207 protein-coding genes, 4 tRNA genes and 2 pseudogenes (2 of these 213 cut by a window edge) are annotated in these 228,821 nt (G+C 72.9%); 130 read left to right on the forward strand and 83 right to left on the reverse strand.

What is annotated here, in order from left to right:
• From SM611_RS19235 to SM611_RS19245, 3 genes are all read left to right on the forward strand, one after another.
• On the forward strand, window positions 1-696 hold the final stretch of the coding sequence (locus tag SM611_RS19235) for a serine/threonine-protein kinase (RefSeq protein WP_371951120.1). 891 nt of this gene lie to the left of the window's left edge; only the last 696 of its 1,587 coding nucleotides appear in the window; the start codon falls outside the window, past its left edge; its stop codon occupies window positions 694-696.
• 115 nt (window positions 697-811) lie between these two features.
• Window positions 812-1,294 (forward strand): excalibur calcium-binding domain-containing protein, encoded by a 483-nt coding sequence (locus SM611_RS19240; RefSeq protein WP_371951122.1) that lies wholly within the window; start codon window positions 812-814, stop codon window positions 1,292-1,294.
• Window positions 1,295-1,539: 245 nt separating this feature from the next.
• Window positions 1,540-1,680, forward strand: coding sequence for a hypothetical protein (locus SM611_RS19245; RefSeq protein WP_371942669.1), 141 nt, complete (start codon window positions 1,540-1,542; stop codon window positions 1,678-1,680).
• A 303-nt stretch (window positions 1,681-1,983) separates the two neighbouring features.
• On the opposite strand, the gene SM611_RS19250 is transcribed toward SM611_RS19245, so the two are convergent.
• The 3 genes from SM611_RS19250 to SM611_RS19260 form a co-directional block, all read right to left on the reverse strand.
• Window positions 1,984-2,472, reverse strand: coding sequence for a hypothetical protein (locus tag SM611_RS19250; protein ID WP_371951123.1), 489 nt, complete (start codon window positions 2,470-2,472; stop codon window positions 1,984-1,986).
• Complete coding sequence (locus SM611_RS19255) at window positions 2,469-4,280, reverse strand: glycoside hydrolase family 15 protein (RefSeq protein WP_371951125.1); 1,812 nt, start codon at window positions 4,278-4,280, stop codon at window positions 2,469-2,471. Before SM611_RS19255 ends, SM611_RS19250 begins: the two co-directional genes overlap by 4 nt.
• 156 nt (window positions 4,281-4,436) lie before the next feature.
• Window positions 4,437-4,982, reverse strand: coding sequence for a hypothetical protein (locus SM611_RS19260; RefSeq protein ID WP_371951126.1), 546 nt, complete (start codon window positions 4,980-4,982; stop codon window positions 4,437-4,439).
• Window positions 4,983-5,092: 110 nt separating this feature from the next.
• Here SM611_RS19260 and SM611_RS19265 point away from each other — a divergent pair, with 110 nt between their 5' ends.
• The 5 genes from SM611_RS19265 to SM611_RS19285 are packed head-to-tail and all read left to right on the forward strand — an operon-like array spanning window position 5,093 to window position 10,548.
• Window positions 5,093-5,776, forward strand: coding sequence for a response regulator transcription factor (locus SM611_RS19265; protein WP_371951127.1), 684 nt, complete (start codon window positions 5,093-5,095; stop codon window positions 5,774-5,776).
• Window positions 5,773-7,053 carry a sensor histidine kinase gene (locus SM611_RS19270; RefSeq protein WP_371951129.1) on the forward strand — a complete coding sequence of 427 codons (1,281 nt, stop codon included), beginning with the start codon at window positions 5,773-5,775 and terminating at the stop codon, window positions 7,051-7,053. Before SM611_RS19265 ends, SM611_RS19270 begins: the two co-directional genes overlap by 4 nt.
• A gap of 57 nt (window positions 7,054-7,110) precedes the next feature.
• On the forward strand, window positions 7,111-8,238 hold the full coding sequence (locus tag SM611_RS19275; protein ID WP_371951130.1) for a M23 family metallopeptidase: 1,128 nt from the start codon (window positions 7,111-7,113) through the stop codon (window positions 8,236-8,238).
• Window positions 8,239-8,251: 13 nt separating this feature from the next.
• Entirely contained in the window at window positions 8,252-9,076 is an 825-nt protein-coding gene (locus SM611_RS19280) for a hypothetical protein (protein WP_371951131.1), read from the forward strand.
• Entirely contained in the window at window positions 9,073-10,548 is a 1,476-nt protein-coding gene (locus tag SM611_RS19285) for an NADH-quinone oxidoreductase subunit NuoF family protein (RefSeq protein ID WP_371951133.1), read from the forward strand. The genes SM611_RS19280 and SM611_RS19285 overlap by 4 nt, the downstream gene beginning before the upstream one ends.
• A 135-nt stretch (window positions 10,549-10,683) precedes the next feature.
• Here the strand turns inward: SM611_RS19285 and SM611_RS19290 are convergent, their stop codons facing one another.
• Window positions 10,684-11,337, reverse strand: a complete 654-nt coding sequence (locus SM611_RS19290) for a CGNR zinc finger domain-containing protein (protein WP_371951508.1) — start codon at window positions 11,335-11,337, stop codon at window positions 10,684-10,686.
• A 134-nt stretch (window positions 11,338-11,471) separates the two neighbouring features.
• Between SM611_RS19290 and SM611_RS19295 the strand changes: the two genes are divergently transcribed.
• The 4 genes and pseudogenes from SM611_RS19295 to SM611_RS19310 all read left to right on the forward strand — a co-directional run.
• On the forward strand, window positions 11,472-11,924 hold the full coding sequence (locus SM611_RS19295; protein ID WP_371951134.1) for a VOC family protein: 453 nt from the start codon (window positions 11,472-11,474) through the stop codon (window positions 11,922-11,924).
• 63 nt (window positions 11,925-11,987) lie between these two features.
• Window positions 11,988-12,872 carry a pyridoxamine 5'-phosphate oxidase family protein gene (locus SM611_RS19300; protein ID WP_371951136.1) on the forward strand — a complete coding sequence of 295 codons (885 nt, stop codon included), beginning with the start codon at window positions 11,988-11,990 and terminating at the stop codon, window positions 12,870-12,872.
• A 24-nt stretch (window positions 12,873-12,896) separates the two neighbouring features.
• Window positions 12,897-13,088: a ferredoxin gene (locus SM611_RS19305; protein ID WP_371951138.1), complete on the forward strand. Its 192-nt coding sequence runs from the start codon at window positions 12,897-12,899 to the stop codon at window positions 13,086-13,088.
• Between the two features lie 177 nt (window positions 13,089-13,265).
• Window positions 13,266-13,865 (forward strand): annotated as a pseudogene (locus tag SM611_RS19310) (IS5 family transposase); the annotation flags it as partial.
• A gap of 693 nt (window positions 13,866-14,558) precedes the next feature.
• Here SM611_RS19310 and SM611_RS19315 read toward each other — a convergent pair.
• The 5 genes from SM611_RS19315 to SM611_RS19335 form a co-directional block, all read right to left on the reverse strand.
• Window positions 14,559-14,635: transfer RNA gene (locus tag SM611_RS19315), tRNA-Ala, on the reverse strand.
• 47 nt (window positions 14,636-14,682) lie between these two features.
• Window positions 14,683-15,219 carry a divisome protein SepX/GlpR gene (sepX, locus tag SM611_RS19320; protein ID WP_371951139.1) on the reverse strand — a complete coding sequence of 179 codons (537 nt, stop codon included), beginning with the start codon at window positions 15,217-15,219 and terminating at the stop codon, window positions 14,683-14,685.
• 215 nt (window positions 15,220-15,434) lie between these two features.
• Complete coding sequence (locus SM611_RS19325; protein ID WP_371951140.1) at window positions 15,435-16,064, reverse strand: GNAT family N-acetyltransferase; 630 nt, start codon at window positions 16,062-16,064, stop codon at window positions 15,435-15,437.
• 36 nt (window positions 16,065-16,100) lie between these two features.
• On the reverse strand, window positions 16,101-17,054 hold the full coding sequence (gene nagA / locus SM611_RS19330; RefSeq protein ID WP_371951142.1) for an N-acetylglucosamine-6-phosphate deacetylase: 954 nt from the start codon (window positions 17,052-17,054) through the stop codon (window positions 16,101-16,103).
• Between the two features lie 85 nt (window positions 17,055-17,139).
• Window positions 17,140-18,258 (reverse strand): class I tRNA ligase family protein, encoded by a 1,119-nt coding sequence (locus SM611_RS19335; RefSeq protein ID WP_371951143.1) that lies wholly within the window; start codon window positions 18,256-18,258, stop codon window positions 17,140-17,142.
• 204 nt (window positions 18,259-18,462) lie between these two features.
• On the opposite strand from SM611_RS19335, the gene SM611_RS19340 reads away from it, so the two are divergent.
• The 3 genes from SM611_RS19340 (at window position 18,463) to SM611_RS19350 (ending at window position 20,049) form a co-directional block, all read left to right on the forward strand.
• Window positions 18,463-18,930: a CoA-binding protein gene (locus SM611_RS19340; protein ID WP_371951145.1), complete on the forward strand. Its 468-nt coding sequence runs from the start codon at window positions 18,463-18,465 to the stop codon at window positions 18,928-18,930.
• Window positions 18,931-19,188: 258 nt separating this feature from the next.
• Entirely contained in the window at window positions 19,189-19,620 is a 432-nt protein-coding gene (locus SM611_RS19345) for an ATP-binding protein (protein WP_371951147.1), read from the forward strand.
• 3 nt (window positions 19,621-19,623) lie between these two features.
• Window positions 19,624-20,049: a VOC family protein gene (locus tag SM611_RS19350; RefSeq protein WP_371951149.1), complete on the forward strand. Its 426-nt coding sequence runs from the start codon at window positions 19,624-19,626 to the stop codon at window positions 20,047-20,049.
• Between the two features lie 22 nt (window positions 20,050-20,071).
• Here the strand turns inward: SM611_RS19350 and SM611_RS19355 are convergent, their stop codons facing one another.
• A complete protein-coding gene (locus SM611_RS19355; protein WP_371951151.1) occupies window positions 20,072-20,962 on the reverse strand; it encodes a hydroxymethylglutaryl-CoA lyase in 891 nt (296 codons plus the stop codon).
• 127 nt (window positions 20,963-21,089) lie between these two features.
• Between SM611_RS19355 and SM611_RS19360 the strand changes: the two genes are divergently transcribed.
• From SM611_RS19360 to SM611_RS19380, 5 genes are read left to right on the forward strand one after another with little or no spacing between them, the layout of a single operon-like run.
• Window positions 21,090-21,752 (forward strand): GntR family transcriptional regulator, encoded by a 663-nt coding sequence (locus SM611_RS19360; RefSeq protein ID WP_371951153.1) that lies wholly within the window; start codon window positions 21,090-21,092, stop codon window positions 21,750-21,752.
• A complete protein-coding gene (locus tag SM611_RS19365) occupies window positions 21,753-22,976 on the forward strand; it encodes a CaiB/BaiF CoA transferase family protein (protein ID WP_371951155.1) in 1,224 nt (407 codons plus the stop codon).
• 21 nt (window positions 22,977-22,997) lie between these two features.
• The gene (locus tag SM611_RS19370) at window positions 22,998-25,058 is read left to right on the forward strand and encodes a hydantoinase/oxoprolinase family protein (protein ID WP_371951157.1); all 2,061 of its coding nucleotides are present in this window, start codon (window positions 22,998-23,000) and stop codon (window positions 25,056-25,058) included.
• Window positions 25,058-26,953, forward strand: coding sequence for a hydantoinase B/oxoprolinase family protein (locus tag SM611_RS19375; protein ID WP_371951159.1), 1,896 nt, complete (start codon window positions 25,058-25,060; stop codon window positions 26,951-26,953). The genes SM611_RS19370 and SM611_RS19375 overlap by 1 nt, the downstream gene beginning before the upstream one ends.
• Window positions 26,950-27,576, forward strand: a complete 627-nt coding sequence (locus SM611_RS19380; protein WP_371951161.1) for an isochorismatase family protein — start codon at window positions 26,950-26,952, stop codon at window positions 27,574-27,576. Before SM611_RS19375 ends, SM611_RS19380 begins: the two co-directional genes overlap by 4 nt.
• Window positions 27,577-27,691: 115 nt before the next feature.
• On the opposite strand, the gene SM611_RS19385 is transcribed toward SM611_RS19380, so the two are convergent.
• The gene (locus tag SM611_RS19385) at window positions 27,692-28,327 is read right to left on the reverse strand and encodes a TetR/AcrR family transcriptional regulator (RefSeq protein ID WP_371951162.1); all 636 of its coding nucleotides are present in this window, start codon (window positions 28,325-28,327) and stop codon (window positions 27,692-27,694) included.
• 104 nt (window positions 28,328-28,431) lie between these two features.
• Here SM611_RS19385 and SM611_RS19390 point away from each other — a divergent pair, with 104 nt between their 5' ends.
• The 4 genes from SM611_RS19390 to SM611_RS19405 all read left to right on the forward strand — a co-directional run bounded on the left by SM611_RS19390 (window position 28,432) and on the right by SM611_RS19405 (window position 33,043).
• Window positions 28,432-29,508, forward strand: a complete 1,077-nt coding sequence (locus SM611_RS19390) for an oxygenase MpaB family protein (protein ID WP_371951164.1) — start codon at window positions 28,432-28,434, stop codon at window positions 29,506-29,508.
• 146 nt (window positions 29,509-29,654) lie between these two features.
• The gene (locus SM611_RS19395; protein WP_371951165.1) at window positions 29,655-30,236 is read left to right on the forward strand and encodes a maleylpyruvate isomerase family mycothiol-dependent enzyme; all 582 of its coding nucleotides are present in this window, start codon (window positions 29,655-29,657) and stop codon (window positions 30,234-30,236) included.
• Between the two features lie 78 nt (window positions 30,237-30,314).
• On the forward strand, window positions 30,315-30,788 hold the full coding sequence (locus SM611_RS19400; protein WP_371951166.1) for a ribosomal protein L7/L12: 474 nt from the start codon (window positions 30,315-30,317) through the stop codon (window positions 30,786-30,788).
• Window positions 30,789-30,898: 110 nt separating this feature from the next.
• Window positions 30,899-33,043 carry an acyl-CoA dehydrogenase family protein gene (locus SM611_RS19405; protein WP_371951168.1) on the forward strand — a complete coding sequence of 715 codons (2,145 nt, stop codon included), beginning with the start codon at window positions 30,899-30,901 and terminating at the stop codon, window positions 33,041-33,043.
• On the opposite strand, the gene SM611_RS19410 is transcribed toward SM611_RS19405, so the two are convergent.
• The 4 genes from SM611_RS19410 to SM611_RS19425 form a co-directional block, all read right to left on the reverse strand.
• Window positions 33,036-33,512: an aldo/keto reductase gene (locus SM611_RS19410; RefSeq protein WP_371951509.1), complete on the reverse strand. Its 477-nt coding sequence runs from the start codon at window positions 33,510-33,512 to the stop codon at window positions 33,036-33,038. The two genes, SM611_RS19405 and SM611_RS19410, sit on opposite strands and share 8 nt — an antisense overlap.
• Window positions 33,443-33,928 carry an aldo/keto reductase gene (locus tag SM611_RS19415; protein WP_371951170.1) on the reverse strand — a complete coding sequence of 162 codons (486 nt, stop codon included), beginning with the start codon at window positions 33,926-33,928 and terminating at the stop codon, window positions 33,443-33,445. Before SM611_RS19415 ends, SM611_RS19410 begins: the two co-directional genes overlap by 70 nt.
• Before the next feature lie 91 nt (window positions 33,929-34,019).
• Window positions 34,020-34,766: a hydrogenase nickel incorporation protein HypB gene (gene hypB, locus SM611_RS19420; RefSeq protein WP_371951172.1), complete on the reverse strand. Its 747-nt coding sequence runs from the start codon at window positions 34,764-34,766 to the stop codon at window positions 34,020-34,022.
• Complete coding sequence (locus SM611_RS19425) at window positions 34,759-35,097, reverse strand: hydrogenase maturation nickel metallochaperone HypA/HybF (protein ID WP_371951174.1); 339 nt, start codon at window positions 35,095-35,097, stop codon at window positions 34,759-34,761. The genes hypB and SM611_RS19425 overlap by 8 nt, the downstream gene beginning before the upstream one ends.
• Before the next feature lie 196 nt (window positions 35,098-35,293).
• Here SM611_RS19425 and SM611_RS19430 point away from each other — a divergent pair, with 196 nt between their 5' ends.
• From SM611_RS19430 to SM611_RS19515, 18 genes are all read left to right on the forward strand, one after another.
• Window positions 35,294-36,343 (forward strand): NADH-quinone oxidoreductase subunit B family protein, encoded by a 1,050-nt coding sequence (locus SM611_RS19430; RefSeq protein ID WP_371951176.1) that lies wholly within the window; start codon window positions 35,294-35,296, stop codon window positions 36,341-36,343.
• Between the two features lie 92 nt (window positions 36,344-36,435).
• Entirely contained in the window at window positions 36,436-38,211 is a 1,776-nt protein-coding gene (locus SM611_RS19435; protein ID WP_371951178.1) for a nickel-dependent hydrogenase large subunit, read from the forward strand.
• A gap of 212 nt (window positions 38,212-38,423) precedes the next feature.
• Entirely contained in the window at window positions 38,424-38,909 is a 486-nt protein-coding gene (locus tag SM611_RS19440; RefSeq protein ID WP_371951180.1) for a NifU-related iron-sulfur-binding protein, read from the forward strand.
• Window positions 38,906-39,541, forward strand: a complete 636-nt coding sequence (locus SM611_RS19445) for a DUF5947 family protein (RefSeq protein ID WP_371951181.1) — start codon at window positions 38,906-38,908, stop codon at window positions 39,539-39,541. The genes SM611_RS19440 and SM611_RS19445 overlap by 4 nt, the downstream gene beginning before the upstream one ends.
• Window positions 39,538-39,741: a hypothetical protein gene (locus tag SM611_RS19450; RefSeq protein ID WP_371951183.1), complete on the forward strand. Its 204-nt coding sequence runs from the start codon at window positions 39,538-39,540 to the stop codon at window positions 39,739-39,741. The genes SM611_RS19445 and SM611_RS19450 overlap by 4 nt, the downstream gene beginning before the upstream one ends.
• Before the next feature lie 50 nt (window positions 39,742-39,791).
• A complete protein-coding gene (locus SM611_RS19455) occupies window positions 39,792-40,487 on the forward strand; it encodes a DUF6084 family protein (RefSeq protein ID WP_371951185.1) in 696 nt (231 codons plus the stop codon).
• Window positions 40,475-41,473 (forward strand): hypothetical protein, encoded by a 999-nt coding sequence (locus SM611_RS19460; RefSeq protein WP_371951187.1) that lies wholly within the window; start codon window positions 40,475-40,477, stop codon window positions 41,471-41,473. The genes SM611_RS19455 and SM611_RS19460 overlap by 13 nt, the downstream gene beginning before the upstream one ends.
• Window positions 41,467-42,231, forward strand: coding sequence for a hydrogenase maturation protease (locus tag SM611_RS19465; protein WP_371951188.1), 765 nt, complete (start codon window positions 41,467-41,469; stop codon window positions 42,229-42,231). The genes SM611_RS19460 and SM611_RS19465 overlap by 7 nt, the downstream gene beginning before the upstream one ends.
• 44 nt (window positions 42,232-42,275) lie before the next feature.
• Complete coding sequence (locus tag SM611_RS19470) at window positions 42,276-42,407, forward strand: hypothetical protein (protein ID WP_371951190.1); 132 nt, start codon at window positions 42,276-42,278, stop codon at window positions 42,405-42,407.
• 32 nt (window positions 42,408-42,439) lie between these two features.
• Window positions 42,440-42,961 carry a DUF892 family protein gene (locus tag SM611_RS19475; protein WP_371951192.1) on the forward strand — a complete coding sequence of 174 codons (522 nt, stop codon included), beginning with the start codon at window positions 42,440-42,442 and terminating at the stop codon, window positions 42,959-42,961.
• Window positions 42,958-43,554: a D-sedoheptulose-7-phosphate isomerase gene (locus SM611_RS19480; protein WP_371951194.1), complete on the forward strand. Its 597-nt coding sequence runs from the start codon at window positions 42,958-42,960 to the stop codon at window positions 43,552-43,554. Before SM611_RS19475 ends, SM611_RS19480 begins: the two co-directional genes overlap by 4 nt.
• A complete protein-coding gene (locus SM611_RS19485; RefSeq protein ID WP_371951195.1) occupies window positions 43,551-43,754 on the forward strand; it encodes a HypC/HybG/HupF family hydrogenase formation chaperone in 204 nt (67 codons plus the stop codon). Before SM611_RS19480 ends, SM611_RS19485 begins: the two co-directional genes overlap by 4 nt.
• Window positions 43,755-43,759: 5 nt before the next feature.
• Window positions 43,760-44,443 carry a D-sedoheptulose-7-phosphate isomerase gene (locus tag SM611_RS19490; protein ID WP_371951510.1) on the forward strand — a complete coding sequence of 228 codons (684 nt, stop codon included), beginning with the start codon at window positions 43,760-43,762 and terminating at the stop codon, window positions 44,441-44,443.
• Window positions 44,443-44,712: a HypC/HybG/HupF family hydrogenase formation chaperone gene (locus SM611_RS19495; protein ID WP_371951197.1), complete on the forward strand. Its 270-nt coding sequence runs from the start codon at window positions 44,443-44,445 to the stop codon at window positions 44,710-44,712. The genes SM611_RS19490 and SM611_RS19495 overlap by 1 nt, the downstream gene beginning before the upstream one ends.
• The gene (hypD, locus tag SM611_RS19500; protein ID WP_371951199.1) at window positions 44,712-45,836 is read left to right on the forward strand and encodes a hydrogenase formation protein HypD; all 1,125 of its coding nucleotides are present in this window, start codon (window positions 44,712-44,714) and stop codon (window positions 45,834-45,836) included. Before SM611_RS19495 ends, hypD begins: the two co-directional genes overlap by 1 nt.
• On the forward strand, window positions 45,833-46,900 hold the full coding sequence (gene hypE, locus SM611_RS19505) for a hydrogenase expression/formation protein HypE (RefSeq protein ID WP_371951201.1): 1,068 nt from the start codon (window positions 45,833-45,835) through the stop codon (window positions 46,898-46,900). Before hypD ends, hypE begins: the two co-directional genes overlap by 4 nt.
• A 113-nt stretch (window positions 46,901-47,013) precedes the next feature.
• Window positions 47,014-47,520: a DUF1269 domain-containing protein gene (locus SM611_RS19510; protein WP_371951203.1), complete on the forward strand. Its 507-nt coding sequence runs from the start codon at window positions 47,014-47,016 to the stop codon at window positions 47,518-47,520.
• 57 nt (window positions 47,521-47,577) lie between these two features.
• Window positions 47,578-47,649: transfer RNA gene (locus SM611_RS19515), tRNA-Met, on the forward strand.
• 99 nt (window positions 47,650-47,748) lie between these two features.
• On the opposite strand, the gene SM611_RS19520 is transcribed toward SM611_RS19515, so the two are convergent.
• Window positions 47,749-48,243, reverse strand: coding sequence for a hypothetical protein (locus SM611_RS19520; protein WP_371951205.1), 495 nt, complete (start codon window positions 48,241-48,243; stop codon window positions 47,749-47,751).
• 173 nt (window positions 48,244-48,416) lie between these two features.
• Between SM611_RS19520 and SM611_RS19525 the strand changes: the two genes are divergently transcribed.
• Window positions 48,417-48,824 (forward strand): hypothetical protein, encoded by a 408-nt coding sequence (locus SM611_RS19525; RefSeq protein ID WP_371951207.1) that lies wholly within the window; start codon window positions 48,417-48,419, stop codon window positions 48,822-48,824.
• Here the strand turns inward: SM611_RS19525 and SM611_RS19530 are convergent.
• From SM611_RS19530 to SM611_RS19550, 5 genes and pseudogenes are all read right to left on the reverse strand, one after another.
• Window positions 48,796-49,224, reverse strand: a complete 429-nt coding sequence (locus SM611_RS19530) for a macro domain-containing protein (RefSeq protein ID WP_371951208.1) — start codon at window positions 49,222-49,224, stop codon at window positions 48,796-48,798. The genes SM611_RS19525 and SM611_RS19530 overlap by 29 nt on opposite strands.
• Window positions 49,225-49,300: 76 nt before the next feature.
• Window positions 49,301-50,581, reverse strand: a pseudogene (locus SM611_RS19535) (AAA family ATPase); the annotation flags it as partial.
• Window positions 50,533-51,045: a DNA repair ATPase gene (locus tag SM611_RS19540; RefSeq protein ID WP_371951210.1), complete on the reverse strand. Its 513-nt coding sequence runs from the start codon at window positions 51,043-51,045 to the stop codon at window positions 50,533-50,535. The pseudogene SM611_RS19535 and the gene SM611_RS19540, both read right to left, overlap by 49 nt.
• Before the next feature lie 255 nt (window positions 51,046-51,300).
• Window positions 51,301-51,579: a hypothetical protein gene (locus SM611_RS19545; RefSeq protein WP_371951211.1), complete on the reverse strand. Its 279-nt coding sequence runs from the start codon at window positions 51,577-51,579 to the stop codon at window positions 51,301-51,303.
• Between the two features lie 108 nt (window positions 51,580-51,687).
• Window positions 51,688-52,401: a hypothetical protein gene (locus SM611_RS19550; protein WP_371951213.1), complete on the reverse strand. Its 714-nt coding sequence runs from the start codon at window positions 52,399-52,401 to the stop codon at window positions 51,688-51,690.
• Window positions 52,402-52,866: 465 nt separating this feature from the next.
• Here SM611_RS19550 and SM611_RS19555 point away from each other — a divergent pair, with 465 nt between their 5' ends.
• The 14 genes from SM611_RS19555 (at window position 52,867) to SM611_RS19620 (ending at window position 66,629) form a co-directional block, all read left to right on the forward strand.
• Window positions 52,867-53,886 carry a sulfotransferase family protein gene (locus tag SM611_RS19555; protein WP_371951214.1) on the forward strand — a complete coding sequence of 340 codons (1,020 nt, stop codon included), beginning with the start codon at window positions 52,867-52,869 and terminating at the stop codon, window positions 53,884-53,886.
• 453 nt (window positions 53,887-54,339) lie between these two features.
• The gene (locus SM611_RS19560) at window positions 54,340-54,597 is read left to right on the forward strand and encodes an acyl carrier protein (protein WP_371938399.1); all 258 of its coding nucleotides are present in this window, start codon (window positions 54,340-54,342) and stop codon (window positions 54,595-54,597) included.
• Window positions 54,598-54,626: 29 nt separating this feature from the next.
• Window positions 54,627-55,220, forward strand: a complete 594-nt coding sequence (locus SM611_RS19565) for an SGNH/GDSL hydrolase family protein (RefSeq protein WP_371951511.1) — start codon at window positions 54,627-54,629, stop codon at window positions 55,218-55,220.
• A 34-nt stretch (window positions 55,221-55,254) separates the two neighbouring features.
• On the forward strand, window positions 55,255-56,094 hold the full coding sequence (locus SM611_RS19570) for an SGNH/GDSL hydrolase family protein (RefSeq protein ID WP_371951215.1): 840 nt from the start codon (window positions 55,255-55,257) through the stop codon (window positions 56,092-56,094).
• 32 nt (window positions 56,095-56,126) lie between these two features.
• Entirely contained in the window at window positions 56,127-56,633 is a 507-nt protein-coding gene (locus tag SM611_RS19575; protein WP_371951217.1) for a nuclear transport factor 2-like protein, read from the forward strand.
• Between the two features lie 74 nt (window positions 56,634-56,707).
• The gene (locus SM611_RS19580) at window positions 56,708-58,585 is read left to right on the forward strand and encodes an acyl-CoA dehydrogenase family protein (protein ID WP_371951218.1); all 1,878 of its coding nucleotides are present in this window, start codon (window positions 56,708-56,710) and stop codon (window positions 58,583-58,585) included.
• 6 nt (window positions 58,586-58,591) lie between these two features.
• Window positions 58,592-60,382, forward strand: coding sequence for a fatty acyl-AMP ligase (locus SM611_RS19585; protein WP_371951219.1), 1,791 nt, complete (start codon window positions 58,592-58,594; stop codon window positions 60,380-60,382).
• Between the two features lie 129 nt (window positions 60,383-60,511).
• Window positions 60,512-61,102 (forward strand): PadR family transcriptional regulator, encoded by a 591-nt coding sequence (locus tag SM611_RS19590; protein WP_371951221.1) that lies wholly within the window; start codon window positions 60,512-60,514, stop codon window positions 61,100-61,102.
• Between the two features lie 129 nt (window positions 61,103-61,231).
• Window positions 61,232-61,813 carry an ATP-binding protein gene (locus SM611_RS19595; protein ID WP_371951223.1) on the forward strand — a complete coding sequence of 194 codons (582 nt, stop codon included), beginning with the start codon at window positions 61,232-61,234 and terminating at the stop codon, window positions 61,811-61,813.
• A 42-nt stretch (window positions 61,814-61,855) separates the two neighbouring features.
• Window positions 61,856-62,230, forward strand: a complete 375-nt coding sequence (locus SM611_RS19600) for a hypothetical protein (protein ID WP_371951224.1) — start codon at window positions 61,856-61,858, stop codon at window positions 62,228-62,230.
• Window positions 62,231-62,351: 121 nt separating this feature from the next.
• A complete protein-coding gene (locus SM611_RS19605; protein ID WP_371951225.1) occupies window positions 62,352-65,162 on the forward strand; it encodes a nitrate- and nitrite sensing domain-containing protein in 2,811 nt (936 codons plus the stop codon).
• On the forward strand, window positions 65,159-65,578 hold the full coding sequence (locus SM611_RS19610; RefSeq protein WP_371951226.1) for a roadblock/LC7 domain-containing protein: 420 nt from the start codon (window positions 65,159-65,161) through the stop codon (window positions 65,576-65,578). The genes SM611_RS19605 and SM611_RS19610 overlap by 4 nt, the downstream gene beginning before the upstream one ends.
• 6 nt (window positions 65,579-65,584) lie before the next feature.
• Window positions 65,585-66,019: a DUF742 domain-containing protein gene (locus SM611_RS19615; protein WP_371951228.1), complete on the forward strand. Its 435-nt coding sequence runs from the start codon at window positions 65,585-65,587 to the stop codon at window positions 66,017-66,019.
• Window positions 66,000-66,629, forward strand: coding sequence for a GTP-binding protein (locus SM611_RS19620; protein WP_371951230.1), 630 nt, complete (start codon window positions 66,000-66,002; stop codon window positions 66,627-66,629). Before SM611_RS19615 ends, SM611_RS19620 begins: the two co-directional genes overlap by 20 nt.
• A gap of 37 nt (window positions 66,630-66,666) precedes the next feature.
• Here SM611_RS19620 and SM611_RS19625 read toward each other — a convergent pair whose 3' ends face one another.
• The gene (locus tag SM611_RS19625) at window positions 66,667-67,152 is read right to left on the reverse strand and encodes a winged helix-turn-helix transcriptional regulator (protein ID WP_371951231.1); all 486 of its coding nucleotides are present in this window, start codon (window positions 67,150-67,152) and stop codon (window positions 66,667-66,669) included.
• A 65-nt stretch (window positions 67,153-67,217) separates the two neighbouring features.
• Between SM611_RS19625 and SM611_RS19630 the strand changes: the two genes are divergently transcribed.
• Entirely contained in the window at window positions 67,218-68,639 is a 1,422-nt protein-coding gene (locus tag SM611_RS19630) for an MFS transporter (RefSeq protein ID WP_371951233.1), read from the forward strand.
• Between the two features lie 319 nt (window positions 68,640-68,958).
• Here SM611_RS19630 and SM611_RS19635 read toward each other — a convergent pair whose 3' ends face one another.
• Entirely contained in the window at window positions 68,959-69,180 is a 222-nt protein-coding gene (locus tag SM611_RS19635) for a hypothetical protein (RefSeq protein WP_371951235.1), read from the reverse strand.
• A gap of 135 nt (window positions 69,181-69,315) precedes the next feature.
• On the opposite strand from SM611_RS19635, the gene SM611_RS19640 reads away from it, so the two are divergent.
• Window positions 69,316-70,014 (forward strand): helix-turn-helix transcriptional regulator, encoded by a 699-nt coding sequence (locus SM611_RS19640; protein WP_371951236.1) that lies wholly within the window; start codon window positions 69,316-69,318, stop codon window positions 70,012-70,014.
• A 3-nt stretch (window positions 70,015-70,017) separates the two neighbouring features.
• On the opposite strand, the gene SM611_RS19645 is transcribed toward SM611_RS19640, so the two are convergent.
• Window positions 70,018-70,452: a MarR family winged helix-turn-helix transcriptional regulator gene (locus SM611_RS19645; RefSeq protein ID WP_371951237.1), complete on the reverse strand. Its 435-nt coding sequence runs from the start codon at window positions 70,450-70,452 to the stop codon at window positions 70,018-70,020.
• A gap of 166 nt (window positions 70,453-70,618) precedes the next feature.
• Between SM611_RS19645 and SM611_RS19650 the strand changes: the two genes are divergently transcribed.
• The gene (locus tag SM611_RS19650; protein ID WP_371951239.1) at window positions 70,619-71,446 is read left to right on the forward strand and encodes a transporter substrate-binding domain-containing protein; all 828 of its coding nucleotides are present in this window, start codon (window positions 70,619-70,621) and stop codon (window positions 71,444-71,446) included.
• A gap of 13 nt (window positions 71,447-71,459) precedes the next feature.
• Here SM611_RS19650 and SM611_RS19655 read toward each other — a convergent pair whose 3' ends face one another.
• Both SM611_RS19655 and SM611_RS19660 read right to left on the reverse strand, forming a co-directional pair.
• Complete coding sequence (locus tag SM611_RS19655) at window positions 71,460-72,041, reverse strand: hypothetical protein (RefSeq protein WP_371951241.1); 582 nt, start codon at window positions 72,039-72,041, stop codon at window positions 71,460-71,462.
• Window positions 72,038-73,300, reverse strand: coding sequence for a protein kinase domain-containing protein (locus SM611_RS19660; RefSeq protein WP_371951243.1), 1,263 nt, complete (start codon window positions 73,298-73,300; stop codon window positions 72,038-72,040). Before SM611_RS19660 ends, SM611_RS19655 begins: the two co-directional genes overlap by 4 nt.
• Before the next feature lie 345 nt (window positions 73,301-73,645).
• Here SM611_RS19660 and SM611_RS19665 point away from each other — a divergent pair, with 345 nt between their 5' ends.
• Window positions 73,646-73,900, forward strand: a complete 255-nt coding sequence (locus SM611_RS19665) for a hypothetical protein (RefSeq protein ID WP_371951245.1) — start codon at window positions 73,646-73,648, stop codon at window positions 73,898-73,900.
• 3 nt (window positions 73,901-73,903) lie between these two features.
• On the opposite strand, the gene SM611_RS19670 is transcribed toward SM611_RS19665, so the two are convergent.
• Window positions 73,904-77,404 carry an indolepyruvate ferredoxin oxidoreductase family protein gene (locus SM611_RS19670; protein ID WP_371951246.1) on the reverse strand — a complete coding sequence of 1,167 codons (3,501 nt, stop codon included), beginning with the start codon at window positions 77,402-77,404 and terminating at the stop codon, window positions 73,904-73,906.
• A 103-nt stretch (window positions 77,405-77,507) separates the two neighbouring features.
• On the opposite strand from SM611_RS19670, the gene SM611_RS19675 reads away from it, so the two are divergent.
• Window positions 77,508-78,008, forward strand: a complete 501-nt coding sequence (locus tag SM611_RS19675; protein WP_371951247.1) for an Lrp/AsnC family transcriptional regulator — start codon at window positions 77,508-77,510, stop codon at window positions 78,006-78,008.
• A 147-nt stretch (window positions 78,009-78,155) separates the two neighbouring features.
• Here SM611_RS19675 and SM611_RS19680 read toward each other — a convergent pair whose 3' ends face one another.
• Window positions 78,156-79,214, reverse strand: a complete 1,059-nt coding sequence (locus tag SM611_RS19680; protein WP_371951248.1) for an acetate/propionate family kinase — start codon at window positions 79,212-79,214, stop codon at window positions 78,156-78,158.
• 16 nt (window positions 79,215-79,230) lie between these two features.
• Window positions 79,231-81,588, reverse strand: a complete 2,358-nt coding sequence (locus tag SM611_RS19685; RefSeq protein ID WP_371951249.1) for a phosphoketolase family protein — start codon at window positions 81,586-81,588, stop codon at window positions 79,231-79,233.
• Window positions 81,589-82,053: 465 nt separating this feature from the next.
• On the opposite strand from SM611_RS19685, the gene SM611_RS19690 reads away from it, so the two are divergent.
• On the forward strand, window positions 82,054-83,349 hold the full coding sequence (locus SM611_RS19690) for an amidase (RefSeq protein ID WP_371951250.1): 1,296 nt from the start codon (window positions 82,054-82,056) through the stop codon (window positions 83,347-83,349).
• Here the strand turns inward: SM611_RS19690 and SM611_RS19695 are convergent.
• The 3 genes from SM611_RS19695 to SM611_RS19705 form a co-directional block, all read right to left on the reverse strand.
• Entirely contained in the window at window positions 83,346-86,117 is a 2,772-nt protein-coding gene (locus SM611_RS19695) for an AAA family ATPase (RefSeq protein WP_371951251.1), read from the reverse strand. The two genes, SM611_RS19690 and SM611_RS19695, sit on opposite strands and share 4 nt — an antisense overlap.
• Before the next feature lie 112 nt (window positions 86,118-86,229).
• Window positions 86,230-87,114, reverse strand: coding sequence for a serine hydrolase (locus tag SM611_RS19700; protein ID WP_371951253.1), 885 nt, complete (start codon window positions 87,112-87,114; stop codon window positions 86,230-86,232).
• Window positions 87,111-88,073: a LysR family transcriptional regulator gene (locus SM611_RS19705; protein ID WP_371951255.1), complete on the reverse strand. Its 963-nt coding sequence runs from the start codon at window positions 88,071-88,073 to the stop codon at window positions 87,111-87,113. The genes SM611_RS19700 and SM611_RS19705 overlap by 4 nt, the downstream gene beginning before the upstream one ends.
• A gap of 113 nt (window positions 88,074-88,186) precedes the next feature.
• Here SM611_RS19705 and SM611_RS19710 point away from each other — a divergent pair, with 113 nt between their 5' ends.
• Window positions 88,187-89,839, forward strand: a complete 1,653-nt coding sequence (locus tag SM611_RS19710; RefSeq protein ID WP_371951257.1) for a penicillin-binding transpeptidase domain-containing protein — start codon at window positions 88,187-88,189, stop codon at window positions 89,837-89,839.
• Between the two features lie 61 nt (window positions 89,840-89,900).
• Here SM611_RS19710 and bla read toward each other — a convergent pair whose 3' ends face one another.
• The 3 genes from bla to SM611_RS19725 all read right to left on the reverse strand — a co-directional run bounded on the left by bla (window position 89,901) and on the right by SM611_RS19725 (window position 92,973).
• A complete protein-coding gene (bla, locus tag SM611_RS19715) occupies window positions 89,901-90,845 on the reverse strand; it encodes a class A beta-lactamase (RefSeq protein WP_371951259.1) in 945 nt (314 codons plus the stop codon).
• A 108-nt stretch (window positions 90,846-90,953) separates the two neighbouring features.
• The gene (locus tag SM611_RS19720) at window positions 90,954-91,946 is read right to left on the reverse strand and encodes a magnesium transporter CorA family protein (RefSeq protein WP_371951260.1); all 993 of its coding nucleotides are present in this window, start codon (window positions 91,944-91,946) and stop codon (window positions 90,954-90,956) included.
• 7 nt (window positions 91,947-91,953) lie between these two features.
• A complete protein-coding gene (locus SM611_RS19725) occupies window positions 91,954-92,973 on the reverse strand; it encodes a LacI family DNA-binding transcriptional regulator (RefSeq protein ID WP_371951262.1) in 1,020 nt (339 codons plus the stop codon).
• 100 nt (window positions 92,974-93,073) lie between these two features.
• On the opposite strand from SM611_RS19725, the gene SM611_RS19730 reads away from it, so the two are divergent.
• Window positions 93,074-94,291: an MFS transporter gene (locus tag SM611_RS19730; protein WP_371951264.1), complete on the forward strand. Its 1,218-nt coding sequence runs from the start codon at window positions 93,074-93,076 to the stop codon at window positions 94,289-94,291.
• A 7-nt stretch (window positions 94,292-94,298) separates the two neighbouring features.
• Here SM611_RS19730 and SM611_RS19735 read toward each other — a convergent pair whose 3' ends face one another.
• Window positions 94,299-95,984, reverse strand: a complete 1,686-nt coding sequence (locus SM611_RS19735; RefSeq protein ID WP_371951265.1) for a dolichyl-phosphate-mannose--protein mannosyltransferase — start codon at window positions 95,982-95,984, stop codon at window positions 94,299-94,301.
• A gap of 44 nt (window positions 95,985-96,028) precedes the next feature.
• Here SM611_RS19735 and rsmI point away from each other — a divergent pair, with 44 nt between their 5' ends.
• Entirely contained in the window at window positions 96,029-96,865 is an 837-nt protein-coding gene (gene rsmI, locus SM611_RS19740; RefSeq protein WP_371951266.1) for a 16S rRNA (cytidine(1402)-2'-O)-methyltransferase, read from the forward strand.
• A gap of 141 nt (window positions 96,866-97,006) precedes the next feature.
• The gene (locus SM611_RS19745; RefSeq protein ID WP_371951267.1) at window positions 97,007-97,309 is read left to right on the forward strand and encodes a hypothetical protein; all 303 of its coding nucleotides are present in this window, start codon (window positions 97,007-97,009) and stop codon (window positions 97,307-97,309) included.
• 7 nt (window positions 97,310-97,316) lie between these two features.
• On the opposite strand, the gene SM611_RS19750 is transcribed toward SM611_RS19745, so the two are convergent.
• Window positions 97,317-99,053 (reverse strand): glycosyltransferase family 39 protein, encoded by a 1,737-nt coding sequence (locus SM611_RS19750; RefSeq protein ID WP_371951268.1) that lies wholly within the window; start codon window positions 99,051-99,053, stop codon window positions 97,317-97,319.
• Between the two features lie 308 nt (window positions 99,054-99,361).
• Here SM611_RS19750 and SM611_RS19755 point away from each other — a divergent pair, with 308 nt between their 5' ends.
• Together SM611_RS19755 and SM611_RS19760 are read left to right on the forward strand one after the other, a co-directional pair.
• On the forward strand, window positions 99,362-100,777 hold the full coding sequence (locus tag SM611_RS19755) for a glycosyltransferase family 2 protein (RefSeq protein ID WP_371951269.1): 1,416 nt from the start codon (window positions 99,362-99,364) through the stop codon (window positions 100,775-100,777).
• A 130-nt stretch (window positions 100,778-100,907) separates the two neighbouring features.
• Complete coding sequence (locus SM611_RS19760) at window positions 100,908-102,731, forward strand: hypothetical protein (RefSeq protein WP_371951271.1); 1,824 nt, start codon at window positions 100,908-100,910, stop codon at window positions 102,729-102,731.
• 13 nt (window positions 102,732-102,744) lie between these two features.
• Here the strand turns inward: SM611_RS19760 and SM611_RS19765 are convergent, their stop codons facing one another.
• Entirely contained in the window at window positions 102,745-104,379 is a 1,635-nt protein-coding gene (locus tag SM611_RS19765) for an ArnT family glycosyltransferase (protein ID WP_371951273.1), read from the reverse strand.
• A 97-nt stretch (window positions 104,380-104,476) separates the two neighbouring features.
• On the opposite strand from SM611_RS19765, the gene metG reads away from it, so the two are divergent.
• The 10 genes from metG to SM611_RS19815 all read left to right on the forward strand — a co-directional run bounded on the left by metG (window position 104,477) and on the right by SM611_RS19815 (window position 114,780).
• Window positions 104,477-106,306 (forward strand): methionine--tRNA ligase, encoded by a 1,830-nt coding sequence (metG, locus tag SM611_RS19770; protein WP_371951274.1) that lies wholly within the window; start codon window positions 104,477-104,479, stop codon window positions 106,304-106,306.
• The gene (locus tag SM611_RS19775; RefSeq protein WP_371951275.1) at window positions 106,303-107,127 is read left to right on the forward strand and encodes a TatD family hydrolase; all 825 of its coding nucleotides are present in this window, start codon (window positions 106,303-106,305) and stop codon (window positions 107,125-107,127) included. The genes metG and SM611_RS19775 overlap by 4 nt, the downstream gene beginning before the upstream one ends.
• Before the next feature lie 114 nt (window positions 107,128-107,241).
• A complete protein-coding gene (locus SM611_RS19780) occupies window positions 107,242-108,051 on the forward strand; it encodes a resuscitation-promoting factor (RefSeq protein WP_371951277.1) in 810 nt (269 codons plus the stop codon).
• 38 nt (window positions 108,052-108,089) lie between these two features.
• Window positions 108,090-108,971, forward strand: a complete 882-nt coding sequence (rsmA, locus tag SM611_RS19785; RefSeq protein WP_371951279.1) for a 16S rRNA (adenine(1518)-N(6)/adenine(1519)-N(6))-dimethyltransferase RsmA — start codon at window positions 108,090-108,092, stop codon at window positions 108,969-108,971.
• A gap of 132 nt (window positions 108,972-109,103) precedes the next feature.
• A complete protein-coding gene (locus SM611_RS19790; RefSeq protein ID WP_371951280.1) occupies window positions 109,104-110,174 on the forward strand; it encodes a glycoside hydrolase family 26 protein in 1,071 nt (356 codons plus the stop codon).
• A 30-nt stretch (window positions 110,175-110,204) separates the two neighbouring features.
• Window positions 110,205-111,125, forward strand: a complete 921-nt coding sequence (locus tag SM611_RS19795) for a 4-(cytidine 5'-diphospho)-2-C-methyl-D-erythritol kinase (protein ID WP_371951512.1) — start codon at window positions 110,205-110,207, stop codon at window positions 111,123-111,125.
• Window positions 111,126-111,241: 116 nt separating this feature from the next.
• Window positions 111,242-111,418, forward strand: a complete 177-nt coding sequence (locus tag SM611_RS19800; protein WP_371951281.1) for a hypothetical protein — start codon at window positions 111,242-111,244, stop codon at window positions 111,416-111,418.
• Window positions 111,419-111,461: 43 nt separating this feature from the next.
• Window positions 111,462-111,794, forward strand: coding sequence for a hypothetical protein (locus tag SM611_RS19805; protein ID WP_371951283.1), 333 nt, complete (start codon window positions 111,462-111,464; stop codon window positions 111,792-111,794).
• Window positions 111,795-111,846: 52 nt separating this feature from the next.
• Window positions 111,847-113,616 carry an ABC-F family ATP-binding cassette domain-containing protein gene (locus tag SM611_RS19810; RefSeq protein WP_371951285.1) on the forward strand — a complete coding sequence of 590 codons (1,770 nt, stop codon included), beginning with the start codon at window positions 111,847-111,849 and terminating at the stop codon, window positions 113,614-113,616.
• Between the two features lie 48 nt (window positions 113,617-113,664).
• Window positions 113,665-114,780, forward strand: a complete 1,116-nt coding sequence (locus tag SM611_RS19815; protein ID WP_371951286.1) for an amidase — start codon at window positions 113,665-113,667, stop codon at window positions 114,778-114,780.
• 12 nt (window positions 114,781-114,792) lie between these two features.
• Here SM611_RS19815 and SM611_RS19820 read toward each other — a convergent pair whose 3' ends face one another.
• Both SM611_RS19820 and SM611_RS19825 read right to left on the reverse strand, forming a co-directional pair.
• The gene (locus tag SM611_RS19820; protein ID WP_371951287.1) at window positions 114,793-115,284 is read right to left on the reverse strand and encodes a MarR family winged helix-turn-helix transcriptional regulator; all 492 of its coding nucleotides are present in this window, start codon (window positions 115,282-115,284) and stop codon (window positions 114,793-114,795) included.
• A gap of 9 nt (window positions 115,285-115,293) precedes the next feature.
• Window positions 115,294-116,127, reverse strand: coding sequence for a patatin-like phospholipase family protein (locus SM611_RS19825; RefSeq protein ID WP_371951288.1), 834 nt, complete (start codon window positions 116,125-116,127; stop codon window positions 115,294-115,296).
• A gap of 126 nt (window positions 116,128-116,253) precedes the next feature.
• Here SM611_RS19825 and SM611_RS19830 point away from each other — a divergent pair, with 126 nt between their 5' ends.
• On the forward strand, window positions 116,254-117,048 hold the full coding sequence (locus SM611_RS19830; RefSeq protein WP_371951290.1) for a trans-aconitate 2-methyltransferase: 795 nt from the start codon (window positions 116,254-116,256) through the stop codon (window positions 117,046-117,048).
• Window positions 117,049-117,228: 180 nt separating this feature from the next.
• Here SM611_RS19830 and SM611_RS19835 read toward each other — a convergent pair whose 3' ends face one another.
• Together SM611_RS19835 and SM611_RS19840 are read right to left on the reverse strand one after the other, a co-directional pair.
• Window positions 117,229-118,011: a TetR/AcrR family transcriptional regulator gene (locus SM611_RS19835; protein ID WP_371951292.1), complete on the reverse strand. Its 783-nt coding sequence runs from the start codon at window positions 118,009-118,011 to the stop codon at window positions 117,229-117,231.
• A gap of 17 nt (window positions 118,012-118,028) precedes the next feature.
• Entirely contained in the window at window positions 118,029-118,982 is a 954-nt protein-coding gene (locus tag SM611_RS19840; protein WP_371951293.1) for an acyl-CoA desaturase, read from the reverse strand.
• Window positions 118,983-119,378: 396 nt separating this feature from the next.
• Between SM611_RS19840 and SM611_RS19845 the strand changes: the two genes are divergently transcribed.
• From SM611_RS19845 to SM611_RS19895, 11 genes are all read left to right on the forward strand, one after another.
• Window positions 119,379-119,450: transfer RNA gene (locus tag SM611_RS19845), tRNA-Gln, on the forward strand.
• Window positions 119,451-119,615: 165 nt separating this feature from the next.
• Window positions 119,616-121,061: a bifunctional UDP-N-acetylglucosamine diphosphorylase/glucosamine-1-phosphate N-acetyltransferase GlmU gene (gene glmU / locus SM611_RS19850; RefSeq protein WP_371951294.1), complete on the forward strand. Its 1,446-nt coding sequence runs from the start codon at window positions 119,616-119,618 to the stop codon at window positions 121,059-121,061.
• A 167-nt stretch (window positions 121,062-121,228) separates the two neighbouring features.
• A complete protein-coding gene (locus SM611_RS19855; protein ID WP_371951296.1) occupies window positions 121,229-122,209 on the forward strand; it encodes a ribose-phosphate diphosphokinase in 981 nt (326 codons plus the stop codon).
• Window positions 122,210-122,551: 342 nt separating this feature from the next.
• A complete protein-coding gene (locus tag SM611_RS19860) occupies window positions 122,552-123,172 on the forward strand; it encodes a 50S ribosomal protein L25/general stress protein Ctc (RefSeq protein ID WP_371951298.1) in 621 nt (206 codons plus the stop codon).
• Window positions 123,173-123,307: 135 nt separating this feature from the next.
• Window positions 123,308-123,883 (forward strand): aminoacyl-tRNA hydrolase, encoded by a 576-nt coding sequence (gene pth, locus SM611_RS19865; RefSeq protein WP_371951300.1) that lies wholly within the window; start codon window positions 123,308-123,310, stop codon window positions 123,881-123,883.
• A gap of 266 nt (window positions 123,884-124,149) precedes the next feature.
• Window positions 124,150-125,625, forward strand: a complete 1,476-nt coding sequence (locus SM611_RS19870; protein ID WP_371951302.1) for a sugar transferase — start codon at window positions 124,150-124,152, stop codon at window positions 125,623-125,625.
• 139 nt (window positions 125,626-125,764) lie between these two features.
• A complete protein-coding gene (locus SM611_RS19875; protein ID WP_371951304.1) occupies window positions 125,765-126,715 on the forward strand; it encodes an inositol monophosphatase family protein in 951 nt (316 codons plus the stop codon).
• Window positions 126,716-126,880: 165 nt separating this feature from the next.
• Complete coding sequence (gene cysD / locus SM611_RS19880; protein WP_371951306.1) at window positions 126,881-127,798, forward strand: sulfate adenylyltransferase subunit CysD; 918 nt, start codon at window positions 126,881-126,883, stop codon at window positions 127,796-127,798.
• A 47-nt stretch (window positions 127,799-127,845) separates the two neighbouring features.
• The gene (locus SM611_RS19885; protein ID WP_371951513.1) at window positions 127,846-129,108 is read left to right on the forward strand and encodes a sulfate adenylyltransferase subunit 1; all 1,263 of its coding nucleotides are present in this window, start codon (window positions 127,846-127,848) and stop codon (window positions 129,106-129,108) included.
• 175 nt (window positions 129,109-129,283) lie between these two features.
• Entirely contained in the window at window positions 129,284-130,180 is an 897-nt protein-coding gene (locus SM611_RS19890; protein WP_371951308.1) for a glycosyltransferase family 2 protein, read from the forward strand.
• Between the two features lie 93 nt (window positions 130,181-130,273).
• Window positions 130,274-131,122, forward strand: a complete 849-nt coding sequence (locus tag SM611_RS19895; protein WP_371951310.1) for a hypothetical protein — start codon at window positions 130,274-130,276, stop codon at window positions 131,120-131,122.
• Here SM611_RS19895 and SM611_RS19900 read toward each other — a convergent pair.
• From SM611_RS19900 to SM611_RS19935, 8 genes are all read right to left on the reverse strand, one after another.
• Window positions 131,119-132,447, reverse strand: a complete 1,329-nt coding sequence (locus SM611_RS19900) for an RCC1 domain-containing protein (RefSeq protein WP_371951312.1) — start codon at window positions 132,445-132,447, stop codon at window positions 131,119-131,121. The two genes, SM611_RS19895 and SM611_RS19900, sit on opposite strands and share 4 nt — an antisense overlap.
• Window positions 132,444-133,763, reverse strand: coding sequence for a ParB N-terminal domain-containing protein (locus SM611_RS19905; RefSeq protein ID WP_371951314.1), 1,320 nt, complete (start codon window positions 133,761-133,763; stop codon window positions 132,444-132,446). Before SM611_RS19905 ends, SM611_RS19900 begins: the two co-directional genes overlap by 4 nt.
• The gene (locus tag SM611_RS19910; protein WP_371951316.1) at window positions 133,747-135,399 is read right to left on the reverse strand and encodes a polysaccharide biosynthesis C-terminal domain-containing protein; all 1,653 of its coding nucleotides are present in this window, start codon (window positions 135,397-135,399) and stop codon (window positions 133,747-133,749) included. Before SM611_RS19910 ends, SM611_RS19905 begins: the two co-directional genes overlap by 17 nt.
• Window positions 135,386-137,641 carry a hypothetical protein gene (locus SM611_RS19915; RefSeq protein WP_371951317.1) on the reverse strand — a complete coding sequence of 752 codons (2,256 nt, stop codon included), beginning with the start codon at window positions 137,639-137,641 and terminating at the stop codon, window positions 135,386-135,388. Before SM611_RS19915 ends, SM611_RS19910 begins: the two co-directional genes overlap by 14 nt.
• A gap of 89 nt (window positions 137,642-137,730) precedes the next feature.
• Complete coding sequence (locus SM611_RS19920; protein ID WP_371951319.1) at window positions 137,731-139,176, reverse strand: GumC domain-containing protein; 1,446 nt, start codon at window positions 139,174-139,176, stop codon at window positions 137,731-137,733.
• 24 nt (window positions 139,177-139,200) lie between these two features.
• A complete protein-coding gene (locus SM611_RS19925) occupies window positions 139,201-140,076 on the reverse strand; it encodes a sulfotransferase domain-containing protein (protein ID WP_371951321.1) in 876 nt (291 codons plus the stop codon).
• Window positions 140,073-141,281 carry a hypothetical protein gene (locus tag SM611_RS19930; RefSeq protein ID WP_371951323.1) on the reverse strand — a complete coding sequence of 403 codons (1,209 nt, stop codon included), beginning with the start codon at window positions 141,279-141,281 and terminating at the stop codon, window positions 140,073-140,075. Before SM611_RS19930 ends, SM611_RS19925 begins: the two co-directional genes overlap by 4 nt.
• On the reverse strand, window positions 141,278-142,702 hold the full coding sequence (locus tag SM611_RS19935) for a hypothetical protein (RefSeq protein ID WP_371951514.1): 1,425 nt from the start codon (window positions 142,700-142,702) through the stop codon (window positions 141,278-141,280). Before SM611_RS19935 ends, SM611_RS19930 begins: the two co-directional genes overlap by 4 nt.
• Window positions 142,703-143,104: 402 nt before the next feature.
• Here SM611_RS19935 and SM611_RS19940 point away from each other — a divergent pair, with 402 nt between their 5' ends.
• Window positions 143,105-146,842: a PKD domain-containing protein gene (locus SM611_RS19940; protein WP_371951325.1), complete on the forward strand. Its 3,738-nt coding sequence runs from the start codon at window positions 143,105-143,107 to the stop codon at window positions 146,840-146,842.
• Between the two features lie 391 nt (window positions 146,843-147,233).
• Here the strand turns inward: SM611_RS19940 and SM611_RS19945 are convergent, their stop codons facing one another.
• The 6 genes from SM611_RS19945 to SM611_RS19970 all read right to left on the reverse strand — a co-directional run bounded on the left by SM611_RS19945 (window position 147,234) and on the right by SM611_RS19970 (window position 154,759).
• A complete protein-coding gene (locus tag SM611_RS19945) occupies window positions 147,234-148,832 on the reverse strand; it encodes a CBM96 family carbohydrate-binding protein (protein ID WP_371951326.1) in 1,599 nt (532 codons plus the stop codon).
• 57 nt (window positions 148,833-148,889) lie between these two features.
• On the reverse strand, window positions 148,890-150,158 hold the full coding sequence (locus SM611_RS19950) for a delta-60 repeat domain-containing protein (RefSeq protein ID WP_371951328.1): 1,269 nt from the start codon (window positions 150,156-150,158) through the stop codon (window positions 148,890-148,892).
• 107 nt (window positions 150,159-150,265) lie between these two features.
• On the reverse strand, window positions 150,266-151,057 hold the full coding sequence (locus tag SM611_RS19955; protein ID WP_371951330.1) for a WecB/TagA/CpsF family glycosyltransferase: 792 nt from the start codon (window positions 151,055-151,057) through the stop codon (window positions 150,266-150,268).
• Window positions 151,035-152,009: a sulfite exporter TauE/SafE family protein gene (locus SM611_RS19960; RefSeq protein WP_371951331.1), complete on the reverse strand. Its 975-nt coding sequence runs from the start codon at window positions 152,007-152,009 to the stop codon at window positions 151,035-151,037. The genes SM611_RS19955 and SM611_RS19960 overlap by 23 nt, the downstream gene beginning before the upstream one ends.
• Window positions 152,010-152,112: 103 nt before the next feature.
• Entirely contained in the window at window positions 152,113-153,684 is a 1,572-nt protein-coding gene (cysC, locus tag SM611_RS19965; protein ID WP_371951333.1) for an adenylyl-sulfate kinase, read from the reverse strand.
• Between the two features lie 109 nt (window positions 153,685-153,793).
• Window positions 153,794-154,759: a class I SAM-dependent methyltransferase gene (locus SM611_RS19970; protein WP_371951335.1), complete on the reverse strand. Its 966-nt coding sequence runs from the start codon at window positions 154,757-154,759 to the stop codon at window positions 153,794-153,796.
• 217 nt (window positions 154,760-154,976) lie between these two features.
• Here SM611_RS19970 and mfd point away from each other — a divergent pair, with 217 nt between their 5' ends.
• The 7 genes from mfd (at window position 154,977) to SM611_RS20005 (ending at window position 164,668) form a co-directional block, all read left to right on the forward strand.
• The gene (mfd, locus tag SM611_RS19975; protein ID WP_371951337.1) at window positions 154,977-158,585 is read left to right on the forward strand and encodes a transcription-repair coupling factor; all 3,609 of its coding nucleotides are present in this window, start codon (window positions 154,977-154,979) and stop codon (window positions 158,583-158,585) included.
• A 46-nt stretch (window positions 158,586-158,631) separates the two neighbouring features.
• A complete protein-coding gene (locus SM611_RS19980; protein ID WP_371951339.1) occupies window positions 158,632-159,288 on the forward strand; it encodes a SurA N-terminal domain-containing protein in 657 nt (218 codons plus the stop codon).
• Window positions 159,289-159,293: 5 nt separating this feature from the next.
• Entirely contained in the window at window positions 159,294-160,304 is a 1,011-nt protein-coding gene (locus tag SM611_RS19985; protein ID WP_371951340.1) for a nucleoside triphosphate pyrophosphohydrolase, read from the forward strand.
• Between the two features lie 70 nt (window positions 160,305-160,374).
• A complete protein-coding gene (locus SM611_RS19990; protein WP_371951342.1) occupies window positions 160,375-162,831 on the forward strand; it encodes a penicillin-binding protein in 2,457 nt (818 codons plus the stop codon).
• A gap of 134 nt (window positions 162,832-162,965) precedes the next feature.
• A complete protein-coding gene (locus SM611_RS19995) occupies window positions 162,966-163,910 on the forward strand; it encodes an NADP-dependent oxidoreductase (protein ID WP_371951344.1) in 945 nt (314 codons plus the stop codon).
• A gap of 86 nt (window positions 163,911-163,996) precedes the next feature.
• On the forward strand, window positions 163,997-164,209 hold the full coding sequence (locus tag SM611_RS20000; RefSeq protein WP_371951346.1) for a hypothetical protein: 213 nt from the start codon (window positions 163,997-163,999) through the stop codon (window positions 164,207-164,209).
• A gap of 102 nt (window positions 164,210-164,311) precedes the next feature.
• A complete protein-coding gene (locus tag SM611_RS20005; protein ID WP_371951348.1) occupies window positions 164,312-164,668 on the forward strand; it encodes a tetratricopeptide repeat protein in 357 nt (118 codons plus the stop codon).
• Between the two features lie 6 nt (window positions 164,669-164,674).
• Here SM611_RS20005 and SM611_RS20010 read toward each other — a convergent pair whose 3' ends face one another.
• Entirely contained in the window at window positions 164,675-166,021 is a 1,347-nt protein-coding gene (locus SM611_RS20010; RefSeq protein WP_371951350.1) for a sensor histidine kinase, read from the reverse strand.
• A gap of 315 nt (window positions 166,022-166,336) precedes the next feature.
• On the opposite strand from SM611_RS20010, the gene eno reads away from it, so the two are divergent.
• The 4 genes from eno (at window position 166,337) to SM611_RS20030 (ending at window position 169,682) form a co-directional block, all read left to right on the forward strand.
• Window positions 166,337-167,620 (forward strand): phosphopyruvate hydratase, encoded by a 1,284-nt coding sequence (eno, locus tag SM611_RS20015; RefSeq protein WP_371951351.1) that lies wholly within the window; start codon window positions 166,337-166,339, stop codon window positions 167,618-167,620.
• Between the two features lie 80 nt (window positions 167,621-167,700).
• Window positions 167,701-168,189 carry an FtsB family cell division protein gene (locus SM611_RS20020; RefSeq protein ID WP_371951352.1) on the forward strand — a complete coding sequence of 163 codons (489 nt, stop codon included), beginning with the start codon at window positions 167,701-167,703 and terminating at the stop codon, window positions 168,187-168,189.
• 18 nt (window positions 168,190-168,207) lie between these two features.
• Window positions 168,208-168,738 carry a DUF501 domain-containing protein gene (locus tag SM611_RS20025; protein WP_371951354.1) on the forward strand — a complete coding sequence of 177 codons (531 nt, stop codon included), beginning with the start codon at window positions 168,208-168,210 and terminating at the stop codon, window positions 168,736-168,738.
• The gene (locus tag SM611_RS20030) at window positions 168,735-169,682 is read left to right on the forward strand and encodes a Ppx/GppA phosphatase family protein (RefSeq protein ID WP_371951356.1); all 948 of its coding nucleotides are present in this window, start codon (window positions 168,735-168,737) and stop codon (window positions 169,680-169,682) included. Before SM611_RS20025 ends, SM611_RS20030 begins: the two co-directional genes overlap by 4 nt.
• Before the next feature lie 15 nt (window positions 169,683-169,697).
• Here the strand turns inward: SM611_RS20030 and SM611_RS20035 are convergent, their stop codons facing one another.
• Window positions 169,698-170,471, reverse strand: a complete 774-nt coding sequence (locus SM611_RS20035; RefSeq protein ID WP_371951358.1) for a DUF2510 domain-containing protein — start codon at window positions 170,469-170,471, stop codon at window positions 169,698-169,700.
• 150 nt (window positions 170,472-170,621) lie between these two features.
• Here SM611_RS20035 and SM611_RS20040 point away from each other — a divergent pair, with 150 nt between their 5' ends.
• The 3 genes from SM611_RS20040 (at window position 170,622) to SM611_RS20050 (ending at window position 173,302) form a co-directional block, all read left to right on the forward strand.
• Window positions 170,622-171,443 (forward strand): uracil-DNA glycosylase, encoded by an 822-nt coding sequence (locus tag SM611_RS20040; RefSeq protein ID WP_371951360.1) that lies wholly within the window; start codon window positions 170,622-170,624, stop codon window positions 171,441-171,443.
• A gap of 316 nt (window positions 171,444-171,759) precedes the next feature.
• Entirely contained in the window at window positions 171,760-173,064 is a 1,305-nt protein-coding gene (locus SM611_RS20045; RefSeq protein ID WP_371951515.1) for an NAD(P)/FAD-dependent oxidoreductase, read from the forward strand.
• A 165-nt stretch (window positions 173,065-173,229) separates the two neighbouring features.
• Window positions 173,230-173,302: transfer RNA gene (locus SM611_RS20050), tRNA-Leu, on the forward strand.
• A 289-nt stretch (window positions 173,303-173,591) separates the two neighbouring features.
• Here SM611_RS20050 and SM611_RS20055 read toward each other — a convergent pair.
• The 3 genes from SM611_RS20055 to SM611_RS20065 form a co-directional block, all read right to left on the reverse strand.
• The gene (locus tag SM611_RS20055) at window positions 173,592-173,819 is read right to left on the reverse strand and encodes a DUF4287 domain-containing protein (RefSeq protein WP_371951362.1); all 228 of its coding nucleotides are present in this window, start codon (window positions 173,817-173,819) and stop codon (window positions 173,592-173,594) included.
• 189 nt (window positions 173,820-174,008) lie between these two features.
• Window positions 174,009-175,229: an acetyl-CoA C-acetyltransferase gene (locus SM611_RS20060; protein WP_371951364.1), complete on the reverse strand. Its 1,221-nt coding sequence runs from the start codon at window positions 175,227-175,229 to the stop codon at window positions 174,009-174,011.
• A gap of 257 nt (window positions 175,230-175,486) precedes the next feature.
• Window positions 175,487-176,587, reverse strand: coding sequence for an SGNH/GDSL hydrolase family protein (locus SM611_RS20065; protein ID WP_371951366.1), 1,101 nt, complete (start codon window positions 176,585-176,587; stop codon window positions 175,487-175,489).
• A 185-nt stretch (window positions 176,588-176,772) separates the two neighbouring features.
• On the opposite strand from SM611_RS20065, the gene SM611_RS20070 reads away from it, so the two are divergent.
• Together SM611_RS20070 and SM611_RS20075 are read left to right on the forward strand one after the other, a co-directional pair.
• Window positions 176,773-178,152, forward strand: a complete 1,380-nt coding sequence (locus SM611_RS20070) for a cystathionine beta-synthase (protein ID WP_371951367.1) — start codon at window positions 176,773-176,775, stop codon at window positions 178,150-178,152.
• 74 nt (window positions 178,153-178,226) lie between these two features.
• Window positions 178,227-179,897 carry a protein kinase domain-containing protein gene (locus SM611_RS20075; RefSeq protein WP_371951368.1) on the forward strand — a complete coding sequence of 557 codons (1,671 nt, stop codon included), beginning with the start codon at window positions 178,227-178,229 and terminating at the stop codon, window positions 179,895-179,897.
• Between the two features lie 196 nt (window positions 179,898-180,093).
• Here SM611_RS20075 and SM611_RS20080 read toward each other — a convergent pair whose 3' ends face one another.
• Window positions 180,094-182,256: an MMPL family transporter gene (locus tag SM611_RS20080; RefSeq protein WP_371951369.1), complete on the reverse strand. Its 2,163-nt coding sequence runs from the start codon at window positions 182,254-182,256 to the stop codon at window positions 180,094-180,096.
• 153 nt (window positions 182,257-182,409) lie between these two features.
• Between SM611_RS20080 and SM611_RS20085 the strand changes: the two genes are divergently transcribed.
• Both SM611_RS20085 and SM611_RS20090 read left to right on the forward strand, forming a co-directional pair.
• Window positions 182,410-183,558, forward strand: a complete 1,149-nt coding sequence (locus tag SM611_RS20085) for a cystathionine gamma-synthase (protein ID WP_371951370.1) — start codon at window positions 182,410-182,412, stop codon at window positions 183,556-183,558.
• A 79-nt stretch (window positions 183,559-183,637) separates the two neighbouring features.
• Window positions 183,638-184,780 carry an alpha/beta hydrolase gene (locus tag SM611_RS20090; protein ID WP_371951371.1) on the forward strand — a complete coding sequence of 381 codons (1,143 nt, stop codon included), beginning with the start codon at window positions 183,638-183,640 and terminating at the stop codon, window positions 184,778-184,780.
• 57 nt (window positions 184,781-184,837) lie between these two features.
• Here the strand turns inward: SM611_RS20090 and SM611_RS20095 are convergent, their stop codons facing one another.
• The 3 genes from SM611_RS20095 to SM611_RS20105 all read right to left on the reverse strand — a co-directional run bounded on the left by SM611_RS20095 (window position 184,838) and on the right by SM611_RS20105 (window position 189,034).
• A complete protein-coding gene (locus SM611_RS20095; RefSeq protein WP_371951372.1) occupies window positions 184,838-185,380 on the reverse strand; it encodes a hypothetical protein in 543 nt (180 codons plus the stop codon).
• A gap of 74 nt (window positions 185,381-185,454) precedes the next feature.
• Window positions 185,455-187,575, reverse strand: a complete 2,121-nt coding sequence (locus tag SM611_RS20100) for a vWA domain-containing protein (protein ID WP_371951373.1) — start codon at window positions 187,573-187,575, stop codon at window positions 185,455-185,457.
• Between the two features lie 37 nt (window positions 187,576-187,612).
• Window positions 187,613-189,034, reverse strand: coding sequence for a sigma 54-interacting transcriptional regulator (locus tag SM611_RS20105; RefSeq protein WP_371951374.1), 1,422 nt, complete (start codon window positions 189,032-189,034; stop codon window positions 187,613-187,615).
• 203 nt (window positions 189,035-189,237) lie between these two features.
• On the opposite strand from SM611_RS20105, the gene SM611_RS20110 reads away from it, so the two are divergent.
• Genes SM611_RS20110 through ilvA form a run of 3 tightly spaced genes read left to right on the forward strand, consistent with a single transcriptional unit; the run spans window position 189,238 to window position 192,670 of the window.
• A complete protein-coding gene (locus SM611_RS20110) occupies window positions 189,238-190,440 on the forward strand; it encodes an FIST signal transduction protein (RefSeq protein WP_371951375.1) in 1,203 nt (400 codons plus the stop codon).
• Window positions 190,437-191,399 (forward strand): ROK family protein, encoded by a 963-nt coding sequence (locus SM611_RS20115; protein ID WP_371951376.1) that lies wholly within the window; start codon window positions 190,437-190,439, stop codon window positions 191,397-191,399. Before SM611_RS20110 ends, SM611_RS20115 begins: the two co-directional genes overlap by 4 nt.
• 47 nt (window positions 191,400-191,446) lie before the next feature.
• Window positions 191,447-192,670, forward strand: coding sequence for a threonine ammonia-lyase (ilvA, locus tag SM611_RS20120; RefSeq protein ID WP_371951377.1), 1,224 nt, complete (start codon window positions 191,447-191,449; stop codon window positions 192,668-192,670).
• 6 nt (window positions 192,671-192,676) lie between these two features.
• Here ilvA and SM611_RS20125 read toward each other — a convergent pair whose 3' ends face one another.
• The 5 genes from SM611_RS20125 to hppD all read right to left on the reverse strand — a co-directional run bounded on the left by SM611_RS20125 (window position 192,677) and on the right by hppD (window position 198,836).
• Entirely contained in the window at window positions 192,677-194,101 is a 1,425-nt protein-coding gene (locus tag SM611_RS20125) for a M1 family metallopeptidase (protein ID WP_371951378.1), read from the reverse strand.
• Between the two features lie 134 nt (window positions 194,102-194,235).
• Window positions 194,236-195,804, reverse strand: a complete 1,569-nt coding sequence (locus tag SM611_RS20130; protein ID WP_371951379.1) for a M1 family metallopeptidase — start codon at window positions 195,802-195,804, stop codon at window positions 194,236-194,238.
• A 64-nt stretch (window positions 195,805-195,868) separates the two neighbouring features.
• Complete coding sequence (locus tag SM611_RS20135) at window positions 195,869-196,687, reverse strand: RDD family protein (RefSeq protein WP_371951380.1); 819 nt, start codon at window positions 196,685-196,687, stop codon at window positions 195,869-195,871.
• Window positions 196,688-196,767: 80 nt separating this feature from the next.
• Window positions 196,768-197,637: an RDD family protein gene (locus SM611_RS20140; protein ID WP_371951381.1), complete on the reverse strand. Its 870-nt coding sequence runs from the start codon at window positions 197,635-197,637 to the stop codon at window positions 196,768-196,770.
• Between the two features lie 107 nt (window positions 197,638-197,744).
• Window positions 197,745-198,836 carry a 4-hydroxyphenylpyruvate dioxygenase gene (hppD, locus tag SM611_RS20145; protein WP_371951382.1) on the reverse strand — a complete coding sequence of 364 codons (1,092 nt, stop codon included), beginning with the start codon at window positions 198,834-198,836 and terminating at the stop codon, window positions 197,745-197,747.
• 103 nt (window positions 198,837-198,939) lie between these two features.
• Here hppD and SM611_RS20150 point away from each other — a divergent pair, with 103 nt between their 5' ends.
• Window positions 198,940-199,479, forward strand: coding sequence for an Lrp/AsnC family transcriptional regulator (locus SM611_RS20150; RefSeq protein ID WP_371951383.1), 540 nt, complete (start codon window positions 198,940-198,942; stop codon window positions 199,477-199,479).
• An 82-nt stretch (window positions 199,480-199,561) separates the two neighbouring features.
• On the opposite strand, the gene greA is transcribed toward SM611_RS20150, so the two are convergent.
• Window positions 199,562-200,062 carry a transcription elongation factor GreA gene (gene greA, locus SM611_RS20155; protein ID WP_371951384.1) on the reverse strand — a complete coding sequence of 167 codons (501 nt, stop codon included), beginning with the start codon at window positions 200,060-200,062 and terminating at the stop codon, window positions 199,562-199,564.
• Between the two features lie 189 nt (window positions 200,063-200,251).
• On the reverse strand, window positions 200,252-200,635 hold the full coding sequence (locus tag SM611_RS20160; protein WP_371951385.1) for a DUF4307 domain-containing protein: 384 nt from the start codon (window positions 200,633-200,635) through the stop codon (window positions 200,252-200,254).
• Window positions 200,636-200,811: 176 nt separating this feature from the next.
• Here SM611_RS20160 and mca point away from each other — a divergent pair, with 176 nt between their 5' ends.
• The 3 genes from mca to SM611_RS20175 all read left to right on the forward strand — a co-directional run bounded on the left by mca (window position 200,812) and on the right by SM611_RS20175 (window position 202,803).
• Complete coding sequence (gene mca / locus SM611_RS20165; RefSeq protein WP_371951516.1) at window positions 200,812-201,675, forward strand: mycothiol conjugate amidase Mca; 864 nt, start codon at window positions 200,812-200,814, stop codon at window positions 201,673-201,675.
• A complete protein-coding gene (locus tag SM611_RS20170) occupies window positions 201,675-201,926 on the forward strand; it encodes a hypothetical protein (RefSeq protein ID WP_371951386.1) in 252 nt (83 codons plus the stop codon). Before mca ends, SM611_RS20170 begins: the two co-directional genes overlap by 1 nt.
• Before the next feature lie 64 nt (window positions 201,927-201,990).
• The gene (locus SM611_RS20175) at window positions 201,991-202,803 is read left to right on the forward strand and encodes a tetratricopeptide repeat protein (RefSeq protein ID WP_371951387.1); all 813 of its coding nucleotides are present in this window, start codon (window positions 201,991-201,993) and stop codon (window positions 202,801-202,803) included.
• Between the two features lie 82 nt (window positions 202,804-202,885).
• On the opposite strand, the gene SM611_RS20180 is transcribed toward SM611_RS20175, so the two are convergent.
• Window positions 202,886-203,362 carry a pyridoxamine 5'-phosphate oxidase family protein gene (locus tag SM611_RS20180; RefSeq protein ID WP_371951388.1) on the reverse strand — a complete coding sequence of 159 codons (477 nt, stop codon included), beginning with the start codon at window positions 203,360-203,362 and terminating at the stop codon, window positions 202,886-202,888.
• 79 nt (window positions 203,363-203,441) lie between these two features.
• On the opposite strand from SM611_RS20180, the gene SM611_RS20185 reads away from it, so the two are divergent.
• The 8 genes from SM611_RS20185 (at window position 203,442) to SM611_RS20220 (ending at window position 213,776) form a co-directional block, all read left to right on the forward strand.
• Window positions 203,442-204,398, forward strand: coding sequence for a ribonuclease Z (locus tag SM611_RS20185; protein WP_371951389.1), 957 nt, complete (start codon window positions 203,442-203,444; stop codon window positions 204,396-204,398).
• A 4-nt stretch (window positions 204,399-204,402) separates the two neighbouring features.
• A complete protein-coding gene (locus SM611_RS20190; RefSeq protein WP_371951390.1) occupies window positions 204,403-205,761 on the forward strand; it encodes a dihydrolipoyl dehydrogenase family protein in 1,359 nt (452 codons plus the stop codon).
• 38 nt (window positions 205,762-205,799) lie between these two features.
• Window positions 205,800-207,785, forward strand: a complete 1,986-nt coding sequence (locus SM611_RS20195) for a thioredoxin domain-containing protein (protein ID WP_371951391.1) — start codon at window positions 205,800-205,802, stop codon at window positions 207,783-207,785.
• Window positions 207,786-207,987: 202 nt separating this feature from the next.
• Window positions 207,988-209,181 (forward strand): C40 family peptidase, encoded by a 1,194-nt coding sequence (locus tag SM611_RS20200; RefSeq protein ID WP_371951392.1) that lies wholly within the window; start codon window positions 207,988-207,990, stop codon window positions 209,179-209,181.
• 126 nt (window positions 209,182-209,307) lie between these two features.
• Window positions 209,308-209,826 carry an ATP-binding transcription factor AbmR gene (gene abmR / locus SM611_RS20205; protein ID WP_371951393.1) on the forward strand — a complete coding sequence of 173 codons (519 nt, stop codon included), beginning with the start codon at window positions 209,308-209,310 and terminating at the stop codon, window positions 209,824-209,826.
• 161 nt (window positions 209,827-209,987) lie between these two features.
• Entirely contained in the window at window positions 209,988-210,839 is an 852-nt protein-coding gene (locus tag SM611_RS20210) for an isoprenyl transferase (protein WP_371951517.1), read from the forward strand.
• A 75-nt stretch (window positions 210,840-210,914) separates the two neighbouring features.
• Window positions 210,915-212,324: an RNA 5'-3' helicase PhoH2 gene (phoH2, locus tag SM611_RS20215; RefSeq protein ID WP_371951394.1), complete on the forward strand. Its 1,410-nt coding sequence runs from the start codon at window positions 210,915-210,917 to the stop codon at window positions 212,322-212,324.
• A 522-nt stretch (window positions 212,325-212,846) separates the two neighbouring features.
• Window positions 212,847-213,776: an aggregation-promoting factor C-terminal-like domain-containing protein gene (locus tag SM611_RS20220; protein WP_371951395.1), complete on the forward strand. Its 930-nt coding sequence runs from the start codon at window positions 212,847-212,849 to the stop codon at window positions 213,774-213,776.
• Window positions 213,777-213,827: 51 nt separating this feature from the next.
• Here the strand turns inward: SM611_RS20220 and SM611_RS20225 are convergent, their stop codons facing one another.
• From SM611_RS20225 to SM611_RS20240, 4 genes are all read right to left on the reverse strand, one after another.
• Window positions 213,828-215,222, reverse strand: a complete 1,395-nt coding sequence (locus tag SM611_RS20225) for a class II fumarate hydratase (RefSeq protein WP_371951396.1) — start codon at window positions 215,220-215,222, stop codon at window positions 213,828-213,830.
• Window positions 215,223-215,302: 80 nt separating this feature from the next.
• Window positions 215,303-216,574 carry a serine/threonine-protein kinase gene (locus SM611_RS20230; protein WP_371951397.1) on the reverse strand — a complete coding sequence of 424 codons (1,272 nt, stop codon included), beginning with the start codon at window positions 216,572-216,574 and terminating at the stop codon, window positions 215,303-215,305.
• A gap of 161 nt (window positions 216,575-216,735) precedes the next feature.
• Complete coding sequence (locus SM611_RS20235; protein WP_371951398.1) at window positions 216,736-218,394, reverse strand: fumarate hydratase; 1,659 nt, start codon at window positions 218,392-218,394, stop codon at window positions 216,736-216,738.
• Window position 218,395: 1 nt separating this feature from the next.
• On the reverse strand, window positions 218,396-219,334 hold the full coding sequence (locus SM611_RS20240) for an EamA family transporter (RefSeq protein ID WP_371951399.1): 939 nt from the start codon (window positions 219,332-219,334) through the stop codon (window positions 218,396-218,398).
• Window positions 219,335-219,448: 114 nt separating this feature from the next.
• On the opposite strand from SM611_RS20240, the gene pdxR reads away from it, so the two are divergent.
• Window positions 219,449-220,894: a MocR-like pyridoxine biosynthesis transcription factor PdxR gene (gene pdxR, locus SM611_RS20245; protein ID WP_371951400.1), complete on the forward strand. Its 1,446-nt coding sequence runs from the start codon at window positions 219,449-219,451 to the stop codon at window positions 220,892-220,894.
• A 29-nt stretch (window positions 220,895-220,923) separates the two neighbouring features.
• Window positions 220,924-221,154: a hypothetical protein gene (locus SM611_RS20250; protein WP_371951401.1), complete on the forward strand. Its 231-nt coding sequence runs from the start codon at window positions 220,924-220,926 to the stop codon at window positions 221,152-221,154.
• A 93-nt stretch (window positions 221,155-221,247) separates the two neighbouring features.
• Here the strand turns inward: SM611_RS20250 and SM611_RS20255 are convergent, their stop codons facing one another.
• The 3 genes from SM611_RS20255 to SM611_RS20265 all read right to left on the reverse strand — a co-directional run bounded on the left by SM611_RS20255 (window position 221,248) and on the right by SM611_RS20265 (window position 224,476).
• Entirely contained in the window at window positions 221,248-222,477 is a 1,230-nt protein-coding gene (locus SM611_RS20255) for an MFS transporter (protein WP_371951402.1), read from the reverse strand.
• Window positions 222,478-222,567: 90 nt separating this feature from the next.
• Complete coding sequence (locus SM611_RS20260) at window positions 222,568-223,365, reverse strand: ABC transporter permease (protein WP_371951403.1); 798 nt, start codon at window positions 223,363-223,365, stop codon at window positions 222,568-222,570.
• A gap of 157 nt (window positions 223,366-223,522) precedes the next feature.
• Window positions 223,523-224,476 (reverse strand): ABC transporter ATP-binding protein, encoded by a 954-nt coding sequence (locus SM611_RS20265; protein ID WP_371951404.1) that lies wholly within the window; start codon window positions 224,474-224,476, stop codon window positions 223,523-223,525.
• Between the two features lie 83 nt (window positions 224,477-224,559).
• On the opposite strand from SM611_RS20265, the gene SM611_RS20270 reads away from it, so the two are divergent.
• Window positions 224,560-225,168, forward strand: coding sequence for a DUF1707 SHOCT-like domain-containing protein (locus tag SM611_RS20270; protein WP_371951405.1), 609 nt, complete (start codon window positions 224,560-224,562; stop codon window positions 225,166-225,168).
• Between the two features lie 21 nt (window positions 225,169-225,189).
• Here SM611_RS20270 and glpX read toward each other — a convergent pair whose 3' ends face one another.
• Window positions 225,190-226,224 (reverse strand): class II fructose-bisphosphatase, encoded by a 1,035-nt coding sequence (gene glpX, locus SM611_RS20275; RefSeq protein WP_371951406.1) that lies wholly within the window; start codon window positions 226,222-226,224, stop codon window positions 225,190-225,192.
• A gap of 192 nt (window positions 226,225-226,416) precedes the next feature.
• Between glpX and SM611_RS20280 the strand changes: the two genes are divergently transcribed.
• A complete protein-coding gene (locus SM611_RS20280) occupies window positions 226,417-227,082 on the forward strand; it encodes a TetR/AcrR family transcriptional regulator (protein ID WP_371951407.1) in 666 nt (221 codons plus the stop codon).
• A 20-nt stretch (window positions 227,083-227,102) separates the two neighbouring features.
• Entirely contained in the window at window positions 227,103-227,867 is a 765-nt protein-coding gene (locus tag SM611_RS20285) for a DUF4245 domain-containing protein (RefSeq protein WP_371951408.1), read from the forward strand.
• Between the two features lie 33 nt (window positions 227,868-227,900).
• Here the strand turns inward: SM611_RS20285 and SM611_RS20290 are convergent, their stop codons facing one another.
• Both SM611_RS20290 and xseA read right to left on the reverse strand, forming a co-directional pair.
• The gene (locus tag SM611_RS20290) at window positions 227,901-228,134 is read right to left on the reverse strand and encodes an exodeoxyribonuclease VII small subunit (protein ID WP_371951409.1); all 234 of its coding nucleotides are present in this window, start codon (window positions 228,132-228,134) and stop codon (window positions 227,901-227,903) included.
• A gap of 10 nt (window positions 228,135-228,144) precedes the next feature.
• On the reverse strand, window positions 228,145-228,821 hold the 3' portion of the coding sequence (gene xseA, locus SM611_RS20295) for an exodeoxyribonuclease VII large subunit (protein ID WP_371951410.1). 538 nt of this gene lie beyond the right edge of the window; the window shows 677 of its 1,215 coding nt (coding positions 539-1,215); the start codon falls outside the window, past its right edge; the stop codon is at window positions 228,145-228,147.

The raw sequence follows: 228,821 nt of genomic DNA on the forward strand, positions 1-228,821 counted from the left end.
CCACGCGGCCACCATGGTGCGACCCGCCCGCGCGCCGCCGTCCTGCTCACCATCGCGGGAGTCGTCGCCGTGGTGCTCGCGATGTCGTTCGGTGCGCGGTCGCTGTTGCAGGGCGATGGGGGCACCGGCGCGGCCAGTGGGCCGTCCACCGGTGTGTCAGCGACCGGGGCGGGCCGGTCCGGTGGCCGTCCGACCGGGTCGGTCGGATCGGCGGGAGGGCAGAAGACGGACCCCAATCCCGGGGTCTCGCCGTCGGTCGTGAACAACAAGATCGCTGGAGCCCCGGACGACCTCTACTGGTCGCCCAAGACCAAGACCTGCGATCCGGCCGTGCCGGTCGTCGAACAGATCCCCATGCGGCTGGTGGTGGACCCGCCCACGGGCAAGGTGAGCGGATCCAGCGCCACGATCAGGTTCGGGGTGGAGGGCGGCGGCGTGCCCGACCCGCCGTACTACCTGGCCGCGGCCGTCTACCCCGCCCTGCCCGCCACCGGCTGGGACGAGTCGCAGCTCTCCAAGCCGTTCGCGCTGCCGCAGCGGGGCTGGGAGAGGACGCTCGAGTATCCCAGGGACTTCAAGAGCAAGCACCACGCGACGTGGCCGCTCTCGTCGGGGGAGTGGGTCGTCCTCGCCTACCACGTCCACTCCAACGGCACCGCCGTCCTGATCGACTGCACCGGCTTCGAGGTCGCCTGACGTCCCGCGGGCGTGGGGGTGGCCGGATCGGGTCAGGTGTCAACGTTCTCCGTGGTCTCGCGCGTCCCACAGACGCCGTCCTCCGCCAAGGCACCGCCGGACGGACAGGACGCTCATGTACCCACCACCACCCCCGCCGCAGCCCTACCGGCCGCCCGCGCGGCAGCGACACGGCATGCCCGCGTTCGGCGTCGTCCTGGTCGGCCTCGGCTGCCTGCTCGCCGGTTGCATCGGGGGCGCCGCCATCGCGTCCAGTCCCGATCCCGGCACCCCTGCGGCGGCGAGCAGCTCGACGACCGCGACTCCGGCGGCCGAGACGACCGGCCCGGCCGCGCCGAAGATCAGCGGCACCGAGAGCCCCCGCAGGCGGACGGTGCAGCCGACCCCGAAGCGCACCACCGCCGAACCCCGTCCGAAGCGCACCACGGCGAAGCCCCGTCCGAAGCCGAGAAAGACGACGAGGGCCCCGTCGACCGATCCCCGGTATCCGACGTGCACGGCCGCCAAACGGCACGGCCTCGGCCCGTACGTGCGCGGCACCGACCCCGAATACGCCTGGTACGAGGACCGCGACCATGACGGAGTGGTCTGCGAGTAGACGCCTCTCGCGGCCACCCGGGGTGCCTGGGACACAATCCGCAACTGCTCGAAACGCGACTCGATTCGCGCTGTCCAGGCCGTCGCAAATGCGGGTCAAGCATCTCCTGGGACTTGACACATTGCGCAGACGCCTGACAGCGGCATCTGGACAAAACAATGCGGGCAGGTCTCGCCGGTCCTGTTGACCCGGCCCGCCCGGCGATCGTCGCTCTCCCAGTCGCCACCGGGAGGATGCTTGGAGCAGTGCACGGTGAGATGCCCCAGCGGCTGGCCTTCGTGGCGGTGCTTGACAATGACCACCTCGTGCGCCGGATAGAAAATCTCATTCCCGGCGCGACGGCATTCGGTGCACCTTCGTGGTTCCGCTTGCGGGTGCAGATCTGAGAGCCGGGTCGGAGTCTCCCACGCAAGATACGGGCGCTCGTCCTCCACGTGATGTTCTCCTTTCGCGCCGCAGGATCGTCACCCACCCGCCCCCGTCCCCCGAGAGGAAGCCGACGACCACACCCCGACTTCATAGCCTCGCGGACCGCCCGCACCCATCATGGACCGCCGCCAGACGTCCAGCGAGTGCCTTAGCGCTTCTGACGCTCACCGACCGCAAGCCCGGCACCCGAAGCGGGGTAGCCAACTCGTCCCTCCAGGGAGACCCGGCTGACCGGCGCCTTCACCAGGGTCGCCCCCAGGTCATCCCTGGTGGGCGAGCGAGGTGAAACCTCCGACTATGGCTCCGAAGCCCGTGTGGGCGAGGACGGTCACCAGTGGCGTGCTGGGCCCGTAGTTGAGCATCAGGAAGCCCGGGGGTTCCAGGAGGGCCACCCTGGGGGCACTGGTCAGCGGGCTGCCCATCCGCGGGTGGACCAACGGCAGCAGGATGTTCACCAGCGCGGTGCCCGCGAACACGCCGTGCAGCAGACCGAACAGAGCCCCGAGCCACCAGCCCGCGTGGCCGATGGCGAGAAAGACGCCGTAGTAGACGAACGCGAACACCTCCCCGTTGGCGAAATGCATGAGGTAGCCGATCGCCTTCGCGCGGGCCCGGTTCGCGGTCACGGCGGTACCGAGCAGGAACGGCAGGTCCATGCGGGTGAGCCTGAACTCGCTGGCGGCCCGCAGAACGGTCGTCAGCACCAGGGTGCCGACGAAGGCGCCCGCGGCGGTCCCCCAGGGGCTCACCCGGCCGCCTCCTCGGCGGCCGACCCGATCGCGCACGCGGCATTGATCAACGCCAGGTGGCTCAGCCCCTGGGGCAGGTTCCCCAGGAAGGCGCCGGTGTCCGCATCGATCTCCTCGCCGTACAGGCCGACATCGTTGGCCAGCCCGATCAGGTCGTCCATCAACGCGACGGCCTGGTCCAGGCGCCCGGTGCGGGCGAGGCACTCGGCCAGCCAGAAGGAACACGCCAGGAAGGCGCCTTCCGTGCCGCCCAGCCCGTCCTCGCCCGAATACCTGTCGACGAACGGGCCGTGGCGCAACTCCCGCCCCACGGCGTCGACCGTGGCGCGCATGCGGGGATCGCCCGGACGCGCATAGCCGTGCAGGAGACCGAGCAGCACGGCGGCGTCCAGATCCGAGCTGCCGGCGGAACGGGTGTAGCAGCGGAGACGGGAGGAGAAGCAGCGCGTCTCGACGAAGTCGCGCACCTGGTCGCGGACGAGCCGCCAGCGGGCCGAACCACGGCCTCGGATCAGCCCGCGCTCGCACAGGTCGATGGCCCGGTCGAGCGCGACCCAGCACATCATCTTCGAGTGCGTGAAGTGCAGGGGCGCGCTGCGCACCTCCCAGATCCCCGAGTCCGGTCGCTGCCAGGCGGCGCAGACGAAGTCGGCCAGCTCGGCCAGGCGCCGGGCGAGGTCCGCGTCCAGCCGTCCGGCGGCGCCGGCGTACAGCCAGCCGGTCTGAAGCAGCTCACCGTAGGTGTCCAGCTGGACCTGCGCGCCCGCCGCGTTGCCGGTCCGCACCGGCCTGGAACCGCGATAACCCTCCAGGGGGAGCGTCCGCTCGGGGGCGTCGCCGCCGCCGTCCAGCCGGTAGAGCACCCGCAGCCGCGGGTGCGTGAGCTGCGTGGCGTGCATGAGCCACCAGAAGTAGGCGTGGGCCTCGGCGGAGCATCCCAGCCGCAGGAGCGCGTCGAGGGTGAACACCGAGTCGCGGACCCAGGAGAAGCGGTAATCCCAGTTGCGCTCGCCTCCGAGGTCCTCCGGCAGCGAGGACGTCACCGCGGCCGCGATCGCCCCCGAAGGCGCGAAGATCAAGAGCTTGAGCACCAGCGCGCTGCGCAGCACGGCGTCCCGCCACATGCCCTCGTACGAGCGCTCCCGCGACCAGCCGATCCAGGCCGCGACGGTGTGCTCCATGCGGGCATCGCATTCGGACCGGGTCGGCAGGACGAGCGGTTCCTGATGCGCGAACGGCACCGTCAGCAGGGCCTGCCGCCCCTGGCTCAGTTCGAGACGGCCGCTGATCGCGCCGTCGGCGCACTCCGGCTCACCCGCGTCCCAGGCGCAGACCGCGAGCGCGTCCCCGCCGGCGACCACCACCGGCACGCCGGCACGCCTCGTGATCCGTGGACGGCGGGCGCCGTAACCGAACCTCGGCTGGACGCTCCAGCGCAACGGAACGGTCCCGGCCACGCCGTCGAGACGCCGTTGCAGCTCCCGCATCGGCCCCAGCGTCCCGCGGCTCTCCAGGGTCAGCGAGTCGGTGACCCGCACACTGCCGCGGCCCGTGATGAACGTCGTCTCCAGCACGTTCGTGCCCGGCAGGTACCGGCGCGCGACGGTGAAGGGTTCCTCCGGCTCCAGCAGGAAGCGGCCGCCCCGGACGGGGTCCAGGACGGCGGCGAACACCGAGGGGGAGTCGAGGTCCGGCATGCCCAGCCAGTCCACCGACCCGTCGGCCGCGATCAGCGCGGCGCTCCGCCCGTCCCCGATCACCGCGTAGTCGCGCAGGCGGACGTAGCCGTCGCTCCGGAAGGCCGTCATGCGCCCGGACCGTACGAGCCGTCACCGCGAGGGCCGCCGACGTCCATGAGGCCATCGTCTCACCTGGTCACGGCACGTTGCCTCCGTCCACTCTCCAAGGGACCCCCAGGGATTTCCGCAACGGCGACCCCACCCAGATCGTCCGCTGACAGGCTCCTAGTGGTGGTGGTCGGAGTCTCGGGAGTGGCGGTCGTCGGGGTGGTCGCCGGTGTGGTCCGTGCGGGTCCGGTCGACGATGGCGTTGGGGCGGGTGCCGTAGCAGGTGACGGTCATGGTGATCTGGCGGGCGTAGGAGCGGAACTCGACGAAGACCTCGCCGGGTGGGGCGCGGTGGCTGTCGCCGACGCTGTAGCCCTGGCGGGGCGTCCAGGAGACGAGGTAGGCCGAGCCGTGGTCGCAGCGGGCGACGATGTCCCCGGCCTCGGAGGCGAGGTTGGTGACGGCGGTGGTGATCTTCTCGGTGACGGTGACCGTCGGCGCCGGGCGGGGTGCGGGGGGCGACGGACGCGGGGGCGAGGGCGACGGGTCCGGTGCGGCGGCCGGGGCGGCCAGGGCGACGGCGACCTCGTGCGGGGTCATGGGCTTGGTGTCGCGGTCGGTGATGCCGGTGCCCACGGCGGAGATCGCCGCCATGCCCGAGGTGATCGCGGTGACAGCGGCCGCCGCCCACGCCACGGCGGCAAGCGCACTGTGCTTGGACATGGGCCGACTTTTGCACGTTGGGCGCTAAGGGCCGGTTAAGTCCCCCTTAAGGCGCCAGTAAGAGGGTGATCCGCCCGCACGTGGGGGTGCGGGCGGTCTAGCGTTGCCGCGTGGCCCAACTGTTGCTCGTGGAAGACGACCTCGAGGTGCGCAGCAGGCTCGTCCGGGCGCTCGGCGAGCGCGGGCACGCGGTGGCGTCGGCGCCGAGCGGCATGGAGGGGATCCGGTGGGCCGTCACGGCGCGGCCCGATCTGGTGATCCTGGATCTGAGCCTGCCGGATCTGGACGGTTCCGAGGTGCTGCGGATGCTCCGCGCGGTCTCTGCCGTCCCGGTGATCGTGGCGACGGCCCGCGACGACGAGCGGGAGATCGAGCGGATCCTCGACGCGGGTGCGGACGACTATCTGGTCAAACCGTTCGGCGCGGGGCAGCTCGATGCCCGGGTCAGGGCGGTGCTGCGCCGTTCCGAGGGGGCGGGCGCCGAGGCGCGGACGGTCCGGGTCGGCGGGCTGCGGATGAACGCGGCGGCGCGCGAGGCGGTGCTGGACGGGCGGACGCTGGAGCTGTCCCCCCGGGAGTTCGACCTGCTGTACTACCTGGCCTCGCGCCCCGGACAGGTGGTCTCGAAACGTGAGCTGCTGACCGAGGTGTGGCAGGTGCCGCTCGGCGGTGCGAACAAGACGATCGACGTGCATGTGGCCTGGTTGCGCCGGAAACTGGGCGAGTCGGCGTCGGCGCCCCGGTATCTGAGGTCGGTGCGCGGTTCCGGGATCAAGATCGTCGATCCGACGTGAGGCGGCACATCACGCTGCTGGTGGCGGCGACGGTGGTGCTCGTGCTGGTGGCGTTCCTCGTCCCGCTGGCGCTGCTGGTGCAGGACGTCGCGCGGACGCGGACGCTGGCGGCGGCGAGTGTGCGGGCGCAGTCGCTGGCGCCGGTCGTGGCGGCGGGCGACCGGGGGACGGTCGAGGTGGCGCTGCAGCGGACCGCGTCCAGCGGCTATGCGATGACGGTGCTGTGGCCGGACGGGCGGGTCAGCGGGGCGGCGGCGGCCCGCGACCCCGGGGTGCGGCTCGCCGAGCGCGGGCAGAGCCTGACGGTGGAGACGCCCGGTGGCCGGGAGATCCTGGTGGCGGTGCTGGGCGTGCCGGGCGGGACGGCGGTGATCCGCGCGTTCGTGTCCGACCACCAGATGCGGGCGGGTGTAACGCGGGCGTGGGGGATCCTCGCGGCGCTGAGCAGCGGGCTGCTGGCGGTGAGCCTGCTGCTCGCCGACCGGCTGGCGCGCTCGCTGGTGCGGCGGATCACGCTGCTGGCCGACCTGGCGAGGCGGGTCTCGCACGGCGACCTGGACGTCCGGATCGAACCGGGCGGGCCCCCCGAGATCCGCGACGTGACGATCGGGCTGAACGATCTGGCGGGCCAGATCGACGAGCTGCTGGCCCGGGAGCGGGAGTCGGCGGCGGACCTGTCGCACCGGCTGCGGACGCCGCTGACGGTACTGCGGCTGGAAGCGGAGACGCTCCGCGACCCCGCGGAGGCGGAGCGGATCGGCGACCAGGTGGACGTGCTCGAACGCACCGTCACCGACCTCATCAACGCCACCCGCAGGCCGGTCCGTGCGGACGCGCCGTGCGCGGACGCCACCGCGGTCGTGACGGAGCGGGTGGAGTTCTGGTCGGCGCTGGCGGACGAGCAGCACCGCCGCGTGGACCTCGACGTCCCGCCGGGCCCGCTGCAGGTCAGGGTGCGCGCCGAGGACCTGTCGGCCTGCCTGGACGCGTTGCTCGGCAACGTCTTCTCGCACACACCGGAGGGCGGTGCGCTGGGTGTGGCGCTGCAGGCGCGCAGCGGCGCCGTCTATCTGACGGTGGACGACGCGGGGCCGGGTTTCGGCGGCCGCCATCTGCTGCGCCGCGGCGTCAGCACCGCCTCGTCCACCGGGCTGGGGCTGGACATCGTGCGCCGCACCGCCGAAGCTAGTGGCGGCAGCCTCCAACTCGGCGTGTCCCCGGCGGACGGCGCCCGGGTGATGGTCCGTTTCGGTGTTCCGCACGGCCGCGCCTCTTAGCCCAGCCTTAACCTGGCGGCAGCGCCGCCTTATCGGCCGGGGCGCGACTCTGGTCCGATGATGTCCAGCCACCATTCGGGCGGCCGGTCGTTACTGCCGCTCGCCAACCGCATCGTGTGGCTCGGCGGTGCCGGGGCGGTCGCCGTCCTGCTGACGCTGTCCGCCGTCGTGGCGCAGGCGGTGGCACCCGCCCGGGACGGGCAGGCACGGGCATCCGCACCCGCCTCCGGCCGGACGCGGCCGGCGGGCGGCTCGCACGATCCGGGACCCGTCCGGACGGCGGCGAAGGTCACACCGCTCGTGCGCAGGGTGCGCGCCGTGGTCCTGCGACAGCGTGCGCCGATCGCGCGCCGCGACTTCGGTGGCCGCGCCCCCGCGGCGCCCACGGTCCTGCTGTCCCGGTCGGATCCGGCGCGCGGCTGGGCCTTCGGCTCCTCCGTCCTCACGCCGCCCCAGGGTGTGAAGGCACCGCCCGACGCCTCGCTGTTCATCGCCCACCACGCCAAGACGGGCTGGGACGTCGCCGTGACCGGTTCCAGAAGCTTCACCGAGTACGCGCGGCGGGCGCCGGACAGCGTCGTCCCGAAGGCGGAGCGCTCGTTACTCGCCGCGTACGGGAAGGCGGCGGCGTCGAAGGACACCGGCCTCTCCCTGCCGTGGAAGGCGGGCGAGTCGTGGACGATGCGCGCCACGGGCAGCGCGGAGGAGATCGCGTTCACCGGCGGGGACGGCCGGGTGCTGGCGGCCGGACCGGGCCGCCTGTACCGGCTGTGCAGCCGCGAGGCGGGCCGGGGCATGCTGCTGCTGATCCACCCGAACGGGCTCGCGTCGACCTACTCCCAGATGTCCGCGCTGACGAAGGCCGAGGATGGGGCAGCCGTCCAGCGGGGCGCATTCCTCGGGACGGCCGGGAACACGGACTCCTGCACGGGCGCGCACGCGAGCGGACCCCCGGCGGTGGTGTTCGGGCTGCTGTCCGGCGGCCGCCCGGTGTCGCTGAACGCCCTGCTCATCGGCGGCTGGACCCTGCGCCTGCCCGCCTCCGGACCGATCCAGGCCGAGGGCCAAGGGGCGCGGATCCAGGCGGGGGACCCGATGCGGAACCTCGGCCCGGCCCCCGCCGCCTCCTCATCGCCGAAGCAGAGCCCCACGGCTCGGACGCCGTCCGCCGCGGCGGCGTCCTGACGCGGAAGGGATCATGAACGTGGCCTCCTCGTCCGACACCCCGCCCGGCAGCGCCCGGCGGGTGCGCACGGTGCTGCTGCTCGCCGTCGGCCTGGCCGCCGCGGCCGCCATCGGCTGGACGGCTCCCGCCGCGAGCGCGCTGACCGCCGTGCACGGCTTCCTGGAGTTCTTCTCCGGCGTGTTCACCCTGGTCGGGCTGACCGGCGCCGTCGTGTTCGGGCTGCTGGCGAGCGGCCGGTTCACTCCCGTCCGGCTGCGGATCGTCGCCCAGTCCGGCCACCGGGCCACCGCGACCCTGTCGATGAGCTTCCTGGCCGTCCACATCACCCTCAAGATCCTGGAGCGGCACGCGACCGCGCTGGACGCCGTCCTGCCCGCCGCCGGGACGCGCGGGCACGGCCTGATGGTCTCGCTCGGCTCCGTCGCCGGCGACCTGATGATCCTGGCGTTCGCGATCGGCGTCGCACGCGGCCGGTTCATCCGCGCCGGCCGCGCCTGGACGTGGCGGCTGCTGCACCTGAGCGTCTACCTGTGCTGGCCCGTCGCCCTCGTCCACGGCCTCGGCGCCGGCCGCGCCGCCAAGAACTGGGTGACGTTCAGCTACCTCGCCTGCGCGGCGGGGGTCGCCGTCCTGGTCCTGCTGCGCCTCGCCATCGCCTCGCGGCACCGCCGCGGGACCCGCACGGCCCGGCCGCGTCCCGTGCAGCCGGCCTCGACCAGGCCGCCGGACCGCCCGGCGGCCAAGCCGCCGCCGGACGAGCCGGCCCGGGTCCCCGACGAGCAGTTCTGGGCGGACCTGAAGGACGAGGCCCGCCGCTGGTCGAGGAGCCGCGCGTGAGCCCCGTCCCGAGCGTGACGACGATCGGCCCGCCCCGGCTGCTGGCCGGGCTGGACCGCGTCCCGCGGCTGGACGCCGCCGCGCACCGGCGCACGCACCGCGTCCCGCCCCGGTACTCCGTCCGCGACCTGGTGGCCCTCGCCGAGCGGGTCGACCTGCGCGGCCGCGGCGGAGCCGCGTTCCCCTTCGCCCGCAAGCTCACCGCCGTGCGGAAGTCGGCGGACCGGTCGGGCCAGCGCTGCGTGGTCCTGGTCAACGCCACCGAGGGCGAGCCGGCGAGCTCCAAGGACAAGGCGCTGCTCGCCTTCGTCCCGCACCTGGTCCTGAACGGCGCGATGCTCGCGGCGCGGGCGCTGCGCGCCCGGGAACTCGTCATCGGCATCACCGACGAGGGAGTGGCCGCCCGGTCGCTGCGGCTGGCCGTCGCCGAGGCCGGGCTGGACGACCGGGCCCGCGTCGTCCAGCTGCCGGAGCGGTTCATCACGGGAGAGGGCGGCGCGCTCGTGCGCGGCGTGAACGGCGAGACGCCCATCCCGCCCGGACGCAAGGTCAGGGCCGCGCAGAGCGGCGTCGACCGGCTGCCGACGCTGCTGTCCAACGCCGAGACGTTCGCGCAGCTGGCTCTCCTCGCCGGGCTGGGCGCCGAAGGCTACGGGTCGGTGGGCACGGCCGCCGAGCCCGGCACCGTCCTGCTGACGGTCACCGCCCCCGACGGCGGCCACGTCGTCGTGGAGACCCCGACCGGCGTCCCCCTCACCGACGTCCTGCGCCGATGCGGCACCGACGCCGGGCAGGGCCTCATGGTCGGCGGGTACCACGGCGCCTGGCTGACCCCCGCGCAGGCCGCCGCCACGAACGTGTCCCGCGAGTCGATGACGGCGGCGGGCGCGGCCCTCGGCGCCGGGATCATCGTCCCGCTGCCCGGCGACACGTGCCCGGTCGGCGAGGTCGCCCGCGTCGCCACCTACATGGGCGCCGAGTCCGCCGGGCAGTGCGGGCCCTGCCGGATGGGCCTGCCCGCCATCGCCCAGTCCTTCGCCGCCCTCGCCGCCGGCAAGACCGGCGACGAGGCCCTCGCCGGGATCCGCGGCGGCAGCGCGACCGTCCGGGGGCGGGGCGCCTGCAGCCACCCCGACGGGACGACGCGCTTCCTGCTCTCCGCGCTCAAGGCCTTCGAGGACGACGTCGAGGCGCACCTGACCAGGGGCGGATGCGGCCGCCCGACCCGCCGGGTCCTGCCGGTTCCGGGGGAGGAGACCGAAGAGGAGTCCGGGTTCCAGCTGGCCATCGACTGGTCGCGCTGCGCCGGCCACAAACTGTGCCGGCATCTGCTCCCCGATCTCATCGAGCTGGACCGGTTCGGCTACCCCGTCATCACCGGCGCCGCCGTCCCGTCCCGTCTCCTGCGCGGCGCCGCCCAGGCCGCCGAAATGTGCCCGGCCCTGGCCCTGTCGATCCGCCCCCGCCCCTGACCCCGTCCCGCCACCTTGGCCCCCAAGAGCAGGCCCCCAAGAGCAGGCCCGCAAGAGCAGGCCCGCAACCCACTGGGGTGCGGGCCTGCTCCATTCAGTTCTCGCAGAGCCGGCCGGCCGCGCCGTAGGGCAGGCTCAGGCGCTCGATGAGCTGGCACCACGAGTCGCTATCGCGCTGCGGTGTCCGCCATCGCCGGTTTCCTGCCTCACCTTGGCGTAGTGACGGGCGGCTCGCGCCCGATTACCGCAGCCAGGTGAGCACCACTCGCGCCGCGGGGTGTCGCGGACGAAGAACAGCACACAGCCCGGCCCGTGGCAGGCGCGCAGTTGGTCGAGCTGCGGCCCGGCGAACAGGTCGACGGCGTCCTCGGCCAATGCGGCGATCGCGGCCGCAACAGGGCGACCTTCGGCGCACACCGTCGTGTGCGGCTCAGGAGTGGAGCGCAGCTCGCGCCAGCGCGGGCTCTGGCGAACATGACGGTTGAGGGTCGCGACCATGTCCGCATCGAACTCGCGGCCGTCCACGGCCGCCGCGGCGAGGGCCCTGATGACGTCCCGCAGTTCCCTGGCAAGGCGCAGGTCCTGGTCGGTGACGCCCTCGATGTCGGCATCGGCGAGTCCGATCGCGAGGCATGCACGCATGTCGCGAAGCCATGCGGCCAGGTGCTCGACGCTCTGCAAGCCGTCCCTGCGGCGACCTCTCACCGCGTACGCGGTGTTGCCGAGCTCGATGGGAGGCGGTTCGCCAAGGAGCGGGGCACCGCCACCTGCAAGGTGTGCCACTTCCATCACTCTTCTAACGGTACCGGCAACTTGACATCGTTATAAACCGCTGCCATATTTCTAACGGTTAGAGCGGCTTCCAACCGTAAGAAACGGGCGGCGCGGCCTGCCCGTCACCCCATCCGCACAGGAGATTTCGCATGAGCACACCGGCCCTGCAGACCGGGCACATCGGCCTGAACGTGACCGACCTGGCACGTTCCACTGCCTTCTACCGCCGAGTCTTCGGCTTCGAGGTCCTGGGCGATCAGACCGACGGCGACCGCAGTTTCGCCTTCCTCGGCCACGACGGCGTCCTGCAGGTCACGTTGTGGCAGCAGAGCAGCGGCACGTTCCCCACCGACCGGCCTGGCCTGCACCACCTGTCGTTCCAGGCACCTGACATCGAGACGGTCCACCGCGCGGAGGCCACCCTGCGCGAACTCGGCGGGGAGCTGGTCTACGACGGGGTCGTCCCGCACGGCGAGGGCGCGTCCTCCGGCGGCGTCTTCTTCACCGATCCGGACGGCATCCGCCTGGAGATCTATGCGCCGAGCGGAGCCGACACCGCACCGGCGCCCACGCAGGGCGCACCGACCTGCGGCTTCTTCTAGCGGACACGACCTGCGCCCGGGCCGCGCTCTGCGGCCCGGGCCGGCGACGGAAAAGGACTGCTCATGCTTCACAAAGGCGAACACGCGGTACAGCGCCGCGCCGGTCTGACCGTCGACGGCTGGGGATCGGCCGGCGTGAAGGCGACCATTCCACCGGTGGCGGCGGAGTTCCTCAGCCGGCAGCGGCTGGCGGTGCTCGCAGCCGCCGACGAGACCGGCGCGGCATGGGCCAGCGTCCTCACCGGCCCGCCCGGGTTCACCATCGCCCCCGACGAGCGCACCATCATCGCCGACCGGCTGCCCGGCGCGGGTGATCCGCTCGCAGGCCTTTTCGACGACGAGCGGCCGGTGGGCATGCTCATGATCGAGCCGGCCACTCGGAAACGCATGCGGGTCAACGGCCGGGCCCGCCGGCACGAGAACCGGCTCCTGGTGCGCACCGAACAGGTGTATTCCAATTGCCCGAAATACATCCAGACCCGCGTCCACGTCGACGACTCGCCTTCGGCACACCGGACGGCTCTCGTCACCCGCGAACTCACCGCCGACCAACGGCAGTGGATCACTGCGGCCGACACGTTCTTCATCGGCACGTACGCGGCAGGGCTGGGGACCGACGCATCACATCGCGGTGGCAACCCCGGCTTCGTGACGGTGACCGGCGGCGGCCGGCTGACCTGGCCGGACTATGTCGGCAACTCGATGTACATGACGTTGGGCAACCTCGAACTCGAGCCGCGCTGCGGGCTGCTGTTCCTGGACTGGGAAAGCGGTCACACCCTGCAGCTGACCGGCCGCGCCCGCGCCGACTGGGATCCGGTCCGGGCAGCGGCGGTGCCCGGCGCGCAACGACTGATCGACTTCGACGTCGAGAAGGTCATCGAGGTCTCCGGCGGCATTCCGCAGCGTTGGTCCTTCGGCAAATACTCCCGATTCAATCCCGCCTGAACGCTTCACAGATGAAAGAGAACCATGCGCATCCGTGTCGACCTGTCCCTGTGCCAGACCCACGCCCAGTGCGTGTTCGCCGCCCCGGAGGTGTTCAGCCTCAACGACGATGACGAGCTGGTGTACGACGCCACGCCCGCCGACGCATCGCTACCCGCCATCGAGGAGGCGGCCCGCGCCTGCCCTGTACAAGCCATCTTCCTGGACGAGGACTGACCGATGCGCCGCATCGCGGTCGTCGGTGCAGGCCCTGCGGAACTGACCATCGCGCAGGAACTACGGCGGCTCGGCTACGACGGTGAGATCACCATGATCGGCGCTGAGCCCTGTCCTCCCTAGGGCCAGGTTCCTGGATCGTCTGGCATAGAGCGAGGTTTCGTTCGCTGTCGGGTTATGGGTCGTGGTGACTTGACCGATGCCGAGTGGGAGCGGCTGGCGCCGCTGTTGCCGCCGACGGGTGGACGGGGCGGCCGGTGGGTCGACCATCGCACGGCGATTAACGGGATCTGCCATCGGGTGCGGACCGGGTGCCGTGGCGTGACCTGCCGCTGGAGTTCGGTGAGTGGATCACCGTGTACAAGCGGTTCCGGCGCTGGTCGGCCGATGGCACCTGGGACCGGTTGCTGGAGGTGGTGCAGGCCGAGGCCGACGCCACCGGCGACATCGGCTGGCAGGTCTCGGTCGACTCCACCATTGAGCGCGCCCACCAGCCACGCCGCCGGCGCCCTGCACCGGCCGCCCCCGCCCCCGTCCTCGTCGAAAAGGGGGACCGGACCGGACGGGGACGAATCAGGACAAGCGGACCTGGAGGGAGCTGGCGGTCCTGCTGGAGGAGGTAGCCCGGCAGGCGAAGCGCTGGGACGCTCCCGCGGGGGCCTGTCCACCAAGATTCACTTGGCCGCCGACAGCCGGTGCCGCGTCCTGTCCTTCCACATCATTCCCGGCCAATGGGGCGACACCCCGCAGTTCATCGCGGTTCTGGGCCGTGTCAGGGGTGGTTCGGCGTAGGTCTTGAGTAACTCCCTCGTTGGTCATCCGGTGGGGGCAGGGCTCGAAGATGACCTGGCGGGCGCCGTCGAGGGTGCGATAGTTCGTGCTGGGCACTCCGGGCAGGCGATGCCGGTGTCACCGCGGACCAGGTTCCTGTCGTTTTCGCGGCAGTTGCTGGGCCCAGGCGTCGTCGTTCGCGCACTGCCGGGGGGCCAGCCGCGGATCTCCTGGATGCGCAGGGGCAGAGCGACCTGCAGCGCATCGGCGAGGTTGTCGTCCAGCCCTCAAGGCCCGGCCGGTTCTTCGGACGACGGGCCCGGGTGGGTGTGCGCGCCGGCGAACATCCTTCGATGCTTCCACCGCCCCCTGAAGGTCGTCGCCTTGCACACGGACACCGCCGACGCAGTAGACGTGAGGGTCGCGTGCAGGACCGCGCCGTCCTGGATCGGCGGCTGAGTCGCTCGGTGGCCGTTGTACCGGGTGGCAGGGCGGAGATGCGTCCTCAGGTAACGATCTTTGCGCACCGGGTGAGGGCTGCGTCACGGCGCTATGAGTGCGGCGATGTGGCGTGGGGGTGAGGTTCGGGTTGCCGGAGCGTGCCATCTGGTGTTGCTCGGTCTTGGTGGCAACGTGGTGGCAAATGATCAGAGGCCGGTCTAGGATCTCTCCTGAACCGGCCTCTGACCTGGGTGTTCCTGGTGGAGCTGAGGGGATTTGAACCCCTGACCCCCTCGATGCGAACGAGGTGCGCTACCGGACTGCGCTACAGCCCCAAGGACTCCGTAAGGTTAGCAAACTTCGAGGGGTGCTCGCGCACGGGTTACTCGCCGACGGCTCGGCGGTCGTCGGCGTACTGGTCGAAGACCTCGTCGGGGGTGACGAGCTCGATGACCTCGGCGGTTTCGGTCTCGCGGGCTTGGGCCGCGGCGGCGCGGGCTCGGGCTCGGGCTCGGGCGCGAGCTCGGGCGGCGGCGGTGGCCTGGCGGTGGGCGGTGTCCATGCCTACGGCGACGCGGAGCAGTGCCAGGTGGCCGGCGAGCAGGACGGCCGGGGGCAGGGTGATCCACCAGGGCGCCAGGCCGGACGCGACGACGGCGATCGCGGTGAGGACGAGCGCGGTCAGGCCCGTGGTGCGGCGGCGGCGCCGGGCGATGACGGTGGCGCGGGTGACGCGGCGGCGGGGGGCCGGGGTGTCCTCGGCCGGGGGCTCGTCGGGAAGGGTTTCCTCGTCCTCCTCGGGACGCTTGTGGAGGAGGCGGGAGATGCCGGTCGCCTCGGTGTCGCGGCGCAGCCACATGGGGACGAGGACGATCGCCCAGACGGCGACGATGGCGAGGTACAGGACCGCGCTGCTCACCGGCCCCACCGTCCCAGGGCACGCTTAGGAGGCGGGCCGACTTTCGGCGCGCGAACGTGCAATGGGAGCAGGGCCACGCCCCGCACGGTACGAGGGGGTGTCAGAGGTTGACGAGCATAAGGGGCGGTGTGTCGCGAGATCGATCTCGCCGTTACTCTCCGTTTGCCTGGCCTTCTCTTACGGAGGATTCTTACGGCGGGAAAGTCATGGGCGGCTCAGGTGTGCCGGGGAAATGCCTGTTTGCGGTCGGCGAGCCAGCGTGCGCGCAGGCCACCGGGCACGTCCTCGACGGTGAGGGCGTAGCAGATGTGGTCGCGCCAGGCGCCGTCGATGTGCAGGTGGCGGCGCCGAATTCCCTCTTCCCGGAATCCGAGCTTTTCGACGACGCGGCGGCTCGCGGTGTTCTCCGGACGGATATTGGCTTCGAGGCGGTGGAGGCCGACGGTGAAGAAACAGTGGTCGACGGCGAGGGCGACGGCGGTGGGAATGACGCCGCGTCCGGCGACCTGCTTGTCGACCCAGTAGCCGATCTGGGCGGAGCGGGCCGAGCCCCAGACGATGGCGCCGATGGTGAGCTGGCCGACGAAGTCGTCCTCGTGGGTGACGACCCAGGGCAGGGCGAGGCCCTGGCGCGCTTCACGGCGCATGGTGTGGACCATGCTGACGTAGGGGCCGAGCCCGCTGCGGAACAGCGGCGTCTCGGGGTTGGTGGGCTCCCACGGGCGGAGCCAGTCGGCGTTGCGGACCCGCAGTTCGCGCCAGACGGCGGCATCGCGATGCCGCAGCGGGCGCAGCCCGACGGAACCCTCGGTCAGGGTGACCGGCCATCCCCGTAAACGTTCCACGGTTCCATGATTCCCTGGTCGGACGTCTGGACGCCATCAATTGTCGCCGAGAATTCGGGCACGCGGGACGATCGCGCCCCGCTTCATCACGCGGGTGACGATCAGGTCGTCGTCCAGGACGGCCAGGTCGGCGTCCTTGCCGGGTTCGAGGGAGCCGGTGCGGGCGTCGATGCCGAGGGCGCGGGCGGGGGTGAGGGACGCGGCGCGGGCGGCGGCCTCGATGGGCAGGCCGATGTCCGTGACGGCGCGGCGGAAGGCGTCCGCCATCGTGATCGTGCTGCCGGCGATGGACGTCCCGCCGGCGAGGGTGGCGCGGCCGCCGCGGACCTCGACGTCCATGGCGCCGAGCCGGTAGCGGCCGTCGCCCATCCCGGTGGCGGCCATGGCGTCGGTGATCAGCGCGACGCGGGGGCCGGCGGCGGCGAAGGCGAGGCGGGCCACGGCGGGTTCGACGTGGCCGCCGTCGTTGATCAGTTCGACGGTGACCCGCGGGTCGTCCAGGGCGGCGGCGATGAGCCCGCCCTCGCGGTGGTGCAGCGGCCGCATGGCGTTGAACAGGTGCGTCGCGACGCGGGCGCCCGCGTCGAACGCGGCGCGGGCGGTGCCGCCGGTGGCCTCGGTGTGGCCGACGGCCGCGATGACGCCGGCGTCCGCGGCCTCCCGGACGAGGCCGAGGGCGCCCGGCAGTTCGGGCGCGAGGGTGATCATGCGGAGGTGCCCGCGGCCGAGCCGGACGAGGCGGCGGAACTCGGCGGGGTCGGGGGCGCGCAGCAGCGCCGGGTCGTGGGCGCCGCAGCGGTCGCGGGAGAGGTAGGGGCCTTCGAGGTGGACGCCCGGCATGGCGCGACCTGCCACAACGAGGGCGAGGCCGACGTGAACCGGCTGATGGCCGAGCGCGCCGACCAGGTCGTCGGTCGCGGACGGCTCGAAGGTCGGGCACCGGGCCTTCGCCCGCATCTGCGACGTCGGCGGCATCGACGTCCTGGTCACGGACGCGACGGTGCCGGAGGCGGAGGTGGCCGCCTTCACCGAGGCGGGCGTCCGCGTGATCCTGGCCTGACGAGGGCCGTCGGGTTCAGTCCAGCGCGAGCACGTGCATGGCCAGGCGGGCGGCGCGCCCGCCGTCCTGTTCGGCGACGGCGAGCGCGGTGCGCACGTCGAGATCGTCCAGAAGCGCCTCGGTGACGGCCGCCTCCGCGCCGGCGGACGAGCCGCTCCGGCCGGCGGCGCCGTGGAGCCGTTCCAGGCGGCCGGCGGCGCGGTCGAGGACGTCGGGGGCGTAGTCCCAATCGTCCCGCCAGGGCTCGTCGACGAGCATCAGCCGGACGGCGGCGGCCGGGTGGCCGGGCACCAGATCGGAGACGAGGACCAGGTTGCCGGTCGACTTGGCCATCTTCTCGCCGTCCCGCCGCACCACGCCCACGTGCAGCCAGGCCCGGGAGAACGGCCGCACGCCGGTCAGCGCCTCTGCCATGGCGGACTCGTAGGCGTGGTGCGGGAAGCGGAGGTCGGCGCCGCCCGCGTGCAGGTCGAGCGCCGGGCCGAAGGTCGCCATGGCCATCGCGGCGCACTCGGCGTGCCAGCCGGGCCGGCCGGGGCCCCACGGGCTGGGCCAGGCGGGCTCGCCCGAGCGGGACGGCCGCCAGACGGCGATGTCGAACGGATGCTCCTTGCCCGGATCGCCGGGCTCGTCCCCGTACTCGGCCAGCAGCGCGCGGGCCTCCTCGTCGCCGAGCCCGGCCCGCCGGGGGACGCCGGCGCCGTGGAAGAGCACCGTGCCGTCCCGCAGGTAGGCGTCGCCGGACGCGAGGAGCCCCTGCGCGAGCGCGACGACCTCCCGGACGTGGTTGTGCGCGCGCGGCTGGTGGTCGACGGCATGGACGCGCAGGGTGTCGAGGTCGCGTTCGAAGTAGTACTGCTGGACGGCGGCGAAGCTGTCGTAGGGGCTGCCGGCGCGGTGCGCGGCCTGGTTCAGCACGTCGTCCACGTCGGTGACGTTGCGGCAGACGCGCACGTCCCCGCCCGCGTGCCGCAGGACGCGGGCCGCGACGTCGGCCCAGACGAAGGTGCGGGCGTGGCCGAGGTGGGTCGCGTCGTACGGGGTGATCCCGCAGACGTACATGTGGGCGGGGCCGGCGACCGGCAGCGGGCGCCCGCCGAGCCGGAGGGTGCGGTCGGGTGCGTTGGGGTTCACGGGATGCCGTTCCTCACCGTGGTCGGGAAGCCGAAGGTTGCCTATGCGCGCTCCGTCCGGTCTCCTCCCAGTGTGCGGAGAAAGCGGTGAAGACGGCACCTGCCGGAGGTCCTCGGTTCCGGGCCCCGGCTCGGGACCTTGGTCCCGGCGGCAGGTGACCTTGGGACCCTGACCCGTGACCTGCGCCGTCAGAGGCTGGGGGGCATGACGGAACTGCCCGGGGCGCCGACCTTCGCGCCGCCGATCGATGGGGTGCGGACCGGCGGCGGACGGTCCGCCGAGCCGCCGCGGGTGATCGCGGTCATCGGCGCGTCCGGGGAGCCCGGGACGGCCGGCGCCGCTCTGCTGCGCGGCGTCCGCGCCACGGGCGCCGTCTACGCGGTGAACCCGCACTACGCCGGGGCCGACCTGGACGGCGTGCCCTGCGTGGCGGGGTTCGCCGAACTGCCCGAGCGGCCCGACCTGGCGGTCGTCGCCGTCCCCGCGTACGCCGTGTGCGGTGTGGCCGCGGCCTGCGGCCGGTCCGGGATTCCCGCGCTGACGGTGATCCGCGCGGAGCTGACCGCCGAGCAGCACCGCCGCCTGCTCGCCGTCTGCCGCGACCACGGCATGCGGCTGGTCGATCCGGAATCGCTCGCGAAGGCGGGCGTTCTGCAGGAGGACCCAGCCTAGCCCGGGAGGAACGGGAGCGACCGCCGCTCTCACGCGTCGCCGTGGAGCGGTCCCCGGCGCGTGGACGCTCGAAGTCCGCACTTCGAATCATGATCAATCGGTCACATAGGTCCCCGGTCGGTGGCGATCCGCCGGGGCGGGGCGTCCGGCGCGCGGATGACCAGGGAAGATCCAGGGTGAAGCGGGCCCTTCCGTTCGCTCTCAGTCGGTACCATTCATGATTGCCGTAGAGCAACCAGTGCGGTCGGAGGGACGGTCATGACCGGCAGCGGGGAGCGGGTCGGCGATCATCTTGATCGGCGGGTCCCCCACCCGCGGCGGCTGCCCTTCAACGCCGGCACGCTGAAGGTCGCGCGGGCGCTGGCCGTCCAGTGCGCGTCGGCGGCCGGGCTCGGCGAGGACCGCGTCCAGGACGCCGAACTCGTCGTCAGCGAGCTGACCGCCAACTCCGTCGAGCACGGCGGCGGCTCCGGGGTGCTCTGCCTCTGGCAGGACGCCACCCACCTCGTCATCGAGGTCAGCGACGGCGGCCACATCACCGACCCGCTGGCCGGGCGGCGTCCCGTGCCGCCCGACTCGGTCGGCGGCCGGGGGCTGCTGCTGGTGCACAAGCTGGCCGATCTCGTCCGCGTCCACAGCGGTCCGGGCGGAACGACTATCCGCGTGTACTTCACCCGCGCGATGATGTGATCCATGAGCGAAGTTTCAGCGCAGGGATACGGGCCGGACCACGGGTCGCCGTTCGCCTACGGGCTGCACCACGTGCAGATCGCCGTCCCGCCCGGCAGCGAGGACGACTGCCGGGCGTTCTACGTCGACGCCCTCGGGATGCGGGAGATCACGAAGCCGCCGGCGCTGGCCGCGCGGGGCGGGCTGTGGGTGCGGGCGGACGCGCTGGAGATCCATCTCGGCGTCGAGCAGGACTTCCGGCCCGCGCGCAAGGCCCACCCGGGCATCCGCGTCGAGGACCTGGACGCCCTGGCCGAGCGGCTGGCGAAGCACGGCGTCGAGGTGGCCTGGGACGGGAACTTCCCGGGCCACCGCCGCTTCTACGCCTTCGACAACCTCGGCAACCGGCTGGAGTTCCTGCAGCGCGACGGCACGAACCCGCAGTGGTGACCCTTCAGGGGAGTCTGGGGGATCAGGGGAAGGGGCCGGCGCGGCCGAGCAGGGCCTGCACGGGGCTGTCGAGCCGCTCGCTGAGCCAGGCCGCCGTCTCCGTGACCGGCGCCATCCGGACGCCGGTCCGCACGCCCATCCGGTCCAGCGCGTAGAGCAGGTCCTCGGTCGCGATGTTGCCGGTGGCGGCGGGCGCGAAGGGGCATCCGCCGAAGCCGCCGGTGCTCGCGTCCAGGGCGCTGACCCCGAGGTCGAGCGCGGTGAGCGCGTTGGCGTAGCCGGTGTTGCGCGTGTTGTGGAAGTGGCAGCGCAGCGGCACGCCGGGGGCGATCTCGGCGGCGCCGGACAGCAGCGTCCGCACCTGCGCGGGGACGCCGACGCCGATCGTGTCGGCCAGCGCGATCTCGTCGGGCTCGCTCTCGGCGATCCGCCGCACGAGGCCGAGGACGCGCTCGGCCGGCACCTCGCCCTCGAACGGGCAGCCGAAGGACGCGGCGATCGTGACGCTGCGGAACAGCCCGGCGGCGCGCGCGTCGGCGGCGATCCGCGCCCAGTTGGCCAGGCCCTCCTCGACCGAGCAGCCCTGGTTGCGGCGGCTGAACTCGTCGGTGGCCACGACGACCACGTTGATCTCGTCCACGCCCGTCGCGAGCGCCCGGTCGAGGCCGCGCGGGTTGAGGACGAGCCCCGCGTAGCGCACCCCGTCCTGCCGGGGGACGCGCTCCATCACCGCTTCGGCGTCCGCCATCTGCGGGACGCGCTTGGGGTTCACGAAGCTGACCGCCTCGATCCGCCGCAGCCCGGCCGCGACGCTCCGCTCGATGAGCCGCACCTTGTCGGCGGTGGGCAGGATCGCGGCCTCGTTCTGCAGCCCGTCCCGGGGTCCGACCTCGATCAGTTCGACGTCCGCCATCGGCCTTCCCTTGTATGCAATCTGATGATGTACGCAGAATCGGCCAGGCACAACACTTGTGTCAAGCGTCCGAAATGCTTATCTTGCATGCAATCGACGTGACGAGGAGGTTCGGATGGTCCGTGCCGTGGACCGTGTGTACACACGGCTGCGCGCCGACATCCTGGACGGCGCCCACCCGCCCGGCGCACGGCTCGGCGAGGCCGAGCTGGCCGAGCAGACCGGCTCCAGCCGGACGCCGGTCCGGGAGGCGCTGCGCCGCCTCGAGGTCGAGGGGTTGGTCGAGGTCCTGCCGCACCGCGGCGCCCGCGTCCCGGACTGGACGCCGGAGGACCTGGACGAGATCTACGACCTGCGGATGCTGCTGGAGGGCGCCGCCGCCCGCCGCGCCGCCACCCGCATCGAGCCCGCGGGCACCGACCGCATGGACGAGCTGTGCGACCTCATGGAACGGTCCGCCGCGCCCGGCGACGGGCAGGACCTGGACCGGGTCGCCGAGCTGAACGCCGAGTTCCACGGCGTCGTCCGCGCCGCGGCGGCCAGCGCCCGGCTGGTGTCGATGCTCAACGCGGTCGTGCAGCTCCCGCTCGTCATGCGCACCTTCCACCGGTACTCGCCGGACGATCTCGCCCGCAGCTCGGCCCACCACCGGGAGCTGGTGGCCGCGCTGCGGGCGGCCGACGGCACCTGGGCCGAGTCGGTGATGCGGGCGCACGTGCTCGCCGCGAAGGCGGTGCTGCTGCGCGCCTCGCAGGTACAGGACAACCAGACCGAAACGAGGATCCCCTAGATGTCAACGCACGACGGCGCCACGCAGGACGCCCGCGGACCGCTCGCCGACCTGCGCGTGGTGGAGATGGGACAGCTGCTCGCCGGCCCGTTCTGCGGGCAGCTGCTCGGCGACTTCGGCGCCGAGGTGATCAAGCTGGAGTCGCCGGGCGCCGGCGACCCGATGCGCCAGTGGGGACGGGAGAAGCCGCACGGCAAGTCCCTCTGGTGGCCGGTCGTCGCGCGCAACAAGAAGTCGGTGACGTGCAACCTGCGCACACCCGAGGGCCAGGACCTGGCGCGCAAGATCATCGGGCAGGCCGACATCGTGGTGGAGAACTTCCGTCCCGGCACGCTGGAGCGCTGGGGGATGGACTTCGAGCGGCTCCGCGAGGAGAACCCGGGGCTGATCCTCGTCCGGGTGTCCGGTTTCGGGCAGAGCGGCCCGTACGCGCCGCGCGCCGGGTACGGGTCGATCGGCGAGGCGATGGGCGGCATCCGGTACGTGACCGGCGACCCGGGCAACGCGCCGTCCCGGGCCGGGATCTCGCTCGGCGACTCGCTCGCCGCCGTGTTCGCCACGATCGGCGCGCTCGTCGCCGTCCACCACCGCAGCAACACCGGCCGGGGGCAGATCGTCGACTCGGCCATCTACGAGGCGGTGCTCGCGATGATGGAGTCGCTGCTGCCCGAGTGGGCCGTGGCCGGCTACCAGCGCGAGCGGACCGGGTCGGTGCTGCCGAACGTGTCGCCCAGCAACGTGTACCCGACCGCGTCCGGCGAGATGATCCTGATCGCCGCCAACCAGGACACCGTGTTCGGGCGGCTCGCCACGACCATGGGACGTCCCGAGCTGGCGGACGACCCGCGGTACGCCGGCCACGCCGCCCGCGGCGCGAACATGGAGGAACTGGACGAACTGATCTCCGCATGGTCGGCCGGCCTGGACACCGAGGCCCTCTTGGAGGCCCTGCACGAGGGCGGCGTCCCGGCGGGCCGCATCTACACCGCGAAGGACATGTTCGAGGACCCGCACTTCGCCGCCCGCGAGGCGATCGTGCGGCTCGTCCATCCCGACTTCGGTGAGCTCCCGATGCACAACGCGTTCCCCAGGCTCAGCGAGACGCCCGGGTCGGTGCGGCACGCCGGCCCGGCCCTCGGTGAGCACAACCAGGAGGTGTACGGAGGCCTCCTGGACCTTCAAGAAGAAGAGATCTCCGCGTTGACGCAGCGCGGCGTCATCTAAAGCACCGCACGGGAGACCAGCATGGGTTATCGCCTAGGCGTAGACGTGGGAGGCACGTTCACCGACGTGCTCCTGGTGGACGAGGAGACCGGCGTCAGCCACCGCGCCAAAACCGCCTCGACCCCGGCGGACCAGTCCGAAGGCGTCCTCAACGGCATCCGCAAGGTGTGCCGGGACGCGGGGATCGAGCTGACCGAGGTGGCGCACGTCCTGCACGGCACGACGGTGGCGACCAACGCGATCCTGCAGGGCAGGGGAGCGCGGGTCGGGCTCGTGACCACCGAGGGGTTCCGGCAGGTCCTGCAGATCGCCCGGTCGTACGTTCCGGGCGGGCTGGCCGGCTGGATCATCTGGCCGAAGCCGGAGCCGCTGGCCCGGCTGGAGCACACGGTCGAGATCCCCGGCCGGATCGCCGCCGACGGCTCGGTCGTCACCCCGCTGGACGAGGACCGCGCCCGCGCCGCGCTGCGCCGTCTCGCCGGCGCCGGCATCGAGGCGCTCACCGTCTCGCTGATCAACTCGTACGCGAGCGACGCGCACGAGCGGCGGGTGGCCGAGCTCGCGGCGGAGGAGCTGCCCGGCGTCCCGGTGTCGCTGTCCAGCCAGGTCCTGCCGGAGATGCGCGAGTACGAGCGGACCGTCACGACCGTGGCGAACAGCTACGTGCAGCCGGAGGTCGCCCGGTACGTGAGCAACCTCGACCGGTCGCTGACCGGCAGCGGGATCGCGGCGCCGCTGGCGGTGCTGCGCAGCGACGGCGGGCTCACCCAGGCGTCCAAGGCGGCCGAGGCCCCGGTGTCGCTGCTGCTGTCCGGCCCGGCGGGCGGCGTGACCGGCGCGGTGTGGTTCGCCGAGCAGGCCGGGTTCGCCGACTTCCTCACCTTCGACATGGGCGGCACGTCCACGGACGTGGCGCTGGTGCTCGGCGGGCGCCCGCGGATCGGCCGGGAGACCAGCGTCGGCGACCTGACCGTCCGGGCGACCAGCGTGGACGTCCGCACGGTCGGCGCGGGCGGCGGCTCGATCGCGCACGTCCCCGAGCTGACCAAGGCGCTGCGCGTCGGCCCGCAGTCGGCGGGCGCCGCCCCCGGCCCGGCCGCGTACGGCGCGGGCGGCACCGAACCCACCGTCACCGACGCCAACGTCGTCCTCGGCTACCTGCCGACGCAGCTCGCCGGCGGCGAGATCTCGCTGGACGTGGAGGCAGCCCGCAAGGCGGTGAGCGGCATCGCCGCGGCGATGGGCCTGCCGAGCGTGGAGGCCGCGGCGGCCGGGATCATCGACATCGTCAACGAGAACATGCTGGGCGCGCTGCGGCTGATCAGCGTCCAGCAGGGCTTCGACCCGCGCGACTTCGCGCTGATGTCGTTCGGCGGCGCCGGTCCGCTGCACGCGAACGCGCTCGGCCGGCTGACCGGCGCGTGGCCGGTGATCGTGCCGCCGTCGCCGGGCGTCCTGTGCGCCTACGGGGACGCGACGACGTGCGCCCGCGACGAGAGCGCCCGCACGATGGTGCGCCGCTTCTCCACCCTCGACGACGACGAGCTGCGCGCCGTGCTCGCCGAACTGGCGGACGCGGCGGCGGAGCGCCTGGAGTCGGAGGGCGTGCCGCGCGACGCGCAGACCGCGACGTACCAGATCGACCTGCGCTACCACGGGCAGGGCTTCGAGATCCCCGTCGAGGTGGACCGCGCGACCGTGGACGGCGACCTGCTCGCCGGGCTGGGCGCCGCGTTCGACGCCGAGCACAAGCGGCTGTTCTCGTTCCTGCTCGACAACGAGCGCGAGGTGATCAACCTGCGGGTCACCGTGTCCGGGCCGCGCCCGGAGGTCGCCTGGCGCACCCTGCCGGAGGGGACCGGCGACCCGTCCGGCGCCCTGGTCCGGGAGACGGAGGTGTGGATGGACGGCGCGTCCGTGCCCGCCCGCATCTTCGACCGTTCCAAGCTGCGCTCCGGGGACGTGGTGGCCGGACCGGCCGTCGTGGTGGAGATGGACTCCACCACGCTGGTCCTGCCCGGTCACGCCGCGAGCGTGCACCCGAGCGGCAGCCTGCTGATCCGTCCGACTGAGGAGGGCTGATGGCCGAGATCCTGCAGACCGCGACCGAGCCGGTGGCACGGGTCGACGTCGACCCGGTCACCCTGGACATCATCGAGAACGCGCTGCGCAACGCCCGCTACGAGATGGACGAGGTGCTGTTCCGCACCGCGCTGTCGCCGGGCATCCGCGAGCAGCACGACGAGTTCCCGCTGATCGCCGACCCGTCCGGGAAGATGGTCGTCGGGCAGTTCGGGCTCTCGGTGCCCGACTTCCTGGAGAACTTCGACGGGACGATCGGCGAGGGCGACATCCTCATGACGTCCGACCCGTACGCGTGCGGGGCGGCGATCAGCCACGCCAACGACTGGCTGCTGGTCGTGCCGATCTTCCACGAGGGCCGGCTGGTGGGCTGGTCGTCGATGTTCGGCCACATGTCGGACGTGGGCGGCAAGACGCCCAGCTCGATGCCGGCCGACGCCCGCACCATCTACGAGGAGGGCGTGATCGTCCCGCCCTTCAAGCTGTACGAGGGCGGCAAGCTCAACGAGGCCGCGCTGCGGATCATCCTCAACCAGGTGCGGATGCCGGACTGGAACCGGGCCGACCTGAACGGGCTGACCGCGGCGTGCACGACGGCCGCCCGCCGGGTGACCGAGCTGTGCGACCGGTTCGGCGTCGAGACGTACCTGTCCGCGCTGGACGCCCTGCTCGACCGCAACTACCAGGCGATGAAGGTGCTGCTGGCGACCCTCTTCGAGGACGGCCAGACGCTGGAGTTCGCCGACTACATCTGCGACGACGGCTGCGGCTACGGCCCCTACGAGCTGAAGATCTCCCTCACCCGGACCGGGGAGAAGATCCATCTCGACTTCAGCCACGCCGCCCCGCAGGCGGTCGGGCCGATCAACTACTTCATCAACGAGAACCTCGTCCGGATGTTCTTCGGCATCTACGTCATCACGGTCGCCGACCCGCAGATCCTGTGGAACGACGGCTTCTACCCGCTGATCGACGTGACGATCCCCGAGGACTCGTTCTGGAAGCCGCGCCACCCGGCCGCGCTGAACGCCCGCAACCACGGCATCGGCCGCGTGTTCGACCTGTTCGGCGGGCTGCTCGGGCAGACGAACCCGGAGATCCTGAACGCGGCCGGGTTCTCGTCCTCGCCGCACTTCATGTACTCGGGGCACTACACGTCCGGGCCGCGCGAGGGCGAGTGGTTCCAGCTGTACTCGATCGGGTTCGGCGGCGTCCCGGGACGTCCGGTCGGCGACGGCCCGGACGGGCACTCGCTGTGGCCGTCGTTCGTCAACATCCCCTGCGAGTACCTGGAGTCGTACTACCCGCTGCGCATCGAGCGGTGGGAGACGATCGCCGACTCCGGCGGCGCCGGCCTGCACCGGGGCGGCAACGGCGTCGACGTCGCCTACCACTTCGAGGAGCCCGGCACGATCGCGATCCACGACGACCGCTGGCTCACCTACCCGTGGGGCGTGAACGGCGGCCGTCCGGGGGAGCGGGGCCGCAAGTGGATCGACCGGGCGGACGGCACGCGGGAGGTGCTGCCCAGCAAGATCCACGACGTCCCGGTCGCGCCCGGCGACGTGCTGCACTTCGTGACCTGGGGCGGCGGCGGATGGGGCGACCCGCTCGCCCGTCCCGCCGAGCTGGTCGCGCAGGAGGTGCTGCGCGGCCTGGTCACCGCCGACGGCGCCCGCACCGGCTACGGCGTCGTGTGCGGGGACGACGGGGTCCTCGACGTGCAGGCCACCGAGCGGCTGCGTGCGGAGATGGCCGCCGAGCGCGGGGAGATCCCCGTGTTCGACATGGGCCCGCCGCTGGCGGAGATCCTCGCCCGCTGCGAGGAGGAGACCGGGCTGCCCGCGCCGCGCCCGCCGGTCGACGTCCGCTCCGCCGACGCGCTGCGCCGATGACGGATTCGGACGATCTGATCGCCGACTACCGGAAGTCCGGTTTCGGCGAGAGCCTCGGCTGCGGCAGGGCGCCGGCGGTGCTGGTGGTCGACTTCGCCCGCGCGTACCTGGAGGACGGGTCGCCGCTGCGCGCCCCCGTCGAGGACGCCCTGGCCGCGACGGTCACGCTGATCGGCGCGGCGCGGGCGGCCGAGGTGCCGGTGCTGTTCACGCGGGTGAGCCTCCAGCCGGGCGGCGCCGACGGCGGCCTGTTCCGCCGCAAGGTGCCCGCGCTGCGCGTGTTCGAGGAGGGGAGCCCCCTCGGCGACTTCGCCGAGGGGGCCGCCCCCCGGCCGGGCGAGACGGTGGTCACCAAGCAGTACGCGAGCGCGTTCCACGGGACGTCGCTGGCGGCGACCCTGACCGCGTCGGGCATCGACACCCTGTTCATCTGCGGGCTGACCACGAGCGGCTGCATCCGGGCCACCGCGACCGACGCGCTGCAGCACGGGTTCCGCCCGCTCGTGGTGGACGAGGCGTGCGGCGACCGTGACCGGCGCCTGCACGAGGCCAACCTGCTGGACCTGCAAGCCAAGTACGCCGACGTGCTCTCCCTCGACCGCGCCCTAGAACTCCTCCGTTGACCTGCGGCGAGTTGTTGTTATGAGCGGTCGCATAACAACAACTCGCCGCAGATCAACAAGCCGACGGCCGCGTCGGCGGGGTGCGCCGGGCGTCAGCGGCGAAGGACGCCGCAGGTCAACGGGAGGTGTGCCGGGCGGCGGTGGTGTAGAGGGAGAGGGAGAGCTCGACCGCGCTGTCGACGACGGCGTCGAGGTCGGTGCCGAGCCGTCCGTCCGCCCACTGCTGCGCGAGCTCGGTCATCGCGCCGGTGAACATCGTCGCGGCGATGAGGGCCGGCAGCCGCGGGTTCTCGATGTTGCTCATCACGAGCACGCCGTCCAGCAGGGCGGTCTGCGCGGCCCGGCGGCGCTCGGCCAGCACCTCGTTGCCGCGCGCCTCGGCGAACAGGACGCGTCCCCTGCGGGGGTCGGCGCTGATGAAGCGCAGCACGCTGCGGATGCCCGCGCGGGTGCGGACGTCCGGGCTCGGCCCGACCTCGTTCACGGCGGCGTCCAGTACCTCGGCGAGCGCCGTGGCCTCCCGGTCGTAGACGGCCGCCAGCAGCTCGTCGGTGTCGGCGAAGTTCTCGTAGAAGTAGCGCGTGTGCAGCTCGGCCTCGCGGCACACGGCCCGGACCGTGAGGCCCGCCTCGCCCTCCTCGCCGAACAGCCGGTAGGCGGCCTGGACGAGCATGCCGCGCCGCTCGTCCCGCCGCCGGCTCGCGGGGACCCCGGCCCACCGGGTGGACGTGGCCGTGCGCGCGTTCGCCATGCCCCGACGATACCGCCGCGCCGCCGCCGCGCACCGCGCTTCTGGACACAGGCGTACCCAAACACTTACTCTGGCTACAGTCGTAACCAGAATTGGGAGTACAGATGCCGGCCAGGACGAGCACCGTCGAGACGAGCCCCGTGAAGACCAGCGCCGCTGAGACCGGCCCACGCAAGGCGAGCCCCGGCAAGTCGAACATCATCGCGGCCCGCTTCGAGCGGGCCTTCGACGCCGACATCCGCTCCAGGTTCTTCCGGGGTCTGGACTTCGCCGGCCCCGAGGGCGACCCCGGCTGGTTCGGTCCCGGCAGCGCGGTCTGGTACGTCCACTCGCACCTGCCCACGTTGATCCTCGGCCTGGTCGGCGCCGCCTACATCGAGGGGCTCGACCCGAGCATCAGCTGGATGGCCTACGACCACTCCCGCATCCCCGAGCGCGTGGACGGCATCCCGACCGGCAACGTCGACCCGGAGGGCGCCGCCGTCCGGCTCGGGCACTCCCTGTCGTTCTTCATCGGCACCGCCTACGGGTCGACCCCGACCGCCGAGCGCCTGGCCCGCACCGTCCGCGCCATGCACCACACCATCAAGGGCACCCGCCCGGACGGGCTGGCCTACGACGCCGACGACCCCGAGTGGCTCCGCTGGAACTACGCCACCGTCGTCTGGGGGCTCGCGACCGCGCACGAGCGCTACCACCGCCGCCCGCTGCGCGACATCGACCGCTACTACCGCGAGTTCGTCCGCGTCGGCGAGGCGCTCGGCGGCACCGACCTGCCCGCGACCAAGGCCGAGGTCGCCGAGTGCCTGGAGTCCTACCTGCCGCGCCTCGCCGTCACCCCGATCAAGGCGTTCGCGACCGGCCCCAATCTGCGCGACAGCAAGGCCAAGCCCTGGGAGCCGGGCAGCGCCTTCATGGACTGGGCCGCCCGCGACATGCTCCCGAAGTGGGCGCAGAAGCTCTGCCTCTACCAGCCCCCGAACCCGATCGCGCTGCGCGCGCGCCGGGCGACGCTGTGGACCGTCCTCAACGGCCTGCACGACGCCACCGGCCCGATCCGGGAGTACCGCGAGGCCGAGGCGCGCGTCGCCGGCGGCGTCTCGGCGCCGGTCGCCGCCTCGACCGCGCCGACCGCCCCGGACCCGGTGCTGACCCGCGAGGAGGTCGAGGCGACCGCCTGACGTCCACGCCGCCCGGCTCTCCCCGACCGTCCCTGCGCCGCCGTACCCGATGACTTTCGGATGCGGGGACGGTCCACACGACAGGCGGCTCGCGGAACAGCCGCTCGCCGGAGCACGGCGGGCCGCCACCGCGATGGGAGAGCCGGATGTGCGAGCCGACGCGTACGACGCGAGACGCCGTGTGCGGCGGCAAGCTGCTGGACCGCGCGATCGGTTTCGCGCTGACGGCCCTGCAGGGGGTGACGCCCTCCATGCTCGCCCGCCGCACGCCGTGCGCGGTGTGGGACCTCGACATGCTCGTCCTGCACCTCGGCGAGTCGCTGGCCGCGCTGCACGAGGGCATGGCCGGCGGGCGGGTCGGGACGTCGCCCGGACCGCCGGCCCCGGCGGACGACCCCGTGTCCGCGCTGCGGGTGCGGGCCGTCCGGGTGCTGCGCGCGTCCGCCGCCCTCACGCCCGTCGCGGTCGGGGACCGGCGGCTGGCGGGGGACATGCTGACCCGGGCCGGCGCGCTGGAGGTCGCCGTCCACGGCTGGGACATCGCGCAGGCCACCGGTGAGCGCCGGCCCATCCCGCCGCTGCTGGCGGACGACCTGCTGGCCGTCTGCCCGCTGGTGCTGCCGGAGCCGCCGCGCCGACCGCTGTTCGCCGACCCGGTGGAACCGGCGCCGGACGCGTCCCCCGGCGACCGGCTCGTCGCGCTCCTCGGCCGCCGCCCCCTGAGCTGAGAATCCTCCGGGAGGGTGCGCCGCGGCGCCCCTGTCGGCGAGAATCGGACCGTTCGCCCCCGGTCAGAGGAGTCCCCCATGAAGTCGTCGGCGTCCCGCTACATCCTCCCCGAGGCTCGCGAGCGCGTCGTCGAACTCGTGGCGAAGGAGCAGTACATCCCGGCCATCAAGCTCGTCCGGGAGGTCACGGGCCTCGGGCTCAAAGAGGCCAAGGAGTACGTGGACGGCATGAAGGGCGAGGTCTTCGCCCGGCAGGTGCCGCCCGAAGTCCAGGGCAAGGTGCGGGCGCTGCTCGCCGAGGGCAAGGTGAAGCCGGCGGCCGCGCTGGTCCGCGTGGAGGCCGGGCTCGGGCGGCAGGCCGCCAAGGACTATGTGGACGCGGTCCGGCAGGGCCTGGTCCACGCGCCCTCGCTCGACGGGGGCGGGATGCTGTCGGACCGGGTCCGGGCGTTCAAGCACGCGGGCGACTACGAGTCGGCCGTCGCGATGGTCTGCGCCGAGACGGGAATGGGACGGGACGAGGCGGCGCGTTTCGTCGAAGCGCTGAGGTAGCGGCCTGAGACGGTCCTCCAAGCGCCGAGATTGATCGGGACGCCCCCTCGCCCCGGACGGCAACCGAATGCCATTCTGGTCTCCGGACGGAACGATCCTTTGGAGGGGCCATGGCGATCGCCATCAGCGAGGAGCACCGCGAGCTGGCGCGGACGACGCGCTCATTCCTGCGCGACCACGAGGCGCGGGCGGCGAACCGCGCGCTGCTGGACGCCGAGAAGGAGGATCTTCCCGCGTTCTGGGCCGAGTTCGCCGGACTCGGCCTGCTCGGCCTGCACCTTCCGGAGGAGCACGGCGGCGGCGGAGCCGGCCTGCAGGAGCTGGTCGTGGTCGCCGAGGAGCTGGGCCGCGCCGCGGCGCCCGGCCCCATGCTGCCGACGATGCTCGCGTCCGCGGTGATCGCGGCCGCCGGGGACGACGAGCAGCGGGCGCGCCTGCTGCCCGGCCTCGCCTCCGGGGCCGTCCCCGCGGCGCTCGGCGTGGGCGGCTCGCTGACCCTGCGGGACGGCGCCGCCACCGGCGACGCGGGCGTCGTGCTCGGCGGCGGCCTCGCGGAGCTGCTCGTCCTCCCGGCGGGCGACGACATGGTCGTCGTCCGGGCGGACGCCGCCACCGTCGAGGTGCCCGAGAACCTGGACCCGTCCCGCCGCTCCGCACGCGTCCGGCTGGACGGCGCCGCCGCCGACGTCCTGCCCGGCGCCAGGGCGCTGGCCGTCGCCGTCGCCCGCACGCTCGTCTCGGCCGAAGCGGTCGGCGGCTCGCTCGAATGCGTGGAGAACGCCGTCGAGTACGCGAAGGTGCGGCAGCAGTTCGGCCGCCCCATCGCGACGTTCCAGGCCGTCAAGCACCACTGCGCGAACATGCTCGTCGCCGCCGAGCTGAGCACCGCCGCCGTGTGGGACGCCGCGCGGGCCGCGTCCGGGCCGTCCGACCAGTTCGAGCTGGCGGCGGCCGTCGCCGCGGCGCTCGCCCTCCCCGCGTTCACGTCCAACACCGGGCTCAACATCCAGGTGCACGGCGGCATCGGCTTCACCTGGGAGCACGACGCCCACCTGCTGATGCGCCGGGCCGCGACGCTGGAGGCCGTGTTCGACCCGCGCTCCGCCGAGCGTGACGTGACCCGCCTGAAGGCCGCCGGCGTCGTCCGCGAGACGACCCTCGACCTGCCGCCCGAGGCCGAGGCCCGGCGGCCGGAGATCCGCGAGCTGGCCCGCGAGATCGCCGCGCTGCCCGCCGCCGAGCAGCGGCAGAAGCTCATCGACACCGGCTACGTCCAGCCGCACTGGCCGCGCCCGTGGGGCGTCGAGGCGAGCGCCGGGCTCCAGCTCGTCATCGAGGACGAGTTCCGCGCCGCCGGCGTGAAGCGCGCCCAGCTCGGCATCACCGGCTGGGTGATCCTCACGCTCGTCCAGCACGGCACCCAGGACCAGATCGACCGCTGGGTGCGGCCCGCGCTCACCGGCGACGAGGTCTGGTGCCAGCTGTTCAGCGAGCCCGAGGCCGGTTCGGACGCCGCCGCCGTGAAGACCCGTGCCGTCAAGGTCGACGGCGGCTGGATCGTCAACGGGCAGAAGGTCTGGACGAGCGGCGCCCAGCACTGCCGCTGGGGCTTCGCGACCGTCCGCACCGACCCGGACGCCGCCAAGCACGCCGGGGTGACGATGGTCGTCGTCGACATGGAGCACCCCGGCGTGGAGGTGCGGCCGCTCCGCCAGATCACCGGCGGCTCGGACTTCAACGAGGTGTTCTTCTCGGACGTGTTCGTCCCCGACTCCGACGTGGTCGGCGCCCCCAACCAGGGCTGGACGGTCGCCCGCGCGACCCTCGGCAACGAGCGCGTCAGCATCGGCGGCGGCGTCGGCGGCCCGCCCGGACCCGACGTCGTCGCGCTCTACCGCGAGCGCGGCGAGCACGTCCCGGCCGCCGCCGAACGCGTCGGCGCCTACCTCGCGGAGGAGCAGGCCCTGCGGCTGCTGAACCTCCGGTCCGCCGAACGCGCCGTCGCCGGCGGCGAACCCGGCCCGGAGGGCAACATCACCAAGCTCGTCCTCGCCGAGCACGGGCACGCCACCGCCGACCTCCTCGCCGCGTTCGCCGGCCCCGGCACCGCGTTCAACGAGGGCCTCGGCCAGTTCGCCGGCCTGATGCGCCTCGGCTCCCGCGGCATGTCCATCGCCGGCGGCACGTCCGAGATCACCCGCAACCAGATCGCCGAGCGCATCCTGAAGCTGCCCCGCGACCCGCTGATCAAGTAGCGGCGGGCCGGCGGCGGCCGCCGGGCTCCAGCGACGGGTTGCCGGTGCCGTGGTTGATGCCGGCGATGTCGGTGCCGGGCGGGACGACCTCGTCGATCGCGTCGAGGACGTCCCCGCCGAGGCGGACGTCCGCGGCGGCGAGCAGGTCGTCCAGCTGCGCCATGGTCTTCGGCCCGATGATCGTCGAGGTGACGGCCGGGTGCTCGCCGACGAACGTGAGCGCCAGGTGGGTCAGCGGCAGCCCGGCCCCTTCGGCGATCTTCGTGAGCCGCTCGACGGCGTCGTAGCGGGCCGGGGCGCTCGGGTCCACGTCGACGGTCCGCGTCACCCACGCCGGGTTGCCCCCGGGAGTGAACCGGGACCCGGCGGGGGCCTGCTCGCCGCGCCGGTACTTGCCGGTCAGCCAGCCGCCGGCGAGCGGGCTCCACGGGATGACGCCCATCCCGTGCCGCCGCGCGGCGGGCAGCATCGACTCCTCGATCGACCGGGCGAAGACCGAGTACTGCGGCTGCTCGCACACGAACCGGCCCCGCCCCGCCGCGCGGCGGCCCACTGGGCCTCCACGATCTGGTCGGCGGGGAACGACGACGACGCTGCGTAGAGCACCTTGCCCTGGCGGACCAGATCGGTGAGGGCGTCGAGCGTCTCCTCCAGATCGGTGTCCCAGGCCGGACGGTGCATCTGGTAGAGGTCGATGCGGTCGGTGCCCAGCCGGCGGAGGCTGTCCTCCACGGCCCGGACGATGTAGCGCCGCGACCCGTCCCTCGCGTTGCGCTCCTCACCCAGCGGGAAGAAGAACTTGCTCGCGAGGACGATGTCGTCCCGGCGCCCCTCGATGGCCTTGCCGACGACCCCCTCGCTCTCCCCGGCGGACCCGAACATCATCGCGCCCAAGCACAGCGCGCCGTTGATCTGCGGCGTGTTGTTGCTTTCGGTGCGCTCATAACAACGACATGCCGCAGGTCAACGCGCCCGGTCACGCGGTGGCGAGCCAGTCGTACCAGGCCGGCAGGCCGTCGCCGCGGGTCGCCGAGACCGGGAGGACGCGCAGGCCGGGGCAGAGGCGGCGGGCCGCGTCCTGGCAGGCGTCCATGTCGAAGTCGACGTACGGCAGCAGGTCGATCTTGTTGATGAGCAGGACGTCCGCGCCCCGGAACATGTGCGGGTACTTCAGCGGCTTGTCGGCGCCCTCGGTGACGGACATGAGGACCACGCGGGCCCGCTCGCCGAGGTCGAACAGAGCCGGGCAGACGAGGTTGCCGACGTTCTCGATGAAGACGGTCGAGCCGTCCGGCGGCGCCAGCGCGGCCAGGGCCTCGGCCACCATCGTCGCGTCGAGGTGACAGCCCGCGCCGGTGTTGACCTGGACGGTGCGGGCGCCGGCGGCGGTGAGGCGCCGGGCGTCCAGCAGCGTCTCCTGGTCGCCCTCGATCACCGAGATCGGACGGTCCGGGCTGAGGTCGGCGACGGTGCGTTCCAGCAGCGTCGTCTTGCCGGAGCCGGGCGAGCTCATCACGTTGAGCGCGATGACGCCGCGCTCGGCCAGCCAGGCGCGGTTGCGCCCGGCCAGGTCGTCGTTGCGGGCCAGCACCTTCTGGCCGAGCGTGACGGTACGCCCGTGCTCGTGCTCGTGCTCGTGCCCGTGTTCCGGCGCGGCGAGGGTCGTCAGGCGCGCCGTGCCGCCGCCGGGCGCTCCGGCGTCGCAGCCGCAGGTCTCACACATCGTCGGCGACCTCCACCGCTTTGATCGTCAGGTCGGCGCCGCCGCTGATCGTCACGTCGGCGCTGCCGCAGGGGCACAGGGCGAGCGGCTCGCGCGCCGGGAACGTGAGCCCGCAGCTCGCGCAGTCGCCCACCCCCTCCGGCTCGGTGATGTCGAGCCGGGCGCCCGCCACGCAGGTCCCCTCCCCGGCCAGCTCGAAGCAGAATCGCACCGCGTCCGGCATGACTCCGGAAAGTCTCCCTATTTCGAGGTGGACGACCGCGACCCGCGAATCGGGCAATTGCGCAGAAATCGCCGCTATGACGCTCTCCGTGACGGCCAATTCGTGCACGCGTCCTCCGTCCGCTCGCGAGGCCCGTTCCCGCTGCCCGGGCGCTGTTCCGGTGCCCCTGATCTTCCCGGCTCAAACGCTGCGTTTACCGAACTGGGGAATCTGCTTTAAGGGCTTTTCGGGCAGTGTTTCGGGCCCCTCCGCAAGGGCAGGCCGAAATGGTAATTGATCTCTGCCGGTCGAGGGAGGGAATCGCATGGTGAGCGTCGCTACGGCGGAGCCGCTGACGGACGAGATCCATATCCTCTGGACGTCCGAGGGGATGAGCTGCGACGGGGACACGATCTCGGTGACCGCGGCCTCGCTGCCGAGCATCGAGGACGTCGTCCTCGGCGCGATACCGGGCCTGCCGAAGGTCCACCTCCACAACAAGGTGCTCGCCTACGAGAACGGCGACGAGTTCATGGAGGCGTTCCGGCAGGCGGCGCGCGGCGAGCTCGACCCGTTCGTCCTCGTCGTCGAGGGCTCGATCCCGAACGAGAACATCAACGGGGACGGCTACTGGACGTCCATGGGCAACGACCCCGAGACCGGCGAGCCCATCACGGTGAACGAGTGGATCGACCGGCTCGCGCCGAAGGCGTGGGCGGTCGTCGCGGCGGGCACCTGCGCGACCTACGGCGGCATCCACGCCATGGCGGGCAACCCGACCGGCTGCATGGGCCTCGCCGACTACCTCGGCTGGGACTTCCGCTCCGCCGGCGGGTTGCCGATCGTGAACGTGCCCGGCTGCCCCGTCCAGCCGGACAACTTCATGGAGACCCTGCTGTGGGTGCTGCACCAGGCGGCCGGGCAGGCGCCGGTGATCCCGCTGGACGACAAGCTCCGCCCGACGTGGCTGTTCGGCAAGACCGTCCACGAGGGCTGCGACCGCGCCGCCTACTACGAGCAGGCCGACTTCGCCCACGACTACAACTCGCCGAAGTGCCAGGTGAAGGTCGGCTGCTGGGGCCCGGTGGTGAACTGCAACGTCACCAAGCGCGGCTGGATGGACGGCGTCGGCGGCTGCCCCAACGTCGGCGGGATCTGCATCGGCTGCACGATGCCCGGCTTCCCGGACAGGTTCATGCCGTTCATGGACGAGCCGCCCGGCGCGAGCCTGTCCACGACGCTGCTGAAGTCCTACGGCCCGTTCATCCGGACGATGCGGTCGATCACCAACCGGAGCGCCAACAAGGAACCGAAGTGGCGCCACAACAAGGAGCGGCTCACCAGCGGTTACCAGCCCCGCTGGCCGCGCCACTGACCCGCGGTCCCGCGACCGCCACCCGAGGTCCTTGAAGGCCGCGTCACCGAAAGGCCGCGTAGATGAAGCAGGGCACGAAGGCAAGAAGCGACATGACCCCCACGAAGGGGGGCCTCGTCGAGGTCGCGTTCGACCCGATCACCCGGATCGTCGGCAACCTCGGCATCTACACCAAGATCGACTTCGCGAACCGGGAGGTGGCCGAGTGCCGGAGCACCTCGTCCATCTTCCGCGGCTACAGCGTGTTCATGAAGGGCAAGGACCCGCGCGACGCGCACTTCATCACCAGCCGCATCTGCGGCATCTGCGGCGACAACCATGCGACCTGCTCGGTCTACGCGCAGAACATGGCGTACGGGATCAAACCGCCGCCGCTGGCCGACTGGATCATCAACCTCGGTGAGGCCGCCGAGTACATGTTCGACCACACGCTGTTCCAGGACAACCTCGTGTTCGTCGACTTCTGCGAGCGGATGGTCGCCGAGACGAACCCGGGGCTGCTCACGACGGCGAAGACGACGGAGGCGCCGCGCGGCTCCGTCCACGGCTTCAAGACGATCGCCGACATCATGACCGCGTTCAACCCGTTCGAGGGCTCGGTCTACAAGGAGGCCCTGCAGCTCAGCCGCATCACCCGCGAGATGATCTGCCTGATGGAGGGGCGGCACGTCCACCCGTCCACGCTGTACCCGGGCGGCGTGGGGACGGTCGCGACGCCGCAGGTGTTCACCGACTACCTCGTCCGGCTGACGCGCTGCCTCGACTTCGTCAAGCGGGCCGTCGCGATGAACGACGACATCTTCGACTTCTTCCTGGAGGCGCTGCCCGGCTACGACCAGGTGGGCCGCCGCCGGACGCTGCTCGGCTGCTGGAGCGCGTTCCAGAACCCGGACGTCTGCGACTACGACTACCGGCACATGTCCGAATGGGGGCGGGCCGCGTACGTGACGCCGGGTGTCGTGGTCGACGGGCAGCTCGTCACCACCGACCTCGTCGACATCAACCTCGGCATGCGGATCATGCTGGGCAGCTCGTACTACGACGACTGGGTCAACGAGGAGACGTTCGTCAAGCAAGATCCGCTCGGCAATCCCATCGACCAGCGGCACCCGTGGAACCAGACGACGCTGCCGAACCCGCAGAAGCGCGACCTCGACGGCGGCAAGTACAGCTGGGTGATGAGCCCGCGCTGGCTGCACCCCGACACAGGCGACCACCTGGCGCTCGACACCGGCGGCGGTCCCCTCGCCCGGCTGTGGGCGACCGCGCTGGCCGGCGAGGTGGACACGCCGTACGTCCGGTCCACGGGGCACAGCGTCCAGATCGACCTGCCGAAGACGCCCGGCATGCCCGAGGTCAACCTGGAGTGGACGCCGCCGCGGTACGCCAACACGATCGAACGCGACCGGGCCCGCGCCTACTTCATCGCCTACGCGGCCGGGATGGCGCTGTACTTCGCCGAGAAGGCCCTGGACGAGGTCCGCGCCGGGCGGACGAAGGTGTTCACCGACTTCGAGGTCCCGGAGGAGGCGATCGGCTGCGGGTTCCACGAGGCGGTCCGCGGCGTGCTGTCGCACCACCTCGTCATCCGCGACCACAAGATCGCGAACTACCACCCGTACCCGCCGACGCCGTGGAACGCCAGCCCGCGCGACTCGTTCGGCACGCCCGGCCCCTACGAGGACGCCGTGCAGGGCCAGCCGATCTTCGAGGAGAACGGCCCGGACGACTTCAAGGGCATCGACATCATGCGGACCGTCCGCAGTTTCGACCCGTGCCTGCCGTGCGGCGTCCACATGTACGTCGGCAACGGCCGGACGATCGAGAAGCGCCATTCGCCGATGTTCGGTGCGCAGGAAGAATCATGAGCGAAGCGAGCCGGGGGGTGCGGGGGGTCGACTCCCCGCGGGGAACTCGCGTGAGCGAAGCGAGCCGGGGGGTGCGGGGGGTCGACTCCCCGCGGGGAACTCGCGTGAGCGAAGCGAGCCGGGGGGTGCGGGGGGTCGACCCCCCGCAGGGAACTCGCATGAGCGAAGCGAGCCGGGGGGTGCGGGGGGTCGACCCCCCGCAGGGAACTCGCGTGAGCTGGGACGACGAGCGCGTCCGTGAGCATGTCCAGCGCCTGGAGGGGCTGCTGGAGGGGCTCGATCCGGCCGGGGCCGACGCCGTCCAGGCGCTGGTGGAGCTGTACGGGGAGGCCCTCGACCGGGTCGTGCGGCTCTCGGCGGACACGTCGGCGCTGACCGGGGACGAGCTGATCCGGCACCTGCTGCTCGTGCACGGCCTGCATCCGGAGACGCCGGAGACGCGGGTGCGGCGGGCGCTCGGGACGCTGGAGGGGTTCCTCGGCAAGCACCGGACGTCCGTGGAGGTCGCCGGGATCGAGGACGGGACGCTGCGGCTGACGGCCGCCGCCGACGGCCGCGCCGCGCCGCCCCGCCCGGTGCTGGACGCGGTCGAGCGGGCGGTCCGGGCCGCCGCGCCCGAACTGGACCGCGTCGAGGTCGAGGCGCCCGCCCCCGAACCCGTGCTGATCACCGTCGACCAGCTGCGGAGCCGGGTGTGACGGCGGGCCTGTCCACGCCGCGTCTGGCCGAGCTGGCCCGGCGGGACGCGTCGGCACCGGCCGTGCCGGGCCCGCCGGCCCCGCCGTCCGAGCGGTGCGAGCTGTGCGCCGAGCCGCTGCCGGAAGTCCACCGCCACCTGCTGGACATGGAGAGCGGCGACCCGCTGTGCGCCTGCGGCGCGTGCGCCCTCCTGTTCAGCGACACCGCGGCGGGCGGGCGGCACTACCGGCTCGTCCCGGACGAGCGCCGCGAGCTGACCGGCTTCCGCCTGGACGGCCCGCTGTGGGCCGGTCTCGGCGTCCCGGTCGACCTGGCGTTCTTCTCGGTGGACGGGGCGGGCGCGGTGACCGCGCGCTACCCGAGCCCGGCGGGGGCGCTGCACGCGTCCGTGCACGCCGACAGCTGGCGGCGCCTGGCGGAGGCCAACCCCGTGCTGGCGGACCTGCGTCCCGACGTGGAGGCGCTGGTCGTCCACCGGGCGCGGGGCGCGGCCGAGCACTGGATCCTCCCGGTCGACGACTGCTACCGGCTCACCGCCCTGCTGCGCGAGCACTGGACGGGCTTCGCCGGCGGCGACGCCGTCTGGGGGCACATCGGCACGTTCTTCGAGGAGTTGAAGGGGGAGCAATGATCAGACTCGGCAGACCGGACGTGAAGCCCGACAAGCCGTCGCACATCCGGGGCGTCCACGAGGGCAACGGCACGGGGAACTACGAGAGGCAGCCGGGGCACCTGCGCGACGGCAGCTCCACCCAGCGCCGCTCGACCGGGGTCAACCCGTCCCACCGCGAGCCGATCCTCGACTCGATGCCGAACCTGTCCCCAGCATGAGCGAAGCGAACCGGGGGGTGCGGGGGGTCGACCCCCCGCATGAGACGGGCATGAGCGAAGCGAGCCCGGGGGAGCGGGGCGTGCCGGAGCTGGGCCTCGACCTGCTCGGGATCGAGGCCGAGACGTTCGCGGCGACACCGACGCTGAACCTGCGGGTCGGGCTGCGGCGGCTGGACGGCGGGCCCGTCCAGTGCGTCCTGCTCACCACGACGGTGACGATCGCGGCGGCGCGCCGGGACTACGACGAGGCCGAACGCGACCGGCTGACCGGCGTGTTCGGCACGCCGGACATGTGGGACAGGTCGCTGCACGGCCTGACGTGGGCGCGGGTCGGCGCGACCGTCCCGACGTTCCGCGCCGGGACGGAGGTGACGCTGTCCCTGCCGTGCGGGCACGACATGCAGGTCGCCGCCGACCGCTACCTGCACGCGCTGGGCGGCGGCGACGTCCCGCTCGACCTGACCTTCAACGGGACGGTCTTCTACCCCGGCGAGGACGGCCGGCTGCGCACCGGGCAGATCCCGTGGCACCACGAGGCGACCGGCGTGCTGCCCGTCCAGGAGTGGCGGGACCTGATGGACCGCTACTACGGCGCGGCCCGCTGGCTCCGCCTGGACGACGCGTGCTTCGGCCGGCTGGCCGCCTACCGGGCGCGCCGCGCGCACTCCTCGTTCGACGACACGGTCGACGAGCTGCTGCGCCGGGCCGAGGCGGCGCGCGAGGGGGAGGAAGAGTGGACCGTGTGAGAGCGATCGCGGACGCGGTCCTCTACGAGGGCTACCTGCTGTGGCCCTACCGCCGGTCGGCGCTCAAGAACCGCCGCCGGTGGACGATCGGCGGCGTCTATCCGCGCCGCTACGCCGAGCGCAACAACGATCACTGGACGGTGTACGCCGAGTTCCTCCTGGAGGCGGCGCCCAAGTCGGACGTCGAGGTCACGCTGCGCTTCCTGCACGCGGTGCACCGCCAGGTGATGGACGGCGACACCCCGGTGGACGAGCTCCAGCGGGCCGGCGAGACGCACATGACCTGGCAGGAGGCCGCCGAACGCGAGCTGTCCAGCGGCCGGATCTCGGTCAGGCGCATGCTGGGCGGCCCCGTCCGGATCCCGGTCGCGGTGCCGCCCGGCACCGACGAGGAACCCATAACCGACCACGGCGGTGCCGGGGGTGCCGGCGAGGCCCGGTTCGTCCGGTCCTGGGAGCGGGTGGCCGGCTGGGTGGACGTCTCCGCCGAACCCGCCGAGGACGGCGTCGTGCGCGTCCGGGTCGAGGTCGTCAACAGCGGGGACGCCGAGGAGCACGACGACGCCGTGCAGGGCGGCATGCTCTCCGCGCACGTCGTGGCGCGCGCGGGCGGCGGCGGGGCGTTCGTCTCGTGCACCGATCCGCCGGAGCGGCTGGCGGGGGCCGTCGCGACGTGCGAGCGGGACGGGCTGTGGCCGGTGCTCGCGGGGGAGCGGGGCGGCCACGACACCGTCCTCGCGGCGCCGATCGTCCTCTACGACTGGCCGCAGGTGGCTCCGGAGAGCCCCGGCGACCTGTTCGACGGGACGGAGATCGACCGGCTGCTGATCCTCAGCGTGCTCAGCCTCACCGAGGACGAGCGGCGGGAGATGGCGGCGACCGACCCGAAGGCGCGGCGGATCCTGGAGCGGTGCGGCGCGCTGTCGTCCGACGAACTGCTCGCGCTGCACGGCACGCTGCGCGACCCGAGGAGGGACGTGTGGTGAACGCGAGGGCGCTCGTCGGCGGGCGGGAGGTGACCGCGGGCAGCCGGGTCCGGCTGCGGCCCCGCGGCGGCGCCGACATCTTCGACCTCACCCTGATGGGGCGCACCGCCACCGTCGAGCGGGTCGAGGAGGACATGGAGGGCGAACTCCACCTGGTCGTCGCGGTCGACGACGACCCCGGCCGGGACCTCGGCGCCCGCAACCAGCTCGGCCACCGGTTCTTCGTCGGACTGGACGAGGTGGAGCCGCTGCCGCACGAGCGGGCGTCCCGCACGGTGCTCGTCGCCGGGATCGGGAACGTGTTCCACGGCGACGACGGGTTCGGGGTGGAGGTCGTCCGGCGGCTGGAGGAGCGCCGCATCCCGGACGGTGTCGACGTCACCGACTTCGGCATCCGCGGCATCGACCTCATGTACGCGCTCGGGGACGGCTACCGGACGGTGATCCTGGTCGACGCGGCGGCCCGCGGCGAGGAGCCCGGCACCGTGTCGGTCATCGAACCGGACCCCGGCTCCGGCGACTTCGGCGGCGCCGTCATCGACGCGCACGGGCTGGACCCGGCGCAGGTGCTGCGGCTGGCCCGCGACAACGGCCCGGTCCCGCCGCGGGTCCTGCTGGTCGCGTGCGAGCCGGCCGCCCAGACGACCGACGCCACCTGGGAGATGGAGCTCAGTGCGCCGGTCGGCGCGGCGGTCGGGGAGGCCGTCCGGCTGATCGAGCGGCTGCTCGCCGAGGAACTCGCGGAAGAACCCGCCTGACAGGAGCACGGACATCACTCGCACGCACAGAGAGGAGTTGTGGCATGAGGAAGGGAATTCACATCGGCCCGGGCGTGGTCCGGCTGATGGTCGCGCTTTTCACGCTCGCCGTGATCGCCCTGGTGGTCAAGGAGACGCCGGCGATGCGCAGGTACATCAACTCCAAGTCCATGTGATGGCGCCGGCGACACGGGAGCGCACACCGGCCATGACGACGATCGACCGGCAGCTCGTCGGCTACCTGAAGGACGCGCACGCGCTGCAGGAGCACGTCGAGGCCGCGATGAGCGAACTGCTGACCACGGTGGCGGAGGAGGATCCGGAGATCTGCCGGCGGCTCGGCCGCTACGCGGACCGGACGCGGGTGCACACGCGGGAGATCGAGGCGCGGCTGCGGGCGCACGGCTCGTCCCCGTCCATCATCCGGGACGCGGGGCAGCTGTTCGCGGCCGTGCTGGAGGCCGGGCTGGGGCGCAGCCGCCGCGACCCGGCCGGGCGGCACCTGCGGGACGCCTACGTCGCCGCCCACCTGCAGATCGCGGCCGCCGAGATGCTGCGGCGCGTCGCCGACCGCGCCGGGGACCCGGAGACCGCGCACGTCGCGACGTCGATGTGCGACGACGCGCACGCCCTGTCGGAGGAGCTGTCCGAGCGCTGGGACCTCGCGGTGGAGATGTCGCTGCGCCAGCACGGCGTCCGGGACGTCCCGCCGCCCGGGGGCGGCCGGTGAGCGGCACGGTGACCGAGGTCTTCCGGCGGCGCGCCGCGCCGGGCGCGGCCCTCGCGGACGACGCCGGCGCGATCGCCGCCGCGTGCCATGCGATGGCGGGCCGCTTCCACCGCGGCGGGCGGCTGTTCACGTTCGGCAACGGCGCCGCCGCGACGGACGCCCAGCATGTCGCGGTCGAGTTCGTCCACCCGGTGATCGTGGGGAAGCGGGCGCTGCCCGCGCTGTCGCTCACCGGCGACGTCGCGACCCTCACCGGGATCTGCGCGGGGCCGGGCTTCGACGACGTGTTCGCGCACCAGGTCCGCTGCTTCGGCGGCCCGGACGACATCGCCTTCGGGGTCTCCCCGGACGGGCGGTGCCGGAACGTCCTGCGCGGCCTGGAGACCGCCCGCGGCCTCGGCATGCTCACGGTCGCGCTGGCGGGCGGCGACGGCGGGGCGCTGACCGGCGCGGTCGACCACCTGGTCACCGTGCGGTCCGACGATCCGCGCGTCGTCAAGGAAGTGCACGTCACCGCGTACCACCTGCTCTGGGAGCTGGTCCACGTGTTCCTGGAGCAGCCGGACGTGCTCGGCCAGGAGGTGGTCGCGTGACGGGGTGCACGGGCGACCACTGCGTGACCTGCTCGGACGAGGCCGTACCCGGCACCGTTCTGCGGCTGCTCGACGGCGGCCTCGCGGACGTCGACGCCGGGGACGGGCGCGTCGAGCGGATCAGCGTGGCACTGGTGGACGCGGGCGTCGGCGACACGGTGCTCGTCCACGCCAAGGAGGCGATCGGGGTGGTGACGTGACCGAGATGCTCTATCCGTTCCTGTACGCGGGCGGGACGGGCCTGGACACCCTCCTGGAGGACGTCCGGCGCTCGACGATCGACAAGGCCAACGAGATCGTCCGGCTGCGCGAGACCGTCCTGGAGGAGTACGCGGAGGACCTCGCGGCGTGCGCCGCGCGGATGGCGGACGCGTTCCGCGGCGGCGGGCGGCTGTTCACCTTCGGTAACGGCGGAAGCTCGACGGACGCGCAGGACGTCGCCGCGCTGTTCCTCAACCCGGGCGGGACGGCGCGTCCGCTGCCCGCGCTGGCCCTCACCAACGACGCCGCCGTCGTCACCGCGCTGTCGAACGACATCGGGTTCGAGGTCGTGTTCGCGCGGCAGCTCGCCGCGTTCGGGCGGCCCGGCGACATCGCGCTCGCGCTGTCGACGAGCGGTAACTCCGACAACCTCATCGCCGCACTGCGGGAGGCGGCGCGGCGCGGGATGACGGTGGTCGGGCTCGCCGGGTACACCGGCGGGCAGATGGCGGAGACGCCCGGTCTGCACCACCTCTTCGTCGTGCCGTCGTCGTCCGTGCACCGGATCCAGGAGGCGCAGACGACGATCTACCACGCGCTCTGGGAGCTGACGCAGCGCGAACTGACGCAGCGCGAAACGACGCAGCGCGAACTGACGCAGCGCGAACTGACACGGGGGGACCGCTGATGTGCCTGGCGATACCGGGCGAGATCGTGGAGATCATGCCGGACCGTCCGGTGGCGAAGGTCGACGTCACCGGCGTCCGCCGGGCCGTGAACATCGGCCTGCTCGACGGTGCGGGGCTCGCCGCCGGCGACTGGGTCCTCATCCATGTCGGCTTCGCCATGTCCAAGATCGACGAGGCCGAGGCGCGGGCCACGCTGAAGCTGCTCCAGGGCATCGGCGACGCCTACGACGACGAGATCGACGCACTGCGGGAATCGAGGATCGACTGATGCGCTACGTCGACGAGTACCGGGACTCGGAGAAGGCGCGGGCGCTCGCCGCCTCGATCGCCTCCCTGTGCGAACCCGGCCGCCACTACAAGTTCATGGAGGTGTGCGGGGGCCACACGCACACCATCTACAAGCACGGCCTTGAGGACTACCTGCCGGAGAGCATCTCCCTCGTGCACGGGCCGGGCTGCCCGGTCTGCGTGATCCCGATGGGGCGGGTGGACGACGCGATCCACATCGCGTCGCAGCCGGACGTCATCATGGCGTCGTTCGGCGACATGATGCGCGTCCCCGGGGGCCGCGGCTCGTTCTTCGACGCGAAGGCCGCCGGCGCCGACATCCGGATGGTGTACTCGCCGCTGGACGCCCTGAAGATCGCCGAGCGGAACCCGTCCCGGCGCGTGGTCTTCATGGGGATCGGCTTCGAGACGACCGCGCCGTCCACCGCGATGACGGTGCTGCGCGCGGCGGACGCCGGGATCACGAACTTCTCGGTGTTCTGCAACCACGTCACGATCCTCCCGGCGATCAAGGCGATCCTGGACTCGCCGGACCTGCGGCTGGACGGCTTCCTCGGCCCCGGCCACGTCTCGACCGTCATCGGCTGCCGGCCGTACTCGTTCATCACCGACGACTACGGAAAGCCGCTGGTCGTCGCCGGTTTCGAGCCGCTCGACCTGCTGCAGTCGGTGCACATGCTGCTCGCGCAGCTCGCCTCGGGCCGCTCGGAGGTCGAGAACCAGTACGGCCGGGTCGTCCCGTGGGAGGGCAACCCCAAGGCGCTCGACGCCATCGCCCGCACGATGGAGATGCGCCCCTACTTCGAATGGCGCGGGCTCGGGTTCATCTCGCATTCCGCGCTCCGCATGAGGGACGAGTACGCGGCCTTCGACGCCGAGCGCATCTTCGACATCCCGGGCGGACGGGTCGCGGACCCGAAGGCGTGCCAGTGCGGCGAGGTCCTGAAGGGCGTCCTGAAACCGTGGGAGTGCAAGGTCTTCGGGACGGCCTGCACCCCGGAGACGCCGATCGGAACGTGCATGGTGTCGTCGGAAGGGGCCTGCGCCGCCTACTACAACTTCGGCCGCTTCACCCGGGAGCGCGTCAAGGAGGCGACCCGATGACGATCCGCGAAGAGCAGGTCCTCGAACGCATCTCGCGGGCGCGCGGCCGGAAGGCCCGCCTGCGCGAGGACACCATCACGCTCGCGCACGGCTCCGGCGGAAAGGCCACCCACACGCTGGTCGAGGCGGTGTTCCGCGAGGCGTTCGGGAATCCGGTCCTGGACCGCCTGGACGACTCGGCGCGATTCTCGGTCAACGGCGCCGACCTGGCCTTCACCACCGACTCCTATGTGGTGTCGCCCCTGTTCTTCCCCGGCGGCGACATCGGCGACCTGGCCGTGAACGGCACGGTCAACGACCTGGCCGTCGCGGGCGCGACGCCGTTGCACCTCTCCGCCGGTTTCATTCTCGAAGAGGGCTTCCCGGTCGCCGACCTGCGCCGCATCACCGAGTCGATGCGGTGCGCGGCCGAGGCCGCCGGCGTCGACATCGTCACGGGCGACACGAAGGTCGTCGAGCGCGGGAAGGCCGACGGCTGCTACATCAACACCGCCGGCGTGGGCGTCGTCCATTCCCCGCCGGCGGGCGAGATCCGTCCCGGCGACGCCGTTCTGGTCACGGGCCCGATCGGCGAGCACGGCGTCACCGTCATGCTGGCGCGCGGCGAACTCGACATCGAGGCGGACACCGTCTCCGACACCGCACCGCTGAACTGCCTGCTCGCCGACCTGGCGTGCCGCTGCCCCGGCGCCGTCCGCCGCATGCGCGACGCGACCCGGGGCGGCGTGGCGACCGTCCTCAACGAACTGGCGGCGGACGCCGGAATGGCCGTGGTGGTGGACGAGGACGCGATTCCCGTCCGTCCCGCCGTTCGGGGCGCCTGCGAACTGCTCGGCATAGACCCGATGTACGTGGCGTGCGAGGGCCGGGCCGTGGTCGTGGTCGCGCCCGAGGCGTCCGATTCGGCCCTGGATTCGCTGCGCACCCACCCATTGGGCGCGGAGGCCGCCGTCATCGGCCACGTGAAGGACGACCCGCCTGGGACCGTCCTGCTGAAAACCGCGTTCGGCGGAACCCGGATCGTCGACCTGCTGGTGGGCGACCCGCTACCGCGCATCTGCTGAAAGGTCAGGATCTGCCCACGAAACGGGCATGTTCTCGCCTTCCCAGATCGCTCTCCGCTCAGGCGGGCACCACATCCTCACGCTCAGGCGCAACATCCTTGGGGGACACAACAATGAGCGATCTCATCGCCATCGCCTATCCCGACGTCGACCGTGCCATCGAGGTCCGCGACCGGCTCATCGACATGCAACGCCAGAACATCATCCAGCTCGCGGACGCCGCCGTCGTCGAGAAGCGCCTCGACGGCAAGATCAAGCTGCACCAGATCCACAACACCACCGGCCGGGGCGCCGCCTGGGGCACCGTCTGGGGCGGCCTCATCGGCATGATCTTCTTCGCCCCGCTGGTGGGCATGGCCGTCGGCGCCGCCGCCGGCGCCGCGGGCGGCTCGATGACCGACGTCGGCGTGGACGACTCGTTCATGCGCGATCTCGGCGAGAAGCTCCAGCCCGGCGGCGCCGCCCTGTTCCTGCTGGTCACCCGGGTGACCCCCGACAAGGTCCTGCCGCAGATCACCCCGTACGGCGGCGAGATCCTCCAGACCTCGCTCAGCCAGGAGGCCGAGAACCACCTGCGCGAGGCCATCGAAGCCGATGCCCGCGTCCACGCCACCACCTGATCCGCCGAAAAACAATTCGCGCGCGCCCGCACCGGCCTTTTATCGTCGAAGTGCCGGTGCGGGGTGGTGCAACGGGAGCATGCAGGTCTCATAAGCCTGGTGATGCGGGTTCGAATCCCGCCCCCGCCTCTGATGAAAGGCGCGCCCGAAATCCGGGCGCGCCTTTCGTGTCAATTGCCGCGCACGGCCGATGCGTCGTCCCGGCGGGAACGGCTCCGACGAGTGTCATCAGCAAACGTCGATGTACCAGATCGGACCCCAGTCGTCGACGCGCGTGGGGACGTTGTTCGCCGGAATGGTCATGCGCGTGATGTAGTCCCGGTCCCTCAGGACGGCGGGATAGACGGTGTACTGGTTGTTGGTGACGGCGCCGGCGCCCAGGAAGTTGGAGAGGGTCCGCCTGGTGCAGTACCAGAGCTCGAACACGGTGTGCTGGCCGTCCCCCTCGCCCACAGCCACGCACAGGTAGCCGCTCCAGCAGTTGTGGAGAAGGTTGTTCCGCTGCTCCGTGGTCAGATTGGGCTTCACCCTTTCCTTTCTGGAGTCGAGCGGCGTGAGCGACGGCGTCCAGGCCAGGGTCCTGGCGTCGGACGCGCCGGGACGGCCGCCGTCCTTCCTCTCGGCGGCATGCGCGGCCGGAGCGCCGACCGGGAACAGCACCTGTAAGGCGGCGATGACCGCGAAGAGAGCGGCCGGCGCGGCCGGCATTCTCGGGTATCTCATCACGTCTCCTTCCAACGAATCTGGGAGAAGTAGACCAATCGGCGGTTTCACGGCTGCTTCAGAACGGCTTCGGCCTCCGCCGAGGCGGTGCGGTGAAGCCGATGTGAAGCCGATGTGAAGCAGTGCCTGAGTAGCTTCTGCTCGACCGTTCGACTTCTCGCAGGGGGAAAGACATGAAAACCAGAATCCGCACGGTGCTCGCCGCGGGGGCGGCGACGGTGGGCATCGCCGCGACGACGCTCGCCGGGTCCGTCGCCAGTCCCACGGAGGCGAAGGCGGCCGGCGGCCCCTGGCTCGGATGCCCGTACGGGGCCGTGTGCATCTACACCGACACCACGTTCTCGCACATCACGCAGACCTTCTGGTCCTACGGACCGCACAACCTGGTCAACCAGTACGGACGCCGGCCCATCGTCAACAACCAGTACGGCGGCGCCACCGCGACGCTGTGCTACGGCTACAACGGCACCAGCTGCGACGCCGGCTGGACCATCCCGCCCAAGGAGGGCACCGCCTGCGCCACCTGCTACGCGCTTCCCTACCTGACGCCCTTCAACTCCATCGTCCTGAACCGTCCCTGAGTAGGCCACTCGCTGCCGCGAACGGCCGTTCCCGGGGGTTACCTCGGTGAACCTCGCCGAGCGTGAGCCGCGTCGTAAACAGTGACGGAGATGCCCTGATCGGTGAGTTCGCTGGTGATGAGCGGCTCGATCCGGTCCCACCGGCCTGCCCGATCATGTTGGCAACCCAGATGTCGGGGGTGACCCGCACGAGTTGGACTGCTCCGAGCCCGAAGTCGTTGCCGGACCGGCCGCGGTGCCAGCGGCGGTAGGCGGCTTCGGGCTCGGACCAGCGTTTGGAGATCGCCCGGACGAAGCCCTTGCCCCACTCGCCCCGGTTGTTGCAGATGTGGGCTATGACCTTGGTGCCCTTGGCCTGAGGACTGGTCGCGTCGCCGGCCAGGTAGGTGATCTCCGCCATGACCTGTGACGTTATAAGGGCATGCCGACAGACCCCCGGTACCAGACCGGGGGTCTCTGCCGGGAGAACGGCTGCGTCAGTGGCCCCGTAGGGCTCTTTCTATGGCGGAGAGCTTGTCCGCCAGGTGCAGGAGGGCGCCCACGGACGGGTCTTCCTGGTCGCCGGTCAGCAACTGCGAGCGCTGGTAGGCCGTCTTGATCTCCGTCCAGCGCTCGATCTCACCGGGCGTCAGGTTCCCTCGCAGTTCCGACAGTTTCAGCAGGTTCGCCTCGGCGTCCGAGGTCAGTGTCTGCGACTCGGCCCGGTAGTGATCGTCGATGGCCGCCTCCAGTTCGGCCGCGTTCATCACCGGGAGGATGCGCTCGGCCAGCTTGTTCATGTCGCGGTAGGAGCCCTGCAGACGGAAGGGCGGCTTGGTGCGGGACGAGTCGTCCTGGGCCGCCGAGGCGATGTACGCGCGGTTGACCGTCAGAACCACCTCCTGGACGCGGATGAGCTTTTCGAGGACGGAGAGGATCTCGTCCAGCTCGGCCTGTGAGTAGGGGTGCGACAGCCGGTCGGGGCGGACGGTCCGGTCACCGGAGGCCAGCCGGACGAGCAGTTCGACATCCGCACGGTCGCGGTTCGTGAGAGGGGCGAGGACGGGGTTCGAGGTCAGCGCGTTCTCTATGTAGCTGAGTGCGAAGAGGCCGTCCTTGCCGGAGAGGACGTCGCCCAGGTTCCACACGTCGGCGCGGTTGGCGAGCATGTCGGGGATGCGGAAGCGCCGCCCGGATTCGGTGTACGGGTTGCCTGCCATGCAGACGGCGAAGCGCTTGCCGCGCAGGTCGTAGGTCCGTGCTGCGCCTTCGACGCGGCGTTGGGCGTCGCAGAGGGGGATGAACTTCTGCAGCAGTTCGGGTGAGGTGTGCTGGATGTCGTCCACATAGAGCAGGACGTTGTTGCCCATCTCAAGAGCGAAGTTGATCTTCTCGACCTCGCGGGCGGCGGTGGCGTCGGGCGCCTGGGCGGGGTCGAGGGAGGTGACGTCGTGGCCGAGAGCGGGTCCGTCCACTCTGACGAAGGCCAGGCCGAGGCGGTCGGCGACGTATTCCATGAGGGTCGTCTTGCCGTAGCCCGGGGGTGAGATGAGCAGCAGCAGGCCCATCTGGTCGGTGCGCTTGCCCTCTCCGGTGGCGCCGAGTTGTTTGGCGAGGTTGTCGCCGATGAGGGGCAGGTACACCTCGTCCACGAGGCGGTTCCGGACGAACGCGCTCATCGTGCGGGGTTTCAGGTCGGCGAGCCCGAGGCGCTTCTCCTCGGCCGCTATCAGGGTGTTGCGCCGTTTCTGGTAGGCGCGGAACGCGGGAACTCGCTCGCGCAGCAGCGTCTCCAGGATGCGGGCCGCGTCGTGGTCGTGGACGCCCCGCTCGTACCCCTCGTCGTAGCGGTCGGCCGCCGCGTCCCGGACGAGTCCGAGGAGGCGGCCGTCGGCGGCGGCCTGCCGCAGGTCGTCGGCCGACGACGCGGAGAGGACGGACGTCGCCAGGTACTCCGCCCGATATGTTTCCGGAAGACGTTGTAGCCGAACAGCATCACGTCGCCGAGCGCCACCACGTCCCGCGGGACGCACTTGTGCGCCGTCCGGATCCGCTCGGTCCCGGCCAGCCGCATCTCGGCGCCGCCGAAGACCTCCAGCCGCCGCGCGTTCAGCGCCTCCGCGCGCCGCCCCAGCTCACCGGCATGCTCGGCGAGCCGCCCGCGCAGCACCTCGTACGTCCCATGGTCCAGCGCGCCCCGTCCGCCCGCGGCCTCGGCGGCCTCCTTGACGACCCCGCTCACCGGCTCTCCCCTTTCCCGTTCGTCACCCGTCCCGCCTCAGCCGCCACGCCTCGCTCCCGAAGACACCCCTCACCATCCGGCGCGACGCCCCGCCCCCACCCCAGCCACCCGACGCGGTCGGTGGGGACGGGGCACGTTCCGCTCCCGTCTTCGGCGGCTCGGTGCGGGGCCCGATTCGGGGGCGAAGAGGGAGAGGGCGCGACGGGTCGTCGGGCAGGCGGCCCCCGGCGGCGACGACCCGCCGCACGTATCCGATCAATTCGAGGTCAGTGCGGTTCCGTTGATCTCGGACAGGGGAGCGTCGGCCACGCCGAGGCGGCGGGCGGTGTCCAGGAGGTCCTGGAATCCGGACGCGTCCGGGCCGCCGGACTTGATCAGCCGGAGCAGCAGCGCCGACAGGGTCAGGTCGCGGACGCCGGCCGTGTCGACGGAGCCGAGCAGCCGGGCGACGTCGTCGGTGAAGGACGACGAGCCGTCCAGCCACGGGCCGGCGAGCGACCGCGCGACCTCGGAGTTCTGGACGAAGCCGTCCACGCTCTTGCCGAGCGCGATGGACCCGACCAGGCGGTCGAAGAAGACGGAGTCGCCGCCGACGGGTGTCCATCGGTATCCCTGTCTGCGGGGGGATGAGGTCAGCGGGAGTCAGGTGGCCGGACGGTGCTCGCCGGCGAGGTCGGACGCCGTGTCGTGCGGCATGACCCAGAAGAACTGTCCGTCCGGGTCGAAGTCGAAGATGAGGGCCGTGCTGCCGCCGGTGAGGCCGGCGCCCTTCGCCGCGCCCGCGACGGCGACGTCCATGGCGGGCTGCCTGACCTGCACGATCGCGGACGAGCCGTCGGGTGCGGTCACCTCGGCCTGGCCGAAGTCCGGGCCGACCCGGCCGGTCCGGATGACGCACGGCCGCCCGACGAAGTCGCGCAGCGACGCCGCGACCGGGCTCTGGAAGACGCCCCGCAGCGGCCGAACCGCGAGCCGCGTGCCGAGCCAGGCGACGGCCAGCGCCGCCGGCAGGTCGAGGGCTCGCAGCACGGCGCCGTCCGACAGTGCCGCGACCGCCAGGCTCACGAACCACGCGAGCGCGATGAGCAGCGAGAGGACGACCGTGGCGGGGACGCCGCCGAGGCCGAGCATCGCGAGCCGCTCGCCGACGAACCCGCCCGGTCCGTCCGCGCCGTCCACGCCGTCGATGTCCCCGGCGCCGGTACCGGCCCCCGCGTCGGCATCGGCGCCGGCGCCGAGGAAGTCGACCCCGAGGCCGCCGAGCAGGACGAGCGTCCAGTACCCGGCGACCACGATGAGAGAGAAGCTGAAAAGGGCGGTCGGAAAACCGAACGCGGCGCTGGTGAATTCACCCATGAGAAATGCACGCTTCCGCATCGAGACGTCAGTGGGCGTCCGGGCGGCCGACGACGGCGTCCCGGTGATGAGAATGGAGTCGCTGAGCGAGAGAAGGGGGGCGTGCTCAGCTATCTGGGAAAGCGTGCGCCCAAGCGATGCGGCTCAGGTCGTAGGGCCTGGCCTCGCACGGCCGGGATCGGCGCGGCGGAGCCGGCGCAATGAGAAAGTGCCGGGGGGTCATCACAGCCCTCCTGGTCGGAGACAAATCCTGCCTCGCCGACCAGACTTCCCGGCACACCGATAGTTACCTTAGCTTATTTCTCTCTCACAGGGAAGTCTTTACGTGGCGAACCGGCCACAGCAATGCGCTGACCTGGGCATTCGCGACGGTCGGCGCGATCTCCCGGGGGCGGACCGGACGTTCAGGTTGTCTTGAGATTCGCTGGAGCTTGGACTCAGGAGGGGCGGGTACGTTCGCCGCTCATGACGAGCCAGTCCGGCCGGCCGATCTTCGTTCTCGGATGCCCGCGATCCGGGACGACGCTGCTGCAGCAGATGCTGCACTCGCACCGGCGCATCGCGTTCCCGTCCGAGACGCGGTTCGTGCATGTCGCGTACGAGAAGCGGCATGATTTCGGCGACCTGGAGAACGCGGAGAACCGGCGGGCGCTCGCCGAATGGATCACCCGCGGCGCGGACACCAAATTCAAGGTCCTCGAACTGGACGCCGCGGCGGTGGTCGAGGAGATCGTGGCCGGGCCGCCGACGCTCGGGTCCGCGCTCGCGGCCGTGTTCCGCTCGTACGCGCGGCGGCACGGCAAGCCGCGGTGGGGGGACAAGCGGCCGAGCTACTTCCGGCGGGTGCCGATGCTGCGGCGCATGTTCCCGGACGCGCAGTTCGTCCATCTCGTCCGCGACGGCCGGGACGCGGTCAGCTCCCTGATGCGGATGCCCTGGTTCCATGGGGATCTCTACGCCGCCGCGCTGACCTGGCGGGAGGCGGTCGACACGGGCGCGCGCCTCGCCTGCCGGCTCGGCCCGGACGCCTTCTACGAGCTCCGCTACGAGGACCTCGTCGCCGCGCCGGAGGAGACGCTGCCGAAGCTGTGCGCGTTCCTCGGCGAGGAGTACGACGCCGAGATGACCAAGGCGTACCGGCACGCGCGCGAGACGGTGCCGTCCGAGCGCAGGTGGCATCTGCGCACCCACGAGGCGCCGAACACCCGGCGGGTGGGGGCGTGGCGGGAGCGCATGGAGGACTGGGAGGCCGACCTCGTCGAGCACGTCCTCGCCGACCGGCTGCGCCTGCACGGCTACGAGCTGACCGGCGTGGTGCGCCCGGCGGCCCCGCATCTCGCGAAGTTCCGCCGGCTCGCCGCGCACCGCTGGCGGACGGGGCATGTCGCCGCGGTTCAGGAGCGCCTCGCGCAGGCGCGCGAGCCCAATCCCGTCGCGTCCCGGCTGACCGGCCCGGTGCCGCTGACCGGACGGTCTGAGGACTGACTCGGCAGGGACAGGTGACTCTGTCCCCAGGGAAAGGCGCCCGCGTCGCGACCGCGTTGGTGACGTCTGGGCGGTTGTCCGAAATTCTCATGGAACGTGCCGGGCCGGCGGCGGCCGTCCGCCGGCCCGCCGCCGCGCGCCTGCTGGGAAACGACGCAGGTGGCGTGCCGTCGTGCGCCGCGCGGGGGAGAAGCGGACCGCTGGGACGGGCGGGGACAGCGTTTTCTGATCACCGCCGGCTGGGCCCCATAACGGAAGGGGTTACCGGTCAGTAACCTATCGCCCCTTTTACCGCCTCACTGACTTAATTTACGAAACAGAGACATGGCCGTGTCCGATCGTTCACACACGGACCTGAGACACATCATGCTTTTGGTTGTATCTTGCGTGTTGCTCGTCACCCGATGGCTATCGCGATTGATTTGACGATCCTCTGACATAAGGGGGAGTGTGGTGACCAGACCGGAAACAATTTCCCATGCCGAGCTGCAATCGTGGCTTCTTGACAGGATCGCCTTCTACCTCGACAGGCCCGTGGAAAACATCGATCCGTCGGTCGAACTCGCGCGCTACGGAGTGGACTCCGTCTACGCCATCAGCATCATCAGCGACATCGAGGACCACCTCCAGGTCGAGGTCGACGTGGCCGAGGCCCGGCGCCGGGAGACGGTGACCGCGCTCACCGACTACCTGCTCGAACTCGTCGCGTGATGGGCGGCCGGCCCGGGGACGGCCCCGTGATGGTGGTCCTCGGCGACAGCGTGGCCGAGGGGCAGGACGACCCGGACCCCGCCGGCGGGTGGCTCGGCTGGGCCGGGCGACTGGGCGCTCACCTGGGCATTCCCCGCGACCTGAGGTTGAACGTCTCCGATCCGGGCGCGACGGTCGAGGACGTGGTCCGCGACCAGTTGCCGGCCGTCCGGCACCTGCGGCCGGCCCTCGTGGTGCTCGGCTGCGGCATGAACGACGCGCTGCGCGGCTTCGAGCGGCCCGCGGCGGCGCGCCGGCTGGACGAGCTGTTCGGCTGGGCCCGCGAGCGCGGCGCGGTGACCGTGGCGATCCCGGTGCCGCGTCCCCCGCTGCTGGACCTCTCGCCGATCTCCCAGTTCCGCAAGAAACGCACCGTCCAGCGCATTCATGACTTCAACGAGGAGCTAGCCCGCGTCTCCCATGACTTCGGAATGGCGTTCCCCGAAGCGGCGGCCGTCGCGAAAGTCGCTGACCCCGCGATGTGGAGTTCCGACGGAATCCACCTGAACCCGGACGGCCACGCATATGTCGCGGAGGTGATCGCCCAGATAGCGGGAAACCTGCTCGGAGAGCGGGTGAGCTGAGCCTCGGGGGCCGATCCAGCAGTGTGGGAAACAGATGAAGAGACGATTGCCGTTCGCGCGCGTTCCCCAGTCGATGGCGCTGATTCCGCTGGCTCCCGTGCTGGCCGTCCAGGCGTGGCGGACGGTGCGCCGGACGCCGCGGCTCGACCCGGCCGGCGGGGACGAGCACGGCTTCCTGCAGGGCGCGGACCCCGGCGCGGCGCCCGCGTTCCGCGTCGTGGTGATCGGGGAGTCGACCGCGGTCGGCGTCGGGGCGTCCCGGCACGCCGAGGCGCTGCCGGGCTTCCTGGCCGAGGCGCTGCGCGAACGCCTGCGGCGCAGCGTGGCGTGGTCGGTCGCCGGTGAGAACGGCGCGACGGCCCGGCGGATCACCGCCGAGGTCGTGCCGCGGGCGGACGGAGCCGCGCCGGACCTCGTCGTCCTCACGACGGGGATCAACGATCTGATCCGGCGGCGTCCGCTGCGCCGCTGGGCGGCCGACATGGCCGACCTGGTCGGGGCGGTGCGAGACCGGTACGGGCAGGCGGCCGTGCTGGTGGCCGGCATGCCGCCGGTGCACCGGTTCCCGGCGATCCCCCAGCCGCTCCGGTACGTGCTCGGCGCACGGGCGCGCACCATGGACCGGATCATGCGGGAGGCGGCCCGGGCGGGCGGGGCGGTCCACGCTCCCATGGACGAGGCGATGGCGCGCGACCGCGCGCTGTTCGCCTCCGACGGATTCCACCCGTCGCCCGCCGGCTACCGCGCCTGGGCGCTGGACCTCGCCCGCGCGGCGCCCGTGCCCGCCGACCCCGCACCCGCCGACCCCGCACCGGCCGGCGCCGACCCGGCCGGGCCCAGAGCCGACAGGACCGAAATGACAGGACCCATCTGACTCGTCATACGCAAGCGGAGGGAGCAGCTCGCATGACGGTTCCCGGAACGTTCCGAGCGGCGGTGGAGGCCAAGGACCTCGCCGCCGTCACCCGCGCGCTCGACCCGGGCATCGAGTTCCGCAGCCCGGTGATGGTGAAGCCCTATATCGGCCGCGAGACGGTCACCGCGCTGCTGGCGGTGCTGTTCGAGGTCTTCGAGGAGTTCCAGTACACCGACGACCTGGTCAGCCGCGCCCCGAACGGGGGCGGCCCGCCCAGCCAGGCGCTGGTCTTCGACGCCCGGGTGATGGGCAAGTCCGTCCAGGGCGTGGACCTGCTGAGCTACGGGCCCGGCGGTCTCGTCACCGGGCTGACGGTCATGGTGCGCCCGCTGCCCGCGGCGATGACGCTCGCCCGGGTGGTCGGGAGGCGGATGGAGGCCGCCGCGGAGGACGCGGGCGGCTCCGGCGGTCCGGGAGACCCGGGAGGTCCGGGAGAGCCGGGCGGCCCGGGGGGAGCGGAGGGATCGGGGGGCCCGTCCGGCACGACGCGGTCATAGGGGCGCGCTCGCCGCGCCCGGCCGGACGGCGCGGCGCTTGGGAGCCGACCCAGGAAAAGGGAGTGGAAGGAAAGATGGACAGTAAGGTCCCCGCACACCCCGTGAATCCCGCGGTCGCGGCGCCGGCCCTCGCGGAACCCGCACCCGCGGGCCCGGCGCCCGCGTCCACGGGTCCCGCGGACGCGGCGCCCACCGACCCCGCGGACGCGGCGCGTGCGACCCGCATGCCCCCGGGGCTGGCCCCCGCGCACCGGATCGCCGCCGACCTGGACGGCTACCTCGGCGATCCGATGGACGACGAGGCCGGCCCGTTCTCCTACAAGGCGATCGTGGAGGCCGAGGAGCGCGACGAGCTTCCGCCCGGCGCGGTGGACGCCGTCCGCGCGTGGGGTTTCCCGAAGTACCTGGTGCCGGTCCCGCTCGGCGGACGCCTGACGACGCTGGAGGAGCTGTTCTTCGTCACCCGCGGCATCTCGCGGCGCAGCGTGACCGTCGCGGTGATGTACGGGTCGGGGCTGCTGGCGGTGAACCCGGTGTGGCTGTGGGGCGACGCGTGGCAGCGCCGGACGGTCGCGGACGGCGTGCTGCGCGGCGACCTCGCCTGTTTCGGCGTCTCCGAGGCCGACCACGGCAGCGACGTGATGGCGTCGGAGTCGGAGGCCGAGATCCAGGGCGACGAGCTGGTGCTGACCGGCGTGAAATGGCCGGTCGGGAACGCCACCCGCGGACGTTTCGTCACCACCTATGCGAAGACGGGTCCGCGTGACTTCTCCCTGATCCTGGTGGACAAGCGTGAGCTCGACCCGGCCGTCTGGTCGACGCTGCCGCCGGTGCGGACGGTCGGGCTGCGCGGGCACGACCTGTCCGGTGTGGCGTTCTCCGGGGCCCGGGTGCCGGCCGAGCGGGTGATCGGGCGGCGCGGGTCCGGGCTCGTCCAGACGCTGAAGACGCTGCAGATCACCCGGACGGCGATCGCGGCGCTGTCGGTCGGGACGATCGACGCGGTGGTGCGCATCGGGATGGAGTACGCGCGGCAGCGCACGCTGTACGGCTCGGACATCTACAAGATCCCGGTCATCCGGGACCATCTGCTCAAGGCGCATCTGGACCTGCTGATCGCCGAGTGCGTCGCGATCCCGGTGGCGCGCTGCCTGACGGTGGCGCCGGGCCGGCTCAGCCTGTGGTCGTCGATCACGAAGTACTTCGTCCCCGTGCTGGGGGAGGAGGTCGTGGCGAGCATCGGGACCGTCCTCGCCGCGCGCGGCTACCTGCGCGAGGGCGTTGCGCACGGGGTGTTCCAGAAGCTCCAGCGCGACCACGCGATCGCCAGCATCTTCGAGGGCACGACGCACGTGAACCTCGCGAACGTCGCCGGCCAGCTCCCGTTCCTCATCGATCCCCCGGACGAGACGGGGCGGGAGGACGAGCTGCTCGCCGACCTGTTCTGCTGGACGCGGACGCCGCCCCCCTGGGAGCCGGACGGCCGGATCCTGCAGCTCACCAACGAGGGGCGCGACGAGGTCGGGCAGCGGTTCGAGGAGATCGCCGAGGAGGTGCTGTCGGCGGCGAACGCGCACGCGGGCCCCGGCGTCGCGGCCGAGCTGAAGGACCTGGTGGCCGGCATCGGCGGCCTGCGCGCCAAGGTGGACGAGGGCATCAGGACGAGTGAGGGCGACACCTCGTCGGTGGCGGCGCTCGCCCGCGCCAAGCGGTACTGCGAGCTGCACGCGATGGTCTCCTGCATGCTCACCTGGCTGCACAACCGGCACGCGTTCGGCGGTGCGTTCGCCGAAGGCCAGTGGCTCGTGCTGTGCCTGCAGCGGCTGCTCCAGCGCGCGCAGCCCGACGCCGTGCTGTCGGAGGAGTTCCTGCCGTCGCTGGAGGACGTCATGTTCCGCGCCTCGGGCGAGCGCCGCTGGTTCTCGCTGCTGTCGCTGGCCGAGGACGAGTGATACCCCGTGTACACGGATTTCGTGTCGCTCATCCGGGACAACATCCGGACCCACGGTGACGACCGCTCCTTCACCTTCATCAGCGAGGAGCCGGGCCGGCGGTACAAGGAGCACGTGCTCGGGTTCGCCGAGCTCGACCGCAGGGCGCGGGCGCTGGCCCGCCGCCTGGTGGCGCGCGGGCTCCAGGACCGGGCGGTCCTGCTGCTGTATCCGGAGGGCCTGGAGTTCGTCACGGCGTTCGTCGGCTGCCTGTACGCGCGGGTCATCGCCGTTCCGGCGCCGCTGCCCGACCTGGACGCGGGACGGTTCGGGCGCACCCGCCGCATCATCGAGGACGCCGACATCGCGCTCATCCTCACCGACACCGCGCACCGGGGCACCCTCGACGCGTGGCTGACGGCGGCGGGGCTGCGCAGCCGCGTCCACTGCCTCGACACCCAGATCGGCAAGGACGCGGACCCGGGCGACTGGGCGCCGCCGGAGTTCGGCCCGGACACCCTCGCGTTCCTGCAGTACACCTCGGGGTCGACCAGCGACCCGAAGGGCGTGATGGTGAGCCACGGCAACCTGCTGAGCAACGGCGAGGAGATCAAGCGCCGGATCGAGGGCTCGCCCGACACCGTCGGCGTCGGCTGGGTGCCGCACTACCACGACATGGGCCTGGTCGGTCAGTTCCTCCAGCCGCTCTACCTCGCCTGCCGGTACGTGTTCACCTCGCCGATCACGTTCATCAAGCGTCCGGTGCTGTGGCTGGAGCTGATCACCAAGTACCGGGGCACGATCACCGTCGCGCCGAACTTCGGGTACGAGCTGGCGCTGCGCCGCGTCACCGACCGGCAGCTGGAGGGTCTGGACCTGTCCTCGCTGACGGTCGTGAAGAACGGCGCCGAACCCGTCCGGGCGGCGACGCTGGAGGCGCTCTCCGAGCGGTTCGGCCCCGTCGGGTTCCGGCCCGAGATGTGGATGCCCTGCTACGGCATGGCGGAGACGACGCTGCTCATCACGGGCGCGCCGCTCGGCGGCGGCCCGGTGATCCGGTCGTTCGACGCCGAGGCCCTCACCAAGGACGCGGCCGTCCCGAGCGGCGGCCGGGACGGCGCGCGGCGGCTCGTGAGCAGCGGCCGTCCCGTCACCCTGGACGTGCGGATCGTCGACCCGGAGACGCACGCCGAGCGGCCGGACGGCGGCGTCGGCGAGATCTGGGTGCGCGGCGGCAGCGTCGCGAAGGGCTACTGGGGCAGTCCCGAGGAGAGCCGCATGGTCTTCGGCGCGCGGACGGCCGCGGACGACGGCCCGTACCTGCGCACGGGCGATCTCGGATTCCGGCTGGACGGGGAACTCTTCGTCACCGGAAGGATCAAGGATCTGATCATCGTCAACGGCCGGAATATCCATGCCCACGACATTGAGGAGGCGGCCCGCGCGGCCCATCCGGCCGCATTGATCGGCGCCGCCTTCGGCATCGACGCGGCCATTGACGTGGATCTCGACACCGGTGCGGGCGGCGGGGCGGACGATGCCAGGGAGCATGTCGTCATCGTCCAGGAGATCAGCACCCGGGCCGCCGCGGGCACACCCCTGGACGAGCTGGCGACCCTCATCAAGGCCCGTGTGGCAAGGGCCTTCGAGCTGCCGTCGGTGAGCGTCGTGCTCGCCGCGCGCGGCACCGTGCGCCGCACGACGAGCGGGAAGATGCAGCGCCGGCTCACCCGGGAGGCGTTCCTCAAAGGGGAGATCACCGCACTCGCCGATGATCTGGAACCGGGCGTCACCGGCCTGCGGCGGGCTCCGGCATGAGTGCTCCGACCTGCAATTTCGAAGATCGAAAAATTCGCCCTAACCAATCCTAGTCAAAAGCATGACTAATCATGTCTTTGTCTGCTAACGTCGGTCGCAACCCTGAGTCAAGGCGGGGAGAGAAGGCCGATGGCGCTACGTCACGCGGTGCTGGCGGCGCTGCTCGACGGCGAGTACAGCGGCTACCAGCTGGCCAAGATCTTCGATTTGTCGGTCTCCAACTTCTGGCATGCCGTACCGCAGCAGCTCTACTCGGAGCTGTCGAGGTTGGAGACGGAGGGCTTGATCCGCGGACGGCAGATCATCCAGCACGACCGCCCCAACAAGCGGGTGTACACGGTCACCCAGGCCGGAGTGGACGAGCTCGAGCGGTTCGCCCTCACCCCCGCGAAACCGGGGATCATCCGGGAGAACCTGCTCGTGATGGTCCAGGCCGTCGACCACATCTCGCACGCCGCCGCCGACTCCGTCATCGCCCAGCTCGAGGACCGGGCGGTCGCGGCCGCCGCCAAGATCGGCGTCTTCGAGCACACCCTCAAGCACCTGCGCGGCGACCTGGACGAGGAGACCTTCCTGCGCACCGGGTCCCCGCTCGGCCCCTACCTGACCTGCCTGCGAGGCCGCCGCTTCGAGCAGGAGAACTACGAGTGGTTCACCAGCACCGCCCGGCTGCTGCGCGGCCGGACGGGCACCCAGGCCGAGGAGGACGAGGCGTCATGACGGCCATCATGCCGCCCCCGGCCCCCTCGAACACGGCGCGATCCGCGCCGACCCCCCACGCCCATCCCAGCCTCGCACCCCGGCCGGGCTGGACCCGGGCGACACGCCTTAGTCAAGGAGGCGTTCACCATGTCGGGCGAACACCACACCATCGAACTCCCTAGCAGCCCACTCCCCAACACCGCACTGCCCACCACCGACGCACGACCCAACGGCAGGACCGCCACGGCCCCGCCGCACGGCCTGCCGGCGATCGACGAACCGCCTCCGCTGCTGCTGGGCGAGCTGACGCTGCCCGCCGCACGGGACTCCGTGCCCCGGGCACGCCGGTTCAGCCGGTCCGTCACCGCCGCGTCCGGCGTCGCGCACATCCGCGACGACGCCGAGGTCCTGGTCTCCGAGCTGGTGACCAACGCCGTCCGGCACGCGACCGCCCCCGGCGCCGCGCTGTGCCTGCGGCTGCTGCGCGCCGGCACCCGGCTCCGCATCGAGGTCCACGACCAGGGCGCCGGAGTCCCCCGGCCGCGCGAGGTCGACCTCATGGAGGAGACGGGACGGGGCTGGTTCCTCATCGCGGTGATGGCGGACGGCCACGGCACCGACCACACACCGTCCGGCAAGTCGGTCTGGTGCGAGGTGCGCGCCTGGCCGCGGGACGAGCGCCCCGACCACGCCGATCACCCCACGCACCCCGGGCACCCCGGGCACTGAGCACCCCCTTCGCAGACCCCCGGATCGGCGAATGGACGTGCCATGCCCGAAAACGCGCCCGCTGACCACCCGTCCGTCGGCTACTACCGGTCGGACGGGAGACCCGCCACGGCCGAGGAGGCCCAGCGGCTGCTGCTGGACGTGCGCGGACGCCTGCTCGCGCAGGACGTCATCCGCGTCGGCGCCGTCGTCGTGGTCGTCTCGACCTGGTTCACCGTGGTCGACCTCGGCATCGCGGCGAACGGACGGCCGCTGCTGTGGCAGACGATCGTGTCCGACCTCGCGATGCACGCCGACATCGGGCAGTACACCTCGCGGGAGCAGGCCGTGCGCGGGCACGCGCAGGCCGTCGCCATGATCTCCGGCAGGCTGCGCGGGCTGGTCGCCCGCGCCGCGCTGGACGAGGTACGCCCCTGACCCGAGCACGTACGCCCTTGACCCGAGCACGTACGACCCGCCCCGCCGTACGACCCCGCCCCGCATTCCCCGACGACACGGGCCGTCACCACGGCCCGGCCCGGCATGAGGTTGTGATCTGATGGCCTCGAAGACACCCCGCGACGACGTCCCCGGCGGCAAGGCCCGGAGGCGGCGTCCGATCCGCCTGCGGATCACGGCGCTGCTGCTGGTTCCGCTGGTGTCCCTCATCACCCTGTGGGCGTTCGCCGCCAACATCACGCTCGGCGACGCGTTCGACAAGTACGACTTCTCGACGACGTACGAGAAGATGGGCCTCCCCGGCCTCTACCTGGTGAACCAGCTCCAGGCGGAACGTTCCCTCAGCGTCGTCGCGCTGGCCACCCGCGACGCCAAGGACCGGCAGAAGCTCGGCGGGCAGCGCGCGCGGGTCAGCGCGATCGAGAAGGGCTTTCGCGCGAGCGCCCTCTCGGCGGACGCGCAGGACGCGGCGCAGCCCGAGACGAAGCAGCGCCTCGCCGAGGCGGTCAAGGCCCTCGACAGGCTGCCGCAGCTGCGCGGCAAGGTCGACTCCGGCCAGGTCGAGCCGCTGGACGTCATCAACGCCTACAGCACGATGCTCGACCAGGTCATCAAGGTGTTCGACGGCCTGGTGACGGTCAACGACGTCGCGATCCTCACCCAGGGCCGCGCGCTGATCGGCATCGGCAACGCCCGCGCCTACATGCTGCGGGAGGACTCGCTCATCACCGCCGCGATGGCGCGCAAGGGCCGGCTGACCCCCGCGGAGCACACCGCGTTCGTCCAGTGGGCGGCGGAGGGCCGGCGGGAGTTCGAGGCCGGGCTCGCCGACCTGAACGACGAGATCCGCGGGCCGCTTCAGCAGCTCGCCGCGTCCGAGCAGTTCCAGCGGTACCGCGCGGCCGAGACCGCGATCGTGAACGCGCGCGGCGACCGGCTGCCGCCCGAGGCGTCCGACTGGCAGGCCACCACCCAGCTGCTGTCGCAGGCGTGGGGGCAGCGGGTCCAGCAGGCGAGCCTCGCGCTGAACGAGCTGGCGAAGCCGATCGGCGAGCGGATCGTCATGCGGCTCGTCCTCGCCGGCGGGTTCGGGCTGATCGCGGTCATCGCGTCGATCGTGCTGTCCCTGCTGGCGGCCCGCAGCCTGTCCCGCGAGCTGCGCGGGCTCCAGCGCGCCGCGCTGAGCCTCGCCGAGGACCGGCTGCCCTCCGTCGTCGCCCGGCTGCGGCGCGGTGAGGAGGTCGACGTGGACGCCGAGGCGCCGCCCCTGGTCATCGGCAAGACCAGGGAGGTCGCGCGTGTCGGCGACGCGTTCACCAAGGTGCAGCACACCGCGATCGACACCGCCGTCCGCGAGTCGTACCTGCGGCAGGGCATCAGCCGCGTGTTCCTCAACGTCGCCTGGCGCAGCCAGTCGCTGCTGCACCGCCAGCTCCGCATGCTGGACGAGATGGAGCGCGGCGCGTCCGACCCGAAGGCGCTGGAAGACCTGTTCCGGCTCGACCACCTCACCACCCGCATGCGGCGGCACGCCGAGGGCCTGGTCATCCTGTCCGGGACGTCCCCGGGCCGGGGCTGGAGCCGTCCGGTGCACGTCGAGGACGTGCTGCGGGCCGCGGTCGCCGAGGTCGAGGACTACACGCGCGTCGAGGTCGTCGTCATGTCCGGGCAGGCCGCGCTGATCGGCGAGGCCGTCGCCGACATCATCCACCTGCTCGCCGAGCTGATCGAGAACGCCACCGTGTTCTCGCCCGCGCCCACCGAGGTGCTGGTGCGCGGCGAGATGGGCGCCAACGGGTTCGCCGTCGACGTCATCGACCGCGGCATCGGGCTCGACCAGTCCGAGCTGGACGCCCTGAACCTGCGGCTGTCGCGCCCGCCGGAGTTCGACCTGGCCGTCACCGACCGGCTCGGCCTGTTCGTCGTCGCCCGGCTCGCCGGACGGCACGGCATCCGGGTCGCGCTCCAGCCGTCGCTGTACGGGGGCGTCAGCGCGGTCGTGCTGATCCCGCGCGAGCTGATCGTGGACGTCGACCAGCCGGACGACGAGGACGGGACCGGCTCGTCCGGCTCGACCGGCTCGACCGGCGACGTCCCGGTCGCGGGGCCCGTCCGGAGGAACGGGCACGTGTCGGTGAACGGCTCGACGCGGCAGTGGCCCACGCCCTCGGCGCCGTCGTCCACGGCGATGCTGAACGCGCCGGTCTACGACACCGTCCAGGACGCACCGCCCGCCCATGACGGCGCGTCCGGCTATGAGAACGCGTCCGGCTATGAGAACGCGTCCGGTTACGACACCCCGGCGCCGGACACGCCGGCTTCCCTGGAGGAGCGGCCGGAGCACGACGCGGCGGTGGGGTTCGACTCGTACGACGGAACCGAGACCCCGACGTCGTACGGCGCCCCACCGTCGTACGGGGCCCAGCCCGGACCGCCGCCCGCGTTCGACGCGACGCGCCCGTTCCAGGCCGCGGGCCCGCGCATCCCCGCCTACGGCCACGACCCCTACCAGGGGACGGGGCAGTACGAGGCGCCCGCATCGTTCGGGGACGCGCAGCAGTTCGGGGACACGCAGTCCTTCGGGCAAGGGCAGCAGCAGTTCGGTCAGGCGCAGCAATACGGGCAGGCGGAGCAGTTCGGTCAGGCGCAGCCCTTCGGGCAGGCGCAGCCGGGCAACGGCGGGCGGGCCCCGCTGCCGCGCCGCGTGCGGGGCGGCAACCTGGTGCCCCAGCTGCGCGACGCGGACGGCTTCGACGAACCGCCGCCGGCGCAGCCCGGCGACGCCGTCGCCGCCTGGGAGGAGCGCTCCGCGGAGGCTTCCCGGGACCTGTTCGCCTCCCTGCAGGCCGGCTGGCTGCGGGGCAGGGACGAGGACGAAGGACCGGCCGACGGCATGGAGGGAAGATCATGACCCAGCAGGGAGTCGGGGCCGAGCTGAACTTTCTCCTCGACGATCTCGTCGACCGGGTTCCGCAGATCCGCAAGGTCGTCGTGCTGTCCCGGGACGGGCTCGTCATGGGCAAGTCGCGCGGCGTCGGTCGCGAGGACTCCGAGTATCTCGCGGCCCTCGCCGCCGGCTTCCACAGCCTGGCGGTCGGCGCGAAGCCGCAGCTGGATTCCGGCGAGATCCGGCAGACCCTCATCGAGATGGACAAGGGCCTGTTCTTCGTCGTGCCCGCCGGGGCCAACAGCTGCCTGGCGCTGCTCAGCGAGGTCGGCGCGAACGCCGGCCTCGTCGCCTACGAGATGACGATGCTGGTCAAGCGCGTCGGAAGGCAGCTGTCCACCGGACTGAGGCAGGGCGCCGCCGGACCCGGACCCAGGTGACCCGCCATGGACCCCAGCGACGTGCCCGGAGCTCCCCGGGGTCCCGGCAGGGAACGATGGCTCGACGCCGCCGCCGGGCCCATCGTCCGTCCCTACGCGGTGACGCGCGGCCGCACCCGGCCGGCCGGCGAGCCGCTCGACATCGTGGCGATCCTCGTCGCGACCGGGCGGCAGCCGGCCGAGCCGGGCCGGCTGTCGCGGCACCAGCGGCGGCTGCTCGCGCTGTGCCGCCGCCCGCACGCGCTCGCCGACCTCGCCTCGGACCTGAACCTGCCGCTCGGCGTGATCCGGGTGCTGGTCGGCGACCTGATCGAGTCGGGCCTCGTGGACGTCCAGCGGTGGTCCACGCCGGTCTCGCCGTCCGGGTCGCCGGCCGTGATCCAGCCGCATACCGACCAGAACCTGCTCAGGATGGTGCTCGATGAACTCCGTGCACTCTAGCCCCCCGCCCGTCGCCGAGGACGCCGACGAGCGCGAGGACGGCCCCCGCGTCGCCTTGAAGATCCTCGTCGCCGGCGGGTTCGGCGTCGGGAAGACGACCCTGGTCGGCGCGGTCAGCGAGATCCGGCCGCTGCGGACCGAGGAGGCGCTGACCGACGCGAGCATCGGCGTCGACGACCTCGACGGCGTCGCCGCCAAGACGACCACGACGGTGGCGATGGACTTCGGCCGCATCACGCTGCGCGACGGCGTCGCGATCTACCTGTTCGGGACGCCCGGCCAGGAGCGGTTCTGGTTCATGTGGAACGAGTTGTCGCGCGGCGCGCTCGGCGCGGTCGTCCTCGCCGACACGCGGCGGCTGATGGCGAGCTTCGCCTCGATCGACTACTTCGAGCGCAAGGGCACGCCGTTCGTCGTCGCGGTCAACTGCTTCGACGACGCCGACCGGTACGACCCGGCGGAGATCCAGACGGCCCTGGACATCGACCCGCACGTCCCCGTGCTGCTGTGCGACGCGCGGCGGACGGGGTCGGCGAAGGAGGTCCTCGTGTCGCTGGTCGAGCACGCGCTGCGGCTCGCCGGCGGGGCGAGCCCCCGCCGGACCGGCTAGCCCCGCCGGTCGGCCCCGGCGCTGCGCCGGGGCCGTCTCACTCGTCGCCGGGCTCCGGCGGGCGCATGATGATCTCGTCGACTCCGACGTCGTGCCCGTCCGCGCATCTGACCTGCGCCGTCACGCGCTCGCCGCAGCGGGCGTGCGTCAGCATGACCTGGCGGCCCTCCTCGTGGGGCAGGTACGTCTCGCCCCACTCCATGAGGCTGACGAGCGTGGGCGCGAGGTCCAGGCCCATCTTGGTCAGGTGGTACTCGTAGCGCGTGCGCTGGCCGGGCTCCTGGTAGGGCTCCCGGGTGAGCAGCCCGGCCTTGACGAGGTGGTGCAGACGGGCGGTCACGGCGGATTCGGTCATGGCCAGGTTGCGCACGAAGTCGCCGAAACGATTGGTCCCGAAGAACGCCTCGCTGAGCACCAGCACCGCGGACGGCGGGCCGAGCGCGGCGAGGGTTCTCGCGACCGGGCAGTTCTGCATCGACCAGGCGTCGCGGTCGGCGAAGTGCCCCTCAAGTGCGATTGTCACCCGTCCACTATAAACCTGCTGACTTCGCTTGACCAAAGTCAGGTCGGACGCTAGCGTCCCTGACTATGGTGAAACAAAGTCAGGTACGCACCGGTCCCGTCCTCGCGGTGCTCTCCGTCGCCTCCTTCATGGCGGGCCTCGACCTGTTCATCGTCAACGTCGCCTTCGACGACATCGGCCGCGACTTCGCCGGGACGCCGATGGCCGACCTGTCCTGGGTCCTCAACGCCTACGCCATCGTCTTCGCCGCGCTGCTCGTCCCGCTCGGCCGGCTCGCCGACCGGTACGGCCGCAAGGCCGGCCTCATCCTCGGGCTCACCGTCTTCACCCTCGCCTCCCAGGCGTGCGCCGCCGCCCCCGACCTCTGGTCGCTCGTCGGCTTCCGCGTCCTCCAGGCCGCCGGCGCCGCCGCGCTCATCCCCACCAGCCTCGGCCTGCTGCTGTCCGCCATGCCCGCGGCGCGGCGCGGCGGCGCCGTACGGCTCTGGTCCGCGGCCTCCGCGATCGCCGCCGCCGCCGGCCCCGCGATCGGCGGCGTCCTCGTCGACATCTCCTGGCGCTGGGTGTTCGAGGTCAACGTCCCCATCGGGATCGCCGCCGTGCTGCTCGCGCTCCGGCTCGTCCCCGACTCCCGCGAAGGCGTCACCGCCCGCGTCCCCGACCTGCCCGGCACCGCCGTGCTGACCGGCGCGATCGCCCTCCTCGCCCTCGGCCTCGTGCAGATCAACGACTGGCCCGGCGAACGCGTCACCGTCGTCATCGGCGCAGCGCTCCTCGGCCTCGCCTGGTTCTGGCTGCGCTCCCTGCGGCACCCCGCACCCGTCATCGAACCCGCCCTCCTCGCCGTCCGCACCTTCTTCTGGTCGAACGCCGCCATCCTGCTGTTCACCGTCGCGTTCGCCGCCAACCTGCTCCTCGGCGTCCTCTGGATGCAGCAGGTCTGGCACTACTCGCCCATCAAGACCGGGCTCGCCGTCGCGCCCGGCCCGCTGATGGTCCCCGTCATGGCGCTCATCGCCGGCCGGCTGGCCGCCGCCCGCGTCCCCGTCGGTCTGATCACCGCCGTCGGGTGCATGCTGTGCGCGTTCGGCGTCGTCATGATCGCGATGAGCCTCGGCCCGGCACCGGCCTACGCGTCGCAGCTGCTGCCGGGCTGGCTCATCGGCGGAACCGGCGTCGGCCTCGCCCTCCCCACCATCCTCTCCGCCGCCGCCGTCGACCTGCCCCCGCACCGCTACGCCACCGGCAGCGCCGTCGTGAACATGAGCCGGCAGATCGGCACCGTCCTCGGCGTCAGCCTCGCCGTCGCCGCCCTCGGCACCCCGCTGAACTGGGCCGACGCCCACACCGCCTACGTCAACGCCTGGCTGATGGTCGCCGGGTTCATGGCGATCGCAGCGATCGCCGCCCTTGGCATGAACCCGCGCCGCCGCCAGCCGTCCCCCACCGTCCCCGAGCCAGAGAAGGAAGTGGTCGCCGGCACCTAACCCCCGCCTTGCAGAACAACAGAAGACCCGGGCATCGGACGAAGCCTTGACCCGGACCGCAAGGCCCGGTTCGTCCCGAAGCCCGACATGACAGCAGGCACCTCATGGCCAGAGGTGCCTGCTGTGTTTATTTGTTTTTCCTTGGCGTCAGGCGCTGGGGCGCCTTCCTTCGGCGGAAAAACGTGCGATTGCTGCATCGCTCCGGCTCGCCTTGCGGCTCGCTGCGCGATCAGGTTCTCGCGGGCTCGAACCTGCCTTCGGTCGCAATCGCGATGGCTGGGGCTGTTGCGGGGCTGGGGTGCCGGTTGCGGTTGTCGCGTCAGGCTTGCAGGGCGCTTAGGAGCACCAGGATCAGGGTGGCCACCGCCAGCAGGCCGTGGGCCAGGACCACGGGGATGGGGAAGGCGCTTTCGGGCGCCCTGGCCGGCTGGGCGGAGCCGGGGGCGGCGGCCGTTCGGACGGGGATCGGGTGCAGGGGATGGCCGTAGCTTCCGGCGAGCGCGCTCACCGGGCGTTTCGACTGGTGTTGCGGATCGTCCATGACGACCTCCTATTTCGCCAACAAGTATTGGTGTTATAGCAGGCCGACGTCAATGGGTGGGGCGCTGAGCCGGAGTGATGGTCGGTTTTGGCTTGTTTTTTTGGTGTTATGGTGATCGCGGGCTAGGGTGGTGGGGTGACTTCGGACTCCGCCGGGCTGGCGGCCGCCGCGATCCTCAGCGACGACCTGCGGCACCGGATGTACGCGTTCATCCGCGCGGCGCAGGCGCCGGTGACCCGGGACGAGGCGGCGGCGAGCGTCGGCATCTCCCGGAAGCTGGCCGCGTTCCACCTCGACAAGCTCGTGGACGCCGGGCTGCTGTCCGCCCGCTACGCCAACCCGTCCGGCGTGCGGCGGGTGGGGCGGGCGCCGAAGGTGTACGAGCCGTCCGGGGTGGACGTGCGGGTCAGCATCCCGCAGCGCGAGCACGGGCTGCTCGCGAGCATCCTGCTGGACGCCGTCCGCGCGCAGGCGCCGGGGGAGAGCGGCGAGGACGCGGCGCTGCGGGTGGCGGCGGAGCGCGGCCGGGCGCTCGGCACGGCGGAGAGCCGTCCCGTCCGGGGCGGGCGGCTCGGCATCGAGCGGGCGCTCACGTGCGCGGCGGAGATCCTGGAGCGGCACGGGTTCGAGCCCGAGCGGGAGACGCCGACCCGGCTGCGGCTGCGCAACTGCCCGTTCCACCCCATGGCCGGGGACGATCCGGGGCTGGTGTGCGGGGTCAACCACGCCTTCCTGTCCGGCATGGTGGACGGGCTCGGGGCGTCCAGCGTCCAGGCGGCGCTCGCCCCGCGCTCCGGCTACTGCTGCGTGGAGTTCGGCCCGCGCGACGAGTGATCCCTAGGCGTCGGGCCGGTCCTCCAGGGACTTCAGCTCGGCGCTCAGGCGGTCCAGGATCGGGGCGAGGCTGCGCAGCTCCGCGAGGTGGACGCGGGTGAGGCCCACCAGGACGCGGTCGGCGGCGGCGGTCAGCCGCACCCGCATCACCCGGTTGTCGTCGGGGTCGCGCTCGCGGGTGACGAGGCCGGCGTGCTCGGCGCGGTTGATCAGCTCGACCGTGCTGTGGTGGCGGAGGAGCAGGTACTCCGCGAGGTCGCCGACGGTCGGCGGGCGCTTCGCGTCGTGGCCCTTGACCGCGAGCAGCAGCTGGTGCTGGGCCGGGGTGAGGCCCGCCGCGCGGACCGCTCCCTCACTCCAGCGCAGATAGCGGCGCAACCCGGTGCGGAACGCGAGCAAAGCGGTGAACTCTTCCTGGCTCAGTTCCTCCACGTGCACCCCTCGATGCTACTTCACCGCGTGCATACGGGCAGGTGGAAGCGGCACCGGAGCCGAATCCGTGACGATCGCCCTCTGGGCGAATTAAGGTCTCTGTAACAGATTCCTGGGCTGCTCCGGTTTCGAGTGAAACGCCCGAATGGAGCGATCTGACCGGAGGTCGGGGATGAGGGTGCTGCGCGGGCGGGGGATCGTCCTGCCGTCCGTCCTGGTCGCCGCCTGCGCGCTGGCCGCGGGGTGCGGGCGGGGCGGGACCGGATCGCTGCTCGACAAGTCGACGCTGGTCGTGGGCGTGCGACCGGACCTCCCCGGGCTCGGGCTGCGGCTCCCCGACGGCCGGTTCGAGGGGTTCGACATCGACGTGGCGCGGTACGTCGGGAAGAAGCTCGGGAAGGACGTCCGGTTCGTCCAGGTGCTGGCGTCGGAGCGGATCCCGGTGCTGACGTCGGGACGCGCCGACCTCGTCCTCGCGACGCTGTCGGTGACGCCCGAGCGCAAGACGCGGATCGCGTTCGCGGGTCCGTACTACATGTCCCACCAGGACGTCCTCGTGCGCACGGACGAGCGCGGGGTGAAGGGCGTCCGCGACCTGAGCGGGCGCCGGTTCTGCGCCGTCGAGGGCGCGGACCCGATCCAGCGGCTCCTCGCCCTGAGCGGGATGACGGCCAAGACCGTCCCCGCCAGGAGCTACGACGAGTGCATGAACATGATCAAGACCGGGTCGGTGGACGCCATCACCACCAACGACGTGATCCTCGCCGGCCTCATCCGCCGCGAGGGGCGGGGGTTCCGCCTGGTGAACGCCCGGATCAGCGAGCAGAACACCGGCATCGGGCTCCGCCAGGACGACACCGGGGGCTGCGAGGCGCTCAACCGGGTCATCACCGGCATGTACCAGGACGGGACGGCGGAGCGGCTGATGCGCACGTGGTTCGACGGCACCGGCCTCGACCTGTCGATCATCGAGGTCCCGCAGTTCGAGGGCTGCGTCTGAGCGGCGCGCGGGGCTAGACCTCGGCGCCGTCGAGGATGCGGCGGAACGTCTCGGCGCGGCGGTCGCTGATGCCCCCCTCCCGGGTCCGGGTCGAGATCTTCTGCTGGAGTGAGGCGATGTCGGCGCGGCGGCGGTCGAGGGGCGACCACGGCCGGTCCAGGATGTTCTCGATCACGTTGGTGAGGTCGAGGCCGACGTCGTCGCGGACGTCGCCGGCGGCGACGCCCAGGTACACCGACGAGCGCAGCCGGAACAGCGCGTCGCGGATGCGCCTCTCGGGCGGCGGGTCGGGCGGCGGGTCGGGCTTGTCGGGAGTCTCGGTGAAGGACGGCTCCGCGGCCGGTGACCACGGGTCCGGGGTGATCGCCGGATCCGGGGTGCCCGACGGGGGCGGGGAGGCGGTCGGGGACGGGGAGGCCGCCTCCAGCGGGAGGAGGCGCCCCGCCGACTCCCGGGTGGACAGCGTGTCGCCGATCCCGACGACGAGGGTCGACGCGGCGACGATCGTGGCCGCGACGCCCGCGAGCGCGAGCCACGGCACCCGGAACCCGTGCCGCGGGTTGCGGATCTCGTCGCGCGGCGGCTCGGCGGTCATGCCCGGATCGTGGCGAGGACGCGGTTCAGCTCGTCCGCGAGGCCGGGGGTGAGGGCGCGCTCGCGGCGGCGTGTGGCGATCTTCTCGTACAGGAGGGCGACCCGGCTGCCGACGTCCACGTCCTGGTCCGCGGTGAGGTCGTTCTGCAGGTTGGTGATCACGTTGTTGAGGTCGATGGCGACGTCGGAGCGGATCTCGCCCGAGGCGTAGCCGCGGCTGACGATCGGGCGCAGCCGGTCCAGCGCGCCCCGGACCCGCGTACCGGCCGGTGCGGCGGCGGGGGCCCGGTCCGATGGCGCGGTCTCCGGCGGCGGGACGGCGCCGGTCCGGGCGGGCGGCGCGACGGACACGGGGGTGCGCGGGGCCGAGGCCAGGACCGCGGCGGCGGCCGTGACGGGAATCGCGATCAGCAGCGCGAGCATGGCGACGCGGGCGCCGCGGGCGCCGCGGGGGACGGGACGGCGCGGCGCCGCCGGCGGGCGCAGCGTCCCCTTCCGGTGCGGCGGGGCGGTGCCTGCCCGCGAGGCCCCGCCCGCCTGCGACGCCGCGGCCGGGGACGCGGTGAAGACCCGGTTCGGCGGGGCGTCGTCGCGGGCGAGGAGTTCGGCGACCCGGCGGGCGGGCGGAGGGTCCTCGGTGAGGCAGCGGGCGGCGATCGCCGACAGCTCCTCGGACGCGCCGGGCGCGACGCAGGCGGCGATGACGGCGCCGAGCGCGCGGATGTCCGCCGCCACGGCCGACGCGCGGGCGGGGACGGTCCCGGTGCCGGGCTCGTCCGGCGCGCGGGCGCCGCGGACGACCGCGCCGATGCCCGTGTCGACGAGCTTGACCTCGTCGCGGAGCAGCATGATCCGGCCGGGCTTCAGGTCGCCGTGCGTCACGCCGGCCGCGTGCGCGGTGTCCAGCGCGGAGGCGACGCGGCCGCACACGTCGGCGGTCTCGTAGGCGGTGAGCGGGCCGTCGCGGAGCCGGTCGGCGAGGGTCGCGCCGTCCAGGAACTCGGTCACCAGGTAGGAGGTGAGCCGTCCGGACGCGTCCCGGGTCTGGTCGCTGTCGAAGATGGTCTCCAGTGCCGGGGCGGACAGCCCGGCTGCGCGGTTGACGCCCTGCTGGAACGCGCGGTGCAGGCCGGCGCGGGCGGGGGTGAGCAGCTTGACCGCGACGGGGCGGTCGAGCAGTTCGTCCCAGGCGCGCCAGACCTCCATCGTCCCGCCGTCGTCGAGACGTTCCAGGAGCCGGTAGCGCTCCGTCAACCGCAAGCCCGATTCCACTGGACGTCACCCTCGTCCACTCTGTGCCGGGCGTCGTCCCGGCCTGTCAGGGGGTACGCGCGGCCCGGCGCGCCGGGTTCGATCGGCGACCGTTCCCGGGCTGCACTTCGATCTGGCCCGTTGCCGCCGCGAGCGCGCCGGCAACGGGCCCCCGCGGTTCTCCCGGGTGGTCGTCGCGGGCACGCTGATCACGTCCGGCACGGTGCTCCTCCTCGGCCTGCCGGGGCGGGAGTCGGTGCTGACCCCGCGCCGGCTGCTGGACGGGGACGCCGGGTCGCGGCTCACGGCGGGCTGGTCGGTGACCTGCCGCTGGACGCCCTGCACTGGGACCGGATGGTCGTCCCGACGCGGGCCGTCACGAGCGTCCTGGTGCGTCCGGTGGAGGAGCGGCCCCCGCCGCGCGCGACCGCGTTCCGGGGCGTCCCCTCCCGGCACTCGGCGCCGCGCCTGCAGCTGTCCGACCAGCTCACGATCCTCGTCGAGCAGTGCTACGAGCACCGCTGCGCGCCGCGCCCGCTGGCGACGCTGCTCGTCCTGCAACTGGTGGTGATCGCGCTGGTCGGCGCGGTGACCAGCGCGATCACCTGATCGTCACACGCGGCTCGGCGACCGCTCGGCGCGCCACGCCGCGAGCAGCTCGCGCAGGGCCTCCTCGTAGCGGGCGACGTTCGCCGTCTTGACGTCCTCGTAGCCGCGGATCATGTCCGGCAGCTCCGCGATCCGGACGGCGAGGTCGAGCCGGCCCGCGCCGGAGCCCGTGCCGAGCCCGGCGGCCAGCTCGTCCACGACGGCGACGTAGCCGGTGACGAGGCGGCGCTCGGCGCGGCGCTGCGCGGTGGCGCCGAACGGGTCGAACGGCGTGCCGCGCAGCCGCCGCATGGCGCGCAGCGCGCGGAACGCCGGGCGGGCCGTCCGGCCGAGCGCGATCTTCCTGTCCATCCCGAACGCGCGCAGCAGCGGCGGGTGCAGCATGTACGCCATGCGGGAGCCCGGCCCGAACTGCTCCTCGACCCGCCGCGCGAGGCCGGGGTCGAGGTGGAGGCGGGCGACCTCGTACTCGTCCTTGTAGGCCGTCAGCTTGTACAGGTTGCGCGCGACGGCGACCGCGAGGCGCCCCCCGTCCGCGCCCGCCTCCCGTTCGGCGCGGTCGACGCGCAGGACGGTGTCGAGGTACCGCCTGGCCAGCGCCAGGTTCTGGTAGGCGGCGAGGTCGGGGACGCGGATCCGCAGCACGCGGGCCAGCTCGCCGTCCGCGCCGGACGCCTCCACCAGGTTCATCGCGGCCGGTGCGGTCGCGTCCAGCGGCCTCGCGGCGGCGGCGACGGTGGCGGGCTCGGCGGGCTCGGTCGCCCAGTCCGGTTCGAGGACGAGCCGCCGCCCCGCCCGGAACGCCTGCACGTTCGCCTCGACCTGCACGCCGTTCAGCGCGAGCGCCTCCTCGATCGCCTTCGCCGACAGCGGCAGCAGCCCCGACTGGTACGCGGCGCCGACCACGACGAAGTTGGCCGTCGTCGTGCTCCCGAACCAGCGTTCGGCGAGCGCGAGCGCGTCGAGCGCGACCAGGCGGTCCGCCCGGGTACGGCCGGCGATCCGCTTGACGAGCGACGCGCTCGGCGGGAGCGACGCCGCCGTGTCGGCGACCATCCGCCCGGTGGGGACCTCGCTGGTCGACACGACCGCCGTGGTGCGGTCCGGCGCGCAGCGGCGCAGGTTCGTCTCGGACGTCCCGGCGAGGGAGTCGAACACCAGGTAGGCGTCGGCGCCGCCCGCGCCGACCATGCCCGGACGGTCCCGGTCGGCGGGCCCGATCCGCAGGTGCGACACGACCGCGCCCGCCTTCTGGCTCAGTCCGGTCTGGTCGAGCGCGCGGGCGTGCAGGCCGTCGATCAGCGCCGCCGTCGCGAGGACCTGGTTGACGGTGACGACGCCGGTGCCGCCGATGCCGACGAGCAGGACGTCCGCCGACCCGGGCCGGGACGCGGGCTCCGCCGGCTCCCCGATCGGCGGCGGCGACGGCCGCGCCTTCTTCTCGCCCGGGACGACGGTCACGAACGAGGGGCAGTCGCCGTCCACGCACGAGTAGTCCTTGTTGCAGGACGTCTGGTTGATCTGCGTCTTGCGCCCGAACTCGGTCTCGACGGGCTCCACGCTGAGGCAGTTCGACTTCGCGCCGCAGTCGCCGCAGCCCTCGCACACCGACTCGTTGATCAGCACGCGCGTCCGCGGGTCGGGCGCGAGGCCCCGCTTGCGCTTGCGGCGCGTCTCGGCCGCGCACGCCTGGTCGTACAGCAGCACGGTCACGCCGGGGACCTCGCGCAGCTCCCGCTGGACGGCGTCGAGGTCGTCGCGGTGCCGCACTTTCACGCCGGGCGCCCAGTCCGTGCCGCGCGGGTAGCGGGACGGGTCGTCCGCCACCACGGTGATCCTCGCGACGCCCTCGGCGTGCAGCATCCGGGTGATCGCGGCCGGGTCGGAGCCGCCGTCGGCGTCCTGCCCGCCGGTCATCGCGACCGCCGCGTTGTAGAGGAGCTTGAAGGTGATGTTCGTGCCGGCGGCGACGGCCTGCCGGACGGCCAGGCTGCCGGAGTGGAAGAACGTCCCGTCGCCGAGGTTCTGGAACATGTGCGCGGTGTCGCTGAACGGCGCCGCGCCGACCCACATCGCGCCCTCGCCGCCCATCTGGGTCGTGCCGATGCTGCGGTCCTGGAAGACCGTCATCACGTGGCAGCCGATGCCGCTCGCCGCGATCGACCCGTCCGGGACGACCGTCGACCGGTTGTGCGGGCAGCCCGAGCAGAAGTACGGGGTGCGCGCCGCGTCCGGCGGCAGCAGGGTGATCGCGGGCTTGCGGGGCCGCAGCGCCGCGTCGCGCAGGTCGAGGTGCTCCGCGCCGACCCGGTCGGCGAGGAACCGGGCGAGGGCCGCGGCGATGCGGTCCGCGTCCAGGCCCCCGTCGGGCGGGACGAGGGCGCCGCCGGGCCCGTTCTTCCCGTACACGGCGGGACGCTCCGCCAGGTCGTAGAGGACGTCCCGGATCTGCGTCTCGACGAACGCGCGCTTCTCCTCCACCACGACGATCTCGCGGAGGCCGCGCGCGAACTCGCGCACCCGGCCGGCGTCCAGCGGATAGATCATGGCGAGCCGCAGCAGCCGGACGCCGCGCCGCGCCAGCGCCGCGTCGTCCAGGCCGAGCCGGTCGAGGGCCTCGCGCAGTTCGAGGTAGGTGCGCCCGGCGGCGACGAGGCCGACGGACGCGTCCGCCGCCCCCTCGATCCGGTCGAGGCCGTTCGCGGCGGCGTACGCTGTCGCCGCCTGAAGCCGGCCCTGCAGGACCTCGGTCTCCAGGGACGTCGTGTCCTTCAGGTCGACGCCCGGCCTGCGCGTCGGCCTCCACGGGCGTCCCCGCCACGTGAACTCCGGGAGCACCGGATCGGGGACGGGCTCCGCGGTCACGGTCTCGTGCGAGTCGGCCACGTCGGTGACGACCTTGAAGCCCGTCCAGGCCCCGCTGAACCGGGACATCTCGAACCCGTGCCGTCCGAGCCGCAGCACGTCGCCCACCGACGCGGGCACGAGCACCGGCATGAACGCCTCCGCGAGCGCGCCCTCCGTCGCCGACGGCAGCGTGGACGACTTCGCGGACGGGTCGTCGCCGACCACCGCCAGCACCCCGCCCCGCGCGGACGTGCCGAGCCAGTTCGCGTGCTTGAAGGCGTCCAGCGAGCGGTCCACCCCGGGCGCCTTGCCGTACCAGAGCCCGAAGACGCCCTCGTACCGGGGGCCGGGCAGATGCTCGACGAGCTGCGACCCGTAGACGGCCGTCGCCGCCAGCTCCTCGTTCACCCCGGGCACGAACCGGATGCCGCTGCCCTCCAGCAGCTTCGCGTCCCGCATCAGCTGCTGGTCGAGCCCGCCGAGCGGCGATCCCCGGTACCCGGAGACGAACCCGGCGGTCGTCCAGCCGCGCCGGGCGTCCGCCCGCCGCTGGTCGAGCAGCAGCCGGACGAGCGCGTGGACGCCGCCGATCGCGATCCGGCCGCGCTCCAGCTCCAGCCGGTCGCGGAGCGGGGAGGAAGAAACGGTGGTGCTCATGCTTGCATTGAGCCCATTTCGCTGAGCGGTGTGCAAGATGATGGGACAATACTTGAGCAGATTGCTCAAGTCAGAACCGAGTTACCTGCCGGAGCTGAGCATTGTGACGCGTACCACCCTCCTCGACCTCCAGATCCTCCGCCGCCTGGTGGAGCAGCCCCGCATCGGCGTCACGGAGCTCGCCGCCAGGCTCGGCATCGCCCGCAACACCGCGCACGCCCGCGTCGAGCGGCTCGAACGCGACGGCGTCATCGGGCATCGCGGACGCGAGGTCGACCTCGGCGCCATCGGCTTCGAGCTGACGGCCTTCGTCACCCTGGAGGTCGCGCAGGGCCGGCTCCGCGAGGCGGCCGTCGCCCTGTCGGCGATCCCCCGCGTCCTGGAGGTCCTGGGCATCACCGGCCAGGGCGACCTGCTCGTCCGCGCGGTGGCGCCCAACGGCAAGCAGCTGCACGAGGTGATCGACTCGATCCTCGCCTGCCCCGGCGTCCGCCGCAGCACCACGTCGATCGTCCTGACGCATCAGGTGCCCTTCCGCGTGGGCCCGCTCCTAGAGGATGAGGAGAGGCGGGCCCGCGCCAAGGACCGCAAGGCGGACGCCTGACGGGCCGCCAGTGCTCGGCCGGCGCCCGTGCGATCTCCTGCGCGGCGGCGTAGGCGCCCCGCACGGCGTGCTTCCGGCTGAGCGGGCTCCCGCTCGTCCACCGCCGCGTCGGTCACCCGGACCAGCACGTTGCGGCCCGGAAGACGGTCAGAGGTGGGCCCGGACGCCCGCGGCGATCTCCAGGTCCTCGCGGGCCTCGATCACGAGGGTGCGGACGGAGGCGTCCGGCGCGGTGACGTCGGTGTCGCCGTCCGCCCCGTCGTTGCGGGACGGGTCGATCGAGACGCCCAGGTAGGAGAGGTCCTCGGCGAGGCGCATGCGGACGGACGGGTCGTGCTCGCCGACGCCGCCCGTGAACACCAGCGCGTCGAGGCCGCCGAGGGACGCGGTCATCGCGGCGGCGCAGGCGCGGAGCCGGTGGTGGTAGACGTCGAGGGCGGCGAGGGCGTTCGCGTCCCGCGCCTGGGCGAGTTCGCGGACGCGGCGCATGTCGCCGCTGCCGGTGAGGCCGCGCAGCCCCGAGTCGCGTTCGAGGGCCCGGCCGACCTCGTCCGGGTCGAGGCCGTGCTTGATCAGCCACAGCGGGATGCCCGGGTCGATGCTGCCCGCCCGGGACGCCATGACGAGGCCCTCCAGGGGCGTGAAGCCCATCGTCGTGTCGACCGAGCGGCCGTCGCCGACGGCGCAGAGGGACGCGCCCGAGCCGAGGTGGCAGATCACCATGCGGGGCGGGACCGCGCCGAGCAGCTCGCCCGCGCGGCGCGTGGCGTAGGAGAACGACAGGCCGTGGAAGCCGTAGCGGCGCAGGCCGTACCGCTCGCGCCATCCGGCGGGGAGCGCGTAGGTCGCGGCGGCGGCGGGCAGCGTCGCGTGGAAGGCGGTGTCGAAGCAGGCCACGGCCGGGACGCCGGGCAGCGCCGCGGTGATCTCGGCGAGGGCGTGCAGGGACGCCGGCTGGTGCAGCGGCGCCAGGTCGGCGAGGCGGTGCAGGCGCTCGGTGACCGCCGCGTCGACGCGGACGGGAGCGGTGTAGTCGGTGCCGCCGTGGACGAAGCGGACGCCGATCGCGTCCGGCCGCGGCATCCGCGCCACCACGTCCGCCATCTCGTGGCCCGCGCCGGACTCCTCGGCGAGGAGCGCGTCGCCGGGGTCGAGCAGGCTCACCTTCAGGCTGCTCGACCCGGGGTTGACCGTCAGGACCCGCATCGGTCCGGCCCCCTCCCTAGTACGGCCAGGTCCAGTCGCTGACCTCCGGCGCGTCCTCGCCGTGCTCGCGCGTGTAGGCGCGCATGGCGAGACGCTGGTCGGCCATCCGCTGCCGGACGTGGGCGACGCGCCCGCCGAGGGACGGGACGCGGTCGATGACGTCCATGACCAGGTGGTAGCGGTCCAGGTCGTTCAGCATCACCATGTCGAACGGCGTGGTGGTCGTCCCCTCCTCCTTGTAGCCGCGGACGTGCAGGTGCGCGTGCCCGGTGCGTCGGTACGTCAGCCGGTGGATGAGGTACGGGTAGCCGTGGAACGCGAAGACGACGGGCTTGTCGGTGGTGAACAGGGCGTCGTACTCGCGGTCCGGCATGCCGTGCGGGTGCTCGCTGGGCGGTTGCAGCCGCATGAGGTCCACGACGTTCACGACCCGGACGCGCAGCTCGGGGAAGAGGCGGCGCAGCATGTCGGCGGCGGCGAGCGTCTCCAGCGTCGGGATGTCGCCCGCGCAGGCCAGCACGACGTCCGGATCCTCGCCGTTGCCGGTGGAGGCCCACTCCCAGATGCCGATGCCGCGCGTGCAGTGCGCGATCGCGGCGTCCATCGGCAGCCAGTTCAGCGCGGGCTGCTTGCCCGCGACGATCACGTTGACGTAGTCGCGGGACCGCAGGCAGTGGTCGCCGACGGACAGCAGCGTGTTCGCGTCCGGCGGCAGGTACACCCGGACGATCTCCGGCTTCTTGTTCAGGACGACGTCGAGGAAGCCGGGGTCCTGGTGGGTGAAGCCGTTGTGGTCCTGCCGCCACACGTGCGACGAGAGCAGGTAGTTCAGCGACGCGATGGGCAGCCGCCACGGCAGGTGCCGGGTCACCTTCAGCCATTTCGCGTGCTGGTTGAACATGGCGTCCACGATGTGGACGAACGCCTCGTAGCTGTTGAACAGCCCGTGCCGCCCGGTGAGGAGGTAGCCCTCCAGCCAGCCCTGGCACAGGTGCTCGCTCAGCACCTCCATGACCTGGCCGGACGGCGCCTGGTGCTCGTCGGTCGGGAGGATCTCGCCGGCGAAGGCGCGCTCGGTCACCTGGAAGACGTCCCCGAGCCGGTTGGACGCCGTCTCGTCCGCGCCCATGATCCGGAAGTTGGACGGGTTGGCCTTCACGACGTCGCGCAGGAACGTGCCGAGCGTCCGGGTGGGCTCGGTGAACGTCGTGCCGGGCTTGTCGACGGGCACGGCGTAGTCCCGGAAGTCGGGCAGGGCGAGCGGCTTCAGCAGCAGGCCGCCGTTCGCGTGCGGGTTGGCGCTCATCCGCCGCGTGCCCTCGGGGGCGAGGGCCCGCAGCGCCTCGGCGGGCCGCCCGTCCTCGTCGAACAGCTCGTTGGGACGGTAGGAACGCAGCCACTCCTCGAGCTGCGCGAGGTGGTCGGGGTTGTCGCGCACGCCCGCGAGCGGCACCTGGTGGGAGCGCCACGTGTTCTCGACCGGCAGCCCGTCGACCTCCTTCGGGCCCGTCCAGCCCTTCGGCGACCGCAGGATGATCATGGGCCAGCGGCGCCGCCCGGACGTGCGCCCCTCCCGCGCGTCGCGCTGGATGCCGGCGATCTCGTCGAGCGCCTGGCCGAGCGCCGCCGCCATCTTCCGGTGCATGGAGGCGGGCTCGTCCCCGCTCACCAGGAACGGCCGGTACCCGTACCCGTCGAACAGCTGGACGAGCTCCTCCTCCGGGATCCGCGCCAGCACCGCCGGGTTCGCGATCTTGTAGCCGTTGAGGTGCAGGATCGGCAGGACGGCGCCGTCCTTCACCGGGTCGAGGAACTTGTTGGAGTGCCAGCTCGCCGCGAGCGGCCCGGTCTCCGCCTCCCCGTCCCCGACGATGCACGCGACGACCAGGTCCGGGTTGTCGTACGCCGCCCCGAACGCGTGCGCGAGCGAGTACCCCAGCTCGCCGCCCTCATGGATGGAGCCGGGCGTCTCGGGCGCCACATGGGACGGGATGCCGCCGGGGAACGAGAACTGGCGGAACAGCCGGCGCATGCCCTCGGCGTCCTGCGACACGTCCGGGTACACCTCGCTGTAGGTGCCCTCCAGCCACGCGTTCGCGACCGCCGACGGGCCGCCGTGCCCCGGCCCCATGATGTAGATCATGTCGAGGTCGCGCGCCCGGATCGCCCGGTTGAGGTGGGCGTAGCAGAAGTTCAGGCCGGGCGAGGTGCCCCAGTGCCCGAGCAGCCGCGGCTTGATGTGGTCGCGGTCGAGCGGCTCCCGCAGCAGCGGGTTCGCCAGCAGGTAGATCTGCCCGGCGGACAGGTAGTTGGCGGCTCTCCAGTACGCGTCGATCGCCCGTACCTCGTCGTCGGACATCACGGACTCGGCCATGGCGCGTTTCCCTCCGGTGTCGGTCCCCGCCTCAGGAAGATCACGTCCCCAGCATGGACGCGATCAACCGTCGCGGAAAGCCCATCACGCGGGGCGATGGCGCGCCCAGAGCCGAAGGTCCCGGACGCCCCCGGCACCGGCCGCGCTCGGCGGCCGGCGCCGGGGGCGCCGCGACAACAGGGCGGACGTCGACCGGTTACAGGGGCGGAGTCCCGTACGGGCTCCGCCCCGCCCCCCAGCGAACCGGTGGGAGCGCCTCCACTGGGCGCTTCGGAGCCTGCCGCCTACTCGCGCGTAGGTTCACGGGTCCGGGCGTCCCGTCGGCGGGCGGTAGGACGCGTGCGACGAGCGGCTCACGCAGAGCGACGGAACGGGGACGGAAAGCCACGAATGGAACAGCGGTTTGTCTCCGGCGGCCCCCGGTGTGCTAGGTAGGTCGATACGGCAGGTCACAGAGGAGGCGGCATGGGCGGATTCTTCACCGGGCGGACGCTGGCGGACATCGGGGACGGCCTGCGTTCCGGGAAGGAGACGGCGCTGGACCTGGTCGCGCGCGCCCTGGAATCGGTCGACCCCGGCCTGAACGCCTTCGTGACCCTCGACCCGGAGGGCGCCGAAGCCGCCGCCCGATGGGCGGACGAGGAGCGGGCGTCCGGCATCGACCGCGGCCCGCTGCACGGCGTCCCCGTCGCGGTGAAGGACATCATCGACGTCGCCGGGCTGCCGACCGGCATGGGTTCGGCGCACTTCGACGGCCATGTGGCCGAGGAGGACGCGGTGTGCGTCACGATGCTCCGCGACGCCGGCGCCGTGATCGTCGGGAAGACGGGCACGCAGGAGTTCGCGTTCGGCGGGACCGGCGACGTGTCGGCGAGCGGTCCCGTCCGCAACCCGCACGACCGGGACCGGATGTCGGGCGGGTCCAGCAGCGGCAGCGCCGTCGCGGTCGCCGCCGGCATGGTCCCGCTCGCCGTCGGCACCGACACCGGCGGGTCCGTGCGCATCCCGTCGGCGTTCTGCGGCATCGCCGGGTTCAAGCCCGCGTACGGCGCCATCCCCTCCGGCGGCGTGTTCCCGCTGTCGCGCTCGCTGGACCACGTGGGCGTCCTCGCCGGATCCGCCGCCGACTGCTGGACCGCCTACCGGGCCATGACCGGACCGGCGCAGGCCGCCCCGTCGCCCGTGGACGCGAGCATGCCGCACGGCCGCGCCGCCTGGATCGAGCCGCCCGCCGCCGACCCCGAGGTCGCGCGGACCGTCCGGGCCCTGTTCCCGGACGCGCCCGCCGAGCCGCTCGACTTCGCCGGGCTCCGCGAGGTGTTCATCGCGATCGAGTTCAGCGAGGCCTATGACGTGCACGCCGAACGCATCGCGGAGGCGCCCGGCCTGTACCAGCCGGCGACGCTCGGACGGCTGGAGGAGTCGGGCCGCATGCCGGGCTGGCGGCTCGTCCGGGCGCTGCGTGAGCGGGAGCGCTACGCGCGGGAGATCGCGGAGCTGCTGGACCGCTATGACTACCTGGCGATGCCGACCATGCCGATCACCGCGCCCGAGCTCGGCGCGACCGAGGTCGAGTTCGGGCCGCTGACCGCGCTGCTGGTCAGCCTCACCTCGCCGTGGAACGTGCTGGGCCTGCCGGCGCTGAGCGTCCCCGCCGGAACGGTCCGCGGCCTGCCCGTGGGCGCGCAGCTCGTCACCCGGCGCGGCGCCGAGGGCGTGCTGTTCGACGCCGCCGCGCGGCTGACCCGGGAGACCCCCTAGAGGTAGAGGCCGAAGAACTCCTCCGGGTGCTCCAGCAGCGGCGGCAGGTCGTCGGCGGTCAGGGTGATCAGCTCCTGCCGCGTCGGCGGCCCGCCCGGCGCACCGCCGGTCTCCTCCCCGTCCTTCGGCCCGTCCTGCTTCCTGGCGGCCTGCTCCTTGCGGGCGTGGACGGCGGCGGACGCCACCCGGTCCGCCTGATTGGCGACGGCGACGTCCAGCATGTTGCGCATCAGCCGGCCGTTGCCGAAGGACGCGCCGCGCGGAGCCCCGCGCAGCATCGCCCGCAGGACGTCCTCGGTGCCGGCCTCCAGCTCGAACCCGTCCGCGGCGGCGAGCTGCCCGAACACCGTGATCAGCTCGTCGTCGGTGTAGTCCGGGAAGTGGATCTGCTTGGGGAACCGCGAGTCCAGGCCGGGGTTGGCGGCGAGGAACTCCGCCATCTCCTGCTGGTAGCCGGCCACGACCACCACCAGGTCGTCGCGGTGGTCCTCCATGAGCTTGACCAGCTCGGCGATCGCCTCGTGCCCGTAGTCGCCCTTCAGCGGCGACTGCGTCAGCGTGTACGCCTCGTCGATGAACAGGACGCCGCCGAGCGCCCGCTCGACCAGCCGGCGCGTGCGCGGCGCGGTCTGCCCGATGTACTCGCCGACGAGATGGGCGCGGGACGCCTCCACGAGGTGCCCCGACGACAGGACGCCGAGCCGCTTGTAGATGCGGCCGAGCAGCCGCGCCACCATCGTCTTGCCCGTCCCCGGGTTGCCGGTGAACACCATGTGCCGGGTCGGCGGGGTGATCTTCAGCCCGTTCTCGCTGCGCAGCCGCGCCGCGTGCGTCCCGGCGACGAGCAGCGCGATCTCGTGCTTGACGGTGTCGAGGCCGGTGAGGTCGTGCAGCTCCCTCAGCGGGTTCCCGGCGGCCCGCGAGACGTCCAGCGTGCCGGGGATGTCCTGCTTGCGGACGACGAGTTCGGCGTCCGCCGCCTCGTCCGGCCCGAGCCGCGCCCGCACCGCCGCGACGACCTGGTCGGCGAGATGCGGCGCGAGCCGCGCGTTGCGGAGCGTCTGCATCGGCGGCGTCGCCTCCAGCAGCGCGCCCGCCGCCGCGACCGCCTGCCGGGTGCCGCGGGCGCCGCGCGCCGCCAGCGCGCGGCGGAACAGCTCGGCGTGCCCCCGCTCGGTGAACGGCCTCGTCCGCGCGATGCGGAACAGCTGCGGCAGGACGGGGTTGATCTCCCGGATCCGCTCCTCCCCGCCCGCGTTGCACAGCGCCACGAGATGCAGGTCGGGGTGGACGGCGAGGAGCCGGTGCAGCTCGGCGGCGAGGGCCTCCCCGTTGCCGGGGTCGGTGACGATGCCGTCCAGGCCGTCGACGACGAGCAGCCGGTCGCCGGCGCAGTCGCGGGCGTCGGCGTGCAGCCGGGCGACGGCGTCCGGCAGCCGCTGCCCGGCGAACAGGTTGTCGGTGACCCAGTGCGGGTCGCGGCCGAGCGCGAGCGCCTTCCCCAGCTCCTGCGCGGCGTCGCGCTTGCCGGTGCCGTCCGGGCCCGCCAGCAGCAGCCGGACGGGCTCGGCGCCGCGCGTCAGCTCGTCCAGCGCCGCGGACACCTCCGGCTGCTCCACCAGCGAGGTCGCGAGGTCGGCCCGGACGGCCCGGCCGCCCTGGGCCGCCGCCCCCGCCCCGCCGGCCGCGCCCGCGGGGGAGACGCTCCGCAGCGTCTCGGTCAGCGGGTTCACGACGCGGCGGCGCGGCGCGTACAGGCGGCGCAGGTCCGTCTGGAACTGGCCGACGGGGATCCACTCCGCCTTCGGGAACCACGGGTCGCCGGGCAGCCCCTGCACGATCGCGACGAACCGCATCGCCATGTCGAGCCAGCCCCGGCACGCGTCCGCCGCCCCGGCGACCAGGGCCCGGACCAGCCACGCCCGCGTCCGCTCCTGCCACGCGCCCGCCTTGAAGTCGCGGCGCTCCCCGGCGAACCGCTGCTGCATCTCGGCGTAGCGGTCCTCGCCCAGCGCGACCGCCAGCTCCGCCGGGACCTGCTCCATGCTGCCCTGCAGGAGCAGATGGATCAGGTGGACCTCCACGCTCTCGTCGCGCGGCGCCACCTCCGTCAGGTGCTCGTAGGACGCGAGCAGCCCCGCGCACACCCATTCCAGGTAGCCGACCGGGCCGAGCAGCTCCGGCACCGCCGCCACGATGTCTTCGCCGGCGTGCGCGTGCCAGTGCTCGCGCAGCTCCGCCTTCGGCAGCCCGACCTCGCACTCGGGCGGGTCGTCGTAAAGCCGCAGCAGCGCCTTGCGGCGCTCCTCCAGCGGCTCGATGCCCTCCAGCACCGACAGGCAGTCCCGCGCCAGCTCGATCGCGAGGCCCCGGTCCGGCGCCTCGATCAGCCAGTCGACCGGCGGACGCCACCGGCCCCCGGGCGCGTCCCAGCGGGTCATCCGGGTGCTGAGCGGGCCCGGCGTGACCAGGTGCCGGTGCAGCAGCCGCTCCGGCAGCTGCGACCACGAGCCCGCCTTGATCGCGCCGCCGCCCGGCAGGAACGCCAGCATGCCGAAGATCTCCGCCGTGACGAGCGACGCCGGCAGCGTCAGCAGCTTGTGCTCGTCGGTGGTCAGCTCCGCGGCCCGCGGATCGGCCGCCAGCCCGTCGATCCGCGCCGAGATCTCCTCGAACAGGCCGTCCGGGACGCGCCACGGACCATGCGAGTAGACGTCGAGCACCGGCTCGTCGGTGAGCAATAGCTCCAGATGCTCTGGCAGCCGCAAAGAACACTCCCCAGGACAGTCAAAACCGGGGTACAGCCTATGTATTGCCGGGGAGTGCTGGCTTAGCGGTCACGCCGTTAGGTGATATCGGATGCGACACGGCCCCCTGACCTCACGCTCGGCGGAGGGACTCCACGGCGAGCCGCGCCGCGGTGCCGATCACGGCGTCCGCCCGCGGCAGCACGGCCGCGGACAGCGGGGAGCGGGTGAAGACCGCCACGGCGTACCGGGCGCCGTCGGGGTATTCGACCGCGCCGACCTCGTTGCGGATCGTCGGCAGGGTGCCCGTCTTGCCGCTCACCACGACGTCGTCGTAGGGGAAGCCGGACGACAGCCGGTGCGGCCACACCTGCAGGCCGAGCAGCCGCCGCATCGCCGCGCAGTGCTCCGGGGGAGCGGCCTCGTCCCGCCAGATCTGCGCCAGCAGCCGGGTCATGTCGCGGGGCGTGCTGCGGCTCGTGCGGGACGGGTCGAGGGCGCGCAGCCGGCCGCGGACGCCGGGCTCGTCCAGCCGCGCCCACACGTCCGCGAACGTGTCCGCGCCGGCGTCCGCGAGCAGGCTCTCGTGCAGCTCGCGTCCGCTGACCTCGACGACCGTGCCGCGCAGTCCGAGCGCGGCGGCCGCCGCGTTGACCGCGTCCCGGCCGACCCGGTCCAGCACGGCGTCGGCGGCGGCGTTGTCGCTGACGGTGATCATCAGGCAGGTGAGGTCGCGCAGCGACATGCGCACCTCGTCCAGCAGCGCCGACACCCCCGTCGGCCCCGCGGTGCGCTCCCGCGGCGACAGCGTCACCTGCTCGGCCGGGTCGAGCAGCCCCGCCGCCGCCCGCCGGTGGAACGCGACGAGCAGCGGCACCTTGAACACCGACGCGAGCACGACCGGCTCGCCCGCGCGGACGGCGACCTCCCGCCCCGTGTCCATGTCGGCGACGTGCAGGAACCCGGTCACGCCGGCCGCCCGGAACTCCTCCTCGATCCGCTCCACCACATCGCTCATGCCAGGAATCCCGACGACGGCCGGGGCACGACCCGGCGGACCGGGACGGCGTCCAGCGGCGCCATGCCGGCCTCGCGGCACAGCACGGCGGTCGCGGCGGCGGCGAAGTCGGCGATCGCGCGGGCGTGCTCGGGATCGCGGGTCCGCCGCCACGCGCACGACGTCCGGGCGGCCAGCGGCTCGCCCACCAGCGGGCGCCACGTCACCCCGGGCGCGTCGCCGGCGCGCGGGACGAGCGACACGGCCGTCCCCGCGAGGACGAGCCCGAGCGCGAACCGCGGATCCCGCGCCTCGTGGACGGCGGTGGGCGCGTACCCGTGGCGGCGGCAGCCCGCGAGCAGCTCGTCGTGGGCGCCCGGCGCCTCCTCGCGCGGGAACACGACCAGGTCGCGGCCGGCGAGGTCGGCGAGGTGCACCTCGGGGGACGCGGCGAGGCCGTCGCCGGCGGGCAGCAGCACGCCGAGCGGCCGGCCGAGGACCGGGCCGAGCTCCAGGCCGCGGGAGTCGCACGGATGCCGCACCACCCCGGCGTCCAGCGCCCCGTCGGCGAGCGCGCGGAGCTGCTCGGCCGTCCCCGTCTCGCGCAGGTCGAGCCGCAGGTCGGGGCGGCGGTCCCGGAACGCGGCGATCAGCGCGGCGAGGACCCGGCCGCCGAGGTCGCTCGGCAGGCCCGCGCGGACGGCGCCGACCTCGCCGAGCCGGGCGCGCTCGGCGACGGAGTAGATGCGGTCCACGCGGGTGAGGATGTCACGGGCCTCGTCCAGCAGCAGCCGCCCGGACGCGGTCAGCTCCACCTTCCGGCTGGACCGGTCGAACAGCCGCACCCCGAGCTCGCGCTCCAGCCGCTGGACCCGCTGGCTGAGCGGCGGCTGGGCCATGCCGAGCCGCTCCGCCGCGCGGCCGAAGTGCAGTTCCTCGGCCACGGCGACGAAGCACCGCAGATGCCCGACGACGTTCACGACCAGGGATGATATCGATTCGGATATGTCTGTGACATTAATATCAATCTTGGACTTTTCGGGCGGCGGCTGATGTCCTTGTGCCTCCATATCAGGGGGAAGGGAGTTCGACGATGCGCCGATCCCGTGTGCTGACCGTCGCCGCCATCGCGGTGGCGGTCGTGATCGTGGGGGCGGGGACGGTGTGGTTCCTGCGCGACGGAGCCGACCCGGAGGACGCCGCCAAACGCTACGTCGCGGCCTGGAGCGGCGGCGACCTCGCCGCGATGAAGGCGCTCACCGACGGCCCGCCCGCCGACTTCGAGCAGCGGCTCACCCGCATGCGCGACGACTTGGGCGTCACCGCGCAGCGCTACACCGTCGCCTCCGTGGGCGACCCGGACGGCGGCAGGGCGGGCGGTTCCTACACCGCCGAGCTGACCCTCGCCGGCGACCGGAAATGGACCTACGAGGGGGCGCTGCCGCTCGTCGAGCGGGAGGGCGAGTGGCTCGTCCGCTGGTCGCCGGAGCTCGTGTACCCGGAGTTGAAGGAGGGGCAGCGGCTGCGCGCGTCCCGTGCCTGGCCGGACCGCGCCGCCGTCCTCGCGGCGGACGGCGGCGACCTGAGCTCCTCGCCGTCCGGGTCCGCGCGGCAGCTCGCCGGGCCGGTCGGCGCCGCCTCGCAGGACGCCGCCGAGAAGCTCGGCGCCCCCTACCGCAAGGGCGACCCCGTCGGCGCGGACGGCCTGCAGCGGCAGTACGAGCGGCGGCTCGCCGGCACGCCCGCCCTCGCCGTCCAGATCGTGGACGCCGACGGCGCGGCGGTGAAGACGCTGAAGCGGTTCGGCGGCACCGACGGGCAGCCGGTGCGGACGACGATCGCCCCGAAGGCGCAGGCCGCCGCGGGCAAGGCGCTCGCCGGGGTGGACAAGCCCGCGTCCATGGTGGCGCTGCGGGCGTCCACCGGCGAGATCCTCGCCGTGGCGAACAAGCCCGGCGGCTACAACCGGGCGCTGATGGGCCAGTACCCGCCCGGCTCCACGTTCAAGGTCGTCACCGCCGCCGCGCTCGTCGCGGGCGGGGTGTCCCCGTCCACGAAGGTCGGCTGCCCGGCCACCACCAGCGTCGGCGGCCGGTCGTTCCACAACTACCAGCACGAGGACTTCGGGACGGTCCCGTTCCGCGAGGCGTTCGCGCACTCCTGCAACACCACGTTCGCGCGCCTCGCCGTGGACAAGCTGGGCGAGAAGCGCCTCGCGCAGGTCGCGGGCCAGTTCGGGTTCAACGCCCCGATCATCGCCGGGCTGCCCGCCGTCCGGGCCGCCTTCCCCGGCAACAAGGACGAGACCGCGTTCGCGTCCGCGTCCTTCGGGCAGGGGCAGGTGCTGACCAGCCCGCTCAACATGGCGAGCGTCGCCGCCGCCGCGGCCGACGGGACCTGGCGGTCGCCCCGCATCGTCGACGCCGCCCTCGCGAGCCAGGCCGCCGACGCCGGGGGCCGCAAGCCGGAGGCGCCGAAGAAGCTGGAGCCCGCCGTCGAGAAGGCGCTGCACGCCCTGATGCCGGCCGTCGTCAGCGAGGGCACCGCGTCCGGCGTCGGCTTCCCGTCCGGCACTGCGGGCAAGACCGGGACCGCCGAGTACGGCTCGGGCAAGAACCCGCCCACCCACGCCTGGTTCATCGGCTACCGCAAGGACGTCGCGTTCGCCGTCATCGTCGAGGGCGGCGGCACCGGCGCCGAGGCCGCCGCCCCCATCGCGGCGGCCTTCCTCAAGCAGATGCGTTGACCTGCGGCGAGTTGTTGTCATCGCCGTCGCCATAACAACAACTCGCCGCAGGTCAACGGGGCTAGGCGGTGGGGTGGAGGGTGTGGGCGAGGATGCGGGCGGTCGTGGCGATGGCCTCCTCGTCGGGCTCGGCGTCCGCGTCCCGCTTCGTCGTGGTGACCACGATGACCAGCGGGGCGCCGGACGGCGGGTAGGCGATCGCGATGTCGTTCGCGTTGCCGTAGACCCCGCCGGTGCCGGTCTTGTCGCCGGCCGTCCAGCCGGCGGGGAGGCCGGCCCGGATCCGCGCGTCCCCGGTCTCGTTCGCCTTCATCCAGCCGATCAGGCGCGCCCGGTCGGCCGGGACGAGCGCGTCGCCCGCGGTGAGCGCGCGCAGGTCCTCCGCCCAGGGGCGCGGCGCGGTCGTGTCGCGCTTCTCGCCCGGCCTCCAGACGTTCAGCGCGGTCTCCCAGCGGTCGCTGCGGCTGACCCCGTCGCCGAGGGAGCGGAAGAACGCGGTGAGGCCGGCGGGCCCGCCGATCTGCTTCAGGACGAGGTTCCCGGCGGTGTTGTCGCTCCGCGTGATCGCCGCGTGGCACAGCTCGGCGACGCTCATGCCGTCCGCCACGTGCTTCTCGGTGACCGGCGAGTAGTCGACCAGGTCGTCCTTCGTGTAGTGGATCACCTTGTCGAGCAGGCCGGGGGCGTTCTGGCGCGCCTCGCGCAGCACCGCGCCGCACGCCATCGCCTTGAACGTGGACGTGAACGGGAAGCGCTCCCGCGCCCGGTGGGAGACGGCGCGGCCGGTGCCGGTGTCGATCGCGTACGCGCCGATGCGGACGTGCCGGGCCGCCTCCAGCCGGGCGATCTGGCGGGTGACGTCCGCCTGCGCGGGGGAGGCGGACCCCGCCGTCCCGGCGGTGGCCCGCTGCGGCGCCGCGGGCCGCGTCTGCGTGCCGCAACCGGCGACGAGGGCGGACAGGGCGAGCGCGGCGGCGAGGGGCGTCCGGAGTCGGATCTTCGTCATGCGGGAGAGCAGACCAGAGCGGGAAAGCCCATGTCCAATAGTGATATGGGTCGGGAACCGATATGCGGATCGCTATCCATGGCCGCTGACCTGCCCCGGCGCGCCCGCTCACAGCCAGTCGCGCAGCTTGAAGACCACATAGAGGACGCCGCTGAACACGACGATGATGACCGTGCTGGCGATGAAACCGTCGTGCTGCGCGAACCCCGGATACGGGACGTTCTGCCCGTAGAACCCGGTCACGGCCGTTGGCACCGCGATGATCGCCGCCCAGCTCGTGACCTTCTTCATCACCTCGTTCATCCGGTTGCTCTGCAGCGCGAGCCGCGTGTCGAGCAGGTCCGCGACGAGGTCGCGCAGCGCGTCCGCCTGCTCGCCGACGCGGAGCGTGTGGTCGTAGACGTCCTGGAAGTACGGCGTCAGCGCCGGCGGGACGAGCCGAAGGTCGCGGCGGAGCAGCGTGTTCAGCACCTCCCGCATCGGCAGTGCGATCCGGCGCAGTGCGGCCAGGTTCTTGCGCAGCCGATAGCTGCGCCGCTGGATCTCCCTGACCGGGAACTCGTCGCCGAACACCATGTCCTCGACCGCGTCCGCCTCGTCGTCGAGGGCCTGCACCGCCTCCAGTTGCAGGTCGACGACGAGGTCGAGCATCCCGTAGACGAGCAACGCGGCGGTCGGCTCGCCGTGGCCTGCGTCCGGGCTCTGGTCCCAGCGCTCGCAGAGCGCGTCCACGTCGAAGCCGTGGTCCTGCCGCACCGTGACGAGCGCGCGCTCGGCGATGAACGCCGACAGCTCGTGCAGGGTCAGCTCGCCGGCTTCGACGAGCGGGACGTACACGTTGAGGAACGCGTACCCGTGGTAGCGGTCGAGCTTGGCCCGCTCGTGCCGGGACACCGCGTCCTCCACCGCGACGGGGTCGAGGCCCAGTTCGTCGCTGACGACGAGCAGCTCCTCAGAAGTGGGCTTGAACAGGTCGAGCCACACGACGACGTCGGGACGCTCCAGGTAGTCGCTGATCTCGGCGACGGGAAAGCCCTCCGCCTCGATCTCGCCGTCACGCCACGCCCGCGTCCTGGGCCGCGGCGGCGGATCGGATCCCATGCGCCCCTTATACCCGCCTTCCCTTGTCTCCGCCTTCTCCGGGCGGGGCCGTGGACTCGCGCACGACGAGTTCGCCGGGCAGGACGCGGGGCTCGGGCCGTTCACCGGCGAGCAGGTCCAGCAGGGCGGTCATGCCCTGGGCGCCCAGCTCCTCGGCGGGCAGCCGGACGGTCGTCAGCTCCGGCTCCAGCGCGGTCGCCAGCAGCACGTCGTCGAACCCGGTGATCGACAGGTCGCCCGGGACGTCCAGGCCGAGCGCCCGCGCCGCCTTGTAGGCGCCCGCGGCGATCAGGTCGTCGTCGCAGACCAGGACGGTCGGCGGGCCGGGCGCCGTCAGCAGCCGTAACGCGGCGTCCTTCGCGGACGTGACGTCGATCGCGCAGGTGTCCCGGCTCAGCACGCCGCCGGGCAGGGCCGCGACGGTCCCGGCGAGGGCCTCGGCGCGGGCGCGGAACGTCCACTGGTCGACGCCGGCGGCGACGTGCCCGAACCGGCGGTGGCCGAGGGCCCCGAGGTGCCCGGCGATCGCGCGCATCCCGTCGGCGACGCCGAAGTCGACCGTGGGGACGCCGCCGCCGGGGCCGCTGTCGAGCATCACGGCGGGCGTCTCGCGGAAGCGGCCGAGCGCGTCCGCGGCGATCGAGGACGCGAGCACGCCGTCGATCGCCTCGTCCGACCCGAACGGGCTCTCGGCGGGCCCCTCGGCGTCGTCCGGCCAGGTCGAGACGACGACGCCGAAGCCGTGCCGGGCCGCGACCCGCGCCGCGCCCGTGTAGACGGGCCCGAAGAACGGCGCGGTCAGGGTCGGGACCATGAGCAGGACCGTCCGGGTGGTGCCGAGCCGCAGGTTGCGTGCCGCCTGGTTGGGCCGGTAGCCGAGCCGCTCGGCCGCGTCCCGGACGCTGCGCGCGGTGGCGGGGGAGACGCGCCCGGTCCACTTGCCGCCCAGCACGAGCGACACCGTGGACTGCGAGACCCCGGCCTCCTGGGCCACGTCCTTGCTGGTGGGACGGCTGATCGCCGGCACCCGCACCTCCCTGGGCGGACCGCGGACGGAACATCGTGATGAAAACAGACTAGAGCGGACGGCCTCTGAAGTGGTACGTATGACGCATTCGGTAATACGTATGACGGGGATCTTCGGGGGCCATCGGATGCGCGGCTACGTCGTCTTCCTGCGGAGGCCGTACGCGGCGCGGCTGCTCGGCGGCACCCTGCTCGGCCGGCTGCCCAACGGGATGGGCATGCTCGCCGTCGTCCTGCACGTCCGGGCCGACGGCGGCGGCTACCCGCTCGCCGGGACGCTCGCCGCGATCCTCGGCCTCGCCACCGCCGCCGGCCAGCCCGTCCTCGGCCGCGTCATGGACCGCTACGGCCAGCCGCCGGTCCTGCTGCCCGCCTCCCTCGCCGCCGCCGCGGGCTTCGCGCTCCTCGCCGCCGCGGGCGCCGACCCGCTGCCCGTCGCCGTCGCCGCCGTGATCCTCGCCGGGTTCGCCACCCCGCCGCTGGAGGCCGGGCTGCGCGCGCTGTGGCCGGACGTCCTGGACGGCCAGGACCAGGTCGACGCCGCCTACGCGCTCGACGCCGCCGCCCAGGAGATCCTCTTCACCGTCGGGCCGCTGCTCGTCGTCGCCGCGGCGGCGCTCGGCACCGAGGCCGCGCTGCTGCTCACCGGCGCCCTCGGCGTCGCCGGGACGCTGGTCGTCGCGCTGTCCGGGCCGTCCCGCCGGTGGCGGAGCGAGCCGCGCGCCGCCGACTGGGCCGGGCCGCTGCGGTCCCCGGGCCTGCGGGTGCTGCTGCTGTCGCTCGCCTGCGCCGGGATCGCGCTCGGCGTCTACGCCGTCGCCGTCGTCGCCTACGCCGAGGAGCAGGGCAGCGACCTCGCGTCCGGGCTGCTGCTGGCGTGCATGGCGGGCGGCGCCCTCGCCGGCGGCCTCGGCTACGGCGCGCGACCGTGGCCGGGCGAGCCGCACCGCCGGCTGCGCTGGCTGCTGGCCGCGCTCGCCGCCGGGTACGTCCCGCTCGTCCTCGCGCCCGGCCTGCCCGCCATGTCGGTGCTGGCGTTCGTGTCCGGCGTCTCCCTCGCCCCGGTGCTGGCGTGCAGCTTCTCGCTCGTCGACCGGCTCGCGCCCGCCGGGACCGTCACCGAGGCGTTCGCGTGGGTCGTCGCCGCGGTCGGCGCGGGCGGGTCGCTCGGCTCGTTCGTCGCCGGCGTCGGGCAGGACGCGGCGGGCGTCCCCGGCGCGTTCGCGGGCGCCGGCGTCGGCGGCGTCCTCGCCCTGGCCCTCTGCCTGCTCGGCGGCCGGGCGCTCCGCCCCGCCCCGGCGGCCGTCCGGACGGCCTAGCCGCGCGTCAGACCCAGGACTGGAACCAGATCCGGTCGTGCCACTCGTCGTACGGGAGCGTCTGCGCCGACAGGATCGGATAGAAGTACGCGAAGTTCGCCAGCACCACCAGCAGGAACGCGCCCGCGGCGGCGGCGCCGATCAGCCGCCGCATGCCCGCCCCCTGGACCGCCGGCAGCGGCGCGTACGCCCCCGCGTCGCCGTAGGGCTCGGGATACGCCCCGTATCCGCCGCCCGGCTCCTTCCCGGCGGGGGCCGCCGCGTGCGCGCCCGCCCGCCCGGTCGGCGCCGGGCCTATCAGGTACCCGAGCACCAGCACGATCGCCAGCACCATGAACGGGATCAGCGGCGTCGCGTAGAACAGGAACATCGTCCGGTCCGCGAACGCCGACGGGAACCAGGTCAGCCAGCCCGCGAAGAACCCCAGCAGGATCGCGCCGGCCCGCCAGTCCCGCAGGATCAGCCAGAGGAACGCGACCACGATCAGCGCGACGAGCGCGCCCCACCACAGCGCGGGCGTGCCGATCCCGAGGATCTCCCGGGAGCAGCGGGCCGCGCCGCACCCGCCGCCCTTCGGCTCGGTGTAGAAGAACGCGACCGGACGGCGCAGGACCGGCCAGTCCCACGGCCAGGACTGGTACGGGTGCTTCGCGTCCAGCCCGGTGTGGAAGCCGAGCATCTGCGAGTGGTACTTCCACAGATCCGGCATGGCCTCGAACGGCCGCCACAGCAGGTGGTCCGACACGGTGCCGCGGCCCCAGCCGCCCGGCCTGAAGATCCACCCCCACCAGGTCGCCAGGTAGGTCACCACCCCCACCACGACGAGCTGCACGAACGCCGGGACGGCCTCCAGCAGCATCGTCCCGGCGAGCGGGGCCCGCACCCCGGCCGCGCGGCGGGCGCCGTAGTCCCACAGGACGACCATCAGCCCGAACGCGGCGACGTAGAAGATCCCCGTCCACTTGGTGGCGCAGGCCAGGCCGAGGCAGACCCCGGCGCCCCACCGCCACCCGTGCGCGAGGAACGGCCCGTACACCGAGGTGTCCCCGCGCCCGATCCTGTCGGCGAGGACGCGGCGGGACCGGTCCCGGTCGTTCACCAGGCACGCGAACCCGGCGAGGACCCAGAACATCACGAAGACGTCCAGCAGCGCGGCCCGGCTGGTCACGAACGCCAGCCCGTCCAGCGCGAGCAGCAGCCCGGCGGCGCAGCCGAGCAGCGTCGACCCCGTCATCCGGCGGGCGACCCGGCACAGGATCAGCACCGACAGCGTCCCCACCAGCGCGGGCACGAACCGCCAGCCGAACGGCGTCGCGCCGAACATCCACTCGCCGATCGCGATCATCCACTTGCCGAACGGCGGATGCGCCACGAACGCGGGCCCGTTGCCCCAGATGTGCGCGTCCGGGTCGGCGATCAGCATCTTGTCGGCGTTCTCGACGGTGTTGTGCTCCCAGCCGAACTTCAGCAGGGCGAGCGCGTCCTTGGCGTAGTACGTCTCGTCGAAGACCACCGACTTCGGCGACCCCAGCCGGTCGAACCGCAGGTATCCGGCGAGCGCCGTGACCAGCAGCGGGCCCAGCCAGGACAGCAGGACGCTGCCGGGAATCGCGGGCGCGAGCCACTCCCGCAGCGGGGCCGGCCGGCGCCGCGAAGCGGGAGCCGCGGCAGGAACCAGATCCGTCGTCGCCATCCAGTCATCGTAAAGGTGCGCCGGGCCCCTGGGAGAATGAGCGGGTGACAGGGACTCTGCTGCTGGCGGCGGCGCCGATCGGACGGGCCGAGGACGCTTCGGCGCGGTTGCGGGAGGCGCTCGGGGACGCGCCGGTGATCGCCGCCGAGGACACCCGGCGGCTGCGCCGGCTGGCGGGCGACCTGGGGGTGGAGCTGAGCGCGCGGGTCGTCTCCTACAACGACCTGAACGAGCGGGCGCGCGCCGCGGGGCTGGTGGAGGAGCTGCTGGCCGGACGGGACGTGCTGGTGATCACCGACGCGGGGATGCCCGGGGTGTCCGATCCGGGCTACCGGCTGGTCCGCGCGGCCGTCGCCGAGGGGGTGCCGGTCTCGGTGCTGCCGGGGCCGTCCGCCGTCACGACCGCGCTGGTGGTGTCGGGGCTGCCCACCGACCGGTTCTGCTTCGAGGGCTTCCCGCCCCGCAAGCCGGGGGAGCGGGCCCGGCGGTTCGGCGCCCTGGCGGGCGAGCCCCGCACGATGGTGTTCTTCGAGTCGCCGCGCCGGCTGGGCGTCACGCTCGCGGCGATGGCGGACGCGTTCGGCGCCGGCCGTCCGGCCGCCGTGTGCCGGGAGCTGACCAAGACCTACGAGGAGGTCCGGCGCGGGACGCTCGGCGAGCTGGCCGCGTGGGCGGCGGGCGGCGTCCTCGGCGAGATCACGGTGGTCGTCGGCGGGGCGCCCGAGCCCGCCGGGCTCAGCGATCCGGCCGACCTGGCCGCGGCCGTCGCCGCCCGGGAGGAGGCTGGGACGCCCCGCAAGCAGGCCATCACGGAGGTCGCGAAGGAGAACGGCGCCCCGAAGCGCGTGGTCTACGACGCCGTCGTCAGGGCCAGGAAATAGTCACCGCCCCGGGACCGGTCCAACCAGTTCTTTCCGGGAATAACCGAAGTCGGTGGCGTGCGACGGGGGCCACGTTGGGCTCGCCGGGGCCACCATGGAACCAGAAGCGGTGCACCGGACGCGCGCGAGGGGGTGAGTGCCGTGCAGGAAGCATGGTCGAGCCACGAAGTATGGGCTTTCGAGTGCCTGAGCTGCGCGACGACATGGAACGAGGAGTTCGAGGTCCGCCACTCCGGGGACGGGCACGGCAACGAGGCCGTCATCTACGAGCGGGGCGGCCAGCCGTGCACCACGCCGTGGATGGACCGCTGCTGCCCGACGTGCCAGAGCCAGAACGTGAAGGCGCTGTCGGCGACGCGGGGCAAGGAGGGCGAGATCCCGAAGGCGCGCAGCGGCAGCGACGTGGCGATGGTCTTCCACCTGCGCCGCATGCACGCCTGGTAGCCGCGGGCTACTTCGCCGCCACCTCGGGGACCTTGGTCTCGATCTCCGGCGCGTCCGGCGCGGGTGCGTCCTGCGCGTCCGGGCCGCGCCGGAGCCGGCGGACCCACCCGGCGGCCCGCAGGCGGGCCTCCGGCGCGAACGCCGCACCGGCGGCGAGCGCCGCCAGCGGCACGGCGGGCAGCACGTAGCGGTAGTCGAACTCGGCGGTCGCCGCCGGGGCGAGCAGCAGCCCGGTGGCGAGCGTCCACGGCAGCAGCGCCTCGCCGCCGAACCGGCGCCACAGCGGGACGAGCCCCGCCAGGCCGAGCAGCAGGATGCCGCCGAGCATCGTCCCGCGCAGGTAGAAGACGTCCTGGTAGCCGCGGACGGCCCCGGCGAACGGCTCCACGACCTGCGTCTGGGCGTTGCCGCGCTCGTACGCCTTGGCCTCCTGGGACGCGATGCCGCCGCCGGGCATGTGCCAGTCGGGCAGCTTCCGGCTCTCGCCCTCGAACTCGTACTGCGAGTACGTGGCCGGGTCGGGGAAGACCGTGCGCTCCCAGCGGAAGACGCGGAAGAAGTCGTGCGCGACGACCCGGAGGTAGTCGCCCGGCTGTGCGATGATCGCGCGCTTGGCGAAGTCGTTGCTGAGCGCGTTGTTCTCCGGGCTGAACCGGGTGCCGGTGTAGCGGTTGAGCGGCGACTGGGCGTTCCAGATGCCGTCCTGCGAGTTGGGCAGCCGGTTCGCGGGCTCGGTGCACAGCGGGTACTCGCGGACCGGCAGGTCCTTCATCTGGTGGCAGTCGGCGAACTTGTAGACCCGCGCGTACAGGAAGATCCCATTGCTCTCGGTGATCGCGAACTTGTCGCTGTCGGCCTTGTACCAGCCCATGTACGCGACCACCGGCAGCATGCACGCGGCCAGCGTGATCGCGATCGGCCGCCACCCGCTGCGCCGGATGAGCATGTAGACGAGGACGCCGAGCAGCACTGGCATGCCGACCGAGCGGGTCAGCCACGCCAGCCCGACGATCAGCCCGACCGCCGCCGCGATCTTCCAGGTCGGGCGGTCGTGCCACAGCAGCAGCGTGACCGCGCTCATCACCAGGAACGTGAACATCGTGTCCGACAGGACGAGGTGCTCGAGCTGGAGCTGGTAGGCGTCCAGCAGGACCGGTGCGGCGGCGAGCGCCGCGCCCCACCCGGGCAGCCCGAACCTGCGCCGCAGCAGCGCGTAGATCATCACGCCCATGGCCAGGCCCATCAGGTGCTGGAGCGCGGCGACGAGCGCGAAGCTGTGGAACGGTTTCAGGAGGTAAAGGAGGAACGCGTAGCCGTCGGGGCGCAGCGGATGCGGGTACGGGGCGGTGGCGACGTGCAGGTAGTCGAAACTGTCGTTGAAGAACATCACCGGCTGGTAGCCGAGCATCGCGATGAGCCGCAGCAGTGCCGCTGTGGCGATGATCACACTGAACGCGGGGTGGCGGCGCGCCAGCGTCCACAGTCCGCGGGCCCGGCGCCGGCCGCCCGAAACCGCCGCGTCCTCGGAGGTCTCCCCAATCGGCGGCGTGTCGCCGCGCTTTTTCCGGACGAGCCCCCCGACCTTCTTCAGGAAGGATCCGGTGGTGGATTTGGGACTGTCCGCAATGGCTTTGCCAGAATTTCCAGTACCGCTCGTCCGGCCGGGCGTGTCGGCCTCGGACGCCGCGCCGGCCGCGTCGTCCGCCGCGTCCGGCGCGGTGCCCTGCGGCGATTCCCCCGCCACTGCCGCACCTTCCCTTCGGTGTCCGGCCCCCGGTCCGGTGGCACTGCTCTCTCCGCCGCGCGTCACAGCCGACCCACCCTTTCCGGGCCGCCGTGCCCGTATGCTTGAGGTCCTAGCCTGCCGCCCGCGACCGTGGCGGAGAGGGTCTTTCGGTTGCAACTGCGCAACACGATACGGGTGCTCTTGACGAGAGCGGGCATCATTACCCGTCCTCGGCAGGCATCATGAACGATCAGGCCGCCCCGCGGAACAACTGAGATTAGTGGAAACCGCCGCAGACGGTCACCAGGGGTAACGAAGGAGATCGCGTGGAACTCTCCGTAGTGATGCCATGTCTGAACGAGGCCGAAACGGTCGAGACCTGCGTTCGCAAGACCATCGGCTTCTTCGAGGACAAGGGCATCGACGGCGAGGTGGTCATCGCCGACAACGGCAGCACCGACGGCAGTCAGCAGCTGGCCCGCGACGCCGGGGCGCGCGTCGTGCCGGTGATCGACAAGGGCTACGGCAACGCCCTCATGGGCGGCATCCGGGCCGCGCGCGGCCGGTACGTCGCGATGGGCGACGCCGACGACTCCTACGACTTCACCACCCTCGGCCCGTTCCTGGACGAGCTGCGCGACGGCGCCGACCTCGTCATGGGCAACCGGTTCAAGGGCGGCATCGCCGACGGCGCCATGCCGCCGCTGCACCGCTACCTCGGCAACCCGGTGCTCAGCTTCGTCGGCCGGCTGTTCTTCCGCAGCAAGATCGGCGACTTCCACTGCGGGCTGCGCGCCTTCGACAAGGACGCCATCATGCGGCTCGGCCTGCAGACCGGCGGCATGGAGTTCGCCAGCGAGATGGTCGTCAAGGCGACCCTGCAGGGCTACGACATCCGCGAGGTCCCGACCACGCTGTCGCCGGACGGCCGGACCCGCGCCCCGCACCTCAACACCTGGCGTGACGGCTGGCGTCATCTCCGCTTCCTCATGCTCTACAGCCCCCGCTGGCTGTTCCTCATCCCCGGACTGGTCTTCATGACGCTCGGCCTGCTGGCCGGGATCGCGCTGTCGACCGGCCCGGTGACGGTCGGGGAGATCGCGTTCGACGTCGACACGCTGGTCGGCGCGTCCGCCGCGCTGGTCATCGGCTTCCAGGCGGTGCTGTTCGCACTGCTCACGAAGGTGTACGCGATGCAGGAGGGATTCCTGCCGCACGACCGCCGGGTCCAGAAGATCATCGACTGGTGGAGCCTGGAGCGCGGCCTGCTCATCGGCGGGCTGCTCGCGGTCGCCGGCCTCGGCGGCCTCATCGCGTCGCTGCTGCACTGGCGCGTCAACAGCTTCGGCGAGCTCGACCCGCGGCACTCGCTGCGCATCGTCGTGCCCGCCGCCACCGCGCTCGTGATGAGCTTCCAGGCCATCTTCGCCTCGCTGTTCGTCAGCATCCTCGGCATCCGCCGCCGCCAGCACCCGCCGCTCACCGACCCGGCCGAGGAGGCCGCGGGCGTCGTGGACGCCGCCGCGCACAGGGCCCGGCGCGCCGCCGAGCAGGCCGAGGAGCCCGCGCAGGCCGAGGAGACGGTCGCGGCGAAGCCGAGGCCGTCGGCGAAGGCGAAGACCAAGGCGAATCCGAAGTCGAATCCGAAGCCGGGGCCGGAGACGAAGGCCGAGGCGCGGGCCGAGGGCGGCGACGAGGGCGGCGACGAGAGAGGCGACGAGAGCGGCGCGTCCGAGCGCTGACACCCGCCTCCACCGAGAAGTCGCTGAACGTTTCAGGGCCTGGGACCGGGGTCCCGCCCGCACTGTGACAGGCTTGTCCGGCAATGGATCTCCGTTCACCGACGGGACGCGCCCGTCACGCCGTGCGCCGATGAGCGCCCGCCCGCCGGCGGGCGCCGAGACCGCCTCCCGATCCGTCGCGCGGCCGCCGGTCGCCCCGGCGGGGCCGCGCGCCGTCCCGTCCCCGGCGGGGCGCCGCCGCTTGGCCTGGCTCTTCGTGCTGGGCTGGGCGGCGCAGGTCGCGCTGCGGGTGTGGCTCGGCTCGGGGCAGACGATCCCGGTGGCGACGCCCGACGAGTCCGGGTACCTGTTCGCCGCCCGCGTCCTCACCGGCGGCCCCGACGCCGACATGTCGTACGGGACGGTCTACCGGGGCGGCTACCCGCTGCTGCTGCTCCCCGCGGTGTGGCTCGGCGACGGCCCGGTCGCCGTCTACCGTGCCGCGCTGGTCGTCAACGCCCTGATCAGCGCCGCGATGCTGCCGCTGGGGTACCTGCTGCTGCGCCGGCTCCGGGTGCGGCCGCGCTGGTCGTACGTGTTCGCGCACGTGACCGCGCTGCTCCCGTGCGTGCTGTTCTACTCCGAGTTCGTGCTGACGGACGCGATCCTGCCGGTCGTCTTCACCGGGTGGCTGCTGCTCGCCCACGCGTGGCTGACCGCGCCGCCGAGGCGGCTCGGGCAGCGGGCGTCCCGCCGGGCCGCGCTGTGCGGGGCGGGCGCGTCGCTGCTCGTCGCCTACGCCGCCACCTGCCATACGCGCGGCGTGATCCTGCTGGCCGTGCACGCGGCGCTGATCGTCGCCGCGCCGGTGCTCCGGTGGCGGTCGTGGCGGAACGCGTCCGCCGCCGGGCTCGTCCTCGCCGCCGCGGCGGGCGCGGGGACGCTGCTGAACCGCTCGCTGCTGCCGCACATGTACCCCTCCGGTGACAACGACCTCGGCGGCAACCTCGTGCAGCGGCTCACCACGCCCGACGGGTGGGGGTGGACGCTGTCGCTCGGCACCGGCCAGGTCTGGTACCAGTCGGTCGCGACCGGCGGCGTCGCGGCGGTGGGCCTGGTCGCGCTGGCGTGGGTCGCGGTCCGGCCGCCGCCCATGCCGCCGGGCTCGCCGGGCCGGACGCGGGCGCTCGCGCTCGCGCTGCTCGCGGTCGTGGCGGGCATCGCGTTCGCGACCTCGGCGGCGCTGCCGGTCGAGTACCGCATCGGCAACTACGTGTACGGCCGCTACCTCGCCTGCGTCACCCCGGTGCTGTTCATCGCTGGGGTGGCGGTCCTGGCGCGCGCGCCGCGCCGGACGCTGCTGCCGGCGGCCGCGTCGGCGGCGGCGGTGACCGTCGCGGCGGCGTGCGTCGTCCAGTGGTACGCGGGCGACCTGCTCGGCCGGTACACCTACACGCCCTACGACTTCCCGGAGACGGCGTTCCTGACCTGGGACTGGACGTCGTTCCGCCTGTGGCGCGCCACGCTCGCCGGCCTGCTGCTGCTGGGGCTGTCCGTCGCGGTCGTCCGGCTGCGCCGGCACGGCCCGCTGCTGCTCGCCGGCCTGCTCGCCGCCGTCGCGGTGGCCATGTGCGCCACCGCGATCGACCGGATCGCGCAGCCGATGGTGCGCGCCCAGACCGCGCACACCGACCTGCGGGACCGGGTCGACCTGCGCGCCCAGCGGTCCATCGCCTTCGACTGGAACATCTGGTGGACGATCCGGCTGTCGCAGTTCTACTGGGCCTGGTGGAGCGACGGCACCGTCTTCGACTCCCGCTGGACCCCGCCGCCGCAGGACGTCGACATGATCGTCCTCGCATGGCCCAAGGACGTCCCCGCCACCGCGTCGTGGCCCAAGGGCGCCCCGCCCGGCTGGCGCGTCGCCGACAGCCGCCGCACCATCGAGGGCGACTGGGTCGCCTGGACCCGCTAGCCCGCCGCCGCGGTCACTGCCCGGTGGCGGGGGGCGGCGGGTTCCAGAGTTGCAGGACGCCGTCCGACGAGCGCCACATGAGCGTCCAGCCCTGGGCGGGATCGGGGCGCCAGCCGCCGGCGATCTGCGACTCCATGCCGCGCCAGCGCGTGTAGAGCATCGGGCCCTCCGTCGCGTCGCGCGGGATCTGCGGCATGTAGTGCGGGAAGTCGCGGATCTGGCCGCGCCACACCGGGTGGCCCCACATGTCGCGCGTGTAGAACGTGAGGGTCTGCGCGAGCCGCCGGTCGGCGCAGATCAGCGTGATGTCGCGGTGGTCGCCGAGGTAGCCGCGCAGCTCGTTCCACGCCTTGTCGCGCGGCAGGTCGGGAACGGCGCGGACGGCGGCGACCGCGTACGTCCCGCCGAGCGCGACCGCGAGGACGGGCACGACGACGGTCTTCAGCCGCAGCCGGGACGCCCACCCGGCGGGCAGCATCCGGAACATCAGGGTCAGCGACCCGAACCCGCCGGCGAGCAGCGCGGGCAGCACCGCGAACCAGTACCGCTGCAGCCAGGCGCGCAGCGAGATGCTGTCCGGGTCGAGGACGCCGGAGAACAGCGTCAGCGGGACGGCGAGGGTGCAGAACCACACCAGGACCAGCGCGAGCCGCCGGTCGCGGGTGAGGGCCCAGCCTGCGATCGTGAGGGCGAGCGCGGCGGTGAAGACGAGGCCGAGCGGGTTCCAGTCGTGCATGGCGCGCAGGAACGAGCGGGCGGCGAGTTCCCGGGTCACGTAGTCGCGGGACTGGCCGCCGTGCTCGGCCGCCGACATCAGCCCGGCCAGCGGGCTGCCCCACACGAGCTGGTTGTGGGCGAAGTTGAGGAGCAGGATCGCGAGCATCGGCGCGCCGACCGTGACGTTGCGCCGCCACGGGATCCGCAGCAGCGCCAGGTACGCCGGGATGGCGAGGAACAGGAACGCCAGGAACTCCCGGACGAGGAACGACGCGCCGAGGAACGCCCCGGCGGCCAGCAGCATGCGGGTCTGCGCCCGCCCGGTCCGGCGGCTCGCGACGACGAGGCCCGCCATCCCGATCGTGAACAGCCCGGCGCCCGGCATGTCCGGCAGCATCACCCCCGTCGACCAGGTGATCTCGTGGCCGAACGGGTTGGTCATCGTGAAGAACGGGTGGACCAGCAGGACCGCCGCGGACGCCACGCCCGCCACGTCCCCGAACAGGGACCGGACGACCAGGTACGTCCCGGTGAAGAACGCGGCGCCGCCGAGCGCGGCGACCACGAAGTAGGCGGCCTGGCCGGGCCCGAGGGCCTCCTGGACGAGCCGCGCCGGCAGCACGAGCCCGATCCGGGTGACCTGGTGGGGGACCTCGTTGAACGGCCACTGCGTGAGCGGGATGTCGGGCCAGTCGCGGGCGGCGAGCCACACGTAGTACGGGTCGAAGTACAGCGGCGGCGTCATGATCACCCACTGGGCGAGCACCGCGGACGCCGCGACGAGCAGGGACAGCCACACCACGCGGCGCGTCCGGCGCACCCGGCCCATGGCCGCCGCGAGCGGGCGGGCGCCGCGTCCCCGGGGCGGGCGGTCCGGTCCGGCGTCGCTCCGAGTCCGGTCGACGGCCTCGTCGGACGTGGTCTGGGCCATGCCTGGGCTCCCCCGCCTCCACTGATCATCCTGCCGCGGAACCCGGACCAGGTTACTCGCGTGCCGGGGCCGCCGTGACGCGACTACCCTTGATTCCATGTCCTCGTCAAGCCGTCACATCTTGACCGCGCCCGCCTGGCCGTACGCCAACGGGCCCCGTCACATCGGGCACGTCTCAGGTTTCGCGCTGCCCGCCGACATGTTCAGCCGCTACCAGCGGATGGCGGGCAACAAGGTCCTGATGGTCAGCGGCACCGACGAGCACGGCACGCCGATCCAAGTGCAGGCCGACAAGGAGGGCGTGACCGCCCGCGAGCTGGCCGACCGCTACAGCTCCGTCATCGCCGAGGACCTGCACGGCCTCGGCATGACCTACGACCTGTTCACCCGGACGACGACGCTGAACCACTACGCGGTCGTCCAGGAGGTCTTCAAGGGCCTGTACGACAACGGCTACATCTTCCCGACCAAGACGATGGGCGCGATCTCGCCGTCCACCGGCCGCACCCTCCCGGACCGCTACATCGAGGGCACCTGCCCCATCTGCGGGTACGACGGTGCGCGCGGCGACCAGTGCGACAACTGCGGCAACCAGCTCGACCCGATCGACCTGATCAACCCGGTGTCGCGGATCAACGGCGAGAAGCCGAAGTTCGTGGAGACCGAGCACTTCATGCTCGACCTGCCCGCGTTCACCGAGGTCCTCGGCCGGTACCTGCGCGGCAAGCAGGGCGGGGGGGCGGCGGGGCGTAGCCATGGGGGCGAAACAGGGTGGCGCCCGAACGTGCTCAAGTTCGCGCTGAACCTGCTGGACGACATGCAGCCCCGCGCGATCAGCCGCGACCTCGACTGGGGCGTGCCGATCCCGCTGGACGGCTGGCGCGACAACCCGGCCAAGAAGCTGTACGTGTGGTTCGACGCGGTCGTCGGCTACTTCTCCGCGTCGGTGGAGTGGGCGCGGCGGTCCGGCGACCCGGAGGCGTGGCGCGCCTGGTGGCAGGACCCGGACGCCCTGTCCTACTACTTCATGGGCAAGGACAACATCGTCTTCCACGCCGAGATCTGGCCGGCGATGCTGCTCGGCTACAGCGGCCAGGGCGACAAGGGCGGCACGCCCGGCTCGCTGGGCGCGCTGAACGTCCCGACCGAGGTGGTCTCGTCGGAGTTCCTGACGATGGAGGGCAAGAAGTTCTCCTCGTCCCGCAACGTCGTCATCTACGTGAAGGACTTCCTGGAGCGCTACGACGTCGACGCGCTGCGCTACTACGTCGCGGTCGCCGGCCCCGAGAACCAGGACACCGACTTCACGTGGGCGGAGTTCGTCCGCCGCAACAACGACGAGCTGGTCGCCGCGTGGGGCAACCTCGTCAACCGGTCGGTGAACATGGCGGCGAAGAACTTCGGCGCGGTCCCGGAGGCGGGCGAGCTCACCGACGCCGACCGGGCGCTGATGGAGCGCAGCCGCAACGCCTTCGAGGCGGTGGGCGCCGAGCTCGGCCGGTCCCGGTTCAAGAACTCGATCACCGAGGCGCTGGACGTCGTCCGCGACGCCAACCGGTACCTGTCCGACCAGGCGCCCTGGAAGCTGAAGGACGACCCCGAGCGGGTCAAGTCGATCCTGCACACCGCCCTCCAGGTCGTGGACGACGCCAAGACGCTGCTGACGCCGTTCCTGCCGAACTCCTCGCAGAAGGTCTACGAGATGCTCGGCGGCGAGGGCGTGTGGAGCGGCATGCCGAGGCTGGAGACGGTGTCGGAGGAGGGCGGGCCCGACTACCGCGTCCTCACCGGCGACTACGCGACCGAGGCGCGCTGGGAGTCCGTGCCGATCAAGCCGGGCGTCCCGCTGGCCAAGCCGACCCCGCTGTTCAAGAAGCTCGACACGTCCGTGGTGGACGAGGAGCTCGCCAGGCTGGAGAACACGTGAGCCGAGACGGGGACGGGCAGGCCGCCCGGTCCTACCCGCCGCTGCCCGACCGCCTTCCCGTGGACGTCTTCGACAGCCACTGCCATCTCGACATCGTCGAGACGCCGGTCGACGAGCAGCTGAAGTCGGCGAAGGCGGCGGGCGTCACGCGGATCGTGACGATCGGCTGCGACCTGCCGTCCTCCCGGTTCGCGGTGGACGCCGCGGCCGAGTTCGACGACGTGTACGCGGCCGTCGCGATGCACCCGAACGAGACGACGGGGGTCTCCGACGCCGTCCTGGCGGACATCGAGCGGCTGGCCGCGCACCCGAAGGTCCGCGCGATCGGCGAGACGGGCCTCGACTACTACCGCGACTGGGCGCCCAAGGACGACCAGCACCGCTCGTTCCGCGGCCACATCGAGATCGCCAAGCGGACCGGCAAGGCCCTCGTCATCCACGACCGCGACGCCCACGACGACGTCCTCGCGATCCTGGCCGAGGCGGGCGCGCCGGAGAAGGTGGTCTTCCACTGCTACTCCGGCGACGCCCGGATGGCCGAGACCTGTGCCGAGAACGGCTATCTGATGAGCTTCGCCGGGAACGTCACCTTCAAGAACGCGGATCCGCTGCGCGAGGCGCTGCGGGCCGCGCCGCTGGACCTCGTGCTCGTGGAGACCGACGCGCCGTTCCTCACCCCGATCCCGCACCGGGGCAAGCCGAACGCGTCCTATCTGATCCCGCACACCGTCCGCGCGATGGCCGAGGTCAAGGGCGTGGACGTGGCGGAGCTGTGCTCCGCGATCGCGGCGAACGGGGAGCGGGTCTTCGGCCCCTGGTAGCCCCCGGGGGCGGTGCGGGTGGGGCCGATGAGGTGGCGGAGCACCGCGGGGTGCCTCTAATCTCTGGCCCATTGAGCGGGCGCCCCCGCGCCCGGCCCCCCTGGAGGAACCCCCGTGCTTCCGAACAATGCCCGCCGTACCGTCATGCTCCCGGCCGTCTCCGCCGTGCTGGCCACGGCGATGCTGGCCACGGCGTGCGGCGGCGACGGAGCGGGCCCGAAGGGCACCGCGCCGGCCGCGGACGCGCCGAAGAGCGCCCCCGCGCCGCGCCAGGTGGTCCTCGTGGTGGACGGCAAGAAGACCGAGACGACGACGACCGGGACGACCGTCCAGCAGGTCCTGGAGCAGGCGAAGATCGCGCTCGGCCCGTACGACCTGGTGAAGCCGGCCGCCGACCAGCCCGCCGGCGAGGTCGTCACGATCGTGCGGCTGCTGTCCGCGCCGAAGCTCAAGGTCATCAAGACCCCGGCGAAGACGATCCGGAAGAAGAGCTCGTCGGTGCCGCCGTGGAGCGAGAAGGTGCTGCGCGAGGGCACCGACGGCATCAAGATCGTGAAGTGGGCGTACGTCCGGCGCAAGGGCAAGAAGGTCCCGAAGGTGCTCGCGCAGAAGATCAAGCGCAAGCCGGTCGCGCGGATCCTCGCGGTCGGCCCGAAGTCGGCGGGCACCGGCTCGGCGGCGAACCTGAACTGGGCGGGGCTCGCCAAGTGCGAGTCGGGCGGCAACCCGAAGTCGGTGAACCCGGCCGGGTACTACGGCCTCTACCAGTTCTCCATGGCCACCTGGACGTCGGTCGGCGGCACGGGCAAGCCGTCCGACGCCAGCGCCGGCGAGCAGACCTACCGCGCGCAGCTCCTCTACAACAAGGTCGACGGCCGCTGGCAGGGCCAGTGGCCGAACTGCGGCAAGTACCTGTTCTCCTAGCGGCCGCACGGGAGCGCGGCTGCTGAGACAATCGTCGGATGGGGGAGACGCGGGGACTGCTCGGGCCGGCCGACGTGCGGGCGCTGGCGGCGCGGCTCGGCATCAGGCCGACGAAGACGCTCGGGCAGAACTTCGTCATCGACGCCAACACCGTCCGGCGGATCGTGCGGGCGGCCGAGCTGTCCGCCGACGACGTCGTGATCGAGGTGGGGCCGGGCCTCGGGTCGCTGACGCTGGCGCTGCTGCCGGAGGTGCGGCGCGTCGTCGCGGTGGAGATCGACCCCGCGCTCGCCGCCGAGCTGCCCGCCACGGCCGCGGCGCGCGAGCCCGGCCTCGCGGGACGGCTGGAGGTCGTCCGCGCCGACGCGATGAAGATCACAGAGGTGCCCGGCCCGGCCCCGACGGCGCTCGTCGCGAACCTTCCCTACAACGTCGCCGTCCCCGTCGTCCTGCACCTGCTGGCGGCGCTGCCTTCGCTGCGGACCGCGCTCGTCATGGTGCAGGCCGAGGTCGCCGACCGGATGGTCGCGCGTCCCGGCGGGAAGATCTACGGCATCCCCTCGGTGAAGCTCGCCTGGTACGGGGAGGCGCGGCGCGCCGGGGCGGTCGGGCGCGCGGTGTTCTGGCCCGCGCCGAACGTCGACTCCGGGCTCGTCGCGTTCACCCGCCGCGACCCGCCGCCGGGCACGGCGTCCCGCGCGGAGGTGTTCGCCGTGGTCGACGCCGCGTTCGCGCAGCGCCGCAAGACGCTGCGGGCCGCGCTGGCGGGGTGGGCGGGGTCGGCCGCCGCGGCCGAGGAGGCGCTGCGCGCGGCGGACGTCGATCCGCGAGCTCGGGGAGAAGCTCTGGACGTGGCCGCCTTCGCCCGGATTGCCGAGTATGGTCCTTCCCACCGGGGAGATCGTTCCCCGACCCCCTAGGCGGGAGTTCCCCAGGGGCGGGCGGCCCCGCGGGGGCGGCACACCACCCAGTACGAGCCGGAGGTCGATGTGAAGGCGCGTTCGCGGACGGCGCGGACCCGAGTGCCCTTCGGGGGGTCCAGGCTGCCCCTCGTGGGGACGGCGCTGCTCGTGACCGCGGGCCTGGTGGCCACGGTGGCGGCCGGCTGCGGGGACGGCGCGGGCGCGGTACCGAAGATCACCACCACGGCGCGCGCGGGGGTGGCGCCGGTCCCGCCGCAGCAGGGCGCCTACTTCGGGGCCTGGGTGCCGCCGGAGGGCACCGGGCGGCCGACCGCGTCCGGCTCCCCGTCGGCGTCCGATGCGCCGTCCGGCTCGCCTTCGGGCTCGCCGTCCGGGCGGGACGCCGGCAAGCCCGGCATGGCGCCCGTCGCCGGGTTCGAGCGGCAGCTCGGCCGCCAGCTCGACATCGTGCAGAGCTACCGCGGCTGGAAGAGCGACTTCCCCGGCGGGCTGGAGGAGTCCGTCGCGGACGGCAACCGGTACCTCCTGCTGACCTGGGGCGGGGCCGACACCCGGGAGATCGTCCAGGGCAGGCACGACGCCCTCATCGCCCGCCGCGCCCGCGCCCTGAAGGCCCTCGGCAAGCCGGTGTTCCTGCGCTGGTCGCGGGACATGGACAAGCCGTCCGCCGAGAAGCGCGTCCACTCCCCGGCGGACTTCACCGCCGCCTGGAAGCACCTGCGGGAGATCTTCACGCGGGAGAAGGTCGACAACGTCGCGTGGGTGTGGTGCCCCACCGCCCGCGGGTTCGGCGGCGTGAACGCCGGCGCCTACTACCCCGGCGACGACCAGGTCGACTGGATCTGCGCCGACGCCCAGCCCGGCGGCGACTACGACTACCGCGACCTCTCCGAGGCGCTGAAGCTGTTCATGGAATGGGCGCGCAAGCACAAGAAGCCCATCATGATCGCCGAGTTCGGGGTGCCGAAGTCCTACGGCACGCGCCGCGCCGAATGGCTCCGCGAGGCCGCCAAGACCCTGCAGGACCCGCAGGTCAAGGCCGTCGTCTACTTCAACTCCGACGAGCAGGCCGAGAGCGCCCGGGACAAGCGCCGCGCCTACTCGGTGAGCGGCGACAAGCGCGCGGTGTCGGCGCTCCGCGAGCTGGCCACGACCCCCTACTTCAACCCGCGCAACCTCCCCGTCACCAGCGGGGGGTAGGGGTCCCGTAGGGTTTCGGACGTGAGCGCAGTGACGGTACGCGTCCCCGCCAAGGTGAATCTCCAGCTCGGCGTGGGGCCGCTCCGCGATGACGGCTACCACGACCTCGTCAACGTGTTCCACGCCGTGTCGCTGTTCGACACGGTGACGGCCGAGCCCGCCCGGGAGCTGGAGGTGCGGGTCCAGGCCGCGCCGCACGCGCGGGTGGCGATCGGCGGCGTCCCGACCGACGGCGACAACCTCGCGGCCAAGGCCGCCCGGCTCGTCGCGGAACGGCTCGGCGTCGACCCCCGCGTCTCGCTGCGGATCCGCAAGGCGATCCCGGTCGCGGGCGGCATGGCGGGCGGCAGCGCCGACGCCGCCGCCGCGCTGGTCGCCTGCGCCCGGCTGTGGGACGACCGGGAGCGGCCCCTGCTGTCCAGGGACGACCTGATGGAGATCGGCGCGGACCTCGGCAGCGACGTGCCGTTCGCCGTCCTCGGCGGCACCGCCGTGGGCGTCGGCCGCGGCGAGCGGCTCACCCCCGCCCTCACCCGCGGAACCTTCCACTGGGTCTTCGCCACCGCCGACGGCGGCCTGTCCACGCCCGCCGTCTACGGCGAGTGCGACCGGCTCCGGGCGGAGGCGGGGCGGGCGGCGCCGTGGCCGGGCGTCTCCGAGGAGCTGATGACCGCGCTCGCCACCGGCGACGCCAAGGGCCTCGGCGCCGCGCTGTCGAACGACCTGCAGCCGGCCGCGCTGTCGCTGCGCCCGTCGCTGCGCCGCACGATCGACGCGGGCCGCGACCTCGGCGCGATCGGCGCGCTCGTCTCGGGCTCCGGGCCGACCTGCGCGTTCCTCGCCGAGACCGCCGAGGACGCCGGGGACCTCGCCGCGGCGCTGGACGGCGCCGGCGTCGCCGAGCAGATCGTCCGGGCGACCGGGCCCGTCCCCGGCGCGACCCTCGTGTAGGAGCGTTGATCTCGGCCGGATGATCTCCGCCGTGTGAACCTTCCGCTTGCGACGGACGTCCTACTCTCCGTGACAGCGATTCCCTGCCGCACCGATCCCTCCGGCGAGGTGGAGCGATGACGATTCTGTCCGCGCTGCTCGCTCTGGCCGCGGTGGCCATGATGGCGACGCTCGGCGTCCTGGCCGTGCGCCGCGACCGTGACATACGCCACAACGCGCCTGGTGCGACCATGCGGGGCACTACTGTGCAGGGCCATGCCGGGGAGCCCTCGACACCCCCGGCGGTCCGCTGACGACCGCGGCGGTTCCCGAGGCCGAGGGTGGGGTCGCATCCCGATGGCAAGCTTGCTGGTCCTCATCGTGCTCCTGCTCGTCCCCCTGCTCGTGATCGCGGGGGTCGTGCTCATCGTCGTGCTCGGCTCCCGCAGGTCCGCGAACTCCGGCGTCCCGCCGGCGTACGGCCAGCCCGGATACGGCCAGCCCGGATACGGCCAGCCCGGGTACGGTCAGACCGGCCACGGGCAGCCGCCCTATGCGCAGCCCGGGTACGCGCAGCCCGGAAACCCGCCGCCTCCCGGGTCGGGGCCCCCGCCGCTGCCGCCCCCGGCCGCGGCGCCGCGGGAGGCTCCCGAGACGCCGGAGGGCCCCTCCGGACGGTCCGGAGCCTGAGCGCGGCGGGCCGGACGAGCGGCACGGCGGGGGCAATAAGGTTGATGGTGTCGTGAATCTGATCAACCTTGAGAGCGCCGCCAAGGCCTACGGGCCCAAGCCGCTGCTCGACGCCGTGTCCCTCGGCCTGGACGAGGGCGACCGCGTCGGCGTCGTCGGCCGCAACGGGGGCGGCAAGAGCACCCTCGTGTCCGTCCTCGCGCGCGAGACCGAGCCCGACGCCGGGCGCGTCACGCACGCGCGCGGCCTGCGGCTCGGCTACCTGACCCAGCGGGACGAGTTCCCGGACGGCGCGACCGTCCGGTCCGTCGTGCTGGGCGACCGCGCCGAGCACGAGTGGGCGGGCGACGTCCGCGTCCGCGACATCCTCGCGGGCCTGCTCGCCGACCTCGACCTGGACGCGCCGCTCGCCGGGATGTCCGGCGGCGAGCGCCGCCGCGTCGCGCTGGCGCGGCTGCTCGTCCCCGAGTCCGACCTGCTGATGCTGGACGAGCCCACCAACCACCTCGACATCGAGGCGATCGACTGGCTCGCCCGGCACCTGAAGGGCCGCAGGGTCGCGCTGCTCGTCGTCACCCACGACCGCTGGTTCCTCGACGAGGTCACCGACCGGACGTGGGAGGTCGTCGACGGCCGCGTCGAACGCTACGAGGGCGGCTACTCGGCGTACGTCCTGGCCAAGGCCGAGCGGTCCCGGATCGCCGCCGCGACGGAGGCCAAGCGGCAGAACCTGCTCCGCAAGGAGCTGGCGTGGCTGCGCCGCGGCCCGCAGGCCCGCACGTCCAAGCCCAAGTTCCGGGTCGACGCCGCGCAGGCGCTGATCGCCGACGAGCCGCCGCTGCGCGACTCCGTCGAGCTGACCAGGTTCGCGACCGCGCGGCTCGGCAAGACCGTCTACGACCTGGAGGACGTGACCGTCGAGCTCGGCGGCCGCGAGCTGTTCAGGCGCATGACCTGGCAGCTGGGGCCCGGCGACCGGGTCGGGCTCGTCGGCGTCAACGGCAGCGGTAAGAGCACCCTGCTGCGGCTGCTGGACGGGGCGGTCCAGCCGGTGTCGGGCCGGGTGGTGCGGGGCAAGACCGTCCAGCTGGCGCACCTGTCGCAGAACCTGGAGGAGCTCGACCCGGCCCGGCGCGTCCTGGAGTCGGTCGAGGAGATCCGCCGCCGCATCACCGTCGGCAAGCGCGAATGGACGGCGAGCCAGCTCCTCGAACGGCTCGGCTTCGGCGGCGACCGGCAGTGGACTCCCGTCGGCGAACTGTCCGGCGGTGAGCGCCGCCGCCTGCAGATCCTCCGGCTGCTGATGGGCGAGCCCAACGTCCTCCTCCTGGACGAGCCCACCAACGACCTCGACATCGAGACCCTCACCGAGGTCGAGGACCTGCTCGACGGCTGGCCGGGGACGCTGGTCGTCGTCAGCCACGACCGGTACTTCCTGGAGCGCATCACCGACCACGTCGTGGCGCTGCTCGGCGACGGCCGCGTGTCCATGCTGCCCGGCGGCGTCGACGAGTACCTCGAACGCCGCGCCGCGGGGACGGCGCCGAAGCCGGCCGCGGCGCCCGCGCCCAAGGACGCCGCGGCGCCCGCGCCGCAGAAGCCCAAGGGCGGGCAGGACTGGAAGGCCCGCAAGGAGCTCGACCGCCTCGAACGCCGCCTGGAGAAGCTCGCCGGGCAGGAGTCCGCCCTCCACGAGCAGCTCGCCGCGCACGCCACCGACTACGCCAAGCTGCAGGAACTGGACGGGCGGCTGCGCGAGATCCAGGCCGAGGCCGCCGTCGTCGAGGAGGAGTGGCTGATGCTCGCCGAGGATCTCGGCTAGCAGGACGGCCCGCTGGAGAATCTCATGCGGAGCGGCGATGATCTCCCGATGACGACTTGGATCATCAAGACGGACGCGCCGGGCGAGGGTCCCCGGCTCGCCGTCAAGGACGCCATCGACGTGGCCGGCCTGCCGACGACGGCGGGCTGCGCGGCCGTCGCCGAGGCCGCCGCGCCCGCCGCCGCGGACGCGCCCGTCGTCGCCTCCGCCCGCGCGCAGGGCGCCCGGATCGCCGGCAAGGCCAACCTGAACGAGCTGTGCATGGCCGCCGACGGCGTCAACCCGTGGTCCGGCACGCCGGTGAACCCGCTCGACCCGTCGCGCGTTCCGGGCGGCTCGTCCAGCGGCTCCGCCGTCGCCGTCGCCACCGGGGAGGCCGACGTCGCGTTCGGCACCGACACGTCCGGGTCGATCCGCATCCCCGCCGCGTGCTGCGGCATCGCCGGGCTGAAGACCACCAGCGGGCGGGTGCCCCTCGACGGGGTGTATCCGCTGTCCCCGACCCTGGACGTCGTCGGGCCCATGGGACGCGACGTCGCCGCCGTCGTCCTCGGCATGGGGCTCATCGAGCCGGGGTTCGCTCCCGTCCCGTACGACGGGGCCCTCCCGGTCGCGCGGCTGCGCGTGCCCGGCGTGGACCCCGCGATCGACGCGGCCGTGGACGACGCGCTGCGCCGCCTCGGCCCGGTCTCCGACGTCACGTCCGCGCGCTACGAGGAGGCGGCCACCGTCAACGGCGTCATCGTCAGCGCCGAGGGCTGGGAGCAGAACGGCCATCTGCTCGGCGACCCGGCCAAGCTGAGCGGGCGCGTTCACCGTCGCATCCAGCAGATGAAGGACGTGGCGGAGGCCGGGATGCTCGACTGGGCCCTCGGCGCCCGCAGGAAGCTCCGGGCCGAGCTGGACGCGATCCTCGCCCGGCACGCGGCGATCGCCCTGCCCGTCCTGACCTGCGTCGCCCCCGAACCCGACGAGGCGGACGAATCCGACCTCGTTCTCACCGCGCTGACCGGGCAGGCCAACGTGGCGGGGCTGCCCGCGTTCGCGCTGCCCGTCCCGCTGCCGGGGTCGCATCTGCCCGCGTCCGTCCAGCTCATCGGCGCGGCGGGGAGCGAGGAGCGGCTCTGCGGGCTGGCCGCCGCGCTGGAGGCCGCGCTGCCTTGATCCCGGCCGGACCTAGTCCCGGTCGAACGGGATCAGCAGGGTGCGGAGAAGATCGGCCAGCGCGTCGCGCTGCTCGGGGCTGAGGCCCTCCAGGATCGCCTGCTCCCGTTCGAGCAGGTCGGCGAACGCCGCGTCGACGCGCGTCAGGCCCGCCTCGGTGAGGCGGACCTGCACGCCGCGCTTGTCCTGCGGGTCGGGATGGCGCTCGACCAGGCCCGCCGCCGCCAGCCGGTCGATGCGGTTCGTCATGGTGCCGGACGTCACCAGCGTCGCCCGCAGCAGCCGCCCCGGGCTCAGCTGGTAGGGCGCGCCCGCCCGGCGCAGCGCGGTGAGGACGTCGAACTCCCACGACTCCAGGTCGTGCGCGACGAAGACGGCCCGTCGGGCGCGGTCGAGGTGGCGGGCCAGCCGGGACACGCGGCTGAGGACCTGCAGCGGCCGGACGTCCAGGTCCGGACGCTCGGTGTTCCACGCCTCGACCAGTCTGTCGACCTCATCGCGCATCCCGCCACCCTACCTGTCTCGATATCGAGACACACTCCCCGATCCGGCGGGCAGCACGGCCGCGATCCGCCGCGCGGCCTCCGCCGCCTGCCGCCGCCCCGCCCGGTACGCCGGCGTCCAGCGCGACATGTCGGCGACGTTGTCCCCGATCGCCTCCGCGGACCGCTCGTCCGGGACGATCCGGACATCGGGCTCTGCGCCGCCCGGCGACATGGGCCCGAACGGCTCGACGAGAACGACGGTGCCCACGCCCTTCGCCAGGTCCGCGTTGGACCCGCCGGCGAACGCGCCGTCCATGTAGCGGCGCCCCCCGATCGTCACCGGCTCGGCGTAACCCGGTGCCGCGCTGCTCGCGGCGACCGCGGCCGCCAGCGGGACGCCGCTCGCCGCGTCCCACACGACCGGCTCGCCGGCCGCGACGTCCACCCCGGTGACCAGCAGCCGTCCGGGCGGCCACTCGTCCGTCCCGACCAGGAAGCCCATGTCCGCGCGCTGCCGCTCCTCGGGGAGGGCGCCGGCGTCCAGCGCGAGCCGCCCGATCCGGCGCCTGACCTCGTCCGGCGCCAGGCTCGTATCGGCGCCCAGTTCGAACGCCCGCACCATCACCGACATGTCGGCAGGCGGGGGCGGGGCGCTCGGCGGCGGCAGCTCCTCCAGCGCCGCGAGGTCCCGCCCGGTCGTGATCGCCGCCCCCGCGATCGCCCCCGCCGAGGTGCCGACGACCAGGTCCGCGTCCGCCGGTTCCACGCCCGCCTCGCGCAGCCCCGCCGCGAGGCCGAGCAGCCACGCGGTCCCGACCGGGCCGCCGGGGCCGAGGACCAGTGCCCATTCGTGAGATGTCATGGCGGCGAGCCTAGAAAGGCGCGGTCCCGGGCCGCCATCGGCCGACGGGCCTAGGTCCTGCGGCGGTCCCGCGACTCGCGAAAGGACTCTTGACATCAAGATATGGGCCGGGCATGCTGTGTCTTGATGTCGAGAGAAAACGGTGCCGTGTGGGATCCCGCGCAGTACGGGATCTTCGGTGGTGAACGCGCCAGGCCGTTCGCCGAGCTCGTCGCGCGCCTCGGCGACGCCGAGCCCGCCCGCGTCGCCGACCTCGGCTGCGGCAGCGGCGAACTCACCGCCACCCTCGCCGCCCGCTGGCCCCGCGCCGTCATCGACGCCCTCGACGCCTCACCGGAGATGATCGCCGAGGCCCGCCGGCACGAGATCCCCAGACGGCTCTCGTTCCGTGTCGGCGACGTCACCGCCTGGAAGCCCGACGGGCCCGTCGACCTGATCGTCTCCAACGCCGTCCTGCAGTGGGTCCCCGAGCACCTCGACCTGCTGCCCCGCTGGGCCGCGGCACTCGCCCCGGGCGGACGGCTCGCCTTCCAGGTCCCCGGCAACTTCGGCGCCCCCAGCCACGTCCTGCTGCGCGAGCTCGCGCGCTCCGACCGCTGGCGCGCGAGGCTCGGCCACCTCCAGGAGGACGCGCCCGTCCTCGACCCGGCCGGGTACCTCGACCTCCTCGCCCGCCACGGCTGCGCCGTGGACGCCTGGGAGACCACCTACGCGCAGGTCCTGCACGGCGGCGACCCCGTCCTCGAATGGGTCAAGGGCACCGCGCTGCGACCCGTCCTGTCGGCCCTCGGCCCGGACGAGACCGCCGAATTCCTCGCCGCCTACCGCGACGGGCTCCGGCGGGCCTACCCCGCCGCCCCGTACGGCACCGTGTTCCCGTTCAGGAGGATCTTCGTGATCGCCACCCGGAACACCACCTAGACGGGATGCCGCCCGTCCCGCCGGGGGAAGCGACTCGTTCCCCTGCGGTGCGCAGACCCGGACGGGAGGGGCGGCGTCCGCAGATCCCGGACTCGTGACCCGAGCCCGGCGACCCCTGGCCGGTGGCCGCCCGGACGAACTCCGGGCGGCCACCGGTCGTCATGTGCCCGGCTCGTCCCGTCAGGTGGACGGGTCGGCGATCCCGTCCAGCTCCCGGCGCGCCCTGCGCCGCTCCCGCTCGGCCTTCGCCGCCGCCTTCTCCTCGGCCTTCTCCGCCTTCGCCGCGGCCTTCTCGGCGGCCCGCTCCCGGCGCTCCTGCTCCTTGCGGCGGCGGCGCGGGTCCAGCGACGGCCTCGGCTCCAGCGACGACAGGCCGTTCCAGGCGAGGTTCACCACGTGCGCGGCGACCTCCTCCCGGCGCGGCTTGCGGACGTCCAGCCACCACTGGCCCGTCATCGCGACCATGCCGACGAGCATCTGCGCGTACATCGGCGCGAACTTGTCGTCGTAGTCGTGCCGGTCGAACTCCTGGGCGAGGACGTACTCCACCTCACCGGCGATCTCGCTCAGCAGGCTGGCGTAGCTGCCGGTGCCCGTGCCGCCGTGCGAGTCGCGGACGAGGATCCGGAACCCGTCCGGATTGCCCTCGATGTACTCCAGCAGCGCCAGCGCGGCCTTCTCCAGCTTGCCGCGGTAGTGGATCGCGGAGTTCAGCGAGTCCGTGACGAGCCTCAGCAGGCTCTCGAACTCCCGGTCGACGACGACCGCGTAGAGCCCTTCCTTGCCGCCGAAGTGCTCGTAGACGACCGGCTTCGACACGCCGGCGGCCGAGGCGATCTCCTCGACGGAGGTCCCGTCCAGCCCGCGCTCGGCGAACAGGGAGCGGCCGATGTCGAGGAGCTGCTCGCGGCGTTCCTTGCCGGTCATCCGCTTTCTGCGGGGCCTGGGAGCGGGTTCTGTCACGGAATCAATTGTGGCGGTCAAACCGCCTGCTTCGTGCGTTTCGCCGCCAGCCTGTCGCTGTTCGGCCACCGGACGTCGTACGCCCAGCCCGCCTTCTCGAACCCCTGGATGATGCGGGCGCTGATGTCGACCTGCCCCTTCAGCACCCCGTGCCGCGCGCACGTCGGGTCCGAATGGTGCAGGTTGTGCCACGACTCGCCGAGCGACGGGATGGCCAGCCACCACACGTTGCGAGACTTGTCGCGGACCTCGAACTCCTCCTTGCCGAAGGTGTGGCAGATCGAGTTGATCGACCACGTCACATGGTGGACCAGGGTGATCCGCACGAACCCGGCCCAGAACAGGGCGGTCAGGAACCCCGTCCACGACATGGTCACGAGCCCGCCGAGCACCGCCGGCAGCAGGAACGACACCGCCACCAGCCCCGGGAACGCCGCGTGGATGCGCCGGATGTCGCGGTCGTTCAGCAGGTCCTTGGCGAACCGCTGCTTGGACGTCCGGTTGGCGTCGAACAGCCAGCCGTAGTGTGCCCACAGCAGGCCCTTCGTCAGCGCCTTCCAGTCGTCGCCGAAGCGCCACGGCGAGTGCGGGTCGAACTCCTTGTCCGAGTGCTTGTGGTGGCGCCGGTGGTCGGCGACCCACGTGATGACGGGCCCCTCGATGGCCATGCTCCCGGCCAGCGCCATGAAGATCTTCAGGCCCCGCCGGGCCTTGAACGACCCGTGCGTGAAGTACCGGTGGTAGCCGACCGTGATGCCCGCCGCGGACAGCACGTAGAACACGGCCATGAGCACGACGTCCGTCCAGCCGAGGAACCGGCCCCAGGCCAGCGGAACCGCCGCGAACAGCGCGAGGAACGGCACGCCGGTGAACACTCCGATGAGCACCCGTTCGGCGTTGCCCCGCGCGACTTCGTTGATCTCGGGACGCGGTTGCGAGCGAGGAGGATCCACGGTCGGAGCCGTTGTCATGCGTCACCACTTCCTATGATCAGGAGCTCTCTACCTACGCCAACGTAACCTACGGAACCGTAAGTTGGACAGTGGTGAACGGTAATCTCGGTGGGAAACTACCCCTCCGGCCACAAAACCCTCCTGTGGACCACCACCGCCACCGGGGTCGGCGCCGCCGCCCGCCTCACCGGGAGGACGGCACGAAGAGGGCGTGCTCCCTCGTGGCCCCCCTAAACCAACCCGGACAAATCGGCCAGGGGGGCGGGGGTGCTCGCAACGGGGGTGCGTTGACGTCCTGGAGTCGGACGCGCCCTCCGCCCGCGGGCGCCGGGAATCAGGTGGGTTTCCCCGTGCGGGTGTCGGTATCGTGGGGCCGGTCGGCCTTGGGGAGCCCGTCCGGGCCGTCCGCTTTGATCCGGCGTGGTGTAATCGGCAGCACAAGGGTTTTTGGTGCCCTTAGACAAGGTTCGAATCCTTGCGCCGGAGCTGTCCGGTCCGTCCTCGGAGAGGACCCGGGGTGGGGGACGGGGTGACAGGTGTGGGACGGGCGGTATCCTGCCCGTGTCGGGTGCGTTCCGGCCTGCCCTGTCGTGATCTCGCAGGTGGGCGCGTCCGAGACCGATCCCGTCCGCGATGCCGAGGAGCCTCCTTGTGAGTGCTGCGAGCCGACCGGCCGCCGTCATCGTTCTCGCCGCGGGCGAGGGCACCCGGATGAAGTCCCGCAAGTCGAAGGTCCTGCACGAGCTGTGCGGGCGCAGCATGCTCGGGCATGTGCTGGCCGCCGCGCGTCACCTGGAGCCGGAGCGGCTCGTCGTGGTCGTCGGGCACCGGCGCGAGCAGGTGGTCGAGCATCTCGCCGCCCACGCGCCGGACGCCGAGGCCGTCGTCCAGGAGCAGCAGGGCGGCACGGGGCACGCGGTGCGCATGGCGCTGGAGGAGACCGGCGCGCTGGAGGGGACCGTCGTGGTCACCAACGGCGACCACCCCCTGCTGCGCGGCGAGACGCTGCGGGCGCTCGTCCAGGCGCACGAGGACGAGGGCAACGCCGCGACCGTGCTGACGACCGAGATGCCCGACGCGACCGGGTACGGACGGATGGTCCGGGCGGCGGACGGCAGCGTCGAGGCGATCGTCGAGCACAAGGACGCCACCGCGGAGCAGCGCGCCCTCAACGAGATCAACGTCGGCATGTACGCGTTCGACGGGGCCCTGCTCGCGGACGCGCTGAAGCGCGTGACCACCGACAACGCCAACGGCGAGGAGTACCTCACCGACGTGGTCGCGATCCTGCGCGGGGACGGCCACCGGGCCGGCGCGTTCCTGGTCGCCGACTGGGTGGAGACCCAGGGCGTGAACGACAAGGTCCAGCTCGCGCAGGCGCGCAGGCAGCTGAACGACCGGATCCTCGAAGCGCACATGCGGGCCGGCGTCACGATCGTCGACCCGGCGTCGACATGGATCGACGTGGAGGTGACCGCCGACCAGGACGCCGAGATCCACCCGGGCACGCAACTCCACGGCAGGACGCACCTGGGCGAGGGTGCCCGGGTCGGGCCCGGCTGCACGCTGACCGACACGACGGTCGGCGCGGACGCGTCCGTGATCAACGCCGTGTGCGTGGAGGCGGAGATCGGGCCCGAGGCGTCGGTGGGGCCGTACGCCTACCTGCGTCCCGGGACGAGGCTGGCCCGCAAGGCCAAGATCGGGACGTACGTCGAGACCAAGAACGCCGACATCGGCGAGGGCACGAAGGTGCCGCACCTGACCTACGTGGGCGACGCCGAGATCGGCGAGGGCTCCAACATCGGCGCGAGCTCGGTGTTCGTCAACTACGACGGCGTGCACAAGCACCGCAGCGTGATCGGCTCGCATGTGAAGGTCGGCAGCGACAACATGATCGTCGCGCCGGTGACGGTGGGCGACGGCGCCTACACCGCGGCCGGCTCGGTGATCGTCTCGGACGTCCCGCCGGGTGCGATGGCGGTCGCGCGGGCGCCGCAGCGCAACGTCGAGGGCTGGGTGGAGCGCAGGCGGCCGGGAACGGCGGCGGCCCAGGCGGCCCGGCGCGCGAAGGGCGAGGACGAGGGCGCGCCGTAGCGCGGCGCCCGCAGAGGACTGCCCCGCCGCACGTCGGGCAGGTGGAGGACAGCGGCGTCCTCCGTGACAACAGAGCAACCCGTGGCCTGGACTCTTGTGGTGCGCGGGGAGTGGGGACAACAAACCCACAGGTAAGGCACAGTTCCATTGAGGGGGAGTTGTCAGAGGTGAGTGGGATCAAAGCGAGCGGTCAGAAGAAGCTGATGCTCTTCACCGGCCGAGCCCACCCGGACCTGGCCAAGGAAGTAGCCGACAACCTCCAAGTCGAGCTGACACCGACGTCCGCGTATGACTTCGCCAACGGTGAGACGTTCGTGCGGTTCCTGGAGTCGGTCCGCGGCTCCGACGCCTTCGTGATCCAGAGCCACACGGCTCCCATCAACCAGTGGATCATGGAGCAGCTGATCATGGTGGACGCGCTGAAGCGCGCGTCCGCGAAGCGGATCACCGTGGTGGCGCCGTTCTTCGGGTACGCGCGGCAGGACAAGAAGCACCGGGGCCGGGAGCCGATCTCGGCCCGGCTGATGGCCGACCTGTTCAAGACGGCGGGCGCCGACCGGCTGATCACCGTGGACCTGCACACCGCGCAGATCCAGGGCTTCTTCGACGGCCCGGTGGACCATCTCTTCGCGCTGGACCTGCTGGCCCGGCACTTCGAGAGCCGGCTGGACACCTCGCAGGTGACGGTGGTCGCACCGGACGCCGGCCGGGTGCGGGTGACCGAGCGATGGTCGGACCGGCTGGGCGGCGTCCCGATGGCGATCATCCACAAGAAGCGCGACCCGGACGTGGCGAACGAGGTCAAGGTCTTCGACGTCGTCGGCGAGGTCAAGGGCCGCACCTGCGTGGTGGTCGACGACATGATCGACACCGGCGGGACGATCGTGAAGGCGGCGGACGCGCTGTTCGAGCAGGGCGCGGCCAAGGTCGTGGTCGCCGCGACGCACGGCGTGCTGTCCGGCCCGGCGGTCGACCGGCTGAAGAACTCGCGGATCTCCGAGGTGGTGCTGACCAACACGCTGCCGATCCCGGAGGAGAAGCGGTTCGACAAGCTGACCGTGCTGCCGATCTCCCCGCTGGTCGCCCGCGCGATCAACGAGGTCTTCAGCGACGGATCGGTGACGAGCCTCTTCGGCGGCCACAGCTGACCGCCCCCGGCGGCGCGCGGCCCGGCCGCGCCGCCGGTGCGAGGGTGAGCCGGCGGGAGGGCGAGCCGGCGGGAGGGCGAGCCGGCGGGAGGGCGAGCCGGCGGGAGGGCGAGGGGCACCGGCCCCCCTTATGGCATGGGGCGGGGCCGCGATCGGCTAGACTCTTTGAATCGCGCATGCCTCGGGTCGTTCAGTGCGGTGCCGGTACAGGAGCCGCACTCCCCGGGGAACGCAAAGAATCTTCGAGGCGCCTGACGCATCGAGCATCGCCTGATTCGCTCTGTCCGCAGCGGACGTCCAGTGCCGGACGGCCGTGGATCGCAACAACGAGGAGTTTTCGCCGTGTCCGAGGTACGCATTGCCGCCGAGCCGCGCACCGAGTTCGGTAAGGGTGCCGCGCGGCGCACCCGCCGGGCCGGCAAGGTGCCCGCCGTCCTCTACGGTCACGGCACCGACCCGCAGCACATCTCGCTGCCGGGCCACGACCTGATGCTGGCGCTCAAGACCCCGAACGTGCTGCTGACCATCGAGGGGCTCGGCGGCGGCGCCGAGCTGGCGCTGCCGAAGGACGTGCAGCGCGACCCGGTCAGGGGATTCCTGGAGCACGTCGACCTGCTGCTGGTGAAGCGCGGCGAGAAGGTCGTCGTCGACCTTCCGGTGAACGTCGTCGGCGACGTGGTCCCGGGCGGCCAGGTGGCGCAGACGGTGGTGGAGATCTCCATCGAGGCGGAGGCGACCCACATCCCGCAGTCCGTCGACCTGGACATCACCGGCCTCGGGGTCGACTCCCAGGTGCTGGCGAAGGACCTGAAGCTCCCGTCGGGCACGACGCTGGTCGCCGACGACGAGACGCTGATCCTCCAGATCGTCGACGCGACCGCGGCGACGGAGCCGGAGACCGGGGCCGAGGCCGCGGAGGCCGAGGGTGCGGCCGAGGGCGAGGGCGAGCCCGCCGCCGAGTGACGGAGTGGCGCGGCCGCGCTCGGGCGGCCCGCGCCGGTTCTCTCATGGCCCCCGCAGGTGTGCGAGCACCGGCGGGGGCCGCGCTCGTGCGTGCGGGTTCGTGCGTGTGGGCGGTTCGTGTTGTGAGGAGTTCGGGTGAGCGCGGATCTCTGGCTGGTGGTGGGGCTGGGCAATCCGGGCCCGTCGTATGCGAAGAACCGGCACAACGCGGGGTTCATGGTGCTGGACGTCCTGGCGGCGCGGGCCGGGGGCCGGTTCAAGTCGCACCGGGCGCGGGCGGACGTGCTGGAGGGCCGGCTGGCGGGGGCGCGGGCGGTGCTGGCGAAGCCGCGCTCGTTCATGAACGAGTCGGGCGGTCCCGTGAAGGCCCTGCGCGACTTCTACAAGGTGCCGGTGGAGCGGCTCGTCGTCGTCCACGACGAGCTGGACATCCCGTTCGGCGCGGTGCGGCTGAAGCAGGGCGGCGGTGACAACGGTCACAACGGGCTGCGGTCGATCACGAAGTCGCTGGCGACCAGGGAGTACCCGCGGGTGCGGTTCGGGGTGGGCCGGCCGCCGGGGCGGATGGACGCGGCGGCGTTCGTGCTGAAGGACTTCTCCGCGGCCGAGCGCAAGGACCTGGAGTTCGAGGTCGACCGGGCGGCGGACGCGGTGGAGGCGCTGATCGCGGACGGGCTCGCGGCGGCGCAGAACGTCTTCCACGCGAGCTGACCGGATCCGGCCACGCAGGGCCGGGCGCGAGGGCGGCGGGACGGCCGGTGCGCCGCCCGCACCGGCGTACCGATTGCTCGGTTCTGCCCCGAATTGCTGGCGCGGCCGGGATGATGGTGACGTTCCGCCGGTGACCACGGCAAAGCACACGTAAGATGCTGCTCGGATGAGGTTCCCGATGCGTGTGAACCTCGGGCGACGTTCAACCGTCTTCGATGTACATCGTGCAGTCGATGCGCGTGTTACAGGGGATTGGTGAGTGGTTTATGGCTGTCGTTGACAAGGTCCAGGCCGAGTCATCGACCCGCCATGAGCAGGGACGCGCGCAGCCGCAGAACTGGAGCGGGACGTACCGCCGGATCGCGAAGTGGCTGGACGTCCTCAGCATGCTGATGGCCGGTGTGATCGCGTTCGTCCTGCGGTTCCCCGGCGTCCCGACCGAGCTGAACGCCCCGTACGTGGGGCTGACCGTCGTCCTGCCCGTCGTGTGGCTGCCGACGCTGATGCTGTGCCGGGCCTACCAGCCCCGGTACATCGGCGTCGGTTACGAGGAGTTCCACCGGGTGCTCCGGGCCGGGTTCATCCTCACGGCGACGGTCGCGATCCTGGCGTACGCGACGAAGACCGAGGTGGCTCGCGGCTACGTGGTGATGGCGCTGCCGCTCGGCACGTTCCTCGCGCTCGTCGCGCGGTACCGGCTGCGCAAGTGGCTGCACAAGAAGCGCTGGAACGGCCAGTGCATGCGGCGCGTGGTCGCGGTGGGGCACCGGACGTCGGTGGCCGACCTGATCCGGCTGCTGCGCAAGAAGCGCTACCACGGCATGGACATCGCGGCGGTGTGCCTGCCGCCGGCGCTGGCGTCCGGCGACGACGCGGTCGCCGAGGTCGAGGGCGTCCCGGTGATGGGCGACTTCTCCCAGGCGGCGGCGGTCGCCGACCGGATCGGCGCCGACTCGGTGGCGGTGCTGGCCTGCCCGGAGATGGACGGGGTGGCGCTGCGCCGGCTGGCGTGGCAGATCGAGCGCAACGACGTCGAGCTGGTGGTGGCGCCGGCGCTGATGGACGTGACCGGCCCGCGGATCTCGATCCGCCCGGTGTCGGGCCTGCCGCTGCTGCACGTGGAGCACCCGGAGCTGGACGGCGGCCGCAAGATCTTCAAGGGGCTGTTCGACCGGACCGCCGCGCTCGGCGGGCTGGTGCTGCTGAGCCCGCTGCTGCTGATCGTCGCGCTGCTGATCAAGATGACGAGCGCGGGACCGGTGATGTTCCGGCAGACCCGGGTGGGGCGCGGCGGCCGGGAGTTCACCGTGCTGAAGTTCCGCACCATGGTGCAGGACGCCGAGGCCCGCAAGGTCGAGCTGATGGCGGCCAACGAGAACGACGGCGTGCTGTTCAAGATCCGGGAGGACCCGCGGATCACCCGGGTCGGGCGCTGGCTGCGCCGCTACTCGCTGGACGAGCTGCCGCAGCTGTTCAACGTGGCGCGCGGGGAGATGTCGCTGGTGGGCCCGCGCCCGCCGCTGCCGGAGGAGGTCGCCCAGTACGGCGGCGACGTGTACCGGCGGCTGGTGGTGAAGCCGGGGCTGACCGGCCTGTGGCAGGTGAGCGGCCGTTCCGACCTGTCCTGGGAGGAGTCGGTCCGGCTCGACCTGCGCTACGTCGACAACTGGACGCTCGCCATGGACCTGCAGATCATGTGGAAGACCTGGTCGGCCGTGTTCCGCGGTTCCGGCGCCTACTGACCCGTGCGGAGTTCCGGAGGTCGCCCCCCCGGGAATGACGCCGGCGGACTGCTGACCGGGACCCGGGCATCGGGCCGCCTCGGGTAGGCATGAGAAAGTAGAGCGAACAGACCATTCGAGTCGGGAATGTGAACAGCGGATGACGGATGGGGACGACCACGCGCTGGCGGCGGAGCTCGCCGGCGCGGCGGGCCGGCTGCTGCTGGACGTGCGGGACGAGATCGGGTTCGCGGACGCGCGCGTCCTGAAGGACACCGGCGACCTGCGGGCGCACGAGTACCTCATGGCGGCCCTGGCGGAGCGCTGTCCGGGCGACGCGGTCCTGTCCGAGGAGGGCCGCTCCTCCGTGGCGGGGAAACGGGCGAAGGACGGCGACCGCGCCCCGACCCGCAACACCGCGACGGCCGCGCGGCTCACCGCCGACCGGGTGTGGATCGTCGACCCGCTGGACGGCACCCGCGAGTTCTCCGAGGAGGGCCGCCGCGACTGGGCCGTCCACGTGGCGCTGTGGGAGCGCGACGGGAACGGCGGCCGGCTGGTGGCGGGGGCCGTGGCGCTGCCTGCGCAGGGCCTGACGCTCCGCACGGACGCGACGGGCGGCGCCGCGCTCGTCCGGGTGGAGCCGGGCGAGCCCGACCCGGTGACGGCCGGTCCGGGGTCCGCGCAGCCGCGCGAGGTGCCGCTGCACGTCCCGGCGCCGGACGCGGGCAAGCTCCGCGTCGCCGTGAGCCGGACGCGCCCGCCGGAGTTCGTCCGGCAGCTCGCCGACCGCCTCGCCGAGCGCGGCTCGCCCTCGGGCGGCGTGGACGTCGAGCTGGTGCCGATCGGCTCGGCGGGGGCCAAGATCTCCGCGGTGCTGCTCGGCGAGGTCGACGCGTACGTGCACGCCGGCGGCCAGTACGAGTGGGATTCTGCGGCCCCGGCCGCGGTGGCGCTGGGCGCGGGGGCGCACGCGTCCCGGGTCGACGGGGCGCCGCTGAAGTACAACCGGGAGGACCCGCGGCTCCCGGATATCCTGGTGTGCCACCCGGTGTCGGCGGCGATGCTGCTGTCCGGCATCGGTGACGTGAGCGGCGCCCTGCCCGACTGACCAGCCCGACTGACCAGCCCGACTGACCAGCCCGACTGACCAGCCCTGACTGCACAGCCCCGACTGAACGGGATTGAATCGCGGTGGGCCGCGGTTCCACCCCGTGGGACGTCCGTCCCAGGCCACCGGTTGCATCTGCCAGAAGCGTGGAGAGAGCCCCAGACCATGCAGCGCTCCGATTACCTGCTGTCCCAGTTGGACGTCCTTGAAGCCGAGTCGATCCACATCTTCCGGGAGGTGGCCGCCGAGTTCGAACGGCCGGTGCTGCTGTTCTCGGGCGGCAAGGACAGCCTGGTCATGCTGCGCCTGGCCGAGAAGGCGTTCTGGCCCGCGCCGATCCCGTTCCCGGTGATGCACGTCGACACCGGGCACAACTTCCCCGAGGTGATCGAGTTCCGCGACCGGCGGGTGGCCGAGCTGGGCGTGCGGCTGGTGGTGGCGTCGGTGCAGGACGCGATCGACAGCGGCCGGGTGACCGAGCAGAAGGGCCGCCGGGCGTCCCGGAACCGGCTGCAGATCGCGCCGCTGCTGGACGCGATCGAGGAGCACCGGTTCGACGCGGCGTTCGGCGGGGCCCGGCGGGACGAGGAGAAGGCCCGCGCCAAGGAGCGGGTGGTGTCGTTCCGGGACGAGTTCGGCCAGTGGGACCCGAAGAACCAGCGTCCGGAGCTGTGGAACCTCTTCAACACGAAGATCGTGCAGGGCGAGCACGTCCGGGTGTTCCCGCTGTCCAACTGGACGGAGCTCGACATCTGGGACTACGTGCGCCGGGAGGAGATCGCCCTCCCTTCGATCTACTTCGCGCACACGCGACGCGTGTTCGAGCGCGACGGGCTGCTGCTGGACGCGGAGACGGGCTTCGCGAACCGCGGCGACGACGAGCCGGAGTTCGAGGCGACGGTCCGGTACCGGACGGTCGGCGACGCGTCCTGCACGGGCGCGGTGAAGTCGTCGGCGGTGTCGCTGGAAGAGGTGATCGAGGAGATCGCGGCCACCCGGATCACCGAGCGCGGGCAGACCCGCGCCGACGACCGGACGAGCGAGGCCGCGATGGAGGACCGCAAGAAGGAGGGCTACTTCTGATGGAGGCCGGGACCGGGCCCGCCGCGGCGGAGCCGACGGGCAAGCCCATGGACCTGCTGCGGTTCGCGACCGCCGGCAGCGTGGACGACGGGAAGTCGACCCTGATCGGCCGGCTGCTGTTCGACTCGAAGTCGATCTTCGAGGACCAGCTGGAGTCGGTGGAGCGGACGAGCACCGAGCGGGGCGAGGAGTACACGAACCTGGCGCTGCTGACCGACGGGCTGCGCGCCGAGCGGGAGCAGGGCATCACGATCGATGTCGCGTACCGCTACTTCGCGACGCCGCGCCGCAAGTTCATCATCGCGGACACGCCGGGGCACATCCAGTACACCCGGAACATGGTGACCGGCGCCTCCACCGCCGACCTCGCGATCATCCTGGTGGACGCTCGCAAGGGCATCCTGGAGCAGTCCCGGCGGCACGCTTTCCTGACGACCCTCCTCCAGGTTCCGCACCTGGTCGTGGCGGTCAACAAGATGGACCTGGTCGACTACGACCGCGGCGTCTACGAGCGGATCGTGGACGAGTTCACGGCGTTCGCCTCCAAGCTGGACGTGACCGACCTGACGTTCGTCCCCATCTCGGCGCTGCACGGCGACAACGTCGTCGAGCGCAGCGTGAACATGCCGTGGTACGAGGGGTCGTCGCTGCTGCACCACCTGGAGCACGTCCACATCGCGTCCGACCGGAACCTGATCGACGTGCGGTTCCCGGTGCAGTACGTGGTGCGGCCGCACGCGTCCACCGACCCGGAGCTGCACGACTACCGCGGCTACGCGGGGCAGGTCGCGGGCGGCGTCCTGAAGCCGGGCGACGAGGTCGTGCACCTGCCGTCCGGGCTGACCACGACGATCACCCACATCGACGGCCCCGGCGGGCCGGTGAGCGAGGCGTTCGCGCCGATGTCGGTGACGCTCCGGCTCGCCGACGACATCGACATCTCCCGCGGCGACATGATCGCGCGGCCGAACAACCGTCCCGAGGTCGCGCAGGACATCGACGCGATGGTCTGCTGGATGACGCCCGACCGGACCCTCACCCCGCGCTCGAAGCTGGTCATCAAGCACACGACCCGCACCGCGAAGACGATGGTGAAGGACCTGCACTACCGGCTGGACGTCAACACGCTGCACCGCGACGAGCAGGCGGAGGGCCTCGGCCTGAACGAGATCGGCCGCGTCTCGCTGCGCGTCACGCAGCCTCTGTTCGTCGACGACTACGCCCGCAACCGCCTCACCGGCGGCTTCATCCTGATCGATGAGGGCACCAACAACACCGTCGCGGCTGGCATGATCATCGGCGCCCGGTAGCGGGCGCCGCCCCTGTGCGAGCGCGGCCACGCCGTCCCGGCGGCGTGGCCGCGGCGCGCGCGTCGTCGGCCTGAGAACGCGGCACGGTTCTTGTAGATTTGGACCGCATACTGCGAAGACGCGCTCCTCCCCGGCGCCTCGCCCTCGCCCCTCGAACCCCCAAGGCAGGCCATCGATGCCCCCTTCCGTCGGCGTCGTCCTCCCGACGCACAACCGGCCGGAGCTGCTGCGCCGTGCGCTGGAGTCGGTGCTCGCGCAGGAGTACGAGGGCGAGTTGCGCGCCGTCGTCGTGTTCGACCGCGCCGAGCCGGACGCCTCGCTCGCCGGGGACCGCGTCGAGGTGATCGCCAACACCCGGGAGCCGGGCCTGGCGGGGGCGCGCAACTCCGGCATCCTCGCCCTGGACACCGACCTCGTCGCCTTCTGCGACGACGACGACCGGTGGCTGCCCGGCAAGCTCGCCGCCCAGGCGAAGGCCCTGGAGGGCGAGCCGGACGCGGTGCTGTGCAGCGCGGGCATCCTCATCGACTTCGACGGGCGCGAGCTGCCCCGGCTGGCCGGAACCGGAAGCGTCACCTACGACGCCCTGATCCGCGACCGGATGATGAGCGTCCACTCGTCCACCTATGTGGCGCGCCGCGAACCGCTCATCGAGATCGGCATGGTGGACGAGACGATCCCCGGCAGCCAGGGCGAGGACTGGGACCTCGCCCTGCGCGCCGCCCGCCGCCATCCGGTGGTGAACGTCGACGAGCCGTACGTCCGCGTCCTGTGGGGGCTGTCGTCGTACTACGCGCAGGCGTGGGAGACGAAGGTGGCCGCGCTGGAGTGGTTCCTAGAGCACTATCCGGAGATCGGCGCCGAGCCGGGCGCCGCCGGGCGCGTCTACGGGCAGCTGGCGTTCGGCTGCGCCACGGTCGGCCGCCGCAGGGACGCGCTGCGCTGGTCGGCGCGGGCGCTGAGGGCGAACCCGGCCGAGCGGCGGGTCCCGTTCGCGCTGGCGGTCGCGTCCGGCGTCGTCTCCGGCAAACGCGTCCTGCTCGCCTTGCACACCCGGGGCCGCGGCATCTGATGGGACCGGTACCGAATCCCCGGCTTTCGTCACCTTTCCCCATGTCGCGCCGCTACTGTCAATGCCTGTCGCAGTGCTAGAAGGAGCTTCTCCGTGAACATCTCTTCCCGCCGCATCGTCGCGTCCGGGACGCTGGCGCTGGCTCTGGCGCCCGCGCTCGCCCTGACCGCCGCGCCCGCGTTCGCGGGCGCCGACCTCGACGCGGTCGCCGAGGGCATCACCGAGAGCGGCTACTACGTCGACTCGCACGCCAAGTACTACCAGTCGGACGGGGCGCAGGAACTGCTCCGCACGGCGCAGGGACGGTCCGTTCCGGTCTTCATCGCGATCCTCCCGGCCGGGGACGACGCGGGGCAGGTACTCCAGCAGCTGCCCGGCCTGATGAAGCGCAAGGGCACGTACGTGGTGCTGGCCGGAAACGAGCTGAAGGCGACGTCCAACACGCTCTCGGCGAGCCGGGTGAAGGCCACCTACGTCAAGGCCGTGCAGGGCAGCAAGGGCAAGCCCGACCTCGCGCTGCTGAAGTTCGTCCAGACGCTGCCGGAGTCGGAGTACGCGCCGCCGAAGTCCGGCAAGCCGGGCAACAACGGCAAGCCGGCGCCGGAGTCGACGAAGCAGAAGGAAGAGCAGGAGGAGCAGACGCTCGCCCAGCAGCAGCCGACCGCGCCGGCCGCCGGCTACGAGCCCGTGTCGAAGGACGACGGCTCCATGGCGCCGTACCTGCTCGGCGGCGGCGGCGTGGTCGTGGTGGCCGCGGCCGGAGCCGGGTTCCTGCTGTGGCGCCGCCGCTCCGCGACCCCGGCGCCGGCGGGCGCCGCCGCGAGCGGAACCCCCGCGCAGCCGGTGGCCCCGGCTGCCCCGCCCGCTGCGCAGCCGCCCGCCGAGGGGCCCGAGGCGGACGGGGCCGACGAGGCCAAGGCCGAGCCCCCGAAGGACGCCTAGGAGCCGGAGGGGCTCATCAGCACGATCAGATGGCGCTCACCGGCGCCCGCCGACAGGGCCTCGTCCGGGGCGGCGCCCTGCGCCATCACCAGCGTGCCGGGACGGCTGCGGGGCACCCTGGTGCCGGAACCGAGCTGGCCGCTGCCGCCCGCGCCCCACGTCAGCGGCGTCCCGTCGGTGAGGATCGCGGCACCGTAGGCCTCGCCCGCGAACACCTGCGCGACGCCGCGCAGCCGCGGCCCGTGGCCGCCGGCGACCGCGACGGGCGAGGTGCGGAGCTTCACCGTCCGGTCGCCGAGCTGACCGGCCGTGTTGTTGCCCCAGGCGACGACCGTGCCGTCCTCGCGCAGCGCGTAGTTGTGCTTCTCCGCCGCGCTGACCCCGGTGACGCCGCCGAGGGCGCCCCTCCCGTCCACACCGGACACCAGGGCGGGAACGAGCCGGTCACGGCGTGACCCGTCGCCGAGCTGGCCGAGGTCGTTGTGGCCCCAGGAGGCGACCCGTCCGTCCCGCAGCAGCGCCAGCCCGTGCTGCCCGCCGATCGCGATGCGGGTCACGCCGTTCAGGCGCCCGGCACCGTCCAGCCCGCGCACGGGCACGGGGAGCGCCCGGTCGCGGCGCGTTCCGTCGCCGACCATCCCGTAGTCGTTGGCGCCCCACGCGAGCACCTGCCCGTTGGCGCGCAGCACCAGTTCGGTGTGCCCGTCGGCGCTGATGGCGGTGACACCGGTCAGCGGCCTGCGGCCGTTCGGCGCCTTCACGGTCGTGGGGACGCGCGGACTCGTCCGCTTGCCGGTGCCGCGCTGCCCGGACGATCCCTCGCCCCACGTCACGACGGTGCCGTCGCGCCGCAGCGCCATGGAGAAGTCGTTGTTGGCGCTGATCGCGACGACGTCCGCCAGCTCGCCGGGCCGTCCGTCCGGAGCGCGGACGGGGACGGGGACGCGGGTGTCGCGATGCGTGCCGTCGCCGAGTTGCCCGCGGTCGTTGGCGCCCCACGCGACGACCTTGCCGCTGTCCAGGACGGCCAGCGAATGCCGCCCGCCGCCGGCGACCGCGCGCACGCGGTCGAGCCGGCCCTGCCCGCCCACTCCGGTGACGGGGGCGAGCTTGAGGTCGATCCCCTCGCGGTCGCGGCCGAGCTGCCCGTGGTCGTTGAGGCCGCTCGTCCAGACGGTGCCGGTGTCCCCGCCCACCGACCCGGCGGGCGGGGGCGGGGACACCGGCGGTGCCGCCTCGGGGGACGCGGACCGGCCGCACCCCGCCGCCGCCAGGGCCGTCGAGGCGGCCAGGAGCGCGGCGACCGGGCGGTGCGCGACCGTCATGCCGTGCGCACGCAGGCGAACAGGTGCCTGGCGTAGTTGTCCTCGTAGGGCGGACGGGCGTCCTCGTCGGGGCCGAGGTCGATGATCTCGTCGAAGCTCGTGTTCTCGCGCAGGAACCGCGCCACCCGCGGCGGGTCCCAGCCCCGCAGCGACTCGGCGAACCACGCCTCGTTGTCCTGGCCCGTGTCGAAGAACAGCACCCGGCCGGTCGCGCGGTCGAGGAGCCGGATCAGCTCCTCGGCGCTGACGGAGCCGCGGCCGAGGACGAAATGGTGCAGCAGGCTGAAGCAGGACACCACGTCCCAGCGGGCGGCGTCGTGGCCGCCGAGGAACTCGACGCAGTCGCCGGTGGAGATGACGCCGTCCGGGAGCCCGTAGACCGCCCGGCCGAGCGGGACGGCGAGCGGGTCGCGCTCGATGCCCTCGGCGTCGAAGCCGCGCGCGCCCATCTGCGACACGAACCAGCCGTAGCAGCTCGCGACGTCCAGATAGCGGCCTCCGGTGACGCCGCGCTCGCCGAGGAAGGCGTCCATCTTGGCGAGCCGGTCGGTGCACTGCCGGACCGTCGTCCAGCCGGACCGCAGCTCCGGCGCGTCGATCGGCTGGTACAGCTCGTGGGTGCCGTCGAGCCAGCTCATCTTGAGGAGCAGGTCCTGCAGGGGGGTGGTGACGGGCAGCCACTTGGCGACGACGTGGGCGCCGTCGGCGCCGCTCATCGCGGCGATCGCGAGGCGGTGGTGGCCGTCGAGGATCTGGTACTGGTCGGAGCCGCGGACGGGCGCGACGAGGACCGGGTCCTGCGGGCCGCTCTGCTGCGGCCGGGGCGCCGCGCCGGGCGCCTCCTCGCCGCGGTGGCGGGCGATGAACGCGCGGGCCGCCGCGAGGACGCCCGCCGGGTCGGTGCCGCCGAAGTAGTTCCCGCCCGCCTCGATGCAGCGCAGCCCGAGCCGCCCGTAGGCGCTCTCGAGGATGTCGTCGTCGCTCAGATCGGGACGCTCGCCGGCGAGCCGCAGCAGGGCGACGTGCGGACCGTCCAGGAACGGGGTGGACGGCCACAGCAGGTCGCCGGTGCGGTCGGCGAACTCGCGGGCCGTCCAGCCGCCCTGCGCGCCGACGAGGAGCTGGTCGAACCGGACGGGCACCTTCCACGGGCGGCGCAGCACGGCGGTGGACACCGCGACGCGGGCCGCGGCCGGGATCGGCAGGGAGCGCCCGGCGTCGACCAGCCGTCCGTACACCGGTCCGCTCGGCGCGAGGCCGCTCTTGCGCAGCACCGCGCGGGACTTGCGGCGTACTTGGTCAATTCCCGTGGGCATGCATGCTCCTGGCAGGTGTCGTTTCCGCCGGCGGCGTGCCGGGCGGCGGCGGGTCGGCGGCCGGTGGGGCGGTGACGCCCGCGGGCCCGGGTGCGGCGCGGCCCCGCCGCCCCGGCAGGAGGGAGGCGAAGGCGGTGAGGGACAGCCGCTCGCGACCGCCCCAGAGTAGGGCAAAGTAGAGGATCGCGCCGGGGATCAGCCCGGCGGCCAGCGCGATCGCGCTCGATCCGGCGACGAGCCGGACGGCCAGCGGGATCGCGCCGAAGCTCAGCAGCGCCGAGCCGCCCGCCCAGAACAGCCCGGCGCTCGCCGGGGACATCCCGAGGATCCGCCGCACCTGGACGAGGGCGAGCAGCGTCCGGACGAGCAGCCCGCAGGCCCGCGCCATCGCCGCGCCGGCGATCCCGAACGGCGGGATGAGCAGCACGTTCAGCACCAGGTTCACGCCGAGCGCGGTGCTCTGGTTGACCAGGCTGAGACCGCTGCGGCCGGCCATCAGCAGCATCACGTCGCGGGCGCCGGTCGCGGTCGCCACCAGCATCGCCATCGCGAGGATGACGGTGACGACCTCGCCCGTCCCGCGGTAGCCGTCGCCGAACGAGCCCACGTACACGGGCGCCCCGACCGCGATCGACAGGTGCACCGGCCAGGCGAGCACGAGGTTCCAGGACGCGCACACGGCGAAGATCCGCTGCGCGCCGGCCCGGTCGGCGAGCGCCATCAGCCGGCTCACCGCGGGCTGCATGACGTTCTGCACCGCCTGGGTGGCGAGCTGGCTGATCACGATGAACCGGGTGGCGGCGGTGTAGACGGCCGCCTCGCGGGGCGAGCTGAGCGCCGCCACGAGCACGATGTCGGCGCGCTGGAACGCCGTCTGGCAGATCTGCGCGAACGCGCGCGGCGCCGTGAACCGCCAGAAGTCGCCCACCAGCGGACGCGGTCCGGCCGGGGCCGCCCGCCCGCCGCCGCGGCCCGAACGGCTGATCTTCAGGTACCACAGCGCCGCGATGACGAGGCACGGCAGGTAGGGCGCCGCCCAGGCCAGCGCGAGCCAGACCGCGTCATCGGACAGCACGGCCGCCGCGACCACGCCGCCGACCTGCAGCGTCTGCCGGAGGATCTTGTCGACGAGGACGGTCGGCCGCATCGAGCCGTATCCGCGCGTCGCCGCGAGCAGCGCGTCGTGCGCGCCCGCCAGCGGCAGGAACAGCGCCAGCACGCGCACCATGCCGACGGCCTGGTGCGCGTCGTCGGCGCCGATGTGGCTCGCCGTCCACGGTGCGGTGGCGACGAGGACGAGCGCGCCGATCGCCGCGGTCACCATGACCGGGACCAGCGCCACCGGCACCGTCCGGCGCGCCGCGGCCCGGTCGCCGAGTGCGAGATGGCGGGGCAGCCAGCGCAGCAGGCCCGCGTCGGTGCCGAGGCCGGAGACCGCCTGCAGGATGATGAACAGCGACGTCGCGGCGAAGAACGTGCCCGCGATCCGCTGCGAGTACAGGTGCGCGACGAGGAAGACCAGCGCGAGCCCCTGGACGCCCGCGACCGCGGCGCCCACCAGGTTGAGGGCGCCGCCTCTGGCCAGTCTGTTCAGGTTGGGTCCCGCCGGCGCCGCCGGTGCTTCAGGACCCGGCATGCCGCCCCGCCTTGTGCGGTTTCTTGCCGTAGCGCGGCATGACGTCGCCGGACTGGGCCGGGCCGCCGGACTGCGTCGGCGCGCCGGGCTCCGCCGGGCCGTCCGCGGAGTCGTCGGGGAGTTCGGGCGGCAGGTACTTGGAGATGTCCTCCTGGGTCCGCGTCGCGGCGGACTCCAGCGCCTGCTCGGTCTCCGCCTGCTCGGCGGCCTCGGCCGGCTCGGGTGGGTCGGCGGGCTCGCCGCCGGACGGCCGGGCCTTGCCCGCGCCCGGCCGCGCGGCCCCGGAGGCGCGCGCGCTCCCCTGCCCGAGGGCCGGCGGAGAGGCGGGCCGGGGCGCGACGGGCTTGCCCGGCCCGGACGGCGGCTCCAGCGACGGCGGGGTGGGGCGCCTGCCCGGCCGCGCCCCGCCGCGCGCGGCGCCGCTCCGCCGGGACGGCGTGTCGGCCGGCCGCGGCGGCGGGTCGAGCTTGGGCAGCGCCTGGGTGGTCAGGGTCGAGCCGTCGCCGCTGTCGCGGTCGTCCAGGTCCTGCGACCCGCCCGGCCAGTAGCCCTTGTCGTCGAGGTCGGCGCGCTTGGCCTCCTCAGTGCGGGCGGGCGGATCGTCCGCCCACACGGGGGAGCCCTCGGCGAGGGCGCGCCGCTCACCGCTGCCGCGGGTGTCGGCGGTGCGGGGCTCGGCGGTGCGGGGCTCGGCGGCGCCCCGGCCGCGGCCGGGCTGCGGCGGCCGGCCCGGTTGCCGGGTCGGCGGAGCCTGCCGCGACGCGCGCCCGGCGCGCTGCTCCGGCGGCTCCAGCACCACGCCCAGCACGGTGCATCCGGCGCGCTCGGCCTCCACGTACGCCTGGCGGAGCTCCTCCCGGGTCGTCACGCCCTGGTTGGCGACGAGGACGACCGCGTCCACGAAGGTGCACAGCGCCTGCGCGTCCGCGTCGTGCAGGCTCGCGGCGTTGACGACGAGGTACTCGCTGCGGCGGCGGAGCACCTTCACGGCCTCGCGCATGCGCGGGCCGCTGAAGCGGTGCGCGGCCTCGGTCGCGCGCGGCCCGCGCGGCAGCAGCCGGAGCTGCGAGTCGGTGTGGATCAGCAGGGTCGCCGGGTCGGTACCGCTGAGCAGCGTGTCCGACAGGCCCTTGCCGCCGGGACGGGCGCCGAACAGCGTGCTGACGTCGGAGTCCTCGGTGGTCGCGTCGATCATGATGGTCTTGGCGCCGGCGAACGCCAGCGAGACCGCGAGGTTGGCGCTGGCCAGCCGGGCGCTGCCGCCCGGGGTGGCGCTGGTGACCAGCAGCGCCACCGGGGTCTGCGGCGCGGTCGCCACGACCGCGGCGCGCAGCCGCCGGTAGGCCTCCCCGGCCGGGCTCTTCGGCGCGCTGACCAGTGCGAGCGTGTCGCCGGGCGGGCCGCCTGCCGGGATGGTGGACAGGGCGCGGACGCCCATGCCCTCGATCGCCTCGGCGTTGCGCAGCCGCTGGTTCAGCCGCTCCCGCAGCAGCACGACCGCGAGGCCGACGACCATGCCGCCGATCAGGCCGCCGGCGCCGAACATGGCGGTGCGGATCTGGCCGGGCCCGTCCGGCGCCCCGGCCGGGGTGATGACCTGGCCGGGGCTGATCGGGGTGCTGCCGATGTCGTTGGCCTGCTCGTCGATCACGCCGAGCTGGTTGGTGTAGGCGGTGACGCGCTGCTGCAGCGTGGCGCGCTTCGCGCCGGTGGCGGCCGCCATCTCCCGGTTGGTCTTCAGCAGCTGCCGCTGGACCTTGTCGGCCTGGTTCTTCAGCTTGGCGAGCTGGTTGTTCACCACGTCCTGCGCGCGCTGCTGCCGGTAGGCGAGGTAGGCGTCGGCGAAGGCCTGCGCGCCGATGCGGGCGTTGGCCGAGCTCTTGGCCGTGTAGGTCAGGTTGAGCACCTGCGTGTTCGGCGGGACCTCGACCGCGATCGTGCCCTCCGGCTCGTGCCCGAGTTTCTGCCCGGCGATCTTGGCGACCCGGTCGGTGGTGACCAGCTGCGCCTCGGTCTGCAGGTTGACCAGGTCGTCGCCGCGGCCGTCCGGCGAGTACGGGTTGCCCTCCAGGGGGCTGACCAGTACCGTCGCGGTGGCCTTGTACGGTGCCGGCAGCACCAGGGCCGCCGCGACGCCCGCGCCCGCGCCGAGCACCGCCAGCAGGAGCAGCAGCGGCACGTACCGCCTGAGCAAGGACAGCAGCTGACCCTGCTGCGGGTCGGCCGTCTGGTCAGCTCCCACGACGATCCCCCTTGATGATCCGGGTCGTGCTGGACGGACAGATGGTCACGACTTTATCCGCGCTTGGCACGGGACCGGTTCGCATCATCTCAACCTCGTGGGGAGAGGGGGGCGGGAGCGGGGGCCCGGCCGACGGGTGCGTTCGGGCCCTGCCTGGTCAGCACGATGCCGCGGGCGGGGTTGGCGGCCTGGTCGAGGGCCAGGACGCCGCTCGCGACCTCGCGGTCCAGGGCGCGGCCGCGCTCCACCACGACCAGGGTGAGGTCGCTGGCGGCGGCCGCGCTGATCGTATCGGCGGCGTTGATGTCGGGTGTGGTGATGACGACGACGCGGGAGTCCCGGCCCGCCTTGTCGACGGCGCGGGTGAGCTGCCGGTCGTCGTCGCTGCGCACGAGCCGGACCCCGAAGGTGCGCGGCTGCGGGGGCTCGGCCGCGCCGTCCTCCTCGCCGTCCTGGCGGATCCGCAGGACGGTGGTGGCCGAGCCGCCCTCGGTGCACAGCTCGGCCAGCTCGTAGGCGACCGCCAGCGCGGCGGAGGCGGGGACGCCGGTGACGAGCACGGTGGTGGCCTCGGAGTCGAAGACGAGGTTGCGCAGTCGCCGGCAGATCTCGCGGTGCCCGCCGCCGAGCGCCGCCGACTCCACCATGATCGGCAACTGCGCGTGCAACCGGACGTCGGCGGGCCGCCGGATGCGGCGCGGGCGGCGGTCGATCAGCAGGGTGAAGGCGACCCAGCCGAGGAGGCCGACGCCGATGCCGCTCGCGAGCGCGACGTCCCGGCCGGCGTCGTCGCGGCCGGCGGGCGGCGTGGCGCCGCGCAGCACCTCGCCGGGCTGCACCTCCTTGCGCTCCAGCGCGGAGATCTGCTTCTGCACCTCGGTGATCTGCTTCATGATCTCCTGGCGGCGGGTGCGGGCGGTCTCCCGGGTGAGCTCCTCCTCGTCGCCGGGCAGGGTCCTGAGCTGCTTGTGCAGCAGGGTGAGGTACTTCTCCAGCGACTCGCGGTTGCGCTGCTGGATGCCGCCGAGGATCTGCTGCCGCAGGTCGAGATACGCCTCGGCGACCGCCTGCGCGCCGTTCTGCGCCGCCCGCGGCGACCCGGCCCGCACGCCGATCGTCAGCACGTGCGTGCTGTTCGGCACCGACAGGTCGATGCGGTCGCGCAACTCGTCGCGGGGCGCGTCGAAGCCGGGGAACGCGGCGAGCCGGCGCAGCACCTCGTCCGACCAGATGAGCTGCGCCTCGGTGTCCATCGTGGTGTCCCGGGGCTCGCGCTCCTTGGGGTTCAGCGGGCGTCCCGGCGTGTATCCCGGGTGCAGCGACACGGGCGGCGCCAGCACGGAGATGTGCGCGGTGTACGTCGCCGGGGTCAGCACGATCTTCGCGATGCCGAGCGCGCCGCCGACGGCCAGCGCGATCAGCAGCGCCACCAGGTGCCGGCGGAGCGCGCCCGCGTACCGGGTGACCGGGATCGAGTCCGGCGCGAGCGGCGGTTCCGCCTGCACGCTGGACGGGCCGAGGGAGCGCTTCTTCATCGCGGTGCCGTCGTCATGGCCGGGTCATCGCCGCCAGGCCGGTTCGGCGCCGAGGAGGGCGGCGAGCCTGTCGTCGTAGGGGGCGAAGTGGTCGGACAGGCGGCGCTGCAGGTGGTCCGGCAGCGGTGATCCGGGCCGGGCGTTGTGCCGCTCGAACGACGCCGGCCGCCACGCCGGCAGGCCGAGGAACTCCAGGATGGAGTCGTAGCACGGCTCGGGTTCGGAGAAGAAGTCCTCCGCGTACAGCACCAGCACCCGGTCGCGGCCGAACAGCGCGAACAGGCGCTCGATCTGGTCGGCGTACTGGCTGCGGTCGAGGTAGGAGTGGTGCCGGTGGCTGTGGCTCACGTACGCCGGGTCGGCCTTGATCTTCTCGACCTCGCCGGCGATCCGCTCGGCCTCCAGGTCGAGCGCCCGCTCGAACGGCTCGGTCTCGAACCCGCGGGCCAGTTCGTGCTTGTGCGCCGAGTAGGTGCGCACGACCGGGTCGCGCAGGAGCACGATGAGCTTCACGCCGGGCAGGTCGCGGGCGATCCGCTCCGGCGCCACCGGGTGGTGCATGTAGTAGCCGGCGGACTCGAAGGCCAGCGGTGCCGCACCGTCCATCGCGGCGGTGACGCGGCGCTCGGCGAGTGACCGGACGGGGAAGTGCCCCCGGTACCACGCCAGGCCGCGCGGGTAGTTGACGTCGAAGTAGTGCACGCCCTTGTGGAAGTTCGGCTGGACGACCGCCGGGTGCGCGGCCAGCGCCCGGAACAGCGACGTGGTGCCGCCGCGCTGCGTCCCCACCATGAGGAAGTCCGGGAGCATCCGGGCCCCGGACGTCAGCCGCCCCCCGGCGCGGGTGGCGGCCCGTCCGGCCTCCTTGACCCACTGCGGGGCGTCACGGTGCGAGATCACGAGAGCCTCCCGAGGTCGTCGTGCAGAAGGGACAGCAGCCGCTCGGCGTCCGCGCGCAGCGGGCCGCCGATGGGCTCCTGCGCGGCCAGCAGGTAGCGGCGGCACAGTTCCAGCAGGTAGAGCCGGACGGTCGCCTCCGCGGCGCCGGCCGGCATGCCGAGCGGCTCCAGGGCGGCCGCCGTCCCGTCCGGCCAGGCCGCGTAGGCCGGGCCGGACGCGGTGCGCATGGCCTCCTGCAGCCGGTAGTGCAGCAGGTCGAAGCCGTTCGGGACGGTGCGCGCGAAGCGCTCCCAGTCCCACAGGCGCAGGACGCCGCGGTGCCAGGCCATGTTCCACGGGGTCCAGTCGCCGTGCCAGGCGCCGAAGTCGAGGGGCAGGTCGCCGTGCGCCTTCCCGACGCCCTCGACCACCTCGCCGAAGACGGCGCGCTGCCGTTCGTCCAGGACGCCGGCGGGGCTCGCGGCCATGCCGTCCCAGAAGCCGCTGTCGCGCAGCGGCGTGCGCGTGACACCGCCGACTTCGAACAGCGCCCGCATCTGGGCGACGGGGGCGCTTCCGCGCGGCCGCCAGCCGAGAGCGCCCGTCGGAAGCGGCTCCAGGACGAGCAGGTCGAGGTCGCGCCACCGTCCGTGATGGAGGAGTTCGGGGACGTGCAGCCGCCCGCGCGCCGAGGGCGGGGGCAGGTGCGCGTTCAGGTAGGCGAGCGCGGCGGCCTCGCCGTCGAGCAGGCCGCGGGCCGTCTCCGTGTCGCCGACCTTGACGAACGCGACGGGCTCGCCGCGCGGTGACAGCACGTGCAGGATCGGCTTGCGGTTGGCGCGCGCACTGCCGAGACCGATGCTGACCACGACGGGGCGGCCGAGCAGTTCGGCCAGCCGGTCCTCGATGGAGGGGCCGCCGCCGGTGACGCGGAGCCGGTCGCGCAGCGTCCGCTCCGGCAGCCCGGTGCGGACGGCCGCCGCGGTGAGGCCGCGCGAGACGCGCTGCCTGGGGCCGAGGTCGTGGCTGTAGCGGCGCAGCGCGGCGGCGGCGGCGCGGGGCAGTCCCGCGGGGACCAGCAGCCGGGGGTGCTCGGCGTCCGGCAGGAAGGCCAGCTCGCGGCGCGCGCCCGCCGACCGCCCCGGCGGCACGGCGTCGACGGTCGCGCCCGGCCACAGCTCCTCGACCGCCCCGGTCCAGGCGGCGCGCGTCTCCCCGGCGCTCACTGCGCGACCGCCTCGGCGGCCGGCGCGGGCTCCTCGGTCAGCGCGCGGACGCGGGCCCGCGGCGGGCGCACGCCGTGCGCGTCCCGGCTGGCCCGCCACATCAGGGCCACCGCGATCATCACCGTGTACAGCGGTACCTCCACCATGTCGTAGGTGATCATGAAAAGGGTGCAGGAGATCAGCACGCAGCAGCCCGCCAGGGAGTAGGCGCCGCGGTCGCGCCAATGCCGCAGGAACCGGATCGCGAAGAACGCGCAGAACGCGATCGTGCCGACGACGCCGTTGGCGAAGATGAGCAGCCACACGTGGCCCTGGGTGCCGAGCGGCGGCGACTCGCACGCCTTGCAGCCGGCCTTCGCGCCGCCCGCGACCTGGCCGAGGTCGCCCTGGACGTTGCGGGTCGAGCCGAAGCCGACCAGCGGCGACCCCATGAGGACGCTGCGGGTGGTCTCCTCGGCCAGCAGCGTGCGCCGGTTGTTGCTGTGCGGGTTGTCCAGCCGGTCCTGGACGAGGCCGGGCAGCGGCGACAGCGCCACGATGAGCGCGCCGACCGCGGCCATCCCGGCCGTCCAGGCGATCACGCGGGGCCCGCCGACCTGCAGCAGCTTCAGGACGCCGAACAGCCCGATCGCCCCCAGCGCCGCCCACAGCCCCCGGTTCAGCGAGTACACGACCGGCCACAGGGAGGCGACCAGGATGATCAGCGCGAAGACGCGGCGGCGCATCCGGGCCCGGACGATCCACGTCAGCAGGAAGTACGGGAGGAAGAACGCGTACGCGGCGCCCCAGGTGTTGGCGTAGGCGAACGGCGCCATCGGCCGGGACTGCGCGAAGCCGAGGATCGACTCGATCTCGGCGACCCTCGGGTGGACGATGTCGCGGACGAAGGAGTTGCCCGTCAGCCCCTGCGGCAGCACCATCTCCACCGGCGACGTCAGCTGGATCGACGGGAAGAACGAGCCGACCAGCCCGCCGACGGTCGTCACGATGAACATGTAGCCGAGCAGCCGGCCGATCTTGCCGGACGGCAGTTCGCGCTCGCTCATGTTGCCGATGTAGAGCAGCACGATGGTGAACGACAGGTACCAGGCGAACCGGTACCCGTAGACGAGCAGCCGGCTGAACCCGCCGCCGGGCTCGGCGAGCGGCGCGTCCGCCCACAGCACGAGCAGGCCCAGCACGACCCAGATCAGGAAGAACAGCCAGGCGCCGAAGCCGCTCGGCGCGACCAGCGTGCCGCGGCGCCGCCACAGCGTGATCGCCATCGGGACGCTGATGAGCAGCAGCACCACGTTGGCCAGGCCGAGGATCCACCACAGCGGGAAGCCGAGCAGCGCGACGCTGAGCGGCCAGCCCGGACGCAGCCGCCACGGCAGCAGCCGCGGCGGCGCGAGAGGCGTGCTCCCCGCGATCCCTCGCATCCCGGCCAATCACCGCTCCGTTTCTCCTGGACGCTCCGTCCGGCGCGCGGACCGCGCCGCCCGGCACCCGGGCGCGACGCCGCACGTGGAGGACGTCCGTCCGGCCGCCCGGGGCGACGGCGGGGGGTGGCCGGTTTCGGTCACCGGTTCCGGTCGTCCGGTAAGGGGTGCGGGGCGTCCACCTGAGGTGCGCAGCGTACCTCGCGGCGCACGGTGGACGTGTCCCGCGCGCACGCGCGGCACGTCCGGGTCGGCCGGATCCGGGCGCCGTTCGTTGGTTGAAACCGAAATGTTGCTGATCAGATCGGCTGGTCAACTACCGCACGGCTACGATTGCCCGGCGCTGCGGGCCGTCGCGCGCACAATACGGTGGCTTTACGTCTACGTGGCACGGAGGGGTCGATGGGCAGACGCAGGTGGGGGGCGCTGGCCGCGGGGGCCGCACTCGCGCTCGGAGCGCTGACGGCGAGCCTCGCCGTCGCCGTCCCGGCGCAGGCGGACCAGCGCGGGTCGCAGCCCGGTCACGGCCGCGTCGTGAGCGCGGACCCGGCGGACTTCACGCCGAACGTCCTGGACGGGGACGTCACGTCGATCATCAAGATCGGCGGCAAGATCTTCGTCGGGGGCTCCTTCACCCAGGTCAAGGAGCCGGGCGGGAGCAAGCCCACGCTGACCCGCAACCGGCTGTTCGCCTTCGACGCCGCCACCGGCGCGATCGACCCGGACTTCACGCCCAGCCTCAACAAGGGCGAGGCCAGCGTGCTGCTGCCCGCCCCCGACGGCCAGTCCATCTACGTCGGCGGCAACTTCAGCGAGATCAACGGCGTCCGCCACTTCGTGCTCGCCCGGATCAACGCCCAGACCGGCGCGCCGATCGCCGCGTTCGACCCGCAGCTCGACGCCCGGGTCCGCGACCTGCGCCTCGCCGGCGGGCGGCTGTACGTCGCCGGCACGTTCGCCACGGCGGACGGCGCCCCGCGGGCGGGCCTCGCCACCCTGAACCCGGCGACCGGCGCCCGCGACGACTTCGTGGACGCGAACATCGCCGGCACCCAGACCGGCGACGGCGTCACCCAGATCTACAAGATGGACGTCAGCCCCGACGGCTCCAAGCTCATCGGCGTCGGCAACTTCAACTCCGTCCTGGGCAGCACCCGGCGCCAGATCGTCATGCTCGACCTGACCGGGCAGTCCGCGCAGCTCGCGAACTGGGACACCACCCGCTACGCCGACCAGTGCTCGCAGTCGTTCGACACCTACATGCGGGACGTCGAGTTCTCCCCGGACGGCTCGTACTTCGTCGTCACCACCACCGGCGCCTACGGCGGCACGTCCAAGCTCTGCGACACCCAGGCCCGCTGGGAGAGCGCCGCCACCGGCGCCGGCCAGCAACCCACCTGGGTGAACTTCACCGGCGGCGACACCACGTACGCCGTCGAGATCACCGACACCGCCGTCTACACCGGCGGCCACTTCCGCTGGGCCAACAACCCGTTCGCCGGCGACAAGCCCGGCCAGGGCGCCGTCTCCCGCGAGGGGATCGTCGCGCTCGACCCCGCCAGCGGCCTGCCGTTCAGCTGGAACCCCGGCCGCGACAAGGGCGTCGGCGTGTTCGACATGCTGGCCACCGACGAGGGCCTGTGGATCGGCAGCGACACCGACAACGTCGGCGGCGAGTTCCACCAGAAGCTCGCGCTGTTCCCGGTCGCCGGAGGCAAGGCCGTCCCGGCGTACAGCACCGGTGACCTGCCCGGGAACGTCTACTCCGGCGGTGGCATCGGCTTCGGCGCGGTCAACTACCTCAAGCACCGCTCGTTCGACGGCACCACCACCGGCGCCGAGGTCGCCGACGCCACCGGCGGCGTCGACTGGCGGTCCGCGCGCGGCGCCTTCATGATCAACGGTGAGCTGTTCTACGGCGGCTCGGACGGCACCTTCAGCCGCCGCTCGTTCGACGGCACCACGCTCGGCCCGATCACCGCGATCGACGCCGCCGACCAGCTCGCCGCGATGACGACCTGGCACTCGCAGGTCCCGAACATCACCGGCATGTTCTTCGCCGCCGGCCGGATCTACTACGCCCGCGGCACGTCCGCGCTCTACTACCGGACGTTCAACCCCGAGAGCAACGTCGTCGGCGCGCAGGAGTTCACCGCCGTGAACAACCTGCCCGGCATGTCGTGGAGCTCCGCCGGCGGCATGTTCGTCGACGGCGGCCACCTCTACTACGTGAACAACGGCAACGGCCGCCTGTACCGGGTCGCGTTCTCCGCCGCGGGGGTGCCCTCCGGCGCGTCCACCGAGGTCAGCTCCGCCGACTGGCGCGGCCGGACGGTGTTCCTGTTCAGCGGCACGCCCAACACGGCGCCGCAGGCCGCGTTCACCGCCAACTGTGACCAGCTCGACTGCACGTTCGACGCGTCGGGCTCGGCCGACCCCGACGGTTCGATCGCCTCGTACGCGTGGGACTTCGGCGACGGCGGGAGCGGCACCGGCGCCACGCCGCAGCACACCTACGGCGAGGCGGGGGAGTACACCGTCAAGCTGACGGTGACCGACGACCGCGGCGGCAAGGGCACCAAGACCCAGACGCTCACCGTCGCGCCCAACCAGGCGAACATCGCCTTCCGCGGCGGGGTCGGCGGCAACGCCAACGTCCAGACCGCCTACGCGCAGATCCCGCCGTCCGTCGAGGCGGGCGACGGCATGATCCTGATGCTGACCTTCAACAGCGGCAGCGCGTCGCTGACGACGCCGCCCCCGGGCTGGACGCAGGTCGACACCCAGACGGTCGGCAGCGCCACCTCCGTGCTGTGGAAGCGGGTCGCGCAGGCCGGTGACGCCGGAACCCAGGTCGACGTCGGACTGAGCGCCCTCACCAAGGCCGACATCCAGCTGCTCGCCTACGACGGCACCAACACCACCGACCCGATCGCCGCCGTCGCCAAGGGCGGCGACGCCGACGCGGTCACCGCGCACACCAGCCCGAACGCGCAGGTCGGCGGCACCGGCTCGTGGGCGGTGACGTACTGGGCCGACAAGTCGTCCACCACCACCGCGTGGACGGCGCCCGCCGGCGTGGAGACCCGTCGCGTCGGCATCGGCTCCGGCGGCGGCCGCATCACCAGCCTGACCGCCGACAGCAACGGCACGGTCCCCACCGGCTCCTACGGCGGCAAGACGGCCACCACCGACGCCGAGAGCCGGGCCGCGATGTGGACGATCGTCCTGGCGCAGGGCGACTCCGCCGCGACGAACGAGGCCCCGCAGGCCGCGTTCACCCGCAGTTGCGACGACCTCCAGTGCACCTTCGACGCGTCCGGCTCCGCGGACCCCGACGGTTCGATCGCCTCGTACGCGTGGGACTTCGGCAACGGCGGCAACGCCACGGGCGCCACGCCGCAGCACACCTACGCCGCGGCCGGCACCTACACCGTCAAGCTGACGGTGGCCGACGACCAGGGCGCCAAGGACACCCGGGCGCAGACGGTGACGGTCGCGCCGAACCAGGCGGACATCTCCTACCGGGGCGGTGACGGCGGCAACGCCAACGTCAAGACCGCCTACGCCCACGTCCCCGCGTCGGTGCAGGCCGGCGACGGCCTGATCATGGTGCTGACCTTCAACAGCGGCGACGCGGAGCTCACGACTCCGCCGCCCGGCTGGACGAAGGTGGACGAGCAGAACGCGGGCAGCGCCACCTCGGTCCTCTACAAGAGGGTCGCCCAGGCCGGTGACGCCGGAACCCAGGTGAACATCGGGCTGAGCGCCTTCACCAAGGCCGACATCCGGCTGCTCGCCTACGCGGGCACCGACGCCACCGACCCGGTCGCGAAGGTCGCCAAGAACACCGAGGACGACTCCGGCACCGAGCACACCAGCCCGGACGCCGACGTCACCTCCGCTGGTTCTTGGGCCATCACGTACTGGGGCGACAAGTCGTCCACCACCACCGCGTGGACGACGCCCGCCGGCGTGGAGACCCGCGGCACCGGCATCGGCTCCGGCGGCGGCCGCATCACGAGCCTGATCGTCGACAGCAACGCCGCGGTCCCCACCGGCTCCTACGGCGGCAAGAAGGCCACCACCAACGCCGCCAGCCGCGCCGCAACGTGGACCATCATCCTCAAGCGCAAGTAACCGCAACCTAACCTCGTGGCCGCGGACGGCACCCCCTAGAAGGCCCGTCCGCGGCCACGCCCATACCTCCACCAGGCCCCGCCCTCCCACGCCAACGCTTGGCACGGACCTCAGCGATAGCGCACGCGTTGACATCCTTTCCTCGACGGCGGAGGCGGCACGTTGTGCGCTCTTGGACTGGGCCTGAGCTTTGCCGCGGACAGGAGCGACGACCACAGGCAGGCACGCGGAGGGAGCGCCAGCGACCGCAGCGGGCATGCCCGTCGAGCCGGGCGACCGCAGCGACGCCCCACACACCCGCACAGGCACGACAGACCGCAAGGGCGGCGTGAGGATCGCCTGCGTCGCAACGGGGGTTCCAGGGGGTCGCCCCCCTGGGCCAACACGGCCCCTAACAGAATTCTTGCCAGGCCTTGCGGCTGTGGGAGTCGAGGAGGCGGAAGTCGCCGGTGGGCCAGTCGAGGTCGAAGTAGGCGACCCACACGGCCTTGTGCTTCTTCAGGTAGGCGTTGGTGGCGTGGAGCCAGGCGGCGCGTTTCGTGCCGTCGTCGCCGCCTACGAGGTAGCTGCCGGTCTCGGCGACGCCGAAGGGGAGGTTCTCGGCCTCGCTGACGGCGATGACCCGGTCGTACATGGTGGCCGGGTCGTCGTAGCGGCCCTTCTTCCAGCCGAGGTTGTAGGCGTCCCAGCCGAGGACCTGGATGACGTCGCGGCCCGGGTAGTAGTCGCGCCAGTCGCGCTTGGAGAGGGGGTCGAGGCTCCAGCTCATCAGGACGAGGGTGGCGTGCAGGCGCGAGTTGCCGGCCTTGTCGGCGAGGGAGCGGAGGCGCCGCCAGGCGGCGCGGTAGTCGGCGGCGGTGAACTCGCCCTTGGCGATGTTGTCCTCGGGCTCGTGGTAGTAGACCCAGTAGACGTCGCGGTCGCGCGGCGCGGTCGCGAACCACTGGGTCATGGCCTTGTCGTACTTCCCGGCGAGGACGTCCTTCGGCGCGAACTTGAAGGAGATGATCGGCGGGCGGTCGCCGAGGTCGGGGTTGCCGGGCCATGCCGGGGGGACGCCCCGGTAGAAGAGGCGGACGGTCTCCAGGCCCCCGTACCTGGCGTCCAGGCGGGTGAGGGCCTTCTGGAACGTCTCGCCCGGCTGGAGTTCGAGGGAGAGCCCGCAGAGCGTCCTGCCGCCGCCGGCGGACGACTCCGGCGACCGGGTGGGCAGGGGCGCCTGCCAGGTGGGCTCGGGGCCGGGGGCGGGCAGTGCGGCGGGCGCCGACGCAGTGGGGGCGGGCGAGGCGCTCGGGGACGGTGCGGGCGTGCCGCGTCGTGTCTTCAGCACGAGGCGCGGGCCGTCGCCGGCCTCCCGGGAGTGGAGCGACGCCGCCGACCGGAGGTCCTCGTTGGTGACGGCGAACGCGTAGCGGCCGGGGCCGGTCACGACGGAGCCGACGTCGAAGGAGATGCGGTCCGCGCCGGCGGCGGCGGTCGCGATCACCGGACCGGCGGCCGGGCGGTTGCTCCAGGACGTGCCGTTCTCCGTCCAGGAGGCGGGCAGCGAGCGCAGCTCGACCTGCCGCGGCCGGTTGGCGGAGCGCTCGAAGGCCACCTCGACCCGGGCCTTGGTGATGCGCGGGGTGCCGCGCGGCACGTCGAACGCGATGTAGGCCTCGGTGTGCCAGTCGGGCCACACGGAGGCGGTGATCTTCTTGGCGTCGCCGAAGCCCGTGCCCGGCATCTCGCGGACCACGTAGGTGTCGGCGGAGGCCGGCACGACGGTGCCGCTCCCGGCGGACGCCGTCCGGGCGTCGCGGCTCACGCCGCCGCCGGTCAGTGCGATGGCGCCCGCGGAGGCGCCGACGGCGAGGAGCGTGGCCGCGGTGGTGAAGTAGAAGGCCGGGCGGGGCCCGCGCCGCCGGGCGGGCGGGACGGGCTGGGAGCGGCGCGCGTCGGGGCGGTGACGGCCATCGGGGAACTCGTCGCGGGGGTCGCGGTCGCGCACGGACGGCCCCTTCCTCTCGATGGTCGTCGCCCCTTTATCTCACATCGTTCCGGCGGTTCACCCGGCCGGGAACATGCCCAGCCGGCCGTGGTACTCGTGGCCGAGCTCCTCGGTGTCGCTGCCGACGAGCAGGCCGCTCGGGTGGGCGACGAGCGCCTCGACGCCGTGGCCGAGCGTCCGGGTGGGGTTCCACGCCAGCGCCTTGCCGGTGGACGGGTTGAGCGCGCCGATGCCGGGACGCGACACGGCGCCGGGGCCGGGGGTGTCGTGCCCGTACGGGTTGTCGAGCCAGCGCTGGTGGCCGCCGACGTAGACGGCGGCGCCGGTCACGGAGGTGGACAGCAGCGTGTCGCCGCCCGTCCAGTTGACCCAGGTGGGCTTCTTGCCGGACCCGGTGGCGGACGCCTCCCAGCGGGCCGCGGAGTCGCACAGCGTCGTCTGGCCGTAGGGGCCGCCGGTGGTGACGACGACGAAGTACTTGCCGTCGGGGGAGAAGTCCATGCCGCGCATGTAGGTGTCGAACGCGTTGAGGTTGCACGCGTCGGCGTACTCGGTGGTCGACCAGGTCGACAGTTTGGCGGTGCTGCCCAGGTTGATCAGTGCGATCTGGTGCCGGGTCTGCCCGTTCACCTGGGTGAACGTCCCGTTGATCACCAGCCGGGTGTCGGCGGGGTCGACCGCGAGCTTGTACACCTTGAGCGTGCCGGAGCGCGGCTTGGTGACGGTGAAGTTGAAGCCGGCGTCGGCGGCGCCGCTCAGCGCGTCGAGCCGGGCGACGGCACTGCGGGTCTTGCCGCCGGCCTTGGTGAACGACCCGCCGATGTAGAGGTGGAGGCCGCGCCGCACCATCGTGGTGACCCGGTAGTTGACGGCGGGCTTGAAGCCCGTGTGCACCGTGTTGGTGGTCGCCTTGATCGAGGCGACCGTGCCCGTCTTGGCCCCGTTGACGGTCGTGAACGTGCCGGCCATGTACACCCAGCCGCTCGTCCCGGCCTGGAGGGCGTGGACGGTGCCGTTGACCTTCGGCACGAAGGCCGTGCTGATCTTGCCGGTCTTCATGTCGTAGGCGAACAGGTTGTGCCGCTTCAGCGTCTTGGCGCCGCTGCTCGCCTCCCGCACCTCTTCGAAGTTGCCGCCGACGACGACCAGGCTGCCCACGACGGCGATGGCGCGGACGGTGCCGTCCAGGACGTGCGGGGTGTTGTTCACCGGGTTGGCCGAGACGACCGACGGCTGGGCGATGTCGGCGGACGCAGCGCCCGCCGCGGCCGTCAGCGCGGACGCCGCGAGGGTGGTGGCCGTGAGACAGGCGATGATGGGTCGCATGAAGGAGCTCCGGGGTGCGGCCGGGGTTGATGATGGCATCTTGTCCTACCACATAGGCGAAAGTCGGTCAGCGGTTCTTTGGAACCGCCGTCCGATAGAGATGTCGTTCACGCGTCGGGCGCCTTGCCGTGACGGATGCGGTGCATGATGACGCGCCCCAGGTAGGAGCCCAGTTCGACGGTGTAGCGGCGCCAGAGGCGGCGGGGTTCGCGCGCCAGCCGGTAGAGGAAGCCGATGCGGAGCTTGAGGACGAGGGCCGGGTAGTACTCGCGCCGCTCGGCGAGGTGCTCGAAGTACGCGCCGCACGTGATGATGACGGGGGCGGTGAGCCGGTCGCGGTAGTCGCTGACGAAGCGCTGCTGTAGCGGGGTGCCGAGGCCGACGTGGAGGATGTCGGGGGAGGCGTCGTTGATCTCGGCGATGAGCCGTTCGGCGGTCTCGGCGGGGATGCGGCCCTGGTCGTCCGCCCAGTGGCCGTGCAGCGTCCCGGCGATGTGCAGGCCGGGGTACCACTTCTGGACGTTCTCGGCCGCGGCCTCGGCGACGCCGGGCGCGTTGCCGAACAGGAACACCCGCCAGCCGTGCTCGGCGGGCTGCCCGAACAGGTCGTCGGTGAGGTCGTCGTTGGCCATCCGGCCGGGCACGGGGCGCCCGAAGATCTTCGCGGCGAGCACCACGCCCCAGCCGTCCGGCAGGTTGAGGTCGAAGCGGTTCATGAGGTCGCGCAGCGCCGGGTCGTTCTGCGCCTTGAGCACGTAGTCCGGGTTGGCGAACGTGATGGTCAGCTTCGTGCGGTCCTTGACGGCCGCCGCGGTGAAGGCCCGGAGTCGCGCGACGTCGATGCGGCTGACGCGCACGCCGAGCACGTCGACGGTCTCATGCGGCCATCGTCGGTCCACTCTCGCTCTGCCCTCCTGACGGGGCGGCCCCGCCGGCCGCCGGTACGGGAGAGGGCAGCGTATCCCGGTTGCCGAGGTTACGGGGGTTGCGGTGACGGACGTAGAGCCAGGCGGCGACCGTGGCGGCGGTGAGCACGACCATCGTCCAGGCGAGCGGGACGGCGCCGACGCCGAACATCTTCAGCGACGACGCGACCAGGACGAGCGCGAGGACGCGGCGGATGAGGCCGCCGGGCGCCCGCGAGGAGATCTTGGAGCCGAGGTAGACGCCGGGGACGGAGCCGACGAGCAGGGCGGCGGTGACCTCCATCCGGAAGTCGCCGAACAGCAGGTGGCCGATGGCGGCCGCGAAGACCAGCGGGACGGCCTGGAGCAGGTCGGTGCCGACGAGCTGGTTGGCCTTCAGCGTCGGGTACAGGGCGAGCAGCGCCACGATGATGAGGGAGCCGGAGCCGACCGAGGTGATGCCGACGACGAGCCCGCCGATAATCCCGATCAATACGGTAGGAATCGGTCGGATCCTGACCTCGGGCGCGCCGTCCCCGTCGCCCGAGCCCGCGCGGCCCCGGTGGGCCAGGTAGGCGCGCAGGACGAGGCCGGCCGCCGCGATCATGAGCGCGACGCCCATCGCCTTGCTGATGATCTCCTCGACGGAGGCGCCGTCGCCGAGCGCCCTGGCGATCAGGACGCCGGAGAACGCGGCGGGCACCGAGCCCGCGCACAGCCACCCGACCAGCCGCATGTTGATCGTGCCCTGCCGGTAGTGGACGGCGCTGCCGACGGGTTTCATGACGGCGGCGGCGACCAGGTCGCTGGACACGGCGGCGAGCGGGCTCACCCCGAAGAACGTCACGAGCATCGGTGTCATCAGTGCGCCGCCGCCCATGCCGGTCAGCCCGACGATGATGGCGACCAGGAACGAGCCCAGCGCCATCGTCCAATCGAAGTCCATCGGCATGACCTACCTGCCATGTAGGAAAACTTCCGTAACACACTAAGGGACGGACTCCCGAGGGGTGTAACCCGGGTATCGAGGGACAAACGAGTCAGTTGTGCTATTCGGGACGAACCCAGCCGCCGCTCACCAGCAGGTCGAGGACCCTGCCGACCGCCTCGTCCGGCGCCATGGCCGAGGTGTCCAGGGTCAGATCGGCGTCGTCGGGCGTCTCGTAGGGGTCGGAGACGCCGGTGAACTCCGGGATGAGGCCCGCCCGCGCCTTGGCGTACAGGCCCTTGCGGTCACGGCGCTCGCACTCCTCCAGCGGCGTCGCCACGTGCACCAGGATGAAGTCGCCCACGGCGGACACCATCCGCCGCACCTCGGCGCGGGTCGCCGCGTACGGGGCGATCGGCGCGCAGATCGCGGTGCCGCCGTGCCGGGTGATCTCGGCGGCGACGAACCCGATCCGCCGGATGTTGAGGTCGCGGTCGGCGCGGGAGAACGTCAGGCCGGCCGACAGCATCCGCCGCACGACGTCGCCGTCCAGCAGCGTGACCGTCCGGCCGCCGCGCTCGATCAGCGCGTCGGACAGGCCGCGCGCGACCGTGGACTTGCCCGAGCCCGACAGCCCGGTGAAGAACACCGTGATGCCGCGCGAGTGCTTCGGCGGGCGCGCGAGCGCCAGCTCGGCGGCGACGGCGGGCGGGGTGAACCAGTCGGGGACGGGCTCGCCCGCGTCCAGCAGCGCGTCCAGCCGCTCGGGGGTCAGCTCCGCCTGGACGTGGTCGGGCTCGATGCGCGCGACCGGCCGCCAGACCTCCACGTCGGCGTCGTAGGCCCACGGCTCCGGGACGACCAGCGGGATCGGGGCGCCCTCCAGTTCCGCCTCGGCGAGCAGGTGGGTGGCGCCGTACGCGGCGGCGACGTGCGCGCGCAGCAGGACGTCGCGCTCGCGGTCGCCCCGGTCGGGCAGCGGCACCGGGACGATCCGGGTGCCGTCCGGCAGCTCCTTGCGGACGCCCAGCAGCGCCCGGACGAGGGAGTCGTCGTGCTCGCCGCCGAGCAGCGGCAGGACGAGCACCTTCGCGCCGAGCCGCTCGGCGACCTGGCGGAGCTGGCCCAGCTGCTTGCGGTGCAGGGGTTCGCGCGTGGCCACCCCGAGCAGGTTGGCGGGGGGTGTGGGGGGTCGTCCCCCCTCAGAGGACTTCGCGAGCGGGTTGCCGGGGGGTGTGGGGGGTCGTCCCCCCTCGGAGGACTTCGCGAGGACGTCGCCGGCGGCGGGGTCGAGTTCGTCGGGGCGGCGGCGCAGGGAGTGGAACGGTCCGTGCGCGGGGGCGCGGAGGGCCTCCAGCGGCCCCGCGAGCCGCCAGCCCTGGGTCACCGGATCCTGCCAGGACTCGGCGACCTCCAGCACGGCGAGCGGCACGCCCTCCGGGTCCTGCAGGACGACCCGCTCGTGCCCGGTCAGCTCCTTCGGGACGGCCAGCGTGACCGGGACCGGCCACGGCGTGCCGTCGGCCAGCCGCCCGCCGGCGGTCACCGTCGCGGTGTCGAAGGACCCGAGGAACCCGGTCAGCGGGCGGTACGCCCCGGCGAGCACCAGCTCCAGGTCGGCGAGCTCCACCGGACCCGGGGTCCAGGCGGGCAGGTCGCGCAGCGTGTCGGGAAGGCCGGCTTCGGCGGTCACCGCGATCTCCGATCCCGCCCGGCGGCGGGGAGCCGGGCTCGTCCGTGTCAGTGGGAGTTTCCGCAGGAAAAATACTGCGTCGGCCCCCACGCGCGCACACCCGGCCCGGTCAGATGACCCGCGCGAAACGGTTCTCGGGTTTGCGGATGACCAGCGTGATCTCGCTGTGGTCTGCGGTGAGGCGCCCGCGGGTGACCGCGGACACGATCCGGCACAGCAGCTCGGCGAGGCCGGTTCCGGCCCCCAGCGCGTCGATGGCCTGCCGGGAGGTGTACTCCTCGGAGATCACCAGGCCGCGCATCACGCAGTACCAGCGCATGCCCGACCGGGACGCGACCCGGCTGTAGAGCGCGGGCGGCGGGCTCGTCCGGACCACCGGCACCGGCCGGGACGTCTGTTCCGGCGCGGACTCCGGAGGCCGCGCCTCCACCCGTGTCTCCGCCCGTGTCTCCGACCGGACGTCGATCCGGGCCTCGGAGCGGGTCTGCGGCCCGGCGACCCGCTCGTCCGCCGGGTACGGGACCCGGGCGTGGGCGCCGCGCGACCCCCGTCCGGGACGCGCGACTCGTCCGGGGCGCGGCCCCCGTCCGGTGCGCGGCCCCCGTGCCGGCCGCGGGCGGGCCCGGCGGCCGGACGTGCGCAGCCACCGGGGCAGCGTGCGGTCCAGGAAGCCGAACGCGGTGTCGCGGTCGCGCAGGTGCACCAGCAGCAGCCCGCCGGGCTTCAGCGCGGCGACGAACCGGTCGAGCACCAGCTCGGCATGCGGCACCCGCTCGATCAGGTACGAGGCGTGCACGATGTCGTAGGCGCGCGGCGGCATCGGCACGGTGCGCAGGTCGCCGAGGTGCCAGGCGTCGAGGTCGGGCCGCTCGCAGGTGTAGGCCCGCAGCTCCGGGGACTCGATGTCGACGCCCGTGACGTGGTGGTCGTGGTCGCCGAGGTCCAGGCCCGTGCCCCAGCCGCAGCCGGCTTCCAGGAGGTGGATCCGCTGCAGGGGCTTCTCTAGGGCGTACTGTCGGGCGCGTTCTGAGAAGAGATCGCCGTCGCTGACCGGCGGCGTACGCAGATCGGTCACAATCTCGCAGCGTAATCGCATGACTGCGCTCCGTCCGCCATTTGTCCACTCTGGGCCTGTCCCCGTGTCGTGGAACGGTCGCGGGACGGGAGTGCGCCGGGGGTGCGCGGCGGGCGGCGGCGGCGCGTAGGCTGGAGTGTCGCCGGGGGATAGATGCTCCTTCCGGCTGTTTCGGGCTGCCCTGCCTCGGGGTTATTCGGCGAATGTGCGGGCGAAGATGACGCTTTCTGGACTTGTTGACCTTGCGTGCGGCGACCCCGGTCTGGAGCGCGCTCTCAAGCGGGCGCGCGCCGACCAGGAGGTGGTCGCGCCGGCCGCGCTGTGGCCGATCCTCGCCGCCGCGCTGAGCCGCAGCCTGCGCGCGGGCGGCGCCTCGGGAGGGCCGGGGGGCGCCGTGCTGGCGGTGACCGCGACCGGCCGGGAGGCCGAGGACCTGGCCGCCGCGCTGTCGAGCCTGCTCGACCCCGCCCGGATCGCGCACTTCCCGGCGTGGGAGACGCTGCCGCACGAGAAGCTGTCGCCGCGCTCGGACACGGTCGGGCAGCGGCTCGCGGTGCTGCGGCGGCTCGTCCACCCGGACGCGGCCCGCCCCGGCGAGGACGAGAAGGGCGGCGCGCTCGACGTCGTCGTGACGCCGATCCGGGCCGTCCTGCAGCCGATCGTCGCCGGACTCGCCGACCTGGAGCCCGTGCGGCTCGTCTCCGGCGAGGACGCCGACATGGACGACGCCGTCCGGAGCCTCGTCGACGCCGGGTACCACCGCGTCGACCTGGTGGAGAAGCGCGGCGAGATCGCGGTGCGCGGCGGGATCCTGGACGTGTTCCCGCCGACGGAGGAGCACCCGCTGCGGGTGGAGTTCTGGGGCGACACCGTCGAGGAGATCCGCTACTTCAAGGCCGCCGACCAGCGGTCGCTGGAGGTCGCGCAGGGCGGGCTGTGGGCGCCGCCGTGCCGCGAGCTGCCGCTGACGGAGAAGGTGCGCGAGCGCGCGAAGCTCCTCGCCGAGGAGCACCCGGCGCTGGAGGAGATCCTCGGCCGGATCGCCGACGGCGACACCGTCGAGGGCATGGAGGCGTTCTCGCCCGTCCTCGCCGAGCGCATGGAGCTGCTGACCGACCTGCTGCCGGACGGCTCCGCGCTGCTGGTGTGCGAGCCGGAGCGCATCCGGACGCGGTCGGTGGAGCTGGTCCGGACGAGCCAGGAGTTCCTGGAGGCGAGCTGGGTCAACGCCGCCGCCGGCGGCGAGGCGCCGATCGACCTGGGGGCCGCCGCGTTCCGGTCCCTTGAGGAGGTCCGCGAGCACAGCACCGAGCTGGGGCTGCCCCGGTGGAGCGTGACGGCGCTCAACCCCCTGACGGCGAGCGAAGCGAGCGCGGGGGGTGCAGGGGGTGCAGAGGGCTCGTCCCCCCTGGACGACGAGGGGGACGCCCTGAACCTGGGCGCGGCGCCGGCGGAGGCGTACCGGGGCGACACCTCCCGCGTCGTCGGCGACCTCAAGGGCTGGATCGACGGCGGCTGGCGGGTCGTCATGGTCACCGCCGGGCACGGGCCCGCCGAGCGGCTCGTCCAGCTCGTCGGGGAGGAGGGCGTCGGCGCGCGGCTCGCCGACCTCGCCGGGCCTCCCGAGCCGTCCCTGGTCACCGTCACGACCGGGCTGCTGGAGAACGGCTTCGTCTGGGAGTCGGTCAAGCTCGCGGTGCTGACCGAGACCGACCTGTCCGGGCAGAAGTCGTCCACGAAGGACGCGCGGCGCATGCCGTCGCGGCGGCGCGGCGGCATCGACCCGCTGCAGCTCAAGGCCGGCGACTACGTCGTGCACGAGCAGCACGGCGTCGGACGGTACGTGGAGATGGTCAGCCGGACGGTGCAGGGCGCCACCCGCGAGTACCTGATCCTGGAGTACGCCAAGAGCGACCGGCTGTTCGTCCCGACCGACCAGCTGGAGGAGCTGACCCGCTACGTCGGCGGCGAGGCGCCCAGCCTGCACCGGCTCGGCGGCGCCGACTGGCAGAAGGCCAAGTCCCGCGCCCGCAAGGCCGTCAAGCAGATCGCCGGGGAGCTGATCCGGCTGTACTCGGCGCGGATGGCGAGCCCCGGGCACCCGTTCGCGCCCGACACCCCGTGGCAGCGGGAGCTGGAGGACGCGTTCCCCTACAACGAGACCCCCGACCAGCTCGCCGCCATCGACGAGGTCAAGGTCGACATGGAGAGGCCCGTCCCGATGGACCGGCTGATCTGCGGCGACGTCGGCTACGGCAAGACCGAGATCGCGGTGCGGGCGGCGTTCAAGGCCGTCCAGGACGGGCGGCAGGTCGCGGTGCTCGTGCCGACGACGCTGCTCGTCCAGCAGCACATGTCGACGTTCACCGAGCGGTTCGCGGCGTTCCCGGTCGTGGTGAAGCCGATCAGCCGGTTCCAGAGCGACGCGGAGATCGCCGAGACGCTGCGCGGCCTGTCGGAGGGCACCGTGGACGTCGTCGTCGGCACGCACCGGATCCTGTCGTCGCAGACCCGGTTCAAGAACCTCGGCCTGGTCGTCATCGACGAGGAGCAGCGGTTCGGCGTCGAGCACAAGGAGGAGCTGAAGCGCCTCCGGACGCAGGTCGACGTGCTCGCCATGTCCGCGACGCCGATCCCGCGCACGCTGGAGATGGGGCTGACCGGCATCCGCGAGATGTCGACGATCCTGACGCCCCCGGAGGAGCGGCACCCCGTCCTGACGTTCGTCGGGCCGTACGAGGAGAAGCAGATCGCCGCCGCGATCCGCCGCGAGCTGCTGCGCGAGGGCCAGGTGTTCTTCGTGCACAACCGGGTCCGGTCGATCAACAAGGTCGCGGCGAACCTGGCGCGGCTCGTCCCGGAGGCGCGGATCGGCATCGCGCACGGCCAGATGAACGAGAACGAACTCGAGAAGGTCATGGTCGACTTCTGGGAGAAGAACTACGACGTCCTCGTCGCGACCACGATCGTCGAGTCCGGGCTGGACGTGCCGAACGCCAACACGCTGATCGTCGACCGCGCCGACATGTACGGGCTGTCGCAGCTCCACCAGCTGCGCGGGCGCGTCGGACGCGGCCGGGAGCGCGCCTACGCGTACTTCCTCTACCAGCCGGAGCAGCCGCTGACCGAGACGGCGCACGAGCGGCTCGCGACCCTCGCCCAGCACACCGAGGTGGGCGCCGGCATGTACGTCGCGATGAAGGACCTGGAGATCCGCGGCGCGGGCAACATCCTCGGCGCCGAGCAGTCCGGGCACGTCGCGGGCGTCGGGTTCGACCTGTACGTCCGGATGGTCGGGGAGGCGGTCCGGGAGCTGAAGGACGGCGGCGCCGGCGAGCCGGAGGCCGTCGAGACGAAGGTCGAGCTGCCCGTCGACGCGCACCTGCCGCACGAGTACGTGCCGGGGGAGCGGCTCCGGCTCGACGCCTACCGCCGCATCGCCGCGATCACGTCCGACGACGAGATCGGCGCCGTGCACGACGAGCTGAAGGACCGCTTCGGCCCGCTGCCCGTCCCGGTGCTGAACCTTCTCGAAGTGGCGCGGTTCCGGGCGAAGGCGCGCAGGGCGGGGCTCACCGACGTCACCCTCCAGGGCACCTTCGTCAAGTTCACCCCGGTGAACCTGCCCGACTCCAAGCAGGTCCGGCTGCAGCGGCTGTACCCGAAGAGCATCCTGAAGCCGGCGACCGACACCCTGCTCGTGCCGGCGCCGAAGACGGCGCCGCTCGGCGGCCGCCCGCTGCGCGACCAGGAGCTGCTGAAGTGGGCGACGGACCTGGTCGAGGCCCTGTTCCTGGAACCCGCGACCGCGTCGGGCAAGCGGTAATGTGAGCCGACCCCGACCCGATGACCCATGACGAGACGAGGATTCCGTGCCTGGTAAGTCCGTGAAGGCGGCGGTGGCGGTCGTGCTGGCGGCCGGCGCGCTGGCCGGCTGCGGCGGCTCCCCGAAGGTCGGCTCCGCCGCGATCGTCGGCGACGACCGCATCACCGTCACCGAGCTCAGCCAGACCGTCCGCGACTGGCGCACCCAGTTCCGCGCCGACCCGGCGGCCAACGAGCTGCGCGCGAACGCGGGCGGCGTCGCCCCGCAGCTCGCCGGCGACTCCGAGTCCGACCTGCAGGGCGCCCTCACCCTGCTGATCAACTTCCAGGTCGCCGACGAGGTCGCCGAGAAGGCCGGCGTGACGGTCACCAGCGGCCAGGTGGACGGCACGGTCCAGGCGCTGAACCGGCAGGGCGGGGCCGAGTCGATCACGCTGGCGAGCGGGCTGCCGCGCGCGCACACCCGCGACCTGGCGCGGCTCGTCGCGACGCAGATCGCGGTCATGCAGCGGTTCGGCGCGGACGTGAACAACCAGCTGAGCCCGGCGACGCAGCAGGCCGGCAGGCGGTGGAACGAGCTGTTCCAGCGCACCGCCGACGGCATGCACATCAAGGTCAATCCGCGCTACGGCGACTATGACGCGGTCAAGTTCGAGGTCGGCCCGATCACCTACCGGCTGTCCAGCCCCGATTCGGGTATCTGAGGCGCATGAGCCTGACACTGCTCGCGACCACGCACCGGGTCGCGCCGGGCCTGCTGACCTGGCGGGCGTGGGACGCGCTCCGGTCGGCCGCCGCCGTCCGGCTCCGGGACGGGCATCCGCTGCTGCCCTCGCTGCGCGACGCCGGGATCGTCCCCGAGACGGTCGCCGCGCCCGACGCGTCCCGGCTGGTGGGGGACGCGCGGTCCGCCGAGATCGTGTGGGTGGCCGCGCCGGAGGGCGACGAGGCGCTGATGCGCGAGGTCGGCACGCTCGTCGTCGGCGACCCGCTGGACGTGGAGGTCCTGCACGGCTCCTACGACCTGCCCGGCGCGCGGCTGCTCGACCTGGTGTCGGTCATGGACACGCTGCGCCGCGACTGCCCGTGGGACCGCAAGCAGACGCACGCCACGCTCGTCCCGTACCTGCTGGAGGAGGCCTACGAGGTCCTCGACACGATCGAGTCCGGCGACCTCGGCGCGCTGCGCGAGGAGCTGGGCGACGTGCTGATGCAGGTGGCGTTCCACTCGGTGGTGGCGGCCGAGCGCGACGACGACACCGCGTTCACCATCGACGACGTGGCGGCCGGGATCGTCGAGAAGCTGGTGCGCCGCCATCCGCACGTGTTCGCGGACGTGACCGTCTCCGGCGCCGACGAGGTCAACGCCAACTGGGAGCAGATCAAGGCGGCCGAGCGGGCGGCGAAGAGCGGCGACGAGGCGTCGGCGCTCGACGGCGTCCCGCTGGGGCAGCCCGCGCTGTCGCTGGCCGCGCAGCTCCAGCGCCGCGCGGCGCGGATGCGGGCCCCGGCCGAGCTCGCCGACGATCTCGGCGCGGACGCCGGTGGCGCCGGTAGCGACGTGGGGGACGCCCCCGGGAGCGACGTGGGGGAGAGGCTTTTCGCGCTCGTCCGGGAGGCGGCGGAGCGGGGAGCCGACCCGGAAGCGGAGTTGCGGGCGGTTTCGCGGGTATTCCGCGATCGTGTCCGAGCGTGGGAACGACGAGGGCAAGGCGCCTGAATCGCGCGAAACCGACCGGAACATCGCCGATGGGGTGGTCCGGCCGCGAACGCACGTTTACCCTAAGCGCGTGCCAGCCGGGGCAGAAGGTGACCCAGGGAATCGCGCCGCACGGGGCGGGGTCCCCGCTCCGCCGCGCCGCCGCGTCTTCACCTCGTCCACGACCCGTGCCGAGAAGGCCCGCGCGCTGCGCGGCCTCGGCGCGCTCGGCGGCCTCGCGGGCGTCCTCGTCGCGCTGATGCTGCTGCCGACCGCTTGCACGGCCGGCGTCGGCGCCCGCGACACCGCGCGCTGGTTCGACAGCGAGCCGGTGGACATGACGACGTCCGGCGTCCCGCAGCGCTCGACGATCCTCGCCGCGGACGGGTCGAAGATCGCGACGTTCTTCTACCAGAACCGCGTCGACGTCCCCCTCGACAAGATCGCGCCGGTCGCGCGGCAGGCGGTGCTCGCGATCGAGGACAGCCGGTTCTACGAGCACGGCGCCATCGACATGCAGGGCACGCTGCGCGCGTTCGCCAGCAACCTCAGCAGCGGGCAGGTGACGCAGGGCGGCTCCGGCATCACCCAGCAGTACGTGAAGAACCTGCTGCTCACCCAGGCCGACAACGACGAGGAGCGGGCGGCGGCCAAGGAGGTCACCGCCGCGCGCAAGATCCGCGAGCTGCGGTACGCGGTGGCGGTGGAGGAGAAGTTCAGCAAGGACGAGATCCTGCGCCGCTACCTCAACATCGCCTACTACGGCGACGGCGCCTACGGCATCGAGGCAGCGGCCCGGCACTACTTCTCCAAGCGCGCGTCGAAGCTGGACCTGGCCGAGGCGGCGCTGCTCGCCGGCGTCATCCGCTACCCCTACGCCTACGACCCGATCCGGCATCCCGGCGAGGCGCGGCAGCGGCGCGACACCGTCCTCGACCGGATGGCCGAGCTCGGGTGGATCGACCGCGGTAAGGTGGACGAGGCCAAGAGCAGGCCCATCGAACTGGACGTCGACAACGTCCGGAGCGGCTGCGTCACCGCCAGGGCGGCGTTCTTCTGCGACTACGTGCAGCGCGAGATCCTCACCAACCGGGTGTTCGGCGAGACGGCCAAGGAGCGGGAGAAGCTGCTCAAGCGCGGCGGCCTCACGATCCGCACCACCATGGACCCGCGGGCGCAGAAGGCCGCCCAGCGCGCCGTGGACCAGCACGTCCCGCCCAAGAACTCGGCGCACAAGGCCGCCGCGGAGGCGATGGTCGAGCCGGGCACGGGCGAGATCAAGGCGATGGTCGTCGACCGCGAGCTCGGGCCGGACAAGGAGCGCGGCAAGACCTGGATCAACTTCGCCGCCGACGCCGCCCACGGCTCCAGCATCGGCATGCAGGCCGGGTCGACGTTCAAGGCGTTCACGCTGGCCGCCGCGCTGGACGAGGGCATGCCGTTCGGCACCCGGCTGATGGCGCCGCGCGCGTTCACCCCCGTCGGCTTCCGCGACTGCCGCGGCGACCGGGTCGGGGACCCCGGAGCGTCCCTGCGCAACGCCGCCGACGGCGAGGGCGGCAAGGAGTTCAGCCTCGTCACCGGCACGCACCACTCGGTCAACACCTTCTTCCTCGCGCTGGAGAAGGAGGTCGGCCTGTGCGACACCGTCAAGATGGCCGAACGCCTCGGGATGAAGCAGGCGAACGGGAAGCCGCTGGAGCAGTACCCGGCCTTCACGCTCGGCTTCAACCCGGTGTCGCCGCTGCGGCTCGCCGCCGCGTACGCCGCGTTCGGCGCGCGCGGCAGGTACTGCGAACCGCTCGCGATCAAGGAGATCAAGGACGCGTCCGGGCACCGGCTGAAGGTGCCGGGCCGGCACTGCGAGCAGGTGATCGACGAGGGCGTCGCGGACGCCGTCAACTACGTCCTGCAGGGCGTCCTCACCAAGGGCACGGCGCGGGGGATGGGCATCGGCCGTCCCGCCGCCGGCAAGACGGGGACCGTCGACAACTTCTCGGCGGCCTGGTTCGCCGGGTACACCCCGGACCTGGCCGCGGCCGTGTGGGTCGGCGATCCGCGCGGCGGCTACCGGTACCCGATGGACAGCCTCTGCATGGACGGCACCTGCTACGGCTCCGTGTTCGGCGCGACGATCCCGGCGCCGATCTGGCAGCAGAGCATGAGCGGCGCGCTGCTGGGCACCGCGGCGACGCCGTTCCAGCGCCCGCCGTCGCACTACTTCAGCAAGGGATCCGGCGAGGACCGGGCGAAGGTGCCCGACGTGCGCGGCATGAAGCTGCGCGAGGCCGTCGCGAGACTGCGCGCCGCGGGCTTCACGACCAACGTGGGCGCGCCGGTCGAGTCCCGCCGGTACGACAAGGGCACGGTCGCCGAGATGAGCCCCGGCCCCGGTTCGGCCGAGCCCGGCACGACCATCACGCTGCGCGTCAGCGAGGGCTCGGACGAGCCCGGCGACGGCCCGGGCCCCGGCGACTCGCCGACCCTGCCGCCGCCCGCGACCGTCCCGCCGAGGCCCGGCGGCCCGGGCGAGCAGGCGCCCGCCTGACGGCCCGGCCAGGCCCCTCCCGCGGCGGATGTGACCGGTCCGACCTGCGGATCCGTGTGACGCCCGGATGACCGGGTAGATCACTGCGGGGGTGTTCGAGCCCCCGCCAGATCCGATCCGGGGGGACGATCGTCATGCGAGCCATCGCCGTGTCCGAGTACGGCGCCACACCGGCGCCGATGAACCTGCCGCGGCCGGAACCGGGGCCGGGGGAGATCCTGGTGAAGCTGGTCGCGGCCGGGCTCAACCCGCTCGACTGGAAGATCGCCGACGGCATGCTCAAGGACTCCGTCGACGTTCCGTTCCCGCTGATCCTCGGCCAGGACGGCGCCGGCGTCGTGGACGAGGTCGGCGAGGACGTCACCCGGCTGCGGCACGGCGAGCAGGTCTACGGAGCCTTCCTAGACGCCGAGCGGGGCCTCGGCAGCTACGCCGAGTACGCGCTCGTCCGCGACGACGGGCCGGTCGCCCGGATGCCGGAGGGGATGATCTACACGCAGGCGGCGGCGGTGCCGACGGCGAGCACGACCGCCCTCGCCATGGTGGAGGAGGCCCGCGTCGACACCGGGCAGACCGTCCTCGTCGTCGGCGCGACCGGCGGCGTCGGGCAGAGCGCGGTGCAACTCGCGGCCCGCACCGGCGCCAAGGTCATCGCGACCGCCCGCGACGACATGGCCGGCACGATGCGCCGCCTCGGCGCGGACGAGACCGTCGACCACTCCAAGGGCGACCTCAACCGGCAGGTGCTGGCCGTCCACTCCGACGGGATCGACGCCGTCCTCGACGTGGTCAGCGACACGACCGCCGTCGAGCACATCGCGCAGATGCTGCGTCCCGGCGGGACGTACGTCAGCACCACCTGGGCGGTGAACCCGGACGCGATGCAGGCCAGGGAACTGCGCGGCGTCAACTACCAGGGCAAGCCCACGGCCGAGCTGCTGGACCGGCTCTCCGACCTCATCGACGCGGGCGCGCTCCGCGTCCGCGTCGAGCACGAGGTGCCGCTGGAGGAGGCCGCCGAAGCGCTGGCCGCCAACCGGGCGGGCGGCGCGCGCGGCAAGACCGTGCTCCGCGTCTGACCGCCGCGGCCGAGGAGTGCGGCGGGGCGATGACTGCACCCGCCCGCCGTGGGCATGGGAAACCCGTACCCGACCGGGAGGACGAGATGAACCAGCCCGAGGAAGAGCGGCGCACCCGGCTCCGTGAGATCGAGGAGTCCCTCGAACGGCTCCGCGCCGACCTCCCCGCGCCGACCGGCGACGCCGGCGATTTCGTCGACTCCGGCCAGTACCTCGCCCAGCGCGAGGAGCTGCAGGGCCAGATCGAGCAGCTCGAAGCGGAGCGCGAGACCCTCCGCGACTCCCTCGGCCTCGGCTGACCCCCTGCGGGAACGGCCTTGAAACGGGCCGAGAACGGGCCGGGAACAAACGCCGCCCGCCGCCGGTTCCGGGTTGTGTCAAGCAACCGAGGGGAGGCCGGGATGACCACCTACGAGGAGTTCGAGCGCGCGACGCTGTTCTTCGACTCCAAGGACTACGCGGGCGCGGCGCGCCTGCTCGCCCCGATCGCCGAGGAGCACCCCGGCAACCGCGCCGTCGTCGAGCTGCTGGGCCGCGCCTACTTCCACAGTGCGCAGCTCGGCCGCGCCGAGGCGACCTTCCGCCGGCTCGTGGACCTGGACCCCTGCAACGGCTGGGCCCACGAGGCGCTCGCCCGCACGCTGGAGCGGCGGGGCCGCCCGGACGAGGCGCGCCCGTTCCGCCGGCTCGCCGGGGCCATGGGCGTCGACCCGGCGCCCGGCACCGAGGTGTCCGTCACCGCCGCCGACCTGCACTGACGCGGGTCAGGAGCGGGGAAGGCGGAGGACGAATCGGGCGCCCGGACGGCCGTCCAGGCGGTCGGTCAGGATCAGCGACCCGCGATGCGCCTCGGCGATGTCCCGGGAGATGGCGAGGCCGAGGCCGGTGCCGCCCGCGTCGCGGTGCCGGCCCTCGGCCAGCCGGGTGAACCGCTCGAACACCCGCTCGCGGTCCTCGGGAGCGATGCCCGGGCCGTCGTCGATCACCTCCACGACGGCGGTCGAGGGCTGCTCCGAGCGCAGGATCATCGTCACCTCGCGCGTCGCGTGCCGGTCGGCGTTGTCGAGCAGGTTGGTCAGCAGCCGCGCCAGCTCGCTGCGTCCCCCCGGCACCGTCACCGAACCCTCGGACAGGACGGTCACCTGGGTGCGGCGCGGGCGGCGCAGCACCTCCTCGTCCGCCAGCTCGGTCAGGTCCACCGGCTCGCGCGGGAAGTTCCGGTCGGCCTCCAGACGCGCGAGCGCCAGCAGGTCGTCGACCACCGCCGACACCCGCTCGGTGTTCTCCAGCACCGCGCGGAGCATCAGCGGAAGGTCGACGTCGCCCGGCGCCGCCTGCGCCAGTTCCACCTCCATCCGCAGTGCGGTGAGCGGGCTGCGCAGCTCGTGGGACACGTCGGAGACGAACGCCTGCTGCCGCGCGACCGCCCGCTCCAGCCGGTCGAGGGTCGCGTTCACGCTCTCGGCGAGCTGCCCCACCTCGTCCCTGCGGTCCGGCACGGGCACGCGGCGCTGCAGGTCCGTGGCGGTGATCTCGTCCATCTCCCGGCGGATCTGGTTCACCGGACGCAGCGTCCGGTCCGCCGCCAGCCACGTCCCGTAGCCGACCAGGCCGGTGATGAACGGGATGGTCAGCGCGAGCAGCGCCGCCGTCATCGGACGGGGCAGCAGTCCCGGCTCCGGGCTCATCGAGATGACGAAGAGCGAGTCCGGCCCGATGCCCACCTGGTACTCGAGCGCCATGAAGCAGTCGCCTCCCGGTAGCCCGGCATCGCAGACCGTGCCGCGGCGGCGGATCTCGTGCCGCGGCGGCGGAGGGAAGTCCACCGCGGGGAGTCCCTGCAGCGCGGGCGTGGCCGCGATCACCCGCCGCCGGCGGTCGATGACCTGGATCCGGTCCTCCGGGGCCCCCGCCAGGGGGTTCCTCAGCCGTCCGGTCTGGATGAGGAACGTGGCCCTGTTCACCTGGCGGCTCAGGATGTCCTTGGTTCTGTCCACCTCGTTCTGCCTGATCAGGACGAGCAGGGCCACCCACAGCCCGGCCGACAGCACCAGGGCCAGCAGGACGGACGCCAGCGTGACCCGGGTCCGGATCTGCGGATGCCGGAGCACCGCTCGCCAGATCCAGCCGGTCAGGCCCGTGGACGGCCGACGGAACCGGACGCGTATGGCGACCTCCCGGGTAGGTTCCTGCCAGTACCTGAGAATCCTTACCTGAACGGGGCAAACGCCACCGTCGCGGACGGGTAAAACCCGGTCATGCGGCGTCCACGCCCGCCCCCGCCGGACGGCCCGTCCGCGATCGCGGCACGCCTCCGGGCACCGCGCACGCCCCTCCACGGCGAGCCAGTTGGTCGGCGCGGGGGCGGCGCGGATAGGCTCGGTGATCGCACCAGACCGACCATCCGCATCCTCAGGGGGTTCCCCGTGTCGTCGATCGAGGCCGTACTCGCCCGGGAGATCCTGGACTCCCGCGGCAATCCGACCGTCGAGGTCGAGGTCCTGCTCGCCGATGGGACCGAGGCGCACGCCGCCGTGCCGAGCGGCGCCTCCACAGGCCAGTTCGAGGCGGTGGAGCTGAGGGACGGCGGTGAGCGCTACGGCGGCAAGGGCGTCCGCAACGCGGTCAAGGCCGTCAACGAGACCATCGACGAGAAGCTCGTCGGCTACCCGGCGTCCGACCAGCGGCTGATCGACCAGCTCCTCGTCGACCTGGACGGCACCCCCGCCAAGTCCGCGCTCGGCGCGAACGCGATCCTCGGCGTCAGCCTCGCCGTCGCGAAGGCCGCCGCCGACTCCGCGGGCCTGCCGCTGTTCCGCTACGTCGGCGGCCCGAACGCGCACCTGCTGCCCGTCCCGATGATGAACATCCTGAACGGCGGCGCGCACGCCGACACCAACGTCGACATCCAGGAGTTCATGATCGCGCCGATCGGCGCGTCCACCTTCGCCGAGGCGCTGCGCTGGGGCGCCGAGACCTACCACGCGCTGAAGTCGGTGCTGAAGTCCAAGGGCCTGAACACCGGGCTCGGCGACGAGGGCGGCTTCGCCCCCGACCTGCCGAGCAACCGGGACGCGCTCGACCTCATCCTGGAGGCCGTCCGCAAGGCCGGCTTCACCCCCGGCCGCGACATCGCGCTCGCCCTCGACGTCGCCGCCACCGAGTTCCACGCCGACGGCCAGTACGCGTTCGAGGGCACCAAGCGGTCCGCCGACGACATGGCCGCGTACTACGGCGAGCTGCTGAGCGGCTACCCGCTCGTCTCCATCGAGGACCCGCTCGACGAAGAGGACTGGGCCGGCTGGGAGGGCCTCACCGCCGCCGTCGGCGACCGCGTCCAGCTCGTCGGCGACGACCTGTTCGTCACCAACCCCGAGCGGCTCGGCCGCGGCATCAAGTCCGGCGCCGCCAACGCCCTGCTGGTGAAGGTCAACCAGATCGGCACGCTCAGCGAGACCCTCGACGCCGTCTCGCTCGCGCAGACCAGCGGCTACCGATGCATGATGAGCCACCGGTCCGGCGAGACCGAGGACACCACCATCGCCGACCTCGCCGTGGCGACGAACTGCGGCCAGATCAAGACCGGCGCCCCGGCCCGCAGCGACCGCGTCGCCAAGTACAACCAGCTGCTGCGCATCGAGGAGCTGCTGGACGACGCCGCGCGCTACGCCGGCGCCGCCGCGTTCCCGCGCTTCGACGCGCGGGGTTGAGCAGCGGCCGGTGACCCGGCGGCGGGGCCCGCGTCCCGGCCGCCGGGCCCGGGCGGCCGAGCCGGAGGGCAGGGGACGCTATGGCACGAGGCGCTGACCGCGACGACCATGACGACCAGGACGACCAGGACGACCAGGACGACCGCGACGACCGCGACGACCGGGGCGGGCCCGACGCGGGCGCCGGGCGCCGCGGCAACCCGGCGCTGACCAGCCGTGCCGCCATCCTCGCGGTCGTGGTGTGCGCGATCGCGCTGAGCCTCGCCTACCCTGTCCGCGAGTACATCGCCCAGCGCAAGGAGATCGCCGACTTGCGGCACAAGGAGGCGCTGGCCCGCCGGCAGGTCGACGAACTCGCGCGACGCAAGCAGCAACTGGGTGATAAGTCGTACATTGAGCGTGAGGCCACGCGAAGGCTTCACTACTGTCGTCCTGACGTAAAGTGCTACATCGTGCTGGACGGCAGCGGGGGTGAGGGCCGGCAGGCGCGCCGGGGCGGACCGCCGAGCAGGCCGCCCTGGTACGAGACCCTGTGGCGGTCGGTGGAGGCCGCCGACCGGCCGCGCTGACTCGCGGGGTGGGGACAGATGATCGAAGCAGGTGACACGGCCGCCGTCGCGGCCCAGCTCGGGCGGGAGCCGCGCGGCGTGCGCGCGGTCGCGAGCCGCTGCCCGTGCGGGCGGCCCGCGGTGATCGAGACCGCACCGCGGCTCCCCGACGGGACGCCGTTCCCCACGCTGTTCTACCTGACCTGCCCGAAGGCCGCCTCCGCCATCGGGACGCTGGAGGGCAGCGGCATCATGCGGGACATGCAGGCGAGGCTCGCCGAGGACCCGTCCCTCAGGACGGAGTACGCCGCCGCCCACGAGGACTACCTGCGCCGCCGCGACGAGGCCGCCCACGAGGACGGCGTCGAACCGCTGCCCGCCGGCACGCAGAGCGCGGGCGGCATGCCCGAACGCGTGAAATGCCTGCACGCCCTGATCGCGCACGAGCTGGCGGTGCCCGGCGCGAACCCGTTCGGCCGCGAGGCGCTGGAGGCGCTGCCCGAATGGTGGCGCAACGGGCCCTGCGTCCAGCCGGGCGACGTTCCGACCGACCCGGAGGAGGACGCGTGACGCGGGTCGCCGCCATCGACTGCGGGACGAACTCGGTCCGCCTGCTGATCGCCGACATCGTGCCCGGCGAGGGCGGCGGCCGGCTGACCGACGTCGAGCGCCGGATGGAGATCGTCCGGCTGGGCGAGGGCGTCGACGAGTCCGGGCGGCTCTCGCCCGCCGCGCTGGAGCGGACCTTCACCGCGATGCGCGGCTACGCCGAGCTGATCGAGCGGCACGGCGGCGGTGCCGGGCACGGCCCGATCAAGACGCGGGTGGTGGCGACCAGCGCCACCCGCGACGCCGCGAACCGGGCCGACTTCGTCAGCGGCGTCGTCGACATCTTCGGCGTCGTCCCCGAGGTGATCAGCGGGGACGAGGAGGCCGAGCTGTCGTTCCTCGGCGCCACCCGCGAGCTGGCGGAACTGCGCCCCGCCCGTCCCTACCTCGTGGTCGACATCGGCGGCGGCTCCACCGAGTTCGTGCTCGGCAGCTCCACCGCCGACGCGTCCCGCTCCATCGACATCGGCTGCGTGCGGATGACCGAGCGGCACCTGAAGGACGACCCGCCCTCCCCGCAGCAGATCTCCGGCGCCGCCGCCGACATCGACGCCGCGCTCGCCGTCGTCCGGGAACGGGTCCCCGTCGACGAGGCGCGCACGCTCGTCGGCCTCGCCGGGTCCGTCACCACCGTCGCCGGGATCGCCCTCGACCTGCCGGAGTACGACCCGTCCCGCATCCACCTGTCGCGCATCACCGCCACGCAGGTGCACGAGGTGACGCGCCGGCTGCTGCACGCCACCCGCGCCGAGCGGGCGGAGTTCGGCGTCATGCACCCGGGCCGTGTCGACGTGATCGGCGCGGGCGCGCTCATCCTCGACCGGATCATGCGGGAGTACGGGTTCGGCGCCGTCGTCGTCAGTGAGCACGACATCCTGGACGGCATCGCCTGGTCGCTGCTGTGAGCCCGGTGCGGCCGCTCAGTGTTTGAGCTGCGCCAGTAGCGCGGGGATCAGCACCGCGTTCGGGTTCTGCTGCGGGACGTAGAGGATCGGCGAGCTGCTGCTGGCCTGCTGGATCCAGACCCGGCCCCGGTCGACGACCGCGCCGGAGATCGACGACCAGCTCAGCGACACCCGGTTGCCGCGCACGCCGCCCGGATGGACGGTCAGGCCCTGCGCCACGTCGACGGAGTCGCCGGACCGGACGCGTCCGGCCAGCTCGGTGACCAGCCGCTGCTCGGCGTGGTCCTGGCAGAGCCGGATGAGCCGCCCCCAGACGTGCTCGGGCTCGCGGTCCCGGCCCGGGACGGCGTCCGGCTCGATCACCACCTCGACGCGCGGGCCGCCGCGGAACGGGAACCGGCCCGCCTGGAAGATCCACTGCGTGCCGGGGCGGTGGCCGGAACCGGCCGCGCGCTCCGCCGCCCAGTACGCCACCCACTCCACCTGCGGCCAGGTGAGCGACGCGTTCCCGAAGGCGACGCCCTGCTCGTCGGCGTACAGGTGCACGCCGCGCAGGTTCAGGTCCAGGCACTGGACGGACGGGGCGTGCTCCCACGTCGCCCGCCGCGCGTGCGGGGCGGCGTAGGCGGTCCCGGCCACCTCGCGCGCTGGCGGGGCCTCCGGCCGCGGCGGACGCAGCCGCGGCGGCCGGTCCGGCTCGGGGTTGAGGCGCTCGGTCCAGATCCTGCCGTCCCACCAGCGCAGGCTCCCGGTGCCGTACGGATCGGGGTACCAGCCCGGTTGCGACACTCCTGCCTCCCGCTTCGCACGATGGCGGCGCCGGACACCCGCCTCCCCGACCGGCGAACGCATCGTACCGACCGGACCCGCTCCGCACCCGTTATGGGCGGAACCCGGCCACCGCCGCCCGAGCCGCCCAGGCGTGGGACGATCGATGGTATGCCGACCGCCAACGCCCCGTTCGTGCCGCCCGGATCCGGGTGGCCGGAGGACCCCGCCACGCCCGGCACCCCCGTCGCCCACGGCGCCGGCGAGGTCGTCGAGCTGGCCGCGAAGGCGCCCGACCTGGACGAGCTGTGCGCCCGCCAGTCGGTGTGCCGCGCGTGCGACCGGCTCGTGGCGTGGCGGGAGAAGGTGGCCGTCCAGCGGCGCCGCGCGTTCGCGGACGAGGAGTACTGGGGCCGGCCCGTCGCCGGCTGGGGCGACCCGGAGCCGCGCGTACTGATCGTCGGGCTGGCCCCGGCGGCGCACGGCGGCAACCGCACCGGGCGCATCTTCACCGGCGACCGGTCGGGCGACTGGCTGTTCGCGGCCCTGTACCGGGTGGGTCTGGCGTCCCGGCCGACCAGCGTGCGCGCGGGCGACGGGCAGCGGCTCATCGGCGCGCGGATGGCGGCGACCGTCCGGTGCGCGCCGCCCGACAACAAGCCGACGCCGCTGGAGCGCACGACCTGCCTGCCGTGGCTGGCCCGCGAGGTCGAGATGGTCGCGCCGAACGTCCGCTGCGTCCTGTGCCTCGGCGGGTTCGCCTGGCAGGGTGTGTGGCCGGCGCTCAAGCAGGCCGGGTACGGGGTGCCGCGGCCGCGGCCGAAGTTCGGCCACGGCGCGGAGGTGGAGCTGGTGCCGCCGCCTTCCGCGGCCCGGCGCGATCCCGTCCTGCTGCTGGGCTGCTACCACCCGAGCCAGCAGAACACCTTCACCGGCCGCGTCACCGAGGACATGCTCGACACCGTCCTCACCCGCGCCCGCGACTACCGCTAGCGGGCGCGGGCCCGCCGTGAACACGAGCGACGGCGGGGCAGGGCCTGGCCAAGCGGCCCCGCGGCGGTGACCGGCCCCCCGTCCCGGTCGGCCTCCCGCGGCCGCTTGGCGCCCCCGTCCGGCCCTGTCCCCGCCGTCTCTGGTGATGCATCCGGTGAGATGCCGGAAGAGGCTATGAAGTTCGCATGCCGGGCATGCGGGTATCGCTCCGGACATGCCTTCTACATCGGTTCGGACGAGCGGCCCTCCGGACACCTCGGCGCGAGACGGGGGATCCGCGAAGCAGATCGTCATCGTCGGCGGGGGGTACGTCGGCATGTACACGGCGCTGCGCCTGCAGCGGAGGCTCCGCCGCGAGATGCGCCGGGGCGAGGTCGCCGTCACCGTCATCGACCCGCAGTCCTACATGACCTACCAGCCGTTCCTTCCCGAGGCGGCCGCCGGGAACCTGGAACCGCGGCACGTCGTCGCGCCGCTGCGCAAGGTCCTCGGCCGCTGCCGGATCGTGAACGGATTCGTGACCCGGATCGACAACGCGTCCAGACGGGTCACCGTCTGCCCGGCCGGGACGCGGACCGACGGCGTCGTCGCGCGCGACATCGAGTACGACATGCTCGTCGTCGCGGCCGGCTCCATCTCGCGCACGCTCCCCATCCCCGGGCTCGCCGAATGCGGGATCGGCTTCAAGACCGTCGAAGAGGCGATCTTCCTGCGCAACCACGTCCTGCACCAGCTCGACATCGCCGCCGCCAACCCCGACGACGAGCAGGTCAGGAAGCGCGCGCTGACGTTCGTGTTCGTCGGGGCCGGGTTCGCGGGGGTCGAGGCCATGGCCGAACTGGAGGACATGGCGCGGGACGCGTGCAAGTGGTACCCGACCATCGACGCCCGCGACATGCGCTGGATGATGGTCGAGGCGACCGACCGCATCCTCCCCGAAGTGGGCCCCGAGATGGGCCGCTGGACCGCCGAGGCCCTGCGCCGGCGCGGCATCGAGGTCAAGATGAAGACGCTGCTGAAGTCCGCCGAGAAACGGCACATCGTGCTCAGCGACGGCGAGGAGTTCGACGCCGGCACCCTCGTCTGGACGGCCGGCGTGAAACCCCACCCCGTCCTCCAGGCCAGCGACCTCCCGCTGGACGACAAGGGACGCCTCAAGACCACCGCCGAACTGACCGTCGAAGGACTGGAGCACGTGTACGCAGCCGGCGACAACGCCGCCGTCCCCGACCTCAGCGGCAAGGGCGAGTTCACCGCGCCCAACGCCCAGCACGCCGTCCGGCAGGCCAAGAGGCTCGGCGACAACATCGCGGCCGACGTGCGCGGCAAGCCCAGGAAACCGTACCGGCACGCCTACGTCGGCTCCGTGGCGAGCCTCGGCCTGCACAAGGGCGTCGCCAACGTCTACGGTGTCCAGCTGCGCGGCCTCCCCGCGTGGTTCATGCACCGCACCTACCACCTGTCGCGGATGCCGACCGTCAACCGCAAGTTCCGGATCACCATGGATTGGACGCTCGCGTTCTTCTTCCAGCGGGAAATCGTCTCGCTGGCCGAGCTGGAACGGCCGCGCGAGGAATTCGAGCTCGCCGCCGGCCGGGCCACCGAGAACGTGACCACCTGACCGCGTCCGCCGAGGTGAGGCCCGGTCGCGCCGCCGCCCAGGGCCCGCGGCGCGGGCGCTCGCCGCTTCTTGACTCGCGCTGTGAAACTGGCCGAACCCGGCCGTGTACCCCAACCCCGTGAAAGGACGCGCCGTTGCCGGGCCCTGACTCGATATGATGACGCCGCCCCTGTAGCCCAATGGCAGAGGCAGGCTCCCTAAAAGAGCCATTGTGTCGGTTCGAGTCCGACCAGGGGCACTGGACCGCCGCTACTCGCCGATCTTCGGATCGGCTTCGCGGTGATGTGTTGGCCCAGGGGGCGACCCCTTGGAACCCCCGGGGCGAGGGCGTCGGCCTCGCGGGCAGGGGCGTGGTCATGCAGGGGCGGGGCCGCGGTGGGGTGGTCGCGATGATCAGCCCCGCGCCGGGGCGGTGCGGGGCTGATCCGTGCGGGATCTCTGCGCCAGGGTCGTGGCGTCACGGCGGCACGACTGCGGGGGTGTCCGTTGGCGGGATCCCACCGGGTCCGTAGGAGTTCGCTCGCCTCTCAGTAGTGGCGCGCGCGGCGCGTGCGCTCGTGTTCGCGCACCAGCGCGGCGGCGTAGCCGTGCGAGAGGTTGTGCTCGTCGGCCAGCCACGAGCTGCGTTCCTCGCAGCGGGTGAACGAGGGACCGTTCTCGATGGTGGTGAACCACTCGGGGATGTCACGTCCTGTGACGTGCGGAATGCGGGCGATCAGCTTGCTGTGCGTCTCCGGCGAGTGGTTCAGTGACAATTGGCACCTCCAGGTCGCGGGGCTCTTCCTGCTGACTCTGCAACAACTTTTCGCAGGTGACAAGACCCTAACGGGGACCTATCTTTTGCGTTACGTAGATCATTTATAGCGGAGATATTCCCCGGAAACGCGCCGGTGGCCCGCACGGCGCCGCCGGAGCGGTGCCGCGCGGGCCACCGGGCCCGATTCTCAGGAGAGGCGCTCCAGGATCATCGCCATGCCCTGGCCGCCGCCCACGCACATGGTCTCCAGACCGAACTGCTTGTCGTGGAACGTGAGCCCGTTGATGAGCGTGGAGGTGATGCGGGCGCCGGTCATCCCGAACGGGTGGCCGACCGCGATCGCGCCGCCGTTCACGTTCAGCTTGTCGTGGTCGATGCCGAGGTCCTCGGCGGACGGCAGCACCTGCGCCGCGAACGCCTCGTTGATCTCGACGAGGTCGATGTCGTCGATCGTCATGCCGGCCTTCGCGAGCGCCTTGCGGGACGCGTCCACCGGGCCGAGGCCCATGATCTCGGGGGACAGCCCGGTGACGCCCGTCGACACGATCCGGGCCAGCGGGGTGATGCCGAGCTCGGCGGCCTTGGTGTCGCTCATGACGACGACCGCGGCGGCGCCGTCGTTCAGCGGGCAGCAGTTGCCCGCGGTGACCGTCCCGTCCGGCCGGAACACCGGCTGGAGCTGGGAGACCTTCTCGTAGGTCGTGCCGGGGCGGGGACCGTCGTCCTTGGCGACGACGGCGCCGTCCGGCAGCGTCACCGGGGTGATGTCCTTCTCCCAGAAGCCGTTGGCGAGGGCCTTCTCGGCGAGGTTCTGCGAGCGGACGCCGAACTCGTCCTGCGCCTGGCGGGACACCCCGCGCATCCCGGCGACGTTCTCGGCCGTCTGGCCCATCGCGATGTAGATGTCGGGGAGGGTGTCGTCCTCGCGCGGGTCGTGCCACACCGGCGCGCCGCCCTCGCCCGCCTTCGCGGTGCGGGCCTGCGCGTCGGCGAACAGCGGGTTCTGCGTGTCGGGCAGGCCGTCGCTGCTGCCCTTGGCGAACCGGCTGACGGTCTCGACGCCGGCCGAGACGATCACGTCGGCCTCGCCGGCCTTGATCGCGTGCAGCGCCATCCGGGTCGTCTGGAGCGAGGACGAGCAGTACCGCGTGATCGTGGCGCCCGGCACGTTGTCCCAGCCCAGCAGGACGGACACGACGCGGGCCATGTTGTAGCCCTGCTCGCCGCCGGGCAGCCCGCAGCCGAGCAGCAGGTCGTCGATCTGGTCCGGGCCGAGCTGCGGGACCTTCCCCATCGCCGCGGTGATCATCTGCGCGGTGAGGTCGTCGGGCCGGATGTCCTTCAGCGAGCCCTTGAAGGCGCGGCCGATGGGCGAGCGCGCGGTTGCGACGATGACTGCCTCGGGCATAGGGATCTCCTGTCTGAGCGGCCGGAACGGTGTCAACTTACTCACCGGTCACCCGGCCAATCTAACCGCTGGTCGCCGCCCCGTACACGGCGGCCCCCGGTTTATGGGACGGCCAGTCCAATAAGCGCTGACTTACTCGCGGGGCGGATCCCGGTCCCGTGGCGACGGCTGCCCCGCGTGCGCGGGCCGGCCGACGGATGCGGCGAGCCGCCCGGGTCCCGTCTCACGGTGACCGGACGGGCCCCGGTCCCGCACGCTCATCCGCCGTGCTCGCCCGCGGGGAGGCGGGCCCTCCGCGAGCGCGTCCGCAGCCGGTCCCGGGCCTGCGTGACGCCGGTCGCGCAGCGGGCCGCGAGGCGGGCCGGGGCGACGGCGACGATCGCCGCGACGCCCGTGGACACCCGGCGCCAGGGCCGGGGCAGCGGGTACCGCAGGGTGGCCCAGCGGCCGCGGGGGCCGCGGTCGTCGCCCGCGACGGACGCCCCGCTGACCTCGGTTCCGGCCTTCTCGGCGGCCTCGGCGGCGGCCTCGGAAACCGGACGGGCGGTCTCGGCGGGCGACTCCGGCTCCAGGCCCAGGGCGGCCGCCGCCGACGGCAGGAGGGCGGCGGCCGCGGCGGCGTAGCCGCGGGCGGACGGGTGGTAGCGGTCCTCGCTGAACATCGAGAGCGGATCGGCGGCGAACTCGTGGCCGAGCAGGTCGCCGAGGGAGACCGAGCGGGCGCCGTACTCGACGACGGCGATGGTCTGCGCGGCGGCGAGCTGGCGGCAGGCGCGCCGCGCGAACCACCGCAGCGGCTGCATCAGCGGCTTCACCGAGCCGAGGTCGGGGCAGGTGCCGACGACCACCTGGCCGCCCGCGGCGCGCAGCCGGCGGGCGGCGTCGCCGAGGTGGCGGACGGACTCGGCGGCGGGGACCCGCCCGGTCACGTCGTTCGCGCCGATCATGATGACGGCGAGGTCGGGGCGGGTCTGCAGGGCCTGGTCGACCTGCCCGCCGAGGGCCTGCGACCGGGAGCCGGAGCGGGCCACGTTCGTCAGCCGGACCGGGCGGCCGGCGACTGCGGCGAGCCCGGTGGCGAGGAGCGCGGCGGGCGTCTCCTCCGGGGTGTGGACGCCGAGCCCGGCGGCGGTCGAGTCGCCCAGCATGACCAGCGACAGCGGCGCGCCGCCGAGCGACTCGCCGTAGAGGCCGTCCGCCACGGGCGGGTCGCCGTAGGGCGTCGCCTGGATGATGCGGCGGGCCAGCCTCACCTCCGCCACGATGAGGGCGAACGTGATGCCGCCGAGGGCGGTGATGCCCCCGCCGCCGTAGGCCGCGGTCGCCGCGATGCGGCGCGCCGTGAATGCTCTCAACATGTCGCGTTGACCCTCCGTGATCAACTTCCTACCCACCGGTAGAGCCATTGATGCCTGCGGGGGCCGATCTCGGCTAACGTCGGAAACGGGAAACCTTCCGGACCCGCGTCCGTTCCCGTGCGTTACCGGCGGCGGAACGAGGGCGCGACTCACAGATCAACACACTGAACGACAAGGATGTCGCGGTGCACGTACACGACTCGCTCGTCGAACTGATGGGCAACACCCCGCTCGTTCTACTGCGCAAGGTGACCGAGGGCCTGCGGCCGCAGGTGCTCGCCAAGGTGGAGTACTTCAACCCCGGCGGGTCGGTGAAGGACCGCATCGCGGTCCGCATGATCGACGCGGCGGAGAAGACCGGCGAGCTGCGGCCGGGCGGCACGATCGTCGAGCCGACGTCCGGCAACACCGGGGTGGGGCTCGCCATCGTGGCGCAGGAGCGCGGCTACCGCTGCGTCTTCGTCTGCCCCGACAAGGTCGGCAAGGACAAGATCGACGTGCTGCGCGCGTACGGCGCCGAGGTCGTCGTCTGCCCGACCGCGGTCAACCCCGAGCACCCCGACTCCTACTACTCGGTCTCCGACCGGCTCGCCGCCGAGATCCCCGGCGCGTGGAAGCCGAACCAGTACACCAACCCGCAGAACCCGCTGTCGCACTACGAGACGACGGGTCCCGAGCTGTGGGAGCAGACCGAGGGCCGCATCACGCACTTCGTCGCGGGCATCGGCACCGGCGGCACGATCAGCGGCACCGGCCGGTATCTCAAGGAGGTCTCCGGCGGACGGGTCCAGGTCATCGGCGCCGACCCGGAGGGCTCGGTGTACTCGGGCGGCTCGGGCCGCCCCTACCTGACCGAGGGCGTCGGCGAGGACATCTGGCCCGAGACCTACGACCGAGACATCTGCGACGACGTCATCGCGGTGTCCGACAAGGACTCCTTCACCATGACCCGGCGGCTCGCGCGCGAGGAGGCGCTGCTCGTCGGCGGGTCCTGCGGGATGGCCGTGGTCGCGGCGCTGCGCGTCGCCGAGAAGGCCGGCCCGGACGCGGTGGTCGTGGTGCTGCTGCCGGACGGCGGCCGCGGCTACCTCGGCAAGATTTTCAACGACGGCTGGATGGCCGACTACGGCTTCCTCACCCCGAGCACCGAGGAGGCCCGGGTCGGCGAGGTGCTCACCCGCAAGGGCGGGACGCTGCCGGAGTTCGTGCACGTCCACCCGCACGAGACCGTGCAGACCGCGATCGCCATCATGCGCGAGTACGAGGTGTCGCAGGTCCCGGTGATGAAGGAGGAGCCGCCGGTCATGGCGGCCGAGGTGGTCGGCTCCGTCGGCGAGACCGACCTGCTCGACATCATGGTGAAGGGCGAGGCCAAGATGTCGGAGCCGGTCGAGCTGCACATGTCGCCGCCGCTCCCGACGCTCGGCTACGGCGAGCCGGTGAGCAAGGCCGTCGGCGTGCTGGAGAAGTCCGGCGCTGCGGTCGTCCTCGTGGACGGCAAGCCGAAGGGCCTCGTCACCCGCCAGGACCTCCTGTCCTTCCTGGCCGCGTCCACGACCGGCTGACCCGCCGCCTGTCCGGATGCGGTCGCGGCGTCCGGGGGCTGGCACCGGCCGCGCCGGCCCGTCAAGATCGTCTTGTGACCGAACAGCTGATTCTGGCGGGACGGTACCGGCTCGAGACCCCGCTCGGCCGGGGCGGGATGGGCGAGGTGTGGCGCGCCCGCGACGAGCGGCTCGGCCGCGCCGTCGCGGTCAAGCTGCTGCTCGCCCCGCCCGGCGGGGACGGCCGGGTCGACCCGGCCGCCGCGGCGCGGTTCCACCGCGAGGCGCGGATCGCGGCCGGCCTGCGGCATCCCGGGATCGCGGCCGTGCACGACTTCGGCGAGGACGGCGGCCGCCTCTACCTGGTCATCGAGCTGGTCGACGGCCGCGACCTGAACGCCGTCGTGCGGGACCACCCCGGCGGCCTGCCGCACGAGCGGGCGTCGCTGCTCGCCGCGCGGATCGCCGCCGCGCTGGAGGCCGCGCACGAGCGGGGCGTCGTGCACCGCGACATCAAGCCCGCGAACGTGATGGCGGACGCCCGCGACGAGATCACGGTGCTGGACTTCGGCATCGCCCGCTACGCCGACGCCGTCACCGACCTGACGGGCGGCGCCGCCATCGGCACCCCCGCCTTCATGGCGCCCGAGCAGTTCGGCGGGCGGGCACAGGTCGACGCGCGCGCCGACCTGTACTCGCTCGGCGCGCTCCTGCACGTGCTGCTCACCGGCGCGCCGCCGTACGCGGCGGACAGCATGCCGTCGCTGCTGCACGCGATCATGACGGATCCGCCGCCGAGCGTCCGGGAGCGCCGCCCGGACGTCCCCGAGGCCCTGGACGCGCTGGTCCGCGAACTGCTCGCCAAGGACCCCGCGGACCGTCCGGCCGACGCCGCCGAGGTCATCGCCCGCCTCACCGGCGCGTCCGCGCGTCCGCGTCGGGGCGCCGCCACCCAGGTCGCCGCGCCGCCGCCCGAGCAGGCCGGGGCGGCGAGCACCAGGCCGCCGAACACGAAGGCGCCGAACACGAAGGCGCCGAACACGAAGGCGCCGAACACGAAGGCGCCGAACACGAAGGCGCCGAGCACGAAGGCGCCGAGCACGAAGGCGCCGAGCACGAAGGCGCCGAGCACGAAGGCGCCGAGCACGAAGGCGCCGAGCACGAAGGCGCCGAGCACGAAGGCGCCGAGCACGAAGGCGCCGAACACGAAGGCGCCGAGCACCGGGGCGCCGAGCAGCGGGCGCGGCGGGGGCCGCCAGGCGCTCCGCCGGGTCGCCTACGGCGGCGCAGCGGTCGCCGCGGTGGTCCTGGCCAACCCGGGCCACCTGGTCTTCGAAGGCGGGGCGTTCGACGAGGCGCCGCAATGCCGTGCGATGACGCCCGGCGACCTCGCCGCCGTCACCCCCTCCATCGGCGGGGACGGCGAGGCGCGGATGTGCCAGTGGGAGGTCACCCAGGGGCAGAACAAGTGGACCTTCACGGTGCGGGCCCTCCGCGGCACCCCGGGCGTGCTCAAGTCCGGCCCCCGCCGCGCGGCCGACACGGTGCGCGAGGCAGGGGAGCGGACGGGCGCCTCGGGAATCGCGCTGGGCGACGGCGGGCTCGTGTTCGGCGACGAGGACACCGGCCGGACGTTCCTCTTCCGCGTCAGCAACCTCGTCGCGCGGCTGGAGGTCGGCCTGTACGGGCAGGAGAAGCCCGAGATCGACCCCACCGCACGCAAGATCGCGGAACAGCTGGCCGACCGGCTGCGGGACCTGGCCTGACCCAGGCGAAAGCGCCGGAGACCTGAGGAGGTCTCCGGCGCTCCGCGCTTCTTCGTGGGGACGACCCCCCACACCCCGGAGGGGGCGCATGACGCCCTCGCTTCGCTCGGCGTCATGCGGTTGCGGTGCCGGGTTGCGGAGCCGGCCGGTGGGCGGCGTTTCGGGCCGTACTCCGCAACCCGGCGTCTAGGGGGCCCTACTGGCGGAACCCGGACGGGACGTAGTCCTCCCGCGTGTCGGCGGGGCCGACCGGCTTCTTCTTCGGCTCGTCGCCGTGCCCCGGCCACCAGGCCTTGTGGCCCAGCATCGCGGTGATGCCCGGCACGAGGAACGTCGACATCACGAACGCCGACAGCGCGATGCCGATGGCGACGGAGAAGCCCATCTGCTTGAGCATCGAGACCGGCGCGAGCATCATCACCGAGAACGTGCCGGCCAGGATGAGGCCCGCCGCGGCGACGGTCGGGCCGCCGTGCTGGACGGCCAGCGCCGCGGCCGTGCGCGGGTCGTTGCCCTCCTTGGCCTCCTCCCGCAGCCGCGCGGTCATCAGGATGTTGTAGTCGGTCCCGATGGCCAGCACGAACAGGTAGAGGATGATCGGCAACTGGAAGGTGACGCCCGGTTCGCCCATCCCGCCCTGGAAGACGTACACCGCGGAGCCGAGCGTCGCGGCGAAGCCCAGCAGGACGGCGACGACCAGGTAGAGCGGGGCGACGACCGAGCGGAGCAGCAGGGCCAGGATCACCGCGATCAGCACCGCCGCCACCGGCAGGATCACCGACAGGTCGCGGTTGTTGACCGCGTTGATGTCGGAGAAGATCGCCGTCGAACCGCCGACGTAGGCGCGGGTGCCCTCCGGCGCCGCCTTGTGCACGGCCGGCGCCAGCTCGTCCTTGACCAGGCTGATCGCCTTGTTGGACATGGGGTTGGTCTTCAGCACCAGGTCCACCCGGGCCACGGACTTGTCCTGGCCGGGGATGGGCTGCTGCACCGTGCCGACGCCGGGCGCGGTCTTGGCCGCCTGGCTGAAGGACGCGAGCTGCTCCTGGGTGACCGGCTGCCCGTTCTCGGACTTGATGAACACCTGCACCGGGGTGGTCAGGCCGGGCGGGAAGCCCTTCTCCATATCCTTCGTCGCCTGGGCGGACTCGGTGTCCTGCGGGAAGCCGGCGGCGAAGTCGTAGTCGGCCTTGAACCCGAGGGCGCCGAGCGCCAGCACGACCAGCACGAGCCCGGACGCGGCGGCGGCGATCGCCGGGCGCTTGCCGACGCCGCGGCCGATGGCCGTGGAGATCGAGCCCTTCGGCTGCTTCTTCCACGCCTTGGACGGCCAGAACACGGCGGTGCCGAGCAGCGACACGAGTGCCGGCATCAGCGTCAGCGAGGTGATGCCCATGACGATGACGGCGATGGCGAGGGACGGCCCCCAGGCGCTGAACACGCCGAACGTCGCGAGCAGCAGCACCAGGAACGTGACCGCGATGGCGGCGGCGGCCGAGGAGATGACCTCGCCGACCCGCTCCACCGCGGTGATCATCGCGGTCTTCTTGTCGTCGCCGGCCCGCAGCCGCTCCCGGAACCGGAACATCAGGAACAGGTAGTAGTCCGCGCCGATGCCGAAGAGCACGATCAGGATGATGGTGCTGAGGCTGTCGTCGCCGGAGAACCCGAAGATCTTCGAGGCGACGCCGATCAGGCCCATCGCGACCTGCATCGTCACCGTGATCACGATGATCGGCAGCAGCGCCGCCAGCGGGGCCCGGAAGATCAGCAGGATGAGGCCGATGATCAGCACGAAGGTGGCGATGCCGACGATCTCGAAGGACTTGTTGAAGGAGTCCTCGTTGTCGACGAAGCTCGCGACGTCACCGCCGACCTTGGCCTCCAGCCCGCTGCCGTTCAGCAGGCCGGGCAGGTCCTTGCGGATCTCCTTGACCGCGTCGCCCTGCTTCTCGTTGTCGGCCATCGAGGTGCCCTGCATCGGCACCATGATCACCTGGACGGCCTTGTTCGGCGCGACCGTCTGCGGGCCGGTCAGGAAGTTCAGGACCGTCTTGGGCTTGTCGGCGTTCAGGGACTTGGCGGCCTCGGTCACCTTGGCGGTGTCCTCGGCCGTCAGCTGCTTCCCGTCGGTCCGCTTCACGACGATCAGCGAGGAGGTGTCCTCCTGCTGCGGGAACGCCTTCTCGGCGATCTCCATCGCCTGGACCGACTCGTACTTCGAGGGCAGGAAGTCGCCCTGGTCGGACTCGGTGGTGAGCTTGGGAGAGAAGGCGATGATCACGACCGCGGCCACGAGCCAGGCGACGATCGTCCACCACGGGTGTCTCACGACGAAGCGCGCGAGCCGAGCGAACATGGGGCTTCCTTAATCAAGGTCGTAGGGGTACCTGTAGAACGGTAGAGATCCCTGGAGCCTTTGGGGTCACCCCCAGCGCCGAAATGGCGGATGATACCTCCGGGGGAGTGCCTCCTCCTCTAGGAGGGGTGGTCGGTGGATAGCCTCGTACCCATGGACAACGAGGTTCAGCACGGGTTCGAGACCCTGGCCATCCACGCCGGGCAGGAACCCGATCCCGCCACCGGCGCGGTCGTCACGCCGATCTACCAGGTCTCCACCTACAAGCAGGACGGCGTCGGCGGTCTGCGCGGCGGCTACGAGTACTCCCGGTCGGCCAACCCGACACGTACCGCGCTGGAAGTATGCCTGGCCGAGATAGAGGGCGGCGCACGCGGTCTCGCGTTCGCGTCGGGGCTCGCCGCCGAGGACGCGCTGCTGCGCGCGGTCTGCCGGCCGGGCGACCACGTGATCGTCCCGGACGACGCGTACGGCGGCACCTACCGGCTGTTCGCGAAGGTCGCCCAGCCCTGGGGCGTCGAGTTCGACCCGGTGCCGCTCGGCGACATCGCCGCGGTGCGGGCCGCGGTGCGTCCCGAAACGAAGATCATCTGGGTGGAGACGCCGACGAACCCGCTGCTCGGCATCGCCGACATCGCGGCGCTCGCCGCCGTCGCGCACGACGCGGGCGCGCTGCTCGCCGTCGACAACACCTTCGCCTCCCCGTACCTGCAGCGCCCGCTGGATCTCGGCGCGGACGCGGTCGTCCACTCGACCACCAAGTACATCGGCGGGCACTCCGACGTCGTCGGCGGCGCGCTCGTCGTGTCGGACGCGGCGCTGGGCGAGCGGCTCGCGTTCCACCAGAACGCCATGGGCGCCGTCGCCGGCCCGTTCGACTCCTGGCTCACCCTGCGCGGGATCAAGACCCTCGGCGTCCGGATGGACCGGCACTGCGCGAACGCCGAGCGGATCGTGGAGATGCTGACGCGGCACCCGGCCGTCCGGCAGGTCCTCTATCCGGGGCTGCCGGGCCACCCCGGCCACGACGTCGCCGCCAAGCAGATGCGGGCGTTCGGCGGCATGGTCTCGTTCCGGATGGGGTCGGAGGAGGCCGCCGTCCGGGTGTGCGAGCGGACGAAGCTGTTCACGCTGGGCGAGTCGCTCGGCGGCGTCGAGTCGCTGATCGAGCACCCGGGCCGGATGACGCACGCCTCAGCCGCGGGGTCGCCGCTGGAGGTGCCCTCCGACCTGGTGCGACTGTCGGTGGGCATCGAGGACGTGACCGATCTGCGGCGCGATCTGGAACAAGCGCTTAGCTGAGAACTGGCTGACCATTCCCGCCCCATGTTGATCAAAACATCTATACTCAGCGCGCCAGGTTCGTAAAGGAGGGCCCGGGGTGCGCAAAGTACTGGTCTGTGGGGCGGCGTTCGCCGCGACGTGTGTCTCCGCCGTGGCGATCCCGGGGGGCGCCCAGGCGAACGCCCCGGTGCCGACACCGTCCGCGACCGTCCCGTCGGTGAACCCGACGGGAGACCCCGGGACGACCGGACCCTCCGGGGGCCCCGAGACCGGGGCCCCCGGCTCGGAGTCGCCGTCGGCGTCGTCCACCACCCTGCCCGAGAACGGGACGGGCGCGCCGGACGGCGAGCCCGACGGCACCGTCACCGCCCAGGCGGTCATGGTCACCCCGGAGCTGCCGAAGTTCCGTACCTACGCCTACGGCAAGGCCGCCGCGCAGAAGATCGACGCGTACTGGCGCGACACCGGGCCCCGCGCCACGCCGCGGCCGGTCGTCCTGATCCTGCACGGCGGCTACTGGCTGCAGGGTGACAAGGGCGGCGGCTGGAAGTACTTCGCGCGGCGGCTGACCGAGGAGGGGTTCGTCGTCATGTCGGCGAACTACCGGCTCGCGCCGCGGGCGCACTGGCCGGCGCAGCGCGACGACTCGATGTCCGCGCTCGCCTTCGTCAAGAAGTACGCCCGGGTGTGGAACGCCGACCCGGCGCGCGTCGCCGTGATCGGCTCGTCCGCCGGCGGGCAGCTCGCCACCCAGCTCGGCACGCTCGGCACGGGCACCGACCAGGTCCAGGGCGTGGTCGCGCTGTCGCCGCCCAACAACCCGTACCTCGCCTACCAGGACGGCGCGAAGCCCGGCGCCACCCCGAGCCAGCGCAAGCTGCGGCGGGCCGTGGCCGGGCTCATGAACTGCGAGCCCGGCGCGCGGACCGGCACCGAGCCCGAGGCGGGCGCCGAAATCGGTACGGGCGCGGACTGCTGGCCCCGGCTGGACGACGCCAGCACCGTCACGCACGTCTCGCCCGGCGACGCGCCGATGCTGTTCATGCACGCCACCGGCGACTTCGTCCCGGTCGCGCAGAGCACCGGGCTCGCGGGCGCGCTGCGCGCGGCGGGTGTCGACACCACGGTCAAGACGGTGGAGGGCCACCTGCACGCCGCGCAGCTGCTCACCGACGAGAACACCTACCCGACGATCGTGAGCTGGCTGAAGAACCGGCTGAAGCCGGGATCGGCCGAGTAGCCGGGCCGGGGGCGGCCGAGCGGCCGCGCCGGCCGCGCCCGCCGGACGGGACGCGGGTCAGCCGTTCCAGACCATCAGCACGAGGATCACCAGCCAGAGCAGCGCGACGACGCCGGAGATGGCGGCCAGCCGGCCGCGCTCCACCTGCGCTATCTCGCCGCCCGCGACGGTGGCGGTCGCTGCGGGAACCGGGGCGGGGGTCTCCGGCTTCTCCTCGCCGTCCGCAGCCTCGCCCGCGTCCGGACGGGCCGGCGCCGCCGCGCGGGCCTCCTCCGCCGCCGCGAGCTCCAGCAGGTGCGCCGCCTTCCGCTGGTCGCGCTCCACGATCAGCAGCAGTGCCAGCGCGACGATGAACAGCGTCATCGACACCGTCAGCCACGCCTGCGCGAAGTCGCCCTCGGCCAGCCCGAGCCCGAACAGGAAGATGCCGAGCGCGGCCAGCCCGTAGACGCGGGTGGTCCAGTTCAGGAACCGGACCACGGCGACGTTCCGCTTCCTGATGTACCGGGGGGTGGACATGGTCGCGGCGGTCAGCGGCCCCAGCGTGAAGATCGCGAAGCCGATGTGCAGGATCAGCAGGATGCGATCGGAAGTCGACATGCAGCCGACCCTAGCCCTTCCGGGGCGTTCTGCGGGTGTGCGGCGAGGCCGTCCTCACACGGTGGACCGCTCGCTCAGCGGCGGCCCCGGCGCACCCGGAGGTAGTCGCTGACGACGTACTCGCCGAGGCGGTCGGCGTCGGGCGCGAAGACCCGCCCGCCGTTGCGCCGCGCGACCTCCTCCACGAACGACACGAGCCGCCGGTCCTCGGCGAGCATGAAGAAGTTCATGCAGGCGCCGCGCCGGGTCATCTTGTCGACCTCGGCCAGGGTGAGGACGAGCGTGTCCGTGGACGGGGGGTAGTCGAACAGCGAGCGGCCGTCCGGGCGCAGGTGCGCGGTCGGCTCACCGTCGGTGACGACCAGCACGATCGGCTCGAAGTCGGGGTGCCGGTCGAGGTGCCGTCCGGCGATCATCAGCGCGTGGTGCAGGTTGGTGCCCTGCACCATGTCCCAGTCGAGGCCGGCCATCTCCTCGGGGTGCAAGACGCGCGCGTAGTTGGAGAACCCGATGATCTGGATCGCGTCCTGGGGGAACTTGCTGGTCACGAGCGTGTGCAGGGCGAGGGTCGTCTGCTTGGCGACGGCCCACGTCCCGCGCAGCACCATCGAGTACGACAGGTCGACGAGCAGGCAGACGGCCGCGCCGGTGCGCCGCTCGGTCTCGTGCACCTCGAAGTCGTCGACGCCCAGTCTCACACCACCGGGCCTCACCCCACCGGGCCTCACACCGACGGGCTTCACCCCGGCGGGGGGCCGCACGCCGGTGATCTCGGCGACGTCGGCCGTGGTGGGCTCCGCGACCTTCGCGAGCGCCGGGCGCGCCACGAGCCCGGCGCCGCTCTCCGCGACGCCGCCCTCCGTGACGCCGCCCTCCATGGCGCTGCGGCGGATCGCGTTGCTCACCGTCCGGACGACGTCGAGGGGCTGCTCGTCGCCGAACCGCCACTCCCGGCTGGCCCCGGTCAGCTCCCCCGCCTGGCCCGCGTCGCGCTGGTCGTGGTCGCCCTGCCGGCCGGACGTGAGCTGGGAGAACACCCGGCGCAGCGCGGTCTCGCCGAGCCGCCGCACCGCCTTCGGGGTCAGCTCCAGCTTGCCGCGGTTGCGGCGCAGGTAGCCCTGCCGCTCCAGCTCCTTCTCGATGCGGCGCAGCGCGTCCAGGTCGTCGACGGCCTGCCGGCCGAGCGCCCGCCGGACGGCGTCCTCGTCGATGTCGTCGAGCCGCGCGCCGGGGTAGTCCTGCCCGAGGGCCGCCTCCAGCTCGCTGAGGTCGGCCAGCTCCGCGAGCGCGGTGGTGGCGTCGCCCATGCCGAGCGGGTCGTCGCCGGTCATCTCCTCGGGCCGTCCCCAGCCGAGGTCGGGACGGCGGGCGCGCAGCGCGTCGCCGAGCCGGGTCATCTCCATGGCGAGGCCCGCGTCCCGCATGGCCTGGTCCATCAGCCCTGCCAGCTCGGCGCGCTGCTCGGGGCTGAGCGAGGCGAGCAGCCGGTCCATGGCGGCGGCGCGGCGGGCCAGAGAGTCGACCAGCTCCTCCAGGTTCTGCGGATCGTCGGGGAACATGTCCCCGTACTGCTCCATGAACCGGTCGAAGTCGTCCTGGGTGTGCTCGCCGCGCGCGTCGCGCTCCAGCATCTGGTTGAGCGCGCCCATCATCTCCTTGACCCGCTCCAGCGCCGCCGGGTCCTGGTTCTCCAGGGCCTGCTTCATGCCCTGGAACTGGGAGTCCAGCACTTCGCGGCGCAGCAGGTCCTTCAGCTGCTCGAACGTGCGGCGGGCCGCGTCGGAGCGCCAGTCGTAGTCCGACAGGCGGCGGATCGCCTGCGAGGTGTCGGACGGCAGCGTGTCCAGCTCCGCCTCGCGCAGCCGTGCCTCGTCGCTCGGGTCGGGGAACAGCTCGGCCCGCTCCTGCCCGATCGCCGTGTCGAGCAGCGCGCGGGCCTGCTCCAGCGTGCCGTCGAGACGGCCCCGGTCGCGCAGCGCGCGGCGCCGCTCCCGCACCTGGCGGAGCATGTCGTCGAGCCCGCGGCGGTTCCGCGCGCCGGGCAGGCCGCGCCGCAGCAGCTCGCGCAGCGCGTCGTCGGGGCGGGTGCCGTCCAGCACCGAGTCGCCCATGGCGTCGAGGGCGTCGCGGACGTCGTACGGCGGGGCGAGCGGGTCGGGCCCGTCCTCGTAGGCCCCGTAGCGATATCGGCTCATCGAAGCTCCTTACGCGTGGAGACCTCAGGTCCGGCCGTCAGGTCCGGTAGGTGGCCGTCCCGTCGGACCGGCCCTCGGCGACGTCCTTGGACAGCCGCCGGGTGAGGAACAGCCCCTCCAGGGCGAACTCCAGCGCGGCCGCGGCCTGCCCGGGGGAGTCCCCGCTCAGCCCGAGCCGCTCCATGATCTTGGCGAGGCCGGGGACCTGGCCGATGCGGCGCAGCAGCTCCGCCGCCGCCACCAGCTCACCGGACTCGACCCGCTCGCCGGAGTCGAACTTGTCGAGCAGCCCGGTCAGGTCGGCGGCGCCGAGCGTCCGCCGGTAGGTCTCGGCGATCGCGCGGCGGAGCAGGTGCTCCAGCACCTCCTGCTCGCGGCCCTCCTCGCTGACCTCGAACTCGACCTTGCCCATCAGCGACGGCACGACCGCGTGCAGGTCGCAGACCCGCGCGACGGCGCGCTCCTCGCCGGTGAGCGCGGCGCGGCGCACCGCGCCCGCCGCGACGGTCTCGGCGCCCGCCAGCGCGAACCGCGCCGAGACGCCGGACCGCGCGTCCACCGCCGTCGACTCCCGGACGAGCCGGGTGAACCGCCCGATCACCTCGATCAGGTGGTCGGGCACCTCGGCGGGCAGCCCCGCGAGGTCGGCGAAGTCGGACTCCTGCCGGATGAGCGCCAGCTCGGCGTCCAGTTCGAGGGGGTAGTGGGTGCGGATCTCCGCGCCGAAGCGGTCCTTCAGCGGGGTGATGATGCGGCCGCGGTTGGTGTAGTCCTCGGGGTTGGCGGACGCGACGAGCAGCACGTCCAGCGGCAGCCGCAGCGCGTAGCCGCGGATCTGCACGTCCCGCTCCTCCAGCACGTTGAGCAGCGCCACCTGGATGCGCTCGGCGAGGTCGGGCAGCTCGTTGATGGAGAAGACGCCGCGGTTGGTGCGCGGGACGAGCCCGAAGTGCACGGTCTCGGGGTCGCCCAGCGTGCGGCCCTCGGCGACCTTGATCGGGTCGACGTCGCCGATGAGGTCGCCGACGCTCGTGTCGGGGGTGGCGAGCTTCTCGCCGTACCGGTCGTCGCGGTGCAGCCACTCCACCGGCAGCTCGTCGCCCGTCTCGGCGGCGAGGCGGCGGCAGCGCACGCACACCGGCGCGTACGGGTGGTCGTTGATCTCGCAGCCCGCCACCACCGGGGTCCACTCGTCCAGCAGCCCGGCGAGGGTGCGGATCAGCCGCGTCTTGCCCTGGCCGCGCTCGCCCAGCAGCACCAGGTCGTGCCCGGCGAGCAGGGCGCGCTCCAGGTGGGGGAGGACGGTGTCGTCGAACCCGAGGATGCCGGGGAAGCGCGGCTCGCCGGATCGCAGCCGGTCGAGCAGGTTGCGGCGGATCTCGGCCTTCACGGTGAGCTGGACGTGGCCGCTGTTGCGCAGCTCGGCCAGAGTGGATTCGCGTGGTGTGGATGGACGCACGCGATCGACACTACGTCGCGGGTGCGCGTCATCGCACCCTCCCCGGCGATTCGTGCCCGCCCGGAAATTCGTCCCGCCATGCCCGTCCCGCCAGTGTTTGGGTGGACGGCGCGCCGCGGGGGAGACTGGAGGTGTGAAGCACGGTGTCGGTCCAATCGGTCTAATCGGTCTATCCCGTCTATACGGTGAGGGAGGCGGCGCCGATGGCGCGATTCGGTGATGGCCTGGCCCTCGGGCCCGATCTGTCCAGTGCCGCCGCGTCGGCGGTCGAGCAGGCGCTCGCCCCGCTCAGCGCGGCGCCGGACCTGGTGTGCGTGTTCGTGACGGGCGACGACCCGGACGAGATCGAGGCGGCGGCCATGGCCGCGGAGCGGGCGGCCGGCCCCGCGATGCTGCTGGGCTGCAGCGCCTCCGGGGTGATCGGCGCCGGGCGCGGGGTGGAGGAGCGCGGCGCCGTCAGCGCGTGGGCGGCGGTGCTGCCGGGCGCGCGGCTCGACGCCTTCCGGCTGGAGACCCTCAAGGCCGACGACCGCCTCGTCGTGGTCGGCATGCCGGAGGGGCAGGACGACGACGTGGTCGGCGTGCTGCTGGCCGACCCGTACAGCTTCCCCGTGGACGCGTTCGTGGAGCGCTCCGACGAGGCGCTGCCCGGCCTGCCGCTCGTCGGCGGGCTCGCGGAGGGCAGCGGCCCCGGCGGCGGGATCGGCGACAGCGGGCTCGTCGAGGGGCACGGCGAGGCGCGCCTGTTCGTCGGCGGCGAGGTCTACCGGGACGGCGCCGTCGGCGTGGTCATCGGCGGGTCCGTGGCCGCCGCGACGGTGGTCAGCCAGGGCGCCCGCCCGATCGGGCCCGACATGGTGGTGACGAAGGCCGAGGAGAACGTCCTCTACGAGCTCGCGGGCGTCCCCGCGCTGGAGAAGCTGGAGCAGATCGTCCTCGGGCTGCCGGAGGAGGAGCAGGAACTGGCCGGGCGCGGGCTGCTCATCGGCGTCGCGATGGACGAGTACGCCGACGAGCACGAGCACGGCGACTTCCTCGTGCGCGGCGTGGTGGGGGCCGACACCGACAGCGGCGCCATCGCGATCGGCGACGTCGTGGACGTGGGCCGCACCGTCCGGTTCCAGGTCCGGGACGCCGGCGCCGCCGAGGGGGACCTCGCCGCCCTCCTCGAACGCTTCGACCTCGCCCCGGTGGAGGGCGCGCTGCTGTTCTCCTGCAACGGGCGCGGCCAGGCGATGTTCCCCGACTCCGACCATGACGCGAAGGTGCTCGACCGCGCGTTCGGCCCGGCCGGGATCGGCGGGTTCTTCGCCGCGGGCGAGATCGGCCCGGTCGCCGGACGCAACCACGTGCACGGCTTCACCGCGTCGATCCTCGCGTTCGGCAGGCCGGGGGACCCCCTTTGAGGCCGTCGCACGTCCTCGCCGTGGACATCGGCGGGACGAAGCTCGCCGCCGCCCTCGTCGACCCGGAGGGGCGCGTCACCGCTCAGGACCGCGTCCCCACGCCGAACGAGCCGGGTGTCGGCGGGGAGGAGCTGTGGCAGGCCCTGGACGCGCTGCTCGCCAAGCTCGTCGCGGGCGCCGGCGACCCGCCCCTCGCGGGCGTCGGTGTCGGCTGCGGCGGGCCGATGACGTGGCCCGCCGCCGAGGTGTCCCCGCTGAACATCCCGGCGTGGCGGGGCTTCCCGCTGCGGGAGCGGCTCCGCGCCCGCCACCCGGGCCTGCCGGTCCGCATCCACAACGACGCGATCTGCGTGGCGGTCGGGGAGCACTGGCGCGGCGCGGGTCGCGGGCACGGCAACGTCCTCGGCATGGTGGTGTCCACGGGCGTCGGCGGCGGGCTGATCCTCGATGGCCGCCTCGTCAACGGCGCGAGCGGCAACGCCGGGCACATCGGCCACGTCGTCGTCGATCCCGGCGGGCCGCCGTGCGCCTGCGGCGGGCGCGGCTGCCTGGAGGCGATCGCGCGCGGCCCGGGACTGGTGGCGTGGGCGCGGGAGCAGGGCTGGCGGCCGGACGGGCGGCCGGGCGGCTCCGACGCCACCGGCGTCGAGCTGGCCGCCGACGCGCGCCGCGGCGACCCGGTCGCCGGGGCGGCGATGCGCCGCGCCGGACGCGCCCTCGGCATCGCGATCGCGTCCGCGACGCACCTGTGCGACCTGGAGGTCGTCGCGATCGGCGGCGGCCTCTCCCAGGCCGGCGCGCTGCTGTTCGACCCCCTCGGCGAGGCGTTGCGCGCGCATGCCCGGATGGACTTCGCGCGCCGCGCCCGGGTCGTCCCGGCCGCGCTCGGGCAGACCGCCGGCCTCGTCGGCGCCGCCGCCCTCGTCCACGCCCAAGATCGCTACTGGAGTGCGGGCTGAGTGCGGGCTGAGCGCGGGGCGCTCTGCGGCGGTGCGAGGATCGGACGATGACCACCGTCACCGTCCACGACGTCCGAGCCGCGCAAGACCTGCTCAGCGAGGTCGCCGTACCCACCCCCCTGATCCCGTCCCGGGTGCTGTCCGAGCTGATCGGCGGGCCCGTCCTGCTGAAGTGCGAGAACCTGCAGCGCACTGGCTCGTTCAAGATCCGCGGCGCGTACGTGCGGATCGCCCGGCTGAGCGAGGCCGAGCGGGCCGGCGGCGTCGTCGCGGCCAGCGCCGGCAACCACGCGCAGGGCGTCGCGCTCGCCGCGGCGATGCTCGGCTGCAAGGCCACGGTCTTCATGCCCGCCGGCGCCCCGCTCCCCAAGATCGCCGCGACGCGCGGCTACGGCGCCGAGGTCGTGTTCCCGGGCCCGACCGTGGACGACTGCCTCGTCGCCGCGCAGAAGTACGCGCAGGAGTGCGGCGCCGTGTTCATCCACCCGTTCGACCACCCCGACGTCGTCGCCGGGCAGGGCACGATCGGGCTGGAGCTCTTGGAGCAGTGCCCGGACGTCCGGACGATCGTGGCGCCGGTCGGCGGCGGCGGGCTGCTGGCCGGCATCGCGGCGGCGGCCAAGGGCACGGCGAAGGAGGCCGGCGGCCGGGAGATCAAGATCCTGGGCGCGCAGGCCAAGCGCGCGGCGGCGTTCCCGCCGTCGCTGGCCGCCGGGAGGCCGGTCCAGATCGAGGTGGAGCCGACCATGGCGGACGGGATCGCCGTCGGACGCCCCGGCGACCTCACCTTCGCGCTGTTCACCGAGCTCGTGGACGCCGTCGTGACCGTGACCGAGGAGTCCATCTCGCAGGCGCTGCTGCTGAGCCTCGAACGCGCCAAGCAGGTCGTCGAGCCCGCCGGGGCGGCCGGCGTCGCGGCCATGCTGGAGCACGCGTACGCGGTCGAGCCGCCCGTCGTGGTGCTGCTGTCCGGCGGCAACATCGACCCGCTGCTGCTGTCGAAGGTGCTGCGGCACGGCCTCGCCGGCGCCGGACGGTACCTCGTCGTCCGGTGCCGGCTCAAGGACCGTCCCGGCGCCCTCGTGACACTGCTGAGCGAACTCGCCGAGCTGGGCGTCAACGTCCTGGACGTGATGCACGAGCGCGTCGCGGCCCGCCTCCACGTCGAGGAGGCCGAGGTCCTCATGCACCTGGAGACGCGGGGGGCCGACCACTCCGAAGACGTGATCGGCCGCCTGCGCGAGAAGGGCTACACCCTCACCCTGAGCTGACCCGGCTCAGAGCGTCGGCTTGCCCTCGGAGTACAGCCACGCCTTGGCCCAGGCGTCCAGGTTTTCGTGCGAGAGGCGCTCGGCGAAGCGGACGAAGTCCGCCGTCGAGGCGTTGCCGTACCGGTACGCGGCCGGCCACGCCTTGAGCAGCCGGTAGAAGTCCTCGTCGCCGATGGTCGCGCGCAGGACGTGGACGGCCATCGCGCCGCGGTCGTACACGAGCCCGTCGAAGATGTGGTCGCGGCCCGGGTCGGAGACCTTGCCCGTCCACAGGTCGTCGCTCGCCGGGGTCGCGTACACGTCGTCGAAGCTCTGCTGGACGGGCGTGCCGCTCGCGTGCTCGGCCCACAGCCATTCGGAGTACGTCGCGAAGCCCTCGTTCAGCCAGATGTCGGCCCACTTGGCGGGGGACACCGAGTCCCCGAACCACTGGTGGCCCAGCTCGTGCGCGAGGAGGCCGCCACTGGGGATGGCGCCCGGCCGGCGTCCCAGGTCGTACACGGGGCGGCCCTGCGTCTCCAGGGCGTAGCCGACGCCCGCCTTGACGACGATCCCGCCGGTCGAGGTGAACGGGTAGCGGCCGAAGACGCCGTCCTCGAAGTCGGTGACCTCGGCGGTCTGGTCGTGGAACTTCTGCGCGTCGTCCGGCTTGATGGCCATCGCGTGGTCGGTGGCGGTCAGGTTGGGGACGCCCGCCTTCGTCCGTCCGGTGCGGACGTCGTACCTGCCGATCGCGAGCATCGAGAGTTCGCTGGCCATGGGGTTGCGGACGTCCCAGCGGGTGGTCGTCCAGCCGTTCCGGGTCCGGGTCGCGCGCAGGTCGCCGTTGGCGAGCGTGGTGAGGCCCTCCGGCGCCGACAGCGTGAACGTGTACGTCGCCTTGTCGGTCGGGTGGTCGTTCACCGGGTAGACGGTGGCGGCGCCGAACGGCTGGTTCAGCATCACCGCGCCGTCCGGCGTCGGCACCCAGCCGGACGTGCCGAGCGTCGCGTCGTCGATCGTCTGCGGGACGCCCGAGTACGCGACCGTCACCGTGAAGTGCCGGTGCTTGCGCAGGCCCTTGGGCGGCGTGATCACGAGCTCCTGGGCGCCGGTCCGCGCGAAGGACGCCTTCCGCCCGTCCACCCGCAGCGAGGAGATCTTCAGCGGGCCGAGGAAGTCCAGGTCGAACCGGGACAGGTTCTGCGTCGCCGTCGCCTTGATCTCGGTGACGGCCTGGATCCCCTTGGTCGCGGGGTCGTACTTCAGGCCGATGTCGTAGTGGGCGACGTCGTAGCCGCCGTTGCCCATGTCGGGGAAGTAGGGGTCGCCGGCCCCCGGCGCGCCGGGGGTGAACCGCGCGGTGTCGGCGCCCGCGGGCGCCGCGGTCACCGCGAGGCTCGCGGCGACGCCCAGCGACAGGGCGGCCAGGGCTCGTGGAGTTCTGCTCATCGACCTCGTCCTCGGTTACCTCGGTAAGCCGTCACAACCGCGATCAAGACTTTCTCGCGAGGGTCGGCCGGAACAAGCGCGATTTGGTATCGAATCAGCTTGGACGCGGTGTTCTTCCAGCAATGGTCAGACCGTCACTTCGCGGGACGGCCCTTCTGGTAGAGCCAATCGTCGAAGAACGCGTCGAGCTTCTTGCCCGACACCCTGTTCGCCAGCGCGACGAACTGCTCGGTGGTGCCGCTGGAGTGCCCGCGCTGCTTCGTCCATGCCTGGAGGAGCCTGTAGAAGGTGTCCTCGCCGATCCGGTCGCGGAGCGCGACCAGCGTCATGCCCCCCCGGTCGTACACCGAGCGGCCGAACATCTGCTTGCGTCCCGGGTTCCCCGGCGGGACGTCCCACAGCTCGTTCCCGCCCAGCCCGTTGTACGCCTCGTCGAAGTGCTCCTGGACGGTCTGGCCGCCGCTCTTCTCGTCCCACAGCCACTCGGCGTAGGTGGCGAAGCCCTCGTTCAGCCAGATGTCCTGCCAGCGGGTGAGGCTGACGCTGTCGCCGAACCACTGGTGCGCCAGCTCGTGCGCGACGATCGTCGGCTGCAGGCCGAACGCCCCGTACACCGGGCGGGTCTGCGTCTCCAGCGCGAAGCCCACATCGGCGTTGTCGATCAGCCCTCCCGTGGAGGAGAACGGGTACGGGCCGAACAGCTTCGACCACTCGTCGGTGACGTCGGCGTTCAGCCTGTGGAACTGGTCGAGGCTCACGGCGGGCACCGACGGGTCGACCGCGGTGATCACCGGGATGCCGCTCCGCGTCTTGCCCGTCGCCACCGCGAACCGGCCGACGTCGACGGTCGCCAGGTAGGTGGCCATCGGGTTCTTGACGCGCCACTTCGACGTCGTCACCGCCCGCCGGGCCTCGCCGTGCTGGGCGACCGGGACGACGCCGGGGCCGTCCGTGGCCGGGGGGCCGGTCGGCGCGCCCGGCACGCCCGGGGTCCCGCCCGTCCCCGTCGGCGGCGTCTCGGGCTCCCCGTTCGCGATCGCCGTCAGCCCCTGCGGGACCGTGATCTCGAAGTCGAACGTGGCCTTGTCGCTCGGATGGTCGTTGCTCGGGAACCAGGTGTGCGCGCCGCTCGGCTGGCACGCCACGAACACGCCGTCGGAGGTGCGGATCCAGCCGTACTTCCCGAGCACCGGGTCCGACACCGGCCGCGGCGTCCCCGAGTACTTGACCACCGTGGTGAACTTCGCGCCCTTCTCGAGCGCCTTGGCCGGGGTGACCTCCAGCTCGCTGCCCGCGCGCTGCTGCCGCGCCGGCGCGCCGTCCACCTCGATGGAGGCGACGTCCAGGCCGGTCAGGTCGAGGTTGAAGCGGGCGAGCTGCGCGGTCGCGGTCGCGGTGATCGTCGCGGTGCCGTCGAGCTGCTTCGGCCCGTCCGGGGTGATGGTCAGCTTCAGCCCGTAGTGCTGGACGTCGTAGCCGCCGTTGCCGTCGCCCGGCACGTACGCGTCGCCCGCGGTGGTCGGGCCCGCCGGCCCGGTCGCGGCGCCCTTCGGCGACTCGCCGGGCCCGCCCGGGTCGTCGTCGCGGACGGGGAACTGACAGGCTGCGGTCAGCGACCCCGCGACGGCGAGGGCGGCCAGTCCCGCGGCGCCGCGGACGGCCCGCGACCCGAGCGGGCGGGGACTGGGGGAATTTCCGGCCATATGCACCCGCCCAGCCTGCCCGTACCGGCCCCGCCGGGCAACTCGGTGCCCGCCTGCGACCGCGTCAGCGGTAGTCGTAGGGGTTCGGCAGATGGGGTCCGGCCTTGACGACGACGGTGTGCGCCACCTTGCAATGGAGCGCCTGCTTACGCGAGTCGAACAGGATCCACAGGATGTCGATGAGGCCGATGCAGCCGCAGATGCCGCCCAGGACGCTGTAGAACGCCGAACGTCCGAGCGCCTGCCCGTTGCTGATCGCCTGCCCGTCGTCGTCGCGGACGACGCGGATGCGCAGCAGCATCTTGCCGAGCGTCTGCCCCCACTTGGCGTGCATCAGCCAGAAGTAGAGGAAAGCGATGACGACGCTGATGGCGTTCGTCCCGACTTGGGCGCCGTTGTAGACCGACGTGCCGGGCTCCGGGTCGAAGACGCGGTCCCAGTTGATGAACGGGATCGAGATGATGCCCGCCACGATCCCGACGATGATGAGGTCGATGATGCCCGCGCCCAGGCGCGCCCACCGGCTCGCCAGCTCGCCGGACGGGGCGCCGTAGCCCGGCACGCTTCCGTAGGCGGGCCGGCTCCCATAGGGCGGCTGGCCGCCATAGGGCTGCTGCTCCCCGTAGGGCTGCTCGCCTCCGTACGGTTGCTGGCCTCCGTAGGGCTGCTGCCCTCCGTAAGGTTGCTGACCGCCGTAGGGCTGTTCCCCGTAGGGCTGCTGACCGCCCGGGGGCTGCTGCTCGTGGGGCCGGTCGCCGTACCGCGGCAGGCCGCCGTACGGCTGCCCCTCGTAGGGTCCCGGGCGTCCGGGCTCCTCGTGTCCCTGCGGCCGGTTCTCCTCCGGCTCTCCCCCGGACGCGGGGTCTCTCGGCGGTTGCGTCATGCCGACAGCGTGGCCACGGCATCGCCGTCCAAACATCGCCGCGTCCGGGGGCCGCCCGAATTGTTCCCGTATTCGGAGGATCAGACGGTGCCGGGGCCGTCCGCCTGGCCGGGCGGCGCCGTGCGGGCGTACGGGTTCGGCGTCCACGGCGTCGCCTTCATCACGACCGTCCCGGCGGCCTTGTCGTGCAGTGCCTGGCGCCGCTCGTCCCACAGGATCCAGGCGTTGTCGATCAGGCCGACGAGCCCGAGGATCCCCGCGGCGGGCGTCAGGAAGTTGAGCACCACCGTGACGATGCTGATGGCGTAGACGACCGCCTCCCTGACGATCGACTGCCCCCACGTCACGGCGGACAGGTCGGCGGCCTTCACCACGCGGATGCTGAACGCCTTCTTGCCGATCGTCTGCCCCCACCTGGCGTGCCCGACGGTGAAGTAGCCGAAGCCCAGGATGAAGACGACCAGGTACCCGCCCAGGAGCACCGGGATGTTGTACAGCTCCGTCGGGTCGGTGATCGGCTCACCGGACTCCGCGGACTCCGTCAGCTTGTCCCAGCGGATGGCGACCAGCGCCGCCGGGACGGCCACGATGCCGAGGATGATGCTGTCCAGGATGCCCGCGCCGAGCCGGGCGAGGCGTCCGGCCAGCTCGTTCTGCGGACCGCCGGGCGCCCCGTAGCCGGGCAGCGGCGGCGCCTGGGGGAGCGGCTGGCCGTACCCCGGCTGGCCGTAGGCGGGCTGGCCGTAACCGGCCGCCGGGGGAGCCGCCGGGGAAGCCGCCGGGCCGGGCTGGGCGCCGTAGGTGCCCTGGTAGGGCGGCGGACGGTCGGGCGGGGGAGGCGTCTCGTCGGCGGGGGTCTCCGGTGCGGGCGCGTCCTCGGCGGCGGGCCGGGAGTCGGGGGCCTTCCAGCCGCCGTCCGGGGGCTGGGGGTTCTGCGGCGGTTCGCTCATGCCCCCACAGTGTGCCCGCTACCGGCCACGCCCAGGTCACGGCGAAGGCCCGGCCCCGGACGCGGGCGGCGTCCGGGACCGGGCCCCGAGTCCCCGCGGCTCGGGCGTCACAGGTTGCCGCGGCGCTCCTGCTCGCGCTCGATCGCCTCGAACAGGGCCTTGAAGTTGCCCTTGCCGAAGCCCAGCGAGCCGTGCCGCTCGATCAGCTCGAAGAACACGGTCGGACGGTCCTGGACGGGCTTGGTGAAGATCTGCAGCAGGTAGCCGTCCTCGTCCCGGTCGACCAGGATGCGGCGCTTGCGCAGCTCGTCGATCGGCACCCGCACCTCGCCGATGCGCTCGCGCAGCTCGGCGTCCTCGTAGTAGGAGTCGGGGCTGTCCAGGAACTCCACCCCGGCGGCGCGCATCCGGTCGACCGACGCGAGGATGTCGTTGGTGGCGAGCGCGATGTGCTGCACGCCCGGCCCGCCGTAGAACTCCAGGTACTCGTCGATCTGCGACTTGCGCTTGCTCTCCGCCGGCTCGTTCAGCGGGAACTTGACCTTGCGGGAGCCGTCCGCGACGACCTTCGACATCAGCGCCGAGTACTCGGTCGCGATGTCGTCGCCGATGAACTCCGCCATGTCGGTGAAGCCCATGACGCGGTGGTAGAAGTCGGCCCACTCGTCCATGCGCTCGACGTTGCCCACGCAGTGGTCGATCGCCTGGAAGCACCGCTTGTCCTGCGGCTCGACGATGGGCTCGGCGGGCTCGAATCCCGGCAGGTACGGGCCCGTGTAGTTGGAGCGGTCGACCAGCGAGTGCCGCGTCTCGCCGTAGGTGGCGATCGCCGCGACGGTCACCTTCCCGTGCTCGTCCTCCAGGACGTGCGGCTCCTCCAGGCCCGTCGCGCCCTTCGCGAGCGCGTACCGGTAGGCGTGCTCCACGTCCGGGACCTCGATCGCGAGGTCGACGACCCCGTCGCCGTGCTCGGCGATGTGCCGGCCGATCTCCGTGCCCGCCTTCACCGGGCCGCGGAACACGAACCGGGCGCCGCCCGACTCCAGCACGTGCACCGCCTCGTCGGGGCTGCCGTTCTCCGGGCCCCGGTAGGCGACCCTGCGCATCCCGAACGCGGTCGAGTAGTAGTGGGCGGCCTGTTTGGCGTTGCCGACGGCGAAGACGACGGCGTCCATACCCTTGACCGGAAACTCATCCATGCCAACCAATCTCGACATACGGCTACAAGGTGCGCAAGGGTGGCTTGAATCACTGGACAATCTGTACAGTGAACCGAGGTACCGACCGGTATCCCTGTACATCGTGACCACGATCACTGGAGGCGCCGTGCCGATCGACGACCTGGACGCCCGGCTGATCGGCATGTTCACCGCCGAACCGCGCGTCGGCGTCCTGGAGGCGTCCCGCAGGCTCGGCGTGGCGCGCGGCACCGTCCAGGCGCGGCTCGACCGGCTCGCCCGCGACGGCGTCGTCGCCGGCTTCGGCCCGGAGATCGACCCGGCCGCGCTCGGCTACGGCGTGACCGCCTTCGTCACCCTGCAGCTCCGGCAGGCGGGCGGGCACGACCCGGTCGCCGCCCGGCTCGCGCAGGTGCCCGAGGTGATCGAGGCGCACACCATCACCGGACCCGGCGACATGCTCTGCCGCATCGTCGCCCGCAGCAACACCGACCTGCAGCGCGTCATCGACGTCATCGTGGACGTGGCGGGCGTGGAGCGGGCGTCCTCGGTGATCTCCCTCGCCACCCAGATCCCGTACCGGACCCTGCCGCTCGTCCGCGCCGCCGCCGGCGACCCGGGCGCAACCCGGCCCGCGGAGGACACGTCAGAGGACACCGCGTAGGAGCGGGCCGCCGGCCGCGTGAAAGCAATCGGCCCCCGCGGGTGCTCGGAGCATCGCGCGAGGGCCGTCGGCTTCTGCGTGGCTATGCGGCGCCGTAGGGCGTGGCGTCGATGATCTCCACGGTCATGGAACGGCCGTTGGGGAGGTTGTAGGTGGCCTTGTCGCCGACCTTCTTGCCGTCGATGGCGGCGCCGAGGGGCGACTTCGGGGAGTAGACGTCGATGGGGGCGCCGACCTCCTCGCGGGAGGCGAGCAGGAAGGTGACCTCCTCGTCGTCCCCCTCGAAGGAGACCGTGACGGTCATGCCGGGTCCGACGACCCCCTCGGTCCGCGGAGCCTCGCCGACGCGCGCGTTCTCCAGGATGCCCTGGAGTTGCAGGATGCGGCCCTCGATCTTGCCCTGTTCCTCCTTGGCCGCGTGGTAGCCGCCGTTCTCGCGCAGGTCGCCCTCCTCCCGCGCCGCCTCGATCTTCTGAGCGATCTCGATGCGGCCCGGGCCCGACAAATGGTCCAGCTCAGCCTTGAGCCGGTCGTACGCCTCCTGGGTCAGCCAGGTGACGTTGTCAGCGCGGGTCTCGGTCACGGGTACTCCTCATCCACATGGTGCGATCCTCACCCGCCCACGCGGGTGGGTGTCACATCGACATGAAGTGCGGCCGGGTGAAACCTCTAGCCTATCCGGTGTGTGCGGGTAAAGGTTCCCTGAACTCGGCGTCCGCAATCCGTCAATCGGGGTTCGCGGTTCACCGTCCCCGCGCCCCGTTCCGGCGGCTCACACCTTGCGGCAGTCGTGAATCCGGGCGCCGGTCGCCCGCCGCGGCGTCACGAGCGTCTCGGTCCCCTTCACGCCCGACTTCCCGGCCGGCGCGGAGACCTCCTTCTTCGCCAGGACGACGAACTCGGTGTCGTAGGCGTCGACCGTGCAGCGCACCTCGTCGCCCGACTCCTTCGCCACCGTGTAGTTGATCACCACCGAGGTGTCGGTGATGTCGTAGGACACGGCCTGCGGAACGATCCCGGGAGTCTGCCCGGCGTGCGCGGCGAGAATCCCGATGCCCGCCGCCATCAGCGCCGCGAGGAGACCGGCGATCACCATCCCGAGCCGGCCCCGCCGGGGCTCGGCGGGCGCCGCTGGTTTCGACACGCTCGTCGTCATGGCGGGGAATCTCCGTGCGGTGTGCGGATGTTGTCAGGGACAATTCTCGTCTGTGCCGGCGCGTGCCTCGAACCGGGGGGCGCCACGAGAGTCCGAAAGGAAGATCCGTGTCCGAGGTCATCGACGGTACGACGCTCGACCTGCCGTGCGGCGGCGGCGATGAGCCGCTGCGGCTCATGGCGGTGCACGCCCACCCCGACGACGAGTCCAGCAAGGGTGCGGCCACGATGGCCAAGTACGTCGCGGACGGCGTCGAGGTCCTCGTCGTCACCTGCACCGGCGGGGAGCGCGGCGACATCCTGAACCCGGCGATGGACCGCCCGGAGATCAAGGCCGACATCGGCAAGGTCCGCGAGGACGAGATGGCGCGGGCCCGCGAGATCCTGGGCGTCCGGCAGAGCTGGCTCGGCTTCGTCGACTCCGGCTTCCCCGAGGGCGACCCGCTGCCGCCGCTCCCCGAGGGCTGCTTCGCGCTGGAGCCGCTGGAGACCGCGTCCGAGCCCCTGGTGCGGGCCGTCCGCGACTTCCGCCCCCACGTGATGCTCACGTACGACGAGAAGGGCGGCTACCCCCACCCCGACCACGTGAAGTGCCACGAGGTGTCGGTGGAGGCGTTCGAGGCCGCGGGCGACCCCGAGCGGTACCCCGGCGCGGGCGAGCCCTGGCAGCCGCTCAAGCTCTACTACCACATGACCTTCAGCAAGGCCCGCATCCTGGCCCTCCACAAGGCGATGGAGACCGCCGGCCTGGAGTCGCCCTACGGCGACTGGATCAAGCGGTTCGACGAAGAGGGCGACCGGGGCGCCAAGTGGGACGTGACCACGCGCGTCCCCTGCGCCGACCACTTCGAGACCAGGGACCGCGCCCTCCTCGCCCACGCCACCCAGATCGACCCCGACGGCCCCTGGTTCGCCGTCCCGATGGACGTCCAGCGCGAGGCATGGCCGACCGAGGACTACCATTTGGCCAGGTCCCTCGTCGACACCGAGCTGCCGGAGGACGACCTGTTCGCCGGCATCCGGGAAAAGGTGTGTCTGTAATGCCGCCCCTCATCGCCATGCCGCTGAACGACGACACGGTCAGCCCCGGCCTGCTCGGCTTCGCGGTGTTCCTCGCCCTCCTGGTCGCGACGGTCTTCCTGATCCGCTCGATGGGCAAGCAGATGAAGAAGATCAACGCGCCCCGTGAGGCGGATCTGAAGCAGCAGGCGTGGGAACGCGCCCAGGAGGCGAAGGCCGCCGCCTCGGCGCGCAACGGCGCCGCCGCCGAGAAGCCGTCCGGCGACGCCTGACGGCGGACCGTCGGCGGCGGGCCGCCCGGGTTGGATCCCGGCGCGTCCGGGGAGGACCCTCGACGTGCGCGCGAACTTCGAGGACGCCTACCGGGAACTCGCCCCGGCGGCCGCCCGGCTGCTCAGGCTGCTCAGCCTGCCGCCCGGCGACGACGTCGGGCCCGCCGCGGCCGCCGCCCTCGCGGACGTTCCGGAGGCCGAGGCCCGCGAGCTGCTGGAGACCCTGGCCGCGCAGGGGCTCGTCACCGCGTCCGGCGGCCGGTACCGGCTCCCCGGGCCCGTCGCCGACTTCGCCCGCGACCGCGCCGCGCGCGAGGAGACCGAGGCCGGCCGCAACGACGCGCTCCGCCGCCTCCTCGACCGCGCCCTCGGCTTCGGCGCCGCCGAAGCCGAACCCCTCAGCCGCGCCCTGCTGGACCGCGAACGCTGGTCGGAGGCCGCCGACGTCATGCGCGAGCGCCTCGACCGGGCGGAGGACGGCGGCGACCCGCACGCGATCCTGGTGGCGCGCCACGACCTCGCCCGCGCCCTCATCAGGACGGACGACCTCGACCGCGCCATCGCGCTGCTCGGCCCGCTCCCCGACGAGTTCGCCGCCCTCCCCGAACCCGACGACCGCAACCGCGTCCGCGCCCTGACGACCCTCGGCGAGGCGTACCTGCGCGCCCGCCGCCCGGTCGCGGCCACCAACTTCTTCGGCCAGGCCCTGGAGATCGCCCGCAAGCACGGCACGGCCGACGAGCAGGCGGCCCTGTTCGTCCACATCGCCGACGCCGCCCACCAGCGCGCCGACCACGCCGCCGAGACCGCCGCGCTACTCCGCGCTGTGCTGCCCCAGGGGCGCGACCCCTTGGGCGGTCAGCGCCCCGGTGATTGAACCGCGGCCACCGGAGCCCGGGCATGCCGACCGGCACGTGACGGGGGTTCCAGGGGGTCGCCCCGCTGGGTCGACAGGGCGATCAGACCTTGCGGTGGTCCCAGCTGACCACGCGGTCGGGGTCCATGAGGATGAGGACGCGCTTGGCGATGGCCTGCTCGATGCCCTCGGCGATGACGGGGTCGATGGGCTCGCCGAGCTCGGGGACGGGCAGGCCCGCCATCCGGGAGCCGACGACCATGCCGACCTTGCTGCGCGGCTTGGGGTCCTCGATGACGAGGCCGCGGCCGTAGAGGGCGACGCCGCGCAGCTCGTTGTACTCCACGCCGTCCTCGACGAGGCAGGTCATGGTGGGGTTGCGGCGCAGGTTCAGCACCTTCTGCGACGCCTCGTACGTGGTGAAGGCGATCTTGCCCTCGTACAGCGTGTAGAACATCGTGACGAGGTGCGGCTCGCCGTCCTTGCCGACGGTGGCGACCTGGACCTTGAAGTTGTCCGCGAGGTAGGACGCCACCTCCTCAGGCGTCATCTTGATCTTGTCGCGCTTGCTCCCGGCCAACGGGGCCTCCCTGGCTCGCCTGTATCGCGCACAGAATAACCAAGCGCTTGCATGCTCCCTCGCGCGGCACCATGGGGGGATGTCGGTTCGCGATCTGATCGTCCTCGGGTCCGCCAGCGCGGTGCCCACCAAGGCCCGCAACCACAACGGGTACCTGCTGCGCTGGGACGGCCACGGCGTGCTGTTCGACCCCGGTGAGGGGACGCAGCGGCAGATGGCGCGCGCCGGGGTCTCCGCGAACGACGTGAACTGGATCTGCGTGACGCACTTCCACGGCGACCACTGCCTCGGCGTGCCCGGCATCGTCCAGCGCATCGCCCGCGACGGCGTCGAGCACCCGGTGGACGCCGCGTTCCCGGCGAGCGGCGCGCGGTACTGGGAGCGGCTGCGGCACGCGGCCGCCTTCCGGGACACGGACGTGATCCGCGAGCGGCCCGTCTCCGGCGAGCGGATGCCGCTCGACACCGGAGACGCGCCGTTCACGCTGGTCGCGCGGCGGCTGTCGCATCCGGTGGAGGCGTACGGGTACCGGCTGGAGGAGCCGGACGGCCGCACCATGCTGCCCGCCGAACTCGACGCGCGGGGCGTCCGGGGGCCGCTGATCCGGCGGCTCCAGGAGGAGGGCCGGGTCACCGCGCCGGACGGCCGGACGGTCGCCCTCGACGAGTGCAGCGTGCCCCGTCCGGGGCAGAAGGTCGCGTTCGTCATGGACACCCGGCTCTGCGACGGCGTCCGCGAACTGGCCGACGGGGTCGACATGCTCGTCATCGAGTCGACGTTCCTGCACGAGGACGCCGCGCTCGCCGCCGAGTACGGGCACCTCACGGCGGCGCAGGCGGGCGCGGTCGCGGCGGAGGCGGGCGTCCGGCACCTGGTCCTGACCCACTTCTCCGAGCGGTACCCCGCCGAGGACGAGCACCGCTACGCGGACGAGGCGTCCGCCGTGTTCGGCGGCGAGGTCACCCTCGTCCACGACCTTGATCGGATTTCGCTGCCGGCGCGCCGACTTGCCGTGCCGGAACGTGGGCAGGACTGACGGCATGGCTGAGGAAGTCGATGTCGTGGTGATCGGCCTGGGACCCGGGGGAGAGGACGCCGCGGGGCGGCTGGCGGAGGCGGGCCTGTCCGTCGTCGGCGTCGAGTCGCGGCTGGTCGGGGGCGAATGCCCGTACTACGCGTGCGTCCCCACCAAGATGATGGTGCGCGCGGCCGGGCTGCTCGAAGAGGGCCGCCGCGTCACCGGCATGGCGGGGGAGGCGCGCGTCCGCCCCGACTGGGCGCAGGTCGCGGCCCGCATCCGGGACGAGGCGACCGACGCGTGGGACGACACGGCCGCCGCCGACCGCCTCACCGGCAAGGGCGCGGCGCTGGTGCGCGGCGAGGGCCGCATCACCGCGCCGAACGAGGTCACGGTGGGCGGCCGGGTCTTCCGGACGCGCCGCGGCATCGTCCTCAACACGGGCACGGCCCCGGTGGCCCCGCCCATCGACGGCCTCGCGGACACCCCGTTCTGGACGAACCGGGAGGTCGTGCGGGCCGCCGAGGTCCCGTCGTCGCTGCTCGTCCTCGGCGGCGGTGTCGTCGGCGCCGAGATGGCGCAGGTCTTCTCCCGGTTCGGCGCCCGCGTCACCATCGTGGAGGCGGCCGACCGTCTCCTCCTCAGCGAGGAGCCGGAGGCCAGCGAACTCATCCGGGACGTCTTCGAGCGGGAGGGCATCGGCGTCCGCACCGGCATGGAGGTCACCGGCGCCGGGCACGACGGCGACGAGTTCACGCTGCGCCTGGGGGAGGAGTCGGTGTCCGCCGAGCGGCTCCTCGTCGCGACGGGCCGCCGCCCCAACCTGAGGGGCCTCGGCCTGGAGCACGTCGGCCTGGACGAGACGGCCCGCCACATCCCGGTGGACGGCCACATGCGCGCCGCCGACGGCGTCTGGGCGATCGGCGACATCACCGGCATGGGCGCGTTCACGCACGTCTCGATGTACCAGGGGGCGGTCGCCGTCCGCGACATCCTCGGCGAGGAGGGGTCGCCGGCCTCCTACCGCGCCGTTCCGCGCGTCACCTTCACCGACCCGGAGGTCGCGTCGGTCGGCCTGACCGAGGCCCAGGCCCGCGACCAGAACCTGCCCGTCCGCACCGGCATGGCGAAGATCCCGGAGTCGACGCGCGGCTGGATCCACAAGGCCGGCAACGACGGCTTCGTCAAGCTCGTCGAGAGCACCGAGTGGGGCACCCTGGTCGGCGCCACCGCGGCCGGCCCGGCCGGCGGCGAGATCCTCGGGTTCCTGGCCGTCGCCGTCCACACCGAGGCCCCCACCGCCGTGCTCCGCGACATGATCTACGCCTATCCCACCTTCCACCGCGCCATCGAGCCCGCCCTCGCCGACCTCGTCGCCTAGAGGGTGAGCCGGGGGCCCGATCGGGCAGGATCGGGGACATGAACCGGCTCAAGGACGCGACCAGCCCGTACCTGCTCCAGCACGCCGGCAACCCGGTGGACTGGTGGGAGTGGAGCGAGGAGGCGCTCGCCGAGGCGCGCCGGCGCGACGTCCCCGTTCTCCTTTCCGTCGGATACGCCGCCTGCCACTGGTGCCACGTCATGGCCCACCAGTCCTTCGAGGACGACGAGACCGCGCGGGTCATGAACGAGCTGTTCGTGAACATCAAGGTCGACCGGGAAGAGCGGCCGGACATCGACGCCGTCTACATGGAGGCGACCCAGGCCATGACGGGCCAGGGCGGGTGGCCGATGACGGTGTTCATGACGCCGGACGGGCATCCGTTCTACTGCGGCACGTACTTCCCGCGCCCGCAGTTCCGGGCGCTGCTGCAGGCCGTCCACAAGGCGTGGACGGAGCAGCGCGACGACGTGGTCGGGCAGGGGCAGCAGGTCGTCGCGGCGCTCACCTCGCGGGGGTCGGGCCTCGCCGGCACGGGCGCGCCCGGCGAGGACAAGCTCGCGCACGCGGTGAAGGTGCTCGCCGGGTCCTACGACGCGGCGCGCGGCGGGTTCGGCGGCGCGCCCAAGTTCCCGCCGTCGATGGTGCTGGAGTTCCTGCTGCGGCACCACGCGCGGACGGGCGGCGAGCAGTCGCTCGCGATGGCGTCGCACACCCTGGAGGCGATGGCCCGCGGCGGGATGTACGACCAGCTCGGCGGAGGGTTCGCGCGCTACTCGGTGGACGCGCAGTGGATCGTCCCGCACTTCGAGAAGATGCTCTACGACAACGCGCTGCTGGCGCGGGTCTACGCCCACTGGTGGCGGCTCACCGGGACGCCGTTCGCGCGGCGGATCGCGCTGGAGACGTGCGACTGGATGCTGCGCGACCTCCGGACCGACCAGGGCGGGCTCGCGTCCGCTCTGGACGCCGACAGCGAGGGCGTCGAGGGCAAGTACTACGTGTGGACGCCGCAGCGGCTCCGCGAGGTGCTCGGCGAGGAGGACGGCACGTTCGCGGAGGACCTGTTCGAGGTGACGGGGACGTTCGAGCACGGGACGTCCGTCCTGCAGCTCCTCGCCGATCCGGAGGACCGCGACCGCTACGAGCGCGTGCGGACGGCCCTGCTGTCGGCGCGCGCGCACAGGATCCCTCCGGCGCGGGACGACAAGGTCGTGGCGGCCTGGAACGGGCTCGCCGTCGCCGCGCTGGCCGAGTGCGGCGCGCTGTTCGACCGGCCCGACCTCGTCCGGGCGGCCGAGGAGGTGGTGCGGCTGCTGGTCGACGTGCACGAGCGCGACGGGCGGCTGACCCGCACGTCCAAGGACGGGACGCCCGGCGCCAACTCCGGCGTCCTGGAGGACTACGCCGACGTGGCCGAGGGCCTGCTCGCCCTGCACGCCGTCACCGGGGAGCCGCGTCACGTGCGGCTGGCGGGCGAGCTTCTGAACACCGTCCTCGAACGGTTCGCCGACGGCCAGGGCGGCTTCTACGACACCGCCGACGACGCCGAGCGGCTGTTCCGGCGCCCGCAGGACCCGACCGACAACGCGACGCCGTCGGGGCAGTTCGCGGCGGCGGGGGCGCTGCTGTCGTTCGCCGCGCTGACCGGCTCGGACTGGCACCGGCAGGCGGCCGAGGCGGCGCTGGCCCCGGCGGCCGCGCTCGCCGAGAAGCACGCGCGGTTCGCCGGCTGGGGGCTCGCCGTGGCCGAGGCGCACGCGACGGGCCCGGTGGAGATCGCGGTGATCGGCGATCCGGACGACGAGCGCACGCGGGCGCTGCACCGGACGGCGCTCATGGCGACCGCGCCCGGCGCGGTGGTGAGCGCGGGTCCGCCGGACGCGGAGGGCGTGCCGCTGCTGGAGGGCCGCGGCCTGGTCGGCGGCGTGCCCGCCGCGTACGTGTGCCGCGGGTTCGTGTGCCGGCTGCCGGTGACGACGACGGCCGAGCTGACCCGCGAGCTACGTGGGCAATTGGACTGATGGTCCACTTTGTGGCAACGTGACCTTGATCTCGTTATCGCTTGGTGTTACCACTGAGTAGTCAAGCCGGACCTGACCCTATGGAGCGCGACAGGCGAGGGTGCCGGGTGGCGGCCCGGGTATCTGGACGGTGGCCGGCCGGCTGAGCCATAGTCGGATACCGGACGGTCAGGGCGCAGGGCGACCTTCGAGGAGTGTGGCAGTGGGAAAGCCGAACCGCCGGATCCTACCGACGATCATCGGCGTCTCGGTGCTCACGACCCTCGCCGCCAACGTGGCCGTCCTCGTCGCCCACGACGACAAGCCCGCCGGCGCCCGCCAGCAGCAGGCCCCGAAGAGCGCCCGGTACGTGGCCGCGTCCGGCAGCACCAACCTGTCGCCCACGGCGGTCGCGCCGCTCGGCGCGCGGCTCAGCCCGCACGTGCTGGTGGCGGCCCCGTCGACGCTGCCCGCGGACGTCGTCCAGCGGATCCGCGGCGCCAAGGGCGTGAAGGGCGTCGAGGTCGTGGACGCCGTGCAGGGCATGGTCGCGGGCAAGCGGGTCGGGCTGTTGGGCGTGAACCCGTCCACGTTCCGCAACTACACGCCGAAGCCGACCGCCAAGTCGGACGCGCTGTGGCGCAACCTGGCGTCCGGCGACGTCGCGATCTCGTTCACGATGGGCAACGACGGCGGCGTCCAGCTCGGCAGCCAGGTCCCGGTCGGCGGCACGCAGCGCCAGTCGCAGCTGCGCGTCGGCGCCTACGCGACGATGGGCATCAGCGACGTCGACGCGGTCGTCTCGCACACCACCGCGCAGGCCCTCGGGATGCCGAGCGGCAACGCGATGCTGATCAGCGTCCCGAAGACCGAGCCGAGGACGTTCATCCAGAAGCTCCGCAAGGTGCTGCCCAAGCAGGCCAGGGCCGTCGCGGTCAATCCGGAGATCGACTTCCCGGAGGCCGGGAAGAACGCCCCCGCGTCCAACGGCCAGGTCATGACCGCGCAGCAGGTGCGCACGGTGATCCAGGCGGCGTACACGCGGCTCGGCTGGCCGTACGTGTGGGGCGGCGAGTCCGAGGCCGAGGGCGGCTACGACTGCTCCGGCCTGATGCAGTTCGCGTTCGCCAAGGCCGGCATCAGGCTGCCGCGCGTCGCCGCCGACCAGGCCCGCGCCGGCTGGGTCATCCCCTACAGCAAGGCCGAGCCGGGCGACATGCTCATCTGGGCGAACGACCCGACGGCCCCCGGCTACATCTCGCACATCGCCCTCTACCTGGGCAACGGCAAGATGATCGCCGCCCCCCGCAGGGGCACCGTGGTGCAGATCCAGAATGTCTACACCCGCAACATGCGCGGCGCCGTCCGCGTGAGCCCCAAGACCGCCGGCAAGGTCGCCGGCGCCATCGGCGGCTGACCCGGGGCCGCGGCGACACCCGCCAACTCGCACGGTCACGACGCACCCGCACCGTGGCGGCCTCCATGTTGTTGTCAATCCGGTTGGGGTGGCGCCATTGCACCCGAACGCTGTAATTTTGATTACATGAGTACGGAAGCGGCGGAGGAGCTGCGCGGCTGGTTCTCCGGCCGGCTCCCGGACGAGTGGTTCGAGGGCGCCCCCGAGGTCGTGGTCGACCGCGAGGAGGCGAGCGTCATCGGCCGGCTGCCCGTCCCGCCGGCCGCCGAGGCGGTGTCGGGCGCGGAACGCGCCGGGCTGGTCGCCGGGCACGTCCAGCGCTTCCGCGAGGAGACCCGCGAGCGGCGCATCGGCATCGCGCGCGAGGCCGAGCAGCGCTTCGGCTACAAGGTCTCCTGGGGCGTCGACTGCGACGGCGAGCGCGAGATGTTCACCCACCTGTCGGTACCGGTCATGACCCGGTTGCGCCAGCCCGAGCGCCGCGTCCTGGACACGCTCGTGGACGCCGGCGTCGCCCGCAGCCGCAGCGACGCGCTGGCCTGGTGCGTCCGGCTCGTGGGCAAGAACACCGACGAGTGGCTCTCCGAGCTGCGCACCGCGCTGCAGTACGTCGAGCGGGCCCGCGCCGCCGGCCCCAAGGCCTGAACCGCCCTCTTCCGGACACCCCCCGGACTAACCTGGCTTCATCGGAACAGGCGGGAGAACTGTCGCCGCCGGGCCATAATTGAGCGTCCTCCCGGCAGGGACGGGTCGCTCGAAGGGAAGCCCACATGGGGGTTCGGCGTACGGGAAAGCCGCGCTTCGCGATGCCGCGCGGCGGGCGGAGCGAGGGCGCGCGCCGCCGTCCCGCCGAGGGCGGGCGGCTGGTGTCCGCCGTGCGCCGCAGCGGTCCGTACGCGGCCGTCCGGGACGTCGTCTACCGGCTGTACGAGCGCCGGGTCGAGGCCGACCTCCCGACCGACATCACCCCCCGGCACGTCGGCGTCATACTGGACGGGAACCGGCGTTGGGCCAGGTCGATGGGGCTGGCCGACGTCAACACCGGGCACCAGCGCGGCGCGCAGAAGATCTCCGAACTGCTCCAGTGGAGCGCGGAGGCCGGGGTCGAGGTCGTCACGCTGTGGCTGCTGTCCACCGACAACCTGAACCGCCCCGCCGGCGAGCTGGAACCGCTGCTGGAGATCATCGAGAACACCGTCCGCAAGCTCGCCGCCGACGGCTGGTGCGTCAAGCCCGTCGGCGCCCTCGACCTTCTGCCCGACAAGACCGCACGTGTCCTGAAAGACGCGGGTGAGGCCACATCCGGCGCTCCCGGCCTGATTGTGAACGTCGCGGTTGGGTATGGAGGTAGGCGTGAGATCGCTGATGCGGTGCGCTCACTGCTCATCGAGCAGGCGAGCCGGGGCACCAGCATCGAGGAACTCGCCGAGTCCCTCGACGTGGAGCACATCGCGGAGCATCTCTACACGCGCGGCCAGCCGGACCCGGACCTGGTCATCCGCACCTCGGGGGAGCAGCGTCTCTCCGGCTTCATGCTCTGGCAGAGCGCCCACTCGGAGTTCTACTTCTGCGAGGTCCATTGGCCGGACTTCCGCAAGGTCGACTTCCTCCGGGCCATGCGCTCCTACGCCGCGCGGCACCGGCGCTACGGTACCTGACCGTCCCCTGCGGACCACCGCCCCCGCGGCGGACCTGCGCGCCACCGGTTGGTTCCCCAGAGTCAGGGAGATCGAGTGGCCACATCCTCCGCGCGCCGTCCCGGCACGTCCGGGAACACCTCCGGAACGGACGTTCCGCGAGGTTCCGGGTATGGGGGGACGTCCCCCCGCACCGAAGGCGACCGGCGCACGTACGTCCTCGACACCAGCGTCCTGCTCGCCGACCCCGGGGCGCTGACCCGGTTCGCCGAGCACGAGGTCGTACTCCCCATCGTCGTCATCTCCGAACTGGAGGCCAAGCGACACCACCCCGAACTCGGCTACTTCGCCCGGCAGGCGCTGCGCACGCTGGACGACCTGCGGCTGCGGCACGGACGGCTGGACGAGGCCGTGTCGGTCGAGGGGCAGCAGGGCGACCAGGGCGGCACGCTCCGCGTCGAGCTGAACCACTCCGACCCGAGCGTCCTGCCCGACGGGTTCCGGCTCGGCGACAACGACACCCGGATCCTGTCGGTGGCGGGCTGGCTCGCCCGCGAGGGGCGGGACGTCGTGCTCGTCTCCAAGGACCTGCCGATGCGGGTGAAGGCGTCCGCGGTCGGGCTCGCCGCCGAGGAGTACCGGGCGGAGCTGGCGGTCGTGGAGTCCGGCTGGACCGGGATGCGGGAGCTGGAGGTGCCCGCCGCGGCCGTCGAGGAGCTGTACGACTCCGGCGGCGCCGACCTGGAGGAGGCCAGGGACCTGCCCTGCCACACGGGCCTGCGGCTGCTGTCCGAGCGCGGCTCCGCGCTCGGCCGGACGCTGCCGGACAAGTCCGTCAAGCTGGTGCGCGGCGACCGGGAGGTGTTCGGGCTGCGCGGCCGGTCCGCGGAGCAGCGGATCGCGCTCGACCTGCTGATGGACGAGGACGTCGGCATCGTCTCGCTCGGCGGGCGGGCCGGCACGGGCAAGTCGGCGCTCGCGCTGTGCGCGGGGCTGGAGGCCGTCATGGAGCGGCGCCGGCACCGCAAGGTCGTGGTGTTCCGCCCGCTGTACGCGGTCGGCGGCCAGGAGCTCGGCTACCTGCCGGGCTCGGAGAACGAGAAGATGTCGCCGTGGGCCCAGGCGGTCTTCGACACCCTCTCGGCGGTGACGACGCCGGAGGTCATCGAGGAGGTCCTCGACCGCGGGATGCTGGAGGTCCTGCCGCTCACGCACATCCGTGGCCGATCGCTGCACGACGCCTTCGTGATCGTGGACGAGGCGCAGTCGCTGGAGCGCGGCGTGCTGCTGACCGTCCTGTCGCGGATCGGCGCCGGGTCGCGGGTCGTGCTGACCCATGACGTGGCGCAGCGCGACAACCTGCGGGTGGGGCGGCACGACGGGGTCGCGGCCGTGGTGGAACGTTTGAAGGGCCACCCGCTGTTCGCGCACGTGACGCTGACCAGGTCGGAGCGCTCGCCCATCGCCGAGCTGGTCACCGACATGCTCGGCGACGTGGGCGCGTAGCGAGCGGCGCGGGAACGTCGAGACCCTGGCGGGCCGGCTCGGGCCGCCAGGGTCTCGTGTCTCAGAACACCCGCCCTATCCCCTACCGAGCGTGATCGCCAAACCTCATACCGTACGGTTGTGAGTAAGGTCACATTCGTCCCCTCGGCGGCGGAGAACCCCTGGCCGGGTGCGGGTTTCGGCGGTATTCCGGGGAGTTGACAACGGCCCCATGAACCGCATTTGTCTCGTTTCGGTTGCGAAGCAGCCCGCGGACTCCGGCATTGTGTCTCCCCGTAAGCACCCCCGAGCGGTGCCAGGCCGGAGCGCGGCCCCCGAGAGACGCGCACCGGACACGGCGCCGCACCGGGCCCTGAGCCGCCCGACCCCCGGCGGCCCGCCGGGCCGGGGGTGGAAACAGCTCGGACGCGTGTCCATGCGCGTGCGACCGTCGGAAGGACCGCCTTGTACGGAGACCATCACGGGTCCCCTAGGCGAGACGATCGACAGAACTTCGACCCCGCGGCCCCCGTCGTGGACGCGATGGCCGCCTTCGAGCCGGCCTTCCAGGGGCCGCCGCAGGCGCAGCCCGCTCCGCACGAGGACGATGTGCGGGTCGCCGGCACCGGCCGCGCCCAGGCCGGCGCCCCCGGCGGTGACACCCTCGGCTTCCAGGGCCTGCCGCCCGGCGGCATGCCGCCCCACGGCAGGGCGCCGCACGGCATGGCGTCCGAGCCGATGCGCGCCGGAGAGCCGCAGGACGAGATCACGTCGAACTCGCGTGGCCCGCGTGGCCGCCGCGCGGCCGCCCCGTCCCGCGCGGGCGGCTCCGGCGGGCGCACCGGCCTGCGGATCGCGGCGGTCGCCGCGGGCGCGGCGGTCGTGCTCGGCGGCGGCGCGGCCGCCGCGCTCGCGCTGACCGGCGGCTCCGGCGACGACGCCGGCGCGACCGTCCAGCCGACCCGGCAGGCGGCGGACGCCGCCGCGCCCAAGGTCGACCCGAAGCTCCTGGAGCAGCAGCGGCGCCAGCTCGCCCTCGAACGCGCGTCCCGCGCGACGCGCGAGGACGGCGGCAAGGGCCCGTCCCTGCACCCGAAGGGCACGCCGATCCCGACCAAGACGCCCGAGAAGAAGACGGGCGGCGGCGCCCCCGTCGGCGACCCGGTGCCGAAGGGCGAGGCGCAGGCCATCGCCAAGAAGCTCATGCCGAGCTTCGGGTTCACCGGCGACGGCCAGTTCGGCTGCCTGGTCAACCTGTGGGACCGGGAGAGCGGCTGGAACACCCACGCCGCCAACCCGTCCGGCGCCTACGGCATCCCGCAGGCGCTGCCCGGCTCCAAGATGGCCAGCGCGGGCCCCGACTGGCAGAACAACGCCACCACCCAGATCAAGTGGGGCCTCGGCTACATCAAGGACCGCTACAAGACGCCCTGCGGAGGCTGGTCGCACTTCCAGTCGGTGGGCTGGTACTGATCCAGGCCTGGCACGTCCCGGGCGCCCAGCGGGGCTCCTGGGACGGGCCGGTCAGCCCGCGCCGGTCATCCCGAGCACGTCGAGCGCCGCGTCGAGCTGCTCGGCGGTCAGCCTGCCGTCGTCCACGTAACCGCGTTCGAGCACGACCTCGCGGATCGTCCGGCGCTCCCTGAGGGCCTGCTTGGCGACCTTCGCCGCCTCCTCGTAGCCGATGTAGCGGTTCAGCGGCGTCACGATCGACGGCGACGACTCGGCGTACTCGCGCATCCGGTCGGCGTCGGCCTCGATGCCGTCCACGCAGCGGTCCGCGAGCAGCCGGGACGCGTTCGCCAGCAGGGTGATCGACTCCAGCACGTTGCGGGCCAGCATCGGCAGCATCACGTTCAGCTCGAAGTTGCCGGACGCGCCGCCGAACGCGACCGCCGCGTCGTTCCCGATGACCTGCGCGGCGACCTGCGCCACCGCCTCGGGGATCACCGGGTTCACCTTGCCCGGCATGATCGACGAGCCGGGCTGCAGGTCGGGCAGCCGGATCTCGGCGAGCCCGGCGCGCGGCCCCGACCCCATCCAGCGCAGATCGTTGACGATCTTGTTGAGGCTGACCGCGACGGTGCGCAGCGCGCCGCTCGCCTCGACCAGGCCGTCCCGCGCGCCCTGCGCCTCGAAGTGGTCGCGGGCCTCGGTCAGCGGCAGCCCGGTGGCCCGCGCGATCTCCGCGATGACGCGGGCGGCGAAGCCCTCGGGGGTGTTGATGCCGGTGCCGACCGCCGTCCCGCCGAGGGGCAGCTCCGCGAGCCGCGGCAGGACGGCCGCGAGCCGCTCCACGCCGTACCCGACCTGCGCCGCGTACCCGCCGAACTCCTGGCCGAGCGTGACCGGCGTCGCGTCCATCAGGTGGGTGCGGCCCGACTTCACCACCGTCGCGAACTCGCCGGCCTTGCGCGCCAGCGCCGCCTCCAGATGCCGCAGCGCGGGGATCAGCTCGTTCAGGACGCCCGCGGTCGCCGCGATGTGGATGGAGGACGGGAACACGTCATTGGACGACTGGGAGGCGTTCACGTGGTCGTTCGGGTGGACGGGCCGTCCGAGCCGCTCCTGCGCCAGCGTCGCCACGACCTCGTTGGCGTTCATGTTGGACGACGTCCCGGACCCGGTCTGGAACACGTCGATGGGGAACTCGCCGTCCCACCGGCCGTCCGCGACCTCCCGGGCGGCCTCGGCGATCGCGGCGGCGACGTCCCCGTCGAGCACGCCGAGCTCGGCGTTGACCACCGCCGCGGCGGCCTTGATCTGGCCGAGCGCGGCGATGTGCGCGGCCTCCAGCGTCCGCCCGGAGATCGGGAAGTTCTCCACCGCGCGCTGGGTCTGCGCCCGCCACTTGGCGGCCGCCGGAACCCGCACCTCGCCCATGGAGTCGTGCTCGACCCGGAACCCCTGCTCGGACATGGAAGCCTCCCCTTCGGATCGTCGGCCGTCCTTCAAGGCAGCCCGTCAGGTGGCTCCCGCATTCCCGGGGGTGGGGCGTCTCACTCCTTGTTGATGGTGTAGTTCTTGCGCTCGTCCGGCTTTCCGGCCGGCTCCTCCTTGCCGTTCACCCAGACGTCGCAGGCGGACGCGTCGTAGACCACCGCGTTGAGCCGCGGCTGGTCGTACTGCCGCAGGTCGCCCTGGTGCAGCGGCTCGTCGGTCAGGACGGTGATCGAGTCCCCGGGGATGGAGACGAAGATCTTGCACTTGTCGGTGCGGGCCCGCACGACGAGCGTGCTGCTCTCCACGCCGGGCGGCGCGGCGGCCTGGGTGCCGCCGCCCGACGGGGTGGACGGGGAGGCGGCGGCGGTGGGGGAGGGCCCGGGGCTCTCCCGCATCATGCCGACGATGAGCGCGGTCGCGCCGATCCCGCAGGAGGCGACGGTCGCGCCGACGAGCGCGATCACCGCCATCATCCGGTACCGGGGCGTCGGCGGCCGGCGGCTCGACCGCGGCCCGGTGAGGGCGCGCTCAAGCCGGTCGACCGCGCGGGCGTGGCTGAGCCGGCGGGTCGGGTTCTTCTCCAGCAGCCCGGTGATGACGGGCGTGAGCGGGCCCCCGTTCTGCAGCGCCGGAGCCGACTCGTTCGCCAGCGCGGACAGCGTCGCCATCACGTTCTCGCGCTCGAACGGCGGGCGGCCCTCCAGCGCGGCGTACAGCGTCGCGCCGAGGGACCACAGGTCGGACCGGGGCGTCGCCTTCTCCCCGGCGGCGACCTCGGGCGCCACGTACGCGGGCGAGCCCATGAAGTGGCCCGTCTTCGTCAGGCTCGCCGAGCCGGACGAGAACGCGAGGCCGAAGTCGGTCAGCACGACCCTGTCGCCGTCCAGCAGCACGTTGCTGGGCTTGAGGTCGCGGTGCACGATCCCGGCCTTGTGCGCGGTGTTGAGCGCGTCCAGGAGGGCGCGGCCGATGTGCGCGACGCGTTCGGGCGGGAGCGGGCCCGAGCGTTCGATGAGCTGCTCGAGGCTGGGCGCCTCGATCATCTCCATCACGATCCAGGGCCGGCCCTGCTCGATGACGACGTCGTACACCTCGACGATGGAGTGCGTGCGCAGCTGCGCCGGCGCGCGTGCCTCCCGCAGGGTACGGCGGTAGAAGACCACCCGGTCGTCCTCGGAGAGGTCCTCGGGGAGCCGCAGCTCCTTGATCGCCACAGCGCGATCGAGGAGCTCGTCATGCCCTCTCCAGACGGTGCCGTTGGCACCCTGACCTATTTCCGAGACCAGCCGGTAGCGCGTCGCTAGAACGAGGCGCTCTGACTGTGACATGGCGGAAAAGATACCGGAGTGGCCAGGCGGTCATCGGGGAGACCTCAGTAGGAACTAGATTTTTGGCCCAATACTGTGACCTACTGGCGGGAAACTTCGCGGACCGGCCCCCGGCGGCCCTCCGCAGGGGGCCGCCGGGGGGCGTCCGGAGCCTCCGGAGGTCAGCGCCTGCCGATGCTGAGGACGGGCCCGGTGGTGTCGGCGAAGAAGTCCTCGCCCTTGTCGTCCACGACGACGAACGCGGGGAAGTCCTCGACCTCGATCTTCCAGACGGCCTCCATCCCCAGTTCCGGATATTCCAGAACCTCGACTTTCTTGATGCAGTCCTGGGCGAGGCGGGCGGCGGGGCCGCCGATCGAGCCGAGGTAGAACCCGCCGTGCTCCTTGCACGCGTCGGTGACCTGCTTCGAGCGGTTGCCCTTGGCGAGCATGACCAGCGAGCCGCCGGCGGCCTGGAACTGCTCGACGTAGGAGTCCATCCGCCCGGCCGTCGTCGGGCCGAACGAGCCGGACGCGTAGCCTTCCGGCGTCTTGGCCGGGCCCGCGTAGTAGACGGCGTGGTCGCGCAGATACCGCGGCATGGGCTCGCCCGCGTCCAGCCGCTCCTTGATCTTGGCGTGCGCGATGTCGCGGGCCACGACCAGCGGGCCGGTCAGCGACAGCCGCGTCTTCACCGGGTAGCGGGTGAGCTCGGCGCGGATCTCGTCCATCGGCCGGTTCAGGTCGATCCGGACGACCTCGTCGTTCAGGTGCTCGTCGGTGGTGTCGGGCAGGTACCGGGCGGGGTCGGTCTCCAGCCGCTCCAGGAACACGCCCTCCGCGGTGATCTTCGCCTGGGCCTGCCGGTCGGCGCTGCACGACACCGCGATCGCGACCGGGCAGGACGCGCCGTGCCGGGGCAGCCGGATCACCCGCACGTCGTGGCAGAAGTACTTGCCGCCGAACTGGGCGCCGATGCCGAGCTTCTGCGTCAGCTCGAACACCTGGAGCTCCAGCTCCAGGTCGCGGAAGCCGTGGCCCAGGGGAGACCCCTGGGAGGGCATCGTGTCGAGGTAGTGCGCCGACGCGTACTTGGCGGTCTTCAGCGCGTACTCGGCGGACGTCCCGCCCACGACGATCGCCAAGTGGTACGGCGGGCACGCGGCCGTGCCCAGCGAGCGGATCTTCTCCTCCAGGAAGGACAGCATCCGCTTCGGGTTCAGGACGGCCTTGGTCTCCTGGTACAGGAACGACTTGTTCGCGCTGCCGCCGCCCTTGGCCATGAACAGGAACTTGTAGGCGTCGCCCGGCGCCGCGTACAGCTCGATCTGGGCGGGCAGGTTGGTGCCGGTGTTCTTCTCGTCCCACATCGTGACCGGCGCCATCTGCGAGTAGCGCAGGTTCAGCTTCGTGTACGCGTCGTACACGCCGCGCGAGATGTGCTTCTCGTCGGCGCCGTCCGTCAGGACGTGCTGGCCGCGCTTGCCCATCACGATCGCGGTGCCGGTGTCCTGGCACATGGGCAGGACGCCGCCGGACGCGATGCCCGCGTTCTTCAGCAGGTCCAGGGCCACGAACCGGTCGTTGGGGGACGCCTCGGGGTCGTCCAGGATCCGGCGGAGCTGCGCGAGGTGCGCGGGACGCAGCAGGTGCGCGATGTCGCGCATCGCGGTCTCGGTGAGAAGCCGCAGCGCCTCGGGCTCGACCTGCAGGAACGTCCTTCCGCTGTGCTTGCCGCGGCCCCCGCTGTCGAACGTGGACACGCCGTCGGAGGTCAGCAGCCGGTAGTCGGTCTCGTCCGGGCCGAGCGGCAGCAGGTCGGTGTAGTCGAACTCAGGCATCTCAGGCAGATCCTCGCGCGATTCCGATGGGGGCTGCCTCACAGGTTACGGGCTCGGAAACCGCCGGTTCACGGGGGGCGACCCGGGCCCGCAGCCCCACCGCGACGCCCGCCGCGACCAGCGCGGCGCCCGCGAGATCCGCCGGCCCCGGCCGGTCGATGCCGAGCACGACCGTCGTGACGACCGCGCTGACCGGGATCAGCCCCGCGAACAGCCCCGCCCGGTCGGCGCCGAGCCGCCCGATCGCGTCGTACCAGAGCAGGAACGCGATCGTGGTGACGACCGCGGACAGGTAGGCGAACCCGGCCAGCTCGCCCGCGGTCGGGACGCGGAGCACCGCCGTCCCGTCCGCGGCCAGGCCGACCGCCAGCAGCATCGGGGCGGCGAGCGCGGCGGAGTAGGCGGAGACCCGCAGCGGGCCGAGCCGCGGCAGCAGCGGGACGGCGAGCAGCGAGAAGCACACCTCCCCGGCCAGCGCGCCCAGCGACAGCAGCAGCCCCCGGACGCCGCCCCCGCCGAGGCCGTTGGCCAGCGCCGCGCCGGCCGCGACCACGCAGGCCGCCACCACGATCGCCGGCGCCGGGCGGCGCCGCTCCAGCAGCGGCCCCACCAGCGCGAGGACGATCGGGACCGTCGCGATCACCGTGCCGATCGTGGCCGGGCTCGTGTCCCGGGTCGCCTCGACGATGCAGACGTTGAACGCCACCAGGCCCGTCGCCGCCAGCGCGGCCAGCAGGAGCCAGTCGCGCGGAGCCGGCCGCGCCGCGGGCCCGCCGGCGAGGCGGGCGACGATCAGCAGGACGGCCGCGGCGACCGCGTACCGGACCGCCTGGCCGCCGAACACGGGGTAGCCGGAGACGGCCGCCGACACCGCCGTCAGCGTGCCGACCAGGAACATCGCCGCGCCGGCTCCGGCGGTGCCGCGTCTGTGTGAGTTCATGGGCACGACGCTAGAAGTGCATTGGCTCACTGGACAGGGCCAATCTCGACGCTGAAACATGGACCAAAGCACCTACTCGTGACGCGCGCGCCACCTCGCGGCGCTGAGGGTGATGTGACCGACCTTCACCTTTCCCTGGACCGGTCCGCCGGCCGGCTGGCGGCGCAGATCGCCGCCGGCTTCCGCGCGGCCGTGCGCTCGGGCCGGCTGACCGCCGGGACCCGGCTGCCGTCGAGCCGTGACCTGGCGCGTGACCTGGACGTCTCCCGCGGCGTCGTCGTCACCGCCTACGAGCAGCTCACCGCCGAGGGCTTCCTGATCGCGCGGCGCGGCGACGGCACCCGGATCGCGCCGCTCGCCCGTCCCGACGAGGAGGCCGCGCCGCCGCGCCCCGGCGCGCCGCAGCGTCCCGGCGCGGCGCACGGTCCCGGCGCGCCGGCCCGGCCGGACGGCCCCGCGCCGGTCTACGACCTGACCCCCGGCCGCCCCGACCTGTCGGCCTTCCCCCGGGAACGCTGGATCGCCACCGCCCGCACCGCGCTGCGCACCCTCCCCCACGACGCGCTCGGCTACCCCGACCCCGGCGGCGTCGCGGTCCTGCGCGCGGGGCTCGCCGCCTACCTCGGCCGGGTCCGCGCCGCGCACGCCGACCCCGGCCAAGTCGTGATCATGAACGGGGTGGCGCACGGACTGTCCGCGCTGCTCGCGCTGCTGCGCGGCGCCGGGCACGGGGCGCTCGCCGTCGAGGACCCGACGAGCGTCCGGCAGCTGCCGATGATGGAGAGCGCCGGGCTCCGGCTCGTCCGCGTCGCGGTGGACGGGGAGGGCCTGGACGTCGCGGCGCTCGCCCGCAGCGGGGCGCGCGCCGTCCTGGTCACGCCCGCGCACCAGTACCCGACCGGCGTCGTGCTGTCCGCGGCCCGCCGCGCCGCGCTCATCGCCTGGGCGCGGCGGGTGGACGGCCTCGTCCTGGAGGACGACTACGACGCCGAGTTCCGCTACGACCGCGACCCCGTCGGCTGCCTCCAGGGCGTGGACCCCGAGCGGGTCGTCCTGCTCGGCTCGGTGAGCAAGTCCCTCGCCCCCGCGCTGCGGCTCGGCTGGGCGGTCGCGCCGCCGGCCGTCGCCGCCCGGCTGTGCGAACACCGCGCCGGCACCGACCTCGGCGCGCCCGTCCTGGAGCAGTACGCGCTGGCGGAGTTCATCGCCGCCGGCGGGTACGACCGGCACCTGCGCACGATGCGGCGGCGGTACCGGGCCCGCCGGGACGCCCTGGCCGCCGCGCTGGAACTCCATCTCCCCGACGCGAGGGTTCACGGCGTGTCAGCGGGCATCCACCTTTACGTGGAACTGCCCGCCGGATGCGACGAGACCGCGGTCGTGGCCCGCGCCGCGCGCGCGGGCGTGGCCGTCGCGGGGGCCCGGTCCATGTGGTCGCCGGAGCGCGCCCGCTCCGCGCCGCCCGCGCTCGTCCTCGGCTACGCCGGGCTCGGCGAGACCCGCCTGGTCAAGGCCGCGGAACTGCTGGGTCAAGCGGTTACCCACGGTGCCGATGGGTAGGACCGACATCCCTGGTGTAGGAGGTATGGATGAGTCTCGATGAGGCCGCGCGACAGCTGAAGATGGCCGGCCACGACGCGCAGGTGGCGTTCGACTGTATCGGCCTGGGCGACCTCGAAAGGGCCCAGGAGCACGCCGTGACCCTCCGCGCGGCCGCCGACGCGGCCGAGGTGGCGCTCAGCCGCGCCCTGACCGACCTGACGCCGGAGCAGGCCCAGAGCGAGGGCGAGAAGGCGATCCGCGCCCTGGAGGACGCGTGACCGCCGCCTGCTGCCCTCCGCCCTGACGGCCCGCCCTGACGATCCGCTGTGACGATCCGCTGTGACGCCCCTGCCGTGACGCCCCCGCGATGACTACGCCATGGGGCGTTCCATGGCGGGGGCGTCCGGCCTGGCGCCCTTCACCGCGGCCGGGTTGAAGCCCTTGGCGGTGGCGAAGACGACCAGGATCAGGACCGTGGGGACGATGAACGCCAGGCGCAGGCCGTGGTCGCTGCTGAGGGGGGCGATGGCGCCGACCACCGCCGCGCCCAGGACGAACCCGACGTAGTTGAAGATGTTCACGCGGGCCACGGCCACGCCCAGGCCGGTCGGGTCGACCCGTCCGGCGGCGGAGAACGAGACCGGGGCGATCACGCTGAGGCCGAGCCCGGCGAGCGCGAACGCGGCGATGGCGAAGCCGGCGTTCGGGGCGGCGACCACGCCCGCCATGCCGGCGATGCCGACCAGCCCGCCGATCCGCACCACCTGGACGGGGCCGGAGCGGCGGACGGCGAAGTCGGCGACGCCCCGGCTGATCACCATCGTGATCTGGTAGGCGACGTAGCCGAGCGGCGCGACCCAGTCGCTCGCCGACAGCTCGTCGTCCAGGTACTTTGCGCCGTAGTTGGAGATCGCCGCGTCGGCGAGGTAGGCGACGGCCATCGCGGCGCCGACGACGAGGATCGGGCGCCACGGGACGCTGCGCCCGGCGGCCTTCAGCTCCTCGGCGGTCGGCCCGTCGCCCTCCTCCGCGCGGCGGTAGAGGCGGTGGCCGGTGGCGAGGGAGGCGGCGATCCCGGCGGCGCCGGCGATCCCGAAGCAGGTGAACAGCGACAGGTCGACCTTGTTGGCCAGGGACGCCCAGAGCCCGCCGAGGATGCCCGCGACGCTCCACACCGCGTAGAAGCCGGTGATCAGGCTGACGCCGTAGCGGCGCTCGACGGCGACGGCCTGCGCGTTCATCGACGCGTCCACCGCGCCGACGAACAGCCCGAACGCGGCGACCGCGGCGTACAGCGCGACGTCGTTGTCGCCGGTGAGGCCGATCAGCACGATCGTGACCGCCACGGCCGGCTGGGCGACCCGCAGCACCGGGCCGCTGCCGAGCCGCTGGAACAGGGCGCCGGACGCGACGCTGCCCACCCCCGCGACCAGCGGCACCATCAGCAGGACCAGCGAGAGCGTGGCGTCGCTCAGGTGGTGCGCCTTCTGCATCTGCGGCACCTGCGTCACCAGCGCGGCGAAGCAGAGCCCCTGGACGGCGAACGCCGTGTACGCGGCGAACCGGGCCTGGCGGTCCCGCGCGGTGATGCCCTGGGTCATGCGGCCCGACCTCTCTGAGCTGCGCAACGTGAAGAAGATTCGCGTCAGCGTAGGGACAGGGTGGGCGGCCAGTCAATCGTCCCGGACCGCTCAGTCGATGAGACGCCTCCGCATGCCGCGGACCGCGATGAGCCACATCAGCGCCGCGAACGCCACCAGGGCGGCCAGATGCCCGAGATCGGCCGCCGGGCGCAGCCCGAACACCGCGTCCCGCACCAGCTCCACGCAGTGGTAGAGCGGGTTGAGGTAGGAGACCTTCTGCGCCCACCCGGGCAGCGCGTCCACCGGGAAGAACGTCCCGGCGATCAGGAACAGCGGCGTCACCACGCCGGTGATCACGTAGTCGAACGAGTTGATCGACGGCACCACCGAGGACGTCCACATGCCGAACAGGCCGAAGCCGAGCGCGGTGAAGAACGTCACGAACGGCACCAGCAGCATCCCGAACGAGGGGTCGAGGCCGAAGAACAGCGCCACCACGAGCGGCGTGCACGAGTACACCGCCGACTTGGCCGCGATCCACAGCGCCTCGGCCGTCACCAGCTCGTGGACGTCCACGGGCGCCGCCAGCATCCCGTCGTAGGTGTGCTGGAACACGCGCCTGATGTAGCCGTTGAACATGCCGGGGAACACCGACGTGAACAGCGCCGCCGTCCCGACCACGCCGGTCGCCACGAAGTCGAGGTACCGGTAGTCGCCGATCATCGCGACCATCGACCCGAACCCGTAGCCGAACGCGAGCAGGAAGAACGTCGGCTCCACCATCGAGGCGAACGACTGCGACTTCCAGTACCGCTTGTAGAGCGCCAGCTCGTGCCGCCAGATGCCCGCCACCGGCGCGAACTCGAACCGCCGCAGCCGCGGCGCCCGCTCCGCCTCGGCGCTCATGCCTGTTTCTTGCGGGGGGACGACCCCCCGTTCCCCCCGGTTCGCTTCGCTCATGCCTGTCTCTTGCGGGGGGACGACCCCCGTTCCCCCCGGTTCGCTTCGCTCATGCCTGTCTCTTGCGGGGGGACGACCCCCCGCTCCCCCCGGTTCGCTTCGCTCATTCCACGCGCTCCCCGGTCAGCACGACGAACACGTCCTCCAGGCTCGCGGCGCGGCGGACGCCGTCGGGGCCCAGCTCGTCCTCCAGCGAGGGCGGGATCGTCTCCGCCTTCAGCACCGACACCGACGGGCCGGTGCGGCGCGTCGGCAGCCCGGCGGCCCTCGCCAGCCGCTCCACCTCCGTCAGCCGCCCCGGCGGCCCGTAGTGCTCCACGACGCGGTCGCCCGCGTACTCGGCGACCAGCTCGGACGGCGACCCCCGCGCGATGACCCGGCCGTGCGACATCAGCGCGCACTCGTCCGCCAGCCGCTCGGCCTCCTCGATGTAGTGCGTGGACATCAGCACCGTCGTGCCCGCCGCCCGCAGCCCGTCGATCAGCCCCCACAGCTCCGCCCGGACCTGCGGGTCGAGGCCGACGGTCGGCTCGTCCAGCAGGACGAGCGCCGGGCGGTGCACCAGCCCGCGCGCGATCAGCAGCCGGCGCCGCATGCCACCGGACAGGTCGTCGACCTTCGTCCGCTGCCGCTCGGTCAGGTGCGCGAGCGCGAGCGCGTCGTCCACCGCCTTGCGCCGCTCCCGGCGCGGGATCCGGTACAGGTGCGCGAACACCTCCAGGTTCTCGCGGGCGGTCAGCTCCTCGTCGAGGTTGTCCTGCTGCGGGACGACCCCCATCGCGGCCCGCGCCCGCTTGGACTCCCTGGGGACGCCGAAACCGAGCACCTCGATGCTGCCCTCGTCGGCGATCGCCTGCGCGGTCAGCATCTTCATCGTCGTCGACTTCCCGGCGCCGTTCGGACCCAGCAGCCCCATGCAGACCCCGGTGGGGACCTCCAGGTCCAGCCCGTCGACGGCGGTGAAGTCCCCGAACCGCTTCACGACGCCGCGGAGGCTGACCGCCGCCGCGCCTGCCTCGTCCCGGGCGGCCGCGATGTGGGCACGTTGCACCGTCATACCCCTCACACTAGGAAGAACAGGGGACGAATCCCCACAGGTTTTCGGCGGGCCGCGCACCGGCCGGAGGCTAACCTCTAGGTGTGGACGTCCCCCATCGCCCGGTCGGCAAGAACACCAGTGTGCGCGACCTGCGCGCGTCCGACGCCGACCGGGAGCGCGTCGTCGCCGTCCTGGGCGAGGCCCTCGCCGACGGGCGGATCACCTTGGAGGAGCACTCCGAGCGCACCTCCCGCGCCTACGCCGCCCGCACCCTGGGCGAGCTGACCGGCCTCACCCGCGACCTCAGCCCCGAGGAGGCGCAGCCCATCCTCGTGGACGACCGGCCCGTCTCGGTCTTCTTCGGGCGCACCCGCCGGGAGGGACGCTGGGTCGTCCCGGTGAAGCTGCCCCTGCTCGCGCTGTTCGGGACGGTCGAGCTCGATCTCCGCGAGGCCGTCCTGCAGCGCCGCCACATCGTGGTCGACTCGCTGGTGCTCGCCGGCCGGATCCGGATCCTCGTGCCCGAGGGCGTCAGCGTGAACGTCACCGGCCGCACCATCCTCAGCACCCGCGACCTGCGGGCCCGCCCCGTCCAGGACGGGCCCACGGTCGAGGTCGGCGGCACGATGATCTTCGGTTCGGTGCGCGCCCGCGCGCCGAAGCGCTCGCTGCGCACCCGCGTCCGCAACCGGCTCGGCCGCGGCCGCTAGCCGCACCGCCGAGCGGGGCCGCTAGACCGCCGTGTCGAAGTTGATCGCGCTGTAGGCGCGGAGCTTGCTCAGCTGGTGCTCGCTGGAGATCGTCCGGATCGTCCCGCTGCGCGCGCGCATGACCAGCGAGTGCGTCACCGCCGTCCCCTTGCTGTAGCGGACGCCGTCGACCAGCTCCCCGTCGGTGATCCCGGTCGCGGCGAAGAACACGTCGTCGGAGGTCACCAGGTCGTCGGTGGTCAGCACCCGGCCGAGGTCGTGCCCGGCGTCCTTCGCCTTCTGCTTCTCCGCATCGTCCTGCGGCCACAGCCGGCCCTGGATCACCCCGCCCAGCGCCTTGATCGCGCACGCCGCGATGATGCCCTCCGGGGTGCCGCCGATGCCGAGCAGCAGGTCCACGCCGGTGCGCGGCCGGGACGCCATGATCGCGCCGGCCACGTCGCCGTCCAGGATGAACTTGATCCGGGCCCCGGCCTCGCGGACCTCCTTCACGATGCCCTCGTGCCGCGGCCGGTCCAGGATGCAGACGGTCACGTCCTGCGGCGAGGACCCCTTCGCGCGGGCGATCGCGCGGATGTTGTCGGCGATCGGACGCTCGATGTCGACGACGTCCGCCGCCTCCGGGCCGGTGACCAGCTTCTCCATGTAGAACACGGCGGACGGGTCGAACATCGACCCGCGCGGCGCCACCGACAGCACCGCGATCGCGTTGTTCATGCCGAGCGCGGTGAGCCGGGTCCCGTCGACCGGGTCGACGGCGACATCGCACTCGGCGCCGGAGCCGTCCCCGACCTCCTCGCCGTTGAACAGCATCGGCGCGTGGTCCTTCTCGCCCTCGCCGATCACGACGACGCCCTGCATGGACACCGTGTTGATCAGCTGGCGCATCGCGTTCACGGCGGCCCCGTCGGCGCCGTTCTTGTCCCCCCGGCCGACCCAGCGCGCGGCGGCCATCGCGGCGGCCTCGGTCACCCGGACCAATTCCATCGCGAGGTTGCGGTCCGGTGCCGCCGGCTCGGTCGTGAGCGGAGAGGAAACAGTGGTCTCATCGGACATGACGGGGCAGCCCTTCGTTCGGTGGTGCCTCGGATTCTCCGTGGACCGGACGGCGGGCCACAAATTGGACCAGACCAGCCGGGCACGGATCGTACCGGCACTCGTGGTAGTACCCTCCCGCGGCGCCCGGATTTGACGGTCACGCGGGCAAGGGATCGTTTCCCCATGGGAGAGGGCGTAATCTCTGGCGTCATGAGCAGCGACATCGACGTCTCGTCCGGCGAGGCGGCACGCAACGGGGGCGCGCGGTCCGCCGAGACCCCCGCGCGGACCTCCGATCGCGGGGCCGCCACGCGCGGCGCACTGCTGTCCGCGGCGAGGGACGTCTTCTGTGCGTCCGGATTCGCCCAGGCCGCGGTGACCGACATCGTCGCCAAGGCGGGCGCCAGCGTCGGCAGCCTCTACCACCACTTCAACGGCAAGGCGGACCTGTACCTCACGCTGTTCGAGGACTTCCAGGGCCACCAGCAGGAGCGCACCCGGGAGGCCATCAGCGCCGTCCGGGAGGCCGGCGAGACCGACCCGATGCGGCTGTTCATCGCCGGGGCGGGCGCCTACCTGAACGGCTGCCTCGACGAGCGCGACGTCGCCCGGCTGTTCATCTCCGGCGACGGCCCGCCCGGGTTCGACCGCGTCATGCGGCAGCGGCTCAACAAGTGGGCGCGCCGCAACGCGGCGCTGTTCCACACCGCCGACGGCGGCGTGGACGAGGCCCTGGTCACGGTGCTGACCGGCGCGATGGCCGGCGCGGTGTCGGAGATCTCCCTGCTGGACGACGAGGAGGCCGCCCGCCGCCTCGCCGAGCAGATCATGAGCATCGTCGGCACGATCCGGAACCCCGGTACGGAGCAGCGCTGACCGTGGGGGATCCTGGAGGGGTGACCGACAAGACCCCTTCCCCGTCCCGGGAGACCGCCTCCGCCGGGGAGACCGAGACCGAGGCCCGGCAGGAGGCCCCGTCCCCGCAGGAGGCCCCGTCCCCGCGGGAGTCCTCGCCCGAGGGGCCGTCCCCGCAGGACGCGGCGCAGGGACGGCCCGTCGTCGAGGTCAGCCCCGGCGTGCACAAGCGGCTCACCACGGGGCTCGGCGGTTTCGCCCTGGCGATGGCCGCCTGCATGCTCCTGGTGCTCGCGATCTACGTCGTGTCGCCGCGCGGCGACAAGGAGGTCCTGCCGACCGTCGACTACGGCTCGCAGCTGTGGGCGATGCGCAGCGACGCGCCCTACACCGTGTTCGCGCCCGAGGGGCTGCCCGCCGGCTGGCGCCCGAACAGCTCCCGGCTGCACGGGCTGGAGTCCGGCGGCGCGAAGCCCGTCGCCTGGCACCTGGGGTTCGTGACGCCGGATGACGAGTACGCGGCGCTGGAGCAGAGCAACGAGAAGGCGTCCGAGTACGTCCCGCGCATGGCCAACAGCAGTAAGCCGACCGGGACGCAGCAGGTGAACGGCGTCACCTGGACGAAGTACCACCGCAAGGACAAGAAGGCGAACTCCCTGGCCCGCATCCTCCCGAACGGCGTGAGCATCGTCGTGACCGGCACCGCGTCCTACGAGGAGCTGGCGGTGCTGGCGGCGTCGCTCAAGCCGCAGAGCAAGGACGGCGCGACCCTGGCGCCCCCGACGGCGACGACCCCGGCGCCCTGACGGTCAGAGCCCTGACGGTCAGAGCCCTGACGGTCAGAACGGGGCGGCGTCGCCGTTGCCGGGCCGGTCGAGCGCGGCGGCCAGCCGCGCGCGGGCGCCCTCCAGCCACTCCTCGCAGATCGCGGCGAGCCGCTCGCCGCGCTCCCACAGGCCGAGGGACTCCTCCAGCGTCAGCCCGCCGGCCTCCAGCCGCTTGACGACCTCGGTCAGCTCGTCCCGTGCCTGCTCGTACGACGGCTTCTCGGCCGTCTCCCTGTCGTCCGCCACCTGCCCCACCCTAGGACGTCTCGCGCTCGGCCACGGTCACGCCGAGACGGCCGCCGGCCAGCCGCACGTTGAGCGACTCCCCGTCCTCGACCGCCGCCGACTCCCGCACGACGGCCCCGTCCTTCCGCTGGACGATCGCGTAGCCGCGCTCCAGCGTCGCGGCGGGGGAGAGGGCCAGCAGCCGGGCGCGGGTGTGCGACAGCTCGTCGCCGGCCCGGTCCAGCGCCCCGGACAGGCACCGCCGCGCCCGGTCCCGCAGCGCCGCCACCTGCTCGGACTGCCGCTCGATCTCCCGCACCGGGTCGGCCAGCGCGGGCCGCGACCGGACCGCCCGCAGCCACGCCAGCTCCCGCTCGACGGCCCCCGACAGGCACCGCCGGCCCCGGTCGCGGAGCTGCCGGACGAGCTGGAGCTGCTCGCGCACGTCCGGGACCGCCTTCTTCGCCGCGTCCGTCGGGGTGGACGCCCGCACGTCCGCGACCAGGTCGAGGATGGGGGAGTCCTGCTCGTGCCCGATCGCGCTGACCACCGGGGTGCGGGCCGCGGACACCGCGCGCACGAGCGCCTCGTCCGAGAACGGCAGCAGATCTTCCATCGCGCCCCCGCCCCGCGCGATGATGATCACATCGATCTCGGGATCGGCGTCCAGCGCCCGCAGCGCCTCCATGACCTCGCCGACCGCGTACG

Origin of the sequence: Actinomadura monticuli, assembly GCF_041463655.1 — a bacterium.
Classification (GTDB): Bacteria; Actinomycetota; Actinomycetes; order Streptosporangiales; family Streptosporangiaceae; genus Spirillospora; species Spirillospora monticuli.

Bases quoted from the DNA above. Each gene is read 5' to 3' on its own strand.
- SM611_RS19280 (WP_371951131.1), top strand. From the start codon at position 8,252: ATGAACGTGGCCTCCTCGTCCGACACCCCGCCCGGCAGCGCCCGGCGG.
- SM611_RS19590 (WP_371951221.1), top strand. From the start codon at position 60,512: ATGGCGCTACGTCACGCGGTGCTGGCGGCGCTGCTCGACGGCGAGTAC.
- SM611_RS19470 (WP_371951190.1), top strand. From the start codon at position 42,276: ATGAGGAAGGGAATTCACATCGGCCCGGGCGTGGTCCGGCTGATGGTC.
- SM611_RS19375 (WP_371951159.1), top strand. From the start codon at position 25,058: ATGGCCGAGATCCTGCAGACCGCGACCGAGCCGGTGGCACGGGTCGAC.
- SM611_RS20065 (WP_371951366.1), bottom strand. From the start codon at position 176,587: ATGTTGAGAGCATTCACGGCGCGCCGCATCGCGGCGACCGCGGCCTAC.
- SM611_RS19435 (WP_371951178.1), top strand. From the start codon at position 36,436: ATGACCCCCACGAAGGGGGGCCTCGTCGAGGTCGCGTTCGACCCGATC.
- SM611_RS20280 (WP_371951407.1), top strand. From the start codon at position 226,417: ATGAGCAGCGACATCGACGTCTCGTCCGGCGAGGCGGCACGCAACGGG.
- SM611_RS20255 (WP_371951402.1), bottom strand. From the start codon at position 222,477: ATGACCCAGGGCATCACCGCGCGGGACCGCCAGGCCCGGTTCGCCGCG.
- SM611_RS19620 (WP_371951230.1), top strand. From the start codon at position 66,000: ATGAACTCCGTGCACTCTAGCCCCCCGCCCGTCGCCGAGGACGCCGAC.
- SM611_RS19685 (WP_371951249.1), bottom strand. From the start codon at position 81,588: ATGGCCGAGTCCGTGATGTCCGACGACGAGGTACGGGCGATCGACGCG.
- SM611_RS20240 (WP_371951399.1), bottom strand. From the start codon at position 219,334: ATGAACTCACACAGACGCGGCACCGCCGGAGCCGGCGCGGCGATGTTC.
- SM611_RS19290 (WP_371951508.1), bottom strand. From the start codon at position 11,337: ATGGAAGTGGCACACCTTGCAGGTGGCGGTGCCCCGCTCCTTGGCGAA.
- SM611_RS20085 (WP_371951370.1), top strand. From the start codon at position 182,410: ATGGACAACGAGGTTCAGCACGGGTTCGAGACCCTGGCCATCCACGCC.
- SM611_RS19300 (WP_371951136.1), top strand. From the start codon at position 11,988: ATGCTTCACAAAGGCGAACACGCGGTACAGCGCCGCGCCGGTCTGACC.
- SM611_RS19565 (WP_371951511.1), top strand. From the start codon at position 54,627: ATGGTGGTCCTCGGCGACAGCGTGGCCGAGGGGCAGGACGACCCGGAC.
- SM611_RS19890 (WP_371951308.1), top strand. From the start codon at position 129,284: ATGCCCCCTTCCGTCGGCGTCGTCCTCCCGACGCACAACCGGCCGGAG.
- bla (WP_371951259.1), bottom strand. From the start codon at position 90,845: ATGACGAAGATCCGACTCCGGACGCCCCTCGCCGCCGCGCTCGCCCTG.
- SM611_RS19520 (WP_371951205.1), bottom strand. From the start codon at position 48,243: ATGAGATACCCGAGAATGCCGGCCGCGCCGGCCGCTCTCTTCGCGGTC.
- SM611_RS19630 (WP_371951233.1), top strand. From the start codon at position 67,218: ATGGTGAAACAAAGTCAGGTACGCACCGGTCCCGTCCTCGCGGTGCTC.
- SM611_RS19950 (WP_371951328.1), bottom strand. From the start codon at position 150,158: ATGCGACCCATCATCGCCTGTCTCACGGCCACCACCCTCGCGGCGTCC.
- metG (WP_371951274.1), top strand. From the start codon at position 104,477: ATGTCCTCGTCAAGCCGTCACATCTTGACCGCGCCCGCCTGGCCGTAC.
- hypE (WP_371951201.1), top strand. From the start codon at position 45,833: ATGACGATCCGCGAAGAGCAGGTCCTCGAACGCATCTCGCGGGCGCGC.
- SM611_RS20210 (WP_371951517.1), top strand. From the start codon at position 209,988: ATGCCGCGCGGCGGGCGGAGCGAGGGCGCGCGCCGCCGTCCCGCCGAG.
- SM611_RS20020 (WP_371951352.1), top strand. From the start codon at position 167,701: ATGGCACGAGGCGCTGACCGCGACGACCATGACGACCAGGACGACCAG.
- SM611_RS20040 (WP_371951360.1), top strand. From the start codon at position 170,622: ATGCCGACCGCCAACGCCCCGTTCGTGCCGCCCGGATCCGGGTGGCCG.
- SM611_RS19605 (WP_371951225.1), top strand. From the start codon at position 62,352: ATGGCCTCGAAGACACCCCGCGACGACGTCCCCGGCGGCAAGGCCCGG.
- SM611_RS19710 (WP_371951257.1), top strand. From the start codon at position 88,187: ATGCGCCGATCCCGTGTGCTGACCGTCGCCGCCATCGCGGTGGCGGTC.
- SM611_RS19830 (WP_371951290.1), top strand. From the start codon at position 116,254: ATGTCGAGAGAAAACGGTGCCGTGTGGGATCCCGCGCAGTACGGGATC.
- SM611_RS20100 (WP_371951373.1), bottom strand. From the start codon at position 187,575: ATGAGCCGATATCGCTACGGGGCCTACGAGGACGGGCCCGACCCGCTC.
- SM611_RS19820 (WP_371951287.1), bottom strand. From the start codon at position 115,284: ATGCGCGATGAGGTCGACAGACTGGTCGAGGCGTGGAACACCGAGCGT.
- SM611_RS19885 (WP_371951513.1), top strand. From the start codon at position 127,846: ATGGACCTGCTGCGGTTCGCGACCGCCGGCAGCGTGGACGACGGGAAG.
- SM611_RS20080 (WP_371951369.1), bottom strand. From the start codon at position 182,256: ATGTTCGCTCGGCTCGCGCGCTTCGTCGTGAGACACCCGTGGTGGACG.
- SM611_RS19385 (WP_371951162.1), bottom strand. From the start codon at position 28,327: ATGGCGAACGCGCGCACGGCCACGTCCACCCGGTGGGCCGGGGTCCCC.
- SM611_RS19395 (WP_371951165.1), top strand. From the start codon at position 29,655: ATGTGCGAGCCGACGCGTACGACGCGAGACGCCGTGTGCGGCGGCAAG.
- SM611_RS20005 (WP_371951348.1), top strand. From the start codon at position 164,312: ATGACCACCTACGAGGAGTTCGAGCGCGCGACGCTGTTCTTCGACTCC.
- SM611_RS19455 (WP_371951185.1), top strand. From the start codon at position 39,792: ATGAGCGAAGCGAGCCCGGGGGAGCGGGGCGTGCCGGAGCTGGGCCTC.
- SM611_RS19350 (WP_371951149.1), top strand. From the start codon at position 19,624: ATGAGCGAAGTTTCAGCGCAGGGATACGGGCCGGACCACGGGTCGCCG.
- SM611_RS19815 (WP_371951286.1), top strand. From the start codon at position 113,665: ATGACGACTTGGATCATCAAGACGGACGCGCCGGGCGAGGGTCCCCGG.
- SM611_RS20195 (WP_371951391.1), top strand. From the start codon at position 205,800: ATGAACCGGCTCAAGGACGCGACCAGCCCGTACCTGCTCCAGCACGCC.
- SM611_RS20060 (WP_371951364.1), bottom strand. From the start codon at position 175,229: ATGCCCGAGGCAGTCATCGTCGCAACCGCGCGCTCGCCCATCGGCCGC.
- SM611_RS20095 (WP_371951372.1), bottom strand. From the start codon at position 185,380: ATGTCGACTTCCGATCGCATCCTGCTGATCCTGCACATCGGCTTCGCG.
- SM611_RS19875 (WP_371951304.1), top strand. From the start codon at position 125,765: ATGACGGATGGGGACGACCACGCGCTGGCGGCGGAGCTCGCCGGCGCG.
- SM611_RS20225 (WP_371951396.1), bottom strand. From the start codon at position 215,222: ATGTCCGAGCAGGGGTTCCGGGTCGAGCACGACTCCATGGGCGAGGTG.
- SM611_RS19415 (WP_371951170.1), bottom strand. From the start codon at position 33,928: ATGATGTTCGGGTCCGCCGGGGAGAGCGAGGGGGTCGTCGGCAAGGCC.
- SM611_RS19340 (WP_371951145.1), top strand. From the start codon at position 18,463: ATGACGGAACTGCCCGGGGCGCCGACCTTCGCGCCGCCGATCGATGGG.
- SM611_RS19595 (WP_371951223.1), top strand. From the start codon at position 61,232: ATGTCGGGCGAACACCACACCATCGAACTCCCTAGCAGCCCACTCCCC.
- SM611_RS19275 (WP_371951130.1), top strand. From the start codon at position 7,111: ATGATGTCCAGCCACCATTCGGGCGGCCGGTCGTTACTGCCGCTCGCC.
- SM611_RS20025 (WP_371951354.1), top strand. From the start codon at position 168,208: ATGATCGAAGCAGGTGACACGGCCGCCGTCGCGGCCCAGCTCGGGCGG.
- SM611_RS19720 (WP_371951260.1), bottom strand. From the start codon at position 91,946: ATGGGATCCGATCCGCCGCCGCGGCCCAGGACGCGGGCGTGGCGTGAC.
- SM611_RS19935 (WP_371951514.1), bottom strand. From the start codon at position 142,702: ATGCGAGGGATCGCGGGGAGCACGCCTCTCGCGCCGCCGCGGCTGCTG.
- abmR (WP_371951393.1), top strand. From the start codon at position 209,308: ATGAGTACGGAAGCGGCGGAGGAGCTGCGCGGCTGGTTCTCCGGCCGG.
- SM611_RS19665 (WP_371951245.1), top strand. From the start codon at position 73,646: ATGGTCGTCCCGACGCGGGCCGTCACGAGCGTCCTGGTGCGTCCGGTG.
- SM611_RS19510 (WP_371951203.1), top strand. From the start codon at position 47,014: ATGAGCGATCTCATCGCCATCGCCTATCCCGACGTCGACCGTGCCATC.
- mca (WP_371951516.1), top strand. From the start codon at position 200,812: ATGGCGGTGCACGCCCACCCCGACGACGAGTCCAGCAAGGGTGCGGCC.
- SM611_RS19355 (WP_371951151.1), bottom strand. From the start codon at position 20,962: ATGGCGGACGTCGAACTGATCGAGGTCGGACCCCGGGACGGGCTGCAG.
- SM611_RS19475 (WP_371951192.1), top strand. From the start codon at position 42,440: ATGACGACGATCGACCGGCAGCTCGTCGGCTACCTGAAGGACGCGCAC.
- SM611_RS19490 (WP_371951510.1), top strand. From the start codon at position 43,760: ATGCTCTATCCGTTCCTGTACGCGGGCGGGACGGGCCTGGACACCCTC.
- SM611_RS19635 (WP_371951235.1), bottom strand. From the start codon at position 69,180: ATGGACGATCCGCAACACCAGTCGAAACGCCCGGTGAGCGCGCTCGCC.
- SM611_RS19570 (WP_371951215.1), top strand. From the start codon at position 55,255: ATGAAGAGACGATTGCCGTTCGCGCGCGTTCCCCAGTCGATGGCGCTG.
- SM611_RS19345 (WP_371951147.1), top strand. From the start codon at position 19,189: ATGACCGGCAGCGGGGAGCGGGTCGGCGATCATCTTGATCGGCGGGTC.
- SM611_RS19365 (WP_371951155.1), top strand. From the start codon at position 21,753: ATGTCAACGCACGACGGCGCCACGCAGGACGCCCGCGGACCGCTCGCC.
- SM611_RS19580 (WP_371951218.1), top strand. From the start codon at position 56,708: ATGGACAGTAAGGTCCCCGCACACCCCGTGAATCCCGCGGTCGCGGCG.
- glpX (WP_371951406.1), bottom strand. From the start codon at position 226,224: ATGTCCGATGAGACCACTGTTTCCTCTCCGCTCACGACCGAGCCGGCG.
- SM611_RS19410 (WP_371951509.1), bottom strand. From the start codon at position 33,512: ATGCTGCCCGCCGCGCGGCGGCACGGGATGGGCGTCATCCCGTGGAGC.
- SM611_RS19805 (WP_371951283.1), top strand. From the start codon at position 111,462: ATGGCAAGCTTGCTGGTCCTCATCGTGCTCCTGCTCGTCCCCCTGCTC.
- hypD (WP_371951199.1), top strand. From the start codon at position 44,712: ATGCGCTACGTCGACGAGTACCGGGACTCGGAGAAGGCGCGGGCGCTC.
- SM611_RS20125 (WP_371951378.1), bottom strand. From the start codon at position 194,101: ATGAGCAGAACTCCACGAGCCCTGGCCGCCCTGTCGCTGGGCGTCGCC.
- SM611_RS19825 (WP_371951288.1), bottom strand. From the start codon at position 116,127: ATGACATCTCACGAATGGGCACTGGTCCTCGGCCCCGGCGGCCCGGTC.
- SM611_RS19400 (WP_371951166.1), top strand. From the start codon at position 30,315: ATGAAGTCGTCGGCGTCCCGCTACATCCTCCCCGAGGCTCGCGAGCGC.
- SM611_RS20170 (WP_371951386.1), top strand. From the start codon at position 201,675: ATGCCGCCCCTCATCGCCATGCCGCTGAACGACGACACGGTCAGCCCC.
- SM611_RS19650 (WP_371951239.1), top strand. From the start codon at position 70,619: ATGAGGGTGCTGCGCGGGCGGGGGATCGTCCTGCCGTCCGTCCTGGTC.
- SM611_RS19995 (WP_371951344.1), top strand. From the start codon at position 162,966: ATGCGAGCCATCGCCGTGTCCGAGTACGGCGCCACACCGGCGCCGATG.
- SM611_RS19530 (WP_371951208.1), bottom strand. From the start codon at position 49,224: ATGGCGGAGATCACCTACCTGGCCGGCGACGCGACCAGTCCTCAGGCC.
- SM611_RS19555 (WP_371951214.1), top strand. From the start codon at position 52,867: ATGACGAGCCAGTCCGGCCGGCCGATCTTCGTTCTCGGATGCCCGCGA.
- SM611_RS19940 (WP_371951325.1), top strand. From the start codon at position 143,105: ATGGGCAGACGCAGGTGGGGGGCGCTGGCCGCGGGGGCCGCACTCGCG.
- SM611_RS19525 (WP_371951207.1), top strand. From the start codon at position 48,417: ATGAAAACCAGAATCCGCACGGTGCTCGCCGCGGGGGCGGCGACGGTG.
- SM611_RS20140 (WP_371951381.1), bottom strand. From the start codon at position 197,637: ATGAGCGAACCGCCGCAGAACCCCCAGCCCCCGGACGGCGGCTGGAAG.
- SM611_RS20220 (WP_371951395.1), top strand. From the start codon at position 212,847: ATGGCCGCCTTCGAGCCGGCCTTCCAGGGGCCGCCGCAGGCGCAGCCC.
- SM611_RS20230 (WP_371951397.1), bottom strand. From the start codon at position 216,574: ATGTCACAGTCAGAGCGCCTCGTTCTAGCGACGCGCTACCGGCTGGTC.
- SM611_RS19380 (WP_371951161.1), top strand. From the start codon at position 26,950: ATGACGGATTCGGACGATCTGATCGCCGACTACCGGAAGTCCGGTTTC.
- SM611_RS19700 (WP_371951253.1), bottom strand. From the start codon at position 87,114: ATGAGCGATGTGGTGGAGCGGATCGAGGAGGAGTTCCGGGCGGCCGGC.
- SM611_RS19730 (WP_371951264.1), top strand. From the start codon at position 93,074: ATGACGGGGATCTTCGGGGGCCATCGGATGCGCGGCTACGTCGTCTTC.
- SM611_RS19405 (WP_371951168.1), top strand. From the start codon at position 30,899: ATGGCGATCGCCATCAGCGAGGAGCACCGCGAGCTGGCGCGGACGACG.
- hypB (WP_371951172.1), bottom strand. From the start codon at position 34,766: ATGTGTGAGACCTGCGGCTGCGACGCCGGAGCGCCCGGCGGCGGCACG.
- rsmA (WP_371951279.1), top strand. From the start codon at position 108,090: ATGGGGGAGACGCGGGGACTGCTCGGGCCGGCCGACGTGCGGGCGCTG.
- SM611_RS19260 (WP_371951126.1), bottom strand. From the start codon at position 4,982: ATGTCCAAGCACAGTGCGCTTGCCGCCGTGGCGTGGGCGGCGGCCGCT.
- SM611_RS19690 (WP_371951250.1), top strand. From the start codon at position 82,054: ATGGGCGGATTCTTCACCGGGCGGACGCTGGCGGACATCGGGGACGGC.
- SM611_RS20045 (WP_371951515.1), top strand. From the start codon at position 171,760: ATGTACACGGCGCTGCGCCTGCAGCGGAGGCTCCGCCGCGAGATGCGC.
- SM611_RS19615 (WP_371951228.1), top strand. From the start codon at position 65,585: ATGGACCCCAGCGACGTGCCCGGAGCTCCCCGGGGTCCCGGCAGGGAA.
- ilvA (WP_371951377.1), top strand. From the start codon at position 191,447: ATGACCACCGTCACCGTCCACGACGTCCGAGCCGCGCAAGACCTGCTC.
- SM611_RS20135 (WP_371951380.1), bottom strand. From the start codon at position 196,687: ATGACGCAACCGCCGAGAGACCCCGCGTCCGGGGGAGAGCCGGAGGAG.
- SM611_RS19870 (WP_371951302.1), top strand. From the start codon at position 124,150: ATGGCTGTCGTTGACAAGGTCCAGGCCGAGTCATCGACCCGCCATGAG.
- SM611_RS19295 (WP_371951134.1), top strand. From the start codon at position 11,472: ATGAGCACACCGGCCCTGCAGACCGGGCACATCGGCCTGAACGTGACC.
- SM611_RS20190 (WP_371951390.1), top strand. From the start codon at position 204,403: ATGGCTGAGGAAGTCGATGTCGTGGTGATCGGCCTGGGACCCGGGGGA.
- SM611_RS20000 (WP_371951346.1), top strand. From the start codon at position 163,997: ATGAACCAGCCCGAGGAAGAGCGGCGCACCCGGCTCCGTGAGATCGAG.
- SM611_RS19680 (WP_371951248.1), bottom strand. From the start codon at position 79,214: ATGCGGGTCCTGACGGTCAACCCCGGGTCGAGCAGCCTGAAGGTGAGC.
- SM611_RS19765 (WP_371951273.1), bottom strand. From the start codon at position 104,379: ATGGCCCAGACCACGTCCGACGAGGCCGTCGACCGGACTCGGAGCGAC.
- SM611_RS19840 (WP_371951293.1), bottom strand. From the start codon at position 118,982: ATGACAACGGCTCCGACCGTGGATCCTCCTCGCTCGCAACCGCGTCCC.
- hppD (WP_371951382.1), bottom strand. From the start codon at position 198,836: ATGGATGAGTTTCCGGTCAAGGGTATGGACGCCGTCGTCTTCGCCGTC.
- SM611_RS19985 (WP_371951340.1), top strand. From the start codon at position 159,294: ATGAGCCTGACACTGCTCGCGACCACGCACCGGGTCGCGCCGGGCCTG.
- SM611_RS19450 (WP_371951183.1), top strand. From the start codon at position 39,538: ATGATCAGACTCGGCAGACCGGACGTGAAGCCCGACAAGCCGTCGCAC.
- SM611_RS20185 (WP_371951389.1), top strand. From the start codon at position 203,442: ATGTCGGTTCGCGATCTGATCGTCCTCGGGTCCGCCAGCGCGGTGCCC.
- SM611_RS20235 (WP_371951398.1), bottom strand. From the start codon at position 218,394: ATGCCTGAGTTCGACTACACCGACCTGCTGCCGCTCGGCCCGGACGAG.
- SM611_RS19305 (WP_371951138.1), top strand. From the start codon at position 12,897: ATGCGCATCCGTGTCGACCTGTCCCTGTGCCAGACCCACGCCCAGTGC.
- SM611_RS19670 (WP_371951246.1), bottom strand. From the start codon at position 77,404: ATGAGCACCACCGTTTCTTCCTCCCCGCTCCGCGACCGGCTGGAGCTG.
- SM611_RS19550 (WP_371951213.1), bottom strand. From the start codon at position 52,401: ATGGGTGAATTCACCAGCGCCGCGTTCGGTTTTCCGACCGCCCTTTTC.
- SM611_RS20160 (WP_371951385.1), bottom strand. From the start codon at position 200,635: ATGACGACGAGCGTGTCGAAACCAGCGGCGCCCGCCGAGCCCCGGCGG.
- SM611_RS19495 (WP_371951197.1), top strand. From the start codon at position 44,443: ATGTGCCTGGCGATACCGGGCGAGATCGTGGAGATCATGCCGGACCGT.
- SM611_RS19610 (WP_371951226.1), top strand. From the start codon at position 65,159: ATGACCCAGCAGGGAGTCGGGGCCGAGCTGAACTTTCTCCTCGACGAT.
- SM611_RS19920 (WP_371951319.1), bottom strand. From the start codon at position 139,176: ATGAAGAAGCGCTCCCTCGGCCCGTCCAGCGTGCAGGCGGAACCGCCG.
- SM611_RS19905 (WP_371951314.1), bottom strand. From the start codon at position 133,763: ATGCCCACGGGAATTGACCAAGTACGCCGCAAGTCCCGCGCGGTGCTG.
- SM611_RS19655 (WP_371951241.1), bottom strand. From the start codon at position 72,041: ATGACCGCCGAGCCGCCGCGCGACGAGATCCGCAACCCGCGGCACGGG.
- SM611_RS19575 (WP_371951217.1), top strand. From the start codon at position 56,127: ATGACGGTTCCCGGAACGTTCCGAGCGGCGGTGGAGGCCAAGGACCTC.
- SM611_RS19600 (WP_371951224.1), top strand. From the start codon at position 61,856: ATGCCCGAAAACGCGCCCGCTGACCACCCGTCCGTCGGCTACTACCGG.
- SM611_RS20260 (WP_371951403.1), bottom strand. From the start codon at position 223,365: ATGAGCGCCGAGGCGGAGCGGGCGCCGCGGCTGCGGCGGTTCGAGTTC.
- SM611_RS20130 (WP_371951379.1), bottom strand. From the start codon at position 195,804: ATGGCCGGAAATTCCCCCAGTCCCCGCCCGCTCGGGTCGCGGGCCGTC.
- SM611_RS20265 (WP_371951404.1), bottom strand. From the start codon at position 224,476: ATGACGGTGCAACGTGCCCACATCGCGGCCGCCCGGGACGAGGCAGGC.
- cysD (WP_371951306.1), top strand. From the start codon at position 126,881: ATGCAGCGCTCCGATTACCTGCTGTCCCAGTTGGACGTCCTTGAAGCC.
- SM611_RS20110 (WP_371951375.1), top strand. From the start codon at position 189,238: ATGGCGCGATTCGGTGATGGCCTGGCCCTCGGGCCCGATCTGTCCAGT.
- SM611_RS19255 (WP_371951125.1), bottom strand. From the start codon at position 4,280: ATGACGGCCTTCCGGAGCGACGGCTACGTCCGCCTGCGCGACTACGCG.
- SM611_RS19900 (WP_371951312.1), bottom strand. From the start codon at position 132,447: ATGACGGTCGCGCACCGCCCGGTCGCCGCGCTCCTGGCCGCCTCGACG.
- SM611_RS19430 (WP_371951176.1), top strand. From the start codon at position 35,294: ATGGTGAGCGTCGCTACGGCGGAGCCGCTGACGGACGAGATCCATATC.
- SM611_RS19240 (WP_371951122.1), top strand. From the start codon at position 812: ATGTACCCACCACCACCCCCGCCGCAGCCCTACCGGCCGCCCGCGCGG.
- SM611_RS19960 (WP_371951331.1), bottom strand. From the start codon at position 152,009: ATGGACTTCGATTGGACGATGGCGCTGGGCTCGTTCCTGGTCGCCATC.
- SM611_RS20250 (WP_371951401.1), top strand. From the start codon at position 220,924: ATGAGTCTCGATGAGGCCGCGCGACAGCTGAAGATGGCCGGCCACGAC.
- SM611_RS19370 (WP_371951157.1), top strand. From the start codon at position 22,998: ATGGGTTATCGCCTAGGCGTAGACGTGGGAGGCACGTTCACCGACGTG.
- SM611_RS19800 (WP_371951281.1), top strand. From the start codon at position 111,242: ATGACGATTCTGTCCGCGCTGCTCGCTCTGGCCGCGGTGGCCATGATG.
- SM611_RS19735 (WP_371951265.1), bottom strand. From the start codon at position 95,984: ATGGCGACGACGGATCTGGTTCCTGCCGCGGCTCCCGCTTCGCGGCGC.
- mfd (WP_371951337.1), top strand. From the start codon at position 154,977: ATGACGCTTTCTGGACTTGTTGACCTTGCGTGCGGCGACCCCGGTCTG.
- SM611_RS19760 (WP_371951271.1), top strand. From the start codon at position 100,908: ATGAGCGCCCGCCCGCCGGCGGGCGCCGAGACCGCCTCCCGATCCGTC.
- SM611_RS19910 (WP_371951316.1), bottom strand. From the start codon at position 135,399: ATGCCGGGTCCTGAAGCACCGGCGGCGCCGGCGGGACCCAACCTGAAC.
- SM611_RS19390 (WP_371951164.1), top strand. From the start codon at position 28,432: ATGCCGGCCAGGACGAGCACCGTCGAGACGAGCCCCGTGAAGACCAGC.